Raw genomic sequence first — 224,886 nt, forward strand, 5'->3', positions numbered from 1 at the left:
TTGATGGAGCTCATCGGCGTGTCATAGGCGTGCGCGCCCAGGACCTGTTTGACCGCCGCCGTCTCGTGGCGGTCGTTCTGCACGGTGCCCGAGCCGTGCGCGTTGACGTAGTCGATCGCCGTGGCGTCGAGCCTGGCCTGGTCGAGGGCGTCCTCGATGGCCCGGGCCATCTCCAGGCCCTCGCTGGTCAGACCGGTCATGTGGTAGGCGTTGCCGAAGGTGGAGTAGCCGCTGATCTCGCAGTACACGTGCGCACCGCGGGCCAGCGCGTGTTCCAGCTCCTCCAGGACGAGGACCGCACCGCCCTCCCCCATGACGAACCCGTTGCGGTCGGCGTCGAAGGGCCGAGAGGCGTGGGCGGGGTCGTCGTTGTTCGGGGACGTGGCCTTGATCGCGTCGAAGCAGGCCATGGTGATCGGTGAGATCGGCGAGTCCGAGGCGCCGGCTATGCACACGTCGGCCCTGCCCTCCTCGATCGTGTGGAAGGCGTACCCGACCGCGTCGAGCCCCGAGGTGCAGCCGGTGGAGACGGTCTGCACCGGCCCGCGTGCCTCGAACCGCTCCGCCACCGCCGAGGCGAGTGTGCTGGGCGAGAACGCCCGGTGCAGATACGCTCCGGCCTCCCGGTGGTCCACGTCCCAGCGCTTGCCGCGCTCGCTGACCAGCACGTAGTCCTGCTCCAGCCGGGTGGTTCCGCCGACCGCGGTACCCAGGGACACCCCGACCCGCCAGGGGTTCTCGACGGCGAGGTCGAGACCGGAGTCCCGTACCGCCTCCTCCCCCGCGACCAGGGCGAACTGGATGTACCGGTCACTGCGTGCGATCTGCTCCGCGTCGAGCCCGTGGGCCGCCGGGTCGAAGTCGCACTCGGCGGCGATCCGGGACCGCAGCCCGGACGGGTCGAAGAACGTGATGCCCCGCGTCGCCGTACGCCCGTTGGACAGCAGATCCCAGAACGCGGGTATGCCGATGCCCTGCGGGGCGACGACGCCCAGTCCGGTGACCGCCACGCGCCTTCTCATGAAGAGACCTGAGTTCGCTCGGCCGTCCGTCCCGCACCCTTGTGGGCCGCCTCCACCACGATCGGTACGCCGTCGGCGTCCTCGGTGTCGACATGGCCGAGCGGCGGGCTCGGGGCGAGCGGGCCGAGGTGGAAGACCATGCGGGCCTCCACCTTGCCGACGTTGCGGAAGCGGTGCCGCATGTGGGTGGGGATCAGGAGCCCCTGCTCGGGTTGGAGCGGGTGGGGCTCACCGTCCAGGTCGACCTCCAGCTGTCCGCAGAGGACGTAGATGAACTCCTCGGAGTACGGGTGGTAGTGCTCGGCGATGCGGTCGCCGGGCTGGATGATGGCCACGCCCATGAAGCCGCTGGTCGAGCCGACGGTGGTGGGGGTGAGCAGGGCACGCAGGTCGCCACCGCGCCGAGTGTTGGGCTCGACCTCGCTGACATCCACGATTCCGGGATGGCGGTTGTTCACGACGTTCCTCCGAACATGTGCAGCATCGACAGGGGGGCGGCCGTAACGGCCCTGGTACCGGTGGGTCAGGCGTCGGGCGCGCGACGGTCGGTGACGAGTTCCATGCGGGAGACCGTGAGGAGACGAGCGGGGGCCCCGTCCTTCAGCGCCTGACCGTCCGCCCCGAGGGCCTCGCCGTCGAGGAGTTCCGCCAGCTCGGCCGCCTGAGTGCGATCCGTGAGGCCGAGCACGGGAGTCGGGTCGGTGTCGAGGCCACCGCGCAGGTCGACCAGGCGGACGACGATGTCGTCGCGCTGGAAGATCGTGCTGCGCAGCACCGGTCCGCGCGGATCGTCCGCCGCCGCCTCGTCCTGACGGGCGAGCAGCTCGGCCAGCCGCAGACCGCACCCCTCACGGGCCGGGTAGTACAGCGCGTGCCGCACCGCGTCCGGACTCTCCTGACCCGCCGTCACATGGTGTACGGCGGGCAGCGCCGCGCGGGTGAAGAAGACCCGGGCGGACTCGGGGTCGTCGAGGTCCCTGTCCTGTTCCAGATAGGGGTTGATGGCCTCCTCGACGGCCCGTACCTCGGGCTGCCTGGCCACGTGGCGCAGCGCGGCGAGCAGGTCGCCCCGCACCTCGATGGCCCGGACCACCCGGTTGCCGTGCATGAACAGGGAGGTGCGGCACAGCTGGGTGGTGTCGTCGACCCGCGGCTCCGGCGACGTGTACCCGGCCAGGATGTCGGCCACGGTCTTCTCGCTGCCCGGCTTGACCGTGAAGGTGAGCGCGTGCCGGATCAGTCCGTCACCGATCCTCGGTGCCACCTGGAGCCGACGCGCGCCGGGCGCGGTCTCCGCCGCCGGACCGCCGGTCTCACGGACGATGTGGAAGCGCAGCGACCTGGTGTCCCGGACACAGCTGTGCAGGGGCTCCACCATCCGCACGTGTTCCTCGCTGTTCACCCAGGTGAGGAAGGGCGGGGCACTCTCCCACTCGCTCGTGATGAGCCACTGGGAGGGATTCTCGATGGACTGGCACAGCTGGTCGCTGACATGCCCCGGAACGGACGCGACCTGGTTGCACAGCTGCTCGTAGGCCTCCAGGAACTGCTGCTGGGCACCGTCGTAGACGTCCACCAGCAGGACCACGCGCAGTGGCGAGCCGTCGAACACGGACTGGGAGACGCGTTGCGAGGCCTGTCGCGTCAGGGATTCCGAAACACGTTCGGACGTGGTGGTCATACTGCGCACATCTCCTTCGTGGGGGAGGAAGCGGACGGATCTCAACCACGTCGATGTGACACCGACGTGCCTCGATCCCCTCGATCCTGATCCCGCTCCCACAAGCGCGCGACTCGTATGCCACTGCCCGGGTGACCTGCGGTCCGGGAGGACGGGGCCGCCTCAGGTGAGGTGGGCGAAGACCACCAGGTTCTCCGTGTAGTCCTTGACCGTACGGTCGTAGTCACCCGCACAGGTGATGAGCCGGACCTGCGCCTGGGCCGTGTCGGCGTACACACGTCGGCTGGGGAAGTTCTCCTTGTCGAACGTCTCCACGCTGTCGACCACGAAGGACGCTCTGCGCCCGTCGGCTCGTCTGACGTGGAAGACGTCCCCCTTCTTCAGTTCTCCGAGGTCCGCGAAGACGGCCGCCGACGTCGCCGTGTCGACATGCCCGGCGATGATCGAGGTGCCCGCCTCGCCGGGCGACGCTCCCTTGGCGTGCCAGCCGACGAGGTTGGTGTCGTCGGCCGGGGGCGGCTCCAGCTGTCCCGTGCGGCCGATGGCGAGTGCGGTGAAGGGGGCGTCGACGGAGATCTTCGGAATGAGCAGGCGTACGGGCCTCGATCGCGGCAGGTGCTTCCCCGCGGGCTGTGCGGCGGCCGGCGGCGCCGCCGCGGCCGTGTGAGCGGGCCGCGAGGGGCGGGGGGCGTCGGACGACGCGGTGCTGGACGATGCGGTGTCGGTCGCGGTGTCATTGCCGCCGAACAGGCTGAAGGCCAGCACCAGGGCGGCTACGGCGCCGATCACCATCACCTTGGTGCGGGAAGGGTTGTCTTCGGGGGAAGAGGGACGAACTGTCATCGGACACCATCTCACCAGGGCACGGCGGCAAATCGGACGAGGGATGGAGCACGGGGAAACCGGCGGGGCCGCCACGCGGAATACGGGCGTGGCGGCCACTCGGCTATCGCATCCGGCATGGGTCAGGCCACGCTTCCTGCGGTCTTCTTGCGTCGCACCGAGTACAGACCGGTTCCGACGACGGCCAGGACGGCCAGGCCACCCGCGGTCACGGCCGGCGAGGCCAAGCCGCCGCCTCCGGTGTGCATTCCGCCGCTGGGCTTCTCCTCCTTGCTCCAGGAGCCGGAGCCGCTGTCGTCCTTGCTCCAGGAGTCACCGTCGTCCTTGCTCCAGGAGTCCTCGTCCTGCTTCCCGCTGCCGGAGTCCTTGCCCTGCTCCTTGTCCTTGTAGGTCTCCGGGTCGAACTTGGGGTCCTTCGCGGTCTCCGAGCCGTCCGCGTTCACCGCGGTCAGCGCCCCACCGCCGGTGTGCATGCCACCGCGCGGCGAGTCCTGGCTGTCCTTGCCGTGCTCCTTGTCCCACTCCTTGTCGTGGTCCTTGCTGTACGAGGAGTCCGTGTGGTCCTCCCAGTCGTTCCCGGCCGCGTAGGCGCCGGGCGCCCCGAGAACGAGGACGGTCGAAGCCGCCGCGGTGGCCAGGAGCATGCGAGCAGAGTGCATCTGATGTTCCCTCCGTCAGGGGGCGGACAGCTGGCACTTCGTCAGCTGATGTGACCCGCCCTCGACGTGATCAACCGTCAGTCAGCTGACCTCCCGTCACAACTCGGGACGATCACTCGGGTGAACCCGCCGACATCCCGGCGGGACGACGCGATGACCGCACGACACGGCCGGGCGACCCCGTCGAGGGGTCGGCCGGCCGTGTCTTCCGAGGTCAGACGATCGCCAGCAGCGTGGTCAGGACTTGACGCAGCGTCGACTCGGCGTCCGGGTCCGGTCCGGTGGACCGCCAGGCGACGAATCCGTCGGGCCGGACAAGTACGGCGCCGCCGGGCTGCGTTCCGTGGACGGCCGACCAGTCCGCGTCGCCCTCGGGCGTCAGCTCGGCAGGGGACGCGCTGCCCACCCGGTACGACGTCAGGGGGACGGACATCGCTTCGGCGAGCCGAAGGGCGGCCTCGTGCCAGCCATTCGGCTCGTCGGCGTCGCTGAGCAGAACGAACGACCGCTCGTAGAGATCCAGCGTGGAGATCCGTTCGCCTCGGTGCCGTACCGCCAAGTGGGGTGCCCTGCTGCCGGGTTCACCGGACAGGTCGAAGCGTTCCGGTACGACCGGAGCCGCGGGGTCGGTGCCGACGACCGCGCCCCGCGGATAGCGGTAGCCCAGGACCACGTTGAGGATGCCTCGCTGCGGGCCGCCGCCACCGCCGCCACCGCCCATGCCGGGCGGCGGGGCGAAGCCGGGGTGACTGTGCTCGACCGACCGTGCGGCGGCGCGGGCACTGGTCGCCTCGGCCACCGGGCGCCGCTCGGCGTCGTAGGTGTCCAGCAGCCCCTCCCCCGCCCATCCGCCGAGCACCGCGGCCAGCTTCCACGCGAGGTTGTGCGCGTCCTGGATTCCGGTGTTGGAGCCGAAGGCCCCGGTGGGGGACATCTCGTGGGCCGAGTCGCCGGCCAGGAAGACCCGTCCGGCCCGGTAGCTGCGGGCGACCCGCTGGGCGGCGTTCCAGGGGGCCTTTCCGGTGACCTCCACGTCGAGGTCGGACACGCCGACCGCGCGTCTGATGTGCTCGACGCACCGCTCGTCGGTGAAATCCTCCAGCGTTTCGCCCTGTTCCGGGTGCCAGGGGGCGTGGAAGACCCAGTTCTCCTGGTTGTCCACCGGCAGGAGCGCGCCGTCGGCTTCCGGGTTCGTCAGATAGCAGACGATGAAGCGGCGGTCACCCACGACATCGGCGAGGCGGCGGGACCGGAAGGTGATGCTGACGTTGCTGAACAGATCACCGGGACCGCTCTGGCCGATGCCGAGTTGCTCGCGAACGGGGCTGCGGGGGCCGTCCGCCGCGACGAGGTAGTCCGCACGGATGGTCGTGTGCTCGCCCGTCTCCCGGCTCTTGACCACCGCGGTGACGCCGGAGGGGCCGCTGTCGAACGACAGCAGTTCGGTCCCGTACCGCAGATCGCCGCCGAGCCGCTCGGCGTGCTCCAGCAGCACCGGCTCCAGGTCGTTCTGGCTGCACAGGCACCACGAGCTGGGACTGAAGCGGGCCAGTGCGCCGCCCGCGTCGATCTCCTTGAAGAGCCACTCGCCCTCGTCGCCGACCAGAGTGGGTGTCTGGAGGATGCCGTGGTTGTCGTCGAGTGTGGCGGCGGCGTCCCGGATGCCCGGCTCGACACCGGCCGCCCGGAACAGCTCCATCGTGCGGACGTTGTTCCCGCGTCCCCGAGGGTGGATGGACGTGCCGGCGTGGCGCTCCACCAGCGTGTGCCGTACCCCCAGCCGGCTCAAGAACAGCGAGGTCGACAGGCCGACGAGGGAACCGCCGACAATGAGGACCGGGGCTTGACGGGTCGTGCGGTCGGTGTGCTCGTCTCTTCGGTTCAAGGCTCGCCTCCAGCGCGTCGTGTCCGTCGACTCGGCCTGGTACGGCCGCGAGCCTCATCCATGCCCCGCGCTGCGAATTCGGGCCCAAGCTTCACCCACTCAACTCGCCCGGTTCGCCGAGTCGGCGGACATGCCGACGATCCGTTGCCGCGACGGGGACCTGACGTGGTGTGAGATCGCCCCGCACGGTTCGACCCACCGGCGCGAGCGGGGCGTCAGGCCGGGCGGACCGCGCCCTTGATCGCGGCCTGGCCGGCGAAGAACACCGACTCCTCACGGATGGTCGACCCCGGGCCCGGGGCGTGGATCAGCATGCCGTCCCCGCTCCAGATGCCCACGTGGCCGAGGTCGTCGTGGAAGAAGACCAGGTCTCCGACCCGGACGTCGGCGAGGGAGATCTGCATCCCCCCTGCCCACTGGGCCTGGGCGGTCCGGGGAAGCGTGACGCCCGCGGCCTTCCATGCGGCCTGGGTGAGACCGGGAGCGTCGTACGATCCCGGCCCGACCGCTCCCCATACACAGGGCCGACCGATCTGCGCGCGGGCGAAGGCGATCACCCGCTCGGCCTGGGTGCTGCGACCCGGCTCCACCGACGGCCAGGATCCGGGTGCGACGGGGGTGGCGAGAGCTTCGGGTGCCGCGTAGGTGACCGGTGCCGTCGGAGCGGCAGCCACTGTCGGTGCGGCGTAGGCGTAGGCGGGTGCGGCGGCCGTCTCGACGGGCGCCGGCGGGGCGGGGGCCGCCCAGGCAGACGCGGCGAGGTCCGGCAGGCCGGCGCCATAGGTCGCGGCGGTCAGGTCGGCCGGTGGGTCGGCGAGGTAGGAAGCGACAGGGTCGGCCGGCGGGTCGGTGAGATAGGACGCGACGGGGCCGGTCGGCGGGTCGGTGAGATAGGACGCCATGGGATCCGCCGACGGACTGGCGAGATAAGACGCGACGGGATCCGCCGACGGACCGGTGAGATAGGACGCCATGGGATCGGCCGGCGGGGCCATGACGTACGTCGCGGTCGCGCCCGTCTCCGGACCGGCGCCGTACGTCTCCGCTGCGCTCGCGGGAAGCTCCGCCTGGTAGCTGCCCGCGAGCGGGTCCGGGGCGGTGGGCAGCAGGGCGGTGGGCTCCGGCGCGGGCGCCGGGGCCGGCTGGTACACCGGCCATGCCGCGCCGTCGCCGCCGAGGACCGGCTGTGCCCCGGTTTGCCAGGCGCTCTCGTCCCACGGGGACTCGGCTGCCGCGGCCGGTGCGGCGGGCGGGGCGGGGAGCTCCGGAAGGAATCCGGTGGTCGGCGCCTGGGCTGATCCGCCGGTCAACTCCCGGACGGCGCCCGTCGGTTCCTTGGGTGCTTCGAGGGCGAGGGGTTGCGCGGGGCGTTCCGTCGGGCGTGCGGGGCGTGCTGCCTGAGGCGCGCGGTCGGGACGGGCGGGCGTCCTGCGGTCCGGCTGCGACACCGGCACGGTCGGGCCCAGCTTGGCCCGGGCGGCGTCGAACCACTGACGGGCAAGGGCGCCGACAGCGGGCTGCATGTCCTCCTGGGACCGGTCGCGGCCGGCCACGCCCCGCTGGCGCGGGATCGCGGCGGCGCGGGTGGCGTTGAAGGTGCCGGTGTCGCTCTCGGCCCGGTCGTAGAGGCTGTCGATCTTGCGCCGGACCTCCTCGCGGCTCGGCCCCTCACCCTCCCCTGGGGCAAGGGAGTCGTCCCTGCCCGGGAAGGCGGTCACTGCGCGGGGCGAGGTTCGTTCCGGCGCCATGGAAACGGCACTCCTTCCGTACGAGAGTGCACGAGACCACCTGTCGATCGGAGGAAGTCGTGCAGACAGTTGCCAACTTAGCCAACTTGTGAGCCTTCCGTGAAGATCGAAGGACTAAATGCCCGATATGCTTCTGTGACCTTCGCCCCTTCAACTACTCCCGGTCCACAATCCACTGACCGACCGTCAGCCGCGACGGGATCGCTCAGCCCCCTCCTCTTCGGCTACTCCGCGTCCATGGCCTACCTCCCCTCCGAGCTTCGGCTGAACCGGCGCGGCCACCAAGGTTTGCCGGACCGGCAACAAGAGTGGCAATCCGGGACTCGCTCGGCGACGGTGGGCTCGTGACCGACAACATCGCAGCTAAACCGCCCGCCGACGGATACCTCGGAGACCCCGCGGTGCGGGCAGCGTGGGACAACCGATACGCCGACCGCCAGCAGTTGTGGAGCGGTCGGCCCAACGGGGCGCTCGTGGCCGAGGTCGCCGCGCTCACCCCCGGGCGCGTGCTCGACGTCGGCTGCGGCGAGGGCGCCGACGCCGTCTGGCTCGCGCGCGGCGGATGGGACGTGACCGCGGTCGAGGTCTCCGGCGTGGCGCTGGAGCGCGCGGCGGGGCACGCCCGGGACGCCGGCGTCACCGTTCACTGGGTCCACGCCACACTCACCGAGGCAGCACTCCCGCCGGCCTCCTTCGACCTGGTCTCCGCGCAGTACCCGGCCCTGCTGCGCACCCCCGACGCCGCCGCCGAGCGGGCACTGCTCGCGGCCGTCGCGCCCGGCGGCACACTGCTGCTCGTCCACCACGCGGGAATGGACACCCAGCCGTCGCACGACAGCGACTTCGACCCGGCCGACTACGTCTGGCCCTCGATGGTCGTCGACCTCCTCAAGGACGACTGGGAGATCGAGGTGGACGAGCAACGACCACGCGTCGCACCCGACGGCGGCGCCGGCGCGCACCACACCGACGACGTGGTCCTGCGCGCGCGCCGACTGCGCTGAGGCCCCCGCTCACCGTCCGGTTGGCCGGTGGGGACACCTGAAGCCCCCGCATGGGGCCGGTTCCCTTCATCTCCGCGGGCGGGCATGATCGCCGCTGGCATACTCGGCGCCATGACATCGATGGAGCCGTTCCGCGACGAAGCCCGCAGCCGTGACTTACCGCAGGAAGAGGTCGAGCGGTGGCTGACCACCGTCCGTCGCTGCGCGATGCTGAGCCCTGTGGGCCAGGCACCCGGCGGCCCGGTGGCCGGGCGGCTCGGCGGGCTGCCGCCGATGCCCGAGGGCGAGCCTGTGCCGGACCTGCCGTTCCTCGCCTCGGTCGACCTGGCCGCGATTCCGCCGGGCACGACGGACCTCCCGCTGCCGACGGAGGGCACACTGCTCTTCTTCGCGGACACCGAGGACCCGTGGGGCGACGACGACTGGTCCCGGCTCGTCTACGTCCCGCCCGGCACGCCCGTCTCCGAGCGCGGTCCGGACGGCGACTGGCCGCCGACCGTCCACCCGGCCCAGGATCTCCGTCTGACGACCGAGCCCTCACTGCCCAACCGCGGCTCGGACACCGAGGAGTTCCCGCACGGCGGCGAGCTGGGCTCGGTGTGGTGGAAGACCTGCGATCAGATGCAGCCGGGCGGGCCGGTGCAGATAGGCGGCTACCCCTGGGTATGGAACGCCGATCCCGTCACGGAGCACGACCACGGCCCGGGCGACTGGGTGCTGCTCGCGGAGATCGGCGGCGAGGATCTGACCGAGGGTGACCTGGGCGTCGTCTACTGGGTGATCCGCCGCGACGACCTGGCCGCCCGCCGCTTCACCCGGGTCCGGGCCTGCTACGACATGGTCGGCTGAGGCGCTCTCCGACGAGGCACACGCCCTCACGCGGCGCCGTCGGCGGTCTCGTACCGGCCAGAACGGTACGTACGCGCTGGAGGCCGGGCTGATCAGTCGGTGCTCTCCCTGCTGGTGACTTCTGTGCCATGGGCGGTGGGACCGGGTGTCGGGGGCCATGAGTCCGAAGAGCAGATACGGAGCCCAGCGGGCGGCGTTGACGATGCCGACCTGTGTGGCGGACGCGCTCAGGGTCACGGCGGTGAGGATCTGGAGGGCCAGCCCCGTGATCTGGGAGCCGAAGGCGGACACGGCCGAGGCGGTCCAGAAGCGGGTGTACCCAGGAACCTCCACCAGGCGCGGCATGACGGGACCGTACCAGCGAAGATCACCGGCAGGCGATGCCGGAACGGGTCACATGGCACAGCAGCAGGCATACGTCGTCGTCGCGCTCGGAGTCGCTCAGCAGGGGATCCAGCACACGGTCCGCCGACCCGTCCAGGTCCTCCAGTTCCGCGGGCCCGAACGCGGCGAGTACGTCCGCGAGGCGGGCGATGCCCGGATCGATTCCCTGGGCGCGGCGTTCGACCAGGCCGTCGGTGTAGAGGGCCAGGGTCGAGCCCGGCGGGAGGTCGACGGTGTGGTCCTCGATCTGCTGGTTCAGGGGGATGCCCAGCATCGCGCCGGGTTTGGCGTCCAGCGTGTGTACTTGGCCGTCGGGGGTCCGCAGCAGCGGCGGTGGGTGACCCGCGGCCGCCCAGGTCAGGGTGGGCTCGTCGGGGTGGAAGCGGGCGATGACGGCGGTGGCGTACAGGTCGGGCTGCAGATGGTGCAGGAACGTGTGCAGCCGGGTCAGCAGGGTGCCGGGGCTGCTGCCGTCCACGGCGTATGCGCGCAGGGCGGTGCGGAGTTGGCTCATCATGACGGCGGCGTGCAGTCCGTGTCCGGTGACGTCACCGATGACGGCGACCAGCGAGCCGTCGGGCTGGCGGAACGCGTCGTACCAGTCACCGCCGATGTTCAGCCCGTGGGTGGCCGGCAGATAGCGGGCGGCCAGTCGGAGCGCCGGTGTGGTGGGCAGCTCCGTGAGCAGGGCCCGTTGGAGCGTCTCGGCGATGTCGCGGTTGCGCTCGAAGCGCCGGGCGTTGTCGATCGCGATGCTGGCGCGGCGGACGAACTCGATGAGCATGACCGCGTCGTCGGGGTCCCAGCGCTCACCGGGCGGCGCCAGGGTCAGCACTCCCAGCGGTGCCCGGCGGGTGGGCAACGGGATGCACAGCAGCGGACGTTCGGGGTCGAGTGCCGAGGGTGGCTGGTCGTCGACGCCGGGCAGTCCACCGGGTTCGAGCGCGGCGTACTGCGGCCGTCCGGTGCGGGCCGCGGTCACGGCGGCGGCGGGGTGGGGGGTCGGGGGACGCCGGTCGTCGTCGCCGTCGAACAGCCAGACGTCGACGCTGCGGGCGTACTCCGGGACGAGCAGCTCCGGAAGCCGCCGTACGACCTCGTCGTGGTTGAGGGAGGTCAGGGCCGCGCTCGCGTCGGCCAGGAAGGTGAGGCGCCGACGGGCGTCCTCGGCCTGCCGGCGCGCCCTGCGCTCGGCGGCGAACGCCTCCCTCTGTGCCTGTCCGGCGGCGTCCAGTTCGGCGTGCAGGGCCAGCACACCCTGATTGGTCTGATGCAGTTCCTCCCGGTGGAACGCCACCAACTGCTCCTGCTCGGCGAGCCTGTCCAGCAGGACGGCCGTGTCCTCGTCGGCGTCGAGCAGCGACTCGGCCAGGGACGCCGGGGAGTCCGGCACCCACCCGTCGTCCGCGATCGGCGTCCTGGCGCAGGCGACGCTCGTGCGCCACGGGGGGTGCGCGGCAGGGTTGGCGGCGGTGATCGTGACGTGCAGGTGCGGCTGTTCGGCGGCCGTCCCGGTGACGTAGAGCGTGAGCAGCCAGGAGCCGTCCTTGGCCAGGCACTGGCGCAGTTGTGCGCTGAGTGCCGTGGTGAGGCGGGTGCGTTGCAGCGGCGACAGTCCGTACGCCGCGGCCACGCGGGCGGTGGCGACGCGCGCCAGGGCCGCGTCGGTGGCGGTGTCGATCGGCCAGGTGTGCTTCAACGCCCCTCCCCCGGTGCCGGAGCCAGGACGGCCAGGGAGGTGTCGTCACGTGCCGGCCGGGCGGCGCTGCCGCTGTCGCGCAGGGTGACCGCGGCCATCAGGGCGGGATCGGCGGACAGCAGATCCGGTGCGGACGGCGGCTTCTGCCGGCTGGGGAGGCCGTCGCTGTGCAGGAGCAGCACCCGGTCGGTGTCCCAGCGTCTGCGGTCCTCGTGCAGGGTCCGCGGCCGGTGGACGCCGGCGATGCCGGGGCGGGAGAGCAGGGCGTGCCAGGCGCCCTCCTCCCAGAGCCAGCCCCCCACGTTGCCGAGGCCGGCGAATCGGAGCGTCCCGGTGCCGGGGTCGACCTGGGCCACGGCCACGGCGGCGCCCCGGGTGCCGCGCAGAGCGGTGTCGAGATGGCGCAGGAGCTCCGCCGGGGGGAGGTGGGCCGATCCGCGCAGCGCCTGTACGGCGGCGGTCGAGGCGTGTGCCGCCTCGGATCCGTGGCCCAGGCCGTCGGCCAGCATCAGCGTCACGCGGTCGCCGGCCCTGGCCCAGGCCCAGGCGTCTCCGGAGTGTTCGGCCCCGCCGAAGGGCAGGTTGACCCCGCCCGCCCGCAGCCCGCCCGCCTCCGGTGCCGTGTCCCGCCCGGCGGGGCCGATGCGGGCCAGCGCCACCGTGCCCCGGCCCGGGGCGCTGTGCACCGCGAAGGCGTTGGCGACGCGTCGGCACGTGCCCAGGCCCGCGCCCAGGGACCGGGCCGTCGTGAAGCCGTCGCTCAGGGCGGCGGTGACGTCGGGTATGCCGGGACCGTGGTCGATCGCCGCGATCTGCACGAGCCGGGTCGGGTCGCCGCCGTCCGCGGGCACCTGCTCCGGCACCACGTCGAGCAGCAGACGGCCGCCCCGGGCGTGCTTGAGCAGGTTCGTCGCCAGTTCCGTCGACACCAGGGCGGCGGCCGCGATCCGTGCCTCGTCGAGTCCGGCCAGGACCGCCGCGTGCTCGGCGGCGACCCTGGCGTCGCGTACCCGGGTGGAGTCGTGGACCGGTACGTCCCAGACGCGCGGCATCAGCTGCCCCCGTAGGGACGAGGCGGCGGAGGCGAGGCCCAGCAGACCACCGTGACCGTCGTGCCGGCTCCCGGTGTGCTGTCGATGGTGAACTCGTGGACCAGGCGCCGAGCACCGCCCAGGCCCATGCCCAGACCTCCGCCCGAGGTGTAGCCGTCGACGAGTGCCCGCTCCAGGTCGGCGATGCCCGGTCCTTCGTCGGAGAAGGCCAGCCGGAGGCCGCGCGCCCGGCCCTGTGTGACCTCCGCCGACTCCATCCGGCCGCCCCCGCCGTGCACCAGCGTGTTGCGGGCCAGTTCGCTGGCGGCGGTGACCAGCTTGGTCTGCGCGACCAGCCCGAAGCCCAGCAGGGCGGCGGCCTGCCGTACGTGCTGGCGCACCCAGGCGAGATCCATGTCGGAACGGATCGGCAGGCTCGCCTCGACGGCTGTGGAGGACGGCATCAGGGATGCTCCTGAGGCGATCCGCCGGGGACGCCCGCCGCGGTGCGGCGCGCCAGCAGCTCCAGGGCCGCCTCCGTGGTGAGGGCGGTACGCAGTCCGGGCAGCGTCAGCCCCAGCTCGACCAGGGTGATCGCCACCGCGGGCCGCATGCCGGCCAGGACGGTCCGGGCCGCCAGCAGCGAGGCGTTGGCCGCGATCTCGGCGAGGACGCGGCCCAGGAAGGAGTCGACGACCTCGACGCCCGAGATGTCGATGACCACCCCGGTCACCCGGCTGTCCGCGATCGTGACGGCGAGGTCCTGCTGGAGCTGCTGGGCCATGCTGTCGTGCAGGTCGCCCTGGAGGGTGACCAGGAGAACCTCGCCCAGACGCAGCACCGGTACATGGACCGCGACGCCGTGGTGGAGCCCGTCGCTCATCGTGACCCCGCACCGCCGGAGGCCGGTGCGACGATTCCGACGCCCAGCTCGTGCAACGCGTAGGCCAGCGCGTCCGCCAGGCTGGCGCGGGTGATCACCGTGCCCAGGTCCAGGCCGAGATGGACGATGGTCTGGGCGATCGCCGGGCGGATGCCCGACACGACGCACTCCGCGCCCATCAGCCGGGCCGCCGCCACCGTCTTCATCAGGTGCTGGGCCACGAGCGAGTCCACCGTGGGGACACCGGTGATGTCGAGGATCGCGAAGCGGGCGTGCTGGTCGACGATGGCTTCCAGCAGCGTCTCCATGACGACCTGGCTGCGCGCGCTGTCGAGGGTGCCGATCAGCGGTACGGCCACGACGCCGTCCCACAGCTTGATCACGGGGGTGGCCACCTCGAGCAGCTGGAGCTGCTGCCGCTCGATGAGTGCCTGTCCTTCGGACAGCGCCGTGTCCAGCACGACCAGTCGCAGTGTCCCCATCAGCACGGTGAGTGCGGTCGTGCACTCACGCAGCCGCTCGGCGGCTTCCTCCGGGAACTCCTCGACGAGGAACTCCGCTATGGGCGGGCGCAGGGCGTCCACCTCTCCCGACACCTGGGCCATGGTGATCCCGGCGCGGGAACGCGCGGCGGCCATGCGGGCCAACTGCTCGCGCACGACGGCGAATCCGGTGGCATCCGTGTCGTACACCCGGTCCGACTCGGCCACCTGGGCCAACGCCTCGATCACGGTCCGGGCCGCTTCCACGGCCTCGTCGCGCGAGAGGGTGAACACGCTGCGGAACAGCGGCTCGTCGGCCCAGCGCTGGGCGATCCGTTCGCGATGGCGGTACAGGAAGTCCCCGACCAGCCGCGCCGGCGATCCCTGCCGTACTGCCGCTTCGTGCTCCGGCACCTGCTCTCACCTCATCCGAGTAGTGCGCTCGCGTGACCCGCGGTGGCCGAATCCGGCCGCAGGTGACGCGAACTGTTGCCGAACGACAACTGTAACGAGTCTGTGCCGTGACAGATGTCCGGGGTCGGCCGGCCCGCTAGGGTCTCGGCCGGTCGCCGAACCAGTCCAGACAGACCACCAGCGCGTCGTCGTCCGGCTCCGGGCGGCCGCGGTGACCGCTCAGTTCCCGCAGTACCGCGGCCGGTACGTCGGCGGCCGGCAGCAGCCGCGTGGCCGTGATGGCTCGCGCCAGAGCGTGGTCCCCGTACGGTTCGCCGCCGGGCGCGGGAACCAGGTGGACCCCGTCGCTGACGAACAGGACACGGTCGCCCGGGAGCAGCTGGTGCTCCTGCGCCACGTAGTCGGTCTCCTCGAACATGCCGAGCGGAAGCTGCGCCTCGAGATCGACGGACGTCACGGCCCCGTCACGCAGACGCAGCATCCGCGGCGAGCCGGCGTCGACGATCTGTACGCGCCCGGTGCTCAGTTCGAGATCGACGAGCAGGACGGACAGATACGCCTCGCCGCGGTACTGGGCGAAGACGGCCTGGTCGGCGAGGGCCGCCTGATCGGCGATGGGGATGCCCGCCCGCCGGGCGTTGCGCAGGGCGTTGATCCCGAGGTTGGTCAGCAGCGACGCCTCGATCCCCTCGCCCATGCCGTTGGTGACGTAGAGCAGGAGACGGTCGGCCGACACCGACCAGTCGAAGTTGTCACCGAAGATCGCGTAGGCGGGCTCCAGTTGGGCGCCGAGGGCGTACTGCGGTCCCGCGCAGGACCGGGCCGGGAGCAGCTGCCACTGCATCTCCGCGGCGAGCGTGAGCCGCTCCTTGCGCCGGGCCCGCTGGTAGATGTCGGTGTCGCGTTCGGCCACCACCACCTCGTGACCCAGGACCTGGGCCACCGCGGCCAGTTCGGCCAGGTCGTCGTCGGGCCGCACACCGGGCGGCAGCGTGACCGACAGCACCCCGAGGCGGTCACCGCGCACGGTGACGGGCAGGTACACGTGCGTCCGCCCGCCCTCGCCCGGGGTCACGAACGGCTCCTGCGCCCCGAAGGAGCGACCGGCCGCGCTGGAGTGCACGGGCAGCGGCCGCGACGGACCGGCCGTCGCGGACACGGGCTGCAGCACGGTCGACCCGTAGTCGACCAGGAGCAGGTCCACGCTCTCGGCGCCGTACTGTCCGCACAGTACGTCGCGGACGGTCGTCGGCAGCTGGTGCGGAGCCGCGGAGCGCAGGGCGCGCTCGGCGGCCACGAATCTGTTCACGTTGTCGGTCATGCCATTCCGTGCGAGGGCGCGCCGCCGTCTCCGTGGTGTGACGGCGGCTGCACCCGTTCCTGCTGAAGCGCGCCCGCGCCCGCGCGTCGTGCGCCGGGGCGGGCTGACAGCGCCGGGTAAGACTGAGAAGGTGTCGGGGTGAACATCTCGCACCCCCGTCCGCAGCCCCAGGAGGTCGCGCGCGTGACCTCCGAGGCCGCCGAACTGCTCGAGGTCCTGTGGGGCCGGGCCTCGACGGCGCCGGTCTCGGCCTCGCAGCTGCGGGTCCTGTTCATCCTGGAACACAATGAGGGCATCAACCTGCGCACACTCGCGGACGCGCTGGGTTCCACGCCTCCGTCGACCAGTCGGCTGTGCGACCGGCTCCAGGCCGTGGGGTTCGTGGAGCGCCGGGCCGCGCCCGCGAGCCGGCGGGAGCTGGAGCTGTACCTGAGCCGACGCGGCCGGGCCTTCCTCGGTGACCTGCGCGCTCGGCGGGAGAACGCCCTGCAGTCCGTGCTGGAGCAGATGTCGACTCCCCAGCGGTCCGCGCTGCTGAAGGGACTGGAGGCGTTCTGCGCCGCCGCCGCGGCACAGATCCACGAGGACGGCGAGTCCGCCGCCCGTAGCGCCTGACGCCACTTCATCCCCCCTCTCCCGCGCGTGCGAGCACACTCTCTTGTCTCGGCCTCATAGTTGTCAAACGGCAACTGTTGTCAGGAACGCGGCTGGTCGACGAGGGTGAGCGCCTCCTCGACGCTCCCCGACACCGGGACCGTGATGCTGACACCGGTCAGATCCAGAATCCGCCGTACGGCGGGCGTGGGCGAGATGATGTGCACGCTGCCGGGCAGATCTCGGGCCTCCTGATAGACGCGGAGGATGATGTTCATGCCGGACGAGTCCATGAACGGCACCTGCGAGAGATCGAGCAGGAAGTGCCGTCGGCCGTGATGCAACTGGTTGGCCAGATGGTGCTGGAACTCGGTCGCGGTGTCGACGTCCAAATAGCCCTGCACCGTGATCAGGGCCACATCCTCACGGAGCAGGGCGACCTCGACGGACAGCGGGTTCTGGGCAACGGACACATCTACCTCCAACAACAACGTGTGCAACGGCCAGGGCTGATGACCTTCTCGCCTGCGGATCGCGGTGCGCGCCGCGGATGCGCGATTACCCCTGAACGCGCACGTCATGCACCGCGTCCGCACGGGCCGTTCGACGTGCGGCGCGGCACGTGACACGGTGGGGGGAGCCCAGCGGCCGCTCCCCGGCAACCAACCCCCATCGAAAGGGGGCCCCGAGAATGGGCACTCGCATCTTTCTGAGCCCCGGTGGCCTCGCCGCCACGCTGACCGTGGACAGCGACATCGACGACCGTGCACGGCCCGCCATCGAGAGCGCGGCGGCCCAACTCCCGCCCTCCGTGCGCCGGCTCACCCTCGACCTCGCCGGTGTCGGCTTCGTGGACTCGGCCCTGCTCCATCTCGTCCTGACGATCGACCGGTCCGTCGCCGACCGCGGCGGTCTGCTGAGGATCGTCGGCCTGCGCCCACAGCCGCGCCGGGTACTCACCCTCGCCGCCGACCTGCGCCCCGACACCCGCTGGCAGACCTACCTCGCCTCTCCCGGGCCGAGCTGACACCACCGTCGAGCGGCCGCTCCTGCGCGCTCGCACGCATGAGTTTCGACGACTTCGGATCGTTCGATGAAATAGGTGTACAGAATGCGACAAGCCGAGCCGGGTAATCGCTGATATGAGCACGGCACGCGATCCGACCCGATCGCGAGGAGGCCGTACAGCGAAGGCATCGAAAGGCTGTTCAGCAGTGACAGGAGTCGCAAGGTTCTTCGGCCCCGGCGAGGAGGTCCGGTCGGCCGAGCCCCCGGTGACGACCGCGGCGGCGGCGCGGGAGTACACGCGGTCGGTCGTACGGCAGCGATGGGACTCGGCGTCCCGCACGGCACGCGAAGAGGACGTCGTCGACCTGCTTCTCGTCGTCTCCGAACTCGTCACCAACGCCATCCGCCACGGTGACGGGCTGGCGGCGTTCGAGGTCACCGTCGCCCGGGACGGCGTCCGGCTCGCCGTCCACGACCACAGCGACGTCGTCCCCGACGCCGCCTACGGCTGCGGCCGGCCCCCCGGGGCCGACCACGGGCACGGGTACGGCTGGCCGCTCATCATCCGCCTGGCACGTGAGATCGTCATCGACCGACGTCCGGGGGGCGGCAAGTCGATCAGCGTGCTGGTCCCGCTGCGCGCGCGGCCGTAGCGCCTTCACCAGGGAAGAAAGACATGGATGTCCTTCCCTCCGTCCTTCGGGACGACGCTGACCTGGCTGCACAGGGTATGGATCAGATACCAGCCGACCCCGCCGTCCCTGTCGCGCCGGAAGGGGCGTGGGGCCGGGGGCGTGACGCTGGTGTCGTGGACGACGACATGCACGCCGTCGAAGGTCCTGCGCAGACGCACCTCGAAGGGGCCCGGCGCGTACTGGACCGCGTTCGCGGCCAGTTCCGTGACGACCAGGAGGATGTCGTCCCAGTGTTCCGGCGCGGCCGGAGGTGTCACCCGCGCGAGGCCGTCGAGGAACTGCTCCGCGTCGAGGCGGGCGTCCGTGACGTCGTGCAGCTCGCCCGGATAGCGGGTGGCCCGCTCCCGCACGGTCCCGGAGGCCGCACTTGTGTGCCGACTGTGCTCGGTTGCCATCGCGCCTTCCCCGCTCGGAGCCGCGCCGTTGCCCGACCGGCTCACCTGTCCCTGTGGTCTCTTGGTTTCCCAGGAGGGTGGGCGCTACGCCTACCGGGAGCGGTCGGCCCGCCCCAGTGTGCCCGCGGCCACGGGTGACGGGCTAGGTGACCCGCACGCCCACGACACAGGTGTCGTCGTCCGTGTCGGACCTGCTGTGGGTGAGCAGACGGTCCAACTGCTGTTCAAGGGTGGGTTGCAGGGTGCGCGCGGTGGCGAGCAGATGGGCCAGCGACTCCTCCACGGAACGGTCACGGCGTTCGATGAGGCCGTCCGTGTACATCAACAGGGTGTCCTCGGCGGCCAGTTGCATCTCGTGTTCTTCATACGTCGCCTCCGGCACGGCGCCGAGCAGCAGCCCCTTGACCAAGGGCAGCGCCGTCGCCTCGCTGCCGCGCACCAGGACCGGCGGCAGATGGCCCGCCCTGGCCCAGCGCAGATGGCGGCGGTCGGGATCGTAGAGGCCGCAGACCGCCGTGGCGGTGACGGCCCCGCTCAGATGGTGGGCCACCATGTTGAGCCAGGACAGCAGCTGGCCCGGCCCGGCGCCGGTGACGGCGAGCCCGCGCAGCGCGTTGCGCAGGACGACCATGCTGGTGGCCGCCTCGATGCCGTGTCCGGCGACGTCCCCGACGCACAGCAGCACCAGCCCGGAGGGCAGTACGACGGCGTCGTACCAGTCGCCGCCGACCAACTGCTCCGTCTCGGCGGGCCGGTAGCGCACCGCGACGCGCAGCCCGGGTGCCTGAAGCGGGGCCTGCGCCGGCGGCATGATGGCGTGTTGCAGCTGGAGGGTCAGCCGGTGGCGTTCGCTGGCCTGCTGCTCGGTGTGGGCGAGCTGGTCGCGGGTGGCCGCGAGGGCCACCTCCGTCCAGTGGTGGGCGGAGATGTCCTGATAGGCGCCTCGTACGAGGTGCAGACGGCTGTCGGAGTCGAGGACCGGCTCGGCCGCCACCCGCAGATGCCGGGTCACCCCGTCGGGCCGCAGCAGCCGGAAGGCGGTGGAGGCCGGCCGGTGGTGGTGCAGGAGGGTGCGCAGGAACCGGCCGATGGCGACCGCGTCGTCCGGGTGGGCGTGGGCGGGCAGATCCTCCAGCGAGACGGGGCCGGTGGAGACGGGTTGGCCGTAGAGGTGGTAGAGCTGACCGTTCCAGGTGATCTCACCGGTGAGGAGGTTCTCCTCGAAACCGCCGATGCGACCCAGCCGCTGGGCGTGCTGGAGCAGGTTCGCCAGGCGTGCCGTCTCGTCCTCTATGCGCCAGATGAGCAGCACGCTGCCCCCGTGCCGGCTGATGCTGACGTCGGCGACCGCCGACAGCGGCACATCGTCCAGGAGCTCGGTGAGCCGCATGCGGTGGGCACGGAAGGGCTCGCCCGTGGCGTGGACGCGTTCGACCTGCTCGAAGAGCCCGCTCTCGCCCGCGGCCATCGGATACGTCTCCAGCAGGAGGGCCCCGCCCACGACGCCCCGCGGCCGGCCCGCGGGGTCCAGAAAGCGGGCGTTGACGTGCTGGATACGGAAGTCGACGAGTTCCCCTGCGGCGTCCACGTGCGGGACGAGGACCAGGGCGGGGTCATGGAGCCCGTCGGCCAGGTCCATCAGCTCGGCGGCGTCGGGCAGGACCCGGGGCCCCGGGGCGGTGTCGCCGGCATGGCGCGGCTCGTAGGACTCCAGGGTGTGCGAGCACAGCTCCGCCAGGGCCTCGATCTGACGGACGATCTGCGGGGGCTGGGGCTCCAGCCGGTCCGGCCAGACGATCTCCAGTACGCCGTGGATGCGGCCCGCGGCGCCGGCCGGCACCGCGACCCGGCCGCCGTCGGGGTGCTGATGCCGGCCGACGGAGGGCAGGCCCGTGTCGGACAGGCGGCCGATCCACTGGCCGGTCCGTTCGGAGAGACCCCGGCGTGCCACGGTCGCCACGCCGGGCGGCACGTACCGCCAGCGCTCGGCTTCCGCGGGGGAGAATCCGGCGCTGCCGGCGAGGGTGAGGGAACCGTCGGAGCCCAGGGCCCAGATGGCCACGGCCACCGCGCCCAGCGGGGTCAGCGCGTGGGCCAGCAGGGAGTCGGCGACGCTCTGCGCGTCCTGGGCGGCAAGGGCGGCGCTCTCCGCGGACCGCAGTCCCACGGCGGCCGAGCCCTGGTCAGGGGTGCCGGGGGCGGCGGTCCGGTCCGCCGCGGCCGCGAGAAAGGCGGTCGTCACCTCGGAGAGCCGGTCCCGCGAGGCCTGGTTGATCACCTCGACGGCGAACTCGAGCGGTGTCACGCCCGCCTGTCCGGTCAGCTCGGCGAGCTGCCGGGCCGCCTGCGCCGGTCCGCATCCCAGACGCTCGACGAGGATGCCCTTGGCCAGTTCGATCAGGGCGCGCCCGTCCGCCTCCGCCTGCGCCGCGCGGACCTCCCGCCGCAGCCGCTCCACGGTCGCCGCGAGCCGGCCGACGGGCGTCTTCCGGGCGGCCAGGTCCTCGGCGTCGGCCCCGGCTCCCGTGGGGTCCGCGCCGCTGCGGGCCGCCGGCAGCAAAGCCGCCGGGCCCGGTCCAGGGGGCGGATCGGCGCCGGGCGCCGGATCGTCGGCGTCTGCCGGGTCGGGCGGCTGGTGGAGTCGGCTCACGATGACGCGGTTCCTCGCTTCGAACGTCCAGGGACAGCACCCGGTCGGCGGGTGCGCACGGCGGCATGACCTTCCGTCATACGAGGAGCCGGCGGCGTACGCGGCCGATGAGGTCGTCGGCGTCGACGGGCTTGGTGACGTAGTCGTTCGCGCCCGAGGCGAGGCTCTTCTCCTGGTCGCCCGGCATGGCCTTCGCGGTGACGGCGATGATGGGCAGGTTCGCGTACTGGGGCATCCGGCGGATCTCCGCGGTGGCGGCGTACCCGTCCAGCTCCGGCATCATCACGTCCATCAGCACCAGGGAGACTTCCGGGTGCGCGAGCAGCATCTCGATGCCCTTGCGCCCGTTGTCGGCGTGCAGGACCTGGAAGCCGTGCAGCTCCAGCACCCCGCTCAGCGCGAAGAGGTTGCGGGCGTCGTCGTCGACCACGAGGACCGTACGGCCCCGGAAGGCGTCGTCCACGACCTGCTGGGCCGGCTGCGGGGACTCCTCCGCGTGCACGAGCGCCAGCACCTCGCCCGGTTCCTCGGCGGCCAGGTGCAGGGTGATGTGTTCGCGCAGCTCGTCCAGGCTGGACAGGAAGTCCAGCGGACGGCCGCCCGCCCGGGAGCGCAGCATCTGTTCCTGTGTCAGATCCAGCCGGTGACTGGTGTGGACGAGCACGGGCACACTGGCCAGCGCCGGGTCGCCCCGCATGGCCTCCAGCAGCTGCACACCCTCCTCGTCCGGCATGCCGATCTCCAGCACGACGCAGTGGCAGGGCTCGGCGGCCAGCGCGCCGGCTGCCTCCTGGGCTCCGACGGCCGTGATGATGTCGATCGCCCCGCGCGGGTCGTCCGGGTCGGGCGCGAGATCCGCGACGGCGCGCTCGGCGACCAGGGTGAGCAGACCGCGCAGCCGCTCCTCGACCACGAGCAGACGGCGCCTGCGCCGCTCGGGCACCGTGGCGGAGGCGAGCGGTGCCTCGGAGCCGGCCGCGTCGTGCGCCTGTTCCAGCGGCCGGCCGCCGCCGAGCACTTCCTCGAAGTCCGCGCGGGCGACGGGCAGATAGAGCGTGAAGGTGCTGCCCTGGTCGGGCGTGCTGTCGACGGTGACGGCTCCGCCGAGCAGGTGGGCGATCTCCCGGGTGATCGACAGACCCAGCCCGGTGCCGCCGTACTTGCGGCTGGTGGTTCCGTCCGCCTGCTGGAACGCCCCGAAGATCGTCTCCAGTTGCTGCTGCGGAATCCCGATGCCGGTGTCCTTCACCCGGAAGGCCACGACCGGGCCGCCGCGATGGACGCCCGGGGGCACCTCGCGGTCCGCGGCGGGTTCGATCCGCAGTTCCACGCCGCCCTGCTCGGTGAACTTCACCGCGTTCGACAGCAGGTTGCGCAGGATCTGGCGCAGCCGGGAGTCGTCGGTGAGCAGGTCGGCGGGGGTGCCCGGCGCGGTGGCCACGGTGAAGTCCAGGCTCTTCTGCGTCGTCATCGGCCGGAACGTCGCCTCGACGTACTCGAGCAGTTTGCGCAGCGGGACGCGTTCGGGGGCGACGTCCATCTTGCCGGCCTCGACCTTCGACAGGTCGAGGATGTCGTTGATCAGCTGGAGGAGGTCCGAGCCCGCCGAGTGGATGATGCCCGCGTACTCCACCTGCTTGTGGGTGAGGTTGCGCGAGGGGTTCTGGGCGAGCAACTGGGCCAGGATCAGCAGGCTGTTGAGCGGGGTGCGCAGTTCGTGGCTCATGTTCGCCAGGAACTCGGACTTGTACTTGGACGCCAGCGCCAGCTGCTGGGCGCGGGTCTCCAGTTCCTGCCGGGCCTGCTCGATCTCCAGGTTCTTGGCCTCGATGTCGCGGTTCTGCGAGGCCAGCAGAGAGGCCTTCTCCTCCAGTTCGGCGTTGGAGCGCTGGAGTTCGTCCTGCTGGATCTGCAACTCCTGGGACCGGGCCTGGAGTTCGCCGGTCAGCCGCTGGGACTCGTCGAGGAGCTCGTCGGTCCGGGCGTTGGCCACGATGGTGTTGAGGTTGACGCCGATGGTCGGCATCAACTGGGTCAGGAAGTCCTGGTGGATCTGGGTGAAGCGGGCGACGGAGGCCAGCTCGATGACGCCGAGGACCTGGTCCTCGACCACGATCGGCAGCACCACCAGGGCGCTGGGCACCGCTTGTCCGAGGCCGGAGGAGATGGTCACGTAGCCCGGCGGCAGCTCCTCCACGGTGATGGCGCGGTGGTTGCGGGCGGCCTGTCCGACCAGTGAGCGTCCCACGGGGATACGGGCGGGCCGCTCGGCGTCGTCGGGGTAGCCGTACGAGCCCACCAGCCGCAGCTCGGTGTCCTCGGCCAGGTAGAAGGCGCCGTACTGGGCGCGGACGAGCGGCGCGAGCTCGTCCATGATCAGCTCGGCGACGACGGGCAGCTCCCGGTGGCCCTGCATCAGGCTGGAGATCCGGGCGAGGTTGGTCTTGAGCCAGTCCTGCTCCTGGTTGGCCCGGGTGGTCTCGCGCAGGGACTCCACCATGGAGTTGATGTTGTCCTTGAGGTCGGCGACCTCGCCGGAGGCCTCCACGGTGATCGAGCGGGTCAGGTCGCCCTCGGCGACGGCGCTGGTGACCTCGGCGATCGCGCGGACCTGCCGGGTGAGGTTCCCGGCCAGTTCGTTGACGTTCTCCGTGAGCCGTTTCCAGGTGCCTTCGACGCCTTCCACCTCGGCCTGGCCGCCGAGCCGGCCCTCACTGCCCACCTCACGGGCGACACGGGTGACCTCGGCGGCGAACGACGACAGCTGGTCGACCATCGTGTTGATGGTGGTCTTGAGCTCCAGGATCTCGCCCCGGGCGTCGACGTCGATCTTCTTCGACAGATCGCCGTTGGCCACCGCCGTCGTCACCAGCGCGATGTTGCGGACCTGGCCGGTGAGGTTGTTGGCCATGGAGTTGACGTTGTCCGTCAGGTCCTTCCACGTGCCCGCCACGTTCGGTACGTGTGCCTGTCCCCCGAGCCGCCCCTCCGTGCCGACCTCGCGGGCGACGCGGGTGACCTCGTCGGCGAACGCGGACAGCGTGTCGACCATGGTGTTGATGACGTCGGCCAGGGCGGCGACCTCGCCCTTGGCCTCGACGGTGATCTTCTGCGACAGGTCGCCGCGCGCGACGGCGGTGGCCACCTGGGCGATCGAGCGGACCTGGCCGGTCAGGTTGGACGCCATCACGTTGACGTTGTCCGTCAGGTCCTTCCAGGTCCCCGACACACCCCGGACGATGGCCTGGCCGCCGAGATTGCCCTCGGTGCCGACCTCTCGGGCCACGCGGGTGGCTTCGTCCGCGAACGCGGACAGCTGGTCGACCATCGTGTTGATCGTGTTCTTCAACTCAAGAATCTCACCCCGCGCATCCACGGTGATCTTCTGAGAAAGATCCCCCTGCGCCACCGCGGTGGCCACCTGGGCGACATTGCGTACCTGGGACGTGAGATTGCCCGCCATGAAGTTCACGGAATCGGTCAGGTCGCGCCAGACACCGCCGACACCGGGCACCTGGGCCTGACCACCGAGGCGTCCCTCGCTGCCGACCTCGCGGGCGACCCGGGTGACCTCGTCCGCGAACGCGGACAGCTGGTCGACCATCGTGTTGACGGTCTCCTTCAGCTGCAGGATCTCGCCGCGCGCGGGCACGTCGATCTTCTGCGACAGATCGCCCTTGGCCACCGCGGTCGCCACCTGGGCGATGTCGCGCACCTGCGTGGTCAGGTTGCCGGCCATGGCGTTCACCGAGTCGGTCAGGTCGGCCCAGGTGCCCGAGACCCCCGGAACCTCCGCCTGGCCGCCCAGGGTGCCCTCGGTGCCCACCTCGCGCGCGACGCGCGTGACTTCGGACGTGAAGAGGGACAGCTGGTCGACCATGCCGTTGAAGACCGTGGCGATGTCACCGAGCAGGCCCTCGCCGTCGGACGGCAGCCGGGTGCCGAAATCGCCGTCGCGGACCGCGGTCAGTCCGGCCAGCAGCTGCCGTAGCTCCTGCTCGCCCGGGGCCCGCTCCACGGCCTCGATCGTCTTGCCGGTCATGCGCATCCTCGTTCCGCTCCCCAAGAGCCCTCACCCCGAGGACTCGGAACCGCGCCAGGCCGTGTAGGGCCCTGCCCATCGCCCGCGTTTCCGCTGTTCACGGACCGCGCACGATGAGGAAATGCGGTGAAGGCTAACGCAGTTGTCGGGCGACAACCAAAGCCTGGCGCGAGCCACCAGGCCGCTCAAAAAAGGCGGTGCGAAAGTGGCATGACAGAGCCGTCCGGGGGCACCCGACCTGATTTGGCTCCGATACAAACCGTCATGGCGCGAGCGCGTCCTGAACCGTCGGATGACAGGTGACGAGGGTGTCGAGCCCCACGAGCTGCACCGTGCGCAGCACGGCGCCCCGCACTCCCACGAGCCGTAGCCATCCCTGTGCGGCCTGCGCGGCCTGATACAGGGCGACCAGGGCATTGACCCCGCTGGAGTCCATGAACGTCACCCTGCTCAGGTCCACGACGACGCGCTGCCCGGCGGTCGCGTCCGCCGCGGGCACGGCCCGGGTCAGAGCCGTCACGCTCTGGTAGTCCACTTCGCCGTGGAGGCTGAGGACGGTGACGCCGTCGACGTCGGACCGGATCACGGACAGCTGGCCGTGACCCACTGATTCCTGGTTGTCTGCCACTGTTGTCCTCTGCACGCTCGGGGGCTGAGTCACGTCTCCGTTGCCAACGTTGCCCACTCCCCCGGCAGCGATGCGCGCGGATGAGCCATTCATAGGCTCGCGACACAGGAGTGATACGGGATTTACCGGGTATTCGCGCGCTCATGAACGGGGTATTGCAGATCGTCGGCAGGGAACCTGTCCCGCGCGAGGAGTGTTCCCGGATGCCGGATGACGCACCTGCCGAGATGACGGTGGCCATGGACGGGGCAGTCGGCTGTATCGCCGACGCGAGGGCGAGTGCGTCGGAGTTCCTGACCAGAGCCCAGTCCGAGCTCGGCCTGCCGGTGTCGGCACGCACCATGGACCTGACGCAGCTGGTGGTGAGCGAGCTGGTCACCAACGCGCTCAAATACGCGCCCGGGCCGGTGATGCTGCACCTGCGCATCACCGGCGACTCGGTGGAGATCACCGTATGGGACACCGACCCGACCCTCCCGACGGCTCGGAGTGCCGATGCCGGACGGGTGGGCCAGCATGGTCTGGAGATCGTGATGGCCGTGGTCCAGGGCTTCGAGGCGCATCGCGAGCCCGTCGGGAAGCGGATCACCGGTCGGCTCGCGCTGTTCGACGATCCGCTGGTGGGCCTCGACGGCTGAAACGGCTCGCGCACCCACCACAGGCGGGACACGTGCCTGGCCGCGGAAGACAGGTTGCCGATGCGTCTGCATCCAGGGGAGGCCGAGGCCGCCGGCTGGCGGGTGGTGCCCCTGCTCGACGCCGTCCGGCGGCTACGCGACGCGTCGCCCGCCGTCAGCGGACGTCCGCGGGTGGTCGCGATCGACGGCCGGGGCGGCGCGGGCAAGACGACCCTGGCCGAGCGGTTGCGCGTGGTGGTGCCCGACTCCGCCGTCGTGCACACCGACGACATCGCCTGGAACCACGCCTGCTTCGACTGGGGCGCCGTACTCGTCGAGAACGTCCTGCGCCCCTTGCACCGCGGTGAGGCGGTGGACTTCCGCCCCGACCCCTGGGTCACCCACGACCGGCCCGGATCGATCACCGTCCCCGCCGGTGCCGACGTCGTCTGGGTCGAGGGGACCGGCATCATCCGCGAAGAGCTGGCCCCGTGGTTGGACGCCTCGGTGTGGATGCAGGGTGATCTCGACGAGCAGGAGCGTCTGCTGGCCCTCCGGGACGGCGACTCCCCCGAGCACCGGGAGCATGTGGCGAACTGGCTCCTGGAGGAAGTGCCGTTCATGGCGCGCGAACAGCCGTGGGCCCGAGCCACGTTGATCGTCGGCGGCCCTCCGCGGCTCGACCACGACCCGACTACCGAATTGGTCGTCGCGCCGCCGACCAGACGCTAGGACGCGAGAGCACCATCACGGACCCGCCCCGGGGTCCGGGTGGACGGCCGTTTCGATGCCGGCGCGGGCCGCTTCCAGCTGGGCGGCGAAGGCGATGCCGAGGAAGAGCGCGACGGCGGTGAGGTTGGCCCACAGCAGCAGCGCGATGAACGCGGTGAGCGGACCGTACACCGCTCCGAAGCCACCGCTGCCCTCGACGTACAGGGCGAGCAGCCAGGTGGCCGACACCCACAGCAGCAGGTGTACGGCCGACCCGAACGCCAGCCAGGTGTAGCCGGGTTGGCGGCGGCGCGGAGACCAGCGGAAGATCACGGCGGAGGCCACCCAGGCCAGTACGAGCCCCACGGGGATGCAGAGCACCCCCCACCACCGCGCCCCGTCCGCCTCCCAGCCCGCGGTGTCCGCCACGGCGTCGCCCACCGCCCGGCCGGCGACCAGGACGACGAAGCCCAGCACCAGGGGCAGGCCGGCGGCGAACGCGAGAGTCATCGCCCGCGCGTACTTGTGCAGGAAGGGGCGGTCCCGCTCGATGCCGTAGATACGGTTCGCGCCGCGCTCGATCTGCCCCATGGCCGAGGCGAGGTTCAACAGCGCGAAGCCCGTGCCGAGCCACAGGGCGAGCGTGCTCCAGGCGTCGCCGTGCGCGGTGCGCCGGGCCCCGTCGAGGGCGTCCTCGACGATCTCGGCACTGGCACCGGGCACGATCCGACCGAGCGTGAGCTCGATGACCCGGCCCAGGCCCTCCGTGTGCACCGATGTGGCCAGCCCGACCAGCGCCAGGGTGCACGGGACCAGCCCGAGCACGACCTGGAAGGCGAGGGCCCGCGCGTTGCTGAAGCCGTCGGCGTAGCGGAAGCGGGCGACGGAGTCCGTCAGCAGCCGCAGGCCCCCGTAGTGACGCAGGGCGGTGAACGCCTCGTCCCCGGAGAGCTCCTCCCCGATCATGTCCCGGGTCTGCGGGACATGGACAGCGGTACCCATGGCGTGGACGCTCCTCGTCGTACGGCGGCTCTGTGCCCCAGTGTCCCCTCACTCCCACCGCGCACTCGACGGCGCTCGGGCACGGGCTCGGATCGCCGCGGGCAGGGACGGTGGGGCGGCCCGTCATCGTCTTCGTCCGGGCGCGCGGGGCATCGCGGACGGTTCGCGATCGTGGCGATGGCGGCTGGGTCTCAGCCGCTCACGCGGCGCTTCCTTCCTCGCGTCCCGCCCTCGCCGGAGTACGGGCCGGCCTGACCCGATAGGTGGTCTTCGACGGATCGTTGACGGGCTCGCCCCAGGTGATACGCCCGCAGGAGCGCAGTTCCTCGCACACGCCGGTCGGCAGGGCGACGTAGCAACCGCCCCTGCCGGTGGCGGAGTCGACGGGGCGCCAGTAGCCGTAACGGATCCGTCCGTTCGCGTGGACGGTGACGAAGACGGGGGTGCGGGAGTCGGACACGATGCGCAGCACGTCGGCCGCCGGGGCGTCGAGGGGCGGCGTGGATCTGGGAGGGGCGAGAACGGCGGGTGCCGTCAGGCGGGTGAAATCCGTACGTCTCGTCCGTTGCGCGAGATCGCTTTCGCCGTGGTGCGGGGTGTGGACGGCGCGGGTCGTGGCGACGGCGTTCGAGGAGGTCGGGGGCATCGGTGCGGCCTTTCCAGGGGGAGGAACGGACACCGTTCGCCTCGTTCAGGTCCAATGTTGATCTTGCTGGTCGCATTCTTGCGCCTGCCACTGACAGTGCGGGCCGCTCGGTGCCCCAAGGCGTCCGCCCGAGCCCCGCACCGTCAGCTCAGTGGCGCCGTCCCCGCAGCTTGCCGAACAGCCGCTGCGCCTGGGCTCGGCGGCGTGGATCGGCAGAGGCACGCCGCACCTGCTCCGCGGCACGTCGTCCCTGCGGGCTCCTGCTGAACTGCTTGATCTTGGCCAACATGCCTGCCACGGCTGTCCTCCTCAGACGGTCGGCGACAACTCCCCTCGATGACAAGGAGTTCGTACGAACGCGGTTACCCCGACCTGGCCCACTCACCCCTGCCTGCCGGACCAACTCCCGCGCCGCCGCCCGGCCGGGTGACGAGCTCCAGGCGCCCGCGGCCAACGCCATGACACTCACGGCGGCGTCCGAAATTTCGACTCACTTTCGGATCGTCGACTCCAGGGAGACTAGAGGGAGTTGGGGACGTGACAACACCAATCCGCCGGTCAACAGATTCCGTCACGCCCCGCCGACCGGAGACACCGAGTTCAGAGGCCCACTTCATCGACGGCCGAGCGCGATGCGCATCGAAATAGTTCGGCGTCAGGATCGAATCATGCGAGGTGTATTGACGGAAGCAGCGGGCCTCGCAATCATCCCGGTTGCTCGATGAGTCGATTGACGTTCGTCATACCGAACCTGACGGGACCGATCCACCCCCACAGCGCTCCCTCACAGAGAGATCGACACACAGACATGTCATGCTCTGATCAGCCTCTGGGGCGCCGCCGAGTGCTGGGCACCGCCACCGGCCTGGTGACCGCCGCCCTGCTTCCGTCCACCCCCGCCGGCGCGGCCGCCGCCGCGTTCACCAACCCGGTGATCTGGCAGGACTTCGCGGACATCGACATCATCCGCGTCGGCGCCACCTACTACGCCTCGGCCTCGACGATGCACTACTCGCCCGGCGCACCCGTCCTGCGCTCCTACGACCTGGTGAACTGGGAGATCGCCGGCCACTCGGTGCCCGTGCTCGACTTCGGCACCAAGTACGACCTGAACGGCGCCCGTGGCTACGTCCGGGGCATCTGGGCGTCGTCGCTGGCCTACCGGCCGAGCAACGCGACCTTCTACTGGCTCGGCCAGATCGACTTCGCCAGGACGTACATCTACACGGCCACCGCCGCCGAGGGGCCATGGAGCAGGCTCACGACGATCAGCACGCCGTACTACGACGCGGGGCTGCTCGTCGACACCGACGACACCCTCTACGTGGCGTACGGGAACACCACGATCAGCGTGGCCCAGCTCTCGCCCGACGGCCGCAACCAGGTCCGCACACAGCAGGTGTTCACCACACCGTCGAGCGTCGGCACCCTCGAAGGCGCCCGCTTCTACAAGATCAACGGGCAGTACTACATCTTCCTGACCCGCCCCGCGAACGGCCAGTACATCCTCAAGTCGTCGAGCGGCCCCTTCGGCCCCTACACCATGCGACAGGTCCTCCTTGACCTGCGCGGGCCGATCGACGGCGGTGGCGTCCCGCACCAGGGCGGACTGGTGCAGACGCAGAGCGGCGCCTGGTACTACATGGCCTTCGTGGACGCCTACCCCGGCGGCCGGGTGCCCGCCCTGGCGCCGGTCACCTGGACCGCGGACGGCTGGCCCGTCGTGCAACTCGTGAACGGCGCGTGGGGCACCTCGTATCCCACCCCGGCCCTGCCCGCGCCGCCCCGCCAGGTCACCCCGATGACCGGCGTCGACACCTTCGACGGCACGAGCCTCAAGCCGAGATGGGAGTGGAACCACAACCCCGACAACACCAAGTGGTCCCTCGGCAACGGCCTGACGCTGCGGACCGCCACCGTCACCGACGACCTCTACTGGGCCCGCAACACCCTCACCCACCGCATCCAGGGCCCCACCTCGACCGCCACGGTCCTGCTCGACCACTCCGCGATGCGGGACGGCGACCGGGCCGGACTCGCGCTGCTGCGTGACTCCTCCGCCTGGATCGGCCTCAAGCGCGACGGCGGCACCACACGTCTGGTGATGGTCAACGGGCTGACCATGGACGGCAGTTGGAACACCACCGGCACCGGCACGGAAGCCGCGAGCACGCCCGTGTCCGGCAGCCGCGTCTGGCTGCGCGCGAGCGCGGACATCCGCCCCGGTGCGGCACGCCCCGGGACCTTCTCCTACAGCACCGACGGCACCACTTTCGTCCGCTTGGGCCCCGCCTTCTCCATGGGCAACGACTGGCGGTTCTTCATGGGCTACCGGTTCGCCCTCTTCAACCACGCCACCCAGGCACTCGGCGGCTCGGTCCGCGTCCCCCGGTTCGAGCTGTCCACGCCCTGACCCGATCCGACCGATCGCACCACCCACCCCCCCCAACCCAACAAGGAGAACCATGAACCCGCACACACGGCTCGGCCGTCGCCGAGCCTCCGTGTTATCCCTGCTGGCTGTCGCAGCCCTCGTGACACCGGCGGCCGCGACCGCCGCGCCCGATGCCGTCCGCGCCTCCACACTCGGCGCCCAAGCCGCCCAGTCCGGACGGTACTTCGGCACCGCGGTGGCCGCCGGAAAGCTCGGCGACGGCACGTACACCGGGATCCTGGACCGCGAGTTCAACCAGGTCACGCCCGAGAACGAGATGAAGTGGGACACCACCGAGCGAACCCGCGGCTCGTTCTCCTTCGGCCCCGCCGACCAGATCGTCAACCGCGCGGCGGCCCGCGGTCAGCGCGTGCGCGGCCACACCCTGGTGTGGCACTCCCAACTGCCCAGCTGGGTCAGCTCCATCACCGACGCGAACACCCTGCGCAGTGTGATGAACACCCACATCACCACCGTGGCGAACCACTACAAGGGCCGGATCCACTCGTGGGACGTCGTCAACGAGGCCTTCGCCGACGGCAACAGCGGCCAGCACCGCCCCTCGGTGTTCCAGAACCTGCTCGGCGACGGCTTCATCGAACAGGCCTTCCGCACCGCACGGTCGGCCGACCCGGCGGCCAAGCTCTGCTACAACGACTACAACATCGAGAACTGGAGCGCCGCGAAGACCCAGGGCGTCTACCGCATGGTGCGCGACTTCAAGTCGCGCGGAGTGCCCATCGACTGCGTCGGCTTCCAGGCCCACTTCGGCACCGGCGGTCCGCCCTCCAGCTTCCAGACCACGCTGTCGAACTTCGCCGCCCTCGGCGTGGACGTACAGATCACCGAGCTGGACATCGCCCAGGCGCCGGCCGCCGCGTACGCGAACACGGTGCGGGCCTGTCTGAACGTGGCGCGCTGCACCGGCATCACCGTCTGGGGCATCCGGGACAGCGACTCCTGGCGCAGCGGCGAGAACCCGCTGCTGTTCGACCGGAACGGCAACAAGAAGGCGGCCTACGCGTCGACGCTGACCGCGATGGGCGGCACGCCCGCCGCGCAGAGCGCGACCGCCCTGTCGGCCAAGTCCGCCGCCGCCCTCCCCTCCGCGACTGGGCCTGCTCACCCAGACCAACTCGACCTGCTGACCGGCTGACGACGTGGGCCCCGCCGCTCGTGCGGGGCCCACGTCCTGTGCCGAGCCGCCGAGCCGCACCTTTGGCCATGGATATTCTCTGGCGATGTCGAATCGTTCAGTGACAGCGGGAGTCGCTTTCGCCGGTGTGATGGCGCACTGCGGCGGAAGCCCGGTCGGCGCCGTGAAGTATCTGGTGGGGGCGATAGCCTCCGCGCCGGCGGCCCCGGAGCCCTATGCGGCCCTCGCCGAGTTGTGGCGGGAGCGGCGCGCCGAGCTGAAAGAGGGTCTCGAAAGGGACGGCTCCCTGAGCGCTGTGCTCGCGCAGGCGTACTTCCTCTTCCTCGACGGCGACATGGACGACGCGGTCATGACCCTCGGCTCGGTCACGGGCGTCCGACCCGACGTGGCGTGGGGCGCCGCTCCCTGGTTCGGCGACGCGCGCCTACTCGGTACGGTGAGTGCGCAGGCGCTGGCCGAGGCGTGTCTGCGGACCTTGGACTACGGCCGCGACCTGGACTCCGACGAGATGCGGGAGCGGTTCGCCCCTTGGTTCCATGCCATCGACGTCGTGTCCGAGCGCAGTCCCGTGCCGGAGTCGCTGGCCTCCATGGCCCGGCTGCCCCGGGCCTGCGGTCGCTATGAGCTGTCGTTCGCGCTGTGCGACCGTGCCGATGCCGTCGAGCCGGTCATGTGGACCGAGGTCGCCCGAGCGGTCACCTGGCGCGAGACGGGCGACCTGGGCCGAGCCGCGACGGCCTTCGAACGTGCCCTGGCCCTGGAACCCGGCAACTGGTCTCTCTACCTCGACCTGGCCGACGTGCGTGCCGAACAGGGCGACTTCGCCGCGGCCGTGGGCCACGCCGAAAAGGGCCTGGCACACGCTCCGGACGAGGCCTCCCTGCGTGCGGCACATGCCACCTACCGAGCCCGTCTGACCGGCTCGTCCGACGCCCTGCGCGACCTGATCGCCCTCTCGCCGGACCTCCCGAGCACCTCCTACCGCGACCTGCTGATCGACTACGCGTGCGCGGGACCGGGGCTGCCGCACGCACTCGTGGCCGAGGCCCGTGGAGGAAAGTCAGCACCCGCGGCTCGCTGAGGGGCGACGGAGGTCCCGTCCCCGACGCCCCGTCCCGCCCACGCCCTTGTCACCCACGGACGAACCACGGCCCCGCAGGACTCATCTCCCCCAAACAGAAGGGCAATCGACCCGGCTCACCCCTCCGACGCTGCCATATTCGGAAGCCACTTCGGAGGTGGCCATGACACTTGAGGTGGAGACATCCAGGGCGGGGCCGGTGGCAGAGCGGGAGGCCGGCCGGTTGCCCGGCCCGATCGCCGAACCAAGCGTCGACCGAACCGCCGACCGCATCACCGCGCTGGAGAGCCGCCGGATGCGGGCGGTCGCCGCGAACGGGCCCAGAAGACGTGGGGAGTACGGCGCCCGCGAGCGGATCGATCTGCTGCTGGACGCGGGCTCGTTCACCGAAACCGGTCTGTTCGTACGCGCCCGGCCGACCGGTGACGGTGCCGGACGCCCGTACGGCGACGGGGTCGTCACCGGGTACGGCACGATCGACGGCCGAGCCGTCTGTGTCTTCGCCCAGGACGCCACGGTCTTCGGCGGCAGCATGGGCGAGGCCTTCGGACAGAAGACCCTCGCGCTGATGGACCTCGCCCTGAAGACCGGCTGTCCGGTCATCGGCCTCAACGACGGCGGCGGCGCCCGTATCCAGGAGGGCGTCACCTCCCTCGCCCTCTACGCCGAGCTGGTGCGCCGCAACGTGCAGGCGTCCGGGGTGATCCCGCAGATCTCGGTCGTGCTCGGCCCGTGCGCCGGCGGGGCCGCGTACTCGCCGGCCATCACCGACTTCACCGTCATGGTGGACGGTGCCTCCCACATGTTCGTCACCGGGCCCGACGTCATCGAGACCGTCACCGGCGAACGCACCAGCGCCGAGGAACTGGGCGGCGCCCGCACCAGCAACACCGTCAACGGCAACGCCCACTTCCTCGCCGACGACGAGGTGAACGCCCTCGACACCGTACGCGACCTGCTGTCGTACCTGCCCGCCAACAACCTGGACAAGCCCCCGCAGTACGCACCGGGCGCCGTACCCGCCGGGCTGTGCCTGGACACCGTCGTGCCGGACCGGCTCGGGCAGGCCTACGACATGCGCGACATCCTGCGCGCGGTCGTCGACGACGGCGAACTCCTGGAGGTGCAGGAGCTGTTCGCGCCGAACATCATCTGCGCGCTGGCCCTCGTCGAGGGCGCCTCCGTCGGTGTCGTCGCCAACCAGCCGCTGCACGCCGCCGGGGTCCTCGACATCGACGCCTCCGAGAAGGCCGCACGGTTCGTACGGTTCTGCGACGCGTTCGGCATCCCCCTGCTGACCTTCGCCGACGTCCCTGGCTATCTCTCCGGAGTCCGCCAGGAGCAGGCCGGCATCATCCGGCGCGGTGCCAAACTCCTGTACGCGTACGCCGAGGCGACCGTCCCCAAGGTCACGGTGGTGGTGCGCAAGGCGTACGGCGGCGGGTACGCGGTGATGGGCTCCAAGCATCTGGGCGCCGACATCAACCTCGCCTGGCCCACCGCCCGGATCGCCGTCATGGGCGCCGAGGGCGCGGTCGGTGTCCTGCATCGCCGTGAACTCGCCGCCGCGGCCGACCCCGAGGCGTTGCGCGCCCGTCTGGTCACCGCGTACGAGAGCACGTACGGCACTCCGTACCTCGCCGCCGAGCGCGGCTACGTCGACGCCGTCATCGCCCCGCGCGACACCCGCGCCCACCTCTGCCGCGCCCTGCGCGCACTGCGCGGCAAGCGGGCACCGATGCCGGAGCGCCGGCACGGCAACATCCCGCTCTGACCGGCCTCGACCACTCCTGACGGCAAGGCCAGCCCCAACGGCCCCCGCCTGCACGGCCGTTCACAGCCCGACCGCCCGAGCCAGCCGTCCCCGCGACGTGAGGAGCCCATGCCCGATGGACAGCCGCCGCCCCCCGCTCACGCCCGCGTTCCGCAGCCTGCCGGAGTATGTGCGGCACTGGGCCGAGACCACCCCCGACCGCCGGGCGTTCACCTTCGTCGACCATCCCGCGCCGCACTCGCGCGGCGTGCACCGCACGCTGACCTGGCGCCGACTGGACCTGCGGATGCGGGCCGTGGCCGCCCGGCTCGCCGCCGAGGCGGAGCCCGGGGCGCGGGTCGCGGTGCTGTGTCCGCAGGGGACGGACTATGTCACCGCCTTCCTCGGGGCGTTGGCCGCCGGTCTGATCGCCGTACCGCTGTATCCGCCCGGGCTGCCCGGGCAGGGCGACCGGCTGTCGGCGGTCCTGGCCGACGCGCACCCTGCGGTCGTCGTGACGACGGGTCATGCCCTGGCTGAGGTGGGCGAGTTGTGCGCGGAACGGGATGTGAAGGTCATCGCCGTGGACCACGTACCCGACGCCGCCGCAGGTGACGCGCAGCCCCGCGCCCTCGGCGCCGAGGACGTCGCGTACCTCCAGTACACCTCCGGCTCGACCCGCACCCCGGCCGGTGTGGAGATCACCCATGCCAACGTCGTCGCCAACGCCCGTCAGGCGCTGGCCGCCTACGGGGCCGACGTGCATCCGGTGACCTGTGTGGGCTGGCTTCCGCTGTACCACGACATGGGGCTCGTGCTGAGTGTCGCGGCGCCGGTGGTGCGGGGGCTGTTGTCGGTGCTCATGGATCCGGTGGCGTTCCTGCACGAACCGGCGCGGTGGCTACGGCTGTTGGCCGCGCACCCGCGCGCGCTGAGCGCGGCGCCCAACTTCGCCTACGACTACTGCGCGTCGACGGTCACCGAGGCGCAGAAGGCCGACCTGCGGCTGGACGGCGTCTTCGCCCTGATCAACGGAAGCGAGCCGGTCCGTGCCGGCACGGCCGACCGTTTCCACGCCGCGTTCGCCGCGCAGGGACTCGTCCCGGAGACGCACTGTCCGTCGTACGGGCTGGCCGAGGCGACCGTGTTCGTCAGTGCCGCCCGCCCTTGGCAGCCGTTGCGCAGATTCGCGCTCGACCGTGACGCCCTGGCCACCGGGAAGGCCCTGCCCGCGCGGCCCGACGATCCAAGGGCCGTACTGCTGACCGGCTGCGGGGCTCCGGCGGGCCAGCGGGTGCGGATCGCCGATCCGGTGTCGCGGGAGTCACTGGCGGAGGGAGAGGTCGGCGAGATCTGGGTGCAGGGTCCCAACGTGGGGCGGGGTTACCGGAACCAGGAGCGGCAGACCCTGCGTGTCTTCGGCGCCGTGCTCGCCGATGTCGTGGCCGGGCCGGGCAAGTGGCTGCGCACCGGCGACCTGGGCACGGTCCTGGACGGGCAGTTGATCGTCACCGGGCGGCTGAAGGACCTCATCGTCGTCGACGGACGCAACCACTACCCGCAGGACGTCGAGGCCACGGCCCAGGACGCCCATCCGGCCGTACGACGCGACCGGCTCGCCGCGTTCGGCGTACCCGGCGGCTCCGGGGAGCGGGTGATCGTCGTCGCGGAGCACGTACGGGCCGTGCCGCTCGCCGACATCGACGTACCGGCCCTGGTGCGGACGGTACGCGCGGCCGTCTCCGCGCGGCACGGGCTGCGGCTGTCCGACGTGGTTCTCGTCCCGCCGGGCACGGTCCCCCGGACCTCCAGCGGAAAGGTGTCCAGGGCGCTGACCCGCGAGCGCTATCTGACGGGTGCCTATGCGGCGGAGGTCGCGGGATGAGGGGGGTGGGCGACGGAGAAGACGGCAGCGCGCGCCGCCTGGTGGCCGAGGGCGCAAGACCGCGTGGTCCTGTCGAGGCGGGCGAGGAACGTGTGTTGCGTCGGCTGATCGCCGAGAAGGTGGCCGCCTGGAGCGGAATCGCGGCCGGGGACGTGCCGATGGACCAGCCGCTCGCGGATCTCGGGATGTCCTCGCGGGACGCGGTCGTGCTGGCCGGGGAGCTGTCCCGGGCCACGGGCCTCGACCTGCCGGCGACATTGCTGTGGGAGGCGGCCACGGGGGACGCGCTGGTGGCGCGCGTGTGCGGTGCCGCGGCGGACTCCGCTCCGGTGCAAGGCGCGGCTCCTTCACCCACGGCTCCGGAGCCCGGTGAGCCGATCGCGGTCGTCGGGGTCGGCTGTCGGCTGCCCGGGGGTGTGCATGGCCCGGACGACTACTGGCGGTTGCTGCGCGAGGGCGTCGACGCGATCCGGCGGGTCCCGGAGGACCGGTGGCGGGACTTCACGCCGTACCCGCCCGCCGACGCGCTCCCGTACGGCGGCTATCTGGACGACATCGCCGGTTTCGACGCCGACTTCTTCCGCATCACGCCCCGCGAGGCCGCGGTGATGGACCCGCAGCAGCGGATCCTCCTGGAGGTCGTCCAGGAGACCCTCGACCACGCCGCCGTCCCGGCAGCGTCCCTCGCCGGTACCTCCACCGGGGTCTTCGTCGGGGTGTCCGCCCCCGAGTACGGCCGGCTGACCGGGGCCGACCCGGAGTCCGTCGACCCGTGGGCTCCGGCGGGCGGGGCGCTGAGCGTGGCGGCGGGCCGGCTCGCGTATGTCCTGGACACGCGCGGGCCGAGCATGGCCGTCGACACCGCGTGCTCGTCGTCGCTGGTCGCCGTGCACCAGGCGTGCGTCAGCCTGCACACGGGCGAGAGCGACCGGGCGATCGCGGCGGGGGTCAATGTGCTGCTCTCCCCCACGGTCACCGTCGCGTTCCGGCGGGCGGGCGCGCTCGCGCCGGACGGGCGGTGCAAGCCGTTCTCGGCGGCTGCCGACGGCATCGGGCGGGGCGAGGGCTGCGCGGCCGTGCTGCTGAAGCGGCTGTCCGACGCCGAGCGGGACGGCGACCGCGTCCTCGCCGTCATCCGCGCCACCGCCGTCAACTCCGACGGCCGCTCCAACGGTCTCCTGGCCCCCAACCCGGCCGCCCAGCAAGCCCTCTTGACGACCGCCTACGCACGGGCCGGACTCTCCCCCGCGCACATCGACCACGTCGAGGCGCACGGCACCGGCACCCCGCTCGGCGACCCCATCGAGGCGGGCGCGCTCGGCGCCGTGCTCGGCACGGGCCGCGACCCCGACCAGCCGCTGCTCCTGGGCTCGGTCAAGGGCAACCTCGGCCACCTGGAGTCCGCCGCGGGCATCGCCGGCCTGGTGAAGACGGTGCTCGCCCTCCACCACGACCTGGTCCCGCCCTCGCTGCACTGCGCCGAAGGCAGCGCCCTGGACGGCGACGCGCGACTGCGGGTCGTGTCGGAGGCCGAGCCCTGGCCCCGGTACGGCGGTACGGCCACCGCCGGGGTCTCCGGATTCGGGTTCGGCGGCACCAACGCCCATGCCGTACTGGAGGAATGGCGACCCGGCGCCCTGCTCCCGCCCCCGGCCGACGAACCCCCCGCCCGCCTCCACCTCCTGTCCGACGCCGACGCCGCCCGCGTCCGTGACACCGCCGGCCGGCTCGCGGACTGGCTCGGCACACCCGAAGCAGGCGCCACGCACCCGGCCGACGTGGCCCGTACGCTCGCCGGGCGGGCGGGGCGCGGGTCCGTGCGGGCCGCGATCGTGGCCGGTGACCGGGCCGAACTGGCGGACGCCTTGGGCGCGTTGGCGACGGGACGGCCGCACGCGCGGGTCATGACGGGCGACCGGGATGTCGTCGGGCGCGGCCCGGTATGGGTCTTCTCCGGGTACGGCAGCCAGTGGGCCGGCATGGGGCGGCGACTGATGGACGAGGAGCCCGCCTTCGCCGCGGCCGTGGAGAAGCTGGACGCGCAACTGGCACCCGAGTGCGGGTTCTCCCTCTTTGACCACCTTGCCTCCGGTGGCGACCTCGACCGCCTGGAGGTCGCCCAACCCGTGCTCTTCGGGCTCCAGTTGGCCCTTGCCGAGCTGTGGCGGGCGCACGGCGTCGAGCCGGTCGCCGTCATCGGCCACTCCCTGGGCGAGGTGGCCGCCGCGGTGTGCGCGGGCGCGCTGGAGGTGTCGGACGCGGCGCGCGTGGTCGCCGTACGGGCCCGGCTGCTCAGCGGACTGCGTGGTGGGGCGATGGCGGTGGTCGACCTCGACGACGGCGAACTCGACGCGCTGGAACGGGACTTCCCCGGGGTGCACGTCGCCGTGCATTCCTCACCTCACCAGAAGGTGGTCACCGGGGAGGAGGCCGCGGTGGCCCGGCTCGTGCGCCGGCTTGAGGGGGAAGGGCGGGCAGCGCGTGCGATGCGGGTGGTCGGGGCGGGGCATTCCCCTCAAGTGAAGCCGCTGCTGGCGGAGTTGGCCGACTCCCTGGCGGACATCCGAGGCGGGCGGCCCCGGATCCCGGTCTACTCCACCGTGTTGGACGACCCACGAGGCGACAGTCTCTTCGACGCCGCGCACTGGGTCGCGAACCTACGGCGGCCCGTACGCCTGGACCGGGCCGTCGCCGCGGCCGCCGCCGACGGCCACACCTCCTTCGTCGAACTCTCCCCCCACCCCGTCCTCACCCGAGCCATCGCCGATACCGCGCCCGGCGCTCTTGCCCTCGGCACCCTCCGCCGCGACGCCGACACCTGCGCCGACTTCCTGACACAACTCGGCGCGCTCCACACCGCCGGGTATCGCCTACCCCTGCCGCCCGGCCGGATCACCGACCTGCCGATGCCGCGCTGGCGGCACGTGCGGCACTGGTGGACGGACGGGCGGGCGGAGGACTCGGCTACGGACTTGCCGAGGGCGTGGTCAGCAGGGAGCCACTCGCCAAAGGGAGACCACACCTCGGAAGACACCTCGGTCACCGCCCGCCTCCGCCACCACATCGCCGCCGTCACCGGGCATCCCCCGACCCGCATCACCCCTGCCACCGCATTCGCCGAACTGGGCCTGGACTCCCTGATGGCCGTCCGCATCCGCTCCGCCCTTGAACGCGAGTTCGCCATCGAACTGCCCCTGCGCGACCTCCTGGGCGCCACCACGGTCGGGGACACGGCGACCCGCATCCAGCAGGCAACGGCGACCGAAGGCATCCAGACGCCGCCGACCACGTCGACCGGCGAGCACCCCCCGCTCCCACCCCTGCTCACCTCCGGCCCCCACCCCACGCTCCGCCCGCTCCACCCCACCGGCCCCCGTCCCCCGCTCTTCCTCGTCCACGCCGCCGGCGGCACCACCGGCGTCTACCGGCACCTCGTCGAACGCCTCGGCGGGGAACGCCCGGTGTACGGCCTGGAGCGGCTCGCAGAGGTCCGTACTCTCGCCGAGAAGGCGCGTCGGTACGCCGAGGCGGTGACCGCCGTACACCCCGACGGGCCGTGCCTGCTGGGCGGTTGGTCGTTCGGCGGGTTCGTCGCGCAGGAGGCGGCGCGGCAGCTCGCGGCGGCCGGGCGGGACGTGCGGCTGGTGGTGCTCATCGACTCCGTACGGCCCTTGCCTCGGGCGGAGGCCACGGCGGCCGACCGGATCCGCGCCCACTTCGCCGGCTTCGCCCGCCATGTCGCAGAGACGTACGGGGTGCAACTGCGGCTGCCGTACGACGAGTTGGTCGCGACGCAGGACGACGGCGAGCGCATCGACACCGTGCTGCGGGCCCTGCGCGAGGCGGCCGACGTACCGCGCGCCGCCCTCGATCACCAGCGGTCCTCCTATCTGGACCTGCGGATCGGCGAGGCCCACCGGCCGAGCCGCCACGACGGGCCGGTGGTCCTCTACCGGGCCACCGAACCGGCCCCGCACACCGTGCGCGACCCGGCGTACGAACGGGACGACGCTTCGCTCGGCTGGGACGAGGTGTGCCCGGACCTGTCCGTGGTCCGGGTCGCGGGACACCATCTGTCGCTGCTCGACCCGCCGCACGTCGATGAGATCGCCGCCCATCTGCGGCGGGAGCTCGCGAAGGACCGCCGCTGAACCCGATCCGAGGAGAGCCGCCATGCCCGACCGCACCACCGCAAGGTTCCGGGGTACCGCCGCAGTGTCCCGACGCGCCGTCACCAGAGCGGCCACCGCCACCGGCCTGGCCGCCCTCTTCGGCGCCACGGCCACCGGCACCACCGAGGCGGCCACAGCCGCTCCTGGCGTCACCCAGATCGGCCCCCGTACGTTCGACGTCTCCCTCCCCTCCGCCGCCCTGGGCCGCAGCGCCCCGGTACGGCTGGTCCTCCCCTCCTCCTTCGCCACCCAGCCGGGCCGGACGTACCCCGTGCTGTACCTCCTGCACGGCGCCCACGACGACTACACGTCGTGGACCCGGGAGACGGACATCGTGGCGTTCACGGAGGGGCGGGAGCTGATCGTGGCGATGCCGGACGCGGGGCCCACGGGCATCCCCACCGCCTGGCGGGACGGCCCGGACTACGAGACGTTCCAGCTCACCGAGGTCCCCGCGCTGCTCGCCCGGGACTACCGGGCGTCGGCGGTCCGGGTCGTCGCCGGGGTCTCCACCGGCGGCTACGGGGCGATGGCGCACGCGGCGCGGCACCCGGGGACATTCGCGGCGGCGGCCTCGTACAGCGGCATCCTCGACACCACGGCGCCCGGCGTGCCCAGCCTGATGGACGCCATCGTGGCCCGCGAGAACCTGGCGCCGCGGTCCCTGTGGGGCAGCCCGGTCCTGAATCTGCTCACCTGGCGGGACTTCAATCCGCGGGCGCGCGCCGCAGGGCTGCGCGGCACCGCCCTGTACGTGTCCAGCGGCAGCGGAGTGGTGGGCGGCACCGGGGACTGGCTGCCGGAGGCTCTGGAGAGCGCGCTGTGGCCGTCGGCGCACGCGTTCACCGACGCGCTCGCGCTGCTGCGCGTCCCGGTGACGACTCACTACTACGCGGGAGGAGGGCACAGCTGGGCCTACTGGAAGCGGGAGTTCGGCGCGTCGTGGCCGATGCTCGCCGGTTCCCTGGGGGTGTCGGCGTGAGGCCGGTGCCGTCGGGGCACGGAACGGAGCGCAGGGGACGTCCGTCCAACCCGGGACTTGTCCCCCGCCCCACGGGCACCAGCCCGCGGGTGAGCCGCTTCCGGGTGAAAGGAGGGTCCGCCGTGGCTGCTCCCACACCGCCGCCCGGCGTACCGGACGGCCCCCGCGCCGCGCCGGTGCCCCCCGAATTGGCCAAGCTGCTGCGCGACCAGTTGGACGCCGTCGCCGACGAGGTGGAGGAGGAGGTGCGCAGACAGGTCCCGGAGTACGCCCGCCCGGCCGACGGGACGTACGGCATGCACCTGAGGTCCGGGGTCGTCCAGGCGCTGACCCTGTTCGTCGACCACATCGCCGATCCGCACGGCCAGGACGCCGCGATCACCGCCACGTACTACGAACTCGGGCGCGGCGAGGCCATGGAAGGGCGCGCTCTGGACGCGTTGCAGTCCGCCTTACGGGTCGGTGGTCTGCACGCCTGGCGGCTGATGGGCCGTACGGCGGAGGAACTCGGGCTGGACTCCGCGGTGGTCTCCGCGCTGGGTGAACTCGCCTTCCGGACGGTGCACGAGGTCGCCGAGGCGGCCGCCGCCGGATACGCGGAGGCGCAGCTGCGCAGTACGGACGAGTTGGAGCGGCGGCGCCGGCGGCTGCTCGATCTGTTGCTGGGCGAGGGGCCGGTGGCGCCGGAGGCGGTGCAGGATCTGGCGCACGGCGCACGGTGGTCGGTGCCGCGACAGGTCGCGGTGGTGGCGCTCGCGGCGACCCCGGACCAGCGGGAGGCGGACCGGCCGTTGGCGGCCGCGGGGGCGCTGGTCGACATGGACTCCCGGCCGCCGCGGATGCTGGTGCCCGATCCGGACGGTTCCGGCCGTTTCGGCGGCCGGGCGTTCACGCTGGCGCTGCGCGGCCGGCCCGCCGCGATCGGTCCGACGGTCCCGCTCGACGAGGCCGCCCGTTCGCTGCACTGGGCCACCCGGGCGCTCGGCCTGATGGGGCGCGGCATCCTGCCCCGGCAGGGTGTGGTGCGCTGCGCCGACCATCTGTCGACGCTGCTGCTGCACGGCGACGAACCGATGCTCGCCCAGCTCCAGTCACGGGTCCTGGCCCCGTTGGGCGCGGTCGCGGAGGGGCCGCGCGGCCGGCTCGCCGAGACGCTCCTGGCGTGGCTGCTGAGCGGCAGCAACGTGCCCGACGTCGCCGCCCGCCTCCACGTCCACCCGCAGACGGTCCGTTACCGCCTGCGCCAGTTGGAGAAGCTCTTCGGCGACGCCCTGCACGACCCGGGCGCCCGCCTGGACCTGATCCTCGCCCTGCGCGCGGAGGCGCTGCGGGACGACGACACGTTCACCGCCTAGGGAAGCCGGCTGACGCCCTCTCAGCGATCAGTCGGCCGACGCACCACGCGGTGGCGGAGGTAGACGAACTTCTCGTTGAAGGTGCGGGTCTCGACGAGTTCGAGATCCACCCGGCGCTCGTCCCGGGGAAAGAACGGGATGCCACCGCCGACCAGCACCGGGTAGACCATCGCCCGGTACTCGTCGATCAGCCCCGCCGCGGCCGCCTCGGCGGCGAGCGTCGCGCCGCCGATCGCGATCTCGCCTTCCCCCGGCTCGGCGCGCAACCGCTTGATCTCCTCCGCGACGCCGCCGGAGGCCAGGCGGGCGTTGCCCTGCACCTCCGACAGCCTGGTGGAGAACACCACCTTGGGCAGCGGATTCCAGAGCCCGACCCACGTGAGCTCGTCCTCGCCGAGCGACGGGTCCTGGGCGGCGGTCTCCCAGTACAGCATCGTCTCGTAGAGCCGCCGCCCCATCAGATAGGCGCCGACGTCCCGGATCTCGTCGATCCAGAAGCGAAAGACGTCCGGGTCGGGCGCCGACCAGTCGAAGCTGCCGTCCGGCCCGACGATGTAGCCGTCGAGTGAGACGTTCATCGAATAGGTCACGCTGCGCATCACATGTCCTCCTCGGAAGCAGGGGTCCACGGTAAGACTGGCGCGGGCCGCAGAACTCATCGCGACGCGCGGGACCGCCCGGGCCGAGTCACTCACGAGATCACGTCACTGGGAAATCCTTGCTCACCTCGGCACAAAAAGACGGGGAATTCCTGAATTCCCGTCCATCACACCCGATACGACAACGCGAATACGTTCGGGACGTCCTTTCCACAGGCGCTCCTCGCGCCCCACCCTCAAAGGATCCCCATGCGTATCCGCTTGTTCCTCGCCGCGCTCTCGCTGGCCGGCGGGGCCGGACTGGCCACCGTCTCAGCGCCCGCGGCCACAGCCGCGGCCTGCACGGACATCGACGTCGTCGCGGCTCGCGGCACTTTCGAGCCCGGCACACTGGGATTCATCGTCGGCGACCCGGTGTATTCCGCGCTGCAGAGGAAAATCACCGGCAAATCGCTGTCCAGCTACAAGGTGAACTATCCCGCGGACCTTTCCCTCACGTCGGCCGCACAGGGCAACACGGACCTGGTGAACCATGTCAGGAGCCAGGCCGCTTCCTGTCCGAACCAGCGTTTCCTTCTCGTCGGCTATTCGCAGGGCGCGAACGTCGTCGACAACTCCATCGGCATCAGCAGCGCCGGCGCGGTGGTCGGCAGCCCGATCGTGGCCACGATCCCCGCGGCGCTGGAACCCAAGGTCGCCGCGGTGCTGCTGTTCGGCAACCCGATCCGTGCCATCGGCAAGAGCGTCACCGGCACCTACCAGAGCCGCACCATCGACTTCTGCGCGGCCGGCGACCCGGTCTGCGAGAGCGGCGGGGGCGACGTGGGCGCCCACCTCGGCTACACCGCGAACGCCGACGCGGCGGCCGCCTTCGCCGCGACCAAGGTCTGAACCCCGCTCGGCCTCGGCACGGCGTGCCCGGGAGACGGTCCCCGGACACGCCGTGCCGCCCTTGCCCTACCGGACCGTGAGGTAGGCCCGCTCGACGCTCTGGACCAGGGTGTTGCCGTCACGTCGGTCAACTCGGCCCGCAGCGAGACGCTGCCCGGCTCGGCCGGGCGCTTGAGCGCCCGGCAACGGCGGCCACGGTCCCCCCGGACCGCCCTGGTCGGGGTCCCGCGCGAACTCCGTCAGGCTCGTGGAGACGGGTTCGGGACGGCCGTTGTTCTGGGTGGGCGCGGCGGTCAGTACGTCGAGGTGCTGGTAGCCATCGGCGACCACGGGGGCCAGGTCCGCCGGGACGCGGCCCGCCAGCAGTCCGTCGCCCGCGAGCACGGTGAGCGTCGGGTTGGCGGTGAGCCCGTCCGGGTGGACGACGAGGCGCTTCACCTGGGGTGACGTGGACAGTTGGAGGTCGGTGACCAGCTTGGTCGGGAAGTACTGCTCGGTGAAGTCCAGGGGCTGCTCGGCCATGCTGCGGGCCAGTTCCTGGATGTCGGTGACCTCCTTGCCCGCGTCGGTGAACGGTGTCCCGTCGGCCGACCGGTACCCGGGGTCGTCGGGGTCGCCGACGCGGTCGTAGTTCCGCCAGGTGTAGAGCGGGCCGCCCGGCCGGTCGGGGATGGCCTTGTACTCGCCGCCGAACAGCGCCGGTTGCTCCTCGCTCCCGTTGGCGACGGGGAAGTTCTTGTCGACGACGGGACCGCCGTCGAAGAAGCCCACGCTGCTCTGGAGGAACGCCAGCGGCACGGAGTGATCGTCCATCAGCGCGCCGAGGATCGCCTCGTTGGTGAGCCGGAAGTCCTTCACCGCGGGGGATCCGCTGAGGAAGGTGGCGGTGTCCTCGGAGAACAGGAAGCGGTTGGTGACGTCGATGTTGGTGTTGGCGGGCAGATAGCGCGGCAGGTCGGCCTCGCCGTCCGGATCCTGCAACGCGCCCAGCCCGGCGATGGCCAGCAGGGTCATCATCTCGGGGTTGAGGAGCACGGGCGCGGACAGCGTGCGGGACAGCACGCCGCTGTCGAGTCCGGCCTGGACCACGCCGTGACCGAGGCCCACGTCGGGCAGGTTGGTGTCGTCCGGGATGCTGCCGCTCAGGTCGGCGAGCGAGGTGGAGACGGTGGTGTCGAGGGCGAAGTAGCCGGCGCACTGGTTGTGTCCGGCGTCCGCCGTGGTGGCCCGGTCGCCGTCGAAGTCGGCCGTCGCGAAGTACCCGGTGATCACACCGCCCAGCGAGTGCCCGCCGCACAACACCTTCTGCTTGCGCAGCCGTTGGCCGGGCAGCTCGGCGGTGAGCAGGTCGTACTGGTCGCGGACGGTCCGCTCGATGCCGAGCTTCGCCATCCACCCCAGGTCGCCGTTGCCGACGAAACCGTCGAAGGTGCGCCCCTCGACCTGCTTGCCCCGGTAGTAGTAGTCGACGGCCGTGTGCTGGTCGCCGGAGGCCACACCGGTGCGGTCCTCCAGACAGTTGGAGCGCCGGTCCAGGGCCCAGAACTCGATGTGCCGCCCCTGCTCGGCGGCGCGGGCCACGGTGTTGCGGGCGACGCTGTCGAAGGCTCCGGCGCCTTCCAGGATTCCCGGCTGGGCGACGAGGATCCGGTCGGCGTCGGCCGACTCCGCCGGTCCGTCGGCGGCCCGGTAGCGCAGATACGACAGCCAGTCGCACGCCGCCGGCCGCGCCCCGAAGGACGCCGGCAGCGGCGCCCTCACCCGCACCAGCGTCTCGGTCACACCGCCGACGGGACTCGTCGACGCCACGGCCGTCTCGGTCCGCGCGCCCTCGCCCCGGGCGTCCGGGACGGCCCCGGTGAACGCCCCGACGGTCAGCAGCACCGCCAGCGCGACATTCCTCGGCGCCCCGAGGGATCTTCCTCTGCTGCGACTCGTGTTCATGCTGGGACGGTAGGACCGCGAAACCGGCCCCACCGTCCCATGCTCACAACAACGCAGCTCTGGTCAGCGCCTTTGTCACCAGGCCCCAACTCGATGTGCTGCGGCCTTGGTTGCAGCCGGCGGGCGCACGGCCTCCTCATCACCCGCTCCGGCCAAGGCATCCCCGCCCGCTGATCAGTCGGTTCGCCGGCGCAGCCGGGGCGCGAGCACCGTGCGCACGGCCTTGGCCACATTGCTCGCGGCGGATCCGCCCTCGCCGTCGGGTTCCGGCTCCAGTACGCGCTGGATCTGCGACAGCAGCTGGTTGGTCGACCGCCAGAGCGGGACGAACATGCCGGCGACCGGTCCCACGCCCTGGACGGGGCCGCCGGAGAGCTCGGTGACCTTCTTGGCGAGCGTGAGGGTGGCCGGGTCCCGCAGGATCAGATGCACCTCACCGTCGACCAGACGGATCTCCATCTGGCGCGCGGCGGTCTCCTCCGGGTTGGCGTCGGTGGTGGTCTCCGGGTCGAGTTCGTCGATCTTCGCGGCGACCGTGTCCGCGTCGACCCCGAGTTCGCGCAGCACCCTGGCCGCCATGCTGTTCTCCGCCCGCAGCATCGCCTCAAGCAGGTGATGGCTGCCCACCGGTGCGCCACCGGCCAGCGCGCCGGCGACGGACAGGGTGTCCTCGGCGGCCGGTGTACCGGTCGGCCACGGGCTGGGCGCGACATCCTGCGGCGGTCCCTCCAGGGACGCCAACACCGCGGTACGGACCTCGCTGACCGGATCGATCCGCCGGGCGAGCACCTTCGCGCCGAGGCTCTCGCCCTCCCCGGCGACCAGGGCCAGCAGGATGTGTTCCGTGCCGATGGAGGTGTGGCGCAGCTGCTGGGCCTCTCGCAGGGCGAGGTCCAGCGTCTTCTTCGCGCTCGGCGCGAACGGGATGTGGCCGCTCAGCTCCTGTGTGCCGGGCTTGGCCACCGCGGCGATGTCGGCCAGCGCGGTCTCCTTGTCGTACCCGAGCCGGTCGAGGACTTTCCCCGCTGTGCTGTCCGGCACGTCGAGCAGCCCCAACAGGATGTGCTCCGTGCCGATGTAGCCGTGCTTGAGCAGCCTGGCCTCCTCCTGAGCAGTGACGACGACCTTGCGGGCTTTCACCGAGAACCGTTCGAATGTCATGCTTCCAGTGTCTCAACCCTGTCAATACACTGCTATTGATAGGGTCACCATGACGAAGGGAGGGTGTGATGGAGACACCGTCGAACTGGGACGACCGGCTCGCGCGCTGGCAGAGCGAGCTGGAGCTGTTCGAGCGACTGGACGAGACACCGTGGGTCACGCTGGCCAAGGCGGAAGCCGAGACCGGCGTCTCCCGCTCGGCCCTGCGGGCCTGGTATCGCAACGGCGAGATCGAGTCCCGGCTCGTGGACGGCCCGAACGGGCCGCAGCGCCTGGTCCAGCTGGAAGCGGTCATCGAGCGCGCCGCCACGTCACCGCGCATCCAGCGCAGGGCGGAGCGGGAGGTCAGCCTGGAAGCGCAGGTCGCCCTGCTACGGCACCGGGTCGACCAGCTCGAACTGCGGCTGGCCGCGCTGGAGCGGGATTGACGGCGCGAGCGGCACAGCCGGGCGGGTCGAGCTCGCCGGATCAGACGTGTGCGAGGAGGCGGTCCAGCGGTCGGGGGACCCGTTCCAGGTCCAGGTGCGCGACCAGGGCCTGCGCGTAGAGGGCCTTGCGGCCGCTGTGGGTGCCCATGAAGCGGCGCAGCTGGTGCTCCACGGGTCGTTCCCGCTGTGCCGGCTGGCCCTGGAAGGTGAGGAAGGGGCGCGTCTCACCCTGGGCCTCGATCACCTGACAGACGCCCTCGGCCCCGAGAGCACGGATCAACTCGTCCTCCAGGTCGGCGACGCACACGTGGAACCCGAGTGCCTCCAGTCCGGCCTGCGAGAGACCCGCCTCGAGCCCGACCCGTCCCAGATGCCGCCGGAAGTGCCGTTCCTCGCCGATGTCGCAGAGACCGGCCAGCGGCAGGCCCAGCCCCGTGGGGCCGCACACGTCCAGGAAGCGCCCGATGTTCGTCGCACCTCCCAGCGGTACGACCGCGACGCCTTCCGCCTCCAGGTCGCGGCCGTGGCGCATGGCCAGCACTTCCAGCGCGACCTGATCGCTGTTCCCCTCGACGAGGACGATCGTCCGCACACCGCCGGCCAGCTCCCGTGCCGCCGCGGCGGCGTCGTCCGCCCCTGCCCCGCCGGCCGCCCACGCGACCACGGCCCGACGGAATCGCCCCAACTCGTCCACGAGACCTCGCTTCCCGCCGCCATCGTGACACGGACGAGATCCCGTACGCACACGGCTTTTCCGCGGGCGACGACTCGAGAAGACGGTGCCCTCGTCGGCCCGGGGCATGACCCGTGCCGACGAACTAGCGGCGGGCGAGGCGGGTGAGAGTGACCCCGCTGGGGAACGCGGTGCGCTCGGCGACATCGAAGACCGTGGGGGCGAAGGCGCCGTCGAAGACCGGGATTCCGGCACCGGCCACGACCGGATAGGTCTTGATCAGCAACTCGTCGACCTCGGGCAACAGGCTGCCCGCGAGCCGGCCGCCGCCGCAGAGCCAGATGTCCAGGCCCGTGCCCGCTTCGCCCTTCAGGTCGCGGACGAGGGCGAGCGGGTCGCTCGGCACGACGGTGACGGCCGGGTCGGTGTCCGGCTTGAGGGTGCTGGACACGACGTACTGGCGCAGGTGCGCGTACGGGCTGGTGATCCCGTGGTCGAGGGAGAGGCGGTAGGTGTCGCGGCCCATCACGACCGTGTCGAAACGCCGGTTGGGCATGTCGGCGACGCCGGCGGCGGCGCGGTAGGCGGTCGGGACGGTGTCCGGGTACAGCGCGTTCATCCAGGCCGCGTAGGCGCCGGCCTGCTGCTCGTCGCCCTGTGGAAAGAAGTCGAACTCGCCGTCGGGGCCTGCGATGCGACCGTCGAGCGAGACGCCGATGTAGTACACGAGCTTGCGCACAGCGATCCCCCACACGCAGTACTCTGCTTATAGTGGTTTGAAGGTAGTACTACATCTGGAGTGGTGTCAATGGTGAGACGTAACGACCAGCGCCGCGCTGCCCTCGTCGACGCGGCGATCGAGGTGCTGGCCCGAGAAGGCGCACGCGGCCTGACGTTCCGGGCCGTGGATGCCGAGGCCGCCGTTCCCGCCGGTACGGCCTCCAACTACTTCGCCAGCCGCGACGACCTGTTCACCCAGGCCGGCGCCCGCGTCTACGAGCGGCTCCAGCCCGACGAAGCCACCATCGCCCGCCACCAGGCGGCCGACCGCGACCGGGCGACGTACGCCCAACTGATGCGCGAGCTCGTCGGCCGCATCGCCTCTTTCCGCACCGGCTACCTCGCTCTGCTGGAACTCCGCCTGGAGGCCACGCGCCGCCCCCAACTGCGCAAGGTCCTCACCGAGCGGGTCCGCGCCGACGTCGACGCCAATGTCGCCTATCACGAGGCCTCCGGCCTGCCTGGCGACGCCACGGCCGTCAAGCTGCTCATACTGACGCTGAACTGGCTGATCGTCGAACAGCTCACCCTGCCGGACGTCTTCACGGAGGCGGAGCGTGAACAGCTGGTGATGGCCGCGGTGGAGCGCATCGTGGCGGCAGAATAGACGGCTCGGAGACTCGCTTCTGCCGTGTGATGCCGGCGCCATGACCGATCAAGCCGGGGTGGCCATCGTGCGCTACCCGGACCGGGCCGCTTCCGTCGAGGACGGCCTGGCGGCGTTGCTGACGTCCTACCACCTGCGGACGGAGGCCGAGAAGGGTGAGATCAGCTGGCGTGTATGCGGCGTGCCGTGTGAGGGGTCGTGATCGTTCGCGGCCCGCCCGTCGCGGCAGCTAGGTTCCGCACATGAACCGGGCCGAGATCCTGAGCAGCCTCGCCGCGAGTGGAACCGACACCGCCCCGCGGCGACTTACCGAACGTGCCGTCGAACTCGGCATACCGGCCGCCGACCTTCTCGTTGTCGCGGGCCACCCGGTGCCGGCGGAACTCCTTCCCCCGGAGCGCGACCCCAGGGTCATGCGGGAATTCGCCTACCGCGTCAGTCACTGCGACCACTCGCGGCTCGCCGCGTTGGAGGCTTTCGTCCGCTCGCTGCCCCGTGTCGCCGCGCCGGGACCGTTCGTGCAGCCGACGTGGCCGGGCCGCCGTCCCGCCGAGACCAGGCTCGCCGCGACGCTCGGTGCGCTGATCCGCAATCGCGGCTTCGGCATCCGCGAACTGCCGTTCATGGGACTGTCCCTCAGCACGCTGCACGGGATGGTGTGGCGCTGGGACCCGAGTCCCCACCGCCACCAGCAACTCTCTGCCGTGGCAGGCCCGCTGGGCTGGACCCTGCCCGACCTCTTCGCCATCGCCGATGAGCCGTACTCGGAGGAAATCCGCCCGATGGTGCACTGCCACCACCTCGGTCGGGTCTTCACGGCGGCGGTCCCCTTGACCACCGCTCAGCTCATCGAGACCGCGCAGGAAGCGGATCGTCTGAGCGCGCGTACGGAGCACGGCGCATGGCAGCCCGTCTCACAGGGCTTCGCCGAGGAATGCCCGGACCTGCCCTGACGGCAAGGGCCGAGAGCGAGCGGGACGTGAACACGTGAGCTCACGGGAACCCGCATCAGGTACTGGCCGGCGGCGGTGCGAGTTCCGCCGCGACCTCGACGGCGATCTCGGCGGCCCGGGCGGCAAGCGGCGAGTGGGTGCAGCCGGCCCGCCGGTGCAGGTAGATCTCCCGTGGCGGCAGGGACGGCTGGAGCTCATGGACGCGGAGTCGGCGGTCGGACGCGATGTCGGCACCGCGGATGGCGAGCCAGGGCAGCACCGCCGATCCCAGGCCGGCCCGCACCATCGACAGCAGGGTGTCGTTGACCGCGGTGCGGAACACGATGCGCGGACGGGCGCCGCTGCGGGCCACTGCCTGCTCCATCAAGGGCTGGTCGCAGGTCAGCGGCCAGGCCACCATCGGTTCCCCGTCGAGCCGCTCCAGCGGGACCGGACCTTCGGGGAAGGTGCCGGCGCCCGCCACCAGCAGGTAGGGGTCGTCGAGCAGCTTGAGTCGCTCGACATCGCCGTCGATGCGGCCGTCGTAGAACAGCAGGTCGAGGTCGCCGATCTGCGGCTGCTCCGGCTCCTCCTCGGACAACCTGATGTCGCAGCCGGGGTGCTCGTCCCGCAGCCGTCGGACGACCGACGGCAGGATCACATTGGACACGCTCTGGAACGTGCCGATGTCGATCCGCCCGTCCCCCGCCTTGAACCGCTCCACGGCATCGGCCAGTGCCTGCGCCTTCGCCAGCAGTTCGCGCCCCTGTCCCAGGACCACGGAGCCCAACGGGGTGAGCCGCACCGGCTTGGGTCCGCCCGGCCGGTCGAAGACCGGACCGCCGACGGCCCTCTCCAACGCGGCCACCTGTTGGCTCACCGTCGACTGGGTGTACCCGAGACGGGCGGCCGCCCGCCCGAACGAGCCCTCCTCGACGATGGCGGCCATCGCCGCGAGATGACGCAGCTCGACGTCGCTCACGCGTTCCAGCGTAGTGGTTTCATCGCCATGAGCGATCGAATCAATCGAAACTCATCGCTTTTCCCGATGGCATCGGGAACCTAGCGTTTCCGACATGACCTCACATCAGTCTCACGGCGAGCGGCTCCTCGAAGTCGATGACGCCGAGTTGTGTGTCGAGACCTTCGGAGACCGAGCGGACCCGGCGATCGTGCTGGTCGCCGGAGCGGCCGCCTCCATGCTGTGGTGGGACGCCGAACTGTGCGAGCGGATCGCCGTCCGGGGCCGGTTCGTGGTCCGTTACGACCATCGGGACACCGGCCGCTCGACCAGCTGCCCGCCGGGACAGCCGACGTACTCGTTCACCGACCTCACCCGGGACGTGCTCGGCATCCAGGACGCCCTGGGCCTCGAACGCGCCCATGTGGTCTGCCAGTCGATGTTCGGCGGGGCCGGACTCATCCTCGGGGTGGACCATCCCGATCGGGTCGCGTCGCTGACGTTCGTGTCGAGCTCCACCGGGGCCGACGACCTGCCGTCGCCGTCGAGCGACCTCGCCATGCCGGCCGAGCCGGACACCTCCGACACCGCCGCGGTCGTCGCGTACGTGGTCGCAGGCGCGAGGGCGTACGCCGGTGGCTCACCGTACTTCGACGAGGCCGCGATCCGGGCCCTGGCCGAACGGGACGTGGCGCGCGCGAGGAACTACGCGTCGACTCTGGTCAACCACTTCGCCATCGAGTTCGACGGGCCGACGCGAGGAGGCTTCGGCGACATCGTGGCGCCGACGCTCGTGGTGCACGGCGACCACGACTCGCTGCTGCCGCTGCCGCACGGCGAGGCGTTGCGCGACGCGATTCCCGGCGCCGAGCTGCTGGTCCTGGAGGGGGCCGGACACGATCTGCCGAGGGCGCTGTGGGACGACTTCGTGTCGGCCCTGGTCCGGCACACGCGGGGAGGCCGTCCATGAAGCGGCTGCGCTCGGCACTCTGGCTACCGCTCTTCGACGACCTCGCCGACCCGCGGGCGGTCGCACGTCTCGCCGCCGACGCGGAGGAGGCCGGGTGGGACGGCTGCTTCGTGTGGGATCAGCTGTGCTGGCGGGCGCCGGTCCGGCAGGTCGCCGACCCCTGGATCGCGCTGGCGGCGATCGCGACCGCGACCGAGCGGCTGCGGCTCGGTCCGATGGTGGCGGCGCTCGCCCGGCGCCGCCCGGCCAAGGTCGCGCGGGAGACCGCGACGCTTGATCGGCTCAGCGACGGCCGCCTCACCCTCGGCGTCGGTCTCGGCAGCGACCGGTTCGCCGGTGAACTGTCCAGGACCGGGGAGCAACTGGACGACCGACAGCGCGGGAGGATGCTCGACGAGTCCCTGGCGATCCTGGCCGCCGCCTGGTCCGGCGAGCCGGTGCGGCACCGCGGCGAGCACTACACGGTCCAGGACATCGCGTTCCTGCCGCGGCCGGTCCAGCGGCCCGGCGTACCGGTGTGGGCCGCCGGGTTCCCGGGCAACCTCAAACCGGTCCGCCGGGCCGCCCGGCTCGACGGCTTCTTCCCGGCCAATCTCGCACACCCGGACCAGCTCGCCGAGGTCGTCGGCACCCTCGCCGCACTTCGTCATGGTGAGATGGACTCGTACGACATCGCCGTGAGCCTCCCCCTCGGTGTCGATCCCGAGCCGTACGCGACGGCCGGGGCGACGTGGTGGCTGCCGGAGTTCGATCCGGGTGTACGGCTCGACGCCGTGCGGGGCGTGCTCCGTGACGGCCCCGCGGCGTGAGGAGACGGTCGTGTTGTTCGACTACGACGCGGAGCTGGCTCGGTATCACGAGCGGCTGCGGCAGGCCCTCGACATCCGACCCGGCGATCGTGTCCTCGACATCGGCTGCGGCACCGGTCAGACCACCAGGGACGCGGCCAGGGCCGCGTCGCCGGGAGCCGTGCTCGGCATCGACGTCTCGGGAGCGATGCTGGCGCGGGCCCGTCAGCAGGCCGAGGCGGAAGGCCTTCGCAATGCCGATTTCGTGCAGGCCGACGCCCAGACGCACGCGTTCCCGCCGGAGGACTTCAGCCTGGCCGTGAGCCGGTTCGGCACGATGTTCTTCGCCGACCCGGTCCTCGCGTTCGGCAACATCGGACGGGCGCTGCGTCCGGATGCGCGCTTCGTGCAGTTGGTCTGGCAGGCGGCGGACCGTCAGGACTGGCAGGTCGCGATCCGGGCGGCGCTCTCTCCCGGGCATCCGCCCTCGACGTCGGCCCTGGCGACCGACGACCCGTTCACCCTGGCCGATCCGCACGTCGTGACCGATCTTCTGACCTCGGCCGGCTTCACCGCGCTCGACGTCGTCGACGTACGTGAGCCCGTCTACTACGGCCCGGACACCGAGCGCGCCCTTGCCGCCGTGCTCCGGCTGCGTATGGCGGAAGACTGGCTCGCCGATCTGGATGCCCGGTCCGCCGAGCGCGCACTCGACCGGCTTCGGGCGACTCTCGACGCGCACGACACCGGCGACGGCGTCTGGTTCGACTCCCGCGCGTGGCTGGTCAGCGCACGCCGAGGTTGACCACCTGGCCTCCGGCGCGCTTGCACCGAGAGCGGCAGCTCCGTAGGACCTGGAGCCGTCGGCGCAGTGCGCGAGCGACCGACATGGCGGAGCCGCCCGCCTGTTCCCCCGTGGCGGGCGGCTCCTGGCCTTCGGTGTTCAGAGATCGAAATCGGCGGCGGCGACGTAAGCGTCCTGGGCCGCTGGACGACACCGGCCAAAGGCCGGCGGCGGGATTCGAACCCGCGTCGCTCTCTTGACAGGAGAAGTAGCCGCAGCCTGCGCACCTGAACGAGACCCACCGTACGGCGGACTCCTTGCCGGAGCACCTCATTTTCCGGCGGGCGGGGCAGCCGAACCGTGCACGCCTACCCGGCGGTTGGCGGCACCGCGGCGAGGCGGAGGAGGACAGCGGTGTCGGGCCGGGGCAGGGAGACGGTGAGTTCGCCCGCGGCGGCGTCCCAGGTCGCGGTGGCGTCGGAGGTGGAGGGGTAGAGCAGCGTGGGGGTCAGGTGGGCGCCGTGCAGGTGGGAGATCGGGACGGTGCGGGTGCTGTCGGCGGCTGCGTTCCGGTTCTGTGCGCGCGGGCCTTCTTCCCGCTCGTCGGCCGGCTGCCGTCGCCACAGCGTCAGCCAGGTGGCGCTGTCGCCGCGCAGGCCGGAGGCGATCCAGGTGTCCTCCCATGAGGGCAGTCCGAGAGGCCAGAACGGAAGGCTGTCGGGGATCTCCGAGCGCAGGGCCTTGTAGGCGGAGACGCCGGTGCGGACGAGTGCGAACTGTTCCGGGTTCATGCGGTCGAGGAACCCGGACAGATGGATACGGGAGGACAGGGCGCCGGTGAGGGTGAAGGCGATCTGGTCGAGGCTGAAGTCGGGTTGGGGGTAGGCCCACACGGCGGCCTGTTCAGGGGTCACGGCGGTCGGGGCGGCCGCCGCGATGGGCGGGTAGCGCACGGGGTCCTGCTGGTCGCTGGTGGACTGCACCTGGACGACCGCGAGTTGCGCGTAGTCCATCCGCAGCCCGCCGGAGGAGCAGTTCTCCAGGACGAGGCCGGGGTAGCGGTCGAGGAGGGAGCCGAGCCAGTCGAGGTGGGCGCGGTGATGCCCGAGGAGGCCCGCACCCGCGCTCTCGTCGCCGTTCTCGGTACCGGGACCGATGTTGACGTTGTAGTCGAGCTTCAGATACCCCACACCCCACTCCCCCACGATCCGGTCCACGACCCGGTCGAGGTGGGCGCGGGCGGCGGGGTGGCGCAGGTCCAGGTGATGCCGCCCGTGCTCGGTGACCCGGACGCCGCCCCGCCGGAAGAACGCCTCGGGCGGCAGCGTGGCGGCCAGCGGGCTGCGGACGCCGATCACCTCGGGCTCCAGCCACAGTCCGGGGGTCATGCCGTGCTCCCTGATGGTGTCCAGGACCCGCCGGATGCCGCCCGGGAAGCGGCTCTCGGCGGCTTCCCAGGCACCGACGGCGTCCCACCAACCCTGCGCGTCGTCGTCGTACCAGCCGGCGTCGATGACGAAGACCTCGGCGCCGGCTGCTCCCGCCGCCTCGATGAGCGGGAGGAGTCTGTCGGTGGTGGGGTCGCCCATCAGGGTGTTCATGTAGTCGTTGTAGATCACCGGGAGCGCGGTGTGGTCCGGGTGCCTGCGGCGTATCCGGCGGCGGTAGTCGGTGAGTTGGCCGAACGCGGCGTCCAGGCCGCCGGTCTCGACGCCCGCGAGGACGGCCGGGACGGTGGTGAACTCCTCGCCGGGCGCCAGGACCTGGTGCCACTGGTGGTGGGCGTCGTCGGGTCCGAACAGGGCGACGTAGGCGGCGCCTTCGCGTTCACCGGTCTCATAACGCCACCCCGCACTGGACTCGATCTGCCAGAGCCAGGCGCGACCAGCCGGGTCGGTGAGCGCGGCGACCGGCAGGTGCCGTCCCGTGGACCAGCTGCCCTGCGAGTAGCGCTCGAAGCAGCCGCGCCCTTCGTGGCCGTGGGCGGAGCGGTTGAGCGCGACGACGTGGTCGCGGAACGCGGCCCGCCGCCAACGGCACTCGGCGAGCCAGTCGTTGTCCGCCCAGTGGAGGGTCAAGCCGTCCAGAGTTCCCTTGTCGTCCGCCATGCCGCCGAGAGCCAGGCTCGACACGCTCTCCAGCCGCAGCGGGGCGCTCCCCTCGTTGACCAGGCGCACCTGCGAGCGCAGGAATCCGGCGCCCGGGCATGTCCGCAGGGTGATGTCGACGGCGAGGCCGGTCACCGGATCCGCCAACCGGATGGTGGTGCACTGCCAGTCGCCGTCCTGACCGGTCTCGTGGCCACGGTAGGTCAGGCGCTCACCGATCACGGTCTCGACGAAACGCTCCCCCGACCAGTTCCGTCCGTGACCGGTGGCGGTGACCTCGACCAGCGGGAGCAGGGAGTTCCAGTCCTGTCCCGGCGCGCCCAGTCTGACCGTCCCGGCGGAATCCACGACGGCATGCAGCCCGAGAACCTCATGGGACCAGAGCAGAGATCCCTCGGCCGCTTCGACAGCAGTAGTCAACGCTTCCCCTCCTGTGGTGGACGCGATCCGTACGTCAGCCCTGTGTGCGCGGGCGCAACGTCACGCGATAGTTCTCCCCGCCGTAGAGGGACTCGTAGCGGATCTCCAGGTGCAGGCGCCGGGTTATCAGGTCCAGGAACTCGGCATGAGCCTGTGGATCATAGGGGTCCACGCTCAGCAGGAACTCCTCATAGCCGGTGGCGATGGTCTGCGTCTCGACGAACGTCATCGCGTAGGGCCGTACGACGAGGCCCTCGCGGGCTCTGTCCGCGCCGGCCTTGTTCCACTCGCCGACGACCTCGCCGTCGACCGTCAGGGTGCTGCCGACGACGACCGCCGGGCCCAGACCGGCGTTGATCAGCCTGATCCCCGCCTTCTGTCCCACGGACATCCCCCGCTGCAACTGGAGAATGGGCCGCACCGAGTACCGGTTGTGCTGCCGAGTCGCGCGCACCTCGTACACCGAGACAGCGAACGACGCCACGGCGATGACCACGGCACACGCCGCGACGACTATCTCCGAGTCCATTACGGACCGCCCCCTTCCACGAGACTCCGCGCGATCAGCCGGACCACCGCGCGCCACCCGTCCGCGTCCGTGCCGTCGACCCACCTTGCGGCCAGTTCCCCGACAACTGCGCGACGGCAGCATCTCAGCACGCACTGACATCGATCACCACAGGCAGCACGCTGACGGCATGACGGCGTGCTGTGGCTGCCCTGCGGAGGTCGTCGCCCTCAGCTGATCCGCCAGGGACGGAGCTTCTCGGGGTTGCGTACCGCCCAGATGCGCCTGATCCGGTCGCCGGCGATCTCGAACGCGAACACCGTCGCGAGCTTGCCGTCCTGTCGCGCCACCAAGCCGGGCAGGCCGTTGACCGTGTGCTCCAGGAACGTCGTGCGGTCGCCGGTGAGCCGGGCGATCTCGGCGTAGGCACGGGCGATCTGCTCACCGCCGACGATCGGGTGCAGATGGGTGACGGCCAGTCCGCCGCCGTCGGCGGTCGCGATGGCGTCGGGGTCGAGCAGGCCGATCAGGGCGTCGATGTCCTTCGCCTCCCACGCCGACCTGAACTGCCTGACGATGTCGGCCTGTTCGGCGCCCGGGCCCGCCGGGGTCCGCGCGGTGCGGACGCGACGGCGGGCGGAGGAGGCCAGTTGGCGGCACGCCGCCGGCGTACGGCCGACGATCTCGGCGATGTCGCCGAAGGGGTAGCGGAAGACGTCGTGCAGGACGAACGCGACGCGCTCGGCCGGGGTCATCGCGTCGAGGACGACCAGGAAGGCCATCGTCACCGACTCGTCGAGGGTGATCCGATCGGCCGGGTCGGTCCCGTCGGCCCCTGAGCGTCCGGTGATCCACTCCGTGGGCTCGGGCAGCGGTTCCGGGATCCAGTCGCCCACATACGTCTCCCGCCTGGCCCGCGCCGAGCCGAGCAGGTTCAGACAGATGCGGCTGGCGACCGTCATCAGCCAGGCGCCGGGCGACTCGACGGCCCGCTGCTCCCGTTCGGACATGGCGTACCAGCGGGCGTAGGTCTCCTGTACGACGTCCTCGGCGTCGGCGAGGGATCCCAGGAGCCGATAGCCGAGGTTGATCAGCCGACGCCGCTCGCTCATGATCGCGCTGAGACCCGGATCGCTCTGCTCGTCGCCGGGCTCGGCTCTGGTGGTCATGGTCCGGCCATCTCCCTCACTCGCTGTCGTGCCTCTACCCCTTACGACAGGACAGCCCCTCGGAATGTGAGATCGACGTGCCGCCTCACATTCCGAGGGGCCGCGTTGTCGTACCGGTGAGGACGACGACACCACGGAGGGGCCACTCCCATGAACGACTTCCAGGCCATCGCGGACCGCGTCGAGATCGAGGCGCTGCGCGGCGAGTTCACCGACGCGGCGATGATGCGCGACCGGGCCCGTCTGGCGTCCCTGTTCACACCGGACGGTGCCCTGCGCATGCCGAACATCCCCGTCGAGCAGGTCGGCCGCGAGGAGATCCTCGCCGGGGGCGAGCGGCTGCAGAGCCAGTGGGACTTCTTCGTGCAGACCACGCACCCCGGCACGATCCTGCTCGACGGCGACACCGCGACCGGCCGCGCCTACATCCAGGAACTCGCGCGCGCTCTCGACGGACGCCAGGGTCTGAACTACGCCGTCTACCACGACCGTTACCAGCGCACCGACGAAGGCTGGAAGTTCGCGGAACGGGTGTACGAGGTCAGGTACCTCGACACCTCCCCGCTGGCGGGTACGGCGCCCCGCGCGCCGCAGCCCTCCGGGGCGGCCTCGGCGGACGCCACGGCGCCCCCGGCTCCGGCCGCGTCCTTCGCCGAGCCGGCGTCGGCCGAACGGCTGGAGCGGACAGCCGCCGCGCTGCGTGCCAACGGCTTCGCCGCCGAGATCCTCGACGACGCCGCGGCCGCGCGCATCCGTGTCAAGGACCTGGTCCCCGAGGGCGCCAGTGTGTTCACCGGAGCCAGCGAGACCCTCCGGCTCTCCGGCATCGACGAGGACATCAACACCGGCGACCGGTACGACGCCATCAGGCCCCGCGTCCTGACCATCGACCGTGCCACCGGCGCCGACGAGATCCGCAAGCTGGTGGCCACCCCGGAGTACGTCGTCAACAGCGTCGCCGCCGTCACCGAGACCGGCTCGCTCGTGCTCGCCTCGGGCAGCGGCAGCCAGCTCCCCGCCAACGCGGGGGGCGCCGCCCACGCGGTCTGGATCGTCGGCGCGCAGAAAGTGGTGCCCGACCTGGGCACGGCACTGCGCCGCGTCGAGGAGCACGCCCTCCCGCTGGAGGACGCCCGCGCCCAGGCGGTGTACGGGATGCCCAGCGCCGTGAACCGCCTGCTCATCCTCAACGCGGAGCCCCGTCCGGGGCGCGGCACCGTGCTGCTCCTGCGGGAGGCCATCGGGTACTGAACCGGCGCCCAGGGTCCGGGCGTTATCGGTGGCGGCGGCAGTCGCGGGAAGACAATCCCGTTCTCCAACCGTTGACCGCGAGGGTGCGGTCGCCGAGCGGCGTTCGGCGAGTGGCCGTCCCAGGCCTGTCGGAGCGAGGGGAAGCGGTGGTCACGCGATGAGAGCGGTGCGGTTCCACGAGTACGGCGGGATCGAGGTGCTGCGGGTGGAGGAGGTCGAGCGGCCCGTGCCCGGCCCCGGACAGGTGCTGGTCGAGGTCCGCGCGGCCGGGATCCAGCCCGGCGAGGTGATGATCCGCGAGGGCGCGCGGCACGGACGCTGGCCGGCCACGTTCCCCTCCGGGCAGGGCAGTGATCTGGCCGGTGTCGTGGCGGAGGTCGGCCCGCAGGTGCGCGGCTTCGCGGTCGGTGACGAGGTGCTGGGCTTCACCCATGGCAGGGCGAGCCACGCGGAGTTCGTCGTGGTCGACGACGTGGACGTGGTCTCGCGACCAACGGGACTGTCCTGGGACGTGGCCGGGTCGCTGTACGTGTCCGGCACGACCGCGTACGCCTGTGTGTTCGCGGTGGATCCCGGGCCGACGGACACGGTCGTGGTGTCCGGTGCGGCCGGCGGCGTCGGGTCTCTCGCCGTGCAGCTCGCGCGCCATCGCGGCGCCACGGTGATCGGGCTGGCGAGCGAGAGGAACCATGCCTGGCTGAAGGAGCGCGGTGTCGTCCCCGTCGCGTACGGGGAGGGGGTGGCCGAACGGATCCGGGAGGCCGGCGGCGGGAGCGTCGACGCGTTCATCGACACGTTCGGTGACGGCTACGTCGAGCTGGCGGTGGAGCTGGGTGTGCGGCCCGAGCGGATCAACACCATCCGCGACTGGCAGGCCGCGGCCAGGGTCGGGGCGCGGACCTACGGTGAGGGTGCGGCGGCGTGCGCGGTCGTGGTCGGCGAGCTGGCCCGCCTTGCGGCACGTGGGGAACTGGAGGTGCCGATCGCTCGCGGCTACCCGCTGGAGGGGGTGCGCGACGCGTTCCGTGAGCTGGAACGGGGGCACACGCACGGAAAGATCGTGCTTCGTCCGGCCGAGGCGGCCATCGGGTAGGGACCCGGGATCCTCAGCGCCGGTGCCCGCTCAGGCGCGGGCGGTTGGCCGTCCGTCGTCGCCGCGGCGTACACAACGCCGCGGCGACGCAGGAGTCATGCCGGTTCTCGTACGCGAGGACCGGCCCCCACATCAGGCGGGGGTGATGTTCTCCGCCTGCGGGCCCTTCTGGCCCTGGGTGATGTCGAAGGTCACCGCCTGGCCTTCCTGGAGCTCACGGAAGCCGGAGGCGTTGATGTTGGAGTAGTGGGCGAAGACGTCCGGTCCGCCGCCGTCCTGGGCGATGAAGCCGAAGCCCTTCTCCGCGTTGAACCACTTGACGGTTCCGCTGGCCATGCTGGTACCTCTCAGTAGACGTCAGAACCGCACCGCGCGGTCCTGGAGGTGATCGCCCTGGTCCGGCACTGCACAGCAAAGCGCCCGCGCCTAAGCGCGGGCAGGTACTGCGAACCACGACAGCTGGAAGTGACGCTACACGGCGGAAAGGACGATCACCAGAGAGCAACAACCGTGAACCCCACGAGACCGATGGGAAGGCCCACCCCAAATCCCGACCGACCCGCCCCAACCGCCTGAACAGCGGAGACTTACGACGACGCGATGAAGGTCGTCATGCCGGTTCGTCGGCGCATTCGTGAAATACGTACTGATCGATGTCCAGCGTCGCCCTGGCCGTCCCCATCCAGGCCAACAGGTCGGCCCCGAGGGCCATGCCCTTCTGCTGCGGGTCGTCGAGGTCCGTGATCTCCTGGACGATCTCCAGGGAGACGTCACCCTCTCCGGAGTCCGCGAGCCGCCCGAGGGCCTCGGCAAGGTCCGGCCCCCATCCGACGACCACCGGCTCCAGATCCTCCGGTCTCGCGCGGCCTTCCGCAGCCCCGACGTGTCGGATCCAGGTCGCATGGGACCGCGGGGGTGACTGCGGGTGCTTGCGGCTTCCGATCGCTGTCGACTCGTCGGGCTCCGCTCCGAGTCGCTTGGAGATCTCCTCCGGTTGCAGGGACTCGCTGACCACCCGGAGATGCATACGAAACGCGCTCACGGCACACGAACCTGCGGCGCGGCGAAGTACGGCTTCACGGCTTCTCCCCTGCATGCCGGGCCCGCGCCCGACGGCAGCGCGATCATGGCACTCGCCGCATCGTCCGTCCACGACTCGACAAGCCTCGCGGTACGCCGCGGGTTGAGGCGAGACGGTTCGTCTTGTTAGGGTGAGGGCATGGCTTTCCTTTTCTTCGTCTGAGTCCGGGCACGGCCGCCGCCGCCGTTTCTGCTGCCCGTAGACCCTTCGTACGATCAGGGAAAGCCACATGCGCGACCGCGCCCACACCGTCACGGCACAGCTGTCCGTCAAGGACGTCACCAAGTCCTACGGCACCCGCACCGTCCTCGACCAGGTCTCCTTCACCGTCCGGCCGGGCGAGAAGGCCGCCGTCATCGGCGAGAACGGATCCGGGAAGTCCACCCTGCTGCGGCTGCTCGCCGCGGCCGAGGCGCCGGACGCCGGGGAGATCACCGTCACCTTCCCCGGTGGCATCGGGCACCTCGCCCAGACCCTCGACCTCGACCCGGACCGCACGGTGCGGGACGCGGTCGACCTCGCCCTGGCCGAACTGCGCGACATGGAGCGCCGGTTGCGCACGGCGGAGGTGCGCCTGGGCGATGCGTCGAAGGACGAGCTCGCCGCGTACGGCGAGCTGCTGATCGCATACGAACGACGCGGCGGATACGAGGCCGACTCCCGCGTGGATGCCGCGATGTACGGGCTCGGGCTCGCCGGGATCACCCGCGACCGTGTGCTCGACACACTCTCCGGCGGCGAGCGGTCACGGCTCGCGCTGGCCTGTGTGCTGGCCGCGGCCCCCGAGCTGCTGCTCCTCGACGAGCCGACGAACCATCTCGACGCGGCGGCCGTGCGCTGGCTGGAGGAGCATCTGCGCGCACACCGCGGCACCGTCGTCGCGGTCACCCACGACCGCGGCTTCCTGGAACGCGTGGCCACCACGATCCTCGAGGTCGACCGGGACGCGCACGCGGTGCGCCGGTACGGCGACGGCTGGGCCGGCTACCGCGCCGCGAAGGCCGCCGCCCGGCGCCGCGCGGAGCGGGAACACGCGGACTGGGTCGAGGAGGTGGCCCGTATCGAGGAACTGCTCGACGCCGCCGGGAAGCGGCTGGCCACCACCGGCAAGGACCCGCGGCAGGGCTTCGGCAAGCACCGCCGCTCGCACCAGGCGAAGCTCGGCGGGCAGGTGCGATCCGTCCGGGAGCGGCTCGGCCATCTGCGACGCAACCCGGTGGCAGCGCCGCCGGAGCCGCTGCGATTCACGGCAGCGCCGCCGACAGCGGGCGGTGCGCCGCATACCGAGGGCCCGTCGCCGAGCGGTCCCCTTGCCGAACTCGACGGCGTACGCGTGGGCGCGCGGCTGCGTCTGGACGGACTGCTTGCGATCGAGCCCGGACAGCGGCTGCTGGTCACGGGCGAGAACGGAGCGGGCAAGACGACGCTGCTGCGTGTCCTGGCGGGCGACCTGGAGCCGGACACGGGCGTGGCCCGCCGGCCGGCTCGGATCGGGTACCTGGCGCAGGAGTTGCCCGCGCACTCCACGCCACTCCCTCTGCTCGCCGCCTTCGCGGCCGGGCGGCCCGGGCTGCCGCAGGAGTACGCCGATCAGCTGCTGGCGCTGGGGCTGTTCCGTGAGGAGGATCTGGACGTGCCGGTCGCTGCGCTGTCCGCGGGACAACAACGTCGGCTTCAGATCGCCCGGCTGGTGACCCGGCCCGCCGACCTCCTCGTCCTCGACGAGCCGACCAACCACGTCGCGCTGGACCTGGTCGAGGACCTGGAGGCGGCGCTGGCGTCGTACCCGGGAGCGGTGGTCGCGGTCTCGCACGACCGTGGCTTCCGAGAGCGCTTCCCGGGCGACCGGTGGGAACTGCGCGGCGGCCGCAGGTGCTGATCGCCTGGATCGGCTGAATCCCGCCGCCACACGAGCCGGCTATCCGACACGACCCTTCGTTCGAAGGTCTCACCCTCCATTCGCAGGAGACCGTCCGGGGTGAGGAAATAGAGGAAGGGTTTCGTGGTTGTTTCCGTCCGAGGAACGATGAGTCTCGCCCTGGTTGCCGGTCTCCATCCCCAAAACCGCGATCAACCGCACTTGAGGAGAGCACCATGACCGCCACCTACACCTTCGACGTCTTTGCCAGCCTCGACGGCTACGCGTCCTACAACAGCGAAGGCGACTGGGGCGGTTACTGGGGCAAGCACGGTGCCGAGTTCCTCGACCGTCGACTCGCCCTGTACACCGAGGAGCAGCGGCTGGTGCTCGGGGCGAACACCTTTCGGCTGTTCTCGCAGATGCTGGGCCCGGAGGTGAACGACCCGGTGAACAGCCGGATGAGGAGCCTGCCGACCACCGTGGTGTCGAGGACCCTCGAAGGACCTCAGAGCTGGCCGGACGCGACCCTCGTCAGCGGTGATGCCGTGGACGTCGTCGCCCGGCTCAAGGAGGAGTCCGAGCTGCCGTTGCGCTCGCACGGCAGCCTGTCGATGAACCGGGCGCTGATGGCCGCAGGGCTGGTCGACCGCGTCCAGGTGACGCTCTTTCCCGTGATCACCGGTCGGACCGGGGCGAGCCCGGTCTTCGAGGGCGCGGCCGACTTCGACCTCGAACTGATCGAGAGCCGGATCCTCGACGGCCACATCCAAGAACTCATCTACCGGCCCACTGTGCACACCTGAGTTCACCCAGGCGCCCCGCACCGTCGGGCTCCGGGATCTGTTGCATCGTCAACGGCCCATACACGGCAGGTGCGTTGACCGCAATTCAACCCGGAGGGGTGGCCTCCGGGAGTGCGGTTGACGGTGATAGCATTCCGCCGTCTGCGACCTTGATCCACTTTTGCTCAGGCCTTGAACCTGAACGCGGTGAGTTCGCCACAATCCGCCGTGCAGTCCCCCTGGACGGGTTGCGGATCCTTGCGAGCTGTATTTGTTGACGCCTGCATGCCACGCACCGGGAAAGGTTTCCATGACTCAAGACGTGCTTCTTTGGTGCCTGGTTGCGATAGCGGTGATAGCCATAGCCGCCGTCGTGGCACTCGTGCTCCGAAGCAGAGGCCTGACGAGGAGGAAGAGGGAGTCCGAGGCCGCACTGGAGGCCCGGCTGGCATTCAGCCAGGATGAACTGGCCCGCACCCAGATCGAGTTGGCCAGGATCCGCAACGAGCAGGACGGTGTCATCCGGGAAGCGGAGCAGGCCGCCGAGGAGAACACCAAGGCGGTCCTCAAGGGCGCCGCCCGCTTCCTCCAGAGCCTCGCGGCCGAGCAGACGACACTGCTGGACGGGGTCCAGCGCGAGTACGGCGGCCACGCGGTCCTGGCCGATCTGATGGACATCACCCACGCCAACGCCCAGATGGCCCGCAAGGCGCAGGGCATCGCGGTGATGTGCGGTGCGCCTCTGGGCCGCCGCAACCAGCCCGCCAGCGTCTACGACGTCGTCCGCAGCGCCCAGAGCCAGATCCGCAACTTCCAGCGGGTCGAGATCATGCAGCCGAGCGGCATCGCGCTGAAGGCCTCCGCCGTCGCACCCGTCGCCCTGGCCGTCGCCGAACTGCTCGACAACGCCGCCAGCTTCTCCCAGGCGGACGCGCCGATCGAGGTCACCTTCCGCCAGGCCCAGAAGAACCTGTGCATCGTCATCGACGACGCCGGCGTCGGCATGGGCGACGAGGACCGGCAGCGGGCGAGCGCGCTGCTGTCCGGTGACGACGTCCCCCGGCTGTCCCAGCTGGGCACCCAGCCCAAGTTCGGCTTCCCCGTGATCGGTCTGATCGCCCGCCAGCACGGCTTCAAGGTGGACGTCACCGGCGTCTCCCGATACGGCGGCGTACGCGCCGTCGTCCTGCTGCCCGAGGAGTTGTGGACCATGGAGGAAGCCCTGCCGCCGGCCACGGAAGCTCCCGTGAGTAACATCCGGCCCGTGTCGGTGGAGACCTCCCGTACCGCGGGCGGCCTGCCGAAGCGCGGAGCCCGTGTGTCACCCACCGGCAACTCCGGCGCCGGGGAGGCGCCGGCCAGGCGGGCCGTCCGACGCGGCGCCGGCAGCCTGGCCGCTCTCCAGCGCGGCACGCAGACCGCGCGTGACGTGGCCTCTCTGGACACCCCGACGCCCGGAGGGTCTGACAACGCATGAGTACGACAGACCTGTCGTGGATGGTCCAGGACATCGTGGACAACGTCCCCCGGGCGCGGCACGCCGTGGTGCTGTCCGCGGACGGTATACCGCGCGGGGCCACGGACGGCCTGACCGGCCAGGACGTACGCACCATCTCGGCGGCCATGGCCGGGATGCAGTCGCTCAGCCGGGCCACGGCCCATTTCGCCGGCACCTCGCAGGACCGGGCGTGGATCCAGACCGTGATCGAGTTCCAGCACGGCTGGGTGTTCCTGATCGGCGCCGGACAGGGCGCCTATCTGGCCGCCGCCGCGGAGCCCGACGTGGACATGGAGCAGCTCAGCTTCCGTATGAACCGGCTGGTCGCCCGGCTGGGCAACAACCTCACCGCCCCGCCGCGGGTGAACGCCGGTGACGCGGAGCAGTCCGGGGAGAGCTCGGAAGCACCGCGCGACGAGGTGGACAGGTCGGTCACCGTTCTCGGTGAACTGGACAAGGCCGTCGCTTCGGTGCCGGGCGCCCTGCACGCCCTGCTGCTCGGTGCGAACGGGCTGCCGCGCGGGGCCAGCACGGGGATCGGCAGGGACCTCGCGGACACCATCTCGGCGGCCATGACCGGCATCCACGCCTACAGCCGGGCCACCGCGCCGTTCGCGGGCGGGGCGCACGACGACGAGTGGAGTCAGACGGTCATCGAGTTCCAGCACGGCTGGATCTTCCTGATCGCGGCCGGCGACGGCGACTTCCTGGCGGCGGCGGCCGAGCACGACTGCGACATCGAGGACTTCACCGCACATCTGAGTGACGCGATGCCCGCGCTCATCTCGCGGACGGTCGCGCAGGGAGAGAGGGCCAGCGATGCATGACGACCCGTCCAGTGAGCTCGAGCTGACGGCCCCCTTAGTCCCGCTTTTCATCGTCGCGGGGGGACGCGCACTGCCCCGGGACAGCGAGTACGAGCACACCACGATGATCACGGCCCAGGAGGGCGCCTCGGCCGCGACCCGCACCCTGGCTCCGGAATCCCGCACGGTCATGGACCTCATCGCGGACGGCTACCTCTCCGTCGCCGAGGTCGCCGCCCACACACGGCTGCCCCTGGGCATCGTGCGCATCCTGCTGGCTCAGATGGCCGAGGACGGCCTCATTCATGTGCGTAATCCGGTGCCGCACGCCGAACGCCATGACCCCGTCCTGCTCACCGCCGTGCTCGACGGCCTGATGCGAATTCGAACCGGAGCGTAACCGCCTTGTATCTGGATCCCGACGTCTCCCGCTCCGTGAAAGTCCTGGTCGTGGGCCACTTCGCGGTCGGGAAGACCACATACATCGGAAGCGTCTCCGAGATCGAGCCGCTACAGACCGAAGAGGAGATAACCGAGGCCAGCGAGGGCCTCGACGACCTCTCCGAGACCCCGGACAAGACGACCACGACCGTGGCGATGGACTTCGGGCGTCTGACCCTCAGCGAGGACCTGGTCCTCTACATCTTCGGAACTCCCGGCCAGGAGCGGTTCAAGCAGATGTGGGAGGGCCTGTCGCGAGGAGCGCTGGGCGCACTGGTCCTGGTGGACCCCGAGCGCCTGGAGGAGACCTTTCCGATCCTGGACCTGGTCGAAGCCTTCGGGCTGCCCTACGTCATCGGGGTCAACACCTTCGACGGCAAGAACCACTTCCCGCTGTCCGAAGTGTGCGAGGCACTCAACATCTCCGAGGAGACACCGGTCATCGACTGCGACGTCCGTGACCAGGACTCCTCGATGCAGGCCCTCATCACGCTCGTGAAGCACCTCTTGTCCTCACTCGGCTAGGAGCCATCATGCAACAGCCCTTCGAGCCGACCGGGATACCGGCCGGTTGCCCCGCACACGGCAACGTCGCGATGTACGGGCCCGAATTCGGCTCGGACCCCGAGCGCACCTACGACCAGCTGCGCTCGATGGGCCCCAGCACCCCCGTCGACATCGCGCCGGACGTCGAGGTCGAGCTGGTGACCAGCTACGACGCGAGCCTGTACATCCTTCAGAACCCGACGTTGTTCGTCCGGGACTCACGCCGCTGGAACGCCCTCAACGAGGGCCGGGTACCGGCGGACAGTCCGGCCCTGCCCATGATGGGCTACCGCCCCAACGCCCTGTTCAGCGACGGCGCCGCGCACGCCCGGCTGCGGCAGGCGGTCACGGACAGCCTCGCCACCGTCGACCAGGGCCGGCTCGTCAGGCTGACCCAGCAGTCGGCCGACTACCTGATCAGCCGTTTCAGCTCCGAGGCCCTCGGCCAAGCCGAGTTGATGGCCGCCTACGCCCAGCCGCTGCCCCTGCTGGTCTTCGGCGACCTGTTCGGCTGCCCACCGGAGCTCGGCGACCGCGTCATCGCCGGGATCACCGGAATCTTCCAGGGCACCCCGGGCGCCGACGAGATCCTGGGCGGCGCGCTCGGCGAACTGATCGCCCTCAAGCGCCGGGAACCCGGTGAGGACCTCACCACCCGGCTGATGGTGCACTCCGCCCGGCTGACCGACGAGGAGGTGCTGCACCAGCTCGTGACCCTGCTCTCCGGTGGCACCGCGCCCCTGTCGGCCTCGATCGGCACGAGCGCCGCGCTGTACCTCAGCGAGGACTGGCCGAGCGGTCTGCCCGCCGAGGACGCGGTCGTGAAGACCCTGTGGAACTACGCCCCGATCGCCAACTACGCGGGCCACTACCCCACCCAGGACGTCGAGTTGGGCGGCCGGACCCTGCGGGCGGGCGACCCGGTCCTGATCTCCTTCGCGGCGGCCAACACCGACCCCAAGCTGACCGAGCACCGCGAACAGCTCAGCTCCAAGGCCCATCTCGCGTTCGGCGCGGGCCCGCACGCCTGCCCGGCCAAGGACCCGGCCTTCATGATCGCGGCCACCGCCGTGGAGTCCCTGCTCAACCGGCTGCCCGATGTCGAGATGCGCGTCCCCTTCAAGGAACTCGCCTGGGTGGCGACTCCCTGGAGCCGCTCGCTGGTCACCGTGCCCATCCGCTACACCCCCCGCACCGTGGCGCCCGCGGCCCGCACCCGGCCCGCGGCACCCTCCTCCGCTCAGCCGGCGCACTCCACCGCCACGGCTCCGCAGTCGGCCTCGGCGGGCCGAGCGGCCCACGCCGCACCGCGTCCCAAGGGCGGTCTGTTCAGCCGGTTCCGGGCCTGGGTGAATGGCGAGTGACGTAAGTAACCCTACGAGAACACTGTGTTATTGGATGCTTCAAGCATCAAACGGGTACGGATGGCGGCTGGCAGAAAGGAGCCGTCATCGTGGGAAGTCTCGCGACTCCGTCCTCGGACCGTCGGGCGACCATCTCCCTGTTCTCCCGTCTTCGGACGGCCGAAGGACAGGCCGACCCGTTCCCCATCTACGCGGAGCTCAGGGCGCGCGGCGAAGTCAGCCCCGCGCCCTGGGGCGGATTACTCATCAGCAGCTACGCCACCTGCGAGCAGGTGCTGCGCAGCGGCACCTGGCTCGAACCGGACACCAAGTGGCGGGAGCAGCAAGGCGCGCGCACCCGCTGGAGCGCCCCCTCCTCCCGGGAGATCAGCCGTACCCTGCCCGCCCTCAACCCCCCGGAGCACACCCGGGTACGCCGGTCGGCGGGCACCTTCGACCGCGGCACCATCGACCAGATCGGCCGTCGGGTGCGTGACGTGGTCGACCGGCTCCTCGACACTCTCGCGGAGCGTCTGCACGAGGGAGAGGCCGACTTCTCGGCGCTGGTGAGCGAGGAGCTTCCCGTCGCCACCATCGGCGACTGGCTCGGACTGCCGAGCGCCGACTGGCCCCGCCTGCGTGAGCTGACCCACGACCAGGTCTTCACCCAGGAACTCCTCCCCAACGCCAGCCAACTGGCCCGTTCCGACGCCGCCATGGCCGAACTGCGCGCCTACTTCCTCGGCCTGGTCCGCGAACGCCGAAAACGTCCGGGCGACGACCCCGTCTCCCAGTGGATACGCACCTGGGACGAGCTGGAACCGGATCAGGACAAGGCCGACGAGGCGGTCTACTTCCTCGCCCTGTTCGTCCTGCTGGCGGCCCTGGAGACCACCGCGACCCTGCTCTCCACGATGACCCTCCTGCTCGTCGAGGACCCCGACCGCTGGAGTCTGCTCGCCCGGCAGCCGGACCTGGTCCCCTCGTTCGTGGAGGAGTCCTTGCGCTACGACCCTCCCACCCACGTCATCAGCCGCGTCGCCGCCCAGGACACGATCCTGGACGACATCGAGGTCGGTGCCGGCGAGATGGTCCATCTCCTCGTGGGCGCCGCCCACCGCGACCCCGCCCGGTTCACCGATCCGGACTCGTTCGACCCGCACCGCAACCCGAGCCACCTGGCCTTCAGTTGGGGCATCCACTACTGCCTCGGAGCACCGCTGGCCCGGCTGGAAGCGCAGACCCTGCTCCGCCAAATGATCACCCGTCTGCCGAGACTCACCCTGGCCCGCCGTCCCGCGTCGGCCCCCCGGGTGGCGTTCAGGCGCCTGCTGAACCTGGATGTAACACTGGCATGAACGCGCCAATAGTCCCCGCTCCCGTGTCCTCCCCCGCCTCCGACCGGGAACCCGCGCACACCCCCGGCCCCTCCCCCGTACCCGCTCCCCTCGCCCTCACTCGAACCGGACCCCTCCTCCATGTCCGGCTCAACCCCTCCGCACAGGACGACGTCCTGAGCACCGCGGTCCTGGACGCGCTCATCGCCGTCCTCGACAACCTCCACGACCAGCCCGACATCCGTATCCTGGTGCTCTCCTCCCTGGGCGACGACTTCTGCCTGGGAGCCGACCGCCGGGAGTACCAGGACGCCCTGGCCGCCGACCCCACCGGGGCCACCCTGCGACGTATCGCGGACAAGGCCCACCGCGTGTGCCAGGCACTGGAAGACACCCACGCCATCACCATCGCCCGGCTCCACGGCAAGGTCATCGGCGCCGGCCTCGCGCTCGCCGCCTACTGCGACCTCCGCGCGGGCGCCGACACGAGCCGCTTCCGGATGCCGGAGGTCGGCCTCGGACTCGCACCCGCCTGGGGCGGCGCCATGGGCCGGCTGATCGCGGAAGCCGGCGCCGCCCGGATCCGTGAACTCATGCTCACCTGCGACGACTTCGACGCCCCCACCGCCCACCGCCTCGGCCTCCTGCACAAGGTCGCCCCGCTCGACGAGTTGGACGACACCATCACCACCTGGACCAGACCCCTGGCCCGGCGCTCCCCCCAGGCCCTCGTGCTGACCAAACGCATGCTGACCGGCTACAGCAGAGCCGCCCGCACCGCCGACCCCACTCTGCTGGACTCCCACCTCCTCGCCGCCCAACTGGCCCAACCCCGCTGACCGACAGCTGATCCCCTCCCCGTTCACGGCGAGTTCGGCGCCACCGTGACGAAGTCACCGTGAACGGGGCACAGTCCGACCCTCACACCCGCGCCAGTGATCTGGTGCGACTACCACATGGCCCCGAACGACGGACACGACCTCATCCGATCGGGCCACCCCGGGCCCAGCCCGTACCACCCGCGTACGCGGGCACGTTGCACGGACATGAATTGCACCGCCACCACCGGACGCCTCGTCCTCGACGACCACGCGCGGCACGCCCCGCACGCCGATCGCGCCACGCCCCCGCACACGGACCCACCCATCTACGCCGCGCTCCTCAGAGAGTGGCGGGCCAGCGGCCGGACACTGCCGGGTACGCGAGATCCGCAGTGGATGCTGCTGATGGCCCTGAGCCCCGCGGTCACGGGACAGCTCACCACGCCGCCCGATCCGGGCCACTGGGAGCGTGCCGGGATCCTGACCGGAGCGTCCGGTGCCGACCTGGCGCCCACTCGCTGACGGCGGCGCACGATGGTGTGCGGATCGCCGCGCCGGGTCCCCGGCGGCGACGAGCCGGTGTCACACGGTCCGGCCGCCGCCCCGGGTGGGTGGTCCGGGGGCCGGCGCACCGCAGGCGGGACAGCGCCGCTTGGTCCGCTCCTGGGCGGCCAGCCGTCCAAGTGCCAGTTGCAGAGCCAGTTCCACCGCGGCGGGCACGAACAGCGCCCCGCTGCCGTCGGGCGGCACCAGCCAGCGCAGCCGCCCGGCCGCTCGGTGCGGGGCGGGCACCGCGACCCACGAACCCTTGCCCGCGTAGCGGATGCCCGAGCCGATCCAGCGGCCCTCCGGGTCCGGCGGCAGGAAGAAGGCCACCCGGCGGGCCGCGGTGTCCACCAAGGCCGGCCCGGGCGGCTGCGGGATGCCCAGCAGAGCCTCCAGAGCCGGCACGGCCAACTCCTCCGGCACGCTCAGCACATCCCAGAACCGGCCGCAGCCCAGCACCGCGGTCCCGCCTTCACTGTGCCACTGTCTTTTGCACTCCCGCGGGTCGGTCGCTGCTGCCGACAGCCATTCGATGGCCTGCCGAGGGACGGTTCGCATGCTCTCCTCCGGGATCCGTTTGCCCGCGCAAGCGGGACGTGCTCCCCCACATCCGGGACGGCCGGACCCGGCATATTCATGCTGGTAGATATTTCTACTGAGCGGAAGGGGTGGCGAACCGTGGCGATTACCTTCGTCATGTTCACTTCTGGAACGGGTGTTCTCCCGCTTGGGGTCAACACCTCAGGCCCATGAGCGTTCTGGCGTCCTGGGCGCGCCTGCGCCATGCGTGGCAAAACTGGCACCCCTTCAAGAAGGATCCGCTGGCGCCCCTCGTGGAAACCGCACGACGGCTCGAATACGGCGCCGGGCCACAGCCGCATGACTGTTGCACCGACGCCGTGTCGGACCGCGGCGACACCGCGCGCTGAAAGGTTCAGTCCAGACAGAACTCGTTGCCCTCGACGTCCTGCATCACGATGCACGACTCGTTGACGCCATCGGCACGCAGCACTTGCACGCACGTCGCGCCGAGCGCGACCAGCCGGGCGCACTCGGCTTCGAGAGTGGCGAGGCGCTCCTCACCCACGAGTCCGGTGCCGACCCGCACGTCGAGATGCACCCGGTTCTTGACGACCTTGCCTTCGGGCACACGCTGGAAGTACAGCCGCGGGCCCACACCCGAGGGATCACCGCAGGCGAACGACGCGCCCTGCCGCTCAGGCGGCAGCGAGCGATCGAACTCGTCCCACGTGGCAAATCCCTCCGGCGGCGTCGGTACGACGTACCCCAACACCTCGCACCAGAAGCGAGCGACACGCTCGGGTTCCGCGCAGTCGAAGGTGACTTGGATCTTCTTGATCGCTGACATCGGCGCACCATAGCAGGGGTCCGGGCGAGGTGTTCCGGGCGGCGGGCGCTGCCCGGTTCAGGCCGGGTAGGGGGTCGTCTCGCGTGCCGACTTGAGCGCGCCCGCCCACCAGGCCAGTTGGTCGAGCAGTGTCTTGGCGTACCCGGGGGTCTCGGGGTCCAGCGGGCGGCCGTCCTGCCATGCCGTGAAGTAGTTGGGGAAGGCGAGCCCGTCGCGGATCGTCACCGCGTGCAGTTCGGTCAGCACGTTCTCCAGGTGGAGGATCGCGTGACGGCCGCCCGCCGCACCTCCGTAGCTGACGAAGCCGACGGGCTTGGCCGTCCACTGGGTGAAGTGCCAGTCGATGGCCGCTTTCAGGGAGGCGGGGTAGCTGTGGTTGTACTCGGGGGTGACGACGACGAACGCGTCCGCGCTCTCCAGCGCGGTGGTCAGCGGCCGCATCCCGGCCGGGCGAGGGTAGTCGTCGCCGGCGTACTTCGGTGACGCCGCGGGCAGGGACAGCGGGATCTCGACATCGGCCAGGTCGACGACATCGACGTCGAAACCGCCGTGCAGGTCGGCCTGTTCGGCGAACCAGGAGGCCACCACCGGGCCGAAACGCCCCTCCCGGACGCTCGCGACGACGACCACCAGCTTGTGCGTGTTGTTGTCCATGCCCACCACCATCGGGGCGCCCCTCAGGTACAGCCAGACCGAGCCCAGGCTGGCCCCCACAGGGCCACCCTCCGCCGGCCGCGCCCCGTCCGGATCGCCCTATCCTCAAGGCATGGGTACGCCGTTGGGGGACTTCATCCGGAGCAAGCGGGACAGCATCCAGCCGGAGACGCTCGGGCTGCCGGATCGGGGCCGGCGCCGCTCACCGGGGCTGCGCCGCACGGATCTCGCGGCGCGGGCCGGCATCAGCGTCGAATACCTGACCCGCATCGAGCAGGGCCGTGACCGCAATCCCTCGGTGGCGGTGGTGAACGCGCTCGCCGACGCCCTCAGCCTCTCCCCTTCCGAGCGCTCCCACCTGCGCTATCTCACGAAGATCACCGGCGGGGAGTGCACCGCTCACACCCGGCCGGCACCCCCGCCCCGGCAGGTGCGCGACGCCGTCCGGCAGACGCTCGGCCTCCTCGAACCGGGCATCGCCGTGGTGACCAACCGGCTCGGCGACCTCCTCGCCCACACCGCCGCGTACGCGTCGGTGACGGACGGCAGCGGACTGCTCGACACCGAAGCCCCGAACCTCACCCGCTATGTCTTCACCGATCCCCGCGCCCGCACGTTCTTCGCCGACTGGGACGCCATCGCCGACGAGCAGGCCTTCGACCTGTGGCTCGCCCCCACCATGGAGAGCTCCGAGTGGTTCACCGCGCACCTCGCGCCGCTGGCCGGCCCCGACCTGACCCGCCGCCTGAACCGGCACGTCGTCCCGCCACGCGGAGTCCTGCGGCTCAACCACCCGGTCGGACGCGAGCTTCGACTGCTTCGGGAGACACTCGAACTCCCCGCGGACGACCAGCAGTTGACCGTGCTTCTCCCCGCGGACGACGAGACAGCCGCGGCCGTCGAGCGACTCCGCCACCGACGCGGACACCACAGCGCGCTCCGGGCCATCTCCTGACGCGTCCGAAAGACCCGGCGCCCGACCGACCGCGCGTGATGTGGGGAAGACTGACCACATGCCTTACCACCCCGGCGGAGTCCTCTTCGTAGCACTCGGTCTCGTTCTCGTCGCCGCCGGCTCCCTCTGGCGGGGCCGGGTGCTGCGCCCTCTCTCGGCGAAGCGGGCCCACTCGGCGGCGACCCGGGACCGCTCCAGGAACCTGCTGCGCTCCGCGGACATGGCGATCGCCGAAGCCCGCCGCCGGGCCACCCCGGGCGAACCGGCCATCGTCACCGTCGGGGACGTGCACCGGGTGGCGTCTCTGCACTACGGATACGTCTCGGTGGACCACGAAGAGGCGGCTGCGGCCCTACGCCGGCGCTTCGAGGCCGCGGACTGCCACAGGGACTGCATGACCGATGCCTTCAACTGACCTCCTCCTCACCCGACAGCCGTCCCTTCCTCGGAAATGAGGTTTCGGAAATGAAGCTTCGGAGATGAAGTCGAGGATGCACATCCTGGAAGACCCGTCCGAACTCTCGCCCCGCGCACAGGGATTCCTGCGTCGGGCAGGCCGACGTGAGGACCCCGTCCGGTTCGGGTCGCCGATGGAGTTCTGGCAAGTGCACGATCACGCGGGGCGACTCGTACCCGCCCCGATGGATCTCCTCATCCGATGCGAGGGATTCGAGCAGAAGTTCGCGGGCCTGCGGTACGAGGTACGCCGTAGCCGGGTCGTGGACGGGGAGCGGTACGAGTCCGTCCGGGAGTGGGTGTACGACCACCGCGGCATGACGACGCGCGCGTGGCAGGACCCCGGACAGGGCGGCTGGTACTTCGAATGGACCGGCGAGCGGGTGTCGAAGCCGTGCCGGGACCTGATCCACACCGACGGCAGTGTGGGCACCGACGTCGACGGCTCCAGCCCCTACCTCGCCATCGCACCGTCCCTCCTGCATCTGATCGAGTCGCACGCCCTCACCGACACCGTCGCGACATGGCAGCCATGGCCCATAGGCGCGCTCACGGCCCCGGCCGTCGCGCTTCTCGACGGCCTGGTGAACGTGCCCGAAGCCTCTTGGGGTTCCTCGCGGTGGCGGCTGTCGGACACCGTCGCCGTTCTGGACCACGACACCTGGAACCGCGAGAACCCGCGCCGTCTGACGCACGTCTGGACTCGTGGAGAAGCCGGACACCGTCAGGTGCGGGCGCTTCTGTGACACCCTGGCGACCGTGATTATCAGGGTGAGTGAGGCGCGCGTCCGTCCTGAACGTTTCGACGCGTTCCACGACATGATCGTCTCCGCGGTACGCGAGTTTCCCGGCCGCTACCCCGGGCTGGTGGACCACGAAGTCCTCGTCGCGCCACCCCATTCGCTGCTGTACGTCAGTCGCTGGCGCGGCGAGCAGGACCTGGTCGAGTACGCCGGCGAGCACTGGCGTGACCAGCCCGTGGTGCTGCCGGGGGAGGACGAGTACCTCGTCGCACCGCTTCAGGTACGGCACTTCACGCTCGCACCGCTGAGCTGATTGCGGCATTGACGTACGACAAGACCGCTCCGTACGATCACGATCGGCATTGAGTGTCAGCGTCAAGCCCTGGCTCGCTGACCGGCAACCCTCCCGCGCGGTGGGGTGCTCCAGGTGAAAGCCCGGCGGGATCACCGAGGATTCCCGCAAGCGCGTGGCCCCGTGACCGGGGCCGGAGACGGGGAGGACCGGTATGCGGCACGGTGGTGAACTCAGCGCCTCCTTCGCCGTCGCCACGGTGTTCTCCCGCCTCGCGCGTCGACGCCACATCGATCTGAAGCGCTCGACCAGCTGCCTCTGTCAGGCCTGACGAGCCCGACCGCGGCCGGCTGACCTCCGTCGCCGGCCCGCCTTCCCCGTGACGTTCCCTGGCCACCGGCTCGCTCGGTGTCGCCCGCCTGTCCCCGTCTGCACAGCGCTCCCCCGCCACCGGCGTCACGCCGGCCGGGGCCGCACACCCATGCACGGCCGTGCCCGGTACGGCACCCCCTTGCCTGGTGACACGAGTAGGAGAAACCCCGCCGTGACAGCACTTCCGGATGTCAGAACCTCCCGATGGGCGCCGCTGACCGCCCTCCTTACCACCAGTGTTCTGCTGGCCGCCTGCGGCTCCGGCACCGACGGCTCCGGCGGCGGAAGCGGCGAGCCCCGGTCCGGCGGCACTCTGACCTTCGCGGTGGGTTCCGACGCCGGCTGCGTGGACCCGCAGCAGGTCGGCAGCAACGAGAGCATCTACTCGGTGCGCCAGACCGTGGACTCCCTGACCGACCAGGATCCCGAGACCGGCAAGATCGTGCCGTGGCTGGCCAAGAGCTGGGACATCAACGCCGACGCGACGGAGTTCACGTTCCATCTGCGCTCGGGTGTCACCTTCAGCGACGGCTCCGAGCTGACCGCTCAGGTGGTCAAGGACAACTTCGACGCGGTGCCCAAGCTCGGCGCGTTGGGCACCCTCGCCCAGGGCTATCTGAGCAGCGTCAAGAGCACCACCGCGGTGGACCCGCTCACCGTCAAGGTGACCTTCAAGGAGCCCAACGCGCAGTTCCTCCAGGCGACTTCGACCCACACGCTGGGCATCGAGTCGTCGGCGAGCGTGAAGAAGACCCCGCAGCAGAAGTGCAGCGACGGTGTGGTCGGGTCCGGGCCGTTCGTGCTGAAGCAGTACGTGCAGAACCAGTCGATCACCCTGGACAGGCGCACCGGGTACGACTGGGGCTCCTCGCTGTGGTCCAAGAAGGGCGAGGCCTACCTGGACAAGCTGGTGTTCAAGGTGGTGCCCGAGCCGGGGGTGCGCGCCGGAAGCCTCCAGTCCGGGCAGGTGGACGCGATCAGCAGCGTCGGCAAGGCCAACGAGGCGGCGCTCAAGGGCGGTCAGGTCACCCTGCTGCGGCGGGCCAACCCCGGCGTGGTGTTCGGGCTGGGTGTCAACAACTCGCGGCCCGTCCTCAAGGACGTGAAGGTGCGTCAGGCGATCCTCACCGCCGTCGACCGCAAGCAGATCGCCGACACCGTGTTCCCGACCGGCACCAAGCCGGCGACCAGCGTCCTGGCGCACACCACGCCCGACTACACCGACCTCTCCGCTGACCTCGCCTTCGACGCGGCCAAGGCCAAGTCGCTCCTGGACGAGGCCGGTTGGAAGGCAGGCGGCGACGGCATCCGCACCAAGGACGGCAAGAGGCTGAGCCTGGCCATCAGCTGGTTCCCCAACGCGGCCACCAACCAGCCCGCGCTGGAGCTGATCCAGCAGCAGCTGAAGGCCGTAGGGATCGACGTGGCGCTCAAGCAGGGACAGGTCAGCCAGTTCGCCACCACGCTCCAGGGCGGTGACTTCGACCTGGTGTGGGGCAACGTGACCCGCGCCGACCCCGACATCCTGCGCAGCTCCTTCTCCAGCGAGCTGGCCAACGTCTACCGTCTGCCCGCCAGTTCGCTGGACACGGCACTGTCCGGACAGGCCGCGACCGCGGACACCGCGAAGCGCCGGCAACTGGTGGACGACGCGCAGAAGCTGATCGTGCGGAACGCGTACAACGTGCCGGTGGTGGAGCTCCAGACCCAACTGGGCGTCTCCAAGAAGGTGCACGGCCTCGCCTTCGACTCGGGCAGCCGTATCCAGCTGCACGACACCTGGATCGGGTAGCGCGTGCGCCGCTATGTGATCAAACGCCTGGCCCAGGCGGTCGGGGTGCTGTGGGCGGCGTACACGGTGTCGTTCGTGGTGCTGGACTTCCTGCCCGGTGACCCGGTCACCGCGATGGCCAGTGCCGGGATGGACTCGGGGGAGGTCGACCCGGCCCGGCTGGCCGCGCTGCGGCACGAGTACGGCTTCGACAAGCCGGTGCTGGCGCAGTACGCCGACTATCTGGGCCGGGCGGTGCGCGGGGACTTCGGCGACTCGATCTCCACGGGCCGCCCGGTGACCGCCACCCTGACCGACGCCCTGCCGCAGACCCTCCAACTGACCGGTGCGGCACTGCTGTTGGCGGTGCTGCTCGGCGGCGGGCTCGCGGTGGTGGCGACGTACACCTCGCAGCGGTGGCTGCGGCAGCTGCTGCTGTCGCTGCCCCCGCTCGGGGTGTCGGTCCCGACGTTCTGGGTGGGGCTGCTGCTCGTCGAGACGTTCTCGTTCCGGCTGCACTGGTTCCCGGCCTTCGGCAACGACGGGCTGCGAGGACTGGTGCTGCCGGCCCTGACCCTGGCCATCCCCACCGGCGCGCAGGTCGCCCAGGTGCTGGCCAAGAGCCTGCTCACCGCTCTCGACCAGGCCTATGTGGAGACCGCGCGCGCCAAGGGCGCCGGCCGCTGGCGGGTGCATCTGCGGCACGCGCTGCGCAACGCGTCGCTGCCCGCGCTGACGGTCGTGGGCCTGCTGGTCGGGCAGCTGATCGCCGGTTCGGTGGTCGTCGAGACGGTGTTCTCCCGCGACGGTCTGGGCCGGGTGACCGCGGCGGCGGTCACTTCGCAGGACATCCCGCTGGTCCAGGGGGTGGTGGTGTTCGGGGCGCTGATCTTCGTGGCGACGAATCTCCTCGTCGACCTCGTCTATCCGCTCCTGGACCCGCGGATCGTGGTGGCCTCGGACAGGAGGGCGAGCTTCGTATGAGTCAGAGCCTTGTCGACGACCAGGCCGAGGCGGCCCTCGGTCTGGCCCGCCCGGTCGAGCCGGGAACCCCGGAGAAAGCGGGCCGGGGCCGTGCCGACGTACGGCAGGTGCTGCGGTTCCTGCTGCGGCGTCCCGGTCTGGTGTTGTCGGCGGCCGTCGTCGTGCTGGTGGTGCTGGCCTCGTTCTGGCCGGATCTGTTCACCTCCCAGGATCCGCTCAAGGGGGTGCCGTCCGAGAACTTCCGCGGTCCGAGCGGCAGTCACTGGTTCGGCACGGACGAACTGGGCCGCGATGTGTTCTCCCGCGTGGTCCACGGTGCCCAACTCTCCCTCAAGGCCACGATCATCGCGGTCCTCGTCGCGTTCGTGGTCGGCGGTCTGCTCGGGGTGGTCGCCGGGTTCGTGGGCCGTTGGGTGGACGACGTGCTGATGCGTTTCGTCGACGTCCTCCTCTCGATCCCCGCGCTGTTCCTGTCGCTGGCCCTCGTCACCGCGCTCGGGTACGGGACGGTGAAGGTGGCGATCGCGGTCGGCATCGCCAGCGTCGCCTCCTTCGCGCGGGTGGCGCGCGCCGAGGTCCTGCGGGTACGGCAGGCGGTGTTCGTGGAGGCGTCCCGCGCCAGCGGGGCCCGCTGGTACTCGGTGCTGGGACGGCACGTCCTGCCCAACGCGGCGGGGCCGGTGATCGTCCTGGCCACGCTGGACTTCGGCGCCTCGATCCTGGCCGTGTCGGCGCTCAGCTTCCTCGGCTACGGAGCGCCGCCGCCCGCCCCGGAATGGGGGACGTTGATCTCCGACGGCCGCAACTACCTGGCCAACGCCTGGTGGTTGACCGCGCTGCCCGGTCTGGCGATCGCCGCGACCGTACTGGCCACCAACCGCATCGCCCGGGCGCTGGACGGCGAATGGTCCCGGCGATGACGACACATGGACGTGAGAACGGTGAGGACGTGACCACACCCCTGCTCGAAATACGCGGCCTGTCCGTGTCGTACCGCACGCGCGGCGGCACGGTCCAAGCTGTGCGCGGCGTGGATCTCGACGTATGGCCGGGCCAAGTCACCGCCGTGGTCGGCGAGTCCGGCTCCGGCAAGAGCACCACCGCGCATGCCGTCACCCGTCTGCTGGCGGCCAACGGCACCATCGACGCGGGCACGATCCGCTTCGGCCGACACGACCTCGCCACCCTGTCGGAGGCGGAGCTGCGCCTCGTACGGGGTGCGCGGATCGGGCTGGTCCCGCAGGATCCGACGGTCTCGCTCAACCCGGTCAAGCGCATCGGCGACCAGGTGGCCGAGGTACTGCGCATCCACTCCCTGGCGACCCGTCGTACGGCCGCCGCCGAGGCGGTCGCCGTGCTGGACCGGGCCGGGCTGCCCGACGCGGCCGTCCGGGCCCGGCAGTATCCGCACGAGCTGTCCGGCGGCATGCGGCAACGCGCCCTGATCGCCGTCGCCATCGCCGCGAAACCGAAGCTGATCATCGCCGACGAGCCGACCAGCGCGCTCGACGTCACCGTGCAGCGCGTCATCCTCGACCATCTCCAGCAGCTCACCGAGGAGTCGGGCACCTCGGTACTGCTCGTGACCCACGACCTGGGAGTCGCCGCCGACCGCGCGCAGCGACTGGTGGTCATGTCACAGGGCCGGGTGGTGGAGGCGGGCCCGACCCGCGACATCCTGGCCGACCCGCAGCACGAGTACACCCGGCAACTGCTGGCCAGCGCCCCGAGCTTGGCCACCGCCCGGCCCCGCACCCCGGTCGCAGCACCGAAGACCGATACGGCACCGCTGGTCGAAGTCCGCAACCTGGTCAAGGAGTTCCGACTCCCCCGCGCCGGAGACGGCCCCCGGGCCCTGCGAGCGGTCGACGACGTCAGCTTCACCCTCCACCGCGGCCGGACCCTCGCGCTGGTCGGCGAGTCCGGGTCGGGCAAGTCCACCACCGCGCGCCTGGTGCTCCGCCTCGCCGACGCCACCGCCGGACGCATCCTGTTCGACGGCTCCGAGGTCACCACCGCCCGAGGCGCCCGGGCCAGAGAGCTGCGCCGCCGCGCCCAGCTCGTCTACCAGAACCCGTACGCGTCCCTCGACCCGCGTTTCTCCATCGGCGAGGTGATCACCGAACCGCTGCGCGCCTTCAAGATCGGCGACCGCGCCTCCCAGCTCGAACGGGCCCGCGAACTGCTCGACCGGGTGGCACTCCCCGCCACCACACTGGAACGCCGGCCGGCGGAACTGTCCGGCGGGCAGCGTCAACGCGTGGCCATCGCCCGCGCTCTCGCCCTCTCCCCCGACCTGGTGGTGTGCGACGAGCCGGTCTCCGCGCTCGACGTGTCCGTACAGGCCCAAGTCCTCGACCTGCTCGCCGAGTTGCAGGCGGACACCGGTGTGGCGTACCTCTTCATCTCCCACGACCTGGCCGTCGTACGCCAGATCGCGCACGAGGTCGCCGTCATGCGGGCCGGCCGCGTCGTCGAGACGGGTCCGCCGGAGGAGCTCTTCACCTGCCCCCGCCACGAGTACACCCGCGAGCTGCTCGCGGCGATCCCCGGCGGCCGGGTCCCCTCCGCCGCAGAGACCATCACGAGCTGAGGACCTGGGTCATATGAGCACTCCCGCCATCACCTCACTGGCCTTCCTCACCCCGGGCAACTTCGCCGACGACGACCCGTACACCGGCCTGGAGGAGACGCTCCAGCTCTTCGAGTACGGCGAGCGGTCGGGCTTCGACGGCGCCTGGATCCGGCAGCGCCACCTCGAACACGGCGTCGGCTCGGCGGCCGTGTTCCTCGCCGCGGCCGGCCAGCGCACCGAACGGATCGAGCTCGGCACCGCGGTCATCCCCATCGGCTACGAGAACCCGTTCCGCCTGGCCGAGGACCTGGCCCTCGCCGACGTACTGTCCCGGGGCCGGCTCCAGATCGGTTTCAGCACCGGGATGCCGCACGCCGAGCTGCTCGGCGACCTGGTGCACGACGGGGACTGGCGTGGCTTCGACCTGTCGTACGGCAGGATCGCCCGGGTCGTGGAGAACCTGCGCGGCGACTACCTCGGCGCCCCCGACACGGTCATCCACTCACCGGGCAACGTCCAGCGACCCCGTCTGCAACCGCACAACCCCGGGCTGGCCCAACGCATCTGGTACGGCGGCGGAAGCCTCCGCTCGGTCCGCTGGGCCGCCCAGAACGGCCTCGCCCTGCTGTCCGGCAACATCGTCACCGGCGAGAACACCGACGACTTCGCCACGGCCCAGCTGAACCTGCTGGCCGAGTACCGCCGCGCGCGGTCCGGCGACCGCCCGGCCCGTGTGGCCCTGGGCCGGGTGATCGTGCCTCTCGACAGCGCCGACGCGGCCACCCGCGCCCGCTACCGCGCCTACGCGGCGAGCCGCCACGAGCGCACCCTCGCTCCCCAGGGTCCGAAGCGCACCTTGTTCGCCCCGGACGTGGTGGGCACCGCCGAGCAGATCCTGGAGCGGCTGACCGCCGATCCGGTGATCGCCGAGGTGTCCGAGCTGCGCCTGGAGCTGCCGTACGAGTTCCATCGCGAGGAGTACGAGCAGATCCTGCACGACGTACGACACCTGATCGCCCCCGAGCTGGGCTGGCGCCCTGGCACGATCGCCGCGAGCCGCCGTGACCGGCCGGTCGGGCAGGGGCTCGCGACCGGAACCAGGATCGCCGGGACAGCGCACGCGGGCCCGAGCCCACGCGTCGCCCGGGGCGAGTAGCCCTTCGACGGCGGTCGGGATCAGGCGCCGGCGCGCTCGTCCGTTCGAGTGGTGCGTTCAGGCTCCCGGTCGTAGCGTCGGAACCGGGACATCTGTCGGCGGGCGGCGGCGGGGAGCGGTTATGCGTATCAGCGCACTCACGACGGCGGTCGCGCTCTGCGCGGTCGCCTCGCTGGCCACCGCGGCGGGCACGCCGGCGGTGGACCGGTCCGCCCCGGCAGCGGCCGTGCAGACCGTACGGCAGCCCACCGCGCTTCCGGTTCTCGTCGACTGCTTCTGGCACCCGCAGATACGTCCGTCGGACTTCATGCTCGCCTGCGGTGACGGCAACAGCCGACTGGCCTCGCTGGACTGGTCCCGGTGGGGCGCGGGTGAGGCACGGGCCAAGGGTGTGAACTGGGTCAACGACTGCAAGCCGTACTGCGCGGCGGGCCGTTTCCACGCCTATCCGGTGACCGTACGGCTCGACCACCCAGAGCCCTGGAAGAAGCGGCCCCAGGTCTCGCACTACTCGCGGATCACCCTGGAGTACACGGACAGGCGGCCCGCGCAGTACGCGCAGACCGTGTCCTATCCGCTCTGGGACTGAGCCGCCCGTCCTAGCGCGCGGCAGTGACCTGATCGGTCTGCGCGTCCGACGACGTGATCACCTCGGAGCGCCCAACGCCCCGGTCCATGGCGCCGCCCATGAACGCCAGCCCCAGCCCGGCCACGCCGAGGGCCGCGCCGACCAGAGCAGGCGAGTTCCAGCCCCATCCCGCCGAGATGGCGAGACCGCCGAGCCAGGCGCCGCCCGCGTTGGCCAGATTGAAGGCGGAGTGGTTGGAGGCCGCCGCCATGGTCGGAGCGTCCTTCGCCTTGGCCATCAGCAGCATCTGGACGGGCGTGGTGATGAGGGCGCCCATCGCACCGATGAGGGTGATCGTCACCAGGGCGGGCACGGTGCTGTGGACGGCGAAGTAGAACACCACCAGTGCCGAGGTCAGCAGGGCGAGCCCCGCGTACAGCGTCGGTCGCAGGGCGCGGTCCGTGAGCGGGCCCGCGACCAGGGTGCCCAGCGTCATGCCGACGCCGTAGAGCGCGAGGACCAGCGTGGTCGAGGAGTCGGACAGGCCCGTCACGTTCGTCAGCATGGGCACCAGGTAGCTGTAGACGGCGAAGAACCCGCCGAATCCCACGACCGCGGTCGCCAGGCCGATGACCACCTGCTTGTTGCCCATCGCGCGCAGTTCGTGCCGGACACCGGACTGCTCGCCGCGGGGCTGGTGGGGGACGAAGACGGCCAGCGCGGCGAGGGCGACGACTCCGATGACGGCCACCGCGACATAGGCGGACCGCCAGCCGAACTGCTGACCGAGGGCCGTGCCGGCCGGGACACCGACGATGTTGGCGACGGTCAGTCCGAGGAACATCTTCGACACCGCGCGTGCCGCCCGGTCGGGCGCGACCAGCCGCGACGCCACGACCGCGCCCACGCCGAACAGCGCTCCGTGGGGCAGGCCGGCCAGGAACCGCGCGGCGAAGAGCAGGCCGAAGTTGGGGGCGAGCGCGGATGCGACGTTGCCGATGACGAACAGCCCGGACAGGAGCAGCAGGAGCCGCTTGTGGGGGATGCGCGCGCCGATGCCCGTCAGCACAGGGGCGCCGACGACGACACCGAGCGCGTAGGCGGAGACGATGTTGCCCGCTTGCGGAACGGACACGTCGATCCCGTCAGCGATCTGGGGCAGCAGTCCCATCGTGGCGAACTCGGTCGTGCCGATGCCGAAAGCGACAACAGCCAGGGCCAGGAGAGCCAGTGGCATGGCGCAGGAGAACCTTTCAGAGGTGGTGCGAGAAGAAGCTGGGAGCGGGGCGGGGCCACGAATGTGCGGCTCCCGGGCCCGGCATCATTGCCCGGCGCCCCCCAGGGCATGGTGAGCCCATAACGAGTGCAGCAGCGGTGCGGAGCCAGGAATTCCAAGATCCCGCTCCGCTCTTCATGACCCATGTCACATCAGTACGGCGGTCCTCCCCCGTCGGTCGATCGAGGCACCACTCGGCGCACTTCGCCACCACCACCGGGCCCTCGCGCCGCCCAGTGCATCCGTGCGCCCGGCCGCTTGGCCGGTTCCCGCCCACTGATCGAGCATTCGTTCGGCTCGCTGGGTATTCCTCCCGAATCGGCGCAAGCAGATGCAGGGGGGCTGACACTGTGGCACGCCCGTCATGGACGTCCGAGCCGGCCGAGGAACAGCGCCACCGAAAACGGGACACGGTACGCCGACTGCGCGCCCAAGGCCGCTATGGACCCAGGTTCCGCGACGTTCTGCCCGCGTTCGCCGTCCTGGCGGTGGTGGTGTGCTCGGTCGTGGCCGGCGTTGTCGTGGGCTCCCGCGCCGCCGGGGTCGTGGTCCCGGTCACCGGCGTACTCCTCCTGACGGTCGGCCTCGTCATCGGGATCAGGCGCCGCCGTCCGGGCGCTCGACGCCGGCGCGGCCACTACACCCCGCAGGAACTGTTCGACCTCGACATCCAGGGCCTGGCCCTGGCGGTGGCACGGATGCTGCGCCGCGACCACTGGAAGGTCCGGCTGTTACCCGCTCCGGACCGGCCACGCCTGTGCGCCCGGCATCCGGACGGCCGCCGACTCGACGTGGCCTTCCGGCCGGTCGCGGAACCGTTGCCCGACGAGGCCCTCCCCCACCCCCACACGCACCGGGAGAACCCGGACTCTCTCGTCCACCTGGTCGTGCACCGGGGCACCTTCCAGCCCCGGGACATCCGATGGGCACAGCGCGAAGGCAACACCTTCCTGCTGGACAACCGGGCGTTGGAACGCTGGGCAGACGGCACCCACCTCGACGAGCTGCTCCCCAAGGAGCCTTGACTTCGGTTGCGGACGCGCACTGCAGATGGGCCAATTCTTTAGGATCAGCCGACTCGCAACCGTGACACCAACTGGCAGGATCATCTGACAAACACCGCTTGATGACCTTGGCAGGATGCTCCGATGTCCACCTCCCCCCTGACAGAACCGTGGCTGCGGGGCGTGGCAGCCAACCCGGGCGCGCCGTCCGACGTGTTGCTGCGGCTGCTGGACACGGCTGCCAGCCCGGTGTGGAAGGTCCTGTGCAGACAGCGTGACTTGCCCACTGACGTCATCGACGCGGCGATCGCGCATCCGCGGCCGGAGGTCCGCGCAGCGCTCGCCTGCAACCGTCATGTCGCTCCCGCACAGCGGGGTCGACTGGTCAACGATGCCGACGCGCGCGTGCGCGGTTCCCTCGCAGGAGGTCCTCGCCCCTTCTTCGGCCGAGTCGAAGCGCTGCCCGACGATGTCCTGGAGACCTTGCTGACGGCGCAGGACAGCCCCGGTGCCGAGCCGATCCTCACCGCTGCCGAGATCAGGCAGGAACTGGGGCACTCCCGGCAGATCCCGCCGTCGTTCCGCTTCCGGATGGCCACGCACACGAACCCCGAACTGCGGGCTCAGGCAGCCGGACAGTGGTTGTCGCTCAGCCCGGCTCAACGCGAGGCCCTTCTGACCGACCCGGATCCAACGGTGCGCGAGGCCGCACGCGAGAACAGCCGGGACCTGGATCCGGCGGCGATGGAGGCCGAACTGCCGGAGCCGGACTGCCATCGCCGAGGCGTCCTGCTCACCAATTACCCCGTCTCCCGCACCGTGGTCGACGCATGCCTGGCCGACGAACGCGACCTGTGGGGCCTGGCGCACAATCCGTACACGCCCGCCGATGTCGTACGGCGCCTCGCACGCCACAGTGATCCCCGGATTCGTGAACGCATCGCCGGCAGGGCCGACCTCGACCCCTCGACACTGGCGGAACTGTCCGAGGACACCAACGGCACGGTGCGGATGCGAGCCCGGCTCCATGAGCCGCCGCGCACCTGGAGGCAGCGCGCCGCCATCGACGAGGTCGCGCAACGCTCCGCCGAGCAAGTCGGGCCGGTCACCGAGATGCTCCAGGAGCCGGATGTGAGCTGGTACAGCGCGTGCGCCGTCTCCGAGCACCCCCTGCTGCGCCGAGTCGCCGCCACCTGTCCCAGGCTGCCCGAGGAACTGGTGAACCTCCTGGCGGACGACCCCGACACGGACGTACGGCATCTGCTCGCCTACAACCATCCGCTCGCGCCCGCCAGGACGGTTCTCGACGCCTTCATCGCCACGCCTCGTCAGCGCCCGTACCTGCGGACACTGCCCCGACTGCCCCGGACCGGCCTGGAGGACCTTCTCGACCATGAGGATCCGGAGGTGCGGGCACTGGCGGCCGCCGACAGCACATTGCGGCAGCCGCCCGTCCGCCTGCTCACCGATCCCGACGCCCGCGTTCGCCTGGCCGCGGCCGCCAACCCGCGCCTGCCGGCCGACCTCGTCTGCACGCTGCTGCGGGACCCGGAAACCGCGGAGGCAGCCGCGGCCAACCCGAGCCTCTCCGCGGAGCGCCTCCACGAACTGCTCGACCTGTGCGGGCTGCCCGTAGCGGACGCGCCCTAGCCCATGGCCACGGGCGTCCGGTCAGCCGGCCGCGAGGAGCTCCAGCGTGTCGATCACGCGGTTGGAGAAGCCCCACTCGTTGTCGTACCAGGCGACCACCTTGACGTGGCGACCGTCGACGCGGGTGAGGGCCGAGTCGAAGATCGACGAGGCGGGGTTGCCCACGATGTCGGAGGAGACGAGCGCGTCCTCGGAGTACTCCAGGACGCCGGCGAGCGGGCCCTCCGCGGCGGTGCGGTACGCCGCCAGGACGTCGTCGCGCGTCACGTCGCGGGCGACGGTCGTGTTCAGTTCGACGATCGAGCCCACCGGCACCGGTACGCGGATCGAGTCGCCCGACAGCTTGCCTTCGAGGTTCGGCAGCACCAGTCCGATCGCCTTGGCGGCGCCGGTCGTGGTGGGGACGATGTTGACGCCGGCGGCCCGGGCGCGACGGGCGTCGCGGTGCGGACCGTCCTGGAGGTTCTGCTCCTGCGTATAGGCGTGCACCGTCGTCATGAACCCGTGCTCGATACCGGCGAGGTCGTCGAGCACCTTGGCCAGCGGTGCGAGGGCGTTGGTGGTGCAGGAGGCGTTCGAGACGATCGTGTGCACGGCCGGGTCGTAGGAGTCGGTGTTGACCCCGAACGCGAGCGTGACGTCGGCGCCGTCCGAGGGCGCGCTGACGAGCACCTTCTTCGCGCCCGCGTCGAGGTGGGCGCCGGCGGCCTTGGCCGAGGTGAAGCGGCCGGTGGCCTCCAGGACGATGTCCACGCCGAGTTCGGCCCACGGCAGCTGTGCCGGTTCGCGCTCGGCCGTCACCTTGATCCGGCGGCCGTCGACGACGAGGGCGTCCCCGTCGACGGTCACCGGTCGTCCGAGCCGGCCCGCGGTGCTGTCGTAGGCGAGCAGCCGGGCGAGCGTGGCGGGCTCCGTGAGGTCGTTGACGGCGACGACCTCCAGGGCGCTGTCGCGTTCGAGCAGTGCGCGCAGCACATTGCGTCCGATGCGGCCGAATCCGTTGATGGCGATGCGAGTCATGAGTGGTGTCCCTTCCCTTCGCCACCAGACTCGCTCGCGGTGCCTGGCGCGGACAGTGGCGAGATCGCCATGGTTCAAAAGGATCCCGCCATGCACCCCGTCGTGCAGCGTGGGGCGGGGCTACTCGCCCTGGGTGAAGGTGCGCCGGTACTCGCTCGGGGTGGTGCCGAGGATGCGCTGGAAGTGCAGGCGCAGGTTCGCGCCGGTACCGAGGCCTACGTCGGTGGCGATCTGTTCGACGCTGCGCTGCGACCGTTCGAGCAGTTCGCGGGCCAGGTCGATGCGGGCGCGCATCACCCACTGCATCGGCGTGTAGCCGGTCTCCTCGACGAAGCGCCGGGAGAACGTGCGCGCCGAGACCCCGGCCTCCCGAGCCAGTATGTCGAGGGTGAGCGGCTCGCCGAGCCGGTGCAGCGCCCACTCGCGGGTGGCACCGAAGCGCTCGCCGACCGGTTCGGGGACGCTGCGCGGCACGTACTGGGCCTGGCCGCCGCTGCGGTAGGGGGCCGCGACCAGTCGACGGGCCGCGTGGTTCGACGCGGCCACCCCGAGATCGCCGCGCAGGATGTGCAGACACAGGTCGATACCGGAGGCGGCGCCGGCCGAGGTGAGCACGCTGCCCTCGTCGACGAACAGCACGTTCTCGTCGACCTGGACGAGCGGATGCCTGGCCATGAGGGCTCGCGTGTAGTGCCAGTGCGTCGTGGCGCGCCTGCCGTCGAGCAGACCCGTCGCGGCGAGCGCGAAGGCACCCGTCGAGATGGCGGCGAGCCGCGCGCCCCGGGTGTGGGCGGCGATCAGGGCGTCGACGACACCCTGCGGCGGGTCGTCACGGTCCGGGAACCGGTAGCCGGGAACGAAGACGATGTCGGCCCACTCAAGAGCGTCGAGGCCGTGACCGACGTGGTACGACAGACCGTCGCCGCCGGTCACGAGGCCGGGCGTGGCCCCGCACACCCGCACCTCGTACGGCATGCTCGCGCGGGTCGTGAAGACCTGCGCGGGAATTCCGACGTCGAGCGGCTTGGCGCCCTCGAGCACGAGGACGGCGACGCGGTGAAGGCGGGAGGTTGGCACGGGCAAGAGGTTACGTGGGGTGTGACGTCGATCGGCCGCCGAATGGACCGGGCGGACCACGCTGGCCGGGTCGGGTGTGCCGATCTCCCGCAGTGGTGGGCTGCGGGGCGCGGAAGGCGAACCCCTCGCCGTCCACCCAGTGCTGGAGCGCGTCGGCCAGCAACTCCCGTGCCACGGAGACCACTTCGTCCGCGCGACAGCCGGTGGCGCGGGTCAGCCACAGGAGAGCCAGGGCGAGTAGCCGAACGGGGCGACTCCCCCGGCGTCGCCTAGGCCGAACCGCTCGCGTCGGCCGCCCTCGCCTTGGCCAGGGCTCCCGACCGGGCGACACCGTCGACCGCCACACAGATGCCGAAGACGCGGTCATGGCTGGTCCAGCCGTTGACGCGACCTCGGTTGTTGCTGATCTGCACCCGCTTCCTGGCCGGGTCCACGGACGACACGAGATGCAAGTAGACCGTCCCGGCGACACGGGCGAGGACGATGTCCCCGACCTCCAGCTTCGACGCGTCGACCGGAGCGACGACCACGCGCTGCCGACTGCGTATCAGCGGAACCATCGAGGAGCCACTGGGCCGGAACGCCACGGTGGCCCCGCCGGCGACCCTGCCTGCCACTGCATCCAACGCACCCATCGGACGAGCGTGACAGACACCCCTGCCTCAACCCCACCGATTTACCGTGCGGCATCCCACGCGGGTGGCGTCACCGACGGGGCCGTTGGCTCACACCGCCTGGACCGGGTGTCGGACCACGGCGTCGAAGAGGTAGCCCTGGGTGTTCGGCACGGTGGTGTCCGGCTGGGTGCGGCCGGCGCTGTCCGTGGCGCGAGCGAGCAGGCTGTATGTGCCCGGGGCCGGTGGCCGCCAGTCGGTGGACCAACGGACCCAGCCGTCGCGGTGCGCGGCATCGTGCAGCCGGGCCCGGTGCCAGCGCTTGCCGCCGTCCGTGCTGACGTCGACGCGGACGATGCCGCCGGCCCCGGACCAGGAACGGCCTGTCAGCCGGTGCGCGCGGCCGGCGTCCAGGCTCGCGCCCCAGGCGAGCTCCCAGGCGCTCTTGACCGTCTGACGGGTCAACGGAGCGCTGCCGCCCGGCGGGTAGGACTCCCCGAACAGCCGGTAGAAGTCGGTGTTCCAGGGCGAGTACAGGGGCTGGGCCGACACCTCGATGTCGCCGACCCACTTGATCGACGCGATGCCGATCCAGGAGGGCACGAGAACGCGCACGGGATGGCCGTGGTCGTACGGCAGCGGTTCGCCGTTCATCTCGTACGCCAGCAGCACGTCGTCCAGCGCTTTGGAGAGCGGCAGGGGTCGGCGGACCCGGCCGAGGTTGGTCCCGTCGGCGGTCACATAGTCGGCGTCCAGGCCGCGCGGGAGCACGTCCACGGCGGCACGGCTGAGCCCCGCGCGCTTGAGGACGTCGGCGAGCCTCACGCCACGCCACCGGGCCGTGCCGATCGCTCCCAGCGTCCATGCGGTGCCGGTGACGGTCTGCCCCTGCTGGGTGCTGAAGAGGCTGCGTCCGTTGCCCGCGCACTCCACGAACGCCGAACGGCCGACCGAGGGCAGCTTCTTGAGGTCATCGAGGCCGAACTCCACGCTCCCGCCGTGAACCAGCCCGTCCCCGTGCACGGTGAGAGTCCAGTCGGCGGCGTCGATGACGGGGGTGGAGGTGTGGTTGCGGACGAAGAAGCGGTCCACCGGGGTGTGATAGCCGGTGCCCGCCAGCGCGTCGAAGCGGGTCTCGGCGTTCGTGCCGCGCACCGTGAACCACTCGGCGGGAAGCGGCTTCACGATTCCCGCCGAAGTCGCCGCGGATGCCGGGGTGTTGAGGCCCACGGGCACGGCGAGGGCGCCGCCCGCCGCGGCCAGCAGACGGAGCATGTCGCGGCGTGAGACCCCGTCCGCACGAGCCTCGCCGGCCAGCCACTGCCGGAGTCTGCGACGGTCGTAGGCGGATTCGTCGGTACGCATGAGTGTCTGACCTTTCATGGGAGTGGCCACGGGTGAGGGAGGCAGCCGGGTGCGACGAAGCACCGCGAGGCGGCGGGGGAAGCGAGACGCCCAGGGCGACGAGCGATGCCAACCGGCGTGTTCGGCCGGGGAGTCAAGCGGGGAAGATCAACAACAGCCGTACGAGACGAGCACGCAGGACCGCTGGACGGCGGGGCGGCGTCGGCTGAGGATCATGTGGGCCATCGTACGAGGAAAGACGAGCCGTCCGACAGGGGCAATGGCCCGGAAAGGGCGAGCACGGCCTTGATGGCCTCTAGGTTCGGCCCATGACGATCACGTACGAGTGGCGAGGCGACCTGGACAACCCGGCTCTCGACGAGCTGCATGCCGAAGGGTTCGGCGCTCCGGTCGGGCGGACGGACCGGCTCGCCAGACTTCACCGTCACAGCCTCGGCTGGGTCTGCGCCAGGGAAGGGGATCGCGTGGTCGGGTTCGTCAACGTCGCCTGGGACGGCGGGGTCCACGCGTTCGTCCTGGACACGGTCGTGGCTCGGCGCAACCGTTCGCACGGGGTGGGGGCCGAGCTGGTCAAGACCGCCGCCGAGGGAAGCCGTGCTGCCGGGTGTGAGTGGCTGCACGTCGACTTCGAGGAGCACCTGCCGTCGTTCTACTTCGATGCGTGTGGCTTCAGGGAGACGGCGGCGGGGCTGATCGCCCTGTGACCGTGCGTGTGCCGCCCTCTCGCGAGGATGCCGTGCGTCAGCCCTCGGTCGCTCGGGACAGGGCCTCGGCGATCATGCGGGCGGCGAAGTCCCGGTCGTCCGTGAGCCGGTTGATGTGCTCCGCGAGCAACAGGGCTGTCGCTTCAAGGGAGTTCATCTCGTCCTTCGTCCAGTCCCCGTACTGCTTGCGCCACAGGCTGGGGCTCAGTCCGGTGCCCGCCGCGACGACCAGGCCGGCCATGGTGGGGATGACCTCGGGACGGATGCTCTTGGGCATCATGCGCAGCGAGGCCACGAGGCCGGGCACCACGTACTCGATGACGTCCCTGTCGTGGTCCTCGTAGGCCATCCGCAGCCAGCGCATGAACATGTAGATGAGTGTGCAGGCGCCGTCCACCAGATCGGCGGCGTCCTCGGGAGCCAGCGACGCGGTGAACTGCTCGGTCAACTGCCGCTGCACCGGGTCGGTCTCGGCCCCTTCGCCGTACATGGCCTTCAGCCGGGAGTCGACCATCATGAGCGCTGCGCCCACATCGCCGGCGGGAGCGTACTGGGGATCGCAGGACGATGTCACAGGATTCCTCCTCGGCCCACCAGGGGCAACGCAGCGTGGCAGTACGGTAACCCAGCACCGAGGCGAGGGAGCATCCTCGCAGGTGGACGCCGGTCGGCCAACGGCCCTCTCGTCCGCCGCGGTGCCGTGCACGGCCTGGCCGGACACATGATCAACTTCTGACCCGTCCTCAGGCCAGCGGAATGACGGGCCTGACGAGGCTGCCGCGTGTGTGGGGGCGCTGGGCGACGAAGTCGCCTTGTTCGGGGTCGCGGTACGCGCTCGCCTGGATCAGCCACTTGGTGAACCAGGGTTCGCCGCCGCATTCGGCGCCACCGCCGTCGGCGCCGCGGACCTCGCCGCGGACGGCGGTCAGTTCCCACTTGTAGGAGTTCTGGGCCATGTGGAGCCCTGACAGCAGGGGCGCTGTCTCGGCGACACGGACACCGCCGGGTATGACGAGGGTGCTGTCGTCCCGGAGCCATCGGGTCGGCATACGGTCGCCCCAGGGGAACAGGCTTCGGGCGCCGAACGCGTAGGCGTGTTCCCACTCGTCGGGGGTGGGCAGGCGCCGGCCCGCCTGTGCCAGCTCGTCGGTGATCGTGTCGTAGGTGGTGTGGGCCGCGAGCCATGCCGCCGTCGGTGTTCCGTCCGGTGCGAAGCGGACTCGGCCGTGGGTGCCCGTATCGGTCTCCGGCAGGATGAAGTCGTCCAGGAGCGCTCGGCAGCCCGGCTTCCATCTCCGGGCCAGTGCGGCGATGACCGGATGGTCCAGAGGGGCCTCGCTCACGCCGGCCTCGTCGGCGTGCGGTGCGGCCAGGAACGCCTTGAGGTATGCTGTGCGGGGGCGTGAGGTGATCGCCGCGATGTGGGAGCGGATCTCGTCGACGGTGCTGTCGGTCCATCGGGCACGGGCCTCGGCCCGGTCGTCCTCCTCGACGTCGGCGTACTCGGGGAACAGGTCCAACGCCGTGTAGCTGCCGAGATAGGAGAGCACCTCTTCGTCCGTCGGCGTCCAGGACTCGGCGTCGAAGCCGAGCCGGACGTCTCCGCCGGGGACGAGGACGAACGGCTTTCCGTCGACCTCGATGGTCGCGTTGTAGGCGGATCGCCCGGCGTAGTCGTGAAGATGGACGGACCTCACCGCACCACCTACCTGACGAGCGGTTTCCTCCGCGGCGGCCACAGCCGCCCTGTGGTCGAAGCGGAGCCACGCCTCGAGAGTGATATCAGCGGTCGACATGCCGCGGAGTATGCAGGAACCCACTGACAATGCCCTGTCGATCGGTTCGGACTCGACGTCATGGGCACCCACGGCTCGGCGTACACGCACTGCGTCCAGCGGCCCGGACCGGGTACTCGACGGGCTGATAGTGGACACCGCTCGAACAGCCGTGTCAGTCAGGCGGATATCCTGCGGCGAGGCGACACCCGCCCACCCGTCGCGCGTCCGACCGCCCGCCCATCGCACCGGGCGGTCACGGCGTGCCCAAGCTGTCTACGCGCGGAGGAAGCATGCCGACAGTGCAGATCGTGCCCGGTCTGGCCGTGGACGAGGAACTCTTCGACGCCGCCGTCCAAGGGCTCGAACGGTTCGCACCGGACGAGTCGCTCACCTGGGAGGAGTTCACCTCCGAGGACCGGTGGCTGCTCGTTCCCGACCCCGACGGCCTCGGCTACAAGGCCGAGTTGGTGCTGCGCCGGGAGGAGGGCCACACGGTCAAGGTGAACCTGTGGATGGCGCCCGACCTGCGCGACGGTGCCAAGCCCCAGCCCCACAACCATCCGTGGGAGTTCACCGCGCACATCCTCGCGGGCGGGTACACCGAGCAGCGCTACGAGCTGGTCGACGGCCAGGTCGTCACCGAGACCCAGGTGCATGAGGCGGGCGGCACGAATCACCTGCCCCTCAGCGCCTTTCACGAGGTGACGCACATTCAGGCGCCGGGACGGACACTGACGTTGATGGTGTGCGGGGCGGGACGGCAGGGCGAGTGGGGGTACCTCGACCCGACCACCGGCGAGCAGGAGCCCAACCGGCCCGACCCCGGCTTCCGGGAGCGTCTGGCCGCGCTCAATCCACGGATGCGCTGACCCGACCCTGCCGGCATCGCTCTCCTTCAAGGTGCCCTTCACCCGGACCCGGATCGGCGCGCTCGGGTGCGGGTCAGACCGCCCGTGATCCGGGCAGGTGCACGTTCCGCCTCGGCCGAGCTCAACTCATGTACACCGACCCGGCATTGTGGCGATCCGCCAGCTCCGCGACAGGTATGCGTCGGCCGGTCACCTGAGCAGGGCGAGCAGAGGTGCCGCGGGCAGCGGGTGGCGCGTGTCGCCGTAGGGGCCCGTGGTCGTGGTGGCGGTGAGGAGGGAGTTCAGGACGGCTTCCTCCACCGCGTCCAGGGTGGCGCTGAAGAGGGGGTCGAGGGTGTCGTCGGGGACCACGGCGGGGCCTGCGGGTGTGCCCAGGGGGCGGGTGCCGAAGGCGAGTCCGTAGTCGCCGCTGCCGTGGCTGTACGCGGCGCCGATCCTGGCCAGGGCGTAGACGGAGCGTCGGGCGAGCCGGGTGAGCTGACGGGCGTCCAGGGGCGCGTCGGTCGCGGTCACGATCATGCAGGAGCCGGAGTCGGGGACGGGGGTCTCGGTGGGCAGGCCCACGTCTGCGGGGGTGATCGTGCGGCCGAGGATGCGCAGCGTGCCGCCGAAGTTGGCCTGGACGAGGACGCCGAGGGTCACCTCTCGGCCCGCCAGCGACAGACGGCGCGAGGAGGTGCCGATGCCGGACTTGAAGCCGAGCGCGGTGAGCCCGGTGCCGCCGCCGACGCAGCCCTCGGGCACCGGGCCGCTGTGGGCGGTCTCGACCGCGGAGCGGACGTGGTCCTCGTGGACCGGACGTGAGCGGATGTCGGACAGGAGGCCGTCGTTGCACTCCCCCACCACCGGGTTCAGGCTCCGCGCACCGGCTGTCCCTGGCCGCTCCAGCATCCAGCCGACCAGGGCGTCCGCGACCCGGAAGGCGGAGAGCGTCGAGGTGAGCAGTACGGGGGTCTCCAGCGCGCCGAGTTCGGCGACCTGGGTGCTGCCCAGCAGCTTGCCGTAGCCGTTGCCCGCGAAGACACCGGCCGGCAGCGGGCTCGTGGGGCCGACGCCGCCGGGGACGATCGCGGTGACGCCGCTGTGCACGCGCGGCGGATCGATCAGGGTGGTGTGCCCTACCCGGATGCCGGGCACGTCCGTGACAGTGTTGTGCGGTCCCGTAGGCATGTCACCGACGCCCAGGCCGAGCGCACGGGCCCGGCGAGGGGCTTCGGGTGAGGGCGAGGACAGGGGTGCATCAGGCATGCGCATGATCGGCACACTAGCCAGAACTCCGTATGACGTGGACAGCCGGTCGTCCGGCCGCGGCCTCGGTACGCCCGGGCAGCGGAGCGCGTCATGACCGGGCCCGGGGCCGCGGAGCACGACCTCGCCGCGGGCGAGCCCCGCCGGACGGACCCTCTGGCCCGGCTCACCCTGGAGCAGCTGCGGCAGCGCACCAGCATGAAGTGGCGTACCCATCCCGAGGACGTACTTCCCTTGTGGGTGGCGGAGATGGATGTGCCGCTCGCCGAACCCGTCGTCGAGGCACTGCACTCGGCGCTCGCCCTCGGTGACACCGGCTACCCCTTCGGGACCGCCTACGCCGAGGCGCTCGCCGCTTTCGCCCACGATCGGTGGCGATGGGACGGGCTGCGCGTCGGACACACCGCGATCGTGCCCGACGTGATGATGGGCATCGTCGAGGTACTGCGGCTGATCACCGATCCCGGCGACGCGGTCGTGGTGTGCTCACCGGTGTACCCGCCCTTCTACGCGTTCGTCGGTCACGACGCCCGCGAGGTCGTCGAGGCTCGCCTCGGTCCGGACCTGCGGATCGATCCGCAGGCGCTGGAGGACGCCTTCGTACGGGCTCGGGGCGGGGGCCGTCGGGCCGCGTTCCTGATGAGCAACCCGCACAACCCGACCGGTGTCGTCCACACCCGCCGGGAACTGGAGGCCGTCGCGGCTCTGGCCCGCAGACACGGGGTGCGGGTGGTGTCCGACGAGATCCACGCCCCTCTGGTGCTGCCGGGCGCCACCTTCACCCCGTTTCTGAGCGTGCCCGGTGCCGGGAACGCGTTCATGCTGGCCTCCGCCTCCAAGGCGTGGAACCTCGCGGGCCTCAAGGCCGCCGTGGCCGTCGCCGGTCCCGAGGCCGCCGACGAGCTCCGGCTCCTGCCGGAAGAGGTCAGCCACGGCCCCAGCCATCTCGGGGTCATCGCCCACACCGCGGCCTTCCGCGAGGGCGGGGGACTGGCTCGACGAGCTGCTGCTCGGGCTCGACGCCAACCGGCGCCTGCTGGGCGAACTCGTCGCGGAGCACCTCCCCGACGTGCGCTACCACCGCCCCGAGGGCACCTATCTGGCCTGGCTGGACTGCCGGCGGCTGGGGCTCGGCGGTGGTCACGACACCGATGGGCCCGGTGTGGTGAGCGACGTCGCCGGACCCGCGCGGATGTTCCTCGACAAGGCCAGGGTCGCCCTCAGCTCGGGACACGTCTTCGGCTCGGGCGGCGAGGGACACGTACGCCTCAACTTCGCGACGTCGCCGACGATCCTGCGCGAAGCGCTGGACCGCATGGGACAGGCGGTCCACGACCGCTAGGGGCACCACCGTCAGGCCCCGGCGGCAGGGCGCTCGAAAACCAGTGGCACAGCACCGAGTCGCGTCATTACGTTGCTGCCGAACCGAGTCGTCTGGGCAAGGACGTGCCGTTGTACACCGTGTGAGACCTCCCGAGAGCTGATCTGTCGCGCGTCGCGCATGTGCGCCGCGCCTCTTTTTGCTGCGGACTTCTCACTGAAACCGGTGTACTTCTGTGCTCACCAACTGGGTGGTCATGCCCACCTGCCTGCCACTCGTCCTCCGCCGTTGCCACGCCTGCGCGTCCGGGAGCTTCCGGGCGAACGGCAAGTTCCGCGTCAACGCGAACCACAAGCTCATCGACGCCTGGCTCCTCGTGCTCTGCGCCTCCTGCGGCGACACCGCGAAGCTCACGGTTCTGGAACGGGTCAATGTGCGTTCCGTGCGTCCCGAACTGCTGGACCGGCTGCACGCCAACGACCTCGGTCTGACGGCCGAACTGCTCCAGGACCCGGCCGTACAGCGCCGTAACCGCATCGCCCTCGACTGGGACGACGCCTGGCGCCTCGACACCGGCGGATCGGATCACCCGGACCAGGAGGTGCTCGACGTCTCGGTGCGCTTCGCGGCGCGGATACCGGTCCGGCCGGTGCGGCTGATCGCCGAGGGCTGCGGTCTCTCGCGGGCCGAGGTCGAGCGACTGATCGCGGAGGGGCGAGTCGTGTCGGCGGTCCGGCTGGGCGGCAAGCTGTCCGGCGACTTCACGTTCACGCTGAAGCGCTAAGCGCTGAGGCGCCGGCTCAAGGCCTCCTTGAGCCCTGGGGCCCGTCCGGCAAGATCCGCCGGGCGGGCCCTGCCCTTGTCGATACGTCCTGACAAACCTATTGACATCACCAGTGGGGCGTTTCATAGTACGACGCAACTAGAGCGCGCTAGTAACGCGCGCTAGCACCCCCACGGGCGGCACACACCCTCCGCTGCCGCAGGCACCACCGCTCCGCCGCACACGGCGCTCCCGAGCCGCTCGCCCGCCTCCCGGCCGGGCGACCCCCCCCGCACACCAGATCCACCTCCCACTTCCGCCCTGATCAGCACAGCGAGGTGCAAGGGACATGCACAGAAACCACCGAGCCGCCACTCTGACCGCCACGGTTCTCGTCGGCGCCCTGTTCGCGACCGGCTGCTCCAGCAGTTCCGGTGGCAAGAAGTCCGAGGAAGGCGACGCGGCGGCCTCCGCGGGCAAGGCGAACACGCCGCGCATGACCGTGGCCATGGTCACCCATGCCTCCCCCGGCGACACCTTCTGGGACCTCGTCCGCAAGGGCGCCCAGGCCGCGGCCGCCAAGGACAACATCAAGCTCGTCTACTCCAGCGACCCCAGCGCCGGAAACCAGGCCAACCTCGTCCAGAACGCCATCGACCAGAAGGTCGACGGCATCGCCCTCACCGCGGCCAAGCCCGACGCCCTCAAGGACGTCATCGCCAAGGCCAAGGCGGCCGGCATCCCCGTCGTCGGCTTCAACTCCGGCGTCGACAACTGGAAAGACCTCGGCATGCTGGAGTACTTCGGGCAGGACGAGAACATCGCCGGTCAGGCCTTCGGCGAACGCCTCAACCAACTCGGCGCCAAGCACGCCCTGTGCGTCATCCAGGAACAGGGCCAGGTCGCCCTGGAAGCCCGCTGCGCCGGTCTGAAGAAGGGTTTCAGCGGCAAGACCGACACCCTCTACGTCAACGGCACCGACATGCCGTCCGTGAAGTCCACGATCACCGCCAAGCTCAAGGCCGACTCCTCCATCGACCAGGTCGTCACCCTCGGCGCACCTATCGCGCTGACCGCGGTGCAGTCCCTGTCCGACGCGGGCAGCAAGGCGAAGATCGCCACCTTCGACCTCAACAAGGACCTCGTCGAGGCCGTCCAGGACGGCACTGTCGAGTTCGCGGTCGACCAGCAGCCGTACCTCCAGGGCTACCTCGCCGTCGACTCGCTGTGGCTCTACAAGAACAACGGCAACTTCAGCGGTGGCGGCACCGCGCCCGTCCTCACCGGACCGGCGTTCATCACCAAGGACAACGCCGACGCCGTCGCCGAGTTCGCCTCGAAGGGCACCCGGTGATGAGCGTGACCCAGCATGCCGAGCCGGCGGTGACCACACCGCCGGCCCCCGGCCCGAAGGAGACCGACGGCCGGACCGCTCAACGATCCCTGGCGCTGCGCCTGTTGGGCCGCCCCGACGTCGGTGTCTTCCTCGGTGCCGTGGCGGTGTGGGTGTTCTTCCTCATCACCGCCCCGCCGGTGCGCGACGGCGGCTCGATGGCCAACATCCTCTACCAGTCGTCCACCATCGGGATCATGGCCCTCCCGGTCGCGCTGCTGATGATCGGCGGCGAGTTCGACCTCTCCTCCGGCGTCGCGGTCATCACCTCCGCGCTCACCGCCAGCATGCTGACGTATCAACTCACCATGAACGTATGGGTGGGCGTCATCGCCGCGCTGCTCGTCTCCCTGGGTGTCGGCTTCTTCAACGGCTGGCTCCTGATGAAGACCGGGCTGCCGAGCTTCCTCGTCACCCTGGGCACGTTCCTGATCCTCCAGGGTGTCAACCTCGCGGTGACCAAGATCGTCACCGGCAACGTGGCCACGGACGACATCAGCGACATGGACGGCTTCTCCCAGGCGAAGAAGATCTTCGCCTCGTCCTTCGAGGTCGGCGGCGTGCAGGTGAAGATCACGGTGGTGTGGTGGCTGGTCTTCGCGGCGCTGGCGACCTGGGTGCTGCTGCGTACCCGCTACGGCAACTGGATCTTCGCCGTCGGCGGCAACAAGGACAGCGCCCGCGCGGTCGGCGTGCCCGTGACCTTCACGAAGATCTCCCTGTTCATGCTGGTCGGCTTCGGCGCGTGGTTCGTCGGCATGCATCAGCTGTTCTCCTTCAACACCGTGCAGTCCGGCGAAGGCGTAGGCCAGGAGCTCATCTACATCGCGGCGGCCGTCATCGGCGGCTGTCTCCTCACCGGCGGCGCCGGCTCCGCGATCGGCCCGGTCTTCGGTGCGTTCATGTTCGGCATGGTGCAGCAGGGCATCGTCTACGCCGGCTGGAACCCGGACTGGTTCAAGGCCTTCCTCGGCGTGATGCTCCTCGGCGCCACCCTCATCAATCTGTGGGTCAGCCGCGCGGCGACCCGGAGGTGACCCACCCCATGACAACCACCCACGACAACACGGTCGAAGACGCCCCGGTCGTCGAACTGAAGGGCACGGGCAAGTCGTACGGCAACATCCGTGCCCTGCACGGTGTCAACCTGGAGGTCTTCCCCAACCAGGTCACCTGCGTCCTCGGGGACAACGGCGCCGGCAAGTCCACCCTGATCAAGATCATTTCCGGGCTGCACCAGCACACCGAGGGCGAGTTCCTCGTCGACGGCTCCCCGGTCCGCTTCACCACCCCGCGCGAGGCGTTGGACAAGGGCATCGCGACTGTCTACCAGGACCTCGCCGTGGTCCCGCTGATGCCGGTGTGGCGCAACTTCTTCCTCGGCTCCGAGATGACCAAGGGCCCCTGGCCGCTGCGTCGCCTCGACATCGAGCAGATGAAGAAGACCGCCGACGAGGAACTGCGCAACATGGGCATCGTCCTGGACAACCTGGACCAGCCCATCGGCACCCTCTCCGGCGGCCAGCGCCAGTGCGTGGCCATCGCCCGCGCCGTCTACTTCGGCGCCCGCGTCCTCATCCTGGACGAGCCCACCGCCGCCCTCGGCGTCAAGCAGTCCGGCGTGGTCCTGAAGTACATCGCCGCCGCCCGCGACCGCGGCCTGGGCGTCATCTTCATCACCCACAACCCCCACCACGCCTACATGGTCGGCGACCACTTCAGCGTCCTGCGCCTCGGCACCATGGAACTCAACGCCTCCCGCGACGAGGTCAGCCTCGAAGAGCTGACGAATCACATGGCCGGTGGCTCCGAACTCGCCGCGCTCAAGCACGAGTTGTCCCAGGTCCGCGGCGTCGACGTCGAGGAACTCCCCGAGGAACAGGACCTCACCGCACCGGTCGCGACGACCGGGAAATCGGTGTCCTGACCGTGGCGAGCGTCATGGCCCCAGAGCGTCAGAACCTCGGGGCCATGCCACTCGCAGTCGCGCAGGCGCTCCCGAAATCGGGGGCGACACATCGCGGCTACGGAAGCTGGGCCGAGCTGGCGGGCGCCGGTCTGGGATGTGATGCGGACGCTGAGCGAGTTGTATGGGCCGGAGCATGTGCGTCTCGTGGTGTGGTTCGACGGAACGCGGATCCGCACGCCGAGCGATACAGCTCGGGGTGGCCTCTCAGCGTCGGCTTGTCTGGTGGGCGGCGGCCGTCATGACCAAGACGGCGATCAGGGTGATCCCCGCGCCGACGTAGAGCGGTGCGGTGTAGCCGAGGCCCGCGGTGATGGCCAGGCCTCCGAGCCAGGCGCCGAGGGCGTTGCCGATGTTGGACGCGGAGACGTTGGCGCTGGCGGCCAGGGCCGCGCCGTGGGCGACGTCGGTGACGCGTGTGATCATGCCGGGCACGGCGGCGAACCCGAACAAGCCCATCAGGAAGACCAGAATCACCGACGCGGTGGGGCTGGCGGCGAGGAGGCCGAACACGGCCAGAGTGACGGTGAGTCCGAGCAGGGCGAGGACCAGGGCGCGGTCCCGGTCCCGGTCGGCCGCGCGTCCGCCGATCAGGTTCCCGACGACCAGGCCGACGCCGTACACCATCAGCAGCCAGGCGACATCGGCCGAGGAGAAGCCACCGACCTCGGTGAAGGTGTAGGCGATGTAGCTGAACGCGCCGAACATGCCGCCGTAGCCGAGGCCGGTGGCGGTCAGGGTCAGCCAGACCTGCCAGGAGCGGAAGGCGCGGAACTGTGCGCGCAGGTCCGCTGCCGGTGTCGGGGTGGGGTGGCCCGCCTCCGTCGGCGGGACGAGGGTCGCGATTCCCGTCAGTGCCAGTACGCCGATCGCGGTGACCGCCCAGAAGGCAGCCCGCCAGCCCCAGCGTTCGCCGACGAGCGCGCCGAAGGGCACGCCGAGCACGTTCGCCAGGGTCAGTCCGGCGAACATCACCGCTACCGCGCGGGACTTGCGCTCCGGCGCCACCAGACCGCGAGCGACCAGGGAGCCGATTCCGAAGAACGAACCGTGGCACAAGGCCGCCACGACCCTGCCGAGCAGCATCACCGGGTAGTTCGGGGCAAGCGCGGACAGCAGGTTGCCGATGACGAACAACGACACCAGTCCGACCAGGACCTGCTTGCGGGGCAGTCGTGTCGTGGCCGCGGTCAGGGCGATGGCGCCGATCGCGACGCTCAACGCGTATCCGGAGATCAGCCAGCCCGCCGCCGCTTCCGAGACCGCGAGACTCGACGCGACTTGGGGCAGCAGACCGGCGATCAGGAACTCGGTCAGCCCGATGCCGAAACCGCCGAGTGCCAGTGCGATGAGCCCACTTGGCATACGTCGGCGTTCGCGCGGGCGGCTGTGCAGAACGGGGTCGGGGTGGGCGGCTCTCATCTGTCCGTCGTCGCCTTGTCGGATGCGCGCATGCGTCGACCCTCACGCTTGGCGACCGATCCGTCCATGGACAAAGATCCACGGCACTTGGATGAAAGTGCGGCGTGGGTACGGTGCCTTACTCTCCTCGCATCCAGGCGCGGGTTCCGAACGAGGTGCAGGCTCGCGACGCCACCGTGGCCGCGGCGCGCAGGGCCTCGGTGAAGTGCTGTGAGGTCAAGTGGCCCTGGAGTGCGAGGTGGTGGGTGAGGGCTCCGTGCAGGAAGTCTCCCGCGCCGAGCGTGTCCGTCACGGGGACGGTCGGGACGTCCACCGTGCTGCCGCCGTCGGGGCCCGACCAGACGACGGGGTCTGCCCCTCGGGTGACCGCCGACCAGCCGACCCCGTGCTCTTGAAGGAAGCGCAGGACTTCGCTCGGGGTGTTCGTGCCGGGTGGGTGGAAGTCGGCCGAGCAGACGGCCACGTCGATCGACGGCAGCAGCTTCTCCGTGCCGTCCTTCCAGCTGCCTCCGTCGAGGACGGTCGGGCGGCCGACGGCTCGTGCGGTGTGGGCGGCGGCCAGGGTGAGTTCCCTGTGGTGGCCGTCGAGTTCGACGATGTCGCAGGATGCCACGAGCGTGTCGAGGTCGTCGGGTGGGGTGATGCGGTGGCCCCTCGCGTTGGCCGAGGCGACGGCGCGTTCTCCGGTGGACGCCGTGACCATGATGGAGGAGACGGCCGGAGGCTCGGTCGAGTCGGGCGTCAGGTCGGACACGGTGACGCCGAGTCGGTGCAGGTCGGCTGTGGCGCCGAGGCCGAGGGGATGGGAGCCGATCGCGGTGAGCAGGTGGGCCGCGCCGCCCAGGTGACCGAAGGCCACGGCCGCGTTGGCCGCCGGACCGCCTGCGGCGATGCTCTGCCGGCGAGCCGTCAGTTTCTCGTTGGAGGCGGGTGCGTGGTCCACGAGGTGGATGATGTCGAGCGTGCACAGACCGATGAACAGGCCCTTGGGGCGTCGGGGGTTTGCCGGATCCTTCACGCGCGACTCCTGCCGGCGGTGCGTGGGGTCAGTGTACGAAGCGAGAGAAGCCGTCGAGGGTTGCGTCGCCGGTGGCCCGGAGTGGCATTCGGTAGGGAGATCGGGAAGGCTCGCGCACATGATCTGCCGGCACCTCCCCTCCTAGGGAGGCGGACGGCCGACACACAGGAGGTCTCAGGTCGGCGGGTCGAGCAATTGCGCCGCCAGACCCACCCCCACCAGTCCCGTGGCGATGAGCAGCCCGTTCGCCACGACCACCCCGCCGATCAGTACGGCCGTCGTGACGGCGAGGGCCCACCAGGCCCCCGTGCGCCGGAACTCACGGGGGCGGCGGGGGCGTCCGATGCTCATCGCCCTGGCGAAACGGGGATCCTCACATGCGCAGCGTGCTTCGAGCGCGACCAGTCGCTCGTCCTCGGATCGGGGCATGCCTTCTCCTTCGCGCCATGCGCTGCCGCCCTGCGACCGACCAGGCAGCGGCAGCGGCAGCGAGTGTCGTGAACGGGGGTCGAGGTCCGGCGCAGACGTGCGCGGAGCACGGTCGAGCGGCCGCGGTCGCTCTGCGGGGCCGGGGTGAGCGGTCAACCGGACACATGATGAGCGTGGTCAGAGGTACGTCCCGGCTCGCGCTGCCCGGCTCTCTATGCATTCTCCCTAACAGTTGGCCCCTGCAAACAAGTGTCGGCCAAAGGTTGTCGGCCCGGCCCCCGGGCACCCATGAACTCCAGGGCGCGGGCCAGGAGTTCGGCGCGTCCCGCGACGACCGGTCCCAGGACGGCGAGCACCAGGACGTATCCGGCGATGAACGGAGCGAGGCGGTCGTCGAGGCCCGCGCTGGTCGCCATCGCGGCCAGGATCAGGGCGAACTCCCCGCGGGCGACCAGGGTGGTGGCGATCTCCGCGGCGCGCTCGGGGCCGTAGCCGTACAGGCGTGCCACGAGGAGTCCCGCGACGACGTTCATGACCACGGTCAGTGCCGCCGCCGCGGCCACCGGTCCGGCGACGCTCGCGACGACCGCGGGGTCGATGGCCAGCCCGAAGGCGAAGAAGAAGATGGCCGCGAACGCGTCCCGCAAGGGATGGACGAGTCGGCGGATCCGCGCGGCGGAAGGGGTGCCGGCGAGGATGAGTCCGACCATGAAGGCGCCGATGGCGTCGGCGACGCCCAGGACCTCGGAGATCCCGGCGACGAGGACCGCCGCGCCGAGGAAGCTGATCACGAGCAGTTCGTTGTCGCGTACCGCGATCAGACGTCCGACCAGCCGGGTTCCGTAGCGGGCCGCGGCGGCCAGGACGAGCAGGAAGCCGAATGCCTTGCCCGCCTGCCACAGCACGTCCGCGACGCCCTGGGCGCCGCCGATGACCGGTTGAAGTGCCGCGAGATACAGGGCGAGGAAGATGTCCTCGACCACGATGACACCCAGGATGAGGCGGGTCTCGGGGCGTCCGAGGCGCCCCAGGTCGATGAGGATCTTGGTGACGATCGCGGACGAGGAGATGCCCAGTACGCCGGCCAGCACCAGCGCCTCCCGGGCGCCCCATCCCAGGGCGAACCCGAAGCCGAGCCCCGCGCCGACGTTGAGCAGCAGGTAGATGCCGCCTGCCGCCAGGAGCCGCCTGCCGCCGCTCCTGAGGTCGTCGAGGTGGAACTCCAGGCCCAGGTAGAACAGCAGGAGCACGAGGCCCAGCGCGGAGAGCATCTCGAAGTCGTGGGCGTCCTGGACCAGGACGATGCCGGGTGTGTGCGGGCCGAGCAGGATGCCGGCCAGCATGAACAGGGGGATGGTCGGTAGTCCGATCCTGCCGCCGAGGCGGGCGAGGAGGGCGGCGGCGAGGAAGGCGCCGCCCATGGCCAGGAGGGTGTCAGCGTGTCCCATGGGTCACCTCCTTCGGCGCGGGAGGTGCGGGTCGCTTCGTCTGACGGGGGTGGATACAAGTACTCCTTGTGGTGCGTGGCTGCGGACGTCTTCGGGACTGCGCCGCGGCCGGGTGTCACCACCGGCTCGATCGGCGTCGTCTCCACGCTGACACGGCCCCCGCACCCGGGACCATCGGTGTCAGCACTCATTTCCGGGGCCGGGCGACAGGTGCCGGCCGGGCGCGCCTGACCTCCGATCAGGCCAGCGGGCCCAGGACTTCCTGGGATTCGATGAGCCCTTGGTCGCTGGGAGCCTTGCCGTCACCGAAGACGCGGGCGGCCTGGCGGGCCCGGAACTCGAGGTGGGCTTCGGCGGGCTTGGCGTAGCCGTAGCGGGCGCGGGCTTCCGCCGGGGTCAGCACTTCCTCGGTGCGGGGAGGGATGCCCAGCTTGATCGGGGCGACCACCGCGACCGTGGAGGGCGACAGCAGGCCCAACAGGCGCAGTTCGACCCGGGGGTTGAGGTGGGCGAGGGCGAAGGAGACCTTCATGACGGGCACGATGAGGAGGTCGAGGAGACGGGACTGCCGGATCCCCGCCATCTCGCGCATCCAGCGCGGCATGGTGGCGATCGTGGCGGTCCGCTGCGCCTTCGCGACGACCATGCGCACCGGCTTCGCCCACAACGGCACCGGCGGCAGGACGAGCTCGGTCCGCAGCAGGTGGTTCATGGCCTGGCGCGCGATCGGGCTGGCGGACAGCCGGGGGCGCATCTCCTCGAAGTACGCCCGGATCCCGTCACGGGTGCGGGGGACGTCGTCGGGGGAGCACGTCTGCAGCTCCGCGGCGAGGGCGCACGCCTCCCAGTACTCCTTCTCCTCCTGCGCGGTGAGCTTTCCGGGGCCGTACTTCTCGTACGCGTAGAGGATCGAGTGCCAGCCGGTGAGCTGGATCCACAGTTGCGAGGCCGGGTCGTTGGCGTCGTAGGTACCGCCGCCGTAGGGCAGCTCGCCGATCGCCTTGGAGTGGACCTTGACGAGGATGTCCGCGGCCTTGGAGACCTCCCGCGAACCGGCGAAGGCCACCATCGCGAAGTACCGCAGGGTCCGGTCGTAGCGGGTACGGGCGCGCTGGTAGATGCCCTGGGTCCCGTGCACGGCGGCCACCAGCGGCGGGTCGAGTTCCTCCACCACCACGGCCCGCTGGAATCCCACGGTCGGGGCGGTCGGATAGCTCCAGACCTTCCACACCACCGAGCCAGGGCCGAAGAAGCCGTAGTCCTCGTGCGGTTGGACCTCGCCGCGCCTGAACCTCGCCATGGAGCCGCTCCCTGTGCGTCCGCGGCGTGCACCGCCACTCGATTACGACACTGCTGTCGTAAATTAAGACACGGGTGTCGTAAACTGCCAAGGTGTCAGCGTCCACGAATTCACCGGACAGGCCACGCAGACGGCGGCCCTACGCCCCGCGCGTCCCGATCGAGGAACGCCGCGAGCAGCTGCTCGACGCGGCCCTGGCCGTCATCGTCAGCGACGGCTACGACCGGGTCTCCATCGACGCCATCGCGAAGCGGTCGGGTGTCGCCCGGTCGGTGGTCTACGGCGCCTTCGAGAATCTCGACGCCCTGCTGACCGCGCTGCTCGACCGGCAGCAGGCCCGCGCCTTCGAACGGCTGCTCAGGACCGTTCCGCCCGCCGACGGGCCGCGCGACCCCGCCGCGTTCGCCTCCGAAGCGGTGCGCCGCATGGCCGGCATGCTCCACGAGGACCCGGACACCTGGCGGTTGATCCTGCTGCCGCCGGGCAACATGCCGACCGTGGTCCGCGACCGTATCGAGGCGGACCGGGAACGTTTCCGGCTGCTGGTGGAGCAGTGGCTCTCGCTCGCCCTGGCCGACCGCAGTGATCCGGGGCTCGATCCGCAGGTTCTCGCCCACGCCCTCGTCGCCTGCGCGGAACACTTCGGCCGTGTCGCGCTCACCGAACCCGACACGTTCGACCTGCCACGGCTGCTGGGCCAAGTGCGGTTGATCCTGGGCGCGTTGTGGCCGACGCGCTGACAGCCGTGGCTCGTCCTCAGTGTGCGGCGAACTGAACGCCGGTCGGCTGCACGGCCTCCGCGCGCAGCGCGATCCCGTCGATCGTCAGCTGCTCGCCGTAGATGTCGGTGATCCTGAGCGGTCCGCCGCACCCGCTGCCCTGCTCGGAGAGGAAGTAGTTGTACTCGGTGCGGGCCAGCCGGGTCCAGCCACTGCCCGTGCGTACCTCCAGGCGGGCCACCGGATTGCGGTGACCGATGGCCTGGATGCCGCACCAGTAGCGGGTGGAGCCGGTCTTGTAGCGGATCGAGATCTTCTCGGACGTGGTGGGGCTGAGCAGGGTCCAGGTGATCGGGATCTGGCCGCGCGAGGGGGCGGCGAGCTTGGCGAAGGCCTGGGGGCTGAGGTCGAGTTGACCGGGTGCGCAGGGCAGCGGGCACTCGTTGGTGATCCGGACCGTCACGGAGGCACCGCCGGCGCGCACCAGGACATACGCTCCGCACGCCTGGGAGATCTCGTAGTCGGTGTGGTTCATCGCCGCGGTCATGGTGTCGTCGGTGGGACCGAAGGAGCAGGCGCCGTCGCCGTTGCCGGTGTCGTAGAAGGTGGCCACCCCTTGGTAGGTGGTGTTGGGACGGATCCGTCCGGCCAGTGATCCCACGGAGGCGGCGGTCCGCCGGGGAGCGGCGGTCGAGGGCCGGGCCTTCGGGGTGCTCGCGGCCGGCGACGGCGTGGTGGAGGGCTTGGTCTTCGTGGCCTTCGCCGTGGGCTTCGGGGATGCCGAGGACGGCGTCGGTCCCGGCGTCGTGGGCGCCTGGCTCACCTCGGCGCCCGCCGCGGCGGAGGCCGTGGCCTTGTGCGCGTCGTCGGGGACGAAGGCCACGACCAGGGCGGCGACGAGTGCGACGGTCGCCACGACGATCGCGGAGACCACCCAGGTGCCCCGTCGAGGGGGACGACGACGGTGTGAGGAGGACGACGCCACGGATGAGGTCCTTTACATGGTTCGGGTGCACAAGTGCCGTACGCGAGGCCCGGTGAAGAGAGCCTCCGACCCCTCAGTGGCCGCCGGAACCGAAAAGGTTGCCGCCCGTTTCGAAGAAACACGCGTCAGCGCAGATCGCGTCGCATCAGGATCCGTGGATGGCCGGCCAGCACGGACGTGGTGTCGGCGGCGTGCGTGAATCCGGCGCGCTCGAAGTTCCGCCGGATTCCGGCGTACGCCATCGTCAGATCGACCCGGGCGTCGCCGTTGTCCAGGGGATACGCCTCGATCACCGGTGCGCCGTGGGAGCGGGCGAAGTCGACCGCTCCGGCGATCAGGGCGTGCGAGATGCCCTGCTTGCGGTGGCCGGGGCGCACGCGGATGCACCACAGCGACCACACCGGCAGGTCGTCGAGGTGCGGGATCTTCCGGTTGCGGGCGAAGGAGGTCTCCGAGCGCGGCGCCACGGCGGCCCAGCCGACGGGTTCGTCACCGTCGTAGGCGAGCACGCCCGGCGGGAGCTGTGCCTCGCACAGCCCTGCGACGTACTCGCCGCGGGCCGGGCCGCGCAGTTCGTTGTTGAGCTTGGAGGAGATCCGGTAGCTCAGGCACCAGCAGACGTTGGCGGTGGGCGACTTCGGGCCGAGCACCGCGCGGACGTCCTCGAAGACCGTAGCCGGGCGTACGTCGAGGGGCATGACCGCCACGATGCCACGCGGTCGGGGACATCGCCGGTAACCGACGTGCGCGCCGCACACGCATGCGATTTACCCTAGCGTGGTGATCATGGTGCATTGGGAACTGCGGTCGGCGTCCACGGCCGACGTCGAGGCGATCGCCGAGCTGCGTGCCGTGGTGATGCGGCCGGATCTGGAGCGACTCGGGCGCTACGACGAGCAGCGGGTGCGGCAGCGGCTGCGGGACAGCTTCGTGCCGGAGTACGCCTGGATCATCGAAGCGGACGGTGCGTTCGCCGGGTGCGTGGCGCTGCGGCCCGCCGAGGACGCCCACTGGCTGGAACACTTCTTCGTGGCACCGCACCTCCAGGGGAGCGGCGTCGGCTCGGGCGTCCTGCGGGAGCTGCTGGGGCAATGTGACCGCGACGGCCTGCTGGTCCGGTTGAACGTGCTCCAGGGCAGCGCGGCCCGACGGCTGTACGAGCGGCACGGGTTCACCACCGAGTCGCAGGACCCGGTCGACGTGTTCATGGTGCGCAAACCGGGATACGGCCTGGGCGACGATCGACCACGCCAGAGTGATGCGGAACGGACCGGCGGAGGGCGTAGTGCGCGACGAGGGTGACGGGCCCGGGGCTGTGGCCGCACGGCTCACCGGGCGTGCGGTGGTGTCGCAGCGGAGGTTGACGGGTGTGGTCACCGAAGTCGCCCTGGACGGTGGGCCGGTGGTCGTCAAGGAGGCCGGGAGCACGGGGGCCGCGCGTGCCGAGGCTGCGGGGCTGGAGTGGCTGGCCGAGGCGGGGGCGGTGCGGGTGCCGGTCGTGCACGGCCGCGATCAGCAGTGGTTGGTGACCGGTTGGGTCGCGGAGGGGCGCCCGAGTGCCCTGGCCGCGGTGCGGTTCGGCCGTGAGCTCGCCGGGCTGCATGCCGCCGGTGCGGAGGCGTTCGGGGCGCCGCCGCCCGGTGGTGACGCCGAGGCGTACATCGGGCTCGCTCCGATGCGGAATGTGCCGGGAAACGACTGGCCCGCCTGGTACGCCGAGCACCGGGTGCTGCCCTATCTGCGTCGGGCCGTCGACCATGGCACCGTGCTGCGCGACGAGGCGGTCGTGGTGGAGCGGGTCTGCGAGCACGTGGCCGACCTCGCCGGGCCGCGTGAGGTTCCTGCGCGGCTGCACGGCGATCTGTGGAGCGGCAATGTGCTGTGGGGTGCCGACGGGCAGGTGTGGCTGATCGATCCGGCGGCGCACGGCGGGCATCGCGAAACCGACCTCGCGATGCTCCAGCTCTTCGGCTGTCCTCATCTCGCGGAGGTACTGGAGGGCTACCAGGACGCCACGCCCCTCGCCCCCGGCTGGCGACAGCGCGTCGGCCTGCATCAGCTCTTCCCCCTTCTGGTCCACGCCGTGCTCTTCGGCCGCTCCTACGCCGAACAGGCCCTCGGCACGGCACGGCGGCTCCTGGCCGAAGCCGGCCATTGAGCAGGTGGTGTGCCATGAGGGTGCTGATCGTCGGCGGGAGCGGGTTCCTGGGAACGGAGCTCGTGCGCCGGGCGACGGCCGCGGGCTGGGAGACGGCCGCGACGTACCGTTCCCGCCCCGGCAGCACCCCCGGAGCCTCGTGGCACCAGGTCGACCTCCGTGTCCCCCGGCAGATCGACGAGGTGCTGGCCTCGGTCGCCCCCGACGTCGTCGTCAACGCGACGAGCGGGCAGAGCGACTGGGCGGTCACGGCCGACGGCTCGATCCGCCTGGCGATGGCCGTCACGCGTCGCGGTCGCCGTCTGGTGCACGTCTCCAGCGACGCGGTGTTCTCCGGGTCCCGGATCCACTACGACGAGAGCTGCCTGCCCGATCCGGTCACCCCGTACGGTGCCGCGAAGGCCGCCGCCGAGAGCGCCGTACGCCTCCTGGCACCGACCGCCGCGGTCGCGCGCACCTCGTTGATCATCGGCCGTGGCGGATCCGCGCACGAGCGGATGGTGCACGGCATGGCGTCGGGCACACACGACGGCGTCCTGTTCACCGACACGATCCGCTGCCCGGTGCATGTCGAGGACCTCGCCCGCGCCCTGCTGGAACTCGCGGGGTCCGACCGTCCCGGCGTCTTCCACCTCGCCGGACCGGACGCCCTCAGCCGCCACGAGCTCGGTGTCCTCATCGCCCACCGCGACGGCCTCGACCCGACCCGGCTCCCCGCCGGACTCCGAGCCGGCAGCCGCACGCCCGGCGCCCTCGACGTCCGCCTCGACAGCACCGCCACACAGGCACGCATCGCCACCCGCCTGCGCGGAGCCCGCGACTTCCTCCAGGAGGGACACGACTGACGGGTAGGGTCCCCAGGTGACCACCACCCCCTCCCCCACCAGGCTGATCGTGCTGCGCGGCAACAGCGCCGGCGGCAAGAGCTCCGTGGCCGCCGGGCTGCGCGCACGGTACGGCAGGGGCATCGCCCTGGTCAGTCAGGACATCCTGCGCCGCGAAGTACTGCGCGAACGTGACGTCCCCGGCGCCGCGAACATCGGCCTGATCGATCTGACCGTGCGGCACGCCCTGGAACACGGCTTCCACACCGTGCTCGAAGGCATCCTGTACGTCTCCCACTACGGCGACATGCTCGCCGGACTGCTCGCCGACTACGGTGACCGCGCGCACTGCTTCTACCTGGACGTCCCCTTCGAGGACACACTGGCCCGGCATGCGACCAAGCCCATCGCCGACGAGGTCACCGAGGCCGAACTGCGTTCGTGGTACCGGCCGTTGGACCTGCTGCCCGGCGGCGTCGAGACAGTCGTCCCGGCGAGCAGCACGCTCCCCGAGACGATCGACCAGGTGATGCGCGCGTCCGGTCTCGATGTTCAGGTCGGAAGCGGCGACTGAGCCCCGGCGTCAGGTGTGCGCCTCCGGCGCCGCCGTCAGGTCCGCGAAGTCGGCCAGCATGGAGGAGGTCCGGGGGTCGAGGCCCGTGAACGTGCGGAAGGCGTCGGCCGCTTGGTGCACGAGCATGCCGCCGCCGTGCAGGACCCGGCATCCGCGGGTCCTCGCGGCGCGCAACAAGGGTGTTTCCAAAGGGCGGTAGACGAGGTCGGCCACCCACTGGCCGTCGTGGAGCGAGGCGACGGGGAGGGGGGTGCCGGGGTGGGCCGTCATGCCGATGGGGGTGGCGTTGATGATGCCGTCGGCGCCCGTGAGTTCCGCTTCGAGGTGTTCGGGGAGACAGGCTTCGGCCCGTTCGTCCCGGGCGTCCTGGTTGAGTGCCTTGACCAGGGTGTGGGCGCGTTCGGTGAGGGTGTCCACGACGGTGAGGCGGGCGACGCCGAGGTCGAGCAGGGCGAAGGCGACGGCGGCGCCGGCTCCTCCGGCGCCGAGCTGGATCACATGCCGCAGGGGTGCGTCGGGCAGCCCGCGGGTGAAGGCCGCGCTGCAGCCGGTGATGTCGGTGTTGTGGCCGACCGCGCGGCCTTCGGGGGTGAAGACGACCGTGTTGACCGCGCCGAGGCGGGCGGCGGGCGCGCTCAGTTCGTCGAGCTGCTCGGCGATGAGCTGCTTGCAGGGGTGGGTGACGTTCAGTCCGTTGAAGCCGCAGTCCCGGGCGGCGTACGTCAGTCGCCAGATGTCCTCGGCCGCGAGTGCGAGCGTGTCGATGTCGAGGAGCCGGTAGAGGTAGCGCACGCCGTGCCGGTCGGCCTCGCGCTGGTGGAGTTCGGGGCTGAGCGAGCGGCCGATGCCCGATCCGACAAGGCCGACGAGATACGAGTCCTGGGTCACGGCCGCTCCCGCAGTAATGTACGAACCAGTCCGTTATCTCTACCAACTCGTATGGCCGCGGGGAAGTCCTGCGACGTCTCTCGGTACGTACCGCCCTCGGGTCTGTCAGCAAGAGCTCTTCACAGACCCAGATACACCTCCCTGACCCGGGGGTCGTGACGGAGCTCGTCGGAGGGGCCGCTCATCGCGACCTCCCCGTTCTCCATGACCAGGCAGTGGCTGGTGGCGCCGAAGGTGAGCTTGGCGTTCTGCTCGACGAGCAGCAGGCTGAGCCCCTCCTCGCGCAGCGTCAGCAGGACGTCGAGGATGCTGCCGACGAGTTTGGGCGACAGGCCCATCGAGGGTTCGTCCAGGACGAGCAGACGGGGGCGGGTCATCAGGGCCCGGCCGATGGCGAGCATCTGCTGTTCGCCGCCGGACAGGGCGCCTGCGAGCCGGTCGCGCATTCCGGCGAGGGCGGGGAACAGGGCGTAGATCTGGTCGAGTTGGCCGTACGTCTCCTTGTCCCAGGCGCGTGAGTACGCGCCGAGCATGAGGTTCTTCTCCACGGGGAGTCCGGGGAAGACATGGCGCCCTTCGGGGACGTATCCGATGCCGAGGCGGACCATGTCCCGGGCGCGCACCTTGGTGAGGTCGCGCTCGCCCAGGCGGATGCGGCCGCCGCTGCGGGGCACAAGTCCCATGAGGGCCTTGAGGGTCGAGGTCTTGCCGGCTCCGTTGGCCCCGATGATGCCGACCGATTCGCCGGGGGCGACGGTGAAGCCGATGGAGCGTACGGCACGCACGCCGCCGTAGTGGACGCTGAGTTCCTCCACGGTGAGGCGTTCGGCCTCGCCCGCCCTGCTGACGCTCATGGGGTGGTCTCCTCGGCGGGGGTCGGGCGCTGGGCCGGCAGTTCGGTGCTCAGGCCGAGTTCGGACAGGTCGGAGTCGCCGAGGTAGGCCTCGATGACCTCGGGTGCGGCGACGACCTCGCCGGGGGTGCCCTCGGCGATGACCTTGCCGCTGGACAGGACGGTGACCTTCTCGCACAGGGACATGACGAGGCCCATGTTGTGCTCGATGAGGACGACGGTGGTGCCGCTGTCCCTGATCGAGCGGACGATACGGACCAGTTGCTGGACCTCCTCGCCGTTGAGCCCGGCGGCCGGTTCGTCCAGCAGGAGCAGGCGGGGGCGGGCGGCCATGGCACGGGCGATCTCGATGCGTCGCTGGATGCCGTACGGCAGGGCGGCGGGGGCCGCTTCGGCGAAGTCGGCGAGGCCGTAGCGGTCGAGGATCTGCTGGGCCTCGGTGCGCAGCCGGCGTTCGCGGCGCAGGACGCCGGGCTGCCACACGGCGTACTGCCAGATGGAGCGGGTGCGGGTGCGGTCGAGGGCGACCAGGATGTTCTCGCGCACGGTGAGCTGGCCGAAGAGGCGGAGGTTCTGGAAGGTGCGGGCCACTCCGGCCAGCGAGAGGACGTAGGGGCGGGCCGTGGTGGTGTCGGTGTCGGCGAAGCGGACCGTGCCGGACGTGGCGCGGTAGAAGCCGCTGATGACGTTGAACAGGGTGGTCTTTCCCGACCCGTTGGGGCCGACGATTCCTCTGATCTCCCCCGCCCCGACCGTCAGGGTGACTTCGTCGAGAGCGCGCAGTCCGCGGAACTGCTTGGTGACGTCCTCGACGGCGAGCAGGGTCTGGTCCTCGGCCGGCCGGGGTCCCGGTGGATAGGGGGTGAAGGGGCGCAGTTCGGCTCGGGTGTCGCCGCTGCCGAAGCGCCGGTGGTACAGGTCCCTCAGACGGGCGGGGATGCCGGCCAGGCCGGTGGGCGCGAACACCACCATGAGGACGACGACCACGCCGTAGCCGAGTTGCGCGTAGGCGGAGAAGTCCGAGAGCCATTCGCGGATCAGGGTGAGGCCGACGGCGCCGACCACGCAGCCGACCAGGGAGCGCCGGCCGCCGATGATGACCATGGCCAGCAGGATGAACATGTTGCCGATGGAGAAGGTCTCCGGTGCGACGTACCGGATGAGTCCGGCGTACAGGACGCCCGCCAGGCCGCCGTAGAGGCTGGCGAGGACGAAGGCCGTCATGCGCAGCAGCGGGATCTCCGCGCCCATGGCGCCGGCGGCGAGGGCGTCGTCGCGCATGGCGCGCAGCCGGCGGCCCAGTGCGGTGTGGACGACGAACAGGCCGAAGACGAGGCCCGCCCCGAAGACGACGACTTCCAGGTAGTAGTAGAGGTACTCGCTGGACAGGTCCAGGCCGGGCAGGGTGGGGACGGGGACGCCGGAGATGCCGTCGGCGCCGCCGGTGACGTCCGCGTTGGTGATCCAGTTGATGAAGCCCAGCGCCAGGCCGAGGGTGACGATGCCGAGGTAGTGGGACTGCATGCGCAGGGCGGGGATGCCGACGAAGAGGCCGGTGGCGACGGTGGCCAGGACGGCGAGGACGGCGGCGGCCCAGAAGCCGTATCCGCTGTCGGTGGTGAGGATCGCGACGACGTAGGCGCCCACCCCGAAGAAGGCGACCTGGGCGAGGTTGATCTGGCCGGAGATGCCCATGGCCAGACCCATGCCGATGGCGAGCAGGGCGTAGATGAGGGCGATGTCGACGACGTGGATCGTGTAGCTGCCCAGGCCGTACGGCAGGGCCCAGGCGACGACCACCAGTGCGGCCACGGCGGCGAGGCGGGACTTCATGCGCGGCTGACCGTCCTTTCGCCGAAGATCCCCATGGGCCGGATCATGATCGCCACGGTGAAGACGAGGAACGTGGCGAGGACCGAGTAGCCCTGGAAGTGGCCGGCGGTGTAGGAGTCGAGGACGCCGATGGCGATGCCGCCGACGACGGCTCCGTGGATGGAGCCGAAGCCGCCGAGCATGGCCGCGGCAAACCCCTTGATGCCCAGGGCCCCGCCGAGGGAGGCGTCCACGTAGAGCATGGGGCCGACCAGGCCGCCGGCGAGGGCGGCCAGGCCTGCTCCGATGGCGAACGCGAGGGCGTTGCTGCGGCCCACGTCGATGCCGACCGCGGTGGCGGCCTCGTGGTCCATGGCGACGGCCTGCATGGCCACGCCCCGTTTGGTGCGGGACAGGAAGTAGCCGAGGCCGACGACGGCGAGCGCGGCGACCGCCATGACCAGCAGGTCGTAGGTGCGCACCCGCACCCCGAAGATGTCCAGCGGCGCGGTCCGCACCGGGGAGGGCATGGCTCGCCCGGTACTCCCCCAGATGAGGATGGCCACCGCCTGAAGGACGATCCCGAAGCCGATCGTGCCGATCAGCATCAGGTCGAAGTCCTTGTTCTCCAGCGGCCTCAGGACGCGTTCGATGACCAGGCCGATCGCGCCGGTGATGACGATGGAGACGACCATGGCGAGCGCGAAGGGCAGACGCGAGGTCAGATAGAAGGTGGAGGCCGCGTACGCGCCGATCATGGCGATGTCGGCATGGGCGAAGTTGACCAGGCCCATCGTCCGGTACACCAGCGAGAAGCCCATGGCGACCAGGGCGTAGACGGCGCCGAGGCTCAGGCCGCCGACCAGTGTCTGGAGGGTCTCCTGCACGACGGTCTCACTTCTCCTCTACGAGCTTGCCGTCGCGGATGATGCCGATGCTGGTCTCGGTGATCCCGACGCCGTTGGCGCCGTACCGGAACTGGCCCAGCAGTCCGTCGTACCGCGTGGCCCGGATGGCGTCGGCGAGTTCCTTGCCGGTGGCGACGTCGCTGTTCTTCAGGGCGGTGAGCAGGATGTTGGCGCCGTCGTAGGCCTTGGCGCCGTGCAGTTCGGCCTCCTCGCCGTAGGCGGCCTTGTAGGCGGCGGCGAACTTCTGGGCGGCGGGGCTGCTGTCGTTGCTGAGGTAGGGCGAGCTGACGATGGTGCCCTCGACGGCGGCCTTGCCGGCGGTGTCGATGAAGACGGGGGTGCCCTGCGGGGCGGCGCCGGCGAAGGGGGCGGTGATGCCCAGGTCGCGGGCCTGCTTGACGATGAGCCCTGCCTCGACCTCTTCGGAGCCGATGAAGATGACCTGTGGCTTCTTGGAGCGGATCGCGGTGAGGGCGGCGCTGAAGTCCTTCTGGTCGGTGGTCACGACCTGGTCGGTGAGCGCCTTGACGCCGAGGTCGCCGGCTGCCTTGGTGAAGGCGTCGTGCTCGCCCTTGCCGAAGGATCCGTTGTTGGTGATCATCGCGATCCGTTTGTAGCCCTTGTCCTGGATCAGGTACTTGGCCAGCGTGGTGTCGTACGTCGTGCTGGTGGGCCCGTTGAGGAAGAGGAACTCGCTCTTCTGCTCGACCAGCGCGTCCGCCTGGCCGGAGGTGATGTTGGGGATCTCGGACTGCTTCAGCACGGGTGCCATGGCGATGGTGACCGCGCTCTCCGCGGTGCCGATCATGGCGATGTACTTCTCGCTGGCTATCTTGCGGGCGAGGTTGGTGCCGGTGGTGGGGTCGCCCTGGTCGTCGAAGGACTTGATCTGGATCGTGCGTCCGTCGATGCCGCCCTTCTTGTTCCACTCGTCGACGGCGAGTTTGGCGCCCTTCCACTCCCAGTCGCCCAGGGAGGACAGCTGGCCGCTGCGGGCGTCCACGACGGCGATCTTGATGGGGCCGGAGTCGGACTGGGCGTCGTCGCTGTCGTCACCGGGGGCACTGCAGGCGGCCAGAGCCGCGGCCAGGGCGACGGCGCCGACGAGCGTGATGCGTGGGGCCGAAGGCCTCGGGGAGCGGGACATTGCGGTCACCTCATGGAAGACGAGTGGTGGGTGAAGAGGTGTGGGGGAGGTCGAAGCGACTTACCGGGCAGGTCAGTCGGCGCCGTCGGGGAATCTGCCGGCGTAGATGTCCTTGATGTTCCAGTGGCCGGGCGTGGGCACCGGCTCGTTGATCATCGGTACGTCCAGTACGGCGGGACGGCGTCGGGCGAGGGCGTCCCGGAGGGCCTTGGCCAGATCGCCGGGTGCCCCGATGGCATAGCCGTCGGCGCCGCAGGACTCGCCGTAGGCCGCGAAGTCGGGACTGTAGGGCCGTCCCTGCGCGTCGGTGAACTCACAGCCGTAGGACCGGCCGAAGGCCGAGGCCTGGAGGTCGGCGATGGTGCCGTGGGCGCGGTTGTTCATGACGACGAAGAGCACGGGCGCGCCCTGTTCCACGGCCATGGGTACGGCGGGCAGTTGGGCGCTCATGCCGCCGTCGCCGATGAGGGCGACCACGACCCGGTCGGGCTGGGCGAGTTGCACGCCTACGGCAGCGGCCGGTCCGAAGCCCATGGTGGAGGCGCCGCCGGGGGTGATGAAGCGGCCCTCGGCGGGGAGTTCGTAGCACTGGGCGACGCCGTTCTTGTTCCAGCCGACGTCCGTCACCAGGACCGCGTCGGCGGGCAGGGTGTCGCGCAGGTCGGCCAGGATGCGCTGGGGGCGGAGCGGGAAGGTGTCGCTGCGGCCGGCTTCCCGGGCGGCGGAGAAGACCGTGTGGCGGGCTTCGGCGATGGCCTCGCGCAGTCCGGGCCGGGTCACCCTCCCAGGTCGTCGGGCGCGGACCGCCGCGGTGACGGCGTCGAGTGCGAGTCCCGCGTCGGCCACCGCGCCGATCTCGACAGGGTAGTTGCGGCCGATCTCCGCCGGGTCGAGGTCGATCTGGAGGAGGCGGCTCGGCGGGAAGTTCCAGGTGTGGGCGCTCTCCCAGGAGCTGGCGTCGGTCTCGGCGAAGCGGGTGCCCAGGGCGAGGACGACATCGGCGCCCTTGGTGTGCCGGTGGGTGCTGTCCAGTCCCCAGAAGCCGGGCATGCCGAGCAGCAGCGGGTGCCGGTCGGGCACGATGCCCTTGCCCATCAGGGAGTGGGCGAGCGGGATGTCGAGATGCTCGGCGAGCTCCAACAGGGCTGTGCGGGAACGGGGTTCGCGGATGCCGCCGCCGAAGTAGATCAGCGGGCGTTCGGCTTCGGTGAGCGCCTCGGCGATACGGGCCGCGGTCGCTTCGTCCAGTCCGGGGCGGCCCGCGTGGGCGGGCAACGGGTGGGCACCGTCGTAGGGCTGGACCGGACGGTTGAACAGGTCCATGGGTACGTTGATCAGGACCGCGCCGGGGCGGCCGCCGGTGGCGGTCCAGAAGGCGCGCTCGGTGATCCGGGCCAGGTCGCGCACGTGCTGGACCTGCCAGGTCCGTTTGCAGAACGGCCGGTAGATCGCGCTCTGGTCGGCGTCCGCGTGGAGGTTGACCTCCTGGTGGGGGTGGCGGCCGGAGTAGTACGAGGGGATGTCGCCGGTGATGACGACCAGGGGGATGGAGTCCAGGGCGGCGGTGGCGACGCCGGTGACCGCGTTCATCATGCCGGGGCCGACGTGGGTGAGCAGGACGCCGGGGCGGCCGGTGGCGCGGGCGTAGCCGTCGGCGGCGTGGGCGGCGGCCTGTTCGTGGCGGGCGATGACGAACTCGACGGGGCTGGGTCCGAGGGCGTCGAGGAGGGCGATGTTGGTGTGTCCGCAGGTGCCGAAGACGTATTCGACGCCGTAGGAGGCGAGTTGGGCCACGAGGGCCTCGGCCGCGGTGGTCACCGGTCCTCCCCGGGCAGCTCTCGGCGATCGCCCCACACGGACAGACCGCGCAGGACGAGTGTCTTGACGGCGGTGAAGTCGTCGATGAGCCAGCGGGGAGCCTCCCGGCCGAAGCCGGAGTCCTTCACCCCGCCGAAGGGGACGTGGTCGAGGCGGAAGTTGGAGGATCCGTTGACAATGAGTCCGCCGACCTCCAGTCGCCGCCAGGCGGTGAGGACGCGGCCGATGTCGTGGGTGAACAGGCCTGCCTGGAGTCCGTAGCGGCTCGCGTTGCACTGGTCGACGACGGTGTCGAAGTCGTCGTAGGGCAGCACGGCCACGAGGGCGCCGAAGACCTCGTGGACGACGACCGAGGCGGTGGGCGGCGGGTCGGCGACGATGGTGGGTGCGGCCGTGGCGCCGTCGCGGGTCCCGCCGCGCACGACGGTGGCGCCCCTGTCCCTGGCTTCCTTCGTCCACACGACCACGCGCTCGGCGGCCGGCTCGTCGACCATGGAGCCGACGTCGGTGGTGTCGTCGAAGGGGTCGCCGACGACGAGCGCGTCCACGGCCGCGGTGAGGGCGTCGAGGAAGGCGGGGTAGCGGCTGCGGTGCACGTAGACGCGCTGGACGGAGACGCAGCTCTGGCCGGAGTTGCTGTACCCGGTGCGGGCGCAGACCGCGGCGGCCTGTGCGGGGTCGGCGTCCTCGCAGACGATCGTGGCCGCGTTGCCGCCGAGTTCCAGGGCGAGGCGTTTGGCGCCCGCGGCGCGGGCCACGGCGTTGCCGGTGGTGGCGCTGCCGGTGAAGCTGATGGCGTCGACCTGTTCGGAGGCGCACAGTGCGGCGCCGATGTCGCCGAAGCCGTGCAGGAGTTGGACCGCCTGGTGGGGCAGGCCGCTGTCGAGGAGGAGGGCGACGACGGCCGCGGAGGTGGCCGGGGCCTGCGGGGGTGCCTTGACGAGGGTCGTGTTGCCGGCGGCGAAGGAGGCGCCGAGTTTGTGGGCGAGGAGGTTGGCCGGGGCGTTGAACGGGGTGATGGCGAGGGCGACGCCCACCGGTGCGCGGTAGGTGAAGGCCGTGTTGCCGATGCCCGTGGACCAGCCGGCCACCGGGAGGGTCTCGCCGTCGATGCGGCGCGCCTCGGCGGCGCACACGGCGAAGGTGGAGGACACGCGGTCGATCTCGGTGCGGCTGTCCTTGAGCGGTTTGCCCAGTTCCATGGCAAGGAGGCGGGCGAGCGGGTCGCGGTGGGCCCGGGCCGCCCGGGAGGCGGTCTGCAGTATGTCGGCGCGGGCGGCGGGGGCGAGGTCGGCGAGCTGCGGGGCGTAGGCGCGGGCCCTGGTGAGGGCGCGGTCGATCTCGGTGGGGGTCGCGGTCGGGGTTCGGCTGACCGTGCGGCGCAGGTAGGGGCCGGTGCGTTCCAGGGGCGGGCCCTCGCCGCCCCACGAGCCTGAGACGAAAGGGAGCACCTCGACGACGTCGGTTCCGCCGGCCGCCTTCAGGAGGTCTTGCAGCATCACACCTCCAAAAACCATCTGGTGGTTTTCGTGGACTGCTGTGCGGACTGGCGTGTAACGTACGGGCGCCGGGAGTCCGTGGCAAGAGGCCGCGCGAAAGGAAGTCGCGACCGGCGGTTTTCTCGGGAACCCGGACTGGTGGAAGCTGTCGCCCCAGGTGCCGGTGCCCGCGAGGCGGGCAGGTCCGGCGCGTTTCCCCGAGCCGTGAAGGAGAGACCGTGGACGCGGAGCAAGGCCAGGGCGGCGTACGCAGTGTGCGCCGGGCGCTGGACATCCTGTCGCTGCTGACCGAGGATCAGCCCACCGTTCCGCTGCGGGACATGGTCGAGGCCACCGGACTGCCGAAGACCACCGTGGTACGGCTGGTGCAGACCCTGGAGCAGTACGGGCTGCTGTGGGCCACGCCCGCCGGCTACTCGGCCGGACCCGGTCTGTGGCGCTGGGCCCATCTCGCCCACACCAGCTGGGAGTTGCCCCCGGACACCCAGAAGCTGCTGCGGGATCTGGCCGACCGGCGCGGTGAGACGGCGAACCTGATGATCCGCCGTGACATCCACCGCGTCTGTGTGGCCCAGCAGGAGAGCCCGCAGCCGCTGCGGCACGTGGTGCGGGTCGGTGACGAACTGCCGCTGTGGGCGGGCGCTTCGTCCAAGGTGCTCCTCATCGGGGCGACCGACGGTCTGCTCCAGCGGGTCGCCGCCGCCTCGCCGCACGGGGTGGCGCATGTCGAGCAGCTGCGGCAGTGGGCCGAGGAGGCCACGACACGCGGCTACGCGGTCAGCCACGGCGAGCGTGACGTCGGCCTGACCGCGGTCGCCGTGCCCATCACGACCCACTCGGGCGTGGTGGTCGCCTCGCTCTCGCTCAGCGGTCCCTCCGCACGCATCCCGGACCGCGTGACCAAGGACTTCGCGCACGACCTGACACAGGTGGCCGCGCGCATCGCCTCCCAGGGTTTCGACCACCCCCTGGGGCCGCGCGGCTGACGAACACGCCGGCAACCGGCGCCGTGCGCGGCGCCCGGAAGGAGACGTCCTATGCACGTCCGCCCGCTCGACGGCATCCGCGTTCTGGACCTCACGAACGTGCTGGCCGGGCCCTACTGCAGCTATCAACTCATGCTCCTGGGCGCCGAAGTGGTCAAGATCGAGCGGCCCGGGCACGGCGATCTCGCGCGCAGTCTCGGCCCCGATCCCGCGTTGAACCGCGAGGGCATCGGGGCATCCTTCCTGGCCCAGAACGCGGGCAAGAAATCCCTGGAACTCGATCTGAAGGACACCGCCGACCAGGCCTTCTTCGAGACCCTCCTGGGCGGTGCCGACGTCCTCCTGGAGAACTTCCGGGCGGGAGTGCTGGCCCGGATGGGTTATGACACGGACCGGCTCGACCGGATCAACGAACGGCTCGTCTACTGCTCCATCTCCGGCTTCGGCCACACCGGCCCGATGAGCGACGCCCCCGCCTACGACCAGATCGTGCAGGGCCTGACCGGGATGATGAGCATCACCGGCACCCCCGACACCGCGCCCCAGCGGGTCGGCTTCCCGATCTGCGACACCACAGGAGGCCTGATGGCCGCCCTCGCCATCAGCGCGGCCCTTCTGCATCGCGAACGCACGGGTCAGGGCAGCCGGTTGGACGTCTCCATGCTGGAGGTGTCCCTGTCGGCGATGGGCTGGGCGGTGTCGAACTACCTCGTCAGCGGGGTCCCGCCCAGGCCCTTGGGCGACCAGAACGCCACCGCGGCGCCCTCCGGCACCTTCCACGCCCTCGACGGGCCCCTGAACATCGCCGCCAACCAGCAGCGCCAGTTCGAGACCCTCTGCCGACTGGTGGGCTCACCCGAACTCGTCACCGATCCGCGCTTCAGCGAGCGGGAACAGCGCAAGGCCCACCGCGCCGAACTCAACGCCGCCCTCAACGCGGCGCTGTCCACCAAGCCGGCGGCCGAGTGGGAGAGCGAGCTCAACGCGGCCGGAGTGCCCGCCGCCCGCGTGCTGACCGTGCCACAGGCCCTGGAACAACCGCAGTTGGACCACCGCCGCTTCGTCTCCGAGCTGGCGCACCCCGGCCGCGCCGGGGAACCGTTGCGGGTGGTGGGCAGCGGCGTGCTCTTCGACGGGGAGGCCTTCGCGCCCCCGACCAGTCCCCCGCTCCTCGGCGAGCACAATCACGAACGCCAACTCCTCGCCCGCCGTTGGACATCCGAGGCCGCCGAGGAGGCGGCCGCGTCATGAGCGCCGACGAGAGCGCGCAGTGGTGGGCCACCGCCATCAGCCACATCGAACCCGGCAGCATCGAGCTGCGGGACCGTCCCGTCCAGTCGCTGATCGGCTCCGCCGGCCTGGTGGACGTCATCTGGCTGCTCCTGCGCGGCGATCTGCCCGGCGCACGCGAGTCGGCCCTGCTGGAGGCCGCCCTCGTCGCCGGCGTGGACCACGGCCCGCAGGCTCCCTCCATCGCCGCCGCCCGTATGGCCGCCACCTGCGGAGTCGGCCTCAACAACGCGATCGCCACCGGCGTCAACATGCTCGGCGACTCGCACGGCGGTGCCGGGCAGCAGTGCGTGGAGATGCTGGAGGACATCCGCGACCGCCATGCCGACGAGGGCAGTTGGGCGGACGCGGCCCGGATCGTCATGGCCGACTGGCAGCGCCGCTCGCGCTATCTGCCCGGCTTCGGACACCGCTTCCACCCGGTCGACCCGCGCCGCGACCCGCTGATCGGTCTGGTCCGCCAGGCGGTCCAGGACGGGATCGTCCACGGCGACCACCTCAACGCCGCCCTGGCCGTGGAGGAAGCACTGCTGCGCCGCCCCCGCCCCGTCCCGATGAACATCGACGGCGCCACCGCCGTCATCTACGCCGAACTGGGCTTCCCCGCGCCGCTCGCCCGCGGTCTGTTCGTCCTCAGCCGCTCCGTGGGCCTGCTCGCCCACGCCTGGGAGGAGATGGGACAGGGCCGCCGGAACAAGGGCCCGATCCCGCGCGGCGTGCTGCCCGCCCGCCTCGACGACTGAACAAGTCGTGTGACACCCCCTTGCCACACCCGGGGCCCGTCTCTAACGTAACGGCAACCACAGTACGGGTCCTGAAAACCGTACAGCGGACCACGAGCCGCAGCGCTCCTCCCTCCCCCACTGCCTGACGCGCCTCATGCCGTCAGGTGCATGCCACGAAAGAGGGATCATGGACAGACGCAGCTTCCTCACGTCGACGACCTTCGGGACGGCGGGCACCGTCGCCCTGTTCGGCACGTCCGTCGCCCAAGCAGCAGAGAACTCCGGCGAGTCGGCCCTTCCCGTGCCGAGCCAGTCGCATCGAGCCACCGGCAAGGACTACCCCAAGGCCGGCGGCAACCTCGGCAACCACAGCTACTCGTCGCTCAAGCAGATCACCACGGCCAACGTCCGTACGCTGCGCGGGGCTTGGGACATCAACCTGGAGGGCGGATCCACCTCGGCCCACCAGCAGTGCGCGGTCATCGCGCAGGACGGCGTCCTGTACGCCGTCACCACCCAGCAGAACGTCTTCGCCGTCGACGGCCGCACAGGAGCCGTCCGCTGGAGGACCAGCGTCGGCACCGAGACCACCAACATGCGCGGCGTCGCCCTGGGACAGGGGCTCGCCTTCACCATCTCCGGCGCCAACATCGTCTACGCCCTGGACCAGAAGACCGGTGCCGTCGTCTGGACCCGCGAGCTGCTCGTCGAGGACCAGGGCGACCCCGGCTGCGACCCCGAGAGCGGTCAGTGCGGGGGCAGTTCGGGCGGACTGGCCGGTGCGGTCGTCTACTGGGACGGCCTCATCTACATCGGCACCGAGGGCAGCACCGCCGGAGCCCGCGGCCGCGGATACGCGCTCAAGGCCGCGACCGGAGAAATCGCCTGGACCTTCTGGGGCACCCCCGGCCCCGGCGAGTACGGCCACGACACCTGGGAGGGCGACTCCTGGAAGAACGGCGGCGCGGTGTGCTGGATCCACCCCGCCATCGACCCCGAACTCGGCCTGGTCTACTGGACGTTCGGCAACCCCTACCCCCGCACCGACGGCTCCTCGCGCGCCGGCGACAACCTGTTCTCCAACTGCCTGGTCGCCATCGACGCCAAGACGGGCGAACGGCGCTGGCACTTCCAGTCCGTCCACCACGACATCTGGGACTACGACAACGTCATGTCCCCCGTCCTGGCAGACCTGTCGATCGACGGGCGGAAGCGCCGGGTCGTCGTCTACGGCAGCAAGACCGGCATGTACTACATCCTCGACCGCGTCACGGGAAAGCCCGTCCACGGCATGGAGGAGCGCGCCGTGCCGCAGCACGCGCTCCAGAAGACCGCCCCCACCCAGCCCTTCCCCGGCGGCGAGCCCTTCGTCGAGAGCGAGCCCCGCCTGGACAAGGCCACCAGGCCGGTCCCCTTCTACCCCACCGGCGGGATCTACGAGGTCTTCTGGGACCGCGCCACCATCCTCTTCCCCGGCGCGGGCGGCGGCGCCGACTGGGCCTTCCCCTCCTTCAGCCACCGCACCGGCCTCGTCTACGTCGGCTACGGCCTGATCAACTCCGCCTACTCCAACACCCGCGGCGGACGCGTCAACACCGCCCGCCCGCTGGGCGAGTACTTCGCCGGAGGCCTCGCCGCGGTCGACCCGCGCACCAACACCGTGGCCTGGCGCCGCGAGGGCGACTGGTCCCTCGCGCACGGCAACGGCGTACTGAGCACCGCCGGGGGCGTGCTCTTCCAGGGCCGTCCCGACGGTGTCCTCACCGCCCTCGACGACCGCGACGGCCGGCAGCTGTGGAGCTGGCAGTGCGGCGCCGGCGTGAACACCAGCCCGCTGACGTACGAGATCGACGGAGAGCAGTACGTCGCCGTCCTGGCAGGCGGCAACTGGCTGCCGTACCCGGACATCCCCAGGGGAGACAGCCTGTGGGCGTTCAAGCTCGGCGGCACCGTCGGACCGGCCGCCGCCCCCACTCCCCCCTCGCGCCGCAACCAGATCCGGGTCGCCGCGGTGACCGGCGACACCGTCACCCTGGGCCGGGTGTGGAACAGCGCGACCCAGACGCCGGGAGCAACGGAGAACCTCGTGGCCCAGAACGCCATGGCACCCCAGCATCTGCGCATCGCGGCGGGCACGACCGTCACCTTCACCAACCCGGCGGACAACAGGTCCGCGCACGGCGCCGTGTCCTTCTTCGAGGCCGAGTTCGACACCGGGCTGCTCATGCCGGGCCAGTCGTACACGCACACCTTCGAGACACCCGGCGAGTACTTCTACAACGACCCGATCGCACCCCAGAGCACCGGAAAGATCGTCGTGAGCTGAGAAAGGGCAGTCGACCATGACATCGAGAGCCAGATTCGCCGCAATGGGCGTCGCCCTCAGCGCCCTGGTGGCCACCGCCACCGTCAGCTTCGCCCAGGGCCGGGTGGGCCAGGGCGCACAGGAACTGGGCGACCCCGACTACGGCGTGTGCCGGGGCACCAACCCCCGCTGCTACCACGACTGGGGCAACTTCGACGCCTCCCAGGGCTACCGGATCCTGCTCTACACCCGCACCGCGGGCCCCCGCCACGCCAACCTCGGACCGGCCCTGTCCACCGGACTCAACCCGCCCCTCACCACCGCGAACGTCGTCCAGAACGCGATCCTCACGATGGGCGCGGACAACGGCTTCCGGGTCGACTACACCGAGGACCTCACCCAACTGGCGTCCCCGGCAACCCTGTTCCGCTACAACGCGGTCGTCTTCTTCTCCACGAGCCGCGACACCCTCGACGACGCGGCACAGACCTCGCTGCGCCAGTACATCCGTGGCGGCGGAGGTTTCGTCGGCATCCACAACGCCTTCGGTACGGAGTACAACTGGCCTTGGTACGAAGGCCTGTTGGGCGGGGCGAACTTCTACGACCACGGGCCGGTGCAACCGGGCACCATACGTATGACGGGCCGCAAGGACGCCTCGCTGCCGTCCTCCTGGACCTTCACCGACGAGTGGTACAACCTGATCCCGGCCCCTTCGAAGGTCCGTGTCCTGGCGGAGGTCGACGAGAGCACCCTGGCCGAGGGCGTGGCCGGCAACTACCACCACCCCGGGCACGGGAAGGACCATCCGGTCGCCTGGTGCCAGTACTACGACGGCGGACGCGCCTGGCTCACCACCCTCGGCCATGACGCGCGGGCGTTCTCGACCGACGGTTCCTACGCCGGTGCCGCCCAGTTCCAGAAGCTGATCCTCGGCGGTATCGAGTCGGCGATGGGCAAGCGGCCTTTCTGCCGGGAGTGACGTGCCGGAGCACCGGCCGGACTCTCGCTCCTCGCTCCGCACGCCCGACTGTCAGTGGCTTCCGCTAGCTTTGCCCCCATCGTCACAGAGAGTGGTGCGGTACAGACCGAGGAACGAGAGGTAAGTCCCATGCACGGAGCCCCGTTGACGGAGCGGGTCATCGAGGTGGTGCGCCGGGAGCCGGGAGCGAGCGCGCTGCCCCATATGGACGTGCCGTGGGTCGAAGGCGGCGTCGCCACACCGATGGCCGAGGACCGGCTGGCGCGGGCCGTGTTCCCGTCCGGGCGGCCGCTGCCGGCCAGTCTGCGCGCCTGGCTGGCGTACGACACCGGCCTGCTGGAGCGGTACGGGTGGTTCACCCCGGACGGCGGGTTCGCACCGCGGTCGATCGACCAGGTGGTCGGGGACGAGATGGGCGACTTCTGGGCGGAGCCGTTCGCGTGGCTGTCCGGGCGCTTCCCGGAGTGCTTCGTCCTGCCCGGTGGGTCGGACTCACGACGGATCCTGGCCGTCACGGAGCCGGACGAGGAGGGTGAGTACCCGGTCCTCGCGCTCGACCTGGACGACATGCCGTATCTCGGCATCATGTACCCGGGCTTCGACGTCTACCTGGCCGACACCGCGGGCCTCCTGGAGCTGGGCGAGCGCCAGACCTACACCGACCTCGTCGACCACGGCACCTACGGGCCCCGGATGCGCCAACACGCGGTGCGGTGCTTCGCGGGCGAGACCTGTGTGGAGTACCCGTTCGAGTTCGCGCCCGTATATGAGCAGTTGTATCCGGGGCAGGGGCTGGTCGCCGGACGGGGAAGGTGAGCAAGGGCCCATGTCCATGTGGTTGAAGCTCGCGAAGATCGAACCGTCCCTGCTGGGCGCGGTGCCGGAGGGAGGACCCGAACCGGACTTCCACGCATTCGACTTCCGCACCCTCACCGCCGTCGCCGCAGACCGTGCCGAGGTCGAGGAGGGAGCTGCGGAATGGACGAAGGTCTACCCCTGGCTCGCCAGGTCGACCGGTCACGGCTGCGAGGTCGTCGAAGGCCACGAGTTCGGCTACGGGCCCGGCTTCGTCCTCACCCCGGACGAGGTCCGGCAGGTCGCCGTGGGCCTGGTCGCCGAGGGCTGGACCCGCCGGGGCACCACGGCGGCCGACTGGGACGAGGAGGGCGAGGACCACGGGCTCGAGGACCTGGGCCCGTTCTTCACGGCTGCCGCCTCCGAGGGGAAAGCGGTGATCGGCGGAGTGGACTGAGCCAGGTGGAGGGTCACTCGCCGGCGGCCTCCAGTCGCCACCACCAGGCTTCGAGATCCTGGTCGTCCACGAACTCCACCGGCGCCGCGTAGGGGGACTCTTGCGCGAAGGCCAGGGCGTCGGTGCGGCGGACGACGGCACGCAGGTCCCGCACCGCGGGCATCTCGGCGAGTTCGTCGGTGTCGTACGGGCACCCCGCGGGGCCGCCGAGGAGGGGCTCGCAGCCGAACGCGTACCACAAGCCGATGAGTTCGCGGTCCTGCTGCTTCTCGGCGGCCACCGCGATCTCGCGGACGACTTCGATCAGCGGGGTGCGGCGCGGCGGGGCGGCGTCCGGACCACGGAGTTCACCGGCCGCGACCAGGCGCCGCCACAGTGCGGTGCCCGCGTCGCAGTACAGGAACGGTGGTTCTGCGTACCCGTCCTCGAGCCAGGACCCGTAGCCGGCGAAATCGGGCGCGTCCTCGTCGAAGGTGCGCAGGCCGGTGAACTCCGTCAGCCCGTCGAAGTACGCGGACCGCTCGGCATGGTCGGGGTGCCGGTCGAGGGGGAATCGGTACGTGTACCCGCGGCGCAGCAGGATGTCCATCACGCGAAACCGCGTGAACGAACAGTCGAAACCGTTCGCGAAGCCGTACAGAACCGCGAACCAGTCCCGGACGCGCGGGTCACCGGCCTCGGCGTGTCCGTCCAGGACACGGACCGAGTCCGCGACCAGATCCTCGATCAGATGCTCGGACATCAGCCTCACAGAACCAGTGGTAGGTCACGCCGCTCTCGGCGTGCAGGTGGACGTCGACGCAAGGACGGGTTTCAGTGCTGGGCGCTGTCCCCGAAGGCCGTCACCGTCAGGAAGCGGATCGGCAACTCCACCAGCCGCTCCGGGCCGTGCGGGGCCTCGCCGTCGAACTGGAGGGCGTCGCCGGGGCGCAGGTTGTAGCTGGACTTGCCGTGGCCGTAGACCATGACGCCCTCCAGCATGTAGAGGAGTTCGGTGCCCGCGTGCTGGAAGAGCGGGAAGACCTCGCTCTGTTCGGTGAGGGTGACGAGCAGGGCGTCCATCCGCTTGTGGGCGCCCCGGAGTGAGCCGAGCTGGGCGTACTCGTGGCCGACTCTCGTCCCCCGCCTCACGATCCGGGCGCCGTGCCCGGCGGGGACGAAGACCGCCTCGCGTTCGTCGTCCATGCCTCGGAACAGGGCGGTGACCGGGACATCCAGACCGCGCGCGAGCCGGGAGAGCGTGGTGAGGCTGCACGCGGTCTGAGCGTTCTCGATCTTCGACAGCATGGCCTTGGAGATGCCGACCCGCTGCGCCATCTCGCCGACCGACAGCCCCGCGGCCTGCCGGTACTCACGGGCCCGGACCGCGATGATGCGCTCCAGGGCCTCGTCGTCGGAGTCCGCCGCGGGGGCGTGGTTCTCGGTCACCGGCGCATCCTATGCCGAGCGATCCAGCCGGAAACGGGGGTGGGGCTCGGCACGGCCCGTGGCGAGGTCGGCGGCCATCGCGCCGATGAGCGGGGCGAACTTGGCGCCCTGGCCGGAGCAGGGCGAGACGATGACCAGGGAGCCGTGCCGGTCGAGGACGAAGTCGTCCTTCGGGGCGGTGGTGTACAGGCAGGTCGTCTCCGCGACCGGGCCGGGGTCCAGGCCGGGGAGCCGGTCGCGGACGAAGTCGCTGACGCGGGTGCGCGACGACGGGTCCACGACGCCGGTCCGGGTGCCGGCCGTGGTGGGGGTGCCTCGGTCGTGCTCGGCGACCTTCATGGCGGGCAACGGTCCGCCGTCGCCGCCGGACGGGAGACCGTAGGTCTGCATCGACGCGTCCTTGAAGACCAGGGTCGGCCACACGGTCGACGACTCCCGCTGCCTGAAGTGGAAGACCTGCTGCTGGGTCACCTTCAACTCCGGGAGCTGGACGGGCAGTTCGAGCTCGGGCAGCCAGGCCCCGGCGGCGATCACCACCGTGTCGGCGGTCAGTTCACGGCCGCCGTCCGTCCGCAGGTGAACCTTCTCCCCCACGTCGAACCCGGTCACCCGTACGCCGATCCACGCGTCCGCCCCATGCTCGATGGCCCTGCGCACACACGCCGCGACGGTCTCGTCGGCATCGAGCACCCCGGCGCCCGGGTGGTACAGAACCGGCCCGTCGAAGCGGATGTACGGCCAGCGCTCCGACGCGGCCTCCACGCCCAGGAGGTCGTACGGCACTCCGGCCTTCCCCAGCACTCCGGCCAGCCCCTCCGGGTCGCGCCCGGCCCCGAAGTCGACACCGCCGGTCATCCGCAGCAAGGGAGTCGAGCTGTCGTGCTCCAGCTCGCGCCACTCCTCGTACGCCCGTCCTGTCAGATCCACGTACAGGTCGTCGGCGTACGCCCGTCGGAAGATCCGCGAGCTGCCGTGCGAGCTTCCCCGCTTGTGGCCGATGTCGTAGGCCTCGATCAACGTGACCTCGTGGCCCCGCCGGGCCAGCTGCCAGGCGGTGGCCGCGCCCATCAGACCGGCACCCACTACTGCGATCACAGACCCTCCCCGGGGATCCAGTTCGTACCCGCGAGCGGTACGCGGGCCATGGCGGCGGATTCGATCGTAAGAGCCACCAGGTCCTCGGGCTCCAGATTGAGGAGGTGCCCCTTGCCACAGGCGCGGGCCAGGGTCTGGGCCTCCATGGTCATCACGCGCAGGAAGTTCGCGAGCCGGCGGCCGGCGTCGACCGGGTCGAGGCGGGCGGAGAGGTGCTCGTCCTGGGTGGAGATGCCGGCCGGGTCGCGGCCGTCCTGGTAGTCGTCGAAGTAGCCGGCCGCGGAGCCCAGTCTGCGGTACTCGGCGTCGTACTTCGGGTGGTTGTCGCCGAGCGCGATCAGTGCGGCGGTGCCGATGGCGACCGCGTCCGCGCCGAGGGCGAGGGCCTTGGCCATGTCGGCGCCGCCCCGGATGCCGCCGGAGACGATCAGCTGGACCTCGCGGTGCACGCCCAACTCCTGGAGGGCGCGGACGGCTTGGGGCAGGGCGGCCAGGGTGGGGATGCCGACGTGCTCGATGAAGACGTCCTGAGTGGCGGCGGTGCCGCCCTGCATGCCGTCGACGACCACGACGTCCGCGCCCGCGTGCACGGCCAGCTTCACGTCGTAGTAGGTCCGGGTCGCGCCGACCTTCACATAGATCGGCTTCTCCCAGTCGGTGATCTCGCGCAGTTCGAGGATCTTGATGGCGAGGTCGTCGGGGCCGGTCCAGTCGGGGTGCCGGCAGGCGCTGCGCTGGTCGATGCCGACGGGCAACGTCCGCATCCCGGCGACCCGTTCGGTGATCTTCTGGCCGAGCAGCATGCCTCCGCCGCCGGGTTTGGCGCCCTGCCCGAGGACGACCTCGATGGCGTCGGCGGCGCGCAGGTCGTCGGGGTTCATGCCGTAGCGGGACGGCAGGTACTGGTAGACCAGGTGCTTGGAGTGGCCGCGCTCCTCGGGGGTCATGCCCCCGTCGCCGGTGGTCGTCGAGGTCCCCACCTCGCTGGCACCGCGTCCGAGGGCCTCCTTGGCCTGGGCGGACAGCGCCCCGAAGCTCATGCCGGCGATGGTGACGGGGGTGCCCAGCCGGAGAGGGTTCTTGGCGTGCCGGGTGCCGAGGACGACGTCCGTGTCGCAGCGTTCGCGGTAACCCTCCAGCGGATAGCGGGACATGGAGGCGCCGAGCAGCAGCAGGTCGTCGAAGTGCGGAAGCTTCCGCTTGGCGCCCCAGCCGCGGATGTCATAGATACCGGTCTCGGCGGCGCGCTGGATGGCGTGAATGGTGGCACGGTCGAAGGTCGCCGACTCGCGCAGGCTGTGGGATGCGGGTTCCAAGGTCAACTCCTCTGGTATGGCTGAGGTGCAGCGCCCCCTCAGGGGCGCGGGGAACTGCGCGACCAGCCCCATCCGGCCCGCAGTCGAAGAACGGCCTTCCGGCGGAACTAATACGCCGCTGTGTTGTCGACCTTGAAGTGATACAGCGACCGGGCCGACCCGTACCGACGGAAGTCCGCCGGGTGCTCGTCCCGCTCGGCCGCCTTCAGCAACTCCGCGAGTTCCGTGAGGTGTTCGGGCCGCATCTCCTTCTCGACACAGTCCGCGCCGAGGGATTTCACCGTGCCCCTGACGTAGATGCGGGACTCGTACAACGAGTCCCCGAGCGCGTCGCCCGCGTCACCGCAGACGACCAGGCGCCCCGCCTGCCCCATGAACGCGCTCATGTGGCCCACGTCTCCGCCCACGACGATGTCCACGCCCTTCATGGAGATGCCGCAGCGCGCGGCCGCGTCGCCGTCGATGACCAGCAGGCCGCCGTGCGCGGTCGCCCCGGCCGACTGGGACGCGTTGCCGCGCACCCGGACCGTGCCGGACATCATGTTCTCGGCGACCCCGGTGCCGGCGTTGCCGTGGACGGTGACCGTGGCCCGCTGGTTCATGCCGGCGCAGTAGTACCCGACGTGCCCCTCGATGTCGACGGCGAGGTTTTCGCGGATACCGCAGGCCACGGCATGCGCACCGCGCGGATTGAGCACCCGCCAGGCCGCCGCGGGCGCCTCGTGCAGGGCCTGGTTGAGCTCCCTCACCGGCGTCTCGGCCAGGTCGATCAGCGTCGCCATACGTACACCTCTTCCGGCTCGGGTTCGAAGATGCGGGCGTTCTCGATGCCCGGCAGGACGTCCAGCGCCCGGTACTCGGAGGCCATCGCGACCCAGGCGTCGGTCTCGGCGACGAGCGCCGGCTTGCAGGCGACGGCGTCACGGACGACCGCGAAGGAGTCGCTGGTGGAGACGAGCAGTGTGTAGAAGCCGTCGAAGCGTTCGCACAGCAGCCGCAGCGCCTTCTCCAGGTCGGCGCCCTGTTCCAGGTGGTACGCGATGAAGCGGGCGCCGACCTCGGAGTCGTTCTCGCTGTCGAACTGGACGCCCCGGGCGCGCAGTTCACGGCGGATCGTGGCGTGGTTGGCGAAGGAGCCGTTGTGCACGAGGCACTGTCCGGGGCCGACCGAGAAGGGGTGGGCTCCCTCGGGGGTGACGGCGGACTCGGTGGCCATGCGGGTGTGGCCGATGCCCTGCCAGCCGGTGACGGAGGGGAGCCGGAAGGAGTCGGCCAACGCGACCGGGTTTCCGGTGCCTTTGAGTACGGCGAAGCCCTCACCGGAGCCGATGATGCGGGCGCCGGGAAGCGCGGCGGTGACCTGGGCGGGGTCAGCGTGCACGACGGTCGTGGCGTCGGCGTCGTAGGCCACCGTGCCGGGCAGGGCCTCGGCGACCTCGGCCGGTGAAGTCCCCAGCATCGATACGACGGTCCGGCCGGGCGGTGCCAGGCGTGGGTCGCCGTACACCGCGACTCCCGCCGAGTCCGGGCCGCGTTCGACGACCTGGCCGAGCATCGCGGTCAGCAGTTCGCCGAGCCTCGGTTCGAGTGATGGCTCGCGCAGATGGAGCCCGACGATTCCGCACATCTCACGTCCCTTCAGAAGGCAGTCAGATAGCGGTCGAGCTCCCAGGGGCCGACCGTGGCGTGCCAGTCGAAGAACTCCTCGCGTTTGAGGTCGGCGAAGTACCGGCTCACCCCCGGCCCGGCCGCGTCGAGGGCGCCGCTGATCACCTCGTCCTCCTGGAGCGCCTCGACGGCGTGCAGCAGGGTGGGCGGGAGTTCGGGGCCCTTGCCGGCCGCGCCCGGTTCGCCCGGGTCGAGGCCGCGTTCGATGCCGTCGAGGCCCGCGGCGAGGGCGGCGGCCACGGCGAGGTAGGGGTTGGCGGCACCGTCTCCGCCGCGCAGTTCGACGCGGTTGCCGTCGGGGACGCGGATGAAGTGGGTGCGGTCGTTGCCGCCGTAACTGGCCTGGCGCGGTGACCAGGTGGCGCCCGAGCGGGTGGAGGTCGCTCCGGTGCGCTTGTAGGAGTTGACCGTCGGTGCGATCACGGCCTGGAGCGCGCGGGCGTGTTCGACGAGCCCGGCGAGGAAGGAGTAGGCGAGCGGGGAGAGGCCGAGGCCACGTCCGTCGGTGGCGTCGGGGAAGGCCGGCTCGTCGCCCCGCCACAGCGAGAAGTGCAGATGCATGCCGGTGCCGGTGCGGTCGGTGAACGGCTTCGGCATGAACGTGGCTGTCATACCGCGCTGTTCGGCCAGCACCGAGACCAGGTAGCGCATGGTGATGACCCGGTCGGCGGTGGTGAGGGCGTCGGCGTGCTGGAAGTTCTGCTCGAACTGGCCGTTGCCGTCCTCGTGGTCGTTGGCGTAGTTGCCCCAGCCGAGGGAGTTCATGGCGCTGGAGACGGCGGTGAGGTGGTCGTACATGCGGGTCAGCCCGCGGGCGTCGTAACAGGGTTGGGCGGCGGTGTCCTTGGGGTCGGCGACGCTGAGCACACCGTGTTCGTCCCGGTTGACCAGGAAGTACTCGACCTCGGCGCCGACCGACGGGGCGAGTCCGTGTGCCGCGGCCCGCTCCAGTTGCCTGCGCAGGATGACGCGCGGGGCGTACGGCCAGGGTTCGCCCTCCACGTACGGGTCGCAGTGCACGAGGGCGAGGCCGGGCTTCACGAAGGGGACGGGTGTGTAGGAGCGGGCGTCCGGGCGGGCGACGACATCCGGGTCGCTGGGCTGCTGGCCGAGTGCGCCGGCCGCGTATCCGGCGAACCCGACGCCCTCGTCGCGGAGTTCCTCGACGGCCTGGGCGGGGACGAGCTTGGCGCACGGTTTGCCGGTCAGGTCGACGAAGACGGCGAGCACGAACTCGATGCCGTCGGCGCGGACCAGTTCGGCGAGATCGGGGGCGGCGGTCACCATGGGCCCCTCCTTAGGGTGTCCACTGTGGTGAATCGTTGTTGCACACGAGTAGACCCCGAGGGCATTACGGAGACATTTCCGCCGTGGAAGGTCCCCGTAAGCCGAAGGGCGGCTCCCTCAACGGAAGGGCCGGGCCTCGCCCGTGAAAGGCGGAACCCGGCTCACGCCGGTTGCAGATAGCGGGCCAGCAGGTCGTCCAGCGTCACCATGCCGGTGAGGCGGCCCGTCTCGTCCCGGACGACCGCCAGGGAGGCACGGTTGCGGCGCAGCAGTTCGATCGCGTCGGCGACCGTGGTCCGCCGCGTCACCTCCGGTACCGGTCGGGCCAGCGCGCGGGCGCTGGTGGCGCGGGACCGGGCCCGGGCGACGAGGGCGTCGCGGGCGTGGACGGAGCCGAGGACGGTGTCCGCCTCCTGCACCAGCAGACGGGTGCGGTCGTGCTCGGCGGCCAGGCTCAGGATGTCGTCGATGCCCGCGTCGCCGTGGACCGACGTGATCTCCGCGGCCGGGATCAGGAGGTCGCCGACGGGTGTCTCGGGCTCGACGAGTGAGCGGGTGAGCAGCTCCGATTCGCTCCCGCTGATCAGGCCGAGCCGCTCGGACTCCTCGACCAGGTGGGTGAGTTGCTCCCGGTTGTGGACCGAGGCGAGCTCGTCGCGCGGGGTGACCCGGCACAGCCGGACGAGCGCGTTGCTCATCCGGTTGAGCACCGCGATCAGCGGGCGTACCGCCTTCACCACGGCCCTGAAGGGCGGGGCGAGGAGCATCGCGGAGCGTTCGGGGTGGGCGATGGCCCAGGACTTGGGGGCCATCTCGCCGAGCACCATGTGCAGGAACACCACGACGACCATCGCGAAGACGAACGCGATGCCGTAGCTGAGGGCGCTGGGCAGGCCCAGGTCGTGCAGCAGCGGGTCGAGTTCGTGGGAGATGGCCGGCTTGGAGACCGAGCCCAGGCCCAGGGTGCAGACGGTGATGCCGAGCTGGGCGCCGGCGAGCATCAGCGACAGCTCGCGCATGCCGGCCAGCGCCGCCTTGGCGCCGCGCTGTCCCTGCGCGACGGCCTTCTCCATGCGGTGCCGCTTGGCGGCGACCAGGGCGAACTCGGCGGCGACGAAGAATCCGCTGCCGATCAGCAGCAGCACGGTGACGAAGAGCGCCATCGGGAAGCTCATGCCTGGTACTCCTCCACCTTCTGGATCCGGACCCGCTCCGGCACATGCCGGTCGAGGATGCGGACGTCGATCAACGCGCGTCCTCCGTCGAGGAGTTCGACGGTGAGGCGGTCACCGATGGCAGGGAAGCGGCCCAGGCGGTCCACGATGAGGCCGGCGACGGTGTCGTAGTCGTCGTCCTCGGGCAGTTCGACGCCGGTGGCGTCGGCGACCTCGTCGAGGCGGCGGCCCGCGTCGACCAGCCAGCCCAGACCGTCCCTGACGGCGACCTCGATGACCGTGTCGCTCTCGTCGGCGATGTCTCCCACCAGTTCCTCCGCGATGTCCTCGTAGGTGACGATCCCGGCGACCCCGCCGTGCTCGTCCAGGACGACCGCGAACTCGTCGTCCCGCTCGCGCATCTGCTCGACGGCGTCGGGCAGCGGGAGGGTGTCGGGCAGCAGCAGCGGGCGGCGGGCCAGCGCGCCCGCGGTGGTGGTGGCCAGGGTCGCGGCGGGCAGGCGCATCAGCTCGCGTACCCCGACGACGCCGGGAACGTCGTCGGGGTGGTCACCGAGGACGGGGTAGGTGGAGTGGCCGTGCTTGGCGATCAGGTCGACGGCCTCGGCGGCGCTGGCGTCCTTGCGGACGAAGACGGCGTCCACGCGCGGGACCATCACCTCGTCGAGGGTGCGCTCGGAGAACTCCAGGGCGTGGTCGATGAGTTCGGCGGTCTCCCGGGGCAGTTCGCCCTGTTCGTGGGACTCGCCGATGAGGTGGCCGAGTTCCTCCAGGGTGGCGCCGTGGTGGAGTTCCTCGACGGGCTCGATGCCGGCCTTGCGCAGCAGCCGGTTGGCGGCGCCGTCGAAGATCCGTACGAGGGGGCCGACGACCTTGAGGTACGCCAGGGTGGAGGCGGCCAGGGACTTGGCCAGGCGTTCCGGGACGGCGATGGCGAGGTTCTTGGGGGCGAGCTCGCCCAGCACCATCTGGACGACGGTGGCCAGGACGAAGGCAAGGACGACGGAGATGCCCCCGACGGCGCCCTCGGGGATACCGATGCCGGTCAGCGCCGGCTTGAGCAGCGCGGACACGGACGGCTCGGCGATGAAGCCGACGACCAGACCGGTGACGGTGATGCCGAGCTGGGCGCCGGACAGCATGAACGACAGCCGCTCCAGCACCGTCAGGGCGCGGGCGGCCCTCCGGTCCCCCGCCTCGGCCTCACGGGCGAGGGCGAGCCGGTCCGCGGAGACGTAGGCGAACTCCTGGGCCACGAAATAGCCTGTGCCGGCGGTGAGGACGAAGACGGCCAGCAGGCCCAGCAGAGCGTTCACGGCACTCATCCGACACCACCCCGCCCCGTGCCGTGCTCAGGAAAGACCTGGCGGGGTGGTCGGGGATTGTGCCCCGGGGAGTCCGTCGTGGTGGCGGACACGTCTTGCTCCTTCAGTTGGTGTGCGCTGAGTCAACGAACGGGGCGACAGTGGAGTTCCGTCGGAAGACGAACACTCCCATGAGAGGTCAGTCGTCCCCTTCGCCCTCAGCGCCCGCGCCCACGTCTCCTTCGCCCTTCGCCTGCCCCAGCAGGTCGCGCAGCAGCCTCTCGTCATCCGGATCGAGCGAGGTGACGAAGCTGACGAGGACCGCCGCGCGGTCGCTCTCGCCGTCGAGGAGCTTGCGCATCTTGTGGGCCGTCAGCCCGGCCTGGTCCGACACCGGAGTCCAGACGAAGGACCGGCCCGAGCGCTCCCGGGTCACCGCGGCCTTGGCCAGCAGCCGGGTCAGGATCGTGATCACCGTCGTATAGGCGAGGCCCGCGCCGAGCCGCTCCTGCACCCAGCCCGCCGTCGCCGGACCGTCGGCCTCGCGCAGGGCCGACAGGACCTGCGCCTCCAGTTCGCCCTGCCCCCGCCGCCGGGGCCGTCGGGGGTTCGCCACGTCCTGACTCCCTTCCGCTGCCACGCACGTCACAGGCGGTCCATGGTGCGGACACCGGGCAGCCGCACATGGTCGGGCAGGGGTACGCTGCCCGCCTGGCCGAGATCGCCTCCGACTTCGGCGTCACCGTCTGATCCGGAGGGATCCCCATGTTCGGACTGAGCGAACTCGCCATCCTGCTCATCGTCGTCATCGCCGTCCTGGCGGCCAAGAAGCTCCCCGAACTCGCCCGCTCGGCGGGCAAGTCGGCGCGCATCCTCAAGGCGGAGAAGAACGCCATGGACGACGGTTCCGCCGAGGAGCGAGCGAACCCTCAGGTGATCGAGGGCGAGATCGTCACGCCTCGCCCCCAGGACGACGGCACCGCCCGGTCATGAGAACAGGGCGTCCAGGTCCGGCTTCTTGCCGCCGAACAGCCCGTCCTCCTCGCTGAGCGTGGCCAGCTTCTCCAGTGAGGCCATGTCGACGTCGGCCGGCCAACTGGGAAGGATCAGGTCCTTCAGGACGTCCCCGCTGATCTTGGTGTAGGTGGTGAGGGTCTGGCGGGCCTCGTCCGGGTGGGCGGAGGCGTACTCGAGCGACTCCGTCATGGCTTCGGTGAACTTCTTCACCACGTCCGGGTTCTGCTGCGCGAACTGCGTCGAGGTGAAGTACGTCGCCACGGTGAGCCTGGGATCCGTCTCGGCGAACGGCGAGGCCACGACGCGGGCGCCCTGCGCCTTGGCGACCGTCTGCGCGGGCTCGCCCATCCAGGCGGCGTCCACCCGGCCGTCGTCCACGGCGGCGGGCATCTGGTCGAACGGGATCTCGACGAACTTGACCTCGGAGGGGTCGCCGCCGGCCTTGCGCACCGACTCGCGCACGGTGGTGGAGCCGATGTTCTGCAGCGTGTTCACGGCCACCGTCCGTCCGGCGAGGTCCTTGGCCGTCTTGACGGGGCTGTCCTTCTTCACCATCACAGCGGTGACGTCGTCGCCGACCTTGCCGTTGGAGGCCGCCCCGTTGGCGACGGACTTCACCGGAACTCCCTTGACCTGGGCGACCATCAGCGAGGTCGTGTTGCTGAACCCGAACTTGAACTGCCCGCTCACCACACCGGGGATGATCGCGGCACCGCCCTGGGCGGGGACCATCTCCAGCTTGATGCCGCGGCTGCTGAAGAAGCCCTTCGCCTGCCCCAGATAGAGCGGGGCGACGTCGACGATCGGGATGATGCCGACCTTGACCGTCGTGGTCTCGCTGCCGCCCGAGGACGACGAACCGCTCGTCCCCGAGTCCGAGGATCCGCATCCGGCCACACCGATGACGGTGATCAGTGCTGCGCCGAGCCCGAGTACGCGCCTGTGCATGGGCTCCTCCTGGGGGAAGGGGTGGGGGAAGAGACCACGGCTGTCCTGGTGCGGCTCGACAGCCAGGGTATTTTGTGCATTTTCGCGACGGCCGCAATCTACACGCCACACTTCCCACTGTCAGCACCCCGGACAAGGCTCCGTCCACGATGCGCGGTCCCCGCCCGGCCAGTACGGTGCTGACATGGTCGGCGAGAAGGCGGAGAAGCTTCCGCGCAAGGTGTACGAGAAGGAACTGCTGCGCCTCCAGACGGAGTTGGTGAAGCTCCAGGAGTGGGTGCGGGCCACGGGGGCCCGGCTTGTCGTCGTCTTCGAGGGGCGGGACGCGGCGGGCAAGGGCGGCACCATCAAACGCGTCTCCGAGCATCTCAACCCGCGCGTGGCGCGGATCGCCGCCCTGCCCAAGCCGACCGAGCGCGAGCGAGGTCAGTGGTACTTCCAGCGGTACGTCGAGCAGCTGCCGGCCGCCGGGGAGATCGTGCTGTTCGACCGGTCCTGGTACAACCGGGCCGGGGTCGAGCACGTCATGGGCTTCTGCACCAAGGAGGAGTACCAGCTCTTCCTGCGCCAGTGCCCCGTCTTCGAGCGGATGCTGGTGGAGGACGGGATCCTGCTGCGCAAGTACTGGTTCTCGGTGAGCGACACCGAGCAGCAGGAGCGCTTCCGGCGCCGGCTGGAGGATCCGCTGCGGCGCTGGAAGCTGTCTCCGATGGACCTGGAGTCGATCACCCACTGGGAGGCGTACTCGCGGGCCAAGGACGAGATGATGGTGCACACCGACATCGGCGAGGCCCCGTGGTTCGTGGTGGAGAGCGACGACAAGCGCCGGGCCCGGCTGAACACCATCGCCCATCTGCTGAGCTCGGTGCCGTATCACGAGGTGCCGCCGCCGGTGCTGGAGCTGCCCGAGCGCCCCGCGTCGACCGGCTATCAGCGCACGCCGCGCGATCTCCAGAGCTACGTCCCGGATCACGCGGCACGTCTGTGACGCTCGCGGCGCGGGGCTACGCCGTCGTCAGGGGTAGCTCGGTGAAGGTGTGCCGCTCCCACAGCCGGCGTGAGGCCTCCTCCGGGTAGGCGGTGACCGTGGGCTCGGCGTCGAGGATCCGGACCAGGCGGTGCTCGGGGTCGTAGGCGGGCCAGCCCGGGTCGCCCGTCGTGGCGAACGAGGTCCAGGAGGCGCGGATGTGGGCGGAGAGGGCCTCGGTCTCGGGCGAGGGGGTGGGCCCGATCAGCATGGTGCCGAGACCGTTGCCGTCGTACACACCGAAGGTCAGGGGTACGTCCAGCCCGTGGCAGGCGCCGAGCGCGCCACCGTTCGCGGGGGCGGACCAGGTGAGGTCGTAGACGTGCGCCCGGCCGCCGCTGGCCACCTGCGCCTCGGCCAGACGCAGTGAGGGCATCCGGAACAGCCAGTCGGACTGCACGAGTTCGAACAGGTACTCCGTGGAGGCGTCCGGGAAGGCCGCCCGGTAGGCCTGCTCGGCGTCCGGTGCCGGGCCGAACAGGCTCAGGGCCAGTGCGGCCAGTCCGTCGTCCGCCCGGCCCAGCAGCCCGCCGAGCAGGAGGAAGAGGCGGTACTCGTCCCTGTTGTGCCCGGCGATCAGCTCCACGTCACGGGCGGCGCCGTTCGCCAGGGCCTCCCAGGGCGCGGCGGGCAGGACCTCGCCGTCGACGACGGGCGAGAAGGGGGTGGGAGTGAGGGCGACGGCGCCCCAGCGCTCCACGTATGCCCGCATACGGCCGGTCAGCGCGGCCCCCGCCTCGGGCAGCTTGCGCGGGTCCACCCCGGCGAGGTCGGCCACGGTGGGCCGCAGTCCGATCTCGGCGGCCAGTGCCTGGGCGATGTCGGCGGCGAGCGCGTCCGAGAAGTACGTGCCCGGCACGCTCTGCGCGATGGCCCGCCGGAACAGGCCCCGCGCCCGTGGCATCGCCATCAGTGCCGCGATGGACCCCGCGCCCGCCGACTCACCGAAGACGGTGACCTGGTCGGGATCGCCCCCGAAGGCCGCGATGTTCTCGCGCACCCACTCCAGTGCCGCGACCTGGTCGAGCAGCCCCCTGTTCGCGGGCGCGCCTTCGATCCGCAGGAAGCCCTCGACGCCGACCCGGTAGTTGAGGGTGACCACGACGAGCCCGCCCTCGCGGGAGAGCCGGCCCCCGTCATAGGCGGGGTCGTCGGAGGAGCCGAACTTGTAGGCGCCGCCGTAGATCCACACCATCACCGGGCGGCGTGCCGCCGGGTCCGCGTCCGGGGTCCAGACGTTCACGGTCAGCCAGTCGTCACCGGCCGCGAGGTTCCCGGGTGCTTCAGGGCCGAACGGCTCCTGCGGAGGAGGCGGACCGAACGCGGAAGCCTCCCGTACGCCGTCCCAGCGCTCCACCGGGCGCGGAGCCGCGAAGCGGGCCTCGCCCACGGGAGGCTGCGCGTAGGGAATGCCACGGAACACCGTCAGACCCCCTTCGCGACGACCGCGCACGGTGCCTGCCGCCGTCGCGGCCTCCGGATGCTCGCTTCTGCTCATCGACGACTCCTCGGGGGATCAATCAGCCGTATCGCAGTGAAAACTAGTCCACCACGCGAACAATGGACACCCCTCACCTCGTAGAGGTCTCCACCATGCGCATGACCTCACGACGGAACGCACCCTCGTCGATGACCTGGTTCGGCTTGATGTCAGAAGTTCGTGAGCCCCTCCGCCATCTGTTCCGAGATCGCCGCGCTGACCGTGGCGACGCGCAGGGGCAGGTCGGCGGCGGGGATGTCGACGAGTTCGTAGCCGAAGGTGCGGTAGCTGTCCTCGTGGACCTTCTCGAACTCCAGCGATTCCTCGAAGCTGATCCGGCGGGCGCCGGTGGGCTCGCAGAAGCCGAGGTTGCGGACGAAGAACACCTGAGGCTCGTAGATCCGCTCGGTCGTGATCCGTTCGATCTCCGCGGTCAGCGACGGCGGCACCGGCCGTCCCAGGTATCGGGCGAGGGCGTGGGTGCACACCGGCGAACGGTCGTAGACCTGGGCGGAGTTGGTGGTGGCTGCTGCCAACTGGCGCCGCCGCTGCAGCTCGACGATCTCCTCGATGAAGGACGCCCGCGTCCATGGCTCGTCCTCGCCGCGGGCCTGGGCCCGGGCGATGACCGCGGTCGCCGCCTCCTCGACGACCGTGTGGCCGAGGTCGGCGAGGCCGTGCAGGATCGACGTCTTGCCCGCGCCCGGCGTGCCGGTGAGAACGTAACGGCGCATGATGCGGAAGCCCTCTCGTGCGTGGTGGAAGTGGTGGGGCGGTGACGGCGACGGATTCTCGACGGCTCAGATGCCGGAGACGCCCGTCATGCCCAGGGCACGCAGCAGGTCCAGTTTGCCCGCGTCGCTCGTGCCGGTGGCCGCAGTGTAGGTGACCACGCGCAGGTCGGCACCGGGAACGAGGAGGACGTCGCAGTCCAGCAGGATGTCGCCGACCTCCGGGTGGCGGACCGTCTTCTGTTCGGAGGCGTGCGGGGTCGCGGTGGCGGTGGCCCAGAGGTGGGCGAAGGTGGCGGACTCCGCTCGCAGTTCCCGTACCAGGGTGGCGAGTTCGGTGTCCGCGGGGTAGCGGGACACCGCGTCCTTCAGATCGCCGACGATCGAGGCCGCGAAGGCTTCCGGGCCGCTCTCGGAGTGGATCGGGCGCAGTGCGGCGTGGGCCGGACCGTTGCCGAACAGGGCGCGGGCGAGGTTGCGTTCGGCGGGCGGGACGGCGGCCGGGTCGCCGTGCAGGGCGCTCCACATCGTGTTCCACCACACCAGCGTCCAGTCGGCCGCGAACACGCCGATCGGTACGTCCCCGAGGCGCGCGGCGAGCCGTTGGACCCCCGGCGGCACATGGCCGGAGACCGTCCCGTCCTGCGGTGGCAGCAGCCCGGCGCCGCGGTACAGCTGGTCGCGCTCGGGGCGTGAGAGCTGCAGGGCACGGGCGAGGGCGCCAACGATCTGTGCCGAGGGGTTCCTGGCGCGTCCCTGCTCCAGGCGCAGGAGGTAGTCGACGGAGAGGCCGGCCAGTTGCGCCAGTTCCTCGCGGCGCAGTCCCGGCGCTCGGCGGCCGGGTGTCGCGGTGAACCCGGCGTCGGCCGGGGCGAGGCGGTCACGCCAGGTGTGCAGGAGGGTGGCGAAGTCGGGCCGAGGGTCTGGCATGGGTTCATTGTCGCCGTTCGGCGCCGTCCGTCGGCGGGTGAGCCTGGGTACTGCCAGTCCTAGGGACGGGCGCGGCACTGCCCCGGGACGACGGGAGCGACGAGCGTGGGCGGCACGCTACGGAAAGGGCTCCCCATGAAGTCCACCCTCGTCATGACCGGCGCGAGCCGCGGTATCGGACGCGTCGCCGCGGAGCACATCCTGCGCCGGTCGCCGGACACCCATCTCCTCGTGGTCGCCCGCGAGCCCATGGACCTGGGCGGCGCGAGCTCCGTCACGGCGGACCTCGCCTCGCTGGAGAGCGTCCGCACGGCCGCCCTGGAGATCCGCGACCGGCTCGACCGCGGCGAACTGCCGCCGCTGCGCGGCTTCGTGGGCAACGCCGGCGTGCAGTACACGAACGCGCTCACCGCGGGCCCCGACGGCTTCGAGGCCACGTTCACGGTCAATGTGCTCGCCCATCACCTCTTCGTCCGGCTGCTGGAGGACTGCTTCGTCGCACCCTCCCGGATCGTGCTCACCGTCAGCGACACCCACTTCGGCGACTTCCGGCACAACCTGGGCATGGTGCCCGGCCCGGTCTGGCGGTCCCCCGAGATCCTCGCCCGCACGGGCGCCTTCGCCCACCCGGAGACCGCGGCGGGCGGCCGTACCGCCTACTCCACGAGCAAGCTGGCGGCCATCCACCTCGTGCACGAGTACGCACGCCGGCTGCCGCCCGGAATCGACGCCGTCTCCTTCAACCCGGGATTCGTCCCCGGCACCGCTCTGGCCCGCGACGCGGGCGCCGTCGCCCGGTTCGCGATGCGGTGGATCCTTCCGGCGGCGACCCTCACCCCGTTCGCGACCGGCCTCGGCACGGCGGGGCGGTACCTGGCCGACGTGGCGCTCGGCGAGACGCCGACGTCGAGCGGGGAGTACGTCGATCGCGGCGACGTTGCCCGGTCGTCAGCGGAGTCGTACGACCCCGAGCGCGAACGCGAGCTGTGGGAGGCGGTGGAGCGGTTCACCCGGCGGGCGGACTGACCGGTGTGGGCGGGAAAGGGGTGCCCGGAGTTGATCGTCCTCGTAGTGGCAATGCGGCGTCGGGGTGAGCGCGGGGATGGCGCGGTCCCTCCTGCCGCGATGAGTTCCGGCCCTGCCGCGAGTCTGTTCTCGTGAGCGTCGTGGGACGTCGTACGACGCTGCCCGGGACGAGACACCACGGAGGACACCATGACCAACACGCCCGGCCACGCGAGCGGCGACCTCCCCGGCAAGCCGCCCATCGTCGATCTCAAGACCTGGGAGGCGGCGCGTGCGGAGTTGCTGGTCCGCGAGAAGGCGCACACGCGTGAGGGCGACGCGATCGCCGCGGCCCGGCGGCGGCTGCCGATGGTCGAGTTCGACGGGGCGGTCGAGGTCGTCGGCGCCGACGGGCCGGTCCCGTTCCTCGATCTGTTCCAGGGGCGCGACGAGCTCGTGGTCTACAAGCACATGTGGTACGACGGCGCCCCGCACCAGGGGCAGTGCGAGGGCTGCACGACCACGGCCTGGCATCTCCAGGACGCCTCGTATCTCAACGCCCGGGACGTCTCGTTCGCCATCGTGACCACGGGGCCGTGGGACGAGGTGGCCCCCTACGTCGAGTTCATGGGGTACACCCAGCCCTGGTACTCGGTGCGGGACGTGGACGGGCCGGCCGGCGGGGAGATGGGGTACCTCACCAGCTTCCTGCGCGACGGCGACCGTGTGTTCCTCACCTACTCCACGACCGGCCGTGGCAACGAGCGGGTCAACGGTTCCCTGGGGCTGCTCGACATGACGCCCTACGGCCGGGGCGAGGCCTGGGAGGACAACCCTGAGGGCTGGCCCGAGGGGCGCGGCCCTTGCTGGTCCTGGCGCTCGGACGCGGACGGCAACCCCACCTGGGGCCCGACCGGTCGCCCGGTACCGCAGTGGACCCGCCCCGGCGCGACCCCCGTGGAGACCCTGGGCCGGCGCGGGCACCACCACTGACGCGTCACCGGCCGACGTCGACCGGCGAGGGCAGCGCCCCGCCGGTCGGTCGGCCAGGTGTCCGGTCAGGCGGTCGTGCAGGTGCTCCCGCTGAGGGTGAACGCGGTCGGGGCCGTGTTGGTCGTGCCCTTGGTGCCGATGAAGCCGACGGTGACCGAGCCGGCGGCGGGGATGGTGGCGGTGTAGGACGCGGGGCTGACGCTCACCGCGGCGCCGTTCTGGGTGGGCGTGCCTCCCCACATGTTGGAGACGGTCTGGCCGTTGGCGAAGGAGAAGCCGAGGGTCCAGCCGTTGACGGCAGTCGTCCCGGTGTTGCGGATGGTGATCTCGCCCTGGAATCCGCCCTGCCACTCCCCGACGACGCGGTAGCCGACGGCGCAGGTGCCGGCGGGGGTGTCGTCGGTCGTCACGTTCACCGTGGCCGAACGGGACGAGCGGTTGCCGGCCGCGTCACGGGCGTAGACGGCGAAGGTGTAGGCAGTCTCGGCCGTGAGGCCGGAGACCGTGACGGAGTTGGTGGTGGAGGCGGCGACCTTCGTCTCGGTGCCGCCGGTCACCCGCACCACGTCGTATCCGGCGACCCCCACGTTGTCGGTGGAGGCGGTCCAGGACAGGGTCGCCGAGGTGGCGGTCACCGCGGAGGCGGTGGGGGTGCCGGGGGTGGTGGGCGCCTGGGTGTCGCCCGGGGTGCCGCCGCCGTAGATCGTGGCTTCCTTCGACGTCTGGGCGATGCCGTTGACCCCGTTGAAGATCCGCTGCCCCCAGGCGCTCAACCGGCTGGGGTCGAAGCCGATCGACAGGTCGAGGACGGGGTCGGTGTTGCCGCTCCAGGACCAGGCCAGATAGCCGAGGTCGAGCTGCTCGGCGGTGGCCAGCATGGTGTCCTCGTCCGGGTCGCCCCACTGGTCGGCGGGGCCGCCGAACTCGCCGATGACGAGAGGGAGTTCGGCGGTGACGAAGGCGTTGAGGTAGTCGGTGATCTCCGCCGCCGTGTCGAAGACGCTGTACATGTGGATCGAGAAGATCAGGTTGCCGGTGGTGTCGGCGGCGTACACGGACTGGGCGTTGGCGCGCATGACACCCTGCCAGTCCTGTCCCCAGTTGGGCGCGTCCACCATGATCGTGTGCTCGAAGCCGGCGGCGCGCAGCTTCTTGACGGCGGCGATGGTGGGGGCGGTCCAGCCGGCGGGGTCGGTGTTGCCCCAGGGCTCGTTGCCGATGTTGATGATGACGTAGTTCTCCTGGCCGGCGAGCACGTTCTTCAGGCCGATCCAGTAGTCGGCCGCCTGGTCGAGGGTGCCGGCCGCGGCCTCCTCGCCGTATCCGGTGGTGTCGTGCACCTCCAGGACGCAGATGAGCTTGTTGGCCTTGCACTGGCTGACAACGTTGGCGACGTCCGCCGCGCTGTTCGCGGTCCAGCGGTGCCCGTCGGCGAGGACGACGCGTACGGTGTTGGCGCCGAGCGCCTTCACGTCGGCCAGCGACTGCGTCTCGTTCGGGTACCAGGTGTGGGCGTGGTTGACGCCGCGCATCACGAAGTCGTTGCCGTTGCCTTCGAGCAGTCTGCCGTCGCTGATGTGCAGGCCGGTGGCCTGGGTGCCGGGCGGTTCGGCCTGGGCCAGGGCCGCGGCCGGGCACAGGGCACCCATGACGACGAGGCCGAGGAGGACGGTCACCAGACGGGCCAGGAGGCTCTTTCTCGTTGTGCTTCTTGTTCTTCTCACTGCGACTCCAGGGAGTGAGCGCCAAGAAACTCAGGCTGGGGAAAAGGGGATGGGAGCGCTCCCATGAAGCCATCATGCCGAGTACACGTCAAGAGAAAGCGCATGCGTGGCCGCAATGCGCCTCGGCGGCTCGATCAACGACGATCAGGAGCAGCAGCCGGTGTCGAGGCGGCAGAAGCACGACGCCTCGATCGGCACGTCCGCGAGGGCGACGGCGATCTTCAGTTGCTGCGCCACGATCTGCGCCTCGCCCGGCTTGCCGAGGCGTACGAGGCACTCGTGGAACCCGTGCAGGGCCCACACGTTGCCCGGGTGCTGCACCGCGCGCGGCAGCGTGTCGTCGAGCCCCAGGTCGGCGCGGTAGACCGCCTCGGCCTCCGTGACCCGTCCCTGTTCCAGGAGGAGGGCGCCGTAGGCGTGGCGGGTGGGCTGCATCCATCCCCACGGCTCGTCGTAGGGCAGGTTGTCGTCGAGGGCGATGGACCGCTCCAGCGCGGCGAACGCGGCGTCGAAGTCGCCCTTGCGGTAGTCCAGTTCACCGTCGAGCATCGCGGAGGCGATGGCGAGGATGTCGGCGCAGGTGTTGTTGAACAGCATGCGCGTCTCGGGCACCCGGTCCACCGCCTCGCGGAACAGGACGCGCTCGGCCTCGGCCTCGGGGATCCGGCCGGTGGCGGACAGGGCGACGCCACGGGCGTAGTGCAGCATCGCCGTCGTGACGCTGTACAGCTCCTGATCGGCGGGCAGGGGCAGTTCGAGGATGTCGGTCCAGCGGCCGAAACGGATCAGCACATGCACCCGCATGGCGAGGAAGCCCTCCAGCCAGTCGGCCATGGGCGGGCTCTGCACGCGCAGCAGCTCCTCCGGGACGGAGGCCTCCAGCTCGGCGGCGGTGTCCAGGGCGACCCTGGACCGGCCGAGGAACATCGCGCCGTAGATCTTGAAGTGGTAGTTGTGCGACCGGTACAGGGTGTAGAAGTTCATGGCCCCGGACCGGGCGTGGAACTTCTCGTCGGCGACGATCGCGGCGCTGTTGTCCGACACGACCCTCCGGTAGTCGCCGCACAGTACGTCGAGGTGCGTGGGCATGTGCTGGAGATGACCGGCGTCGGGGACCAGCCCGCGCAGCCGGTCGGCGACGGGCAGCGCTGCCTCGGGCGTCGGGGACATCTCCATCAGGTGGATGTAGAGGTGCAGCACGCCCGGATGGCGTGCGCCGGCGTCCGTCGCGACCGCACGGTCCAGCACCGCCTTGGCCTCCAGGGTGCGCGAGCCTTCCTCCGGTTCACCGGTCCTGAGGTTCCACAGCTGCCAAGGGGTCAGGTTCATCAGGGCGTCGGCGTACAGGGTGGCGATGTCGAGGTCGTCGGGGGCGAGTTCGTGGACGGCGCGCATGCTGTCGGCGTACGGCGCGTTCCACACCGAGCAGTCCTCGACGGCCTTCGCCTGCGGATACCGGCTGCGCAGCGCGCCGATCAGGGCCCGCTCGACGGGCGTGGCACCGGTCTGCGCCTTCTCGTGGGCCAGCTCCACCGCGGCATGGGTGCGCTCTACGGTCCGTACGAGGTCCTCTCCGTCGAAGAACTCCCACGGCTTGTTGTAGTTGGGGCCGAGCGCGTACGCGATGCCCCAGTACGCCATGGCACAGTCGGGGTCGGCCCGCACGGCGGCCTCGAAACAGGCGACGGCCTCCTCGTGGTGGAAGGCGTACGTCCACACGAGACCGCGGTCGAACCACAGTTGGGCCTCGGGGGACGAGGTCGTCACGGTACGTCCGTGAGTGCCGAGGTCGTAGTAGTCCATGCGGGTTCCCCCCCAACACGAGCCGGTCTGAGGACGGTGACGTTACAGGGTGTTTTGTTCCCCTGCGATCCGGTCTCTGGAACGGGAGTTCGACGGAGAGCTCTCTCACCGGCTACGGCACGGTGTCGTCCTCACCGCGGCGGGCGAGGCGCTGGTGCAGCCCGCCCAGCAGGTGCTGCGGGATGATCTGGCGACGGCCGGTTCAATGGTGCTGAGCGGCGGGCGGCTCGACATCGTGTCGCAGACAATCCTTTCGGTGGACCCGCCGGCGCACCTGCTGGGTGACTGCCATCGGGCGCGTCCGAGGGTCTACGTGCGGGTGGTCGACCCGGAGCAGGAGATGCACGTCATGCTGCCCGCGGAGCATCCGCGTCCGCCGGGCGACACCATCACCTCGCGCGAACTGGCCACGCCCTGGGCGTCGCGCCGCGGATCGCGGTGGAGACCGGGCATCGCGCGATGATCGTTCCGCTGGTCCTGCCCGCCTCGACGGCCCGGGACGCGCCGCTGCACGGGTGCGGATGGTGTCCCACCGGCCGTGTTCGGCCTCGACACGATCGTCGGCACCCGGTTCGCGAAGTCCGGCGGCCCGGCGTACGCCCTGGTCAAGAACTTCCGCTGGAGCCACGAGGACCAGAACACCGTCGCCCGCTGCATCGCGCTGGACAAGACAACACCGGAGGCGGCCGGGAAGAAGTGGGTCGAGGCCGATCCCGACAAGGTCAGGGCCTGGCTCGGACGGTAAAACCCGTTGCGGCCCCCGCCCGCCCCACAGCACCCTGGCCCTCATGTCCTACGTCCTGCGCCCGGCCCTGCTCGCCGATGCCCCCGCCGTCACCGAACTCCTCAACACCGTCGACGAGATCGAGATCGGCCGGCGCGAGACCGATCTGCACACCGTCGAGGCGGATCTGAAGCGGCCCGACATCGACCTGGAGCGCGACTCCTGGCTGGCCTTCGACGGGGACCTGCTGGTGGCGTACGGGCTGCTGTGGGACGACTCCGGGGACGAGCGTATCGACATCGACCACTACGTCCTTCCCGACCATCAGCCGGCGGGCGAGCTGCTCCTGGACGCGATGCAGACCAGGGCCGTCGCCAAGGCCCGGGAGAACGGCGCGGCGAGGGCGGTGGTGCATCTGCATCTCAACATCGAGCCCACGCTCGACACTTCACTGATCGAGGCACGGGGCTGGCAGGTCGTACGCCGCTACCACGTGCTGCGACGCCCGCTGGACCCGGCGCGCGACCACGCCCCCGAGCTGCCCGCCGGGGTACGGATACGCCCGTGCACGACGGATGCCGACCGTGAGCGCGTCCATCGGCTCTACCAGGCCTCGTTCGCCGAGCACTTCGACTTCCAGCCGCGCACGTACGAGCAGTGGCTGCACGACGTCGACGCGGAACTCCTCGACTGGTCGCTGGTGTGGATCGCCGGCACCGAGGAGTCGGGGGACGCCGGGTTCCTGATCTCCCGCGACGACCGGGAGGCGATGGGGTGGATCCGCAGCATCGGAGTACTGCGCGAGGCCCGGGGGCAGGGTCTGGGCGGACTGCTGCTGCGGCATGCCTTCGGCGCGTTCGCCGCGCGGGGGCGGGACACCGTGGGGCTGGGCGTCGACACGGCCAACGCCACCGGCGCTCCCGAGCTGTACGGACGTAACGGAATGACCCTTCACTTCGCCGTCGACACATGGGAAGCGGTGCTGAACTGAGCGGCGACGCAAGCGGGTTCTCCCCTCGGGGCTTCTACGACGACCTGGCCGCCGACTACCACCTGATGTTCCCGGACTGGGACGCGAGCATGTCCCGCCAGGCAGCGGCGCTCGACCCGCTCGTCCGGCACCGGCTGGGAGAGGGGCCGTGGCGTGTCCTGGACTGCTCCTGCGGGATCGGCACACAGGCGATCGGGCTGGCCCGAGCCGGACATCGGGTCGTCGGCAGCGATCTGAGCCCCCGTGCCGCCGCTCGCGCCGGGACCGAGGCGGCCGCGCGGGGCGTCGGGCTTCCGACGGCCGCCGGGGACATGCGCCGACTGCCGTTCGCCACCTCTGTCTTCGACGCGGTCGTCTGCGCCGACAACTCACTCCCGCATCTGCTCTCCGCACCGGACGTCACGGCCGCCCTCGACAGTATGCGGCGGGTGCTGCGCGACGGCGGTCTGCTGGTGCTCACCCTGCGGGACTACGACGAGATCCGGCGGACCAGACCCGTCTCGACCCCGCCTCAGGTCAGCCACACGCCCGACGGTCAGGCGATCACCTTTCAGCTGTGGCAATGGCACGAGGACGGTGAGCGTTACGACCTGGAGCACTTCCAGCTCATCCCCGCCGGGGACGACTGGACGGTCCGACGACGCCGGACCACCTATTGGGCGCTGTCCCGCCCGCAGTTGACGGACCTCCTCACCGAGGCGGGCTTCGCGGACGTCGTCTGGCACGCAGCCGAGTCCACCGGGTACTACCAGCCCGTCGTGACGTGTCAGGTGCGGCGGGCCAGCAGGTAGGCGCGGCGGGTCTCCACCTCGTGGGCGTAGTGGGTGCGTTCCAGGCTCATCTCCACGGTGAAGCCGGCCGTCTCCAGCAGCTCGGCGATGCGCGCCGGGTCGAGGAAGCGGAAGTCGACGTCCACCTTGTGCCCCCACCACTCGTCCACGTGCCGGATCTCCTCGCCGATGTGGAAGGAGAGGAGGGCGAGGCCCGAAGGACGCAGGACCCGCGCCATCTCCTCAAAGGCGCGGTGGAGTTCACCGGGGTCGAGGTGGATGATCGTGTAGAGGGCGGCCAGGGAGCCGAACTCGGCGTCCCGCGCCGGTAGTTCCAGCAGATCGCCCTCGCGGAACTCCACCTGCGGGAACCGCCGCCTGCCCACCGCGACCATGCCTGGCGACAGGTCGATGCCGACCGTGTGCGCGCCTTTCCCGGCGAGCCAGGCCGCCACATGTCCGGGACCGCAGCCCAGGTCGCCGATCGTGGTGCCCGGCTCCGTCTGTTCCAGCAGGGCGGCGAGCAACGCCTTGTCCAGCGGCTTGTGTTCGAGTTCCGCGTGGAGGCGAGTCGCGTACTCCTCCGCCACGGTGTCGTAGCTGCGGCGTACCGAGTCATGGTGTGCGTGATCGCCCATGCGGTCCAGCATGCCATTCCGGGCCCCGTGGGCGACTTAAGTGAACGGTTAACCAGCCGTTGATACCCGTCGGCACCCCGGGCCCAATGGGCCGCACACAGCGCCCGACGAGCCCGGCCAAGTCCCGGGCGAGACAGGGGGATTGCGCCCATGCAGGTTCCCGCCCCGTTCGAGTACCAGCGGGTGCACAGCGTCGAAGAAGCCATCACGCTCCTGGACCGGCTGGGCGACACGGCGCGGATCGTGGCCGGCGGACACAGCCTGATCCCCATGATGAAACTGCGGCTGGCCGAGTTCGAGTACCTGATCGACATCAACGAGCTGCACGGCGAGCTCGGTTACCTCCGCGTCGGGCCCGACGCGATCCGGATCGGCGCCATGACCCGCCACCGGGAACTGCTGGAGTCCGACGAACTCGCCGCCGCCTTCCCGATCTTCCGGGACGCCGAGCGGGTCATCGCGGATCCCGTCGTACGGAATCGGGGCACGCTCGGCGGCTCCCTGTGCAAGGCCGATCCGTCCGAGGACCTGTCCGCCGTGTGCACCACGCTCGGCGCCGTGTGCGTGATCCGTGGCCTCGGCGGCGAACGGCTCGTGCCGATGGAGGACTTCCATCGCGGGACCGTACGAGACCGCGGTCGGTGACGCGGAAATCCTCACGGAGATCCGCTTCCCCGTGCGGCCGGGCAGGTCGAGCGCGTACGAGAAGGTGGAGCGGCGGGCCGGGGACTGGGCGGTCGTCTCGGCCGGAGCCGCGGTGTGGCTGGAGGGCGGGATGGTCACCGACGCCCGCGTCGGGCTCGCCGCCGTCGGCCCCAACACCGCCGGTATCCCCGGTATCGCCGAGGCGCTGCGGGGACGTCAGCCCGGAGAGGAGCTGTACGCCCGGGCCGGGGACATGGCCGCCGAGGCCTGCCACCGGACAGGAGGCGTGATCCCTCGTGCAGGTCACCATGAACGTCAACGGGGAAGAGGTCACCCGGGAGATCGAGGGGCGGCTGCTGCTCGTCCACTTCCTGCGCGACCACCTCCGGTTGACGGGCACCCACTAGGCCCGCAGTTGTGCCGGGGTCAACGAGAACCTCCCGCGCTCACCACGGGCGACCGTCCACCTGTGACGTGGAGCTCAAATTAGCGCACCAGTTCGCCGAGGGCTACGGCCACGCGGTGACACCTGATCGAGGCAGTCGGCCCCGCCCCCGTCCCGTGCGGCGCTAGCGTGGGCCCATGATCGTATGGCTCAACGGCACCCACGGGGCGGGCAAGACCACGACCAGTCCGCTCGTGCAGCAACTGATCCCGGATTCACGGGTGTTCGACGCCGAGAAGGTCGGCGAGACTCTCATGGACATCTCGCCGGGGCTGCCCGCGACGGACAACTTCCAGCACTGGCCGCCCTGGCGACCACTCGTCGTCGAGACCGCACGCCACATCCTCGACTACACCGACGGCACTCTGGTGATCCCCATGACCGTGCTGGTCGAGCGGTACTGGCGTGAGATCAGCGCGGGCCTCGTCCAACACGCCATTCCGGTACGGCACTTCGTGCTCCACGCCGACCAGGAGACCCTTCGCGGACGTATCGCGGGCGACACGGTGCTCGGCCCGAACTCCCCGTTCCGCCTGCGATACCTGGAGCCCTACGCCGAGGCGGCCCGCACCTGGCTGCACGAAGAGGCCGAGGTCGTCGACACCACGCACATCACGCCGGGCGAGGCCGCCTCGCGGATCGCGGAGGCCCTCAAGAACTGAGGATCAGACCATGAGCCCGGCGGCGAGGGTCGCGCCCAGTTCCCAGCAGGCCTCGGTGTCGGACTTGCCGGGCTCTCCGGTGACCGTCACCGCGTCCGCCGCGCGCCGCCAGCCGAGGCCCGTGGTGATCGACTCGATGCCGCGCACCGCTCCGGTGACATCGCTGCCGCCGTGCACGTAGTAGCCGAAGGGCCGGCCCCGCGTCTCGTCCAGGCACGGGTAGTAGACCTGGTCGAAGAAGTGCTTGAGGGCACCGGACATATAGCCGAGGTTCGCCGGGGTGCCCAGCAGATAGGCGTCGGCGGCCAGTACGTCGGAGGCGGTGGCCGCCAGCGCGGCCCGCCGGACGACCTGGACGTTCTCGATCTCCGGCGCGGTGGCGCCGGACACGACGGCCTCCAGCATCGCCTGGCAGTTGGGCGAGGGGGTGTGATGCACGATCAGCAAAGTAGCCACACCCCGAACCCTGCCGTCGGCCCCGCGTCGCGCGCAAACGCGGCGGCTACTTCTTCACCTCTCCGGTGAAGATGGAGGTCTCCGACTCGTAGTCGGGCGCCACCTCGATCTGGAGGAAGCTCTCCCCCTTGGGGAGTTCGCATCCCCAGGGCACGGAGAGGGACCGGCCGGCGAGGATGCTGGTGTCGGGCAGACCGTCGAGTCCGTCGTCGTAGATGGCCTCGCCCTCCTTGCCCTCGTCGCCGTAGGCGCAGTTCACCGTCATCATGCCGGCGTCGACCTTCTTGTCGGACCGGTTGACGATCTTGATCGTGAACTTGGCGTACGGGGTGTTCTCGGGGGCCGCGTAGTCGCTGGAGACCGCGCGGGAGAACTTGGAGAGGCTGATCTCCACGTCGTTGTCGTAGACGATCGTGTCGTCGAACCCGTAGGAGTCCTCGCCCGCTTCCTCCGCGGCCGCTTCCTCCGTGGGCTCGTCGGCTCCGGTGTCCGCCACCGTGTCACCGGATTCGGCCGGCACCGTCTCGGTGACCGTGACGGTCGGCGCCGCCTCGGCCTCGCCGTCGCCGCCGACTCTCGCGGTGACGACGGCGGCGAGGGACGCGGCCACCACCGCGGCCGCGGCGGCGACGAGGACCGTGGTGGTCCTGTTCGGGCGCTGGGGCGGCTGCGGCGGCAGGTAGCCGGGCGCGGGCGGCGGGGTGTAGCCCGGCATGGGCGGCGGAGTGCTGTCGTGGCTCATGGTCCCCCCAGGGATGGTGCTGTTGAGTGCTCAATGATCACCCACGGGGGCACTTATGTGGAGTTCTCGTAATGAAACTGTGCTGATGAGACGGTCGGTCACTCCGTGCGCAGCGCCGTCGCCGTACGGGCCTTGGCCGCCCAGCCCGCCGGAAGCAGCGCGCCCAGCACGGCGATACCGACCCCGGCCAGGCCCAGCAGGACCAGTTCGGGAGCGTCGTACACCTTGAGGACCGACGGCGGCAGCCCGGTGCCCGCGGCCTCCGCCATCTCCGGCAGCACGAAGCCGTGCAGGGCGAATCCGGCCGGCACCCCGACGAGTCCGCCGAGAACGCCGATGCCGGCCACCGAGGCGAGCACGAGGCTCACGGTCTGGCGCGGGGTCATGCCGAGGGCCTTGCACACGCCCAGGTCGTGGACGCGCTCCCGGGTGTCGAGGACCACGGAGTTGAGGACGCCGAGTCCGGCCACGGAGACGAGCATGAGGGTGAGGAGCGCGGCCATGGCGTTCAGGACGATGAGGAGGTTGTCCTGCTCGGAGGGGGAGTTGGCGAAGGCGTCGGCTCCCAGAGGCCGTACGGCCGCGGCGAGTTTCCCGGCGTACTCGGCCGGGGAGACGCCCGCCTTCACATCGACCCGGAACTCGGTGGGCGTGACGGCCGGGAAGTCGGCGATGTCCGCGTGGATCTCCAGGATGTCGTCGGAGGTGTCGAAGGCCTCGCCCACGATGCGCAGGGTGGCCTTGTCCTCGCCGGCGGTCACCCGCACGGTGTCGCCGATCTCGGTGCCGGTGGTCTCCAGGAAGTGGGAGGAGACGATGACCTGGCCGGGGCCGGTGATCCAGTGGCCCGAGATCATCGCGTAGCTGCCGGAGCTCGAGTCGCCGTCGTAGAGGGTGACCCGGACCGTGCCGGAGACCCCGGGCACCGTGGCCTCCTCCTGGGCCACGCCGTAGTACAGGGCGGTGCCCGACTGTGCCTCGATGGCGGCGCGCACCTTCGCCGGGTCGGCCGGTGTGGGGGTGGGGGTGTTCGGTGCGGGGACGTGTTCGCCCTTGCCGATGCTGGGACCGCCCGCGAAGACGCTCACGTCGTTGCGGCTCTCGGGGTCCCCGGCCGCCGCCACCTCGTTCAGCGACGAGGTCAGCCCCAGCGCGAAGGTCGCCGCGACCGTGCCGAAGGCCACCGCCAGCAGCATCGCGAGGGTGCGGACCGGGTGGGCGAAGGGGCTGGCCAGACCGTAGGTCACCGCGCGCGGCAGCGGCAGCCGGCCCGCCGCCCGGTGCGCCCACTGGCCGCGTCCCGTGCGGGGTGCCCGGCCGACGGCGATGGCCTCCACGGTCCGCAGCCGGCCGGCCCGCAGCGCGGGGACCAGCGCCGCGATCCCGACGACGAGCAGGGCGACGGCCGCCACCAGGACGTCCACCCACCAGGCGACCGTCAGCGAGACCGTGCCGTAGACCGTCTCGGTGTCCTCCAGGAGCGGCAGGGCCATGAGGTTGCCCAGGACGACGCCCAGCGCGATACCGGCGCCGGCCGGGAGGAGCGCCTGGGCGATGTAGGCGCGGACGACCTCGCGCGGAGTGAAGCCGATGGCCTTGAGGATGCCGATCCTGCGCAGGCTGGTACCGACCGCGCCACTGATGACGCTGCCGACGATGATCACCGACATGACGATGCCGAGCACGCCGAAGGCGATGAGGAACGGGATCGTCGGGGCGGCGTTCCGGTCGGCGGCACGCTTGGTGTCCAGGTAGGACTGGCTGCCCAGGAGCGCCCCGGACGGCACGGCGGCGGCGAGCTTCTTGCGGTCGGCGGCGATCTGGCCCTTGGTGTCGGCGGAGTCGAAGCGGTAGAGCATCTGGCTCGTGACCGGGGTGTCCTTCGACCCGAGTGCCTGGACCTGGGCGGGTGTCGCCCAGGCGTCGGCGGTCTTGCCGACGGACAGGGCGAAGCCGACGATCGTGAGCGTCGGGCCGGTGGCGGCGTCCGAGGTCTTGAGAGTGGAACCCAGCTTGAAGGCGGGGCCCTCGAACGACTCCGAGAGCACAATCTCGCCGCTCTTCGTGGGCCACCGGCCCGACTTGAGGTCCAGCTTCTCCACGTCGCCGCCCGGCTCGGACCGGCCGACGAGTGTCATCGCCGGTGTCTTCCGCCCCTGGTCGTCCACGCCGTGGATCGTCGCGGACGGGTAGGGCCCCGACGTCCCAGTGACGCCCTCCAGCCGGCCGGTGGCCGTCAGCTGGGCCGTGCTCACCTTGGCGGGGTCGAACTCGGCGGTGAGATGGGCCCCGTGCTGGCGGGAGAAGGCGCGGTCGAAGGGGGCGTTGGTGGCGACCATGAGCGATCCCGCGACCACCGCGGAGGCCACGGCCATCATCGTGGCCAGGGCGATCACCACGGTCTGCACCCGGCGCCGCCCGACCCCGGACCGTACGACCCGGCCGAGGGCGCTCATCGCACGGCCTCCGTCCGGGTGTCGAGGGCGAGGTGACCGTCGACCAGGTGGATCGTGCGGCTCGCGCACGCCTCGGCGAGGGCGAGGTCGTGGGTGACGAGCACGATGGTCTGCCCGCCGCGGTGCAGGTCGACCAGCAGCTCGCGTACGTCCTGGCCCGAGGCGCTGTCCAGGGCGCCGGTCGGCTCGTCGGCGAGCAGCAGCGCGGGCCGGTTCACCAACGCCCGGGCCGCCGCTACCCGTTGGCGCTCGCCCCCGGAGAGCCGCCCGGGGTAGGCGCGGGCGTGCTTCTGGATGCCCAGCACCTCCATGAGTTCCCCGGCCCGGGTGGCCGCCTTGCGGCGGGAGGTGCCGGTCAGCTGGGCGGGCAGCTGGATGTTGTCGGCGACGGTGAGGTCGTCGAGCAGGTTGAAGAACTGGAAGACCATGCCGATCCGTTCGCGGCGGAAGCGGGCCAGCGCGTGCTCGCTCAACCGGTCGACGTGCTGTCCGGCCACGGTCACGGTGCCGGTGGTGGGCTTGTCGAGGCCCGCGACGAGGTTCAGCAGGGTGGACTTGCCGCTGCCGGAGGGTCCGGTGACGGCGAGGGCCTCGCCCTGGGCGACGCCGAGGTCGATCGGTCCGAGCGCGGGTGCGCCGGCACTGTCGTAGCGCTTGGCCACGCCCGTCAGTTCGATCACATGAGTCATGGGGTCGGTCCTCGCGTCGAAGGGGCTCAGGCTCAGCGAAGGTAGGGGCGCGGGCCGGTGCGCCGCGTCGCCCGGGGCACCGACCTGGGGCCCTTCCCGCGGAGGACCCGATCGCGGGGTCATCCCTGCGACGTACGCCCGCAGGACGGTTCGCCTGCCTCAAAGGCGGACGCGGCCGCGCCGGCCCGGGCCCCACAATGTGCCGATGGAGACCGTGAACCGTTGGCTGCGTCAGGTGGGCGCGGCCGTGCGGCCGGAGCCGAGGCGTACCCCGCTGTCGCGGCGTGCGCTCAGTGCCGACGTCGTCCTGGCGGTGCTGCTGACCGTGGTCGCGCTGGTGGTGGCGGCGCGCTATCCCGGCGACGGGCCGGCCAGCCTGGGGAAGGTGGAGTACGGGGCGCCGGACCTGCCCCGTCCTCCGGTGCCGCCGGGACCGCGGTTCGTCCCGGACGAGACGTACTCCCCGCCCTGGCCGCTGATCGTGCTCTCCGCGCTGCCGCTCGCCGCCCGGCGCAGGTTCCCGCTCGCCGCGTTCGCGGTGCTGATGACCGCGGTGCTGGCCATCGGTGACGACGCCTCCTGGATCAACGTGCTGACCTGCGTCATCGCCGCGTACAGCGCCGTCATGCACAGCCGGCACCGGACGGTGGCGACGGCGGCGATGGTCTTCGCGGCCGTGCTGGCCGGCTTCGCCTTCCGGGAGACGGAGCCCATCCTGCCGGGGTGGTCGAGCCCGGCGGTGGTCCTGCTGATCGCGGGGGTGACGGCCGGACTCGTCCGCTACTGGCGACGGCGTCTGTCGGCCGACCGGGAGCGGCTCGCGCGGTTCCAGCGGGACCAGGAGCAGGCGACGCACCGGGCCGTGGAGGAGGAACGGGCGCGCATAGCGGCCGAGTTGCACGATGTCGTGACCCACAATGTGAGCGTGATGGTCATTCAGGCGGGGGCGGCGCGCAAGGTGATGGATGTGGCGCCGGAGCGGTCGAAGGAAGCGCTGCTGGCGGTCGAGGCGGGCGGCCGGGCCGCGATGGCCGAACTGCGCCATGTGATGGGCCTGTTGGCCGCACCGGACATGGAACAGCCCGACGGCCTGGAACCCCAGCCCGGCCTCGGACAGCTCGACGCGCTGATCAGGCGGGTGCGCGCCGCCGGGACTCCGGTCGGCGTCGCGGTCTCGCTCCCGCCGGACCCGCTGCCGCCCGGGATCGACCTGACGGCGTACCGCGTCGTGCAGGAGGCGCTGACCAACACGATCAAACACGCGCCCGGAGCGGAGGCCTCGGTCGCGATCGGCTACGCCGAGGAGGTCCTCCAGATCGAGGTCATCGACACCGGAGCCGTGCGTGACGCCCCGCGGGCGGAGGGAAACGGCCGCGGACTGATCGGGCTGCGGGAGCGACTCGCGGTCTACGGCGGTGAGTTGACCGCCGGTCCGACCCTCGCCGGCGGCTACCGCGTCAAGGCCCTCGTCCCGTGGCGGGCGGCGTGAGCGGGCCGGGGCTGCGCGCCGTCATCGCCGACGACCAGGCCCTCGTACGGACCGGCTTCGGGATGATCCTCGCCGCGGACGGCATCGAGGTGACCGCCGAGGCCGCCGACGGTGCGGAGGCGGTCGACGCGGTCCGCCGCACCCGGCCCGACGTGGTCCTCATGGACATCCGGATGCCGGGGATGGACGGGATCGAGGCGACCCGCCGCATCCTCACCGAGGAGGGCGCGGCCGGCCCCCGGGTCATCATCCTCACCACGTACGACCTCGACCACTACGTGTACGCCGCGCTCACCGCGGGCGCCAGCGGCTTCCTGCTCAAGGACGTCACCCCCGAACATCTGGTGGCCGCCGTACGCCTGGTGCAGTCCGGGGACGCCCTGCTCGCGCCGGCGATCACCCGCCGGCTGATCGAGCGCTTCGCACACCGCGAGGAGGCCCGCCCGGCCCCCGGCCCGCACCGCGACCTGTCCGAGCTGACACCGCGCGAGACGGAGGTGCTCCGGCTGCTGGCGACGGGTCTGAGCAACGCCGAGCTCGCCGACCGGCTCTTCCTCAGCCCGACCACGGTCAAGACGCACGTCGGCCGCATCCTGTCGAAGCTGGATCTGCGCGACCGGGTCCAGGCGGTGGTCCTGGCGTACGAGACCGGGCTGATCACTCCGGGCGCAGCGGACTGAAAAGCGGAACGGACGGAAAACCGGAGGACGTCCCCGACACCGCCGGTTACCGTTGATCCATGGAGGTCATCGAGCACACCCACACCGCAGCCGCGCGAGCGACCAGCTCCCCGGCTGCCGAAGCCTGACCTCACCTCTCCCCCGGCGGCCGGAAACGGACCGCCGGTGCAGTGCGCCACTTCCTCCCTGTTCCCGCGGTTCTTTCCGGTCCCCCGACCCGAAGGAACACCGCCATGGACACGGACCAGATCCTGCGCACCTTCACGGACTTCTACGTCGAGCACGGCCACCACCTCATCACCGGCGGCACCCTGCTGCCGCCGCCCTCGGACCCGGTGCTGTTCACCACGTCCGGCATGCACCCCCTCACCCCGTACCTGGAAGGCCGCCCGCACCCTCACGGCCGGCGCCTGGTCAACGTCCAGCGCTGTCTGCGCACCACCGACCTCGACGAGATCGGGGACTCCACGCATCTGACGGTCTTCGAGATGCTGGGCTCCTGGTCGCTCGGCGACTACGGCCATCCCCAGAGCCTGCGCTGGGGACACGAGCTGCTGACCGACGGATTCGGCATCCCGGACGAGCGGTTGTACGTCACGGTCTTCGGCGGCGACGACCACGTCGGCCCCGACACCGAATCCCTGCGCACCTGGCAGGAGTTGGGGCTGCCGGTGGAGCGGACCCGCGAGGACAACTGGTGGTCCAACGGCCCCGTCGGCCCGTGCGGCCCCGACTCGGAGATCTTCCTCTGGACCGGCGACACCCCGCCGGAGGGCACCCCCACCACCGACCCGCGCTGGGTCGAGGTCTGGAACCACGTCAGCATGCGCTACCGCCGCCACGAGGACGGCAGTCTCTCCCCGCTGTCACGGCCCTCCGTCGACACCGGCATGGGTCTGGAGCGCCTCGTGACCGTCCTCCAGGGCCACGACTCGGTCTACGACACCGACCTGTTCGAACCCTGGACGCGTCTGCTTCCGCCCCTGTGGGACCTGGACGAGACCCCGTCACTGCGGCTGGTCTGCGACCATCTGCGGTCCGGGATCGTCGTCATCGGCGACGGTGTACGGCCGTCCACCACCGGCCGCGGCTACGTCCTGCGGCGCCTGGTCCGCCGTATCCTCACCACCCTCTGGCAGCACGATCCCACCCGCACCCTGTCCGACCTGCCGCCGGAGCTCGTCGAGCACACCCTGGACCACTTCCGTCTGCCCGGCGGCACGCCACCGGTCCTGGAGGTGCTCCAGGACGAGGAGCGCCGCTTCACCCAGCTCCTCGACCGGGGCCGCCGGGTCCTCTCCCGCCCGCAATTCCAAGGGCGGTTGAGCGACCAGGACTACCACTACCTCCATGACACCCACGGCCTGCCCCGCGATCTCGTCGTCGGGCTCCAGGGCCTGCGCCGATAGACTCCCCCACCTCGACCGCGACCCCCGCTACCCGTGGAACTTCCCCGCCGACGTGGTCGTCCCCGGCTCCTGGAGGCGGGCGAAGAGGGGTTCCGTCTCCGGGAGCGTGCCGTCGGCGGGCGTCACCCGGCGTCCGATGTGCTCCGCCGCGCCGGGGATGAAGGGCCGTAGCTCGTCGGCCAAGGTGCGGCAGGCAGCGACCAGCGCGGCCAGGACCGCGTCGAGGCGTTCGGCCGCGTCGGTGTTGCCCTGCCGTTCCGCTCTGGCCAGTTCCCAGGGGCGCGTGGCGTCGATGCAGCGGTTGGCCTCCTCCACGATGTCCCAGGCGGCGTCGGCGGCCCGGCGGAAGTCGAAGTCGGCCAGCGCGGCGTCGATGCGGCCGGGTGCCTCGCGGCATGCGTCCAGCAGGCCCGCCACGGCGAACCGGTCGGTGCCCAGTGCGGGCACGGACCCGCCGCGGTAGCGGTGGACCATCGTCACGATCCGGTGGACCAGGTTGCCGAGGCCGCCGGCGAAGTCGGCGTCGGCGCGGGCGATCAGTCGCTCGGTGGTGAAGTCGGCGTCCCCGACCCGGGGGACGTCGCGCAGCAGCCACCAGCGGACGGCGTCCGTGCCGTAGGCGGCGGCCAGGGAGACAGGGTCGACGGCCGTCCCGTTCCCCGACTTGCTGATCTTCCGCCCGCCGACGGTCAGATAGTCGTGGACGAGGATGTCGGTCGGCAGCGGCAGCCCCGCCGACAGCAGCATGGCCGGCCAGTACACGGCGTGGAACCGTACGACGCCCTTGCCGACGAGGTGGACACGGCGGTCCCCGGCCGCCCACCACTGCTCGTAGGCGGGGTCGTCGGTGCCGTAGCCGAGGCTGGTGACGTAGTTGCCCAGGGCGTCCCACCACACGTAGACGACCTGCTCGGGGTCGCCGGGGACGGGGATGCCCCAGCCGCGGGCGCGGGTGTGGGAGCGGGAGACGGAGAAGTCGTGCAGCCCGCCGGCGATGAGCGCGAGGACCTCGTTGCGGCGGGCTGCGGGCTCGATGCGCAGGGTGCCTGCGGTGATCAGCTCCTGGAGGCGATCGGCGTACCGGGACAGCCGGAAGAACCAGTTCTCCTCCGCGACGAGCTGGGGTTCGGTGCCATGCTCGGCGCATCGGCCGTCGACGAGCTCGTCCGGCGTGTAGAACTGCTCGCAGCCGACGCAGTACAGCCCCTCGTACTCCTTGCGGTACAGGTCACCGGACTCCGCGCAGCTACGCCACAGCCGCTCCACGCCGACGCGGTGGCGGGGATCGCTGCTGGTGCGGATGAAGTCGTCCAGCGACAGCGCGAGCGGGTCGCGCAGCGCGGCGAACGCGTCGGCGTTGCGGTCGACGAACTCCCGCACGTCGACGCCCTCGGCCTCCGCGGCGAGGACGTTCTTCAGGGAGTTGTCGTCCGTCCCGCTCAACAGCCGTACCTGTCCGCCCCGGTGCCGGTGGTGCCGGGCCAGTGTGTCCGCCTGGACGAGTTCCAGGGCGAAGCCCAGGTGCGGGCGCGCGTTGACGTAGGGAATGGTCGTGGTGATGTAGTGCCGTGGTCCGGTCATCGGTCCTCCTGCCGGCGACGGGACCTGATCCGCACAACGCGTGAGGCCCCGTTCCGGGGGCCTCGGTATCGGTGCGCGTGCGCGCTCAGCAGCCCCGGTGCGGGGGCATCATGCGGTGCTGAGGCGTAGGCGTGATCATGGGGTCGAGGGTAGCAACGGGGTCCGTCGCCGGGCATCCGGTTTTCGCTTGCCTCGTCCGGCCGACCGGCCGGACGGCCTCTTCGTTAAGGTCGGGCGCCATGACGGTTCAACTGTGTGTGTTGCTCTGGGCTCGGCCGGGCGCCGCCGCCGCGCTGGCCGCGTACGAGGACAAGGTGCTGTCCCTGCTGGGCGAGCACGGCGGGCGGGTGGTGCAGCGGGCCCGCGCCGACGGAAGCGAGGGCCGACCCGACGAGATCCAGTTGATCGAGTTCGCCACGCGGGACGGGTACGACGGGTTCATGACGGACCGGCGTCGCACCGCCCTCGCGGACGAGCGCGACGCCGTCGTCGCCCGGACCGACCTCTACCCCGTGGAGCTGACGGAGGCGTAGAACTGGGCGCGGACCCGGTGCAGCCAGGCCTCCACCGCCGCCTCGTCGGGGCGGTCGGGCAGCACCGTGCGGGTCTCGTCGAACGCCTTCTCGTAGTACGCGAGCAGGGGGCGTGCCTCCGAGGCGTCGGCGGCGACCCGTCGGCCGAACTCCCGGTATTCCTCGGGGTTCTCGACGCGGATCGTGAGGTGGCCGGTGGCGTACAGCTCCAGGCCCTGGTGACACAGTCGTTTGAGGTGCCGGGCGTGTTTCGCGGTGCGCTCGGGGGTGTCCGCGGCGGAGGAGCGGTCGGCCCGGTTCTCCAGACGGCGGAACTGCTGGGTGGCGTAGCCGAGATAGGCGTCCCGGATGCGCTTCGCGCTCAGGAACGATGTGCGCAGGCCGATCAGTTCGTCGCCGAGAGGGGTGCGCACCTCGTACAACTCCGGTGGGAGCCAGGCGAGTTCCATGGCGGTCGGGTTGCCGCCCAGGGCGAGCCGGCACCACTTCGCGGCCTCGTGCAGGGTGCGGTCCGGGGCCGTGCTGACGTAGGACTCCTTCGGCCCGTGGAGGCCGTGCAGGGACTCGGTGGGTGCGGCGAACATGCCGAGGCGGTCCACGTCGGAGCCCTCGTGGGCGAGACCGTAGGCGGTGGAGCCGACGATGCCGGACAGCAGGACGTTCGGGACGGTCACGTCGGCCACCTTTCGGATCGGGGGTACGGCGCTCCATTGTGCTGACCTGCGGGGATGCGGTCACCAGGTTTTTCCCGGTGCCGGGCCGACGAAGGGACCTCCCGGGTACGGGCTGCCGGTGGCCTCGGCTAGTGTGTGCGCCCTGAAACCGAGGGGAGACAGCGAAGTGCTGGTCAGGGCGGGGAACGCAGGGCGTCGGATGGCTTACGTGGCCTTGCTGGCGGGGGTGTTGGCGGGCTGTTCGGAGGCCGCCGACGACAAGGAGGACGCGAAGTCGTCCGCAAGCGCGTCGGCGAGCGCCGGTCAGGTCGCCGAGCGCGGCGACAGCATCGGGGCGGCCGGCTCGGCGTGTGAGCTGCCGGTGAGTTTCGACCTCGCCAAGGACTGGGAGGCGGAGGCCATCGACTCCGCGGTCATCGAATCTGCGGCCGCCCGGGACAAGGCCTCCTCGACGGATTCCGGCGAGCTCGAGGACGAGATCTCCGAGGAGATCCTCGACTCCGTCCTGCGCCAGGGCCCGGTCGCGGCCGCGTGCGAGGTCGACGCCAAGCCGGCCGGCTACGTCGGCTTCCTGCGGATCTGGACCGGTGAGCCCGGTGCCGACGACGCGCGCACCGTGCTGGAGGAGTTCGTCGCGGCCGAGGCCGGCGCGAGCGAGGCGAAGTACAGCTCGTTCACGTCGGGCGACCTCGAGGGTGCCGAGGTGGAGTACGTCGTCACGAGCGAGCTCCTGGACGAGACGAAGAAGGAGAGCGCCTTCGCCGTCGCCACCCCGGACGGCCCGGTCGTCGTGCACCTCGGCGGTATGGACACCGAGGAGCACGAGAAGATGGTCCCGGCGTTCGAACTGGCGAAGAAGACCCTCCAGACCGTCTGACGGACGGTCCGGGTCGTTCCGGCGCGGCGGACCGGTCCGCCGCGCCGGTACGTCGGCGTCACGCCATGGTCAGGACGCTTGCTCTGTGCGTGGCTGACGATCTGGTCGGCGGCTGTGTAGGTGAACGAATTGCGGGTGCTCTCGACCGCGTCCCACTTCATCTCGTTCTCGGGCGTGACCGAGTTATACGCAGGCTCGCCATGCCGAGAACCAGTGTCTTGCGGGGCAGGAGGATGGATCTGCGGGTGCCCATCTCGCTCCTTCCGTTCGAAAGTTTCGTGCTGATTCCGGAATTTCGCCGAGACCATGAGCGGTGCGTCACACCGTCAACAGGCCTCACGTCAGCTCTCGGTAATTGACCGAAGACTCCCAGATCCCCTCAGATATTCGATCGCAGAATCGAATGTTTCGGAAATTGATATCGGGACAAGGTGCAACCTTTTCATCAACCGTGTTGTCTCATCAGATAACAGACAGATGACTATCCCGGGGGACATCATGCGACGAAGCAGAACAACATGGGCCACCGTCGCTCTCATGGGTGCGACGCTCGGCGTGGCCGCGGTACCCGCGCAGGCCGCCACCACCTGCCCCACCGGCTGGGGCAGCCTCGACAAGAAGCAAGCGGTCAGCACGGCGGAATCGGTGACGAACGCACGGACCGGACGGCACGCCTGCTACGACCGCCTGGTCGTGGACGTCCCGGGCGCGGACAAGGCCGAGCTCGGCTATTCCGTCCGGTACGTCGACCAGCTCCACCAGGACGGGTCGGGCCGGCTGATACCGGTCGGCGGCGGCGCCGTCCTCGAAGTGCGGGTGGCCGCTCCCGCCTACGACGTCGAGACCGGCGCCCCGACCTTTCCCGGACGGGTGAACCGCCCGCTGCCGGGCGTCGACCTCGACGGGTACCGCACCTTCAGGGACACCCGATTCGCCGGCAGCTTCGAGGGCGACACACAGTTCGGCCTCGGCGTCCGCGCCCGGCTCCCGTTCCGGGTCCTGCGGGTGGACGACCGGGTCGTGGTGGACGTGGCCCACTCATGGAGCGCCAAGCCCTGACCCCGACGGATCGGCCCCGTCGCGGTGCGACAGGGCCGACCCGGGCGACACCGGCGTACCTCCGTACCGTCCGAGCGGCAGTGCCCGCCAAGACACCCGTGCGCGTCCCGCCGGCGCCGCTATCCCCCCGTGTACGCCCCGACCGTCGCCGCCGTCGTGGCCGCCACCGTCTCCGGGTCGGCTCCCGAGGCGGCGTAGGCGGCGCCCCACTCCTCGCCTGACCGTCGGAAGAACTCCTTGGCCTCGGCCGTGCCCTGCCAGGCCTCGGACTCCTCCCGGCTCATCCCGCGGCCCGCGAGGTGCATGCCGAGGCCGAGGGCGATGCTGTCCCAGCCGATGCCGACCGCGCCGGGCCCGAACTGGTTCCAGAAGTCCTCCGGCACCACGGCCACGTGCTCCACATCGAAGACCGTGCGCCCCTCGCCGTCGGGCGTGAGCCGCACCTCGACCTCGCTGAAGCCCGGGTCCGGCCCGTACAGCCAGCTCACCCGCAGCCGCTCCGGCGCCACGCACTCGAGGATCTCGCCCCCGGCATGCCCCTCCAGCTGATAGCTCCCGCCGAGCCGGAACTCCCCGGTGACCGGCAGGAACCATCGCCCGATCCGCTCGGGCGAGGTCACCGCGTCCCACACGTCGTCGATCCCGGCGTCATAGGTGCGCCGCAGCAGCACCGCATGGGCCTCCCCCGTCTCGACCTTCCGGGTGCCGACCTCCCGGTGCCCGCGCTCGATCTGATCGACGCTCTCGCTCATCCCCGCTCCTTTCCTCTTCACGGCCTACCAGGGGCAACGCTCGCACAAAGGGGCCGGGACCGCCTGATCCCGGCCCCCGTGCCGCCGCGGAATCAGAGGTGCGGCCGACGCCCCCGCTCCTGGTGCGGGAACGACTGGTCCGCTCCGGGCAGCGTCGGCTTCGGCAGGGTGGCCACCTCCTCCTTCGCCTTCTCCAGCTGCTGCGCCGTGTCCTCGGGCAGCCGGGGCGGACGCGGTCGGCCGGCGGTGAAGCGGAACGCGGAGGTGAAGTCACCGAAGGCGTCGCGCCGCCAGTCGCTGATGTTCGGTTCCTCGACGCCGGTGAAGCGCTCCAGGAACCGCAGCGCCGACGTGTGGTCGAAGGCCTCGCCGGCCACCCAACCGCCCACCGTCCAGGGCGAGATGATGATGGCCGGGACACGGAAGCCGCCACCGATCGGCAGGCCCTGGACGAACTCGTCGGCCGTGCCGGCGGGCGGGGTCGGCGGGGGCACGTGATCGAACAGGCCGTCGTTCTCGTCGTAGTTGAGGATGAAGGCGGTCTTGCGCCACACCTTGGGGTTGGCGGCGATGGCCTCGATCTTCGACGCCACGAAGTCGGCGCCCGCGGCGGGCAGATAGTCCGGGTGCTCCGACTGGTAGCTGGTCGGCATGATCCAGGACACCGTGGGGAGCCGGTCGTTGCGGGCGTCGTCCTCGAAGGTGCCCTCCGGCTGCGGGCGGACACCGCGCTCGTAGAGGTCCGAGCCGGGCCGCGCGTTCTTGAACGCGGCGAACTGCTCCAGCATGTTGCAGCCGTAGTCGTCGTCCTGCTGGTACACCTTCCAGCTGATCCCGGCCGCCTGGAGGCGTTCGGCGTACGTCGTCCAGCGATACGGCGTCGGCACGACGTTGCTGAGGATCGGGCCGCCCCGGGTGCCGCCTGGGTCGATCGTGCCGGTCATCCACATCAGGCGGTTGGGCCAGGTCGGGCCGAAGACCGAGCAGAAGTAGTTGTCGCAGACGGTGAAGGTCTCGGCGAGCGCGAACTGGAACGGTATGTCCTCGCGGGTGTAATAGCCCATGACGTACGGTCCGTTGACGCCGTCCGCCTTGCGGTGGGCCGGCAGCCAGCGGTCCATCCTGCCGCCGTTCCACGCCTCGTGCTGCACGGACCAGGCGTGCGAGGTGGACGGGATGGCCTGGGCGCTGGACTTGTGGGTGTCCAGATGGAAGGGCAGGAGGTAGCCCTTGGGGTTCTCGGCATCCGGCTGGTAGAAGACGGAGCGGCCGGTGTCGAGCCGCAGGGCGTCCGGGTCGGCGAAGCCGCGTACGCCGGACAGGGTGCCGAAGTAGTGGTCGAACGAGCGGTTCTCCTGCATCAGCATCACGACGTGCTCGATGTCGTGCAGCGAACCGCGCCGGGGCGGCTCGGCGGCGACCGCCTTCTGCACGCTCGGCGGGAGGAGGGAGAGTGCCGCGGCGCCGCCCAGTGCGCCCGCGGCCGAGCCCAGGAGTCTACGACGGGTCAACTCGGCCATGATTGCCCCTTCTTGAACGGGAGGAACTCCGGCCGGTCCCGGTGTCGGAACCGGTCCGCCGATCACTCTCCGCTCGGGGCGGAACAGGGCATCAGGGGCACGTGATGAACATGCGGACAACGTGCGGGAAGGGGTTGGCCAAGCCATGAACCGCAACAGCGGGCCGTTGCCCGCCCTTTGGCAACACCTGACCGCGCCATGACGTGGGGATGACGGGAGGCCCGCTGTGTCAGGCTCCGAACCACGCGCGGGCGAGCCCGGGCAGGGTCCCTTCGGCGGGGCCCTCCAACTCCCTCAGGTACCACGGCAGGTTGCTGTACACGTGCAGCAGTGTGTAGGCGAGGGCGTGGGCCGGGTCGACGGCGCTTCCGTACGCCGTGCTGAGCCGGGCGAGCAGGTGGGGGTCGCCCCGGGTGACGAACAGGCCCACGCCGACGAAGTCGTAGGCGGCGTCGCCGATCATGGCGGGCTCGAAGTCGAAGAGGCCGGTCAGGCGCCAGCCGTCGGGGTCGACCAGGAAGTGCTGCTGCATGACCTCGGTGTGCAGCAGCGAGCGGCGTGGGGTGCGGGGCAGGGGGACCGAGGCGAGGTAGTCCGGAATCTGCTCCAGCCAGGTGTCCGGCAGTCCGTGGCCGCGCTGCTGTGCCACGGCGTTCTCGCGCTGCCGGTCCAGGAAGGCACCCCAGTCGCCGGGCCCGAGGACGTCGTCGAGCGGCGCCGGGTCGAGCGAGTGGAGGGCGGCGAGGGCCTCGCCGATCTCGGTGACGAGGCGTTCCCGGTCGGGCCGCGGGATACGGCCCCAGGCCCGTGCGAGGTTCTCGCCGCGCAGCCGGGACATCAGGACGTACTGCCAGCCGTTCTCGTACGGCCCGAAGTCGTCCACCCCGGGCGTCGGTACGGGGAGCAGCCCGTGCAGATGGGACAGGACGCGGCCTTCGGCGATGCCGTCGCGCGCGGCGGAGGTGGGGAAGAGCTTGAGGACCCGGTCCTCACCCACCGCGTAGACCGGTTGCGAGCCGTCCGGGAAGCGGGTCAGGGGCGCGTCACCGAGTCCGAGACGGGCGCGGAGGTCCTCCGCGCCGGCCCGCATCAGCTTCTCGTCCCCGACGACGGCGTCCCACTCTTCGTCGGTCTCCACCACGGGCAGCATGATCGCGACCGTAGGCGGGGCGCGGGCGGAGGGCAAACGGTTTTGGACGTGCGGAACGCCCGGCCGGACACCCCCGGCCGAGCGCCCCTCGGAACCCTGCGGTCAGCCGCCGTTCAGCCGCGCGCGCAGCAGTCCCTTGCCGATTTCGGCCCCCTTGCGACTGTCCGCCTGTGCCTTGCGGAACAGATCCGCGACCTGGGTGTCCTTGTTGCGTTCGGCGTCGTGGATGTACGTCTCGAGGCGCAGCGCGTTGCTCAGGCACGCCTCCACGTACCAGATGAGGTTGTAGTCCTTGTCCGGCGTACCGGTCACGCCGCCGGTCTCCGTGCTGCTGGTCATGCGGGCCTCCTCCAGCGGTTGTCGTTCCGGAGCCGCCCGGGTACCCGCGCCACGCGGGTCAATCAGCCGACGTCCCACAGGAAACGGTGCGTGTGGATGCCGAAGTACGGGAAGGAGCGGACCTCTTGGACGCCCTCGACGTTGCGTACGACGTCGTTGACGAAGTCCAGCAGGTCACGCGGCCCGGGGGCGACCACCTCGGCGAACAGGTCGAAGCCGCCGGAGGTCAGCACCGAGTAGACGACCTCGTCCCGACGGGCGAGTTCGTCGGCGACGGCTCGCGGGTCACCGTCCACGCCGATGCCGAGCAGGGCCATCGCCTGGCCGCCCATGGCCATCGGGTCGGTGACGCCGACGACCTGAACGGCCTTGGAGTCCAGAAGGCGTTGAAGGCGCTGCCGGGCGGCCGACGCCGACAGGCCGACCTTGGGACCGAGGTCGGCGTAGGCGATACGCCCGTCGGTCTGGAGCTCGCGCAGGATGGCCCGGTCGATCTCGTCCACGGTGCTCAGCCCTCCGTTCCGGCGAGTTCGGCCAGGGCGGCGGCGAAGACCTCGGTGTGGGTGTCCACGTCCGCCTCGGTGGTGTCCGGGCACATCAGCGCCATGTTGTGGAAGGGGGTCAGGAGGATGCCCCGGTTGGCGAGATGGACGTGCAGGAAGTCCTCCAGCTCGGCGTCGCCGGCCGCTTCGGACTCGGTGCCTGTCCGCGGGGCCGGTGAGGTGAAGCGGTACTCGGTGCGGGCGCCGAGCCTGCTCACCGACCAAAGCAGGCCATGGGCGTCGATGCCGGCCCGGACACCGGCCTCGAACCGCTCGGACAGCTTCGCCATCCGCCCGAACGCCTCGTCCGTCAGGACGTGTTCGAGCGTGGCGCGCATCGCCGCGACCGAGAGGGCGTTGCCCGCGAGGGTGCCGCCGACGCCGCCCATGTCGACGAGGTCGAGGTCGTCGCGGCCGAGGAGGCGGTCCGCGAGTTCGGCGGACAGCCCGTACGCGCCGGCCGGGATGCCGCCGCCGATCGCCTTGCCGACGGTGAGCATGTCGGGCTCCAGGTCCCAGGCCGCCGTACAGCCGCCGGGGCCCGCGGAGAGGGTGTGGGTCTCGTCGTTGACGAGCAGGGTGCCGTACTGCCGGGTCAGCGCCCGGACGCCCTCCAGATAGCCCGGTTCGGGCAGCACGATGCCGATGTTGGTGAGCGCGGGTTCCATGAGGACGGCGGCCACGTCGCCGTGGGCCAGTTCGCGCTCCAACTGCTCCAGGTCGTTGAACTCGGCGACCCGGCTGGTGAGGGTGACATCGCACGGGGCGCCCACGTTGCCGGGGCGGGCCGTGCCGTGGCCGTCCGGGCCGACGACGATGAGGGACTCGTCGACGCTGCCGTGGTAGCTGTAGCTGTTCACCAGGATCTTCGGGCGGCCGGTGACGGCACGGGCCAGCCGGATGGCCCACCGGTTGGCGTCGGTCGCCGTCAGCGAGAAGCTCCAGCGGGCGAGCCCGAAGCGGCGGGTGAGCTCCGCGCCGACCCACTCGGCGTCCTCGGTCGGCAGCATCGCCGTCGCGCCGCCCTGCTCGGCGAACCGGCGCTGGACCGCCTCGGCCACCGGTGCGGGCGAGTGCCCGGCCATGGCGCCCGTGTCGCCGAGGCAGAAGTCGATGTACTCGTGCCCGTCGATGTCGGTGACCCGGGCGCCCCGGGCGGTGTCGAGGTAGCGGGGAAAGGGCCCGGCCGTCTTGTTCATCCAGGTCATCGGCACCCGCCCGAAGAGATGCCCGGCGCGCGCGTAGGCCTCCTGGGAGCGCGGGCAGCGGCGCTCGGCCTCCGCCCTCTCGCGGGCCAGGAGGTGCTGGAGACGGGTGCGGTCCATGGGCGCTCCGAGCGTGCGTACGAAAGAAAACAGGGTCGTCTCACTCTAGAGCGACTGATTCGAGCGTCAAGACAACGGAATCAAGTGTCCCAATGAGTCATATGTCCCACTGGGACATCAAGGTGTAGCCTCGAAGACATGAACGAGGACCGACGGCAGCGCAAAGCACGGCAGACCAGGAACGCCATGGCCGCCGCGGCCGTCGACCTGATCCTGGAGCGCGGGCTCGCCGCCACCACGGTGGAGGCGATCGCGGAGCGCGCGGACGTCACGCGCCGCACCTTCAGCCGGCACTTCGCGGGCAAGGAGGACGCGGCCCTGGACTTCGTCCGCGGCGACGGCGACCGCATCAACGCGCTGCTGCGCGAGCGCCCCGCCGCCGAACCGCCGATACTGGCTTACCGAAGGGCGGTGCGCGCCTGGCTGGCCGACGAGGACCACCCGGCCTGGCACCTGCGCCCGAAGATGCGCGCACTGCTGGCGCTGGTGGACCGCGAGCCCGCCCTGTTCGCCGCGTACGAACGTATCCGCGTCGACGCCCAGGAGGACTCGATCCGCATCCTCGCCGAGCGGCTCGGCACCGACGACGTCCGGGACGTACGCCCCGCCGTCGTGGTCGACGCCGCCGCCGGCGTCCTCACGGCCGCGCTGCGCCTCTGGGCGCGCGGCGCCGCCGGTCCCGACTCGGGAGCCGCAGACCTCGCCGCCCTGGTGGAGCGGGCCTACGACGCCCTGATCTCGGAGGCCGCGTCCGCGGCCCCCGACAGCACTGCCGAAGAGTGAGAGCACCATGAGCACCACCACCGACTACGCCACCGAGTTCACCGGCAGGACCGCCCTCGTCACCGGAGCCGCGTCCGGCATCGGCCTCGCGACCGCCCGCCGGCTGGGCGCGGGCGGCGCGAACGTCGTCATCGCCGACTACAACGCCGAGGGCGCCGAGCAGGCCGCCGCCGCACTGCGGGCCGACGGCATCAAGGCCGCCGCCGTCGAGGTCGACGTGACCCGCCCCGACTCCGTCGAGGCGGCCGTCGCCTTCGCCGTCGACACCTACGGCGGTCTGGACCTGGCCGTGAACAACGCCGGCATCGGCGGCCCGAGCGCCCCGACGGGCGAGTACGACATCGAGGCCTACGACCGTGTCGTGCGCACCAACCTCGACGGCGTCTTCTACTCCCTGCGCTTCGAACTGCCCGCCATCGAGGCGACGGGCAACGGCGGTGCGATCGTCAACGTGGCGTCGATCCTCGGCTCCGTCGGCTTCGCCGGCTCCCCCGCCTACGTCGCCGCCAAGCACGGCGTGGTCGGTCTGACCAAGAGCACGGCCGCCGAGTACGCCGCGAAGGGCATCCGCGTCAACGCGGTCGGCCCCGGCTTCATCGAGACGCCCCTGCTCCAGGGCATGGACCAGGCCGCGTACGACGGACTGGTGGGCCTGCACCCGGCGGGCCGCCTCGGCCGCGCCGAGGAGGTCGCCGAGCTGATCGTCTTCCTGCTGTCCGAGCGCGCCTCGTTCGTGGCCGGCAGCTACCACCTGGTCGACGGCGCCTACACGGCCGTCTGACCGCAGAAGGGAGTCCGTCATGAAGGCACTTCAGTACCGCACCATCGGCGCAGCGCCCGAGGTGGTCACCGTCCCCGATCCCGAACCCGGCCCCGGGCAGGTCCTGTTGAAGGTCACCGCCGCCGGTGTGTGCCACTCCGACATCGCCGTGATGAGCTGGCCCGCCGAGGGATTCCCGTACGAGCTTCCGCTCACCCTCGGCCATGAGGGCGTGGGCACGGTCGCCGCGCTGGGCGCCGGAGTGAGCGGGGTGCGCGAGGGCGACTCGGTCGCCGTGTACGGACCGTGGGGCTGCGGGTCCTGCGCCAAGTGCGCGGAGGGCAAGGAGAACTACTGTCTGCGCGCCGACGAGCTGGGGATCCGTCCGCCGGGGCTCGGTGCGCCGGGCGCGATGGCCGAGTACCTGCTCGTGGACGACCCCCGGCATCTGGTGCCGCTGGACGGGCTCGACCCGGTCGCCGCGGTGCCGCTCACGGACGCCGGGCTGACGCCGTACCACGCGATCAAGCGGTCGCTGCCCAAGCTGGTGGCCGGATCGACCGCGGTGGTGATCGGTACGGGCGGGCTCGGGCACGTCGCCATCCAGTTGCTGCGCGCGCTGACGCCGGCCCGGGTGATCGCGCTGGACGTCAGCGAGGACAAGCTGCGGCTGGCCCGGGAGGTCGGGGCGCACGAGACGGTGCTGTCGGACGCGCGGGCCGCGGACGCCGTGCGCGGGCTCACCGACGGTCGCGGTGCCGAGGCGGTGTTCGACTTCGTCGGCGCCGAGCCCACCGTACGGACCTCGGGAGCCGTCGCGGCGGTCGAGGGCGACGTGACCATCGTCGGTATCGGTGGCGGGACCCTGCCGGTCGGGTTCGGGGCGCTGCCCTTCGAGGTGTCGGTCAGCGCGCCGTACTGGGGCAGCCGGGGCGAGTTGATCGAGGTGCTGGCGCTGGCGCGGGCCGGGGCGGTGTCGGTGCACACCGAGACGTTCTCGCTGGACGAGGCCCCGCTGGCCTATGAGCGGCTGCACGCCGGGAAGATCAACGGGCGTGCGGTGATCCTGCCGCACGGCTGATCCAAATGATGAGGAAGGCGTCAACTCGCCTTCCCCACACGGCATTTCCGACAGTCGACGCAGAAGTGAACAGAGAGCGTTCGGTTTCGGAGCGAAGTCTCGATCAACCGTGCGAGAGGGGTCGGCGACGGTGTGTACTGTGCTGCGAGCGCCTTGCCACCGGGCCTCGGACCCGCCCCTGCCCGACTTCCCCTGGAAACCGATTCGATGATCGATTTACCGGACCTGGCCGTCGGCGGTCTCGCCGTCGGCACCCTGTCCGCGTTCGCCCTCGGCGGCGGTCTGCTGCGCGCACGTACCGCTACTACGACGACCTGCGGGCCCAAGGTCCGGTCGGCTGGGCGGAATTGGCGCCGCGTGTGCCGGCGTATGTCGTCACCGACCGGCGGGCCGCGCTGGAACTGCTGCACGACGCGGAGGCGTTCTCCCACGACCCGCGGCCGTGGGAGTCGACGGTCGCCGACGACTCCCCCGTGCTCGGCATGATGCGCTGGCGGCCCAACTCCCTGTTCGCGGACGGCGCCGCCCACACCCGCTACCGCACCACGCTGATCGACACCTTCGACCTGGTCGAGCCGCACGACCTGCGGGCCCGCGTGCACCGGGCCGTGCATCTGCTGGTCAGCCGGATCGGGCCGCGGGGCGAGGCGGATCTGGTGGGCGAGTTCGCCCGGCCGCTGATGGCGCTGGTCTTCAACAGCCTCTTCGGGCTGCCCGACAGCCACAGCGAGCGGCTCGACCAGGCGCTCGGCAAGATGATGGAGGGCGGCGCCCAGGCGGCCGCGGGCGAGGCGGAGTTCGGCGGCTACGTACTGGAGCTGATCGCCGCCAAGGCCGAGCGGCGCGGCGACGACCTGCCGAGCCACCTCCTGGACCACCCGGCGGGACTCACCCCGGAGGAGGTCACCTGGCAGGTGTTCCTCACCCTGGGTGCCGGCCATGAGCCGACCGCGAACCTGGTGTCCAACGCGCTGTCCCGCATCCTCGGCAACCCGGTCCACTACTCCACCCTCACCGACGGCGCCCGCCCGGTGATGGACGCCGTGGTCGAGGTGCTGCACCACGAGACCCCGCTCGCCAACTACGGCATCCACTACGCTCGTCGGCCGATGACCTTCCATGGCACGTGGATCCGGGCGGCGGTGCCGGTCGTGGTGTCGTACGGGGCGCTCGCGTACTTCGCCGAGCGGGAGGTCGTCGAGGGCCCGCCACCCCAAGGACGCCTCCCATCTGTCCTGGTCGGCGGGCCCGCACGCCTGCCCGGTCAAGCAGCACACCCTGCTCATCGCCACCGAGGCGATCGAGCGGCTCACCCAGTGGCTGCCCGACCTCGAACCCGTGCTGCCGCGCGAGCGACTCGCCTGGCGGCCGGGCCCGTTCCACCGTTCGCTGACGGCGCTGCCCGTCCGGTTCAGCCCCCGCTCCCCCGACCAGCCTGGAGGTCCGTCGTGACCGTGACCGACCGCATCGACCGCTTCGTCCTCGACCCGTTCGGATCCGACATCGCGGCCGAATGCGCCCGGCTGCGCGCCCTCGGCCCGATCGTCCCCGTCGAACTGCCCGGCGGCATCCCCGCCTGGGCGCCCACGGGCTACGACACCCTCAAGGAACTCATCCTCGACCCCCGGGCCAGCAAGGATCCCCGGCTGCACTGGCGGCTGTGGCCCGAACTCGGCGAACATCCCTCGTGGGGCTGGGTCCTCGGCTGGATCGGCGTGGTCAACATGCTCCCCACCTACGGCGCCGACCACACCCGGCTGCGCAAGCTGGTGGCGCCGAGCTTCACCCACCGGCGCACCGAGACGATGCGCCCCCGGGTGGAGGCGATCACGGCGGAGCTGCTCGACGCGGTGGCGGCGGACGACGCCGAGGTGGTCGACCTGCGCGCCGGCCTCGCCCATCCGCTGCCCATGCGGATCATCTGCGAACTCTTCGGTGTCCCCGACGAGTTGGTGGCCGACACCGCGCGAATGATAGCGGCCATCATGGACACCTCCGACCCCACTCCGGAGCACGCGGCGTCCGTGCAGCGGCAGATCGGCACGGTACTGCCCGCGCTGATCGCGCACCGCACCGCGCACCCCGGCGACGACCTCACCACCGAGCTGATCCGGGTCCGGGACGAGGACGGCGACCGGCTCAGCGACGAGGAGCTGCTGTACACGTTGCTGCTGGTCATCGGCGCCGGCTTCGAGACGACCGTCAACCTCATCGGCAACGCGGTCGTCGCCCTGCTGCGCCACCCCGAGCAGCTCGCCGCGGTGCGGTCCGGGCGGATCGGCTGGGACGCGGTCGTCGACGAGACGCTGCGGTCGCAGCCCTCCATCGCCTCGCTGCCGCTGCGGTTCGCGGTCAGTGACATCGAGGTCGGCGATGTGACCGTCCCGGCGGGCGACGCCATCATCACGACCTTCGCCGCCGCCGGGCTCGACCCCGCCCACTACGGCCCGGACGCGGACGCCTTCGACGCCGCGCGCGGGGCGGACGACCATCTGGCGTTCGGGATCGGTGTGCACCGGTGCATCGGCGCACCGCTGGCCCGGGTGGAGGCACTGACGGCGCTGCCCGCCCTGTTCGACCGCTTTCCCGACCTGCGCCTCGCGGTCGGCGAGGAAGAGCTGCGGCAGGTGCCGTCGTTCATCGCGTTCGGCTGGCAGGAGGTGCCGGTGCGGCCGCACGGCTGACAGCGCAAACAGGGGCAGGACCGGTCCCCCGTTCCGGTCGTGCCCCTGCGGCCCGTCGAACTTACGTGAACAGCGGAGCGGTTGTGAACCGCAGCGGTGCCCGCTGCGCGGCCCTGAGGACTCACCTGTGCACAGGTGAGTCCGAATGGCGCGTTTTCTGCGCGACGAGCCGGGGCGGTGCCAGCTCTCCTGTCGCCAGATGGGCCAGGACGACCTCGTAGAGATCGCTGCCCGCGGCCAGCAGCTGCCGTTCCAGGACGGGCTCCGCGCTGCGGACGTGTTCGCGCACGGTCTGCGCGTGGACGCCGAGTGTCTGCGCGGTCCGCTCGGAGTTCCCGCCGGCGGCGATCCAGGTGCGCAGGGTGCGGCGCAGGTCGCGGGCGTCCGGGTCGAGGCGGCCCAGCAGGTCCAGGGCCCAGGTGCGCAGGGCGGGCCCGGACAGCACGTCCCCGAGCGGGACGGGCGCCGACGACTGCGTGCCGGGGCCCTGTTCCATACCGGCCTGGGTGTTCAGTGCCAGGTGGACCAGGGCGCGGACGGTGAGGTCGGAGAAGTCCGTGCCGAGCAGCGCCTCCACGCGCTCCATGCGGGCCCGCACGGTGTTGCGGCTCACTCCCAGGACCTTGGCCGCGCTCACGGCGGTGAACTCCAGGCCGAGCCGGGTGGTGGCGAGGAGTTCACCGTGGGTGTGGTGGGCCAGGACGTCGAGCGGGCCCAGCAGGTCCGCGGCCCAACCGTGCAGGAGCGCCGGGTCCATGAGGCGTTCGGGGTGGGTGCGCTCGGCGTAGACCGCCGCCTTGTCGGGCCGGAAGTGCGCGACGGCGAGGGCGCTGACGGCCTGTCCGTAGGCGGTGGCGGTCCGGGCCAGGGTCTGCCGGGAGCTGCCGCCGATGAAGGTGTCGGGGCGCCCGTCGACCACCGAGCGCAGCTCCCGGGCGGCGGACTCGTCGGGGACCACGACGATCACATGCTGGTCCATGGCCGGGCAGCGCACGACCAGGGCCTGCTCCTCGGTGGCGTGCACGCACTCCTCGGCCAGCCGGTCGCGCTCCTCGGCAGTGCCTTCCACGACGTAGACGCACGCGGAGTCCGTGTCGAGCAGCCCGGGCCACAGGCCCGCCGCGACGCGGCGCGCGGAGACGATGTCCTCCACCATCAGCAGTTGCAGGATCGCCAGCCGCAGATCGGCGGTGGCCCGTGCGAGCCGGAGTCCGGCGGCCGTCGTCTCGCGCGCCCTGAGCAGGAGTTCGACGACCTGGGCGGTGTGCGTCAGCATGTCGGCGGCCCGCCGGTCGAACGGCGCGGGCCGGGACACGGCCAGTACGCCCGCCGTCGCGGAGTGCGGCTGCTCCACCCTGACCAGGCGCTGGTGGCGCCCCTCGCCCTCCCAGGCGGCGGAGGCGATCCGGCCGGCGACGATCTCGGCGACCAGGGCCTCGTCGAGCGGGACCCGGGTGCCGGCGAGAAGGGCGCCGCCGGCGTCCTGGAGGGCGGCCGTCCCGTCCACGCCGTCGGCGAGCCAGGCGACGACCCGGCGGATGTCCCGTCCGGTGGGCCGCAGATGGTCGAGCAGTTCCTCCGCCCATGGCGCGCCGGCGCCCTTCACCCGACCGTCCCCTCCGCCAGCCACGGCACCCGTCTCCTCGTCCCTCGCATCGACCTCGGCACAGTGGTCCGGGACGTTACCTCACCGATGGCCTGCGGTCTTCCCGCTCCGGGCGGTGGAACAAGCAGCTCCGCGGCCCGGGCCTGCGTCGCCGCCGCCCCGGGACGGCATAAGCTCGGCGGATGGCGAAGTACTTCGACGTGCACCCCGACAACCCCCAGCCGCGCACCATCTCCCAGGTCGCCGACAGCATCCGCGACGGGGCGCTCATCGCGTATCCGACGGACTCCTGCTACGCGCTCGGCTGCAAGCTGGGCAGCCGTGACGGCATCGACCGGATCCGGACGATCCGCAAGCTGGACGACCGGCACCACTTCACCCTCGTCTGCCAGGACTTCGCGCAGCTCGGCCAGTTCGTCCGGATCGACAACGATGTGTTCCGCGCGATCAAGGCGTCGACGCCGGGCAGCTACACCTTCATCCTCCCGGCGACGCGGGAGGTGCCGCGCATGCTCCAGCACCCCAAGAAGAAGACGGTCGGGGTGCGCATCCCCGACCACGTCGTCACGCACGCCCTGCTCACCGAGCTCGGGGAGCCGCTGCTGTCCAGCACGCTGCTGCTGCCCGACGAGGACGAGCCGATGACCCAGGGCTGGGAGATCAAGGACCGGCTCGACCATGTGCTGGACGCGGTCGTCGACTCCGGCGAGTGCGGCACCGAGCCGACGACGGTCATCGACTTCTCCAACGGCGAGGCGGAGATCATCCGGCACGGGGCCGGGGACACGAGCCGGTTCGAATAGGGCCCAGGGGGTGCCGCCACACAGGTGGATGGCAGGTGAAACCATATCGGCGGCCCACCTTCCCGGGCCGGCGAACTGCTCGCCGCCCACCGCGCAGAGAGGCAGCCCCCATGACCTCCGTACAGGGAACATCCGTCGACATCTCCACCGAGGACGGCGTCGCCGACGCCTATCTCGCCCATCCCGGCGACGGACTCCCCCACCCGGGCGTCCTGCTCTACCAGGACGCCTTCGGCCTGCGCCCGCACCTGAAGTCGATGGCCGACCGGCTCGCCGGGGCCGGTTACACGGTGCTCGTCCCCAATGTCTTCTACCGCCACGGACGTTCACCGGTCTTCGAGCTGCCCGAGTTCATCGACACCCACAGCCGGCCCGACCTCTGGGACAGCATCGGCCCGGTGATGCAGTCCCTGACCCCCGAGCTCGCGATGCGTGACGCCGACGCCTATCTGGGGTGGCTGGCCGAGAGCCCGCTCGTCGCTGACGGCCCGGTCGCGCTGACCGGCTACTGCATGGGCGCCCGGCTCTCCCTGCTGACTGCGGGCACCTATCCGGACCGGGTCGCGGCCGCGGCCGGTTTCCACGGCGGCCGGCTGGCGACCGACGCGCCGGACAGCCCGCATCTGGTGGCCGAACACATCACCGCCGAGCTGTACTTCGGCCACGCCGACGAGGACCCCTCGCTGCCGCCGGAGCAGATCCAGCTTCTTGAGGACACGCTCACCAAGGCCGGCGTACGGCACCGCTGCGAGGTCTACCCGGGCGCGCACCACGGCTTCACCCAGGCCGACACCGCCGCGTACCACAGCGAAGGCGACGAGCGGCACTGGGCGGCGCTGCTCGATCTGTTGAAGCGCACGTTCTGAAGCAGATTCTCTGAAGCACGCGTGACGACCCGGGTGTCCGTGATCTTCACGGACACCCGAGTTCTACCGAGGTCATTGACATGCCCGCGTCGCGGCGTAACTCTGAGAGCGCTCTCAGAACTGGTACGGACCAATCCACCCATCCACATCCCCCCACACGGAGGTGGAGAGTGCTCGGACGACTCAGGCACCAACTCCTCGCCACAGCCGCTGCGGCCACCCTGCTCGGCGGGCTGCTCGCGCTCGGAGCGTCACAGCCCGCGAGCGGCGCGGTACCGGCCACGATCCCCCTGAAACTGACCAACAACTCCGGCCGCGGCGACGCGGTCTACGTCTACAACCTCGGCACCAACCTGGCGACGGGCCAGCAGGGTTGGGCCGACGCCAACGGCACCTTCCACGCCTGGCCCGCGGGCGGCAACCCGCCCACCCCCGCCCCGGACGCCTCCATCCCCGGCCCGGCCGCCGGGCAGTCCAAGACGATCCGGATGCCCAAGTTCTCGGGCCGCGTCTACTTCTCCTACGGCCAGAAACTCGACTTCCGGCTCACCACCGGCGGTCTGGTGCAGCCGGCCGTACAGAATCCGAGCGACCCCAACCGCAACATCCTCTTCAACTGGTCGGAGTACACGCTCAACGACTCGGGCCTGTGGCTCAACAGCACCCAGGTCGACATGTTCTCCGTCCCCTACGCGGTGGGCGTCCAGCGCGCCGACGGGACCACGATCAACACGGGGCGTCTCAAGTCCGGTGGCTACAACGCGGTCATCAACGGCCTGCGCGGCCAGTCCGGCGGCTGGGGCGGCCTGGTCCAGACGCGCCCGGACGGCACGGTGCTGCGCGCGCTCTCGCCCGCCTACGGACTGGAGACCGGAGCGCTGCCGGCCTCCGTCCTGGACAACTACATCGACCGGGTCTGGCAGAAGTACGCCACGACAACGCTCACGGTGACCCCCTTCGCCGACCAGCCGAACACCAAGTACTACGGCCGGGTCTCCGGCGGCGTCATGAACTTCACCAACTCCTCCGGCGCGACCGTCACGAGCTTCCAGAAGCCCGACGCGAGCAGCGTCTTCGGCTGCCACCGGCTCCTCGACGCACCCAACGACCTCGTCCGCGGCCCGATCTCCCGCACCCTGTGCGCGGGCTTCAACCGCTCCACGCTCCTCACCAACCCCAACCAGCCGGACACCTCGTCGGCGGGCTTCTACCAGGACGCGGTGACCAACCACTACGCCCGTCTCATCCACGCCCAGATGGCCGACGGCAAGGCCTACGCGTTCGCCTTCGACGACGTGGGCCACCACGAGTCCCTCGTGCACGACGGGAATCCGCAACAGGCGTACCTCACGCTCGACCCGTTGAGCTGACCCCCACGTACCGCTGAAGAAAGCGGAGTTGACGCTCCAAGAGCTCGGTGGTGACCGCGGTCCCCACCGGCTGATGCCCGGCGCCCGGCACGAGAACCACCTCGTGCGGGCGCCCGGCCGCGTGCAGTGCGGCGGACAGCCGTACGGTGTTGGCGACCGGGACCCTGGCGTCGGCGAGACCGTGGATCAGCAGGAGGGGACGGTTCAGGGTCGGGGCGAGCCGCACGAGGGAGGCCGCCTCGTACCGCTCCGGAAAATGGTCGGGGTGCCCGAGGAAGCGTTCCCGCCAGCGGGCGTTGAAGAGCCGCTGATCGGCCACCCCCGCCCCGGCCACCGCGGCACGGAAGACATCCGGCCGGCGCAGTACGGCCATGGCGGCCAGCCCGCCCCCGTAGGACCAGCCCCGGATGCCGACCCGGCCCAGGTCGAGGTCGGGATGGTGGCGGGCGGCCTCGTGCAGCGCGGTCACCTGGTCGTCGAGGGCGGGTCCGAACAGGTCGCCGTGGACCGAGCGTTCCCAGTCGGGCCCACGCCCCGGGGTGCCGCGCCCGTCGGCGACCAGGACCGCGAACCCGTGCTCGGCGAACCACTGCGACACCAGGGTCTTCCAGTGCGGCTCGGCCGTGACCCGCTGCGCTCCGGCCCCGCCGTACGGGTCGAGGAGGACCGGCAGCCGCCCTTCGCCGAGCCTGTGCCAGGAGGGGAGATGGAGCCGGGCGCGCAGCTCGTGCGGGCCGAGGACGAGCGGGATCGCGTGCACGTCCAGTACGGGCGGTTCGGCGTACGAGACGACAGGCACAGCCGGTTCGCCGTCCCGCAGCACCTCGGCACGGCCGCCGACGCGCACCAGCGTGCCGCCTCGCCGTACACCGGAGTACACCCCCGCGCCCGAGCTGAGCCGACGCGGCCCGTCCGGCTTCCGGCAACTCCACAGGTGCGTCTCGGTGGGCTCGTCGGACGCGGTGAACAGCACGTCCTCGCCCTCCACACCCAGCACGGCCCGCAGTTGGAGGCCGGGAGGTGTGACCGGGACGCCGTCCAGAGTGAGGTGCCTGGTGCCGCGCAGGTCGGCGTGGGAGAACAGGGCGCCGGAAGCGGAGCGGGCGGGCAGCCCCGGGACGAGGTGCACCCAGTGGGGGTCGCGCTGCTCGTCCAGGAGTTCCGTCGCCCCGTCGGCCGGGTCGACGGCGAGGAGACGGACGGTTCGCTGGTCGCGGGACTGTACGAGGGCGAACGGGCCGTGGCTGTCCCAGCCCGCCCCGACGACGTACTCGAAGGCGGTGCGGTCCCACTCGATCCGGGTCAGCGCTCCGTCGAGGTCGGCGATCCACAGCGTCACGTCGGGGTTCTCGGCGCCGGCTGCCGCGAGCCGCAGGCCGGGTGGCTGGTCGTCGGGCCAGTGCGGTACGGCCGTGGAGTCCGTGCGGGCGATCAGGAGCCGTTCGCCGTCCGGGGCCCACCAGTGTCCGCGGGGTCCGTCGAGCGAGGTGACCGCCGTGTGCTCGGCGGTGCCGAACTCCATGTCGGGGGCGGGCGGTTCGGCGACGGTCCGGTCGCCCGTTCCGTCCGCCGCGATGATCCGCAGGGCACCCTGGGAGACGTAGGCGATACGGCGACCGGTCGGGTCCGGGCGCGGATCGGAGACCGGGGCGCGGGCGGGCAGGCGTCGGGGGTTGCCGTGCCGGACGGCCACCGTCCAGAGGTCCCCCGCGCGTTGCAGGGCGACGAGATCGACGGCCCGGTCGGTGGCGTACGCCTCGATCCCCGTCGCCCCTCCGGCCGCGAGCAGGTGTTCGGACCGGGTGTCGAGGTCGAGTGCCCAGAGACAGGCGGCCGATCGGTCTCCTGTGCGGCTGCGCAGGAACAGGACCGTTCTCCCGTCGGGAGCGACCGTGAATCGCTCGGGGACGCCGTTGCCGAAGCGCCGGGTGCGGACGAGCTGCTCTGGGAGGGAATCCACGTACGATCACCTTCCACTTCCGCACGGATTCAAACGCACGTTCGACTCGATCATGACGTCTAGGGTGCGAGGCATGAGCTCACAGACGTATCTCTCCGAAATGTTCTCCCTGGACGGCCGGGTCGCCGTGGTGACGGGAGGCAGTTCCGGCATCGGCCGGGCGATCGCCGGGGCGCTCGCCCGGGCTGGGGCGAGTGTCGTGGTCGTGGCGCGCAAGGAGGCGGAACTGGCCGCCACGGTCGACGAGTTGACCGCGGAGGGCTGCCGGGCGGCGTGGGTGAGCGGCGACCTCGGCACTCGTGCCGGGACGCGTACGGCGGCGGAACGGGCGGCGGAAGTGTTCGGTGAACCCGACATTCTCGTCAACAGCGCCGGGATCAATCTGCGGCCGCCGATGGGCGAGCTGGGCGAGGACGTGTGGGACACCACGATGGCGGTGAACCTGGAGGCGCCGTTCCTGCTGGGCCAGCGGTTCGGGCCCGGCATGGCCGAGCGGGGGTTCGGGCGGATCATCCACGTCACCTCGCAGCAGGCGCACCGGGCGTTCGTGCAGAGCGGCGCCTACGGGGTCTCCAAGGGGGCGCTGGAGTCGCTGGCCCGTTCGCAGGCCGAGGCCTGGTCGCCGTACGGCGTCACCTGCAACACGCTCGTGCCGGGTTTCGTGATGACGCCGCTCAACGCGCGGCTGGCCTCCGATCCCGAGAAGGTGGCGGAACTGGCGGGGCGCACGATGGTCGGGCGCAACGGTCTGGCCGAGGACTTCGCGGGCGCGGCGGTGTTCCTGGCGAGCGGTGCGTCCGCGTATGTCACGGGGCAGGCGCTCTTCGTCGACGGCGGGCTGTCGGTGCACTGAGCCTGGCGGCCGCCGCGTACGTCACGGGACAGGCGCTCTTCGTGGACAGCGGGCTGTCGGTGCACTGAGCCTGGCATGCCGCCGTGCGGGGCGGGCGCGCTCGCTCCCGCACGGCGGGTCCGGCTAGATGCCGAAGGGTGCCGCGTAGCGGACGGTGCCGCTGGGCAGCGGGTGTTCGGCGTCGAGGGCGAGGGCCATCATGGCCTCGTCCGGGACGTCGAGGGTGATGCGGATGCCGTGGGCCGAGGCCCGGGTGAAGCCGAAGCGCGGGTAGTACGGCGGGTGTCCGAGGACCGTGACGAAGCGCTCGCCCCTCTTCCCGGCCGCGTCGAGGGCGGCCCGGATGGCCGCCGATCCGGCGCCGGTGTGCTGGTGCTCGGGCAGTACGGCGACGGGGCCCAGGCACAGGGCCGGGGTGTCGTCGATGTGGCAGCGGGTCAGCAGCGCGTGGCCGACGACCTTGCCGTCCTGGTCGGTGACGACGAGGGACAGACCGTCGATCCAGGCGGTGTCGGCGCGGAGGGCCTCGACGAGGTCGGCCTCCAGAGGGGTGTCGAAGGCCGCCAGGTCGATCTCGCGGATGGCGGGGATGTCGGCGCCGGTCTCGGCGCGGGTGATCCAGTCGGTGCGCATGCTCATGACGGGATACGGATCCGTTCCAGGGTGGTGTTCGTGTGGGTGACGCCTCGCGAGCTCACGCTCCCGGCGAGGCAGCTCCGGTGGAGGTCAGACCGTCGCCCGGAACGTGAGGAGGGTCCGGGCGCTGCGTACGGCAGTGGCCTTGAGCACGGTCACCGACCCCGCCTCCCCGCATTCCTCGACTCGGGCACACACGAACGCGGACGAGCCTACCGCTTGCGGCGCAGGCTCGCCGAGAGATGGTGCTGCAAGGGTTGGCCGACCGCCGCGAGGTCGTGGACGAAAGTGATCGTGTCGGCGTCGGTCAGGGTGTAGCGGCGGCGGGTGGCGGTGACGTCCTTGGCCGTGGGGGTGAGGGCCACGTCGTGGGTGGCGAGGTCGACGGCGCCGTCCGCCGCCTGCCCGACCGCGATCTCCGCGATGCCCGTCGGCTGGGTGATCAGCGCCTCCACCCGGCCGTCGGCTTGAAGCCGCCACCACCCACTCTCCCGCGCCGCGGGCCGCAGGGGCACCCCGTCGCCGTCCAGCAGCCAGGCCCTCGCCTCGTAGTGGAGGAAGGGGCGCCCGTCATGGCTGAAGGTGACCTCCTGCGCGTACGTGAAGTCCTCGGCAAGGGTCGGATACTCACCTCGCCCCCGCCCGTGCCACGTCCCCAGGAACCCGAGCACGGGTGCGAGCAGCGCGTGCGGAACGGGCGCCTCGTCTGGGCTGCGGCCGTCGGGGTACGGGATGTCCATGAACGCTCCAGAGGTCGTGCCGGTGCCGGGTGAGAGCCTAGGCCCCCGACGCCACCGCCTCGCACCCGCGCGCCGAAACCCGGGTGCGCCGCCCTCCGCCGTGCACGAGACTGGACCACTCGACACCAGGGGGCGTCCCGACATGGCGGAGCCGGTGACGTATGCCGTACTGATCTGCGACGACGAGCCGCATGCCGCGGTGCTCACGCGCGCCGGCGACCGCACGCCGGACGTCGTCCGCGCCGTACGGAAACTGACGGGGCTGAGCCTCTGGCACAGCAAGCTCCTCGTCTCCGGGGCGCCCGTCATCGTGCTGGACGGTCTGCCGCGGGACATCGCGGAAGCGGCCGTGGTCGAGCTCGCGGCGGCGGGCGCGGAGGCCGAGGTGCGAGCCGGGAGCTGGGCGAGCCGTTCCGCGAGTCGTTCATGGCCGGATCTCATCGCTGAGTGACCAAAGTGAACCTCTGGTAGTTCAGAGTTCACTGGTTACTGGCGGTAAATGCTTGCTTTACCCGGTCCTTGCCCCAAAGACCTGGCAGCATCAGCAGCCGTGACTCTGGGGGGAGTTGGCTTATGGAAGGCACGGTTGACGGGTTTCGCTATGGCGCCGTGACGCCGGTGGCGGCTTATCTCATGGCCTGTCTGGGAGGGGCGCTGGGACTGCGCTGCATCGTCCGGTCCCTGCTCAACGATCAGTCGTGGAAGCCCGGTTGGCTGGCGCTGGGCGCCGCGTCGATCGGTTGCGGTATCTGGACGATGCACTTCATCGCCATGATCGGCTTCCAGGTCGAGGAGACAAGGATCCGCTACGACGCGGGCCTCACCCTCCTCAGCCTCGCCGTGGCCGTCATCGTGGTCGGCATCGGCGTGTTCATCGTCGGCTACCGCGGCGCCGGCACCGCCAACCTGGCCCTGGCGGGCACGGTCACCGGTCTCGGCGTGGCCGCGATGCACTACCTGGGCATGTACGCGATGCGGATCAACGGCGCGATCAGCTATGACGTGTTGACGGTCTCCCTGTCCATCGTGATCGCCATCGTCGCCGCCACCGCGGCACTGTGGGCCGCGGTCACCATCCGCGGGTTCATGACGAGCCTCGGCGCCAGTCTCGTCATGGGCGTGGCCGTGTCCGGGATGCACTACACGGCGATGGCCGCCGTCAGCGTCCATGTGCACGGCACGACCGGCGGCACCTGGGCCGGTGACTCGGCCTCCTCGCTGCTGCTGCCGATGCTGCTGGGGCCGGTCATCTTCCTCGTACTCGCCGGCGTGGTCGTGATGTTCGACCCGCTGCTCGTGCTGGGCGAGGGCGACTGGAACCGTCCCACCGCGCGCCGCCGCCCCGCCAAGGCATCCGCCGACGAGCCGCCGGCACCCCGCCACAACTCGGTCTTCGACGCGTCCGCGGTACCCCTGCGCGCCCGCCAGCACCCGTACGAGGCGTCACAGCGCACCGGCGAGTGGTGAAAGGCCAACAACCCTCCACGAACCGCTCGTTCACGAGAAGCAAGGCCCTCCCCCCGGCCGGCCGTCGCTAGATCATTGTTACGGTGCACCGGTGTCTGAATCTTCACGCGATACCGCCGAAGGCGCCGGCTGGGGCGCCGCGGAACCCGGCGCGTACCAGCGGCTGATGCCGCCCAAGGTCGAGAAGCTCTCCTGGCTCAGTCCCAAGACCCTGTGGGCGGCCCGCAACGGCGTGCTGGCCTCCTGGTTCGGGGACCCCACGGGCCGTACCCGCAGCCGCTGGGTGGCTCAGCGGGCGGCGGCCGGCGCACCCGCCGACAAGGTGATCCGGCGGGACGACCCGGACCGGTTCTCCTTCATGGTGATCGGCGACACCGGCGAGGGCGACGCGCCCCAGTACGCCGTCGTGCCCGGCTTCCTGAAGGTCAGTCAGGACACCCGGTTCTCCGTCGTCGCCAGTGACGTGATCTACCCGGTGGGCAGCGCCGACGACTACGACACGAAGTTCTTCCGCCCGTACCGGGACTACCCGGCGCCCATCTACGCGATACCGGGCAACCACGACTGGTACGAGGACCTCGGCGCGTTCATGCGCGTCTTCTGCGCCGACACCCCGGCGCTCACCCCAGAGCCCAGGCCGCGCCCGCTCAGCCGGGCCTGGCTGCGCTCCCTGCTCTGGCACCGCCCGAGCCCGCACGACGGACAACGTCTCGACCAGGCACGGCAGTTGCGCTCCGCGGCCGGCCAACAGGCGGTCCAGCCCGGCCCGTACTGGGCGATCGACGCCGGGCCGGTGCGGATCATCGGCATCGACACCGGGCTGCTGGGCACGATCGACGCCGAGCAGGGCGCATGGCTCCGCGAGGTGTCCAAGGGGCCGCGCCCCAAGATCCTCATCACCGGCTCGCCTCTGTACGTGGACGGTGAGCACCACCCCTGCCCCATCGACGGGGGCGGCACGGTCGACGACATCGTCCGGGCTCCTGAGCACCACTACGTCGCGGCGATAGGCGGCGACATCCACAACTACCAGCGCTATCCGGTCGACGTGGACGGCCGCACCATCCAGTACGTCGTCTCGGGCGGCGGCGGTGCCTTCATGCACGCCACCCACACCATCCCGCGCGTCTCCGTCGCCGACGTGACGGAGCAGGACTTCCGCTGCTACCCGCTGCGCGGTGACTCGCTCGCCTTCTACAGCACCCTCTACGGGCGCCGGCTGCGGATGCGCCGCTTCTTCACCCTCTCCGCCACCGACGCGGCGGCGGTGATCGCCGAGCGCCTGGGCATCCCCCTGACCCGTACCCCGGGCGAGCCCGCCCGGGTCACCTTCCGCACCCGGCTGGTCGCCAGTCTGCTGGGCGCGGGCGGTCGCCCCGACCGCACCTCGCGGTTCCGGCTCCCGGTCCGCAAGATCTACACACAGCTGTTCTCCCCCAGCTCCGCGACCTACAGCCCGCCGTTCTTCAAGTGCTTCCTGCGCCTGGACGTCGCCCCGGAGGCCATCCGGTTGCGCTGCCACGCGGCCACGGGCAATCTCCGCCAAGAGCTGGACCCGCCGATCGAGGACGAGGTCACCATCCCCCTGATCTGATCGCGGCGGCGGGGAACATCGCAGGCCACGATCAAGTTGCCACAGCTGTACGACGTCGATCGGTGCACACCTGGAGGAGCCGGTGCCCCCCACCTCTCGCCCGTTGCGCAAGCTGGGCTTCCTGACCATCGGTCTCTTCGACGACGCGGATCCGCGCCGCGGCCACGAGTCCACGCTGGAGATCATCGAACTGGGCGAGCGGCTCGGCTTCGACAGCGCCTGGCTGCGCCACCGGCACCTCCAGTACGGCATCTCCTCCCCGGTCGCGGTCATGGCGGCGGCCTCGCAGCGCACGAGCCGGATCGAACTGGGCACCGCGGTCATCCCGCTCGGCTGGGAGAACCCGCTGCGGCTGGCCGAGGACCTGGCGACGGTCGACCTCCTGTCCGGCGGCCGGATCAACCCGGGCGTGAGCGTGGGCCCGCCGATGCACTACGACCAGGTCAAGGACGCGCTCTACCCGGACACCGGCGACGTCGAGGACTTCTCCTACGAGCGGGTGCGGCGGCTGCTGGACTTCGTGCGCGGCAAGCCGGCGACCGACTTCAGCGGGGTCGAGGGCTTCGAGGTGTTCTCGGACCGGGTGCAACCGCACTCCCCCGGCCTGGGCCGCCGCCTCTGGTACGGCGGCGGCAGTCTGAGCTCGGCGCGCTGGGCCGGCGAGCACGGTATGAACTTCCTGACCAGCAGTGTCGTCAAGGCCGAAGACCCAGCCGAGACAACGGACTTCGCGCAGATCCAGCTCTCCCACATCCGCGCCTTCCGCGCCCACCACCCCGACGGCGAGGCCGCCCGCGTCTCCCAGGGCCTGGTCGTCATCCCCACCGACTCGGCCACACCCGAACAGCGCGCGCGGTACGAGGAGTACGCGGCGAAGCGCACCCCACGCACCACGTCACCGCAGGGCCCGGCCCGTCTGCTGTTCGCGCCGGACATCGTCGGCACCTCGGCCGAGATCGCCGAACGGCTGCACGCACACGCCGCGTTCCGCGAGGTCGACGAGGTCGCGTTCGCGCTGCCGTTCACCTTCGAGCACGAGGACTACGTGCAGATCCTCACGGACATGGCCACACGGCTCGGTCCGGCACTGGGCTGGCAGCCGTCCGCCTGACGCAGCGGCGCCCGGTCTGCCGTACCACGGCCCGGCTGATGCGCTCGCTGCGGGCCGATCCCGCCGAGACCCCGGCCATGTCCCCCGAGCCGGCGAGCCTGTCCCCACGCGAACGGGGCATGCTCGCCCTGATCGGGGAGCGGCTCACCGATCGCGGGATCGGCAAGAAGCTCTTCCTGTCGGAGAAGACCGTCAAGAACCACATCAGCCGGCTGCCGGCCAAGGTGGGCGTCCAGTGGCTCGTCCAGGCAGCCGTGATCGCCTCCCCGTCGGATCCGCCGCACACCGGCGAGCGCCCCGGAAGGTGAACCCCGGGCGGAGTCGCCGACGCCTCACCAGCGTCCCACCTCCGTGCCGACGACCGGCTCCGACGGCTTGCCGTCCACGCCCACCGGGACGTCCCCGGCGAGCATCACCCGGTGCATGGTCCGTGGGAAGCCGAGGTGGGCGTTGTCGCCGGGGGCGAGGTGGATGGTGGCACGGTTGTCCCAGAAGGCCACACTGCCCGGCTCCCAGCGGAAACGGACGGTGTATTCGGGCCGGACGGCCTGTTCCAGGAGCATGTCCAGGATCGCGGTGCTCTCGGCTCGGGAGATGTCGGCGATCTGCTCGACGTAGTAGCCGTTGACGTAAAGGATCCGCTCGCCGGTCTCGGGATGGACCCGCACCAGGGGGTGCAGCGAGGCGACCTGGTGGTCCAGCAGATGGCGGACGTAGGCGTCGTCGCCGGGACGGGGCTGATAGCCGACGCCGAGGCGGTGTTCCACGCGCAGTCCGGCCACGAACTCCCGTACCGGCGCCGAGAGTCCGGCGTACGCGGCGGCCAGATTGGACCAGGTCGTGTCGCCGCCGTACGGCGGTACGGTCTCGGCGCGCAGGATGGTCGCGGCCGGCGGATCGATACGGGCGCCGTGGTCGCAGTGCCAGCCGCGCAGCAGGGTGTGCCGGCGCCGCTGGAGCCACTCGTCGTGCTCCATGCCGAACCTGCCGCCCAGTTCCAGCCGGTCGGCGGTCGTCTCCACCTCGGGAAAGTCCGGCGGCGAGGCGCTGCCCCGCTTCCGCAGCACGACCGGCTCACCGAACCGGCGGGCGAACGCCACATGCCCGGCGTGATCCAGCCGCTGCTCCCGGAAGAACACCACCTTCCAGCGCAGCACAGCCGACCGGATCGCGGCGACCACGGCGTCGTCGAGCTCCCCGGCGAGGTCGACGCCCGTGATCTCCGCCCCGATGTGCCCGGCGACCGGTCTCACCTCGATCCCCGGGATGTGCTCCGCCTGCGCCGTGCCGGTGTTCGTCGTCATGCGTGCTCCGTTGGTCGTCCGCGGCCGCTCACTGAAGATCGTGTCAGCGATCACGGGTCCTGGCGACAGGGCCTCGCCAGGATCACGTCCACCATCTCGGCCACGGGACGGCCGCTCGTGTCGACGCGGCACAGGCCGTGCGCGTCGACCGACTCCACCATCAGCTGCTGATACCGCACACTGCGGGCAAGGAACTTGTCCACCGGATGCCGCCGCTCCTCGTCCCTCGCTGATTCCCGCACGCGGGCGCCGAGCACCGCCTCGTCCGCGGTGAGCCAGACGGCCCGGGTGTGCGGGACGCTCAGCCCGGCGACCCGGTCCGGCCAGAGCGCCGAGCCCTCCAGCACGAGCCCGGGTCCGCCGCCCGTCGCGCGTTCGGTGATCAGCTCCTCGATCCGCGGCCACAGGCGCGCGTAGTGGTCGAGCACCGACCGGATCAGCTCGTCGACGGCGAGCGTCCCGTAGTGCTCGACGACATGCGCGGGCACCGTCCCCCATGGCCTCCCCGGATGCCGGGCCAGCCCGTCCGTCGAGCGGTACTCGAACCCGATCCGCTCCGCGACCGCCCGGGCCACGGTCGACTTGCCGGTGTGGGAGGTTCCCCCGATCAGTACTACGCGCATGTCACCGACCCTAGGCGTCCTTCGGCGCGGTACCGACCCGAACCCTCTCCCGGATACGTGAGTTCACGTCCTCACACGGCGAACTCCCGTATCACCACGTTCCGGAAGACCGCCGTCCCGTCGATCGTGAAGAGCGCGAGGCCCGTGTCGATCAGATAGGGGAAGACCTCCGAGGAGTGCACGTACCGGCCGTCGTCCACGAACATCTCGACGGACGTACGGTCGACCAGGATCCGCAGCCTCACCGTGCGGGCGCCCTGGTCGAAGGGGCTGTGGCTCTCCTGCCAGCGGCCGGAGGCGTCCGGGTTCACCGTGTTACGGCGGTTGAGGAAGGCGTAGTCACGGTAGATCCCGGCGTCGACGTGCCGGCCGCCGTCGGGCGAGCGGCGCAACTGGGCGCCCGCTCCCGTGAGTTGGTCCCAGGTGATCTCGCAGGTCAGCTCGTAGGCCGTGCCCGTGTAGTCCAGGAGGCGGGTGCCGCTCACCTCCAGGTCGCCCAGGCTCAGCGTCCGCGACACATAGGAGTCCAGCGCGGCCACCGGCCGTGAGGCCAGGTAGTACCCGCCCGAGGACGCGCGCTTCAGGGTGACCTCGCGGACGATCGAGTCGGTGCCGTTGAATCCGTCGGAGTCGATCGTGGGCGTGGTGTTCGCGTAGTCCCAGTTGTTGAGCCAGCCGATCGCGTACCGGGCGCCCTCGTCGAGCGTGCCGTCGGCGGCCCGCTTCTCGAAGGTGACGGCTCCGTACCAGTCCCAGCCGTGGTCGAGCCACTGCGGATCGCTCGCGTCGGCCGTGAACGTCGTGCCGTCGAAGGAGCCGGTCCAGTAGGCGTAGGTGTTGGGCAGCCCGGCGCCCTTGGCGTTGGCGCTCACGCCCAGCACCCATTTCCGTGTGCCGTCGTCCGCGGTGATCCGGAACAGGTCGGGGCACTCCAGGACGCCGATGCCGCCCTTGACGAATCCGCTGACGTACGTCCAGGACTTCAGGTCGGCCGAGTGGTAGAAGCCGACCTTGTCGTTCTCGGCGAGTGTCATCACCCAGCGGCCGCGTTCCTCGTCGCGGACGACCTTGGGGTCGCGGAAGTCGCGGACGCCGGGGTTGGGCAGGACCGGGTCGGTGCCGTGCGGGCGGAAGGTGCGTCCGCCGTCGGTGGAGTAGTACAGGAACTGCGCCTGGCGGTCGGTGCCACCGCCCGGTGACATCGTGACCAGCACGATCACCGCGCCCGCGCCGAATCCCGCGGTGTTGCCGGTGTCGACGACCGCCGAGCCCGACCAGGCGTCGCCGTTGACGGTGGTGTCCTTGGGGACGGCGATCCCCCGGTCGGTGAAGGAGACCAGGTCCCGGCTGGTGGCCAGCCGCCAGGCGGTCCCCGCCTCGGTGCCGCCGGTGAAGTAGTCCGGGTTGTACAGGTAGTAGTAGTGGTACTCGCCGTCGATCCACACCGGTCGCTGCGGGTCGTTCTTCCACTGGTCGGGGACCGTGAAGTGGTACGCGGCACGGTAACTCCCGCACGCGGCGGTCGCCTTGGGCTTCGCGGCGGCCGGGCCGGCGGCGGCCGGCAGCAGCACGGTCGCCGCGCCGACCGTCGTTCCCGCGAACAGCGCTCTCCTGGACAACCCACGCATCACACATCGTTCCTCTCGTCGAAACGGCGGCTCATGGGTCCAGGACTCTGAGACCTAACTCGTTAAAGGTCAAGGGGTGCACGACTCTTGACAGCACCGGGCGCCACTTCCCATCATCTGGGGCGTCAACCCTGAACTAACACGAGTTAGGCCCTTGGATGACCGACTCGCATCTCACCCGCCGCGCACTCATGCGGTACGGCGCCTACGGCGCGGGCGCCGCCGCGCTCGCCGGTACCGCCGCCAGTTGGGACCGGCTCACCGGAGCCGACATCCCCGGACGCGACGACGGCTCACTCGTCGTCGCCACACTCGGCCCCGCCTACGGCCCGGAGGCCGTGCGCACCCTGACCGAGGGCTTCAAGCAGGTCCACCCCGACATCAAGCTCCGCATCAACGCCGTGCAGGCCGTCGACTGGTCGGACTTCTTCGCGAAGATCCTCACCCAGATCGCGGCCGGCACCGCGCCGGATCTCGTGTACGTCGCGACCGAGGGCGTGCAGTTGTTCGCGCAGCGCCTCGGGGTCCCGCTGGACGACTGGGTCAAGCGGGACGCCGAGGAGCTGCGGGAGTACTTCTCCGACGTCCACCCCTCGCTGGTGGAGTCGATGATGTACGAGGGGAGCCTGTACCAGCTGCCGGTCGAGTTCAACGCGGCCGACATGTACCTCAACGACCAGGTGCTCAAGCGGGCGGGCGCGGACTTCCCGGCCCCCGACTGGACCCGCGACGACTTCACCACCCTGCTGCGGGACATGAAGAAGTCCAGCGGCTCCCAGTTCACGCCGTACTTCTGGACGAACCGGCTGTGGGGCGGTGTGGTCCCGTGGCTCTTCGCCAACGACACCAATCTGCTCGCCGAGTCCAAGGCGCCCGGCGGCACATGGCTGTGGGACTCCTTCTACCCGGCCGCCGAACGGCGGGGGCGCGGGGGCGGGTTCCGGTGGACCACCCCGCAGGCCACCCATGAGCGCGTGGAAGAGGCGTACGACTATCTCGCCTCCCTCATCCAGGAGGACCTGTGCTCCCGGCCCGAGGGGGGCAACGGCCAGAACCTCATCGGCGTGTTCTCCACGGGGCGTGTCGGGGTCACGCCCGCGGGTGGCTTCTGGGCGGGCGGCCTGCACCTGGCCGGCATGAAGTCCGACAGCTTCGATGTGCAGTACTTCCCGCGCTGGCGCACCCAGCGCATGCAGTTCGGCGCCGCCGGCTACGCGCTGCTGCGCACCTCGAAGCGGCAGGACGAGGCCTGGGAGTTCATCAAGTACGCGGCCCGCAGGGACACGCTGATGCGGCTCTTCCAGACCAACCAGACCACCCCGGCCCGCCGTTCGATGCTCACCGCCGACCGCTACCAGGAGATCGGCCCCAAGCACTGGCAGGTCTTCTACGACACCCTCGACAAGTTCCCCGACACCGGGCCCATCCCCGCCCCGCCGCAGGTGGCCGAGGTCGAGCAGGTGCTGCTCAAGCACACCGGCACCGCGCTGGCCTCCCGGCGTTCGGTGGCCCCGGCGCTGCGCCGGATGCAGGGCGATCTGGAGAAGGCCATGGAGCGTGACGTATGACGAACACTCAGATACCCGCGCCGGTCAGGACGTTCACCCCGCCCGAGGTCGCCACGCGGCCCTCGGCACGCGACCGCGGCACCCGGTTGCTGGCCACGCTCTTCCTGGCGCCCACCATCGTCGGCATCGTCGTCTTCACGGTCGTGCCGATCGTCGGCTCGGTGATCCTGAGCCTGTTCCACTGGAACGTGATCGACGACCCGAGCTTCGCCGGGGCCGCCAACTACCGTGAGGTGTTCGGCGATTCGACGGTGCTGGTCTCCTTCCGCAACACCCTGGTGTTCATGGTGTTCGCGGTCGCGCTGCAACTGCTGATCGCCCTGGTGCTGGCGCTCGCGGTCAACGGGCGGATGCCGGTGTGGCTGCGGTCGGTGTTCCGCTCGGCGTTCTTCTTCCCGCTGGTGCTGTCCGCCGCGTCGATCTCGGTGGTGATGAAGTACCTGTTCAACCAGGACTTCGGGGTCGTGAACTGGCTGCTGGGAACGGTCGGGATCGCCCCGGTGCCCTGGCTGACCTCCGAGAACGCGGCGATGGCGACGGTCGTCCTGGTGTATGTCTGGCAGCAGTTCGGGTTCTCGTTCCTGCTGTTCGTCGGGGGTCTCAACAACATCCCCAGGGAGATCCACGAGGCCTCCTCCCTCGACGGCGCGACCGGTCTGCGCAAGCACCTGAGCATCACCCTGCCCCTGCTCTCCCCCACCCTGCTGGTCGCGTCGGTGGTCGGGATCACCAACGCGCTCCAGGTCTTCGAGCAGCCGTACGTCCTGACCAACGGCGGTCCCGGTGACTCCACCCGGACCGTGGTGATGGTCATCTACGAGAGCGCGTTCGAGCAGCTGCGCTTCGGTGAGGCCTCGGCGGTGGGCGTGCTGCTGTTCGTGCTGATCATGGCGGTCACCGCCCTCCAGTTCCGGCTCAGCCGGCGTTTCGTCCACTACCAGTGAGCCGGGTGACCTCCATGAGCCAAGCGACCCTGAACCTGAGCCGTGCCCGCCACTCGCTCGCCCCCTGGGCGCGGATCACCGCGCTCGCCGTGTGCGCCCTGCTGACTCTCGGCCCGGTGATCTGGACCGTCTCCACGTCCCTGCGCACCCCGGCCGAGTCCTTCGACCTCCCACCGAAGATCATCCCGACGAACCCGACGGTGGAGTCGTACCGCGGGGTCTTCGACCAGATCGACGTCTGGCTTCTGGCGCTGAACTCCACGCTCGTGACCGCGCTGATCGCCGTCGGCCAGATGATCACCGCCGGTCTTGCCGGATACGCCTTCGCACGCCTCGAATTCCGGTTCAAGAAGCCGCTGTTCGGCCTGGTGCTGGCCACCATGATGGTGCCGTTGCAGGTGACCATCGTGCCGGTGTTCCTGGTGCTGAAGTCGATGAGCCTCACCGACACCCTGCTCGGACTGATCATCCCGGCCTTCCCGACCGCGTTCGGCACCTTCCTGATGCGCCAGTACTTCCTCGGCATGCCGAAGGACCTGGGCGAGGCGGCGATGCTGGACGGCTGCGGGCCCTGGCGGATCTTCCGGTCCGTGTACGCGCCGCTGGCCGCGCCCGGACTGGCCATCGTCGGTGTGCTGGCCTTCAACTACCACTGGAACGAGTTCTTCCGGCCCTTGATCCTGGAGACCTCCGGCCAGAACTACACCCTGCCGCTGGGGCTGGTCTCCCTCCAGGGCAACCTCGGCACCGGCTCCATCTCGGTGGTGCTCGCCGGTGTCGTGCTCTCCATGCTCCCCGCCGTCGCCGTGTTCCTCGTCGGCCAGCGCCCTCTCCGCGAGGGCATCACCTCCGCAGGAGTCAACCGTTGAGTCACACGCCCGACGCCCCCCGGTTCAGGGTCCGTCCGCCCGCGAACTGGATCAACGACCCCAACGGGCCGTTCCGTTGGCGCGATCGCCACCACCTGTTCTTCCAGCACAACCCGGACGCCCCGGTCCACGCGAACGTCCACTGGGGCCATGTCTCCAGCTCCGACCTCGCCCACTGGGAACATCATCCGGTCGCCCTCACCCCGACCCCGGGCGGCCCCGACGAGGCGGGCTGCTGGTCGGGGTGCGTGGTCGACGACGAGGGCGTGCCGACCGCCGTCTACACCGGCGTCGACCGGCACCACACGGGCCTCGGCTCGATCTGTCTGGCACGGGCGCTGATGCCTCAGGACGAGACCCTGACCGACTGGAAGCCGCTGCCCACGCCCGTGGTGACCGGCCCGCCGGCCGGCCTGGACGTGGTCATGTTCCGCGACCCGTTCGTCTTCCGCAGCGACGGCCGCAGGTGGGCGCTGGTCGGCGCGGGGCACGCCGACGGGACGCCGTCGGTGCTCGTGTACGACTGCGACGACCTGACCGACTGGCGGTTCGCCGGAGTGCTGCTGGACGGCGACGACCCGGTCGCGGTGGACGTGTTCGGGGACAAGGCCGTCGGCTGGGAGTGCCCGCAGCTGTATGCGACGGCGAGCGGGGAGTGGGTGCTCGTGGTGTCGCTGTGGGACGGGGACCCGTGCTCCACCGGCTATCTGACGGGACGTCTCCAGCCGTGCGGAGAGGGCGAGTTGCGCTTCGAGGCTCGCACCGGCGGCCGGCTGGACCACGGGCGGGACTTCTACGCGCCCGCCGTACTCCAGGAACCGGACCGGGCGTTGCTGTGGGGCTGGTCCTGGGAGGCCCGTGAGCAGGGCGAGGTCGATCGCGCCGGGTGGGCCGGGGTCCTGAGCGCGCCGAGGGTCGTCGACGTCCATGCGGACGGCGCCCTGAGCGTCGTACCGGCTCCGGAGCTCGAACTGCTGCGCGCGGCCGAGCCGTTCGCCACGGCACCGGGTCGTCCCACGACACTGCCGGACGCGTACGACCTGACCGTGACCGCGGCGACCAGGACCACCGTGAGTCTGCTGCGGTCCGCCTCGGGCGCCCTGCTGACGGTCCTGCTCGACCCGGACGAGGGCGCGGTGACGCTCGATCGCGCGGACTGGCCGCGGTCACGGCCGGACGGGTCGGCGCCGATCGTGGTGCGGGCGCCCGCCGGTGAGGTGCGGATCCTCGTCGACGGTTCGCTGTTCGAGCTGTTCGTCGACGGCCGGGCCACGGTCACCGAGCGGGTCTACCGGCGGCCGGACGATGTCCCCGAGCTGCTCGTCACGGGTCCCGGCGCCACGGTCACCGGCTGGGAGCTGGTCCCACCGACGCACGACTGATCACCGGGCAGGCCAGGCGCCGTACCGTCGCGGGCGGGGTCCTGCCGGTGTCGATGGAGTCGAGGAGGAGCCGCGCGGCGGCCTCGCCCATGGCCCGGTGGGGCAGCGCGACGGTGGTCAGGGCCGGGGTGAGGTAGGCGGCCATGTGTTCCTGGTCGTCGTAGCCGACCACCGACAGCATCTCGGGGACGGCGATGCCGAGACGGGTCGCGGCGTGCAGGACGCCTGCCGCGACCCGGTCGTTGTAGCAGAAGATCCCGGTGGGCCGCCGGTCGGCGGCGACGCCGTCGAGGACCCGCAGCGCGCCCTCGTACCCGCCGCTGATCTCGCCGCCGCTGCGCACCACCCACTCCTTGGGAACGGTGATGCCCTCGGCGCGCAGGGCGTCGCGGAAGCCGCGCAGCCGGTCGACGGAGGCCATGTCGTCCTGGCCGCCCACCATCGCGACCCTGCGGTGCCCCTCGTCCAGCAGCAGCCGGGCCGCCGTGCGGCCCCCGGCACGCTCGGCGGGGATGACGGCGGGCAGGGAGTCGTCCTCGGGGACGCAGTTGGCGAGGACGGAGTGGGTGCGGTGCAGGCCCTCGGGGACGCGCACCCGGCGCAGGGACATGGCCGCGTAGATGATGCCGTCCACCCGCCGGTCGAGGAGCTCGGCGACGGCGGCGTCCTCCTTGGCGGGGTCGCCGCCGGAGTCGACGGTCAGGACGAGGTGCTCGCTGTCCCAGGCGGTCTCCATCGCGCCGCGCAGCAGCCGGCCCGCGAAGGGCGAGGTGGCGATCTCATCGGTGACCAGGCCGATCACGGCCGTACGGCGGCGGCGCAGACCGCGGGCGACGGGGTCGGGGCGGTAGCCGAGCCGGGCGGCGGCCTGCCGGATGCGTTCCTGGGTGGCGGGCGAGATGTTGCCCTCGGCGCGCCCGTTGAACACGAAGGAGACCGCGGTGTGGGAGACCCCGGCGAGCCGGGCGACATCCTTCGACGTGGGACGTCCGCCCGGCTGCTGCTGCTCCTCGGTGCCGCCCATCGCGTCCGCCGCCCTCATCCCCCACCCGTCCGGTTGATCACGGCTCACCCTATCCGCGAGGCTGGGGGGACGACACGGTCGAGGGAAAAGGTCCAACAGTGATCGACAACCCGGTACACACGCTCAACGACGGTACGACGTTCCCGGCCATCGGGCTGGGCACCTGGCCCATGGACGACGCGGAGGCGGAGCGGGCGGTGGCGCAGGCCCTGCGGCTCGGCTACCGCCTGGTGGACACGGCGACGAACTACGGCAACGAGGCCGGGGTGGGCCTCGGTGTCACCCGCAGCGGTGTCCCGCGCGAGGAGATCGTCGTCGCGACGAAGCTCCCGGGCCGGCACCACGGCTACGAGGAGACGCTGGCCTCCTTCGAGGAGTCCCGCCGCCGCCTCGGTCTGGACCACGTGGACCTCTACCTCATCCACTGGCCGCTCCCCCGCGTCGACAAGTACGTCGACTCCTGGCGGGCCATGATCAAGCTCCGTGAGGAGGGCCTGGTCCGTTCCATCGGCGTCTCCAACTTCACGGCGGAGCACATCGAGCGGCTGGAGAAGGAGACCGGGGTCCTGCCCTCCGTCAACCAGATCGAGCTGCACCCCTTCCTCCGCCAGGACGAGCTGCGCGCCTTCCACACCGCCAAGGGCATCCGCACGGAGAGCTGGAGCCCGCTGGCCCCCGGCTCCACGCTGCTGGACGACCCGGTCGTGGCCGCGGTCGCCGAGGCCCACGGGGTGACGCCGGGGCAGGCCGTGCTGCGCTGGCACACACAGCTCGGCTCGGTCCCGATCCCGAAGTCGGCGGACCCCGACCGGCAGCGCGCGAACCTGGACATCTTCGGCTTCGAGCTCGACTCCGACCAGATGGCGGCCGTCGCCGACCGGGCCCAGGAGCGCCGGGGCGGGGATCCGGAGGTGCACGAGGAGTTCTGAGTTCTGCCGAAACCGGCCCCAACTGCCGTTCTCTGCCTCTATGTTCGCTGCGGAACATCATCGATCTTCCACTCAGCGTCAGGAGGCCCATATGCGCACCTCGCTCCGCGTCGGCATAACGGGGGCGGTGGCCGCGGCCGCCGCCCTCACCTGTGGCACCACCGCCCAGGCGACCCCGCCGGGCCCCGGCGTCACGGCCAGGCTGGTCAGCCAGGTCACCGTCGGGGGCACCGACTACACCGTCAGGGAGATCACCGTTCCGCCCGGCCAGGCCACCGGCTGGCACTACCACAGCGGCCCCGTGTACGGGTACGTGAAGCAGGGCACGCTCACCCACTACCACTCCGACTGCACCAGTGACGGGGTCTACCCGAAGGGCACCGTCGTCCGGGAGCCGGGCGGGCCGAGCGATGTCCACCTCGGCCGGAACCTGGGCGACACCCCGCTCGTCCTCGAGGTGCTGTACGTGCTGCCGCACGGATCGGCGTTCTCCGAGGACGTGCCGAACCCCGGCTGCGACTTCGAGTGATCAGTCCGGGGGCAGCGGCTGTTCGGCCCAGATCGTCTTGCCGGCGCCGGTCTGTCTGCTGCCCCAGCGCTGGGTGAGCTGGGCGACCAGCAGCAGTCCGCGCCCGCCTTCGTCGTAGGCGTGGGCACGGCGCAGATGCGGCGAGGTGGAGCTGCCGTCGGAGACCTCGCAGATGAGCGTGCGGTCGCGGATCAGCCGGAGCTGGATGGGCTCGGCGCCGTAGCGGATGGCGTTGGTGACCAGTTCGCTGACGACGAGTTCGGTGACGAAGGCGGCCTCGTCCAGGCCCCACGCGGTGAGTTGCTCGGTGGCGGCCTGGCGGGCGTCGGCCACCCGGGCGGGGTCGGGTGTGATGTCCCAGGTGGCGACCCGGTCGGCGCCGAGTGCGCGGGTGCGGGCCAGCAGGAGGGCCACGTCGTCGCTCGGCTCCTCCGGGAGCACGGCCTTGAGGACGGTGTCGCAGAGCGCGTCGAGGCTGCTGGCGCGTGCGGTGAGGGCGTGGCAGAGCTCGCCGGTGGCGTGGTCGATGTCGCGGTCGCGGTCCTCGATGAGGCCGTCGGTGTACAGGGCGACGACGGCGCCCTCGGGGAGTTCCACCTCGGTGGCCTCGAAGGGCAGCCCTCCGACGCCGAGCGGGGGTCCCGCGGACATGGCGATGAGTTCCGCGGTGCCGTCGGGCAGGACGAGAGCGGGCGCCGGATGGCCGGCGGCGGCGAGGGTGAGACGGCGCGACACCGGGTCGTAGACGGCGTAGAGGCAGGTCGCGCCGAGTTCCGCGATGTCGTCGTCACTGTCGTAGCCCGCCAGATGGGTGACCAGGTCGTCCAGGTGGGTGAGGAGTTCGTCGGGCGGCAGGTCCACGTCGGCGAGCGTGCGGACGGCCGTGCACAGGCGGCCCATCGTCGCCGAGGAGGCGATGCCGTGCCCGACGACGTCGCCGACGACGAGGGCGACGCGGCTGCCGGAGAGCGGGATGACGTCGAACCAGTCGCCGCCGATGCCCGCGAGGGATCCGGACGGCAGATAGCGGTGGGCGACCTCGACGGCGGCCTGCCCGGGCAGCCCCCGGGGCAGCAGGCTGTGCTGGAGGGCCAGCGCGGTCGTGCGCTCACGGGCGAAGCGGCGGGAGTTGTCGATGCAGACGGCGGCGCGGCTGGCCAGTTCCTCGGCGAGGGCGGCGTCGTCCTGGACGTAGGGGTCCGTGGGGCCGATGCGGACGGCGACGGCGACACCCAGCGTGATGCCGCGGGCCTTGAGCGGTACGGCCAGCATCGAGTGGGTGCCCTCGCGGTAGGGGCGGCCCTTGGGGGCGCGGGCGTTGCGCTCGCGGACCCAGCGGTCGAAGGACGGCTCGCCGACCCGGCTGAGCACGGCCCGGCCCTCGCGCAGGGCTCGCGCGGGCGGGGAGTACGGCGGGTAGACGTCCAGCGCGCCGAGGTGGACGGCGGCCTCCGGGGTGCCCTCGTGGGCGGAGCCGTGGGCGACGCGGCGCAGGACGACGTCCTGGGGCATGGCGCTGGGCGGTTCGTCCGGGCCGAGGACCCATTCGAGGAGGTCGACGCTGGTGAAGTCGGCGAACCGGGGGACGACGAGCGAGACCAGTTCCTCGGCGGTGCGGACCACGTCGAGGGTGGTGCCGATGGCGTCCGCGGCCTCGTTCAGCAGGGCCAGGCGCTGGCGGGCCCAGTGCTGCTCGGTGCTGTCGAAGGCGGCCAGGGCGACCCCGACCACGTCGTCGACGCCGTCGCGGACCGGCCACATCTCGATGTTCCAGGCGTGGTAGCGGTTGCCGGACGGGGCGCGGGTGTAGCTCTCGTAGTGGATGGGCTCGCCCGTCTCGGCGACGTGCCGCAGATGCCAGTGGAAGCCCTGGCTGTGCTCGGCCTCCTCCACGGTCTCCGGGAAGAACCGGCCGAGCAGGGCCTCCTCGGGTACCCCCATCACCTGGCAGGCGGCACCGTTGAGCCGCAGGTAGCGCTGTTGCGGATCGAAGACCGACATGGACATGGAGGCCTGCTGGAAGGCCTGCCCGGCGAGGGTCGGCTCCGCCCCGCCGGGCTGCTCGGCGGTGATCACGAACCCGCCGGGTGCACCGTCCGGGCCCAGCACCTCGCACGCCCTCAGCGGGAGGGCGACGGGGGTGCCGTCCCGGTGCCGCAGGACGACGGTGCCGGTCCGGGCCGCCAGGACGTCGGGCGACGGGTCCTCGGCGAGCAGCTCACGCACCGGGAGTCCCACGGCCTCCTCGGCCGGGTAGCCGGTCAGCCGCCGGGCACCGTCGCTCCACCCCGTCACCATGCCGCGCCCATCGATGATCGCCGCGGCCGAGGCGTGCTCCATATCGTCCAGGATGGTCCCTTTGCCGCACCGCAACAACCTCGGTACGGCTACCAGGACTCGTACGTCACTTGCGGTGGTCGCGCAGTGCCGCGAGCGCCCGGTCGGCGTGGGTGTTCATCCGCAGCTCGCTGCGGACGACCTCCAGGACGGTGCGGTCCTGCGCTATGACGAAGGTGACGCGCTTGGTCGGGGCCAGCGAGAACCCGCGGTTCACCCCGAACCGCTCCCGGATGGTCCCGTCGGCGTCGGACAGCAGCGGCATGCCGAGGGTGTGTTTGCCGGAGAACTCCTGCTGCCGCTCCACGGAGTCGCCGCTGATGCCGACGGGGCGGGCGCCGACGGCCTCGAACTCGGCCGCGAGATCGCGGAAGTGACAGGCCTCGGCGGTGCAGCCGGCGGTCATCGCCGCGGGGTAGAAGAACAGGACGACCGGCCCGTCGGCGAGCAGCGAGCTCAGGCTGCGCGGGGTGCCGGTCTCGTCGGGCAGCTCGAAGTCCTCGATCGTGTCGCCGACGTCTGTGCGCGCGCTCATGCCTGACCCTCCGTGTTCCGTGCGACGCTGCGGGCCCACAGGACGAGGGGCACCTGAAGCGGCAGCCGTGCGATCGCGGCGGCCTTCTGCGGGGTGGGGCGGTGGCGCCAGTCCACGGCCATCTTGACGTTCGCCGGGAAGACCCCGACGAAGAAGGCGGCGGAGGCCAGGGCGGCGGCCTTGCGGGTGCGGGGCGCCACGAGCCCGGCCGCCAGCGCGAACTCGGCGACACCGCTCGCGTAGGTCCAGGTCCGGGGCTTTCCGGGCAGGAACGTCGGGATGGTCGCGTCGAACGAGCGTGGCGCGGTGAAGTGGGTGACCCCCACGCCGGCCAGCAGACCGGCCAGCAGCAGGGGTGAGCGTCGGGACCCGGGCACGGTTCCTCCTATGGGGGGCTTGCCGCGCGATATTACTGGACGGTACAAGCAGGTCGTACGGCGGCCTCTTCGCTTACGGGGAAAGGCGGTTGCGGGTCCCGGGCGGGTGTCCGAAGGAGCGGCGGAAGACCTCGATGAAGGCGGGCTGCGCGAGCCGCGCGTCGGGGGTCAGACGGTGGTCGCGGGCTCCGTGTCGTCGTCGACGGCGTAGGCCAGGAAGTCGTCGACCATGCGGTGGAAGAGGGTGGCGAGCTGTCCCAGCTCCTGCGGATCCCACTCGGACAGGGCGAGCTGCATACCGCGCGCGCCGGCGTCCCGGACCCGGTCGATGGCCTGGCGGCCCGCCTCGGTGAGCTCGATGCGCTGAGCGCGGCGGTCGTCGGGGTCCGGCACGCGGGTGACGTATCCCGTCTTCTGGAGCTGCTGCACGGTGCGGGTCACGTGCGAGGCCTCCACACCGAGCCGGTTGGCCAGCTCCCCCGGGCGCAGCGGCTCGGAGTCGGCGACCTGGCGCAGCAGCGCCACGGCGGCCCGGTCCAGCGGCACTCCGGCCAGCGCCATCAGCCGGTCGTGCTGCCGGGCGCGCGTGCTCAGATAGGTGATGCGCGTCAGCGCCCGCTCGATCTCTATCACTTGCGGAGACGCGGGGCCTTCGGGGAGCTCGGGGAGCGATGGGGTGGCCATGCGAGCCACTTTACCATCTTGTTGCGTAACTCAAGTAATCTACTGCGTGCGTTTACGGCGGAACTACTGCGCTGATCGTACGTACGGCTCCCCGAGAGGGGGCGCCGAGGACCGCTCTCCTCGGCGCCCCTGCCTTCAGACCGCCGCCCGTACGGTCTCGTTCCATGCCGCGCCGGTCACGATGGCCTGGCGCCACAGCCGGATCGCCTTGGGCGGCATACCGACGGTGAGGGCGCCGCTCACCCGGTCGCCGGTGCGGTACACGGCGACGAACCGCCGTTCGGACAGGTCGCCCTCGACCACGGCGACCTCGTCGTGGCCGCGCAGGAAGCCGTACGCCTGGATCTTCATGTCGTACTGGTCGGACCAGAAGTACGGCACCGGCGCGAACGGCTTGCGCGCCTCGGGGTCGAGGAGGTTGCGGGCGGCGGCCATGCCCTGTTCGGCGGCGTTGGTGCGGTGCTCGATCCGCATCGACGTCCCGAACAGCGGGTTGTACCAGCGGGCCACGTCACCGGCCGCGTACACGTTCCGCGCGGCCTCGCAGTACTCGTCGCAGACCACGCCGTCGCCGACGGTCAGGCCGCTGCCGTCGAGCCACTCGGTGTTGGGCAGCGAGCCGACGGCGACCAGCACCTCGTCGGCCTCGATCACTTCGCCGCTCGCGAGCCGTACCCCGTCCTCGGTCACCTCGGTGACCGTGACCCCGCAGCGCAGGTTCACACCCCGGTCGAGGTGCGCCTGCGACAGCACCTGTCCGACCTCCGTGCCGACGGCGTGCGCCAGCGGCACCGGGGCCGGTTCCAGCAAGGTCACCTCGGCGCCGAGGCGCCAGGCCACCGCGGCGGCCTCCGCGCCGAGGAATCCGGCGCCGACCACGACCAGCCGCTGTCCCGGGCCCAGCCGGTCGCGCAGGGTCAGGGCGTCGTCCAGGGTCCGCAGCACATGCGCGCCCTCACCGGGCAGCCGGCGCGGCCGGACGCCGGTGGCGAGGATCAGTCCGTCATACGGCACCGCCGAGCCGTCGGCCAGGGACACCGTGCGCTCAGTGAGTTCGAGGCCGGTCGCGGGGACGCCGAGCCGCAGGTCGAGACCGAGGGCGGCCAAGTCCGCGGGGGTGCGCAGGTCCAGCCGCTCGGGCTGCCACTCGCCGGACAGCAGCTGCTTGGACAGTGGCGGGCGGTCGTACGGGACGAGGGGTTCGTCGCCGACGAGGGTGAGGGGGCCGTCGTAGCCCTCGCGGCGGAGCGTCTCGGCCGCCGCGAGTCCGGCGGCCGAGGCTCCGACGACGACGATCCGGTTCACTGCTGGACCAGTCGGATCGCGGCGGCCGGGCAGACCGCGACGGCTTCCTTGACGTCGTCGACGAGCGCGTCGCCGACCTCCTCCGCCAGCAGGATCGCGATGCCGTCGTCGTCCTGGTCGAAGACGTCCATCGCGGCGAGGACGCACTGCCCCGAGGCCACGCACTTGTCGGCTTCCAGCTCCACCTTCATGGGATTGCCCTTCTTGTCGCGGGTCGCTTGTTCGTTCGCGGGACGGGGAGCCGTCACCAGGCCACCGGCAGTTCGTGGACGCCGTAGATGAACGCGTCGTGCTTGAACTTCACGTCCTGGATGTCGCAGGCGAGCTTGAGGGTGGGGAGGCGCTTGTAGAGGGTGCCGTAGACGACCTGGAGCTCCATGCGTGCCAGGGGCTGGCCGAGGCACTGGTGGATGCCGAAGCCGAACGCGACGTGGCGGCGGGCGTCGCGGGTGATGTCGAGACGGTCGGGGTCCTCGAAGACCTCGGGGTCGCGGTTGCCGATCTCGTTGACCACGATGATGCCCTCGCCGGCCTTGATGACCTCTCCGGCGATCTCGATGTCCTCGGTGACCGCACGGCGGCGCCCCTGGTGGGTGATGTTCAGGTAGCGCAGCAGTTCCTCGACGGCCGAGGCCACCAGCTTGGGGTCGTCGCTCTCCCGCAGCAGGGCGAGCTGGTCGGGATGCTGGAGGAGGGCGGCGGTGCCGAGCGCGATCATGTTCGCGGTGGTCTCGTGTCCGGCGATCAGCAGGAGCAGCGACATCTCCGTGGCCTGCTGATGGTCGAGTTCGCCCGTGGTGATCCGGCCGGCGATGCTCGACAGCAGATCGTCCTCGGGCTCGGCGAGCCGCTTGCCGATCATCGTGGCCAGATAGCCGGCGATCTCCCGGGTCGCGACATTGCGCTGCTCGGGTGTCGCGGCGCTGCTGACCATCGTCTTGGTGTTGGACTGGAACATCTCGTGGTCCTCATAGGGCACTCCGAGCAGTTCGCAGATCACCAGTGAGGGGATGGGCAGGGCGAACGCCTCGACGAGGTCGACCGGTTGCGGACCCGCGAGGAGGTCGTCGATCAGGCCGTCCACGATCCGCTGCACGGCGGGCCTGAGGGCCTCGACCTTCTTGATGGCGAAGGGTGCCGTCACCAGGCGCCGCAGCCGGGCGTGTTCGGGGTCGTCCATCATGATGAAGCTGAGCTTGCCCTCGCTGCCCTCGGAGCTGGCCTTGGGCGGAAAGCCGGGGCGGTCGATGTCCGAGCTGACCCGGGCGTCACCCAGCAGGGCGCGCTGCTCGGCGTAGCGGGTCACGAGCCACGGTTCGCTGCCGTCCCACAGCCGCACCTTCGCCAACGGCCCCTGGTCCTGGAGCTCTTTGAGGCCGGGGGGCGGGTCGAAGGGGCAGCGGGCGGACCGCGGCATGGGGAACTCGGGCACAGCCAGTGCGTCGGCCATGGTTCTCCTCGGTGGTGGGGGCTCCGGTCGAGAGGCGGAGCGCCGGGGGGAAGGGGTGAGGCCTCGATGAGCACATGCAAACAGACGGGCCTGACGGGCTCCGGTCAGTTCCCTGACGGAAAGCTGACGTGACCCGGATCACATCCCTGCCGCCTCACCGAGGACAGCAGCAACTTCCCTGCCCCACGCAGCAGTTGCTCAGCCCTCCGCCTCGGACCGCCCCAGCCAGTACCCGAAACCCCGTCTGGTGTGGATCAGCGCCGGAGCTTCCCCATCCACTTTGCGCCGCAACCGGGACACAAGCTGCTCGATGGCGTTGTCGCCCCGGAGGTCGCCCCAGACGTACCGGCTGATCCGTTCCTTGGACAGCACCCGGTCGGCGTTGAGGAGGAAGTGGCGCAGCAGCCGGTACTCCGCGGGCGTGAGGTCCAGCGTCAGCGTTCCGCGGCGCGCCCGGCAGAGGTCGTCGTCGAGCACGAGGTCGCGGTAGCGCGGTCCGCCCTCCTGGGGTCGGACCGGATCCGCGCCGCGCAGCAACACCCGCATCCTGGCCAGGACTTCGGCCATTCGGAAGGGTTTGGTGACGTAGTCCTTCTCGCCCAGGCCGAGTTCGGGCAGGAGGCTGTCCAACGTGTCGTACGCGGTGAGGAACAGGACCGGCGGCCGGTGTGCGGCGGGCGGCGGGCGCCGACGGCCGAGGTCGGGGACGTCGGGCAGGGTCGTGTCGAGGAGGACGAGGTCGTAGCGGTACTCCGCGGCCCGCGTCAGCGCCTCGGTCCCGGTGGCGGCCACGGTGGTCCGGTAGCCCGCCAACTCCAGGGTAGTGGTGAGCAGTTCGGCCACGTCCGGCCCGCCGACGACCAGCACGTGCTGCCCGGAGCCACGCGCGAGCGCGGGCCTCTCATCGGTCACGCGCGGGCTCGGCCCTTTCCTGTGTCACCGGTGCCAGCCAGATGCCGACGACCGCGTCGGCGAGCCCGGTGGCGTAGTCGTGCCAACTGGAGCGTGCGGTGGGCCTGTTCTCGGCGAGGGCGCGCTCCCGTTCGGCGGGCAGGTGGATGAGCAGATGGCGTGCCATGTCGCCGCGTTCGGCACGGACCTCGGGAGGCAGGTCGGGCAGACAGCCGTCCAGTCCGTCGACGATCTGCCGCAGGGACGGGGAGGCCAGCGACTCCTCCACCATGATCCGGTGCAGTGCCGGGTCGGTCATCACCTGTGCGCAGAACCGCGCGAACCAGGTGGGGCCGTCCAGGGACGCGAGGTGCTCGGGGACCGGGCGGACCAGACAGTCCACCCAGTCCCGCAGGTCCGTGGAGTCGCCGATCGCGGCCAGCAGCCGGGCGCGGATCTCCTCGACGCGCTCGGCGTGCTTGCGGACGATGGCGCGGACGAGGTCGGCCTTGGTGCCGAAGTGGTAGCCGACAGCGGCGTTGTTGCCCTGCCCGGCGGCCTCGCTGACCTGGCGGTTGGAGACGGCGTAGACCCCGCGCTCGGCGAACAGCCGTTCGGCCGCAGTCAGGATCAGCTCCCGGGTCGCGCTGACCTGCTCCGCCCGTACCGCCCTGCCTGCCGCCATCATCACCATCGCACCGGGACTTCCCTCAGCCCTCCGACGGCCAGCCCCTCGAGCCGTCGCGGCTCCTCCGCCGCTACGGCGAGTTCCAAGGACGGAAGCCTACGCAACAGCACGTCGAGGACGGTCTGGAGCTCGACACGGGCCACGCCGGCAGGACGCTGTCGCCGACCTCGGTCCTCTCGGTGAGACAGCGCGGTATGCCGGAGCGATCAACAGGGACTGGCCGGTGCAGGCGAGTTCCCGCTCGGACACGTCCCGTCGTCGGCGATACGGGCGGCCCCCTCGGAGTCCGGCACCGCGGCGAACGGGGGGTCGGAGAGGACCTGGCGGACGTCGTCGTAGCGGGTCAGCAGGACCGCCTCGTCCCCGCTGGGCAGGGTCACCCGGGCCACGGGGCCCTCCTTGCGCAGCAGTCCCCACTCGGCGGGCGACTCCGGCGCCGTACCGCCGTGCCGCCGTACATCGGACAGGTCAGCGCCTGCTGCTCGAAACTCCGGGACATGGGCCCTCCTCCGGTCCGGCGCCATTGCCGCACGGTCAGGCAATCTTGGAGATCCGACCAAGTCAAGCAGTTGACTTAAGATCGTCGAACTCCGGCCGACCGCGTCTCGTGCCCGGGGACGAGGTGCGCGAGGGCGCGTACTGCGTACCGAGTAGCCGCGATTGTCGGCAGGCGCACGACGACATGGAGGGCTCTCACCAGGAAACCTGGGGCGGCCCTCGCCCGTCGTTCCCGGCAGGCATCACCGACCATGTCCTCAGGCACCGACCGGAGAACAGCGATGAGCATCCCCTGGCAGCGTTACGCGGACGACCACGCCCGCACCGTCGACACCATGACGGCGGCTCTGCTGTTCGCGTGTTTTCTGTTCGGCAGCGAGATCAACTTCCCCCGTGTGCGGCAGCCGGACCCGGTGGGGCCCACGATCGCCCTCGCCGCCGTCGCCTGCGGCGCCCTGTTCTGGCAGCGCACCCGCCCCCGCACCGTCGTCGCGGTGACGGCCCTGTGCACCGCCGCCGCCGGCGCACTGGGCCTGCTGCTCACCCCGCTCCTGATGGCCCCGCTCATGCTCGCGCTGTACCGGCTGGCCCTGCACACCGACCGCCGGACCACCCGGTTCGCCTTCCTCGCGGCGCTCGCCCTGCTGATCACGACGGCCTATGCCGCCGACCCCGTCGCGCATCCCTGGCCCCTGAAGACGCTGGGCCCCGCCGCCTGGCTGCTGCTGCCGGTCGCCACCGGCAACGCGGTCCGCTTCCGGGGCGCCTACGTGGAAGCGGTGCAGGCCCGCGCCGAGTACGCCGAACGCGGCCGGGAGGAGGAGGCGCGCCATCGCGTCGCCGAAGAGCGCATGCGCATCGCCCGGGAACTGCACGACGTCGTCGCCCACCATCTCGCCCTGGCCAACGCCCAGGCGGGCACGGCCGCGCATCTGTCGCGCACCCATCCCGAGCAGGTGCACCGAATCCTCACCGACCTGGCCGGCACGACCTCGGCGGCGCTGCGCGAGATGAAGGCCACCGTGGGTCTGCTGCGCGCGACCGACGACCCCGACGCGCCCCTGGCCCCCAGCCCGGGGCTCGGCCGGCTCGACGAACTCACCGCCTCGTTCGAATCGGCCGGCCTCACCGTCCAGGTTGACACGGAGGGCCTGCCCCAGCCCTTGTCGCCGGGCGTGGACCTGACGGCGTACCGCATCGTGCAGGAGGCACTGACCAATGTCACCAAGCACGCGGCGGCCGAGGCGGCCTGGGTGCGCCTGCGGTACGCCACCGACCATCTGACGATCAGCGTGACCGACGACGGGACCTCGACCGGCCCCGGCGTGGCGCCCGGGCAGGGCTTCGGCCTGATCGGCATGCGGGAGCGGGCCCGGTCCATGGGCGGCGCCCTCAAGGCCGGCCATCGCGTCGAGGGCGGCTTCGAGGTGACCACCCGGCTGCCGCTGTACCCCATCGCTCCGGAACCGGAAGAACGGAACCCATGACCATCCGCGTACTGCTCGCCGACGACCAGGCCCTGCTGCGGGCCACCTTCCGGATCCTGATCGACTCCTGCGAGGACATGGAGGTGGTCGCCGAGGCGGCCGACGGCTCCGAGGCCGTCTCCCTGGCCCGGGTCCACCGCCCGGACCTCGTCCTGATGGACATCCGGATGCCGGGCACCGACGGCCTGGCCGCCACGTCCGCCATCTGCGCCGACCCTGACCTGGCCGACACCCGGGTGCTGATCCTGACCACGTTCGAGATCGACGAATACGTCGCCCAGGCGCTGCGGGCCGGGGCGAGCGGCTTCCTCGGCAAAGACGTCACCGCCGACGTGCTGCTGGCCGGGGTGCGGACCGTGGCGTCGGGCGAGTCCCTGCTGTCCCCCGCGGCCACCCGCACGGTGATCGCCCGCTTCCTGGCCGCGCCCGCGCGGGGCGCCCGCCTCGCGGTTCCGGGGGACCTCGTGGCGCTGACCGCGCGTGAGCGTGAGGTGATGGCGTGGGTGGCCGAGGGCCACTCCAACGAGGAGATCGCCCAGAAGCTGTTCGTCAGCCCGTTGACGGTACGCACGCACGTGCACCGCGCCATGACGAAGCTGGGCGCCCGGGACCGCGCGCAACTCGTCGTCATCGCCTACCAGTCGGGGCTCGTACAGGCGCCCTGAGCGGTCAGTTCCCGGCGAGCGTCTCCAGCCACTGCTGCAACAGGGCGGACTCGGCCGGGGTGAAGGACTCGCGCGGCTCCGCGCGCAGCCGGGCCGCGAGGGTGGCGGCCGCGACGGGAACCCCGTCCCCCTGCGCGGGTCCGGCCGGGCGCGTCAGGGAGTCGATCACCGCGTCCCGCAACCGGGCCGAGAATCCCGGATCCGGGTACTGCTCCGGCCTGGTGAGCATCGACAGGGCCGCGCCGACGTTGGCGGACATGACGATCTGCGTGGCCAGGGCGGGCGGGACGGTGAGGCGGCCGGCCGCCGCGCAGCGTTCGAGGATCGCGTGCAGCAGGGCGTGCGCCTCGCTCACGGCGGCGGGCGGGACCGTCAGCTCGGGCGAGTACATCAGGCGGTAGTGGTGGGGGTGCTCCAGCGCGAACCGCATGTGGTTGTCCCAGCCGCTCCGCAGGTCCGCCACCGGATCCTCGCCGGGGCGGGCCGCGCGCTTGGAGGCGAGGTACTCCTCGAATCCCCGGTCCACCACGGCGGCGAGCAGCCCGGCCTTGTCGCCGAACAGCCGGTAGAGCATCGGCGCGCCCACGCCGGCCGCCTCGCACACGGCGCGCGTGGAGACATCGGCGGCCGGGGCCGCGGCCAGCAGTTCCGCGGCGGCTTCCAGGATCTTTTCCCTCGCGTCCATGTCTGCACGGTACGACATTCGTAGCGCTGATACGAGCCGGGGAATACCAACGCTACGGAACCATGTTATCGTCGTTACGTGATACACGTAGCATCGATAACAGAAGGAGCGGACATGACCACACAGCAGCGCGTCGCGATCGTCACCGGAGGGTCGCGCGGCATCGGACGCCAGGTCGCCCAGCAGCTGGCCGCCGACGGGTTCGCCGTCGTCGTGGGTTACGCGGGCAACAAGGACGCGGCCGACGAGGTCGTACGCGCCATCGAGGCCACCGGGGGCTCCGCCCGCGCCGCCCGAGCGGACGTCGGCGACGAGACCGAGGTGGCCGCCCTGTTCGACCTGGCGGAGGAGACGTACGGCGGGGTGGACGCCGTGGTGCACGCGGCGGGGCGGATGCTGCTGTCGCCGGTCGCGGAGCTCGATCTCGACGAGCTCGACGCCCTGTACCGCACCAACATCCGCGGCACCTTCGCCGTCGGACAGCAGGCCGCCCGCCGGCTGCGTCCGGGCGGGGCGCTGGTGAACTTCTCCAGCTCCGTCGTCGGCCTCGCCTTCCCGACCTATGGCGCGTACGCCGCGAGCAAGGGGGCGGTCGAGGCGCTGACGCTGGTCCTCGCCCGGGAGCTGCGGGGCCGTGACGTCACCGTGAATGTGGTCGCGCCCGGCCCCACCGCCACCGACCTCTTCCTCGACGGCAAGGACGAGGAGACCGTCGCGCGACTGGCCGCGCAGCCGCCGCTGGAGCGCCTCGGGACACCGCGGGACATCGCCTCCGTGGTCTCCTTCCTGGTCGGTCCGGGCGGGCACTGGGTCAACGGGCAGGTGCTGCGGGCCAACGGCGGGATCATCTGAGGGTCCGACAGGACCCACGGGACCGGAAGGTCGTCGAGACGCGTCCTGCCCTCGCCCAGGACACCGCCGTTCAGGCGAAACCGCCCCCACGCGCGCGTGGCGACACCGGGCCCCGTCGACAACTGACCCGTGAGCCTCCCCCTGATCCCGCCCATGCTCGCCACCTCCGGCGCCCTGCCCTCGGTCACCCAGGACGCGCACTGGGCCTATGAGACCAAGCAGGACGGCCAGCGCGTCGTCGTGTACCTCGCCGGGGACGGAGGCGTGGTGCTGCGCGCCCGCTCCGGGGAGGACATCACCGCCGCCTATCCCGAACTGGGGGCGCTCGGCGGCGCGCTCGGCACGCTGCCCGCCGTACTGGACGGCGAGATCCTGGCGCTCGACGAACAGGGCCGGGCCGACTTCCAGTTGCTCCAGTCCCGCATGGGGCTGGCCCACTCCCCGGGCAAGGCCGCCCGGAAGGCCGGCGAAGTCCCCGTCCACCTGGTGCTGTTCGACGTGATGCACCTGGCGGGACACTCCCTGACCGCCCTCCCCTACGTCCGACGGCGCGGACAGCTGGAGGAGCTGGGCCTCGATGGCCCCTTTTGGTCGACCCCGGGCGCCATCGTCGGCCACGGCCAACAGGCGCTGGAGGCCACCCGCGACCACGGCCTGGAAGGCCTGGTCTGCAAGCGGCTCGACTCGGTCTACGAGCCCGGGGTGCGCTCCCGCGCCTGGATCAAGATCCGCAACATGCGCAGTGAGGACGTCATCGTCGGCGGCTGGCTGCCCGGCAAGGGACGGCTGACGGGCCTGCCGGGCGCCGTGCTGGTCGGACAGCGCACCGCGGGCCGCCTGCGGTACGTCGGCAACGTGGGCACCGGCTGGAACGAGACCGAACGGACCCAACTCGCCGCGCTCCTCGGGGCCGCGGCGACGAACGCGTGCCCCTTCGACGCCCCGCCGCCGGTCGCGGGCGCGCACTGGGTCCTGCCCCGGCTGGTCGGCGAGGTCCGCTACAGCACCCGCACCCGGGCCGGACTGCTGCGCCAGCCCTCCTGGTTGCGGCTGCGACCCGACCTCGCTCCGGAGGAGTCGGCGGCCGACCTTCCGGACGATCTCGTCTGACATCTCGAACAAGATCCAACTGTTCGGACGGTTGTTACCAGAGAGTCGCTTACGGACTCTTGGCGCGGACATGAAAAATCGGGAAGCTGAACCTCCCGTTCCCCCACAGCCGTTGGGCTGCGCCCGCACCAAGAGGAGGACGCAGTGTCGTCTCCGTCGTTCAAGAAGCACCGTGCGAGATGGTTCACCGGCCTGGCCGGCGCCGCCGCCCTGGTCGTCGCCTTCCCCAGCGCCGCCCTCGCCGCCCCGCCCGCGGCCCTGCCGTCCAACGCCGAGTCGGCCGAGTACACCTACCAGCCGGCCTGGGACTACGACACCGACGGCTGCTACCCCACGCCCGCGATCGGCCCCGACGGCACGGTCAACGGCGGCCTGAACCCGACGGGTTCGCTCAGCGGCGAGTGCCACGACCTCTCGGACCTCAACAACACCAACTCGTACTCGCGCTACAAGTGCAACAACGGCTGGTGTGCCTACATGTACGGCCTGTACTTCGAGAAGGACCAGGCTCTGGCGAACAGCAGCATCGGCGGTCACCGGCACGACTGGGAGCACGTCGTGATCTGGGTGCAGAACGGCACGATCCAGTACGTGTCGACGTCCGCCCACGGCTCGTACTCGACGACCGCGACCTCCGGCGTCCGCTTCGACGGCACCCACGCGAAGATCGTCTACCACAAGGACGGCGCCAGCACCCACGCCTTCCGGCTGGCCAACTCCAATGACGAGCCGCCGGAGAACGCCAAGGGCACCTGGCAGTACCCGCCGCTGGTCGGCTGGAACGGCTACCCCTCGGGCGTCCGCGACAAGCTGGTCGCGTACAACTTCGGCAGCGCCAACTTCGCCCTGAAGGACGCGAACTTCGCCTCCGACCTGACGAAGGCCAAGCCGTCGGGGATCTCGTTCGACCCCAACGCCTGATCCGGCGCGCATCGGGCGCGGGACCTAGGACCCGTGCACCCCGCGGCTTCCGTCCCGCGCCCGATCCCGGCACCGGCGCATGAGGCATACCGTCCGGCTCATGGACGACAGCGACACGAGCGGACAGCTCGAAGAAGCCCTGGAACGCCTCCACGCCTCCGGCCCCGAACGCGACGGCTGGCTGTCCAACCACGCCCCCATGGTCGTCGAGGCGCTCGCCGCCCACGGACGGGCGGGGGCGGTGCACCACTGGGTGGACCTCTACCGCGACAAGCTGGAGGACTTCCCCGACCGCGTGGCCCCCGTCACCGACGCCAACTGGCAGGAGGCGCTGGGCGATCCACGCCGGATCGCGGACTGGACCGACCACTACTCCCGCACCCTCGCCGAACGCCCGTGGCGGGACGTCCTCGCCGAGTGGTGGCCGCGCCTGCTGCCCGGTCTGTACGGCGGCGCCACCCACACCGTCATACGGGTCGGCCACGCCGTACGCGCCCTGGAAACCGGCGAGAACGCGCCCCGCACCACCGAACTCGCCCACGCGCTCGGCTACTGGGCGGCCCGGCACCAGCCGGTGACCGGCGTCGCCGCGCTGCCGGGCGCGCCGACCGCCGGCGAGGCCCTGGACGCCGTGCCCCCGATCGAGCCGGGCCACATGGGGTTCCGCGAGCGCCTCGCGGCCGTACACCGACTGCCCGCATGGGCGGCCGAGGTGACCGACCCGGACACGGCCCGCGCCCGGCTGACCGAACTCGTGCGCGCCGCGACCCATCGGTACGCCACCCACGGCCACGGCGAGCCGACGATGCTCGTGCACGCCGCCACCGCGCCCAACGCCGTGCTGCGCACCCTGGATTCGCTGCCCCGCGAGCTGTGGGCCCCGAGCCTGCACGCGGCGTGGAGCGCGTCCGCGGCGGTCACCGCGATGTACGCGCCCGCGGAGCCGATCACCTACACACCGCCCGCCCGGCTCACCGCCGAGGAGGTCATGGAGCGGGCCCTCGCCCACGGCGACGAGCACGTCATCAAGCTGACCGACACGGCTCTGGACGTCGGCGACGAACTGGCGCTCGCCGCGGCGCTGCGGTCGGTCGAGATGAGTGCTCCGCTCGTCGCATAAACGTGTGGATCACCGCTCCCGGCCGTCGCTAGGGTGCGCCCATGGACGAGGAGGAGGCCTGGGTCAACGCGCGGATGCTGTTCCAGGCGTTGCGCGACCACGACGGTGCGGACGTGTACGCCGCCGTGGTGGAACCCTGGCTCGCCCGGGCCCGGATCGCCTACCGCGGGGCGCTCGCCTCGGGCGTGGAGCTGCTGGTCGAGACGGCGGTGGAGGGACCGGACGAGCGGTGCGGCGACCTGCTGTGGGAGCTGTACGCGCTGAGCCGGGTCAGCGATGTCCTGTTGACGGGCTTCCAGCCGGCCGGTGAGCACGCCGGTGTCTGGCCCGCCGTCTCGCAGGACGAGTATCTCGGGCTCTTCACGGGCCTGGGCCTGACGCCGTTCGAGGAGAGCGGCGTCTTCGACCCGTTCCTGCACGAGATCGTGGAGGTCGAGCAGGCGCAGGACCCGGACGAGCCGGTACGGATCACCGATGTCGTGTGGCCCGGACTGTGGTTCGGGTCCCTGCTGTTCTCCCGGGCCGGGGTGCGGGTGCGCGCGGGTGCAAGGCACGCCGAGCGCGGGGTGGCCGACCGTTCGCCGCTCTACTGGACCTATGTGCGCCGGCACCGCCCGACCGTGGACCTCTCGCAGGGCTGGGGGCACAACTCCCAGTGGCGTACGGACTTCCGGGTGGATCTGAGAACCGCGTCCGGTGACGAGATCAACGCCTGCGGGCGCGAGGACATCGACGCCGAGGACTGGACCGCCCCCGGGCTGTCCCCGCGGGAGCGCCGTGAACTGCTGCGTCACCGCTGCCTGGTGCGCACGCCGGACGCCGAGGACGCGGCGGGTGAGGAGTTCTTCCCCTTCGACTGGCGCGCGTGAAGCGCTGTACGGCACAGCCGCACGGCCGTGAGGGTCTATCGTGTCCCGCATGTCCGTGCCCGAACTGATCCGTATCGTCTCCCGCGACTCGCCCATGGCGCTCGCCCAAGTGGAGCGTGTCCGCGCCGAGTTGACCGTGCTGTACCCCGGGGTGCGCACCGAGGTCGTGCCGGTGAAGACGACCGGCGACAAGTGGATGGGCGACCTGTCGAAGGTCGAGGGCAAGGGCGCCTTCACCAAGGAGGTCGACGCCGCGCTGCTCGCCGGCGAGGCCGATCTCGCGGTGCACTGTGTGAAGGACGTGCCCGCCGACCGGCCGCTCCCGGCGGGGACGACGTTCGCCGCGTTCCTCAAGCGGGACGACATCCGCGACGCCCTGATCCATCCGGGCGGGCTCACCCTGGACGAGCTTCCGGCCGGTACCCGCATCGGGACCTCCTCGGTCCGCCGGGTCGCGCAACTGGCGGCAACTCACCCGGAGTTGGAGTGCGTACCGTTCCGCGGCAACGCCAACCGGCGGCTGGCGAAGCTGGCGGCCGGAGAGGCGGACGCGCTGCTGCTCGCGGTGTCGGGCCTGGAGCGCATCGGCCGTGCGGACGTGATCAGCGAGATCCTCTCTCCCGAGACGATGATGCCGCCGATCGGCGCGGGCATCCTGGCCCTCCAGTGCCGTGAGGGCGACACCGACCTGATCGACGCGGTCAGCGGGCTCGGCGATCCGGACACCCACCGGGAGGCCACCGCGGAGCGCATGCTCCTGCATGTCCTCCAGGGCCACTGCAACAGCCCGATCGCCGGGTACGCGCGCGTGGACCACGGGGGCGAACTGTCCCTGCGGGCCTGTGTGTTCACCCCGGACGGCAAGACCCGGCTCAACGCCCACGAGTGGGCGGGCCGGCTCGACCCGGCCACGCTGGGCACCTCGGTCGCGGTGGCACTGCTGCGTCAGGGCGCCCGCGAGATCATCGACGGCATCCCGCACTGACCGTCAGGCGTCAGGCGGTGCCCTCTTCGGCCTGGTCCCGCAGGAAGTTGCTCACCTGGTGGGCCAGGCCGTCGCGGCCGCAAGCCGCCTGGACGGCGCCCTCCTGGAGACCGATGCCGCCCGCCCACAGCCGGCGGTCGGCCCAGTCGTCGTCGACCCGCAGCTGGATCTGCACGTCGACCAGGCTCAGGGACGCCTCGGGGCCGGCCGCGTAGAGCACGGCGGTGGCCCGGCGCAGCGGGTAGACGTCGAAGCCCTCGATGAACTGCGAGTTGCGCCAGTCGATGAACGCGCTCTCGCCGTCGGGACCGAGCCGGACGTCGATCTGGCCGTCCTCCAGGTGGATGGTGGAGTGCCGGTCGCCGCGGTTCTCGACGGTCACGCGGACCCTGAAGTACGTGAGCCCCTCGGCGGCGTCGTCCCGGCCGCGTGGTGGCTCGGAGGCTTCCAGCCCGTGGACGCGGACACGCAGGCCGGCATGCTCGTCGTACTCCTGCCAGTCCCCGACCACGTTCGGCTCGTACACAATCCACCTCTTGTCCCTCAGAGAGCTGCTTCCTATCTGTGTGCTCAGTGCACTGTCAAATGAGCAGAATGCGCTGTGGCCAGCGGGTTCACCCCCTTTGATCAGTGATCAAGCCGTGCGCAGGAAGAACTCGCCGACAGGGGGCGCACCGCGCCCGGTGGGCGTGCCGCACATCACGTCGACGCGCATGATCAGCGTGCGAGACGGCCGAGCAGCGAGGAGGCCGCGGCGATGCCCAGTGCGGCGGCGACGAACAGCACCGCGAAGTCCAGCGCGAGATGGTCGGGCGTGCCGAGGAGGAGGCCGCGCAGGGCGTCCACTTGATAGCTGAGCGGGTTGACCTTGCTGACCGCCTGGAGCCAGCCGGGCATGACGGACAGCGGGTAGAGGGCGTTGGAGCCGAAGAACAGCGGCATGGTGATGGCCTGCCCGAAGCCCATCAGCCGGTCGCGGCTGAGGACGATGCCCGCGATGGTCATGGACAGACAGGAGAAGAAGGCCGATCCGAGGACGACGACCGCCGCGACGCCGAGCAGCTTGAGCGGGTTCCAGGTCAGGGCGACGCCGAGCACGGCGGCGATGAGGATCACGACGACGGCCTGGACCAGGGACTTCACCCCGGCCGCGAACGCCTTCCCGGTGATCAGCGCCGAGCGCGGGGTCGGGGTGACGAGGAGCTTGTTGAGGATGCCGGCGTCCCGTTCCCAGATGATCTGGATACCGTAGAAGATCGCGATGAACATCGCGGACTGGGCGATGATGCCGGGCGCCAGATAGTCGATGTAGGGGACGCCGCCGGTGGGGATCGCCTTGATCCGGGTGAAGGTCTGGCCGAAGATCAGCAGCCACAGGGCGGGTTGGACGGCCCGGGTGTAGAGCTCGGTGCGGTCGTGGCGCAGCTTCTGGAGTTCGACGGCGCACATCGCGCCGACCCGGGCGGGCAGCAGCCGCCAGCCCGCGCGGGGCTGCGGCGGCTTCAGCAGCAGACCGATGCGGTCAGCCGACACGGCCGGCGGTGCGGCGGGTGCTTCGGACATCGCGGAAGTCTCCTGACTGGTCGTCGAGTCCGCTGCCGGCGATGTCACGGAAGACGTCCTCCAGCGTGGGCAGCGGGTCGGTGGCCCGGGCGCCCCGGCGCTCGCCGAGTCCCCGGCGCAGTTCCTCCGGGGTGCCGTGGGCGCGTATGCGGCCGCGGTGCATGAGGGCGACCCGGTCGCAGTACTGGTCGGCCTCGTCCATGTAGTGGGTGGTGACCAGCACGGTCATGCCGGTGGCCGCGCGGACCGCGTTGATGTGCTCCCACACTCCGGTCCGGGCGATCGGGTCGAGGCCGATGGTCGGCTCGTCGAGGATCAGCAGCCGGGGCGCGCTGACCAGGGCCTGGGCGAGTTCGAGGCGGCGGACCATGCCGCCGGAGTAGGTCTTGGCGAGCCGGTCGGCCGCGTCGGTGAGGTCGACGGCGTCCAGGGCCTGGGCGACGCGGGCGGCGCGCTCGTGGCGGGACACGTCGAAGACCCGGGCGAACAGGGCGACGTTCTCACGGCCGGTCAGTCCCTGGTCGGCGGACAGCTGCTGCGGCACATAGCCGAGCAGCCGCCGCACGGCCATCCGGTCCCCGGCGGTGTCGTGCCCGAAGACGCGGACCATGCCCGCCGGTACCGGCAGGAGGGTGGTCATACAGCGGATCGCCGTGGTCTTCCCGGCGCCGTTGGGGCCGAGCAGTCCGAAGACCTCGCCCTCGGCCACGGTGAGGTCGAGCCCGTCGACGGCGTTGGTGTCACCGAAGGCGTAGACGAGTCCGGTGCAGGTGACGGCGTGCTGTGTCACGGTTCCTCCCCCAGGTTGTCGGCCAGACGGCGCAGGGCCGGGATCGCCGCCGCGAGGGTTTCCAGGTCGGCCTCGTCGAGCCGGGCCACCTGATGTCGTACGAGGTCGGCACGGCGTTCGCGCCACTGGCTGAGCCGCGCCCCGGCCGCGGGAGTGGGCATCAGACGGGCGGCACGCCGGTCGGCCGGGTCGGTCTCGCGGACCAGGTAGCCCTGCCGGGCCAGCTGGTTGACGAGCGTCGACACCGAATTGCTCGCCAGATACAGCTCCTTGGCGGCGTCCGAGATCCCGATCCCGGGCCGGTCCACGACCAGCCGCAGCAGTTCGACCTCGGCGCCGCGCAACTGCGGTGCGGGCATCTCGCGGCGCAGCCTGCGCCGGATCAGCCGCTGGACACCGACAAGCGCGTCGGCGAGCTCCTCGGGGAAGGTCTCCTGTTCCACGCGGTCGAGATTACCTCTGTAGCAGAGGTAATGGACCCAACGAAGGGTCAAGCAATGGCGCACGAAAAGGACCGACAAAACACCCTATTTGTTTTAAACCGCCCTCCCCGGGCATCAGGACATCAGTGCTTCGGACAGGAGGCACGTCCGTGGGAGGTGTCCCCGGTGTCCTCTGCCAGGTCCGAGTGCGCGTCTCCCATGGTGTCTGTCCCGCCGGCACCTGCTGAGGGAGGTGCGCGCGATGCGCGTCACCACCAGAACCAAGCCGCATCCGCACGACGACGCCCCCGACACCGCCGCCGACTTCGAACGCCTCGCCACCCTGCCCGAGGGCCCGGCACGCAAGGCTCTCCGGGACGAGCTGGTCGAGGTGTGGCTGCCGATGGCCGAACGGATCGCGGTCCGCTTCAAGGGCCGTGGCGAGTCCCTGGAGGATCTTTACCAGGTGGCCGCCCTGGGCCTGGTGAAGGCCGTCGACCACTACGACCCCGCGCGCGGCCACGCCTTCGAGGCGTATGCCGTGCCCACCGTGACCGGCGAGATCAAACGCCACTTCCGCGACCACATGTGGACGCTCCACGTACCGCGCCGGGTCCAGGACCTGCGCAACCGGGTGCGCGGCACCCTCAAGGAGCTGTCGCAGACCACCGCGGGGCGGGCCCCCACCGTCGCCGAGATCGCCGAGTGCGCCCAGCTCAGCGAGGACGAGGTACGCACCGGCATGGAGGCCCTGGAGTGCTTCTCGGCGCTGTCCCTGGAGGCGGAGATGCCCGGCACCGACGGGTACGCCCTGGGCGACGCGCTCGGCGCCCCCGACCCCCGCTACGACGTGATCGTGGACCGCGTCGCCGTGGGCCCCTGTCTGCGGGCGCTGCCCGAGCGCGAGCAGACCATTCTCTATCTGCGGTTCTTCCAGGGCATGACGCAGAGCCGCATAGCCGAGGAACTGGGCATCTCCCAGATGCACGTCTCCCGTCTTCTGAGCGGCTGCTTCGACCGGATCCGTGAGGAACTGCTGGCCGACGCCCGGTGACGCCGGGAGATCACTCCGGCGGCGCCTCCGGGATCTGCGTCGGGCCGTGGCGGTCCAGGGCCGCCTCCAGCTCGGCGCGGATCTCCGGGGGCAGATCCCCGTTCCGCCCCCAGATCAGGATCAGCTCGGCGACGTTGCGCAGCTTGATGTTGGTGCGCTGGGAGACGTCCTTCAGGACGACCCAGCCCTCGTCCGGCGGCACCCGTCCGAGCGCCACCATCATGCCGATCGCCTGGTCCACGACGGCATGCGAGGCGATGGCCTCCTTGAGCTGCTCGAC

At 71.1% G+C, this 224,886-nt stretch carries 217 protein-coding genes, 8 pseudogenes and 1 riboswitch (2 of these 226 cut by a window edge); of the genes and pseudogenes, 113 read left to right on the forward strand and 112 right to left on the reverse strand.

Annotated features, from left to right (window positions below; all coding sequences use genetic code 11):
- The 7 genes from ACFY0U_RS26825 to ACFY0U_RS26855 all read right to left on the reverse strand — a co-directional run.
- Positions 1-1,022, reverse strand: the 5' portion of a protein-coding gene (locus ACFY0U_RS26825; protein ID WP_388639930.1) for a beta-ketoacyl-[acyl-carrier-protein] synthase family protein. Its footprint begins 247 nt before the window's first position; 1,022 of the gene's 1,269 nt are visible here — the first part of the coding sequence; it begins with the start codon at positions 1,020-1,022; its stop codon lies off the left edge, out of view.
- The gene (locus ACFY0U_RS26830; protein ID WP_388639931.1) at positions 1,019-1,480 is read right to left on the reverse strand and encodes a cupin domain-containing protein; all 462 of its coding nucleotides are present in this window, start codon (positions 1,478-1,480) and stop codon (positions 1,019-1,021) included. Before ACFY0U_RS26830 ends, ACFY0U_RS26825 begins: the two co-directional genes overlap by 4 nt.
- A 65-nt stretch (positions 1,481-1,545) precedes the next feature.
- Entirely contained in the window at positions 1,546-2,703 is a 1,158-nt protein-coding gene (locus tag ACFY0U_RS26835) for a SchA/CurD-like domain-containing protein (protein WP_388639932.1), read from the reverse strand.
- A gap of 162 nt (positions 2,704-2,865) precedes the next feature.
- The gene (locus tag ACFY0U_RS26840) at positions 2,866-3,546 is read right to left on the reverse strand and encodes a class F sortase (RefSeq protein WP_388639933.1); all 681 of its coding nucleotides are present in this window, start codon (positions 3,544-3,546) and stop codon (positions 2,866-2,868) included.
- Between the two features lie 122 nt (positions 3,547-3,668).
- The gene (locus tag ACFY0U_RS26845) at positions 3,669-4,205 is read right to left on the reverse strand and encodes a hypothetical protein (RefSeq protein WP_388639935.1); all 537 of its coding nucleotides are present in this window, start codon (positions 4,203-4,205) and stop codon (positions 3,669-3,671) included.
- Positions 4,206-4,419: 214 nt separating this feature from the next.
- A complete protein-coding gene (locus ACFY0U_RS26850) occupies positions 4,420-6,090 on the reverse strand; it encodes an FAD-dependent oxidoreductase (RefSeq protein ID WP_388639937.1) in 1,671 nt (556 codons plus the stop codon).
- A 215-nt stretch (positions 6,091-6,305) separates the two neighbouring features.
- On the reverse strand, positions 6,306-7,838 hold the full coding sequence (locus ACFY0U_RS26855; RefSeq protein WP_388639939.1) for an NlpC/P60 family protein: 1,533 nt from the start codon (positions 7,836-7,838) through the stop codon (positions 6,306-6,308).
- Between the two features lie 344 nt (positions 7,839-8,182).
- Between ACFY0U_RS26855 and ACFY0U_RS26860 the strand changes: the two genes are divergently transcribed.
- Both ACFY0U_RS26860 and ACFY0U_RS26865 read left to right on the forward strand, forming a co-directional pair.
- Complete coding sequence (locus tag ACFY0U_RS26860) at positions 8,183-8,842, forward strand: class I SAM-dependent methyltransferase (protein ID WP_388639941.1); 660 nt, start codon at positions 8,183-8,185, stop codon at positions 8,840-8,842.
- 111 nt (positions 8,843-8,953) lie between these two features.
- The gene (locus ACFY0U_RS26865; RefSeq protein ID WP_388639942.1) at positions 8,954-9,691 is read left to right on the forward strand and encodes a DUF1963 domain-containing protein; all 738 of its coding nucleotides are present in this window, start codon (positions 8,954-8,956) and stop codon (positions 9,689-9,691) included.
- Positions 9,692-9,844: 153 nt separating this feature from the next.
- Here ACFY0U_RS26865 and ACFY0U_RS26870 read toward each other — a convergent pair.
- The 7 genes and pseudogenes from ACFY0U_RS26870 to ACFY0U_RS26900 form a co-directional block, all read right to left on the reverse strand.
- Positions 9,845-10,036 (reverse strand): annotated as a pseudogene (locus ACFY0U_RS26870) (MFS transporter); the annotation flags it as partial.
- Between the two features lie 22 nt (positions 10,037-10,058).
- Positions 10,059-11,774: a PP2C family protein-serine/threonine phosphatase gene (locus ACFY0U_RS26875; RefSeq protein ID WP_388639944.1), complete on the reverse strand. Its 1,716-nt coding sequence runs from the start codon at positions 11,772-11,774 to the stop codon at positions 10,059-10,061.
- The gene (locus ACFY0U_RS26880) at positions 11,771-12,826 is read right to left on the reverse strand and encodes a SpoIIE family protein phosphatase (RefSeq protein WP_388639946.1); all 1,056 of its coding nucleotides are present in this window, start codon (positions 12,824-12,826) and stop codon (positions 11,771-11,773) included. The genes ACFY0U_RS26875 and ACFY0U_RS26880 overlap by 4 nt, the downstream gene beginning before the upstream one ends.
- Positions 12,826-13,269 (reverse strand): anti-sigma regulatory factor, encoded by a 444-nt coding sequence (locus ACFY0U_RS26885; protein ID WP_388639948.1) that lies wholly within the window; start codon positions 13,267-13,269, stop codon positions 12,826-12,828. The genes ACFY0U_RS26880 and ACFY0U_RS26885 overlap by 1 nt, the downstream gene beginning before the upstream one ends.
- Positions 13,269-13,688, reverse strand: coding sequence for an STAS domain-containing protein (locus ACFY0U_RS26890; protein ID WP_388639950.1), 420 nt, complete (start codon positions 13,686-13,688; stop codon positions 13,269-13,271). The genes ACFY0U_RS26885 and ACFY0U_RS26890 overlap by 1 nt, the downstream gene beginning before the upstream one ends.
- Entirely contained in the window at positions 13,685-14,584 is a 900-nt protein-coding gene (locus tag ACFY0U_RS26895; RefSeq protein ID WP_388639952.1) for an STAS domain-containing protein, read from the reverse strand. Before ACFY0U_RS26895 ends, ACFY0U_RS26890 begins: the two co-directional genes overlap by 4 nt.
- 136 nt (positions 14,585-14,720) lie before the next feature.
- Positions 14,721-15,905: a PP2C family protein-serine/threonine phosphatase gene (locus ACFY0U_RS26900; protein ID WP_388639954.1), complete on the reverse strand. Its 1,185-nt coding sequence runs from the start codon at positions 15,903-15,905 to the stop codon at positions 14,721-14,723.
- Between the two features lie 138 nt (positions 15,906-16,043).
- Between ACFY0U_RS26900 and ACFY0U_RS26905 the strand changes: the two genes are divergently transcribed.
- Positions 16,044-16,520: a MarR family winged helix-turn-helix transcriptional regulator gene (locus tag ACFY0U_RS26905; RefSeq protein WP_388639956.1), complete on the forward strand. Its 477-nt coding sequence runs from the start codon at positions 16,044-16,046 to the stop codon at positions 16,518-16,520.
- An 80-nt stretch (positions 16,521-16,600) separates the two neighbouring features.
- Here ACFY0U_RS26905 and ACFY0U_RS26910 read toward each other — a convergent pair whose 3' ends face one another.
- Positions 16,601-16,972: an STAS domain-containing protein gene (locus ACFY0U_RS26910; RefSeq protein WP_388639958.1), complete on the reverse strand. Its 372-nt coding sequence runs from the start codon at positions 16,970-16,972 to the stop codon at positions 16,601-16,603.
- A 218-nt stretch (positions 16,973-17,190) separates the two neighbouring features.
- On the opposite strand from ACFY0U_RS26910, the gene ACFY0U_RS26915 reads away from it, so the two are divergent.
- Positions 17,191-17,526 (forward strand): STAS domain-containing protein, encoded by a 336-nt coding sequence (locus ACFY0U_RS26915; RefSeq protein WP_388639959.1) that lies wholly within the window; start codon positions 17,191-17,193, stop codon positions 17,524-17,526.
- Positions 17,527-17,713: 187 nt separating this feature from the next.
- Entirely contained in the window at positions 17,714-18,160 is a 447-nt protein-coding gene (locus tag ACFY0U_RS26920; protein ID WP_388639960.1) for an ATP-binding protein, read from the forward strand.
- A gap of 5 nt (positions 18,161-18,165) precedes the next feature.
- Here the strand turns inward: ACFY0U_RS26920 and ACFY0U_RS26925 are convergent, their stop codons facing one another.
- The 4 genes from ACFY0U_RS26925 to ACFY0U_RS26940 all read right to left on the reverse strand — a co-directional run bounded on the left by ACFY0U_RS26925 (position 18,166) and on the right by ACFY0U_RS26940 (position 25,917).
- A complete protein-coding gene (locus tag ACFY0U_RS26925; protein ID WP_388639961.1) occupies positions 18,166-18,597 on the reverse strand; it encodes an ATP-binding protein in 432 nt (143 codons plus the stop codon).
- A 142-nt stretch (positions 18,598-18,739) separates the two neighbouring features.
- Positions 18,740-21,247: a SpoIIE family protein phosphatase gene (locus ACFY0U_RS26930; RefSeq protein ID WP_388639963.1), complete on the reverse strand. Its 2,508-nt coding sequence runs from the start codon at positions 21,245-21,247 to the stop codon at positions 18,740-18,742.
- A gap of 76 nt (positions 21,248-21,323) precedes the next feature.
- Positions 21,324-25,295, reverse strand: a complete 3,972-nt coding sequence (locus tag ACFY0U_RS26935; protein ID WP_388639965.1) for a HAMP domain-containing protein — start codon at positions 25,293-25,295, stop codon at positions 21,324-21,326.
- A 256-nt stretch (positions 25,296-25,551) separates the two neighbouring features.
- Complete coding sequence (locus ACFY0U_RS26940; protein WP_388639966.1) at positions 25,552-25,917, reverse strand: STAS domain-containing protein; 366 nt, start codon at positions 25,915-25,917, stop codon at positions 25,552-25,554.
- 203 nt (positions 25,918-26,120) lie between these two features.
- Between ACFY0U_RS26940 and ACFY0U_RS26945 the strand changes: the two genes are divergently transcribed.
- Positions 26,121-26,555 (forward strand): ATP-binding protein, encoded by a 435-nt coding sequence (locus ACFY0U_RS26945; protein ID WP_388639968.1) that lies wholly within the window; start codon positions 26,121-26,123, stop codon positions 26,553-26,555.
- Positions 26,556-26,615: 60 nt separating this feature from the next.
- On the forward strand, positions 26,616-27,266 hold the full coding sequence (locus tag ACFY0U_RS26950; RefSeq protein ID WP_388639970.1) for a uridine kinase: 651 nt from the start codon (positions 26,616-26,618) through the stop codon (positions 27,264-27,266).
- 15 nt (positions 27,267-27,281) lie between these two features.
- Here the strand turns inward: ACFY0U_RS26950 and ACFY0U_RS26955 are convergent, their stop codons facing one another.
- From ACFY0U_RS26955 to ACFY0U_RS26965, 3 genes are all read right to left on the reverse strand, one after another.
- Positions 27,282-28,247 carry a YihY/virulence factor BrkB family protein gene (locus ACFY0U_RS26955; RefSeq protein WP_388639972.1) on the reverse strand — a complete coding sequence of 322 codons (966 nt, stop codon included), beginning with the start codon at positions 28,245-28,247 and terminating at the stop codon, positions 27,282-27,284.
- A gap of 199 nt (positions 28,248-28,446) precedes the next feature.
- On the reverse strand, positions 28,447-28,893 hold the full coding sequence (locus ACFY0U_RS26960; RefSeq protein ID WP_388639974.1) for a hypothetical protein: 447 nt from the start codon (positions 28,891-28,893) through the stop codon (positions 28,447-28,449).
- A 148-nt stretch (positions 28,894-29,041) separates the two neighbouring features.
- Complete coding sequence (locus ACFY0U_RS26965) at positions 29,042-29,191, reverse strand: hypothetical protein (protein WP_388640328.1); 150 nt, start codon at positions 29,189-29,191, stop codon at positions 29,042-29,044.
- Between the two features lie 510 nt (positions 29,192-29,701).
- Between ACFY0U_RS26965 and ACFY0U_RS26970 the strand changes: the two genes are divergently transcribed.
- The 8 genes and pseudogenes from ACFY0U_RS26970 to ACFY0U_RS27005 all read left to right on the forward strand — a co-directional run bounded on the left by ACFY0U_RS26970 (position 29,702) and on the right by ACFY0U_RS27005 (position 43,711).
- Positions 29,702-31,306, forward strand: coding sequence for a glycoside hydrolase 43 family protein (locus ACFY0U_RS26970; protein WP_388639976.1), 1,605 nt, complete (start codon positions 29,702-29,704; stop codon positions 31,304-31,306).
- Positions 31,307-31,358: 52 nt separating this feature from the next.
- Positions 31,359-32,438, forward strand: a pseudogene (locus ACFY0U_RS26975) (endo-1,4-beta-xylanase); the annotation flags it as partial.
- A gap of 130 nt (positions 32,439-32,568) precedes the next feature.
- Positions 32,569-33,564, forward strand: coding sequence for a tetratricopeptide repeat protein (locus tag ACFY0U_RS26980; protein WP_388639978.1), 996 nt, complete (start codon positions 32,569-32,571; stop codon positions 33,562-33,564).
- A gap of 295 nt (positions 33,565-33,859) precedes the next feature.
- Positions 33,860-35,338, forward strand: a complete 1,479-nt coding sequence (locus ACFY0U_RS26985) for an acyl-CoA carboxylase subunit beta (protein ID WP_388640315.1) — start codon at positions 33,860-33,862, stop codon at positions 35,336-35,338.
- Between the two features lie 115 nt (positions 35,339-35,453).
- Entirely contained in the window at positions 35,454-37,202 is a 1,749-nt protein-coding gene (locus ACFY0U_RS26990; protein ID WP_388639980.1) for a fatty acyl-AMP ligase, read from the forward strand.
- Positions 37,199-41,353, forward strand: a complete 4,155-nt coding sequence (locus tag ACFY0U_RS26995) for an acyltransferase domain-containing protein (protein WP_388639982.1) — start codon at positions 37,199-37,201, stop codon at positions 41,351-41,353. Before ACFY0U_RS26990 ends, ACFY0U_RS26995 begins: the two co-directional genes overlap by 4 nt.
- A gap of 22 nt (positions 41,354-41,375) precedes the next feature.
- Positions 41,376-42,356 carry an alpha/beta hydrolase gene (locus tag ACFY0U_RS27000; RefSeq protein ID WP_388639984.1) on the forward strand — a complete coding sequence of 327 codons (981 nt, stop codon included), beginning with the start codon at positions 41,376-41,378 and terminating at the stop codon, positions 42,354-42,356.
- Between the two features lie 122 nt (positions 42,357-42,478).
- Positions 42,479-43,711: a PucR family transcriptional regulator gene (locus ACFY0U_RS27005; RefSeq protein WP_388639986.1), complete on the forward strand. Its 1,233-nt coding sequence runs from the start codon at positions 42,479-42,481 to the stop codon at positions 43,709-43,711.
- Positions 43,712-43,731: 20 nt separating this feature from the next.
- On the opposite strand, the gene ACFY0U_RS27010 is transcribed toward ACFY0U_RS27005, so the two are convergent.
- Positions 43,732-44,310 (reverse strand): dihydrofolate reductase family protein, encoded by a 579-nt coding sequence (locus ACFY0U_RS27010; protein ID WP_388639987.1) that lies wholly within the window; start codon positions 44,308-44,310, stop codon positions 43,732-43,734.
- A gap of 249 nt (positions 44,311-44,559) precedes the next feature.
- Here ACFY0U_RS27010 and ACFY0U_RS27015 point away from each other — a divergent pair, with 249 nt between their 5' ends.
- Complete coding sequence (locus tag ACFY0U_RS27015) at positions 44,560-45,201, forward strand: cutinase family protein (protein WP_388639989.1); 642 nt, start codon at positions 44,560-44,562, stop codon at positions 45,199-45,201.
- Between the two features lie 66 nt (positions 45,202-45,267).
- Here ACFY0U_RS27015 and ACFY0U_RS27020 read toward each other — a convergent pair whose 3' ends face one another.
- Positions 45,268-47,145 carry a hypothetical protein gene (locus tag ACFY0U_RS27020; RefSeq protein ID WP_388639991.1) on the reverse strand — a complete coding sequence of 626 codons (1,878 nt, stop codon included), beginning with the start codon at positions 47,143-47,145 and terminating at the stop codon, positions 45,268-45,270.
- Positions 47,146-47,319: 174 nt separating this feature from the next.
- Positions 47,320-48,306, reverse strand: a complete 987-nt coding sequence (locus ACFY0U_RS27025) for a Clp protease N-terminal domain-containing protein (protein WP_388639993.1) — start codon at positions 48,304-48,306, stop codon at positions 47,320-47,322.
- Between the two features lie 68 nt (positions 48,307-48,374).
- Between ACFY0U_RS27025 and ACFY0U_RS27030 the strand changes: the two genes are divergently transcribed.
- A complete protein-coding gene (locus ACFY0U_RS27030) occupies positions 48,375-48,734 on the forward strand; it encodes an excisionase (protein WP_388639995.1) in 360 nt (119 codons plus the stop codon).
- 40 nt (positions 48,735-48,774) lie between these two features.
- Here ACFY0U_RS27030 and ACFY0U_RS27035 read toward each other — a convergent pair whose 3' ends face one another.
- Positions 48,775-49,428: a TOPRIM nucleotidyl transferase/hydrolase domain-containing protein gene (locus ACFY0U_RS27035; RefSeq protein WP_388639997.1), complete on the reverse strand. Its 654-nt coding sequence runs from the start codon at positions 49,426-49,428 to the stop codon at positions 48,775-48,777.
- A gap of 124 nt (positions 49,429-49,552) precedes the next feature.
- Entirely contained in the window at positions 49,553-50,146 is a 594-nt protein-coding gene (locus ACFY0U_RS27040) for a dihydrofolate reductase family protein (protein ID WP_388639999.1), read from the reverse strand.
- Between the two features lie 69 nt (positions 50,147-50,215).
- On the opposite strand from ACFY0U_RS27040, the gene ACFY0U_RS27045 reads away from it, so the two are divergent.
- The 3 genes from ACFY0U_RS27045 to ACFY0U_RS27055 are packed head-to-tail and all read left to right on the forward strand — an operon-like array spanning position 50,216 to position 51,747.
- Positions 50,216-50,794, forward strand: a complete 579-nt coding sequence (locus ACFY0U_RS27045; protein WP_388640001.1) for a TetR/AcrR family transcriptional regulator — start codon at positions 50,216-50,218, stop codon at positions 50,792-50,794.
- Positions 50,795-50,834: 40 nt separating this feature from the next.
- Positions 50,835-50,996, forward strand: a complete 162-nt coding sequence (locus ACFY0U_RS27050) for a hypothetical protein (protein WP_388640003.1) — start codon at positions 50,835-50,837, stop codon at positions 50,994-50,996.
- Positions 50,997-51,036: 40 nt separating this feature from the next.
- On the forward strand, positions 51,037-51,747 hold the full coding sequence (locus tag ACFY0U_RS27055; protein WP_388640005.1) for a hypothetical protein: 711 nt from the start codon (positions 51,037-51,039) through the stop codon (positions 51,745-51,747).
- A 55-nt stretch (positions 51,748-51,802) separates the two neighbouring features.
- Here the strand turns inward: ACFY0U_RS27055 and ACFY0U_RS27060 are convergent, their stop codons facing one another.
- Complete coding sequence (locus ACFY0U_RS27060) at positions 51,803-52,708, reverse strand: LysR family transcriptional regulator (RefSeq protein WP_388640007.1); 906 nt, start codon at positions 52,706-52,708, stop codon at positions 51,803-51,805.
- A 94-nt stretch (positions 52,709-52,802) separates the two neighbouring features.
- Here ACFY0U_RS27060 and ACFY0U_RS27065 point away from each other — a divergent pair, with 94 nt between their 5' ends.
- Genes ACFY0U_RS27065 through ACFY0U_RS27075 form a run of 3 tightly spaced genes read left to right on the forward strand, consistent with a single transcriptional unit; the run spans position 52,803 to position 55,250 of the window.
- On the forward strand, positions 52,803-53,657 hold the full coding sequence (locus ACFY0U_RS27065; RefSeq protein WP_388640008.1) for an alpha/beta fold hydrolase: 855 nt from the start codon (positions 52,803-52,805) through the stop codon (positions 53,655-53,657).
- Positions 53,654-54,466: an LLM class flavin-dependent oxidoreductase gene (locus tag ACFY0U_RS27070; RefSeq protein ID WP_388640010.1), complete on the forward strand. Its 813-nt coding sequence runs from the start codon at positions 53,654-53,656 to the stop codon at positions 54,464-54,466. Before ACFY0U_RS27065 ends, ACFY0U_RS27070 begins: the two co-directional genes overlap by 4 nt.
- A gap of 10 nt (positions 54,467-54,476) precedes the next feature.
- Positions 54,477-55,250 carry a class I SAM-dependent methyltransferase gene (locus ACFY0U_RS27075; RefSeq protein WP_388640012.1) on the forward strand — a complete coding sequence of 258 codons (774 nt, stop codon included), beginning with the start codon at positions 54,477-54,479 and terminating at the stop codon, positions 55,248-55,250.
- 347 nt (positions 55,251-55,597) lie between these two features.
- Here ACFY0U_RS27075 and ACFY0U_RS27080 read toward each other — a convergent pair whose 3' ends face one another.
- The 3 genes from ACFY0U_RS27080 to sigJ all read right to left on the reverse strand — a co-directional run bounded on the left by ACFY0U_RS27080 (position 55,598) and on the right by sigJ (position 59,434).
- Positions 55,598-57,757 (reverse strand): alpha-galactosidase, encoded by a 2,160-nt coding sequence (locus ACFY0U_RS27080; RefSeq protein ID WP_388640014.1) that lies wholly within the window; start codon positions 57,755-57,757, stop codon positions 55,598-55,600.
- 34 nt (positions 57,758-57,791) lie between these two features.
- Entirely contained in the window at positions 57,792-58,286 is a 495-nt protein-coding gene (locus tag ACFY0U_RS27085; RefSeq protein WP_388640016.1) for a hypothetical protein, read from the reverse strand.
- Between the two features lie 209 nt (positions 58,287-58,495).
- On the reverse strand, positions 58,496-59,434 hold the full coding sequence (sigJ, locus tag ACFY0U_RS27090; protein ID WP_388640017.1) for an RNA polymerase sigma factor SigJ: 939 nt from the start codon (positions 59,432-59,434) through the stop codon (positions 58,496-58,498).
- A gap of 150 nt (positions 59,435-59,584) precedes the next feature.
- Here sigJ and ACFY0U_RS27095 point away from each other — a divergent pair, with 150 nt between their 5' ends.
- Positions 59,585-60,685: a nuclear transport factor 2 family protein gene (locus ACFY0U_RS27095; protein ID WP_388640018.1), complete on the forward strand. Its 1,101-nt coding sequence runs from the start codon at positions 59,585-59,587 to the stop codon at positions 60,683-60,685.
- 157 nt (positions 60,686-60,842) lie between these two features.
- The gene (locus tag ACFY0U_RS27100; RefSeq protein WP_388640019.1) at positions 60,843-61,778 is read left to right on the forward strand and encodes an NADP-dependent oxidoreductase; all 936 of its coding nucleotides are present in this window, start codon (positions 60,843-60,845) and stop codon (positions 61,776-61,778) included.
- Between the two features lie 132 nt (positions 61,779-61,910).
- Here ACFY0U_RS27100 and ACFY0U_RS27105 read toward each other — a convergent pair whose 3' ends face one another.
- Both ACFY0U_RS27105 and ACFY0U_RS27110 read right to left on the reverse strand, forming a co-directional pair.
- On the reverse strand, positions 61,911-62,114 hold the full coding sequence (locus tag ACFY0U_RS27105; protein WP_037751662.1) for a cold-shock protein: 204 nt from the start codon (positions 62,112-62,114) through the stop codon (positions 61,911-61,913).
- 274 nt (positions 62,115-62,388) lie between these two features.
- The gene (locus ACFY0U_RS27110) at positions 62,389-62,820 is read right to left on the reverse strand and encodes a DUF4279 domain-containing protein (protein WP_388640022.1); all 432 of its coding nucleotides are present in this window, start codon (positions 62,818-62,820) and stop codon (positions 62,389-62,391) included.
- A 268-nt stretch (positions 62,821-63,088) separates the two neighbouring features.
- Between ACFY0U_RS27110 and abc-f the strand changes: the two genes are divergently transcribed.
- The 10 genes from abc-f to ACFY0U_RS27160 all read left to right on the forward strand — a co-directional run bounded on the left by abc-f (position 63,089) and on the right by ACFY0U_RS27160 (position 72,816).
- The gene (abc-f, locus tag ACFY0U_RS27115; protein WP_388640024.1) at positions 63,089-64,738 is read left to right on the forward strand and encodes a ribosomal protection-like ABC-F family protein; all 1,650 of its coding nucleotides are present in this window, start codon (positions 63,089-63,091) and stop codon (positions 64,736-64,738) included.
- Positions 64,739-64,953: 215 nt separating this feature from the next.
- On the forward strand, positions 64,954-65,523 hold the full coding sequence (locus tag ACFY0U_RS27120; protein WP_388640026.1) for a dihydrofolate reductase family protein: 570 nt from the start codon (positions 64,954-64,956) through the stop codon (positions 65,521-65,523).
- Positions 65,524-65,884: 361 nt separating this feature from the next.
- Complete coding sequence (locus ACFY0U_RS27125) at positions 65,885-66,979, forward strand: ATP-binding protein (protein WP_388640027.1); 1,095 nt, start codon at positions 65,885-65,887, stop codon at positions 66,977-66,979.
- A gap of 20 nt (positions 66,980-66,999) precedes the next feature.
- The gene (locus ACFY0U_RS27130; protein ID WP_388640317.1) at positions 67,000-67,827 is read left to right on the forward strand and encodes a roadblock/LC7 domain-containing protein; all 828 of its coding nucleotides are present in this window, start codon (positions 67,000-67,002) and stop codon (positions 67,825-67,827) included.
- Entirely contained in the window at positions 67,820-68,206 is a 387-nt protein-coding gene (locus tag ACFY0U_RS27135; protein WP_266831011.1) for a DUF742 domain-containing protein, read from the forward strand. Before ACFY0U_RS27130 ends, ACFY0U_RS27135 begins: the two co-directional genes overlap by 8 nt.
- Positions 68,207-68,211: 5 nt before the next feature.
- Positions 68,212-68,772, forward strand: a complete 561-nt coding sequence (locus tag ACFY0U_RS27140) for an ATP/GTP-binding protein (protein WP_171145029.1) — start codon at positions 68,212-68,214, stop codon at positions 68,770-68,772.
- Positions 68,773-68,780: 8 nt separating this feature from the next.
- Entirely contained in the window at positions 68,781-70,157 is a 1,377-nt protein-coding gene (locus tag ACFY0U_RS27145) for a cytochrome P450 (RefSeq protein WP_388640030.1), read from the forward strand.
- A gap of 89 nt (positions 70,158-70,246) precedes the next feature.
- Complete coding sequence (locus ACFY0U_RS27150; RefSeq protein WP_388640032.1) at positions 70,247-71,494, forward strand: cytochrome P450; 1,248 nt, start codon at positions 70,247-70,249, stop codon at positions 71,492-71,494.
- Positions 71,495-71,517: 23 nt separating this feature from the next.
- Entirely contained in the window at positions 71,518-72,312 is a 795-nt protein-coding gene (locus ACFY0U_RS27155) for an enoyl-CoA hydratase/isomerase family protein (RefSeq protein WP_388640034.1), read from the forward strand.
- A gap of 207 nt (positions 72,313-72,519) precedes the next feature.
- The gene (locus ACFY0U_RS27160; RefSeq protein WP_388640036.1) at positions 72,520-72,816 is read left to right on the forward strand and encodes a hypothetical protein; all 297 of its coding nucleotides are present in this window, start codon (positions 72,520-72,522) and stop codon (positions 72,814-72,816) included.
- Positions 72,817-72,876: 60 nt separating this feature from the next.
- Here the strand turns inward: ACFY0U_RS27160 and ACFY0U_RS27165 are convergent, their stop codons facing one another.
- Positions 72,877-73,488: a bifunctional DNA primase/polymerase gene (locus ACFY0U_RS27165; protein WP_388640319.1), complete on the reverse strand. Its 612-nt coding sequence runs from the start codon at positions 73,486-73,488 to the stop codon at positions 72,877-72,879.
- A gap of 101 nt (positions 73,489-73,589) precedes the next feature.
- Between ACFY0U_RS27165 and ACFY0U_RS27170 the strand changes: the two genes are divergently transcribed.
- A complete protein-coding gene (locus ACFY0U_RS27170) occupies positions 73,590-73,769 on the forward strand; it encodes a hypothetical protein (protein WP_388640038.1) in 180 nt (59 codons plus the stop codon).
- 5 nt (positions 73,770-73,774) lie between these two features.
- On the opposite strand, the gene ACFY0U_RS27175 is transcribed toward ACFY0U_RS27170, so the two are convergent.
- Positions 73,775-74,209, reverse strand: coding sequence for a VOC family protein (locus ACFY0U_RS27175; RefSeq protein ID WP_388640040.1), 435 nt, complete (start codon positions 74,207-74,209; stop codon positions 73,775-73,777).
- Between the two features lie 57 nt (positions 74,210-74,266).
- On the reverse strand, positions 74,267-74,863 hold the full coding sequence (locus ACFY0U_RS27180; RefSeq protein WP_388640321.1) for an NADPH-dependent FMN reductase: 597 nt from the start codon (positions 74,861-74,863) through the stop codon (positions 74,267-74,269).
- Between the two features lie 112 nt (positions 74,864-74,975).
- Here ACFY0U_RS27180 and ACFY0U_RS27185 point away from each other — a divergent pair, with 112 nt between their 5' ends.
- From ACFY0U_RS27185 to ACFY0U_RS27230, 10 genes are all read left to right on the forward strand, one after another.
- On the forward strand, positions 74,976-75,818 hold the full coding sequence (locus ACFY0U_RS27185) for a helix-turn-helix domain-containing protein (protein WP_388640042.1): 843 nt from the start codon (positions 74,976-74,978) through the stop codon (positions 75,816-75,818).
- 58 nt (positions 75,819-75,876) lie between these two features.
- Positions 75,877-76,233, forward strand: a complete 357-nt coding sequence (locus tag ACFY0U_RS27190) for a hypothetical protein (protein WP_388640043.1) — start codon at positions 75,877-75,879, stop codon at positions 76,231-76,233.
- Positions 76,234-76,423: 190 nt separating this feature from the next.
- A complete protein-coding gene (locus ACFY0U_RS27195) occupies positions 76,424-77,020 on the forward strand; it encodes a hypothetical protein (protein WP_388640045.1) in 597 nt (198 codons plus the stop codon).
- 13 nt (positions 77,021-77,033) lie between these two features.
- A complete protein-coding gene (locus ACFY0U_RS27200; RefSeq protein WP_388640047.1) occupies positions 77,034-77,330 on the forward strand; it encodes an antibiotic biosynthesis monooxygenase in 297 nt (98 codons plus the stop codon).
- Between the two features lie 45 nt (positions 77,331-77,375).
- Positions 77,376-77,489, forward strand: a riboswitch (SAM riboswitch).
- Positions 77,490-77,853: 364 nt separating this feature from the next.
- Positions 77,854-79,473: an ABC transporter substrate-binding protein gene (locus ACFY0U_RS27205; RefSeq protein ID WP_388640049.1), complete on the forward strand. Its 1,620-nt coding sequence runs from the start codon at positions 77,854-77,856 to the stop codon at positions 79,471-79,473.
- A 3-nt stretch (positions 79,474-79,476) separates the two neighbouring features.
- Positions 79,477-80,436, forward strand: coding sequence for an ABC transporter permease (locus ACFY0U_RS27210; RefSeq protein ID WP_388640051.1), 960 nt, complete (start codon positions 79,477-79,479; stop codon positions 80,434-80,436).
- Entirely contained in the window at positions 80,433-81,356 is a 924-nt protein-coding gene (locus ACFY0U_RS27215; RefSeq protein WP_388640053.1) for an ABC transporter permease, read from the forward strand. Before ACFY0U_RS27210 ends, ACFY0U_RS27215 begins: the two co-directional genes overlap by 4 nt.
- Positions 81,341-83,029, forward strand: coding sequence for a dipeptide ABC transporter ATP-binding protein (locus ACFY0U_RS27220; protein WP_388640055.1), 1,689 nt, complete (start codon positions 81,341-81,343; stop codon positions 83,027-83,029). Before ACFY0U_RS27215 ends, ACFY0U_RS27220 begins: the two co-directional genes overlap by 16 nt.
- Positions 83,030-83,042: 13 nt before the next feature.
- Complete coding sequence (locus tag ACFY0U_RS27225) at positions 83,043-84,167, forward strand: LLM class flavin-dependent oxidoreductase (RefSeq protein WP_388640057.1); 1,125 nt, start codon at positions 83,043-83,045, stop codon at positions 84,165-84,167.
- A 121-nt stretch (positions 84,168-84,288) separates the two neighbouring features.
- Positions 84,289-84,756: a hypothetical protein gene (locus tag ACFY0U_RS27230; RefSeq protein WP_388640059.1), complete on the forward strand. Its 468-nt coding sequence runs from the start codon at positions 84,289-84,291 to the stop codon at positions 84,754-84,756.
- Positions 84,757-84,766: 10 nt separating this feature from the next.
- Here ACFY0U_RS27230 and ACFY0U_RS27235 read toward each other — a convergent pair whose 3' ends face one another.
- Positions 84,767-85,972, reverse strand: coding sequence for an MFS transporter (locus ACFY0U_RS27235; protein WP_388640061.1), 1,206 nt, complete (start codon positions 85,970-85,972; stop codon positions 84,767-84,769).
- A gap of 389 nt (positions 85,973-86,361) precedes the next feature.
- On the opposite strand from ACFY0U_RS27235, the gene ACFY0U_RS27240 reads away from it, so the two are divergent.
- Complete coding sequence (locus ACFY0U_RS27240; protein WP_388640063.1) at positions 86,362-87,036, forward strand: hypothetical protein; 675 nt, start codon at positions 86,362-86,364, stop codon at positions 87,034-87,036.
- A 123-nt stretch (positions 87,037-87,159) separates the two neighbouring features.
- Positions 87,160-88,665, forward strand: a complete 1,506-nt coding sequence (locus ACFY0U_RS27245; RefSeq protein WP_388640065.1) for a hypothetical protein — start codon at positions 87,160-87,162, stop codon at positions 88,663-88,665.
- Positions 88,666-88,686: 21 nt separating this feature from the next.
- Here ACFY0U_RS27245 and gap read toward each other — a convergent pair whose 3' ends face one another.
- From gap to ACFY0U_RS27265, 4 genes are all read right to left on the reverse strand, one after another.
- Positions 88,687-89,685 (reverse strand): type I glyceraldehyde-3-phosphate dehydrogenase, encoded by a 999-nt coding sequence (gap, locus tag ACFY0U_RS27250; protein ID WP_388640067.1) that lies wholly within the window; start codon positions 89,683-89,685, stop codon positions 88,687-88,689.
- Positions 89,686-89,805: 120 nt separating this feature from the next.
- Positions 89,806-90,762 (reverse strand): GlxA family transcriptional regulator, encoded by a 957-nt coding sequence (locus tag ACFY0U_RS27255; RefSeq protein ID WP_388640069.1) that lies wholly within the window; start codon positions 90,760-90,762, stop codon positions 89,806-89,808.
- 269 nt (positions 90,763-91,031) lie between these two features.
- Positions 91,032-91,379, reverse strand: a complete 348-nt coding sequence (locus ACFY0U_RS27260; RefSeq protein ID WP_388640071.1) for a S26 family signal peptidase — start codon at positions 91,377-91,379, stop codon at positions 91,032-91,034.
- A gap of 108 nt (positions 91,380-91,487) precedes the next feature.
- Positions 91,488-92,741, reverse strand: coding sequence for a sulfite oxidase (locus ACFY0U_RS27265; RefSeq protein WP_388640072.1), 1,254 nt, complete (start codon positions 92,739-92,741; stop codon positions 91,488-91,490).
- A 308-nt stretch (positions 92,742-93,049) separates the two neighbouring features.
- Between ACFY0U_RS27265 and ACFY0U_RS27270 the strand changes: the two genes are divergently transcribed.
- Positions 93,050-93,445 carry a GNAT family N-acetyltransferase gene (locus ACFY0U_RS27270; RefSeq protein WP_388640074.1) on the forward strand — a complete coding sequence of 132 codons (396 nt, stop codon included), beginning with the start codon at positions 93,050-93,052 and terminating at the stop codon, positions 93,443-93,445.
- A 37-nt stretch (positions 93,446-93,482) separates the two neighbouring features.
- On the opposite strand, the gene ACFY0U_RS27275 is transcribed toward ACFY0U_RS27270, so the two are convergent.
- On the reverse strand, positions 93,483-94,019 hold the full coding sequence (locus ACFY0U_RS27275) for a hypothetical protein (RefSeq protein WP_388640076.1): 537 nt from the start codon (positions 94,017-94,019) through the stop codon (positions 93,483-93,485).
- Between the two features lie 169 nt (positions 94,020-94,188).
- Positions 94,189-95,142, reverse strand: a complete 954-nt coding sequence (locus tag ACFY0U_RS27280) for a hypothetical protein (protein ID WP_388640078.1) — start codon at positions 95,140-95,142, stop codon at positions 94,189-94,191.
- Between the two features lie 371 nt (positions 95,143-95,513).
- On the opposite strand from ACFY0U_RS27280, the gene ACFY0U_RS27285 reads away from it, so the two are divergent.
- Positions 95,514-96,092 carry a hypothetical protein gene (locus ACFY0U_RS27285; RefSeq protein WP_388640080.1) on the forward strand — a complete coding sequence of 193 codons (579 nt, stop codon included), beginning with the start codon at positions 95,514-95,516 and terminating at the stop codon, positions 96,090-96,092.
- Between the two features lie 189 nt (positions 96,093-96,281).
- Here ACFY0U_RS27285 and ACFY0U_RS27290 read toward each other — a convergent pair whose 3' ends face one another.
- Positions 96,282-97,346, reverse strand: coding sequence for a P1 family peptidase (locus tag ACFY0U_RS27290; protein ID WP_388640082.1), 1,065 nt, complete (start codon positions 97,344-97,346; stop codon positions 96,282-96,284).
- Between the two features lie 87 nt (positions 97,347-97,433).
- Between ACFY0U_RS27290 and ACFY0U_RS27295 the strand changes: the two are divergent.
- From ACFY0U_RS27295 to ACFY0U_RS27315, 5 genes and pseudogenes are all read left to right on the forward strand, one after another.
- Positions 97,434-98,682, forward strand: a pseudogene (locus ACFY0U_RS27295) (MalY/PatB family protein).
- Between the two features lie 214 nt (positions 98,683-98,896).
- Entirely contained in the window at positions 98,897-99,445 is a 549-nt protein-coding gene (locus ACFY0U_RS27300; RefSeq protein WP_388640083.1) for a DUF1062 domain-containing protein, read from the forward strand.
- Between the two features lie 328 nt (positions 99,446-99,773).
- Entirely contained in the window at positions 99,774-100,778 is a 1,005-nt protein-coding gene (locus tag ACFY0U_RS27305; RefSeq protein ID WP_388640085.1) for a sugar ABC transporter substrate-binding protein, read from the forward strand.
- On the forward strand, positions 100,778-101,854 hold the full coding sequence (locus ACFY0U_RS27310) for an ABC transporter permease (RefSeq protein ID WP_388640087.1): 1,077 nt from the start codon (positions 100,778-100,780) through the stop codon (positions 101,852-101,854). The genes ACFY0U_RS27305 and ACFY0U_RS27310 overlap by 1 nt, the downstream gene beginning before the upstream one ends.
- A gap of 8 nt (positions 101,855-101,862) precedes the next feature.
- Positions 101,863-102,744, forward strand: a complete 882-nt coding sequence (locus tag ACFY0U_RS27315) for an ATP-binding cassette domain-containing protein (protein WP_388640089.1) — start codon at positions 101,863-101,865, stop codon at positions 102,742-102,744.
- A gap of 246 nt (positions 102,745-102,990) precedes the next feature.
- On the opposite strand, the gene ACFY0U_RS27320 is transcribed toward ACFY0U_RS27315, so the two are convergent.
- From ACFY0U_RS27320 to ACFY0U_RS27340, 5 genes are all read right to left on the reverse strand, one after another.
- Positions 102,991-104,148 carry an MFS transporter gene (locus tag ACFY0U_RS27320; protein ID WP_388640091.1) on the reverse strand — a complete coding sequence of 386 codons (1,158 nt, stop codon included), beginning with the start codon at positions 104,146-104,148 and terminating at the stop codon, positions 102,991-102,993.
- A 175-nt stretch (positions 104,149-104,323) separates the two neighbouring features.
- Complete coding sequence (locus ACFY0U_RS27325) at positions 104,324-105,223, reverse strand: PfkB family carbohydrate kinase (RefSeq protein ID WP_388640093.1); 900 nt, start codon at positions 105,221-105,223, stop codon at positions 104,324-104,326.
- A 174-nt stretch (positions 105,224-105,397) separates the two neighbouring features.
- Positions 105,398-105,652, reverse strand: coding sequence for a DUF3040 domain-containing protein (locus ACFY0U_RS27330; RefSeq protein ID WP_388640095.1), 255 nt, complete (start codon positions 105,650-105,652; stop codon positions 105,398-105,400).
- 212 nt (positions 105,653-105,864) lie between these two features.
- Positions 105,865-107,100, reverse strand: coding sequence for a cation:proton antiporter (locus tag ACFY0U_RS27335; protein ID WP_388640096.1), 1,236 nt, complete (start codon positions 107,098-107,100; stop codon positions 105,865-105,867).
- Between the two features lie 238 nt (positions 107,101-107,338).
- Positions 107,339-108,400, reverse strand: coding sequence for an oxygenase MpaB family protein (locus ACFY0U_RS27340; RefSeq protein WP_388640098.1), 1,062 nt, complete (start codon positions 108,398-108,400; stop codon positions 107,339-107,341).
- A gap of 92 nt (positions 108,401-108,492) precedes the next feature.
- Between ACFY0U_RS27340 and ACFY0U_RS27345 the strand changes: the two genes are divergently transcribed.
- Positions 108,493-109,140: a TetR/AcrR family transcriptional regulator gene (locus ACFY0U_RS27345; protein WP_388640099.1), complete on the forward strand. Its 648-nt coding sequence runs from the start codon at positions 108,493-108,495 to the stop codon at positions 109,138-109,140.
- Positions 109,141-109,156: 16 nt separating this feature from the next.
- Here ACFY0U_RS27345 and ACFY0U_RS27350 read toward each other — a convergent pair whose 3' ends face one another.
- Positions 109,157-110,053, reverse strand: coding sequence for an expansin EXLX1 family cellulose-binding protein (locus ACFY0U_RS27350; RefSeq protein WP_388640101.1), 897 nt, complete (start codon positions 110,051-110,053; stop codon positions 109,157-109,159).
- Positions 110,054-110,229: 176 nt separating this feature from the next.
- Complete coding sequence (locus ACFY0U_RS27355; protein ID WP_388640103.1) at positions 110,230-110,802, reverse strand: GNAT family N-acetyltransferase; 573 nt, start codon at positions 110,800-110,802, stop codon at positions 110,230-110,232.
- Between the two features lie 88 nt (positions 110,803-110,890).
- Between ACFY0U_RS27355 and ACFY0U_RS27360 the strand changes: the two genes are divergently transcribed.
- The 4 genes from ACFY0U_RS27360 to ACFY0U_RS27375 are packed head-to-tail and all read left to right on the forward strand — an operon-like array spanning position 110,891 to position 113,660.
- Positions 110,891-111,406 (forward strand): GNAT family N-acetyltransferase, encoded by a 516-nt coding sequence (locus ACFY0U_RS27360; RefSeq protein WP_388640105.1) that lies wholly within the window; start codon positions 110,891-110,893, stop codon positions 111,404-111,406.
- Positions 111,363-112,262 (forward strand): fructosamine kinase family protein, encoded by a 900-nt coding sequence (locus ACFY0U_RS27365; RefSeq protein WP_388640107.1) that lies wholly within the window; start codon positions 111,363-111,365, stop codon positions 112,260-112,262. Before ACFY0U_RS27360 ends, ACFY0U_RS27365 begins: the two co-directional genes overlap by 44 nt.
- Positions 112,263-112,276: 14 nt before the next feature.
- The gene (locus tag ACFY0U_RS27370) at positions 112,277-113,107 is read left to right on the forward strand and encodes an SDR family oxidoreductase (RefSeq protein WP_388640109.1); all 831 of its coding nucleotides are present in this window, start codon (positions 112,277-112,279) and stop codon (positions 113,105-113,107) included.
- Between the two features lie 16 nt (positions 113,108-113,123).
- Positions 113,124-113,660 carry an AAA family ATPase gene (locus ACFY0U_RS27375; RefSeq protein ID WP_388640110.1) on the forward strand — a complete coding sequence of 179 codons (537 nt, stop codon included), beginning with the start codon at positions 113,124-113,126 and terminating at the stop codon, positions 113,658-113,660.
- 9 nt (positions 113,661-113,669) lie between these two features.
- Here the strand turns inward: ACFY0U_RS27375 and ACFY0U_RS27380 are convergent, their stop codons facing one another.
- The 7 genes from ACFY0U_RS27380 to ACFY0U_RS27410 all read right to left on the reverse strand — a co-directional run bounded on the left by ACFY0U_RS27380 (position 113,670) and on the right by ACFY0U_RS27410 (position 122,585).
- A complete protein-coding gene (locus ACFY0U_RS27380; protein ID WP_388640111.1) occupies positions 113,670-114,548 on the reverse strand; it encodes a shikimate dehydrogenase in 879 nt (292 codons plus the stop codon).
- A gap of 119 nt (positions 114,549-114,667) precedes the next feature.
- A complete protein-coding gene (locus tag ACFY0U_RS27385; protein WP_388640112.1) occupies positions 114,668-115,402 on the reverse strand; it encodes an ABC transporter ATP-binding protein in 735 nt (244 codons plus the stop codon).
- Positions 115,399-117,234, reverse strand: a complete 1,836-nt coding sequence (locus ACFY0U_RS27390; protein WP_388640113.1) for an ATP-binding cassette domain-containing protein — start codon at positions 117,232-117,234, stop codon at positions 115,399-115,401. The genes ACFY0U_RS27385 and ACFY0U_RS27390 overlap by 4 nt, the downstream gene beginning before the upstream one ends.
- Complete coding sequence (locus tag ACFY0U_RS27395; RefSeq protein WP_388640114.1) at positions 117,231-118,100, reverse strand: branched-chain amino acid ABC transporter permease; 870 nt, start codon at positions 118,098-118,100, stop codon at positions 117,231-117,233. Before ACFY0U_RS27395 ends, ACFY0U_RS27390 begins: the two co-directional genes overlap by 4 nt.
- Before the next feature lie 7 nt (positions 118,101-118,107).
- Positions 118,108-119,268, reverse strand: a complete 1,161-nt coding sequence (locus ACFY0U_RS27400; RefSeq protein WP_388640116.1) for an ABC transporter substrate-binding protein — start codon at positions 119,266-119,268, stop codon at positions 118,108-118,110.
- Between the two features lie 72 nt (positions 119,269-119,340).
- Positions 119,341-121,086: a thiamine pyrophosphate-binding protein gene (locus ACFY0U_RS27405; RefSeq protein ID WP_388640118.1), complete on the reverse strand. Its 1,746-nt coding sequence runs from the start codon at positions 121,084-121,086 to the stop codon at positions 119,341-119,343.
- Positions 121,083-122,585 carry an aldehyde dehydrogenase family protein gene (locus tag ACFY0U_RS27410; RefSeq protein WP_388640120.1) on the reverse strand — a complete coding sequence of 501 codons (1,503 nt, stop codon included), beginning with the start codon at positions 122,583-122,585 and terminating at the stop codon, positions 121,083-121,085. The genes ACFY0U_RS27405 and ACFY0U_RS27410 overlap by 4 nt, the downstream gene beginning before the upstream one ends.
- A 218-nt stretch (positions 122,586-122,803) precedes the next feature.
- Here ACFY0U_RS27410 and ACFY0U_RS27415 point away from each other — a divergent pair, with 218 nt between their 5' ends.
- The 7 genes from ACFY0U_RS27415 (at position 122,804) to ACFY0U_RS27445 (ending at position 130,125) form a co-directional block, all read left to right on the forward strand.
- A complete protein-coding gene (locus tag ACFY0U_RS27415; RefSeq protein WP_266897175.1) occupies positions 122,804-123,571 on the forward strand; it encodes an IclR family transcriptional regulator in 768 nt (255 codons plus the stop codon).
- Positions 123,572-123,622: 51 nt separating this feature from the next.
- Positions 123,623-124,822, forward strand: coding sequence for a CaiB/BaiF CoA transferase family protein (locus ACFY0U_RS27420; protein WP_388640122.1), 1,200 nt, complete (start codon positions 123,623-123,625; stop codon positions 124,820-124,822).
- Positions 124,819-125,604: a citryl-CoA lyase gene (locus ACFY0U_RS27425; RefSeq protein ID WP_388640124.1), complete on the forward strand. Its 786-nt coding sequence runs from the start codon at positions 124,819-124,821 to the stop codon at positions 125,602-125,604. Before ACFY0U_RS27420 ends, ACFY0U_RS27425 begins: the two co-directional genes overlap by 4 nt.
- A gap of 169 nt (positions 125,605-125,773) precedes the next feature.
- Positions 125,774-127,912, forward strand: coding sequence for a PQQ-binding-like beta-propeller repeat protein (locus tag ACFY0U_RS27430; RefSeq protein ID WP_388640126.1), 2,139 nt, complete (start codon positions 125,774-125,776; stop codon positions 127,910-127,912).
- Positions 127,913-127,955: 43 nt separating this feature from the next.
- On the forward strand, positions 127,956-128,873 hold the full coding sequence (locus tag ACFY0U_RS27435) for a ThuA domain-containing protein (protein ID WP_388640128.1): 918 nt from the start codon (positions 127,956-127,958) through the stop codon (positions 128,871-128,873).
- 129 nt (positions 128,874-129,002) lie between these two features.
- Positions 129,003-129,689 (forward strand): hypothetical protein, encoded by a 687-nt coding sequence (locus ACFY0U_RS27440; protein WP_388640130.1) that lies wholly within the window; start codon positions 129,003-129,005, stop codon positions 129,687-129,689.
- Positions 129,690-129,699: 10 nt separating this feature from the next.
- On the forward strand, positions 129,700-130,125 hold the full coding sequence (locus ACFY0U_RS27445) for a hypothetical protein (RefSeq protein ID WP_388640132.1): 426 nt from the start codon (positions 129,700-129,702) through the stop codon (positions 130,123-130,125).
- Positions 130,126-130,138: 13 nt separating this feature from the next.
- Here the strand turns inward: ACFY0U_RS27445 and ACFY0U_RS27450 are convergent, their stop codons facing one another.
- From ACFY0U_RS27450 to ACFY0U_RS27495, 10 genes are all read right to left on the reverse strand, one after another.
- On the reverse strand, positions 130,139-130,867 hold the full coding sequence (locus ACFY0U_RS27450; protein WP_388640133.1) for a hypothetical protein: 729 nt from the start codon (positions 130,865-130,867) through the stop codon (positions 130,139-130,141).
- Positions 130,868-130,938: 71 nt separating this feature from the next.
- Positions 130,939-131,553, reverse strand: coding sequence for a helix-turn-helix domain-containing protein (locus tag ACFY0U_RS27455; RefSeq protein ID WP_388640135.1), 615 nt, complete (start codon positions 131,551-131,553; stop codon positions 130,939-130,941).
- A 9-nt stretch (positions 131,554-131,562) separates the two neighbouring features.
- A complete protein-coding gene (locus ACFY0U_RS27460) occupies positions 131,563-132,648 on the reverse strand; it encodes an FAD-dependent oxidoreductase (RefSeq protein ID WP_388640137.1) in 1,086 nt (361 codons plus the stop codon).
- Positions 132,645-133,964: an FMN-binding glutamate synthase family protein gene (locus ACFY0U_RS27465; protein WP_388640139.1), complete on the reverse strand. Its 1,320-nt coding sequence runs from the start codon at positions 133,962-133,964 to the stop codon at positions 132,645-132,647. Before ACFY0U_RS27465 ends, ACFY0U_RS27460 begins: the two co-directional genes overlap by 4 nt.
- A gap of 107 nt (positions 133,965-134,071) precedes the next feature.
- Positions 134,072-134,746, reverse strand: a complete 675-nt coding sequence (locus ACFY0U_RS27470; RefSeq protein ID WP_388640140.1) for a glutamate synthase — start codon at positions 134,744-134,746, stop codon at positions 134,072-134,074.
- On the reverse strand, positions 134,734-135,591 hold the full coding sequence (locus ACFY0U_RS27475) for a glutamine amidotransferase family protein (RefSeq protein ID WP_388640141.1): 858 nt from the start codon (positions 135,589-135,591) through the stop codon (positions 134,734-134,736). Before ACFY0U_RS27475 ends, ACFY0U_RS27470 begins: the two co-directional genes overlap by 13 nt.
- Before the next feature lie 11 nt (positions 135,592-135,602).
- Positions 135,603-136,919 (reverse strand): type III glutamate--ammonia ligase, encoded by a 1,317-nt coding sequence (glnT, locus tag ACFY0U_RS27480; RefSeq protein ID WP_388640143.1) that lies wholly within the window; start codon positions 136,917-136,919, stop codon positions 135,603-135,605.
- 161 nt (positions 136,920-137,080) lie between these two features.
- A complete protein-coding gene (locus ACFY0U_RS27485) occupies positions 137,081-138,094 on the reverse strand; it encodes a hemolysin family protein (RefSeq protein WP_388640145.1) in 1,014 nt (337 codons plus the stop codon).
- Positions 138,091-139,419, reverse strand: coding sequence for a hemolysin family protein (locus ACFY0U_RS27490; protein ID WP_388640147.1), 1,329 nt, complete (start codon positions 139,417-139,419; stop codon positions 138,091-138,093). The genes ACFY0U_RS27485 and ACFY0U_RS27490 overlap by 4 nt, the downstream gene beginning before the upstream one ends.
- Before the next feature lie 178 nt (positions 139,420-139,597).
- Positions 139,598-140,014, reverse strand: coding sequence for a BlaI/MecI/CopY family transcriptional regulator (locus ACFY0U_RS27495; protein ID WP_388640149.1), 417 nt, complete (start codon positions 140,012-140,014; stop codon positions 139,598-139,600).
- A gap of 149 nt (positions 140,015-140,163) precedes the next feature.
- Between ACFY0U_RS27495 and ACFY0U_RS27500 the strand changes: the two genes are divergently transcribed.
- Complete coding sequence (locus tag ACFY0U_RS27500; RefSeq protein ID WP_388640151.1) at positions 140,164-140,391, forward strand: twin-arginine translocase TatA/TatE family subunit; 228 nt, start codon at positions 140,164-140,166, stop codon at positions 140,389-140,391.
- Here the strand turns inward: ACFY0U_RS27500 and ACFY0U_RS27505 are convergent.
- Positions 140,386-141,363, reverse strand: coding sequence for an ABC transporter substrate-binding protein (locus tag ACFY0U_RS27505; RefSeq protein ID WP_388640153.1), 978 nt, complete (start codon positions 141,361-141,363; stop codon positions 140,386-140,388). The genes ACFY0U_RS27500 and ACFY0U_RS27505 overlap by 6 nt on opposite strands.
- A 184-nt stretch (positions 141,364-141,547) precedes the next feature.
- Here ACFY0U_RS27505 and ppk2 point away from each other — a divergent pair, with 184 nt between their 5' ends.
- Positions 141,548-142,351 carry a polyphosphate kinase 2 gene (gene ppk2 / locus ACFY0U_RS27510; RefSeq protein WP_388640154.1) on the forward strand — a complete coding sequence of 268 codons (804 nt, stop codon included), beginning with the start codon at positions 141,548-141,550 and terminating at the stop codon, positions 142,349-142,351.
- A gap of 16 nt (positions 142,352-142,367) precedes the next feature.
- On the opposite strand, the gene ACFY0U_RS27515 is transcribed toward ppk2, so the two are convergent.
- The 3 genes from ACFY0U_RS27515 to ACFY0U_RS27525 form a co-directional block, all read right to left on the reverse strand.
- Positions 142,368-143,888 carry a carboxylesterase/lipase family protein gene (locus ACFY0U_RS27515; RefSeq protein ID WP_388640156.1) on the reverse strand — a complete coding sequence of 507 codons (1,521 nt, stop codon included), beginning with the start codon at positions 143,886-143,888 and terminating at the stop codon, positions 142,368-142,370.
- Between the two features lie 152 nt (positions 143,889-144,040).
- Complete coding sequence (locus ACFY0U_RS27520; RefSeq protein ID WP_388640158.1) at positions 144,041-144,604, reverse strand: ATP-binding protein; 564 nt, start codon at positions 144,602-144,604, stop codon at positions 144,041-144,043.
- Positions 144,605-144,670: 66 nt separating this feature from the next.
- Positions 144,671-145,531 (reverse strand): helix-turn-helix transcriptional regulator, encoded by an 861-nt coding sequence (locus ACFY0U_RS27525; RefSeq protein ID WP_388640160.1) that lies wholly within the window; start codon positions 145,529-145,531, stop codon positions 144,671-144,673.
- A 135-nt stretch (positions 145,532-145,666) separates the two neighbouring features.
- Here ACFY0U_RS27525 and ACFY0U_RS27530 point away from each other — a divergent pair, with 135 nt between their 5' ends.
- Together ACFY0U_RS27530 and ACFY0U_RS27535 are read left to right on the forward strand one after the other, a co-directional pair.
- Positions 145,667-146,557, forward strand: a complete 891-nt coding sequence (locus ACFY0U_RS27530) for an SDR family NAD(P)-dependent oxidoreductase (RefSeq protein WP_388640162.1) — start codon at positions 145,667-145,669, stop codon at positions 146,555-146,557.
- 189 nt (positions 146,558-146,746) lie between these two features.
- Positions 146,747-147,529, forward strand: a complete 783-nt coding sequence (locus tag ACFY0U_RS27535; protein WP_388640163.1) for a DUF899 domain-containing protein — start codon at positions 146,747-146,749, stop codon at positions 147,527-147,529.
- A 65-nt stretch (positions 147,530-147,594) separates the two neighbouring features.
- Here the strand turns inward: ACFY0U_RS27535 and ACFY0U_RS27540 are convergent, their stop codons facing one another.
- Both ACFY0U_RS27540 and ACFY0U_RS27545 read right to left on the reverse strand, forming a co-directional pair.
- The gene (locus ACFY0U_RS27540) at positions 147,595-149,253 is read right to left on the reverse strand and encodes a cellulase family glycosylhydrolase (RefSeq protein ID WP_388640165.1); all 1,659 of its coding nucleotides are present in this window, start codon (positions 149,251-149,253) and stop codon (positions 147,595-147,597) included.
- Between the two features lie 144 nt (positions 149,254-149,397).
- The gene (locus tag ACFY0U_RS27545; RefSeq protein WP_388640167.1) at positions 149,398-151,056 is read right to left on the reverse strand and encodes a hypothetical protein; all 1,659 of its coding nucleotides are present in this window, start codon (positions 151,054-151,056) and stop codon (positions 149,398-149,400) included.
- A 154-nt stretch (positions 151,057-151,210) separates the two neighbouring features.
- On the opposite strand from ACFY0U_RS27545, the gene ACFY0U_RS27550 reads away from it, so the two are divergent.
- From ACFY0U_RS27550 to ACFY0U_RS27565, 4 genes and pseudogenes are all read left to right on the forward strand, one after another.
- Positions 151,211-151,519 carry a hypothetical protein gene (locus ACFY0U_RS27550; RefSeq protein WP_388640169.1) on the forward strand — a complete coding sequence of 103 codons (309 nt, stop codon included), beginning with the start codon at positions 151,211-151,213 and terminating at the stop codon, positions 151,517-151,519.
- A gap of 75 nt (positions 151,520-151,594) precedes the next feature.
- Positions 151,595-151,801: pseudogene (locus ACFY0U_RS27555) on the forward strand (glycine/betaine ABC transporter substrate-binding protein); the annotation flags it as partial.
- Between the two features lie 43 nt (positions 151,802-151,844).
- Positions 151,845-152,771, forward strand: a complete 927-nt coding sequence (locus ACFY0U_RS27560; RefSeq protein ID WP_388640171.1) for a GNAT family N-acetyltransferase — start codon at positions 151,845-151,847, stop codon at positions 152,769-152,771.
- On the forward strand, positions 152,750-153,562 hold the full coding sequence (locus ACFY0U_RS27565; RefSeq protein WP_388640172.1) for a class I SAM-dependent methyltransferase: 813 nt from the start codon (positions 152,750-152,752) through the stop codon (positions 153,560-153,562). Before ACFY0U_RS27560 ends, ACFY0U_RS27565 begins: the two co-directional genes overlap by 22 nt.
- Here ACFY0U_RS27565 and ACFY0U_RS27570 read toward each other — a convergent pair.
- Positions 153,538-154,179 carry a class I SAM-dependent methyltransferase gene (locus ACFY0U_RS27570; RefSeq protein WP_388640174.1) on the reverse strand — a complete coding sequence of 214 codons (642 nt, stop codon included), beginning with the start codon at positions 154,177-154,179 and terminating at the stop codon, positions 153,538-153,540. The two genes, ACFY0U_RS27565 and ACFY0U_RS27570, sit on opposite strands and share 25 nt — an antisense overlap.
- A gap of 150 nt (positions 154,180-154,329) precedes the next feature.
- On the opposite strand from ACFY0U_RS27570, the gene ACFY0U_RS27575 reads away from it, so the two are divergent.
- From ACFY0U_RS27575 to ACFY0U_RS27585, 3 genes and pseudogenes are all read left to right on the forward strand, one after another.
- Complete coding sequence (locus ACFY0U_RS27575; protein ID WP_388640175.1) at positions 154,330-154,824, forward strand: FAD binding domain-containing protein; 495 nt, start codon at positions 154,330-154,332, stop codon at positions 154,822-154,824.
- A gap of 112 nt (positions 154,825-154,936) precedes the next feature.
- Positions 154,937-155,035 (forward strand): annotated as a pseudogene (locus ACFY0U_RS27580) (xanthine dehydrogenase family protein subunit M); the annotation flags it as partial.
- A gap of 371 nt (positions 155,036-155,406) precedes the next feature.
- On the forward strand, positions 155,407-155,931 hold the full coding sequence (locus tag ACFY0U_RS27585; protein WP_388640177.1) for an ATP-binding protein: 525 nt from the start codon (positions 155,407-155,409) through the stop codon (positions 155,929-155,931).
- A 3-nt stretch (positions 155,932-155,934) separates the two neighbouring features.
- Here the strand turns inward: ACFY0U_RS27585 and ACFY0U_RS27590 are convergent, their stop codons facing one another.
- From ACFY0U_RS27590 to ACFY0U_RS27605, 4 genes are all read right to left on the reverse strand, one after another.
- Positions 155,935-156,387: a flavodoxin family protein gene (locus tag ACFY0U_RS27590; RefSeq protein WP_388640179.1), complete on the reverse strand. Its 453-nt coding sequence runs from the start codon at positions 156,385-156,387 to the stop codon at positions 155,935-155,937.
- A 46-nt stretch (positions 156,388-156,433) separates the two neighbouring features.
- A complete protein-coding gene (locus ACFY0U_RS27595; RefSeq protein WP_388640181.1) occupies positions 156,434-157,129 on the reverse strand; it encodes a hypothetical protein in 696 nt (231 codons plus the stop codon).
- Between the two features lie 98 nt (positions 157,130-157,227).
- On the reverse strand, positions 157,228-159,585 hold the full coding sequence (locus ACFY0U_RS27600) for an ABC transporter permease (RefSeq protein WP_388640182.1): 2,358 nt from the start codon (positions 159,583-159,585) through the stop codon (positions 157,228-157,230).
- Positions 159,582-160,274 carry an ABC transporter ATP-binding protein gene (locus ACFY0U_RS27605; protein WP_388640184.1) on the reverse strand — a complete coding sequence of 231 codons (693 nt, stop codon included), beginning with the start codon at positions 160,272-160,274 and terminating at the stop codon, positions 159,582-159,584. Before ACFY0U_RS27605 ends, ACFY0U_RS27600 begins: the two co-directional genes overlap by 4 nt.
- Positions 160,275-160,479: 205 nt before the next feature.
- Here ACFY0U_RS27605 and ACFY0U_RS27610 point away from each other — a divergent pair, with 205 nt between their 5' ends.
- The 3 genes from ACFY0U_RS27610 (at position 160,480) to ACFY0U_RS27620 (ending at position 163,852) form a co-directional block, all read left to right on the forward strand.
- Complete coding sequence (locus ACFY0U_RS27610; protein ID WP_388640186.1) at positions 160,480-161,763, forward strand: sensor histidine kinase; 1,284 nt, start codon at positions 160,480-160,482, stop codon at positions 161,761-161,763.
- Positions 161,748-162,443 carry a response regulator gene (locus ACFY0U_RS27615; protein WP_388640187.1) on the forward strand — a complete coding sequence of 232 codons (696 nt, stop codon included), beginning with the start codon at positions 161,748-161,750 and terminating at the stop codon, positions 162,441-162,443. The genes ACFY0U_RS27610 and ACFY0U_RS27615 overlap by 16 nt, the downstream gene beginning before the upstream one ends.
- A 233-nt stretch (positions 162,444-162,676) precedes the next feature.
- The gene (locus ACFY0U_RS27620) at positions 162,677-163,852 is read left to right on the forward strand and encodes an alanine--tRNA ligase-related protein (RefSeq protein WP_388640188.1); all 1,176 of its coding nucleotides are present in this window, start codon (positions 162,677-162,679) and stop codon (positions 163,850-163,852) included.
- Between the two features lie 27 nt (positions 163,853-163,879).
- On the opposite strand, the gene ACFY0U_RS27625 is transcribed toward ACFY0U_RS27620, so the two are convergent.
- A complete protein-coding gene (locus ACFY0U_RS27625) occupies positions 163,880-165,433 on the reverse strand; it encodes a methionine--tRNA ligase (protein WP_388640190.1) in 1,554 nt (517 codons plus the stop codon).
- Positions 165,434-165,672: 239 nt separating this feature from the next.
- On the opposite strand from ACFY0U_RS27625, the gene ACFY0U_RS27630 reads away from it, so the two are divergent.
- Positions 165,673-165,966 (forward strand): hypothetical protein, encoded by a 294-nt coding sequence (locus ACFY0U_RS27630; protein ID WP_388640192.1) that lies wholly within the window; start codon positions 165,673-165,675, stop codon positions 165,964-165,966.
- On the opposite strand, the gene ACFY0U_RS27635 is transcribed toward ACFY0U_RS27630, so the two are convergent.
- Entirely contained in the window at positions 165,939-166,640 is a 702-nt protein-coding gene (locus ACFY0U_RS27635) for a DNA polymerase beta superfamily protein (RefSeq protein ID WP_388640194.1), read from the reverse strand. The genes ACFY0U_RS27630 and ACFY0U_RS27635 overlap by 28 nt on opposite strands.
- Positions 166,641-166,839: 199 nt before the next feature.
- Here ACFY0U_RS27635 and ACFY0U_RS27640 point away from each other — a divergent pair, with 199 nt between their 5' ends.
- Entirely contained in the window at positions 166,840-167,517 is a 678-nt protein-coding gene (locus ACFY0U_RS27640) for a lipoprotein (RefSeq protein ID WP_388640196.1), read from the forward strand.
- Between the two features lie 77 nt (positions 167,518-167,594).
- Here the strand turns inward: ACFY0U_RS27640 and ACFY0U_RS27645 are convergent.
- Positions 167,595-167,705: pseudogene (locus ACFY0U_RS27645) on the reverse strand (endo-1,4-beta-xylanase); the annotation flags it as partial.
- A 349-nt stretch (positions 167,706-168,054) separates the two neighbouring features.
- Between ACFY0U_RS27645 and ACFY0U_RS27650 the strand changes: the two are divergent.
- The gene (locus ACFY0U_RS27650; protein ID WP_388640198.1) at positions 168,055-168,576 is read left to right on the forward strand and encodes a hypothetical protein; all 522 of its coding nucleotides are present in this window, start codon (positions 168,055-168,057) and stop codon (positions 168,574-168,576) included.
- Positions 168,577-168,695: 119 nt separating this feature from the next.
- On the opposite strand, the gene ACFY0U_RS27655 is transcribed toward ACFY0U_RS27650, so the two are convergent.
- The 6 genes from ACFY0U_RS27655 to ACFY0U_RS27680 all read right to left on the reverse strand — a co-directional run bounded on the left by ACFY0U_RS27655 (position 168,696) and on the right by ACFY0U_RS27680 (position 174,204).
- Positions 168,696-169,328 carry an SRPBCC family protein gene (locus ACFY0U_RS27655; RefSeq protein WP_388640200.1) on the reverse strand — a complete coding sequence of 211 codons (633 nt, stop codon included), beginning with the start codon at positions 169,326-169,328 and terminating at the stop codon, positions 168,696-168,698.
- Between the two features lie 92 nt (positions 169,329-169,420).
- On the reverse strand, positions 169,421-170,848 hold the full coding sequence (locus ACFY0U_RS27660; protein ID WP_388640202.1) for an alkaline phosphatase family protein: 1,428 nt from the start codon (positions 170,846-170,848) through the stop codon (positions 169,421-169,423).
- 229 nt (positions 170,849-171,077) lie between these two features.
- Positions 171,078-171,998 carry a phosphotransferase family protein gene (locus tag ACFY0U_RS27665; protein WP_388640204.1) on the reverse strand — a complete coding sequence of 307 codons (921 nt, stop codon included), beginning with the start codon at positions 171,996-171,998 and terminating at the stop codon, positions 171,078-171,080.
- Between the two features lie 102 nt (positions 171,999-172,100).
- Positions 172,101-172,337: a hypothetical protein gene (locus tag ACFY0U_RS27670; protein ID WP_365414068.1), complete on the reverse strand. Its 237-nt coding sequence runs from the start codon at positions 172,335-172,337 to the stop codon at positions 172,101-172,103.
- Between the two features lie 62 nt (positions 172,338-172,399).
- The gene (locus tag ACFY0U_RS27675) at positions 172,400-172,840 is read right to left on the reverse strand and encodes an Lrp/AsnC family transcriptional regulator (protein ID WP_388640206.1); all 441 of its coding nucleotides are present in this window, start codon (positions 172,838-172,840) and stop codon (positions 172,400-172,402) included.
- Positions 172,841-172,845: 5 nt separating this feature from the next.
- A complete protein-coding gene (locus tag ACFY0U_RS27680) occupies positions 172,846-174,204 on the reverse strand; it encodes a transaminase (protein WP_388640207.1) in 1,359 nt (452 codons plus the stop codon).
- A gap of 138 nt (positions 174,205-174,342) precedes the next feature.
- On the opposite strand from ACFY0U_RS27680, the gene ACFY0U_RS27685 reads away from it, so the two are divergent.
- The 5 genes and pseudogenes from ACFY0U_RS27685 to ACFY0U_RS27705 all read left to right on the forward strand — a co-directional run bounded on the left by ACFY0U_RS27685 (position 174,343) and on the right by ACFY0U_RS27705 (position 179,512).
- Positions 174,343-174,987, forward strand: a complete 645-nt coding sequence (locus ACFY0U_RS27685; protein ID WP_388640209.1) for a TetR/AcrR family transcriptional regulator — start codon at positions 174,343-174,345, stop codon at positions 174,985-174,987.
- A gap of 7 nt (positions 174,988-174,994) precedes the next feature.
- Positions 174,995-175,768, forward strand: coding sequence for an SDR family NAD(P)-dependent oxidoreductase (locus ACFY0U_RS27690; RefSeq protein WP_388640210.1), 774 nt, complete (start codon positions 174,995-174,997; stop codon positions 175,766-175,768).
- Positions 175,769-175,787: 19 nt separating this feature from the next.
- Positions 175,788-176,828, forward strand: a complete 1,041-nt coding sequence (locus ACFY0U_RS27695) for an NAD(P)-dependent alcohol dehydrogenase (RefSeq protein WP_388640212.1) — start codon at positions 175,788-175,790, stop codon at positions 176,826-176,828.
- A 296-nt stretch (positions 176,829-177,124) separates the two neighbouring features.
- Positions 177,125-178,280: pseudogene (locus ACFY0U_RS27700) on the forward strand (cytochrome P450); the annotation flags it as partial.
- Complete coding sequence (locus ACFY0U_RS27705) at positions 178,277-179,512, forward strand: cytochrome P450 (protein WP_388640214.1); 1,236 nt, start codon at positions 178,277-178,279, stop codon at positions 179,510-179,512. The pseudogene ACFY0U_RS27700 and the gene ACFY0U_RS27705, both read left to right, overlap by 4 nt.
- 121 nt (positions 179,513-179,633) lie before the next feature.
- Here the strand turns inward: ACFY0U_RS27705 and ACFY0U_RS27710 are convergent, their stop codons facing one another.
- On the reverse strand, positions 179,634-181,142 hold the full coding sequence (locus ACFY0U_RS27710; RefSeq protein WP_388640216.1) for a helix-turn-helix domain-containing protein: 1,509 nt from the start codon (positions 181,140-181,142) through the stop codon (positions 179,634-179,636).
- Positions 181,143-181,300: 158 nt separating this feature from the next.
- Between ACFY0U_RS27710 and ACFY0U_RS27715 the strand changes: the two genes are divergently transcribed.
- The 3 genes from ACFY0U_RS27715 to ACFY0U_RS27725 all read left to right on the forward strand — a co-directional run bounded on the left by ACFY0U_RS27715 (position 181,301) and on the right by ACFY0U_RS27725 (position 184,157).
- On the forward strand, positions 181,301-181,921 hold the full coding sequence (locus tag ACFY0U_RS27715) for an L-threonylcarbamoyladenylate synthase (protein WP_388640217.1): 621 nt from the start codon (positions 181,301-181,303) through the stop codon (positions 181,919-181,921).
- A 110-nt stretch (positions 181,922-182,031) separates the two neighbouring features.
- Positions 182,032-182,787, forward strand: a complete 756-nt coding sequence (locus ACFY0U_RS27720) for a dienelactone hydrolase family protein (protein WP_388640219.1) — start codon at positions 182,032-182,034, stop codon at positions 182,785-182,787.
- Positions 182,788-182,957: 170 nt separating this feature from the next.
- On the forward strand, positions 182,958-184,157 hold the full coding sequence (locus ACFY0U_RS27725) for a glycoside hydrolase family 64 protein (RefSeq protein ID WP_388640221.1): 1,200 nt from the start codon (positions 182,958-182,960) through the stop codon (positions 184,155-184,157).
- Here the strand turns inward: ACFY0U_RS27725 and ACFY0U_RS27730 are convergent.
- Positions 184,135-186,117, reverse strand: a complete 1,983-nt coding sequence (locus ACFY0U_RS27730) for a prolyl oligopeptidase family serine peptidase (RefSeq protein WP_388640223.1) — start codon at positions 186,115-186,117, stop codon at positions 184,135-184,137. The genes ACFY0U_RS27725 and ACFY0U_RS27730 overlap by 23 nt on opposite strands.
- A gap of 73 nt (positions 186,118-186,190) precedes the next feature.
- On the opposite strand from ACFY0U_RS27730, the gene ACFY0U_RS27735 reads away from it, so the two are divergent.
- Positions 186,191-186,970, forward strand: coding sequence for an SDR family NAD(P)-dependent oxidoreductase (locus ACFY0U_RS27735; RefSeq protein WP_388640225.1), 780 nt, complete (start codon positions 186,191-186,193; stop codon positions 186,968-186,970).
- Positions 186,971-187,093: 123 nt separating this feature from the next.
- Here the strand turns inward: ACFY0U_RS27735 and ACFY0U_RS27740 are convergent, their stop codons facing one another.
- Positions 187,094-187,603 (reverse strand): GNAT family N-acetyltransferase, encoded by a 510-nt coding sequence (locus ACFY0U_RS27740; RefSeq protein ID WP_388640322.1) that lies wholly within the window; start codon positions 187,601-187,603, stop codon positions 187,094-187,096.
- Between the two features lie 215 nt (positions 187,604-187,818).
- The gene (locus ACFY0U_RS27745; RefSeq protein WP_388640227.1) at positions 187,819-188,346 is read right to left on the reverse strand and encodes an FABP family protein; all 528 of its coding nucleotides are present in this window, start codon (positions 188,344-188,346) and stop codon (positions 187,819-187,821) included.
- A gap of 142 nt (positions 188,347-188,488) precedes the next feature.
- Here ACFY0U_RS27745 and ACFY0U_RS27750 point away from each other — a divergent pair, with 142 nt between their 5' ends.
- The 5 genes and pseudogenes from ACFY0U_RS27750 to ACFY0U_RS27770 all read left to right on the forward strand — a co-directional run.
- Positions 188,489-188,797: a ribosomal protein L7/L12 gene (locus tag ACFY0U_RS27750; protein WP_388640229.1), complete on the forward strand. Its 309-nt coding sequence runs from the start codon at positions 188,489-188,491 to the stop codon at positions 188,795-188,797.
- A gap of 122 nt (positions 188,798-188,919) precedes the next feature.
- The gene (locus ACFY0U_RS27755; protein ID WP_388640231.1) at positions 188,920-189,813 is read left to right on the forward strand and encodes an MHYT domain-containing protein; all 894 of its coding nucleotides are present in this window, start codon (positions 188,920-188,922) and stop codon (positions 189,811-189,813) included.
- Positions 189,814-189,904: 91 nt separating this feature from the next.
- Entirely contained in the window at positions 189,905-191,407 is a 1,503-nt protein-coding gene (locus ACFY0U_RS27760; RefSeq protein WP_388640233.1) for a metallophosphoesterase family protein, read from the forward strand.
- 82 nt (positions 191,408-191,489) lie between these two features.
- Entirely contained in the window at positions 191,490-192,518 is a 1,029-nt protein-coding gene (locus ACFY0U_RS27765) for an LLM class flavin-dependent oxidoreductase (protein WP_388640235.1), read from the forward strand.
- 23 nt (positions 192,519-192,541) lie between these two features.
- Positions 192,542-192,826 (forward strand): annotated as a pseudogene (locus tag ACFY0U_RS27770) (helix-turn-helix transcriptional regulator); the annotation flags it as partial.
- A gap of 24 nt (positions 192,827-192,850) precedes the next feature.
- On the opposite strand, the gene ACFY0U_RS27775 reads toward ACFY0U_RS27770, so the two are convergent.
- From ACFY0U_RS27775 to ACFY0U_RS27785, 3 genes are all read right to left on the reverse strand, one after another.
- Positions 192,851-193,822: a TauD/TfdA dioxygenase family protein gene (locus ACFY0U_RS27775; protein WP_388640237.1), complete on the reverse strand. Its 972-nt coding sequence runs from the start codon at positions 193,820-193,822 to the stop codon at positions 192,851-192,853.
- 50 nt (positions 193,823-193,872) lie between these two features.
- Positions 193,873-194,445 (reverse strand): hypothetical protein, encoded by a 573-nt coding sequence (locus tag ACFY0U_RS27780; protein ID WP_388640239.1) that lies wholly within the window; start codon positions 194,443-194,445, stop codon positions 193,873-193,875.
- A 71-nt stretch (positions 194,446-194,516) separates the two neighbouring features.
- The gene (locus ACFY0U_RS27785; protein ID WP_388640241.1) at positions 194,517-196,073 is read right to left on the reverse strand and encodes a glycoside hydrolase family 32 protein; all 1,557 of its coding nucleotides are present in this window, start codon (positions 196,071-196,073) and stop codon (positions 194,517-194,519) included.
- A gap of 158 nt (positions 196,074-196,231) precedes the next feature.
- On the opposite strand from ACFY0U_RS27785, the gene ACFY0U_RS27790 reads away from it, so the two are divergent.
- From ACFY0U_RS27790 to ACFY0U_RS27805, 4 genes are read left to right on the forward strand one after another with little or no spacing between them, the layout of a single operon-like run.
- On the forward strand, positions 196,232-197,641 hold the full coding sequence (locus ACFY0U_RS27790; protein WP_388640243.1) for an extracellular solute-binding protein: 1,410 nt from the start codon (positions 196,232-196,234) through the stop codon (positions 197,639-197,641).
- The gene (locus tag ACFY0U_RS27795; protein WP_388640245.1) at positions 197,638-198,585 is read left to right on the forward strand and encodes a carbohydrate ABC transporter permease; all 948 of its coding nucleotides are present in this window, start codon (positions 197,638-197,640) and stop codon (positions 198,583-198,585) included. The genes ACFY0U_RS27790 and ACFY0U_RS27795 overlap by 4 nt, the downstream gene beginning before the upstream one ends.
- 14 nt (positions 198,586-198,599) lie before the next feature.
- The gene (locus tag ACFY0U_RS27800; RefSeq protein ID WP_388640247.1) at positions 198,600-199,454 is read left to right on the forward strand and encodes a carbohydrate ABC transporter permease; all 855 of its coding nucleotides are present in this window, start codon (positions 198,600-198,602) and stop codon (positions 199,452-199,454) included.
- Complete coding sequence (locus ACFY0U_RS27805) at positions 199,451-200,836, forward strand: glycoside hydrolase family 32 protein (RefSeq protein ID WP_388640248.1); 1,386 nt, start codon at positions 199,451-199,453, stop codon at positions 200,834-200,836. The genes ACFY0U_RS27800 and ACFY0U_RS27805 overlap by 4 nt, the downstream gene beginning before the upstream one ends.
- On the opposite strand, the gene ACFY0U_RS27810 is transcribed toward ACFY0U_RS27805, so the two are convergent.
- Positions 200,799-201,860, reverse strand: coding sequence for a LacI family DNA-binding transcriptional regulator (locus ACFY0U_RS27810; RefSeq protein ID WP_388640324.1), 1,062 nt, complete (start codon positions 201,858-201,860; stop codon positions 200,799-200,801). The two genes, ACFY0U_RS27805 and ACFY0U_RS27810, sit on opposite strands and share 38 nt — an antisense overlap.
- A 98-nt stretch (positions 201,861-201,958) precedes the next feature.
- Here ACFY0U_RS27810 and ACFY0U_RS27815 point away from each other — a divergent pair, with 98 nt between their 5' ends.
- Positions 201,959-202,789 (forward strand): aldo/keto reductase, encoded by an 831-nt coding sequence (locus ACFY0U_RS27815; protein WP_388640250.1) that lies wholly within the window; start codon positions 201,959-201,961, stop codon positions 202,787-202,789.
- A gap of 91 nt (positions 202,790-202,880) precedes the next feature.
- Entirely contained in the window at positions 202,881-203,318 is a 438-nt protein-coding gene (locus ACFY0U_RS27820) for a cupin domain-containing protein (RefSeq protein WP_388640252.1), read from the forward strand.
- On the opposite strand, the gene ACFY0U_RS27825 is transcribed toward ACFY0U_RS27820, so the two are convergent.
- From ACFY0U_RS27825 to ACFY0U_RS27870, 10 genes are all read right to left on the reverse strand, one after another.
- Positions 203,319-205,658: a SpoIIE family protein phosphatase gene (locus ACFY0U_RS27825; protein WP_388640254.1), complete on the reverse strand. Its 2,340-nt coding sequence runs from the start codon at positions 205,656-205,658 to the stop codon at positions 203,319-203,321.
- A 64-nt stretch (positions 205,659-205,722) separates the two neighbouring features.
- Positions 205,723-206,190, reverse strand: a complete 468-nt coding sequence (locus tag ACFY0U_RS27830; protein ID WP_388640256.1) for a peroxiredoxin — start codon at positions 206,188-206,190, stop codon at positions 205,723-205,725.
- Positions 206,187-206,567: a DoxX family protein gene (locus tag ACFY0U_RS27835; protein ID WP_388640258.1), complete on the reverse strand. Its 381-nt coding sequence runs from the start codon at positions 206,565-206,567 to the stop codon at positions 206,187-206,189. Before ACFY0U_RS27835 ends, ACFY0U_RS27830 begins: the two co-directional genes overlap by 4 nt.
- A 168-nt stretch (positions 206,568-206,735) precedes the next feature.
- On the reverse strand, positions 206,736-207,251 hold the full coding sequence (locus ACFY0U_RS27840; protein ID WP_388640260.1) for a MarR family winged helix-turn-helix transcriptional regulator: 516 nt from the start codon (positions 207,249-207,251) through the stop codon (positions 206,736-206,738).
- Between the two features lie 135 nt (positions 207,252-207,386).
- Positions 207,387-208,556, reverse strand: a complete 1,170-nt coding sequence (locus ACFY0U_RS27845; protein WP_388640262.1) for an NAD(P)/FAD-dependent oxidoreductase — start codon at positions 208,554-208,556, stop codon at positions 207,387-207,389.
- Positions 208,553-208,747: a ferredoxin gene (locus ACFY0U_RS27850; protein ID WP_388640326.1), complete on the reverse strand. Its 195-nt coding sequence runs from the start codon at positions 208,745-208,747 to the stop codon at positions 208,553-208,555. The genes ACFY0U_RS27845 and ACFY0U_RS27850 overlap by 4 nt, the downstream gene beginning before the upstream one ends.
- Before the next feature lie 53 nt (positions 208,748-208,800).
- Positions 208,801-210,006, reverse strand: coding sequence for a cytochrome P450 (locus tag ACFY0U_RS27855; RefSeq protein WP_388640264.1), 1,206 nt, complete (start codon positions 210,004-210,006; stop codon positions 208,801-208,803).
- Positions 210,007-210,204: 198 nt separating this feature from the next.
- Positions 210,205-210,918, reverse strand: coding sequence for a response regulator transcription factor (locus ACFY0U_RS27860; protein WP_388640265.1), 714 nt, complete (start codon positions 210,916-210,918; stop codon positions 210,205-210,207).
- Positions 210,908-211,591 carry a TetR/AcrR family transcriptional regulator gene (locus ACFY0U_RS27865; RefSeq protein WP_388640267.1) on the reverse strand — a complete coding sequence of 228 codons (684 nt, stop codon included), beginning with the start codon at positions 211,589-211,591 and terminating at the stop codon, positions 210,908-210,910. Before ACFY0U_RS27865 ends, ACFY0U_RS27860 begins: the two co-directional genes overlap by 11 nt.
- A gap of 200 nt (positions 211,592-211,791) precedes the next feature.
- The gene (locus ACFY0U_RS27870) at positions 211,792-211,974 is read right to left on the reverse strand and encodes a hypothetical protein (protein ID WP_388640269.1); all 183 of its coding nucleotides are present in this window, start codon (positions 211,972-211,974) and stop codon (positions 211,792-211,794) included.
- A gap of 390 nt (positions 211,975-212,364) precedes the next feature.
- On the opposite strand from ACFY0U_RS27870, the gene ACFY0U_RS27875 reads away from it, so the two are divergent.
- The gene (locus tag ACFY0U_RS27875; RefSeq protein ID WP_388640271.1) at positions 212,365-213,570 is read left to right on the forward strand and encodes a sensor histidine kinase; all 1,206 of its coding nucleotides are present in this window, start codon (positions 212,365-212,367) and stop codon (positions 213,568-213,570) included.
- On the forward strand, positions 213,567-214,235 hold the full coding sequence (locus ACFY0U_RS27880) for a response regulator (protein ID WP_388640273.1): 669 nt from the start codon (positions 213,567-213,569) through the stop codon (positions 214,233-214,235). The genes ACFY0U_RS27875 and ACFY0U_RS27880 overlap by 4 nt, the downstream gene beginning before the upstream one ends.
- Positions 214,236-214,239: 4 nt before the next feature.
- Here the strand turns inward: ACFY0U_RS27880 and ACFY0U_RS27885 are convergent, their stop codons facing one another.
- Positions 214,240-214,920, reverse strand: a complete 681-nt coding sequence (locus ACFY0U_RS27885) for a TetR/AcrR family transcriptional regulator (RefSeq protein ID WP_388640274.1) — start codon at positions 214,918-214,920, stop codon at positions 214,240-214,242.
- A gap of 114 nt (positions 214,921-215,034) precedes the next feature.
- Between ACFY0U_RS27885 and ACFY0U_RS27890 the strand changes: the two genes are divergently transcribed.
- From ACFY0U_RS27890 to hemC, 6 genes are all read left to right on the forward strand, one after another.
- Complete coding sequence (locus tag ACFY0U_RS27890; protein ID WP_388640276.1) at positions 215,035-215,772, forward strand: SDR family oxidoreductase; 738 nt, start codon at positions 215,035-215,037, stop codon at positions 215,770-215,772.
- A 129-nt stretch (positions 215,773-215,901) separates the two neighbouring features.
- On the forward strand, positions 215,902-216,882 hold the full coding sequence (gene ligD / locus ACFY0U_RS27895; protein ID WP_388640278.1) for a non-homologous end-joining DNA ligase: 981 nt from the start codon (positions 215,902-215,904) through the stop codon (positions 216,880-216,882).
- A gap of 144 nt (positions 216,883-217,026) precedes the next feature.
- Positions 217,027-217,803, forward strand: a complete 777-nt coding sequence (locus ACFY0U_RS27900) for an NPP1 family protein (protein WP_388640279.1) — start codon at positions 217,027-217,029, stop codon at positions 217,801-217,803.
- Positions 217,804-217,903: 100 nt separating this feature from the next.
- Positions 217,904-218,923, forward strand: coding sequence for a questin oxidase family protein (locus tag ACFY0U_RS27905; RefSeq protein WP_388640280.1), 1,020 nt, complete (start codon positions 217,904-217,906; stop codon positions 218,921-218,923).
- A gap of 41 nt (positions 218,924-218,964) precedes the next feature.
- A complete protein-coding gene (locus ACFY0U_RS27910) occupies positions 218,965-219,792 on the forward strand; it encodes a hypothetical protein (RefSeq protein WP_388640282.1) in 828 nt (275 codons plus the stop codon).
- A gap of 49 nt (positions 219,793-219,841) precedes the next feature.
- On the forward strand, positions 219,842-220,777 hold the full coding sequence (gene hemC / locus ACFY0U_RS27915; protein WP_388640284.1) for a hydroxymethylbilane synthase: 936 nt from the start codon (positions 219,842-219,844) through the stop codon (positions 220,775-220,777).
- Between the two features lie 10 nt (positions 220,778-220,787).
- On the opposite strand, the gene ACFY0U_RS27920 is transcribed toward hemC, so the two are convergent.
- From ACFY0U_RS27920 to ACFY0U_RS27935, 4 genes are all read right to left on the reverse strand, one after another.
- On the reverse strand, positions 220,788-221,303 hold the full coding sequence (locus ACFY0U_RS27920) for a hypothetical protein (RefSeq protein ID WP_388640285.1): 516 nt from the start codon (positions 221,301-221,303) through the stop codon (positions 220,788-220,790).
- A gap of 191 nt (positions 221,304-221,494) precedes the next feature.
- Complete coding sequence (locus ACFY0U_RS27925; protein ID WP_388640287.1) at positions 221,495-222,340, reverse strand: ABC transporter permease; 846 nt, start codon at positions 222,338-222,340, stop codon at positions 221,495-221,497.
- The gene (locus tag ACFY0U_RS27930; RefSeq protein WP_388640289.1) at positions 222,300-223,130 is read right to left on the reverse strand and encodes an ABC transporter ATP-binding protein; all 831 of its coding nucleotides are present in this window, start codon (positions 223,128-223,130) and stop codon (positions 222,300-222,302) included. The genes ACFY0U_RS27925 and ACFY0U_RS27930 overlap by 41 nt, the downstream gene beginning before the upstream one ends.
- Positions 223,127-223,573, reverse strand: a complete 447-nt coding sequence (locus ACFY0U_RS27935; protein ID WP_388640291.1) for a MarR family winged helix-turn-helix transcriptional regulator — start codon at positions 223,571-223,573, stop codon at positions 223,127-223,129. Before ACFY0U_RS27935 ends, ACFY0U_RS27930 begins: the two co-directional genes overlap by 4 nt.
- A gap of 241 nt (positions 223,574-223,814) precedes the next feature.
- On the opposite strand from ACFY0U_RS27935, the gene ACFY0U_RS27940 reads away from it, so the two are divergent.
- Positions 223,815-224,606, forward strand: coding sequence for a SigB/SigF/SigG family RNA polymerase sigma factor (locus tag ACFY0U_RS27940; RefSeq protein ID WP_388640293.1), 792 nt, complete (start codon positions 223,815-223,817; stop codon positions 224,604-224,606).
- Positions 224,607-224,616: 10 nt separating this feature from the next.
- Here ACFY0U_RS27940 and ACFY0U_RS27945 read toward each other — a convergent pair whose 3' ends face one another.
- Positions 224,617-224,886, reverse strand: the 3' portion of a protein-coding gene (locus tag ACFY0U_RS27945; RefSeq protein WP_388640295.1) for an ANTAR domain-containing protein. It continues 63 nt past the right edge of the window; 270 of the gene's 333 nt are visible here — the last part of the coding sequence; the start codon falls outside the window, past its right edge — the gene reads right to left on this strand; it ends in the stop codon at positions 224,617-224,619.

It is taken from the genome of Streptomyces sp. NPDC001536 (assembly GCF_042894505.1).
Classification (GTDB): domain Bacteria; phylum Actinomycetota; class Actinomycetes; order Streptomycetales; family Streptomycetaceae; genus Streptomyces.

Bases quoted from the DNA above. Each gene is read 5' to 3' on its own strand.
- ACFY0U_RS26835 (WP_388639932.1), bottom strand. From the start codon at position 2,703: ATGACCACCACGTCCGAACGTGTTTCGGAATCCCTGACGCGACAGGCC.
- ACFY0U_RS26840 (WP_388639933.1), bottom strand. From the start codon at position 3,546: ATGACAGTTCGTCCCTCTTCCCCCGAAGACAACCCTTCCCGCACCAAG.
- ACFY0U_RS26845 (WP_388639935.1), bottom strand. From the start codon at position 4,205: ATGCACTCTGCTCGCATGCTCCTGGCCACCGCGGCGGCTTCGACCGTC.
- ACFY0U_RS26855 (WP_388639939.1), bottom strand. From the start codon at position 7,838: ATGGCGCCGGAACGAACCTCGCCCCGCGCAGTGACCGCCTTCCCGGGC.
- ACFY0U_RS26865 (WP_388639942.1), top strand. From the start codon at position 8,954: ATGACATCGATGGAGCCGTTCCGCGACGAAGCCCGCAGCCGTGACTTA.
- ACFY0U_RS26880 (WP_388639946.1), bottom strand. From the start codon at position 12,826: ATGCCGCGCGTCTGGGACGTACCGGTCCACGACTCCACCCGGGTACGC.
- ACFY0U_RS26885 (WP_388639948.1), bottom strand. From the start codon at position 13,269: ATGCCGTCCTCCACAGCCGTCGAGGCGAGCCTGCCGATCCGTTCCGAC.
- ACFY0U_RS26890 (WP_388639950.1), bottom strand. From the start codon at position 13,688: ATGAGCGACGGGCTCCACCACGGCGTCGCGGTCCATGTACCGGTGCTG.
- ACFY0U_RS26900 (WP_388639954.1), bottom strand. From the start codon at position 15,905: ATGACCGACAACGTGAACAGATTCGTGGCCGCCGAGCGCGCCCTGCGC.
- ACFY0U_RS26915 (WP_388639959.1), top strand. From the start codon at position 17,191: ATGGGCACTCGCATCTTTCTGAGCCCCGGTGGCCTCGCCGCCACGCTG.
- ACFY0U_RS26925 (WP_388639961.1), bottom strand. From the start codon at position 18,597: ATGGCAACCGAGCACAGTCGGCACACAAGTGCGGCCTCCGGGACCGTG.
- ACFY0U_RS26935 (WP_388639965.1), bottom strand. From the start codon at position 25,295: ATGCGCATGACCGGCAAGACGATCGAGGCCGTGGAGCGGGCCCCGGGC.
- ACFY0U_RS26945 (WP_388639968.1), top strand. From the start codon at position 26,121: ATGCCGGATGACGCACCTGCCGAGATGACGGTGGCCATGGACGGGGCA.
- ACFY0U_RS26950 (WP_388639970.1), top strand. From the start codon at position 26,616: ATGCGTCTGCATCCAGGGGAGGCCGAGGCCGCCGGCTGGCGGGTGGTG.
- ACFY0U_RS26955 (WP_388639972.1), bottom strand. From the start codon at position 28,247: ATGGGTACCGCTGTCCATGTCCCGCAGACCCGGGACATGATCGGGGAG.
- ACFY0U_RS26960 (WP_388639974.1), bottom strand. From the start codon at position 28,893: ATGCCCCCGACCTCCTCGAACGCCGTCGCCACGACCCGCGCCGTCCAC.
- ACFY0U_RS26970 (WP_388639976.1), top strand. From the start codon at position 29,702: ATGTCATGCTCTGATCAGCCTCTGGGGCGCCGCCGAGTGCTGGGCACC.
- ACFY0U_RS26980 (WP_388639978.1), top strand. From the start codon at position 32,569: ATGTCGAATCGTTCAGTGACAGCGGGAGTCGCTTTCGCCGGTGTGATG.
- ACFY0U_RS26985 (WP_388640315.1), top strand. From the start codon at position 33,860: ATGCGGGCGGTCGCCGCGAACGGGCCCAGAAGACGTGGGGAGTACGGC.
- ACFY0U_RS26990 (WP_388639980.1), top strand. From the start codon at position 35,454: ATGGACAGCCGCCGCCCCCCGCTCACGCCCGCGTTCCGCAGCCTGCCG.
- ACFY0U_RS26995 (WP_388639982.1), top strand. From the start codon at position 37,199: ATGAGGGGGGTGGGCGACGGAGAAGACGGCAGCGCGCGCCGCCTGGTG.
- ACFY0U_RS27000 (WP_388639984.1), top strand. From the start codon at position 41,376: ATGCCCGACCGCACCACCGCAAGGTTCCGGGGTACCGCCGCAGTGTCC.
- ACFY0U_RS27010 (WP_388639987.1), bottom strand. From the start codon at position 44,310: ATGCGCAGCGTGACCTATTCGATGAACGTCTCACTCGACGGCTACATC.
- ACFY0U_RS27015 (WP_388639989.1), top strand. From the start codon at position 44,560: ATGCGTATCCGCTTGTTCCTCGCCGCGCTCTCGCTGGCCGGCGGGGCC.
- ACFY0U_RS27020 (WP_388639991.1), bottom strand. From the start codon at position 47,145: ATGAACACGAGTCGCAGCAGAGGAAGATCCCTCGGGGCGCCGAGGAAT.
- ACFY0U_RS27025 (WP_388639993.1), bottom strand. From the start codon at position 48,306: ATGACATTCGAACGGTTCTCGGTGAAAGCCCGCAAGGTCGTCGTCACT.
- ACFY0U_RS27030 (WP_388639995.1), top strand. From the start codon at position 48,375: ATGGAGACACCGTCGAACTGGGACGACCGGCTCGCGCGCTGGCAGAGC.
- ACFY0U_RS27045 (WP_388640001.1), top strand. From the start codon at position 50,216: ATGGTGAGACGTAACGACCAGCGCCGCGCTGCCCTCGTCGACGCGGCG.
- ACFY0U_RS27050 (WP_388640003.1), top strand. From the start codon at position 50,835: ATGACCGATCAAGCCGGGGTGGCCATCGTGCGCTACCCGGACCGGGCC.
- ACFY0U_RS27055 (WP_388640005.1), top strand. From the start codon at position 51,037: ATGAACCGGGCCGAGATCCTGAGCAGCCTCGCCGCGAGTGGAACCGAC.
- ACFY0U_RS27065 (WP_388640008.1), top strand. From the start codon at position 52,803: ATGACCTCACATCAGTCTCACGGCGAGCGGCTCCTCGAAGTCGATGAC.
- ACFY0U_RS27070 (WP_388640010.1), top strand. From the start codon at position 53,654: ATGAAGCGGCTGCGCTCGGCACTCTGGCTACCGCTCTTCGACGACCTC.
- ACFY0U_RS27085 (WP_388640016.1), bottom strand. From the start codon at position 58,286: ATGGACTCGGAGATAGTCGTCGCGGCGTGTGCCGTGGTCATCGCCGTG.
- sigJ (WP_388640017.1), bottom strand. From the start codon at position 59,434: ATGACCACCAGAGCCGAGCCCGGCGACGAGCAGAGCGATCCGGGTCTC.
- ACFY0U_RS27095 (WP_388640018.1), top strand. From the start codon at position 59,585: ATGAACGACTTCCAGGCCATCGCGGACCGCGTCGAGATCGAGGCGCTG.
- ACFY0U_RS27100 (WP_388640019.1), top strand. From the start codon at position 60,843: ATGAGAGCGGTGCGGTTCCACGAGTACGGCGGGATCGAGGTGCTGCGG.
- ACFY0U_RS27105 (WP_037751662.1), bottom strand. From the start codon at position 62,114: ATGGCCAGCGGAACCGTCAAGTGGTTCAACGCGGAGAAGGGCTTCGGC.
- abc-f (WP_388640024.1), top strand. From the start codon at position 63,089: ATGCGCGACCGCGCCCACACCGTCACGGCACAGCTGTCCGTCAAGGAC.
- ACFY0U_RS27120 (WP_388640026.1), top strand. From the start codon at position 64,954: ATGACCGCCACCTACACCTTCGACGTCTTTGCCAGCCTCGACGGCTAC.
- ACFY0U_RS27130 (WP_388640317.1), top strand. From the start codon at position 67,000: ATGGTCCAGGACATCGTGGACAACGTCCCCCGGGCGCGGCACGCCGTG.
- ACFY0U_RS27135 (WP_266831011.1), top strand. From the start codon at position 67,820: ATGCATGACGACCCGTCCAGTGAGCTCGAGCTGACGGCCCCCTTAGTC.
- ACFY0U_RS27145 (WP_388640030.1), top strand. From the start codon at position 68,781: ATGCAACAGCCCTTCGAGCCGACCGGGATACCGGCCGGTTGCCCCGCA.
- ACFY0U_RS27160 (WP_388640036.1), top strand. From the start codon at position 72,520: ATGAATTGCACCGCCACCACCGGACGCCTCGTCCTCGACGACCACGCG.
- ACFY0U_RS27170 (WP_388640038.1), top strand. From the start codon at position 73,590: ATGAGCGTTCTGGCGTCCTGGGCGCGCCTGCGCCATGCGTGGCAAAAC.
- ACFY0U_RS27175 (WP_388640040.1), bottom strand. From the start codon at position 74,209: ATGTCAGCGATCAAGAAGATCCAAGTCACCTTCGACTGCGCGGAACCC.
- ACFY0U_RS27180 (WP_388640321.1), bottom strand. From the start codon at position 74,863: ATGGACAACAACACGCACAAGCTGGTGGTCGTCGTCGCGAGCGTCCGG.
- ACFY0U_RS27185 (WP_388640042.1), top strand. From the start codon at position 74,976: ATGGGTACGCCGTTGGGGGACTTCATCCGGAGCAAGCGGGACAGCATC.
- ACFY0U_RS27190 (WP_388640043.1), top strand. From the start codon at position 75,877: ATGCCTTACCACCCCGGCGGAGTCCTCTTCGTAGCACTCGGTCTCGTT.
- ACFY0U_RS27215 (WP_388640053.1), top strand. From the start codon at position 80,433: ATGAGTCAGAGCCTTGTCGACGACCAGGCCGAGGCGGCCCTCGGTCTG.
- ACFY0U_RS27220 (WP_388640055.1), top strand. From the start codon at position 81,341: ATGGTCCCGGCGATGACGACACATGGACGTGAGAACGGTGAGGACGTG.
- ACFY0U_RS27225 (WP_388640057.1), top strand. From the start codon at position 83,043: ATGAGCACTCCCGCCATCACCTCACTGGCCTTCCTCACCCCGGGCAAC.
- ACFY0U_RS27230 (WP_388640059.1), top strand. From the start codon at position 84,289: ATGCGTATCAGCGCACTCACGACGGCGGTCGCGCTCTGCGCGGTCGCC.
- ACFY0U_RS27235 (WP_388640061.1), bottom strand. From the start codon at position 85,972: ATGCCACTGGCTCTCCTGGCCCTGGCTGTTGTCGCTTTCGGCATCGGC.
- ACFY0U_RS27245 (WP_388640065.1), top strand. From the start codon at position 87,160: ATGTCCACCTCCCCCCTGACAGAACCGTGGCTGCGGGGCGTGGCAGCC.
- gap (WP_388640067.1), bottom strand. From the start codon at position 89,685: ATGACTCGCATCGCCATCAACGGATTCGGCCGCATCGGACGCAATGTG.
- ACFY0U_RS27265 (WP_388640072.1), bottom strand. From the start codon at position 92,741: ATGCGTACCGACGAATCCGCCTACGACCGTCGCAGACTCCGGCAGTGG.
- ACFY0U_RS27270 (WP_388640074.1), top strand. From the start codon at position 93,050: ATGACGATCACGTACGAGTGGCGAGGCGACCTGGACAACCCGGCTCTC.
- ACFY0U_RS27285 (WP_388640080.1), top strand. From the start codon at position 95,514: ATGCCGACAGTGCAGATCGTGCCCGGTCTGGCCGTGGACGAGGAACTC.
- ACFY0U_RS27290 (WP_388640082.1), bottom strand. From the start codon at position 97,346: ATGCGCATGCCTGATGCACCCCTGTCCTCGCCCTCACCCGAAGCCCCT.
- ACFY0U_RS27305 (WP_388640085.1), top strand. From the start codon at position 99,774: ATGCACAGAAACCACCGAGCCGCCACTCTGACCGCCACGGTTCTCGTC.
- ACFY0U_RS27310 (WP_388640087.1), top strand. From the start codon at position 100,778: ATGAGCGTGACCCAGCATGCCGAGCCGGCGGTGACCACACCGCCGGCC.
- ACFY0U_RS27315 (WP_388640089.1), top strand. From the start codon at position 101,863: ATGACAACCACCCACGACAACACGGTCGAAGACGCCCCGGTCGTCGAA.
- ACFY0U_RS27320 (WP_388640091.1), bottom strand. From the start codon at position 104,148: ATGCCAAGTGGGCTCATCGCACTGGCACTCGGCGGTTTCGGCATCGGG.
- ACFY0U_RS27330 (WP_388640095.1), bottom strand. From the start codon at position 105,652: ATGCCCCGATCCGAGGACGAGCGACTGGTCGCGCTCGAAGCACGCTGC.
- ACFY0U_RS27335 (WP_388640096.1), bottom strand. From the start codon at position 107,100: ATGGGACACGCTGACACCCTCCTGGCCATGGGCGGCGCCTTCCTCGCC.
- ACFY0U_RS27340 (WP_388640098.1), bottom strand. From the start codon at position 108,400: ATGGCGAGGTTCAGGCGCGGCGAGGTCCAACCGCACGAGGACTACGGC.
- ACFY0U_RS27355 (WP_388640103.1), bottom strand. From the start codon at position 110,802: ATGCCCCTCGACGTACGCCCGGCTACGGTCTTCGAGGACGTCCGCGCG.
- ACFY0U_RS27360 (WP_388640105.1), top strand. From the start codon at position 110,891: ATGGTGCATTGGGAACTGCGGTCGGCGTCCACGGCCGACGTCGAGGCG.
- ACFY0U_RS27365 (WP_388640107.1), top strand. From the start codon at position 111,363: ATGCGGAACGGACCGGCGGAGGGCGTAGTGCGCGACGAGGGTGACGGG.
- ACFY0U_RS27370 (WP_388640109.1), top strand. From the start codon at position 112,277: ATGAGGGTGCTGATCGTCGGCGGGAGCGGGTTCCTGGGAACGGAGCTC.
- ACFY0U_RS27385 (WP_388640112.1), bottom strand. From the start codon at position 115,402: ATGAGCGTCAGCAGGGCGGGCGAGGCCGAACGCCTCACCGTGGAGGAA.
- ACFY0U_RS27390 (WP_388640113.1), bottom strand. From the start codon at position 117,234: ATGAAGTCCCGCCTCGCCGCCGTGGCCGCACTGGTGGTCGTCGCCTGG.
- ACFY0U_RS27400 (WP_388640116.1), bottom strand. From the start codon at position 119,268: ATGTCCCGCTCCCCGAGGCCTTCGGCCCCACGCATCACGCTCGTCGGC.
- ACFY0U_RS27410 (WP_388640120.1), bottom strand. From the start codon at position 122,585: ATGCTGCAAGACCTCCTGAAGGCGGCCGGCGGAACCGACGTCGTCGAG.
- ACFY0U_RS27420 (WP_388640122.1), top strand. From the start codon at position 123,623: ATGCACGTCCGCCCGCTCGACGGCATCCGCGTTCTGGACCTCACGAAC.
- ACFY0U_RS27425 (WP_388640124.1), top strand. From the start codon at position 124,819: ATGAGCGCCGACGAGAGCGCGCAGTGGTGGGCCACCGCCATCAGCCAC.
- ACFY0U_RS27430 (WP_388640126.1), top strand. From the start codon at position 125,774: ATGGACAGACGCAGCTTCCTCACGTCGACGACCTTCGGGACGGCGGGC.
- ACFY0U_RS27435 (WP_388640128.1), top strand. From the start codon at position 127,956: ATGGGCGTCGCCCTCAGCGCCCTGGTGGCCACCGCCACCGTCAGCTTC.
- ACFY0U_RS27440 (WP_388640130.1), top strand. From the start codon at position 129,003: ATGCACGGAGCCCCGTTGACGGAGCGGGTCATCGAGGTGGTGCGCCGG.
- ACFY0U_RS27445 (WP_388640132.1), top strand. From the start codon at position 129,700: ATGTCCATGTGGTTGAAGCTCGCGAAGATCGAACCGTCCCTGCTGGGC.
- ACFY0U_RS27450 (WP_388640133.1), bottom strand. From the start codon at position 130,867: ATGTCCGAGCATCTGATCGAGGATCTGGTCGCGGACTCGGTCCGTGTC.
- ACFY0U_RS27470 (WP_388640140.1), bottom strand. From the start codon at position 134,746: ATGGCGACGCTGATCGACCTGGCCGAGACGCCGGTGAGGGAGCTCAAC.
- ACFY0U_RS27475 (WP_388640141.1), bottom strand. From the start codon at position 135,591: ATGTGCGGAATCGTCGGGCTCCATCTGCGCGAGCCATCACTCGAACCG.
- glnT (WP_388640143.1), bottom strand. From the start codon at position 136,919: ATGGTGACCGCCGCCCCCGATCTCGCCGAACTGGTCCGCGCCGACGGC.
- ACFY0U_RS27485 (WP_388640145.1), bottom strand. From the start codon at position 138,094: ATGAGCTTCCCGATGGCGCTCTTCGTCACCGTGCTGCTGCTGATCGGC.
- ACFY0U_RS27490 (WP_388640147.1), bottom strand. From the start codon at position 139,419: ATGAGTGCCGTGAACGCTCTGCTGGGCCTGCTGGCCGTCTTCGTCCTC.
- ACFY0U_RS27500 (WP_388640151.1), top strand. From the start codon at position 140,164: ATGTTCGGACTGAGCGAACTCGCCATCCTGCTCATCGTCGTCATCGCC.
- ACFY0U_RS27505 (WP_388640153.1), bottom strand. From the start codon at position 141,363: ATGCACAGGCGCGTACTCGGGCTCGGCGCAGCACTGATCACCGTCATC.
- ppk2 (WP_388640154.1), top strand. From the start codon at position 141,548: ATGGTCGGCGAGAAGGCGGAGAAGCTTCCGCGCAAGGTGTACGAGAAG.
- ACFY0U_RS27515 (WP_388640156.1), bottom strand. From the start codon at position 143,888: ATGAGCAGAAGCGAGCATCCGGAGGCCGCGACGGCGGCAGGCACCGTG.
- ACFY0U_RS27520 (WP_388640158.1), bottom strand. From the start codon at position 144,604: ATGCGCCGTTACGTTCTCACCGGCACGCCGGGCGCGGGCAAGACGTCG.
- ACFY0U_RS27525 (WP_388640160.1), bottom strand. From the start codon at position 145,531: ATGCCAGACCCTCGGCCCGACTTCGCCACCCTCCTGCACACCTGGCGT.
- ACFY0U_RS27530 (WP_388640162.1), top strand. From the start codon at position 145,667: ATGAAGTCCACCCTCGTCATGACCGGCGCGAGCCGCGGTATCGGACGC.
- ACFY0U_RS27535 (WP_388640163.1), top strand. From the start codon at position 146,747: ATGACCAACACGCCCGGCCACGCGAGCGGCGACCTCCCCGGCAAGCCG.
- ACFY0U_RS27545 (WP_388640167.1), bottom strand. From the start codon at position 151,056: ATGGACTACTACGACCTCGGCACTCACGGACGTACCGTGACGACCTCG.
- ACFY0U_RS27560 (WP_388640171.1), top strand. From the start codon at position 151,845: ATGTCCTACGTCCTGCGCCCGGCCCTGCTCGCCGATGCCCCCGCCGTC.
- ACFY0U_RS27565 (WP_388640172.1), top strand. From the start codon at position 152,750: ATGGGAAGCGGTGCTGAACTGAGCGGCGACGCAAGCGGGTTCTCCCCT.
- ACFY0U_RS27570 (WP_388640174.1), bottom strand. From the start codon at position 154,179: ATGGGCGATCACGCACACCATGACTCGGTACGCCGCAGCTACGACACC.
- ACFY0U_RS27575 (WP_388640175.1), top strand. From the start codon at position 154,330: ATGCAGGTTCCCGCCCCGTTCGAGTACCAGCGGGTGCACAGCGTCGAA.
- ACFY0U_RS27585 (WP_388640177.1), top strand. From the start codon at position 155,407: ATGATCGTATGGCTCAACGGCACCCACGGGGCGGGCAAGACCACGACC.
- ACFY0U_RS27595 (WP_388640181.1), bottom strand. From the start codon at position 157,129: ATGAGCCACGACAGCACTCCGCCGCCCATGCCGGGCTACACCCCGCCG.
- ACFY0U_RS27600 (WP_388640182.1), bottom strand. From the start codon at position 159,585: ATGAGCGCCCTCGGCCGGGTCGTACGGTCCGGGGTCGGGCGGCGCCGG.
- ACFY0U_RS27605 (WP_388640184.1), bottom strand. From the start codon at position 160,274: ATGACTCATGTGATCGAACTGACGGGCGTGGCCAAGCGCTACGACAGT.
- ACFY0U_RS27610 (WP_388640186.1), top strand. From the start codon at position 160,480: ATGGAGACCGTGAACCGTTGGCTGCGTCAGGTGGGCGCGGCCGTGCGG.
- ACFY0U_RS27620 (WP_388640188.1), top strand. From the start codon at position 162,677: ATGGACACGGACCAGATCCTGCGCACCTTCACGGACTTCTACGTCGAG.
- ACFY0U_RS27625 (WP_388640190.1), bottom strand. From the start codon at position 165,433: ATGACCGGACCACGGCACTACATCACCACGACCATTCCCTACGTCAAC.
- ACFY0U_RS27630 (WP_388640192.1), top strand. From the start codon at position 165,673: ATGACGGTTCAACTGTGTGTGTTGCTCTGGGCTCGGCCGGGCGCCGCC.
- ACFY0U_RS27640 (WP_388640196.1), top strand. From the start codon at position 166,840: ATGGCTTACGTGGCCTTGCTGGCGGGGGTGTTGGCGGGCTGTTCGGAG.
- ACFY0U_RS27650 (WP_388640198.1), top strand. From the start codon at position 168,055: ATGGGTGCGACGCTCGGCGTGGCCGCGGTACCCGCGCAGGCCGCCACC.
- ACFY0U_RS27655 (WP_388640200.1), bottom strand. From the start codon at position 169,328: ATGAGCGAGAGCGTCGATCAGATCGAGCGCGGGCACCGGGAGGTCGGC.
- ACFY0U_RS27660 (WP_388640202.1), bottom strand. From the start codon at position 170,848: ATGGCCGAGTTGACCCGTCGTAGACTCCTGGGCTCGGCCGCGGGCGCA.
- ACFY0U_RS27665 (WP_388640204.1), bottom strand. From the start codon at position 171,998: ATGCTGCCCGTGGTGGAGACCGACGAAGAGTGGGACGCCGTCGTCGGG.
- ACFY0U_RS27670 (WP_365414068.1), bottom strand. From the start codon at position 172,337: ATGACCAGCAGCACGGAGACCGGCGGCGTGACCGGTACGCCGGACAAG.
- ACFY0U_RS27680 (WP_388640207.1), bottom strand. From the start codon at position 174,204: ATGGACCGCACCCGTCTCCAGCACCTCCTGGCCCGCGAGAGGGCGGAG.
- ACFY0U_RS27685 (WP_388640209.1), top strand. From the start codon at position 174,343: ATGAACGAGGACCGACGGCAGCGCAAAGCACGGCAGACCAGGAACGCC.
- ACFY0U_RS27690 (WP_388640210.1), top strand. From the start codon at position 174,995: ATGAGCACCACCACCGACTACGCCACCGAGTTCACCGGCAGGACCGCC.
- ACFY0U_RS27695 (WP_388640212.1), top strand. From the start codon at position 175,788: ATGAAGGCACTTCAGTACCGCACCATCGGCGCAGCGCCCGAGGTGGTC.
- ACFY0U_RS27715 (WP_388640217.1), top strand. From the start codon at position 181,301: ATGGCGAAGTACTTCGACGTGCACCCCGACAACCCCCAGCCGCGCACC.
- ACFY0U_RS27720 (WP_388640219.1), top strand. From the start codon at position 182,032: ATGACCTCCGTACAGGGAACATCCGTCGACATCTCCACCGAGGACGGC.
- ACFY0U_RS27735 (WP_388640225.1), top strand. From the start codon at position 186,191: ATGAGCTCACAGACGTATCTCTCCGAAATGTTCTCCCTGGACGGCCGG.
- ACFY0U_RS27740 (WP_388640322.1), bottom strand. From the start codon at position 187,603: ATGCGCACCGACTGGATCACCCGCGCCGAGACCGGCGCCGACATCCCC.
- ACFY0U_RS27745 (WP_388640227.1), bottom strand. From the start codon at position 188,346: ATGGACATCCCGTACCCCGACGGCCGCAGCCCAGACGAGGCGCCCGTT.
- ACFY0U_RS27750 (WP_388640229.1), top strand. From the start codon at position 188,489: ATGGCGGAGCCGGTGACGTATGCCGTACTGATCTGCGACGACGAGCCG.
- ACFY0U_RS27755 (WP_388640231.1), top strand. From the start codon at position 188,920: ATGGAAGGCACGGTTGACGGGTTTCGCTATGGCGCCGTGACGCCGGTG.
- ACFY0U_RS27775 (WP_388640237.1), bottom strand. From the start codon at position 193,822: ATGACGACGAACACCGGCACGGCGCAGGCGGAGCACATCCCGGGGATC.
- ACFY0U_RS27780 (WP_388640239.1), bottom strand. From the start codon at position 194,445: ATGCGCGTAGTACTGATCGGGGGAACCTCCCACACCGGCAAGTCGACC.
- ACFY0U_RS27785 (WP_388640241.1), bottom strand. From the start codon at position 196,073: ATGCGTGGGTTGTCCAGGAGAGCGCTGTTCGCGGGAACGACGGTCGGC.
- ACFY0U_RS27790 (WP_388640243.1), top strand. From the start codon at position 196,232: ATGACCGACTCGCATCTCACCCGCCGCGCACTCATGCGGTACGGCGCC.
- ACFY0U_RS27795 (WP_388640245.1), top strand. From the start codon at position 197,638: ATGACGAACACTCAGATACCCGCGCCGGTCAGGACGTTCACCCCGCCC.
- ACFY0U_RS27800 (WP_388640247.1), top strand. From the start codon at position 198,600: ATGAGCCAAGCGACCCTGAACCTGAGCCGTGCCCGCCACTCGCTCGCC.
- ACFY0U_RS27810 (WP_388640324.1), bottom strand. From the start codon at position 201,860: ATGGGCGGCACCGAGGAGCAGCAGCAGCCGGGCGGACGTCCCACGTCG.
- ACFY0U_RS27820 (WP_388640252.1), top strand. From the start codon at position 202,881: ATGCGCACCTCGCTCCGCGTCGGCATAACGGGGGCGGTGGCCGCGGCC.
- ACFY0U_RS27825 (WP_388640254.1), bottom strand. From the start codon at position 205,658: ATGGAGCACGCCTCGGCCGCGGCGATCATCGATGGGCGCGGCATGGTG.
- ACFY0U_RS27830 (WP_388640256.1), bottom strand. From the start codon at position 206,190: ATGAGCGCGCGCACAGACGTCGGCGACACGATCGAGGACTTCGAGCTG.
- ACFY0U_RS27840 (WP_388640260.1), bottom strand. From the start codon at position 207,251: ATGGCCACCCCATCGCTCCCCGAGCTCCCCGAAGGCCCCGCGTCTCCG.
- ACFY0U_RS27850 (WP_388640326.1), bottom strand. From the start codon at position 208,747: ATGAAGGTGGAGCTGGAAGCCGACAAGTGCGTGGCCTCGGGGCAGTGC.
- ACFY0U_RS27855 (WP_388640264.1), bottom strand. From the start codon at position 210,006: ATGGCCGACGCACTGGCTGTGCCCGAGTTCCCCATGCCGCGGTCCGCC.
- ACFY0U_RS27865 (WP_388640267.1), bottom strand. From the start codon at position 211,591: ATGGTGATGATGGCGGCAGGCAGGGCGGTACGGGCGGAGCAGGTCAGC.
- ACFY0U_RS27875 (WP_388640271.1), top strand. From the start codon at position 212,365: ATGAGCATCCCCTGGCAGCGTTACGCGGACGACCACGCCCGCACCGTC.
- ACFY0U_RS27880 (WP_388640273.1), top strand. From the start codon at position 213,567: ATGACCATCCGCGTACTGCTCGCCGACGACCAGGCCCTGCTGCGGGCC.
- ACFY0U_RS27885 (WP_388640274.1), bottom strand. From the start codon at position 214,920: ATGGACGCGAGGGAAAAGATCCTGGAAGCCGCCGCGGAACTGCTGGCC.
- ACFY0U_RS27890 (WP_388640276.1), top strand. From the start codon at position 215,035: ATGACCACACAGCAGCGCGTCGCGATCGTCACCGGAGGGTCGCGCGGC.
- ACFY0U_RS27905 (WP_388640280.1), top strand. From the start codon at position 217,904: ATGGACGACAGCGACACGAGCGGACAGCTCGAAGAAGCCCTGGAACGC.
- ACFY0U_RS27910 (WP_388640282.1), top strand. From the start codon at position 218,965: ATGGACGAGGAGGAGGCCTGGGTCAACGCGCGGATGCTGTTCCAGGCG.
- hemC (WP_388640284.1), top strand. From the start codon at position 219,842: ATGTCCGTGCCCGAACTGATCCGTATCGTCTCCCGCGACTCGCCCATG.
- ACFY0U_RS27925 (WP_388640287.1), bottom strand. From the start codon at position 222,340: ATGTCCGAAGCACCCGCCGCACCGCCGGCCGTGTCGGCTGACCGCATC.
- ACFY0U_RS27940 (WP_388640293.1), top strand. From the start codon at position 223,815: ATGCGCGTCACCACCAGAACCAAGCCGCATCCGCACGACGACGCCCCC.